The sequence below is a fragment of the Mesorhizobium sp. J8 genome (genome assembly GCF_016591715.1).
Taxonomy (GTDB): Bacteria; Pseudomonadota; Alphaproteobacteria; order Rhizobiales; family Rhizobiaceae; genus Mesorhizobium.
In genome coordinates this window covers 3,938,402-4,163,045 of record NZ_AP024109.1, presented here as the reverse complement: position 1 = coordinate 4,163,045, position 224,644 = coordinate 3,938,402, and the positions used below count along the sequence as shown (strand labels likewise).

207 protein-coding genes, 6 tRNA genes, 3 pseudogenes and 1 riboswitch (2 of these 217 cut by a window edge) are annotated in these 224,644 nt (G+C 64.5%); of the genes and pseudogenes, 109 read left to right on the top strand and 107 right to left on the bottom strand.

Features of this window, described 5'->3' with window-relative positions; translation table 11 throughout:
- The 3 genes from MJ8_RS20035 to MJ8_RS20025 form a co-directional block, all read right to left on the bottom strand.
- Window positions 1–777, bottom strand: the 5' portion of a protein-coding gene (locus tag MJ8_RS20035) for a slipin family protein (protein ID WP_201410499.1). 366 nt of this gene lie to the left of the window's left edge; the window shows 777 of its 1,143 coding nt (coding positions 1–777); it begins with the start codon at window positions 775–777; its stop codon lies off the left edge, out of view.
- A gap of 367 nt (window positions 778–1,144) precedes the next feature.
- A tRNA-OTHER gene (locus MJ8_RS20030) sits at window positions 1,145–1,209 on the bottom strand.
- A 1-nt stretch (window position 1,210) separates the two neighbouring features.
- A tRNA-OTHER gene (locus tag MJ8_RS20025) sits at window positions 1,211–1,285 on the bottom strand.
- Window positions 1,286–1,531: 246 nt separating this feature from the next.
- Here MJ8_RS20025 and MJ8_RS20020 point away from each other — a divergent pair.
- Window positions 1,532–1,804, top strand: coding sequence for a hypothetical protein (locus MJ8_RS20020; RefSeq protein WP_225247971.1), 273 nt, complete (start codon window positions 1,532–1,534; stop codon window positions 1,802–1,804).
- On the top strand, window positions 1,788–2,252 hold the full coding sequence (locus MJ8_RS20015; RefSeq protein ID WP_201410498.1) for a hypothetical protein: 465 nt from the start codon (window positions 1,788–1,790) through the stop codon (window positions 2,250–2,252). The genes MJ8_RS20020 and MJ8_RS20015 overlap by 17 nt, the downstream gene beginning before the upstream one ends.
- 1 nt (window position 2,253) lies before the next feature.
- Here the strand turns inward: MJ8_RS20015 and MJ8_RS20010 are convergent, their stop codons facing one another.
- The gene (locus MJ8_RS20010; RefSeq protein ID WP_201410497.1) at window positions 2,254–2,802 is read right to left on the bottom strand and encodes a histidine phosphatase family protein; all 549 of its coding nucleotides are present in this window, start codon (window positions 2,800–2,802) and stop codon (window positions 2,254–2,256) included.
- 156 nt (window positions 2,803–2,958) lie between these two features.
- On the opposite strand from MJ8_RS20010, the gene MJ8_RS20005 reads away from it, so the two are divergent.
- From MJ8_RS20005 to MJ8_RS19995, 3 genes are all read left to right on the top strand, one after another.
- Complete coding sequence (locus MJ8_RS20005) at window positions 2,959–3,909, top strand: AEC family transporter (RefSeq protein ID WP_201410496.1); 951 nt, start codon at window positions 2,959–2,961, stop codon at window positions 3,907–3,909.
- A 214-nt stretch (window positions 3,910–4,123) separates the two neighbouring features.
- Window positions 4,124–5,581 (top strand): NAD-dependent succinate-semialdehyde dehydrogenase, encoded by a 1,458-nt coding sequence (locus tag MJ8_RS20000; protein ID WP_201410495.1) that lies wholly within the window; start codon window positions 4,124–4,126, stop codon window positions 5,579–5,581.
- Between the two features lie 94 nt (window positions 5,582–5,675).
- The gene (locus MJ8_RS19995) at window positions 5,676–6,701 is read left to right on the top strand and encodes an aldose epimerase family protein (protein WP_201410494.1); all 1,026 of its coding nucleotides are present in this window, start codon (window positions 5,676–5,678) and stop codon (window positions 6,699–6,701) included.
- A gap of 126 nt (window positions 6,702–6,827) precedes the next feature.
- Here MJ8_RS19995 and MJ8_RS19990 read toward each other — a convergent pair whose 3' ends face one another.
- Window positions 6,828–7,745, bottom strand: a complete 918-nt coding sequence (locus tag MJ8_RS19990) for a sugar kinase (RefSeq protein ID WP_201410493.1) — start codon at window positions 7,743–7,745, stop codon at window positions 6,828–6,830.
- Window positions 7,746–7,903: 158 nt separating this feature from the next.
- Between MJ8_RS19990 and MJ8_RS19985 the strand changes: the two genes are divergently transcribed.
- Together MJ8_RS19985 and MJ8_RS19980 are read left to right on the top strand one after the other, a co-directional pair.
- A complete protein-coding gene (locus tag MJ8_RS19985; RefSeq protein ID WP_201410492.1) occupies window positions 7,904–8,347 on the top strand; it encodes a FixH family protein in 444 nt (147 codons plus the stop codon).
- Window positions 8,348–8,354: 7 nt separating this feature from the next.
- Window positions 8,355–9,563, top strand: coding sequence for a cytochrome-c peroxidase (locus tag MJ8_RS19980; RefSeq protein WP_201410491.1), 1,209 nt, complete (start codon window positions 8,355–8,357; stop codon window positions 9,561–9,563).
- On the opposite strand, the gene MJ8_RS19975 is transcribed toward MJ8_RS19980, so the two are convergent.
- Window positions 9,564–10,016 carry an Lrp/AsnC family transcriptional regulator gene (locus MJ8_RS19975; RefSeq protein ID WP_201410490.1) on the bottom strand — a complete coding sequence of 151 codons (453 nt, stop codon included), beginning with the start codon at window positions 10,014–10,016 and terminating at the stop codon, window positions 9,564–9,566.
- Between the two features lie 164 nt (window positions 10,017–10,180).
- Between MJ8_RS19975 and putA the strand changes: the two genes are divergently transcribed.
- Window positions 10,181–13,789, top strand: a complete 3,609-nt coding sequence (putA, locus tag MJ8_RS19970; protein WP_201410489.1) for a bifunctional proline dehydrogenase/L-glutamate gamma-semialdehyde dehydrogenase PutA — start codon at window positions 10,181–10,183, stop codon at window positions 13,787–13,789.
- A 109-nt stretch (window positions 13,790–13,898) separates the two neighbouring features.
- Here putA and MJ8_RS19965 read toward each other — a convergent pair whose 3' ends face one another.
- The 4 genes from MJ8_RS19965 to MJ8_RS19950 form a co-directional block, all read right to left on the bottom strand.
- Window positions 13,899–14,213: an antibiotic biosynthesis monooxygenase family protein gene (locus MJ8_RS19965; protein WP_042644923.1), complete on the bottom strand. Its 315-nt coding sequence runs from the start codon at window positions 14,211–14,213 to the stop codon at window positions 13,899–13,901.
- A 50-nt stretch (window positions 14,214–14,263) separates the two neighbouring features.
- The gene (locus MJ8_RS19960) at window positions 14,264–15,241 is read right to left on the bottom strand and encodes an energy transducer TonB (RefSeq protein WP_225247970.1); all 978 of its coding nucleotides are present in this window, start codon (window positions 15,239–15,241) and stop codon (window positions 14,264–14,266) included.
- Between the two features lie 97 nt (window positions 15,242–15,338).
- Complete coding sequence (locus MJ8_RS19955; RefSeq protein ID WP_201410488.1) at window positions 15,339–15,779, bottom strand: hypothetical protein; 441 nt, start codon at window positions 15,777–15,779, stop codon at window positions 15,339–15,341.
- A gap of 7 nt (window positions 15,780–15,786) precedes the next feature.
- Window positions 15,787–18,006: a TonB-dependent hemoglobin/transferrin/lactoferrin family receptor gene (locus MJ8_RS19950; protein ID WP_201410487.1), complete on the bottom strand. Its 2,220-nt coding sequence runs from the start codon at window positions 18,004–18,006 to the stop codon at window positions 15,787–15,789.
- A gap of 200 nt (window positions 18,007–18,206) precedes the next feature.
- Here MJ8_RS19950 and hemP point away from each other — a divergent pair, with 200 nt between their 5' ends.
- From hemP to MJ8_RS19925, 5 genes are read left to right on the top strand one after another with little or no spacing between them, the layout of a single operon-like run.
- Window positions 18,207–18,413, top strand: coding sequence for a hemin uptake protein HemP (gene hemP / locus MJ8_RS19945; RefSeq protein ID WP_040981784.1), 207 nt, complete (start codon window positions 18,207–18,209; stop codon window positions 18,411–18,413).
- Between the two features lie 49 nt (window positions 18,414–18,462).
- Window positions 18,463–19,524, top strand: a complete 1,062-nt coding sequence (locus MJ8_RS19940; protein WP_201410486.1) for a hemin-degrading factor — start codon at window positions 18,463–18,465, stop codon at window positions 19,522–19,524.
- Window positions 19,525–19,535: 11 nt separating this feature from the next.
- The gene (locus MJ8_RS19935; protein WP_201410485.1) at window positions 19,536–20,429 is read left to right on the top strand and encodes a heme/hemin ABC transporter substrate-binding protein; all 894 of its coding nucleotides are present in this window, start codon (window positions 19,536–19,538) and stop codon (window positions 20,427–20,429) included.
- Window positions 20,430–20,435: 6 nt separating this feature from the next.
- The gene (locus MJ8_RS19930) at window positions 20,436–21,536 is read left to right on the top strand and encodes a FecCD family ABC transporter permease (protein WP_201410484.1); all 1,101 of its coding nucleotides are present in this window, start codon (window positions 20,436–20,438) and stop codon (window positions 21,534–21,536) included.
- Between the two features lie 7 nt (window positions 21,537–21,543).
- A complete protein-coding gene (locus tag MJ8_RS19925) occupies window positions 21,544–22,332 on the top strand; it encodes a heme ABC transporter ATP-binding protein (RefSeq protein ID WP_201410483.1) in 789 nt (262 codons plus the stop codon).
- Here the strand turns inward: MJ8_RS19925 and rirA are convergent.
- Window positions 22,329–22,790, bottom strand: a complete 462-nt coding sequence (gene rirA, locus MJ8_RS19920; protein ID WP_041004061.1) for an iron-responsive transcriptional regulator RirA — start codon at window positions 22,788–22,790, stop codon at window positions 22,329–22,331. The two genes, MJ8_RS19925 and rirA, sit on opposite strands and share 4 nt — an antisense overlap.
- A gap of 210 nt (window positions 22,791–23,000) precedes the next feature.
- On the opposite strand from rirA, the gene MJ8_RS19915 reads away from it, so the two are divergent.
- The 3 genes from MJ8_RS19915 to MJ8_RS19905 all read left to right on the top strand — a co-directional run bounded on the left by MJ8_RS19915 (window position 23,001) and on the right by MJ8_RS19905 (window position 25,461).
- Window positions 23,001–24,296, top strand: coding sequence for a DUF445 domain-containing protein (locus MJ8_RS19915; protein WP_201410482.1), 1,296 nt, complete (start codon window positions 23,001–23,003; stop codon window positions 24,294–24,296).
- Window positions 24,297–24,361: 65 nt separating this feature from the next.
- Complete coding sequence (locus MJ8_RS19910) at window positions 24,362–24,790, top strand: phasin family protein (RefSeq protein WP_201410481.1); 429 nt, start codon at window positions 24,362–24,364, stop codon at window positions 24,788–24,790.
- 176 nt (window positions 24,791–24,966) lie between these two features.
- A complete protein-coding gene (locus MJ8_RS19905; protein WP_140749382.1) occupies window positions 24,967–25,461 on the top strand; it encodes a MaoC family dehydratase in 495 nt (164 codons plus the stop codon).
- Window positions 25,462–25,621: 160 nt separating this feature from the next.
- Here the strand turns inward: MJ8_RS19905 and cml are convergent, their stop codons facing one another.
- Window positions 25,622–26,815: a CmlA/FloR family chloramphenicol efflux MFS transporter gene (cml, locus tag MJ8_RS19900; RefSeq protein ID WP_201410480.1), complete on the bottom strand. Its 1,194-nt coding sequence runs from the start codon at window positions 26,813–26,815 to the stop codon at window positions 25,622–25,624.
- A gap of 221 nt (window positions 26,816–27,036) precedes the next feature.
- On the bottom strand, window positions 27,037–28,455 hold the full coding sequence (locus tag MJ8_RS19895; protein WP_201410479.1) for a PLP-dependent aminotransferase family protein: 1,419 nt from the start codon (window positions 28,453–28,455) through the stop codon (window positions 27,037–27,039).
- A gap of 102 nt (window positions 28,456–28,557) precedes the next feature.
- Here MJ8_RS19895 and MJ8_RS19890 point away from each other — a divergent pair, with 102 nt between their 5' ends.
- Window positions 28,558–29,421 carry a DMT family transporter gene (locus tag MJ8_RS19890; protein WP_201410478.1) on the top strand — a complete coding sequence of 288 codons (864 nt, stop codon included), beginning with the start codon at window positions 28,558–28,560 and terminating at the stop codon, window positions 29,419–29,421.
- Between the two features lie 6 nt (window positions 29,422–29,427).
- Here the strand turns inward: MJ8_RS19890 and MJ8_RS19885 are convergent, their stop codons facing one another.
- Window positions 29,428–30,471 carry a zinc-dependent alcohol dehydrogenase family protein gene (locus MJ8_RS19885; RefSeq protein WP_201410477.1) on the bottom strand — a complete coding sequence of 348 codons (1,044 nt, stop codon included), beginning with the start codon at window positions 30,469–30,471 and terminating at the stop codon, window positions 29,428–29,430.
- 95 nt (window positions 30,472–30,566) lie between these two features.
- On the bottom strand, window positions 30,567–31,025 hold the full coding sequence (locus MJ8_RS19880) for a winged helix-turn-helix transcriptional regulator (RefSeq protein WP_201410476.1): 459 nt from the start codon (window positions 31,023–31,025) through the stop codon (window positions 30,567–30,569).
- A 92-nt stretch (window positions 31,026–31,117) separates the two neighbouring features.
- On the opposite strand from MJ8_RS19880, the gene MJ8_RS19875 reads away from it, so the two are divergent.
- Window positions 31,118–32,347: an MFS transporter gene (locus MJ8_RS19875; protein ID WP_201410475.1), complete on the top strand. Its 1,230-nt coding sequence runs from the start codon at window positions 31,118–31,120 to the stop codon at window positions 32,345–32,347.
- On the opposite strand, the pseudogene MJ8_RS19870 reads toward MJ8_RS19875, so the two are convergent.
- The 3 genes and pseudogenes from MJ8_RS19870 to MJ8_RS19860 form a co-directional block, all read right to left on the bottom strand.
- A pseudogene (locus MJ8_RS19870) lies at window positions 32,348–32,818 on the bottom strand (DUF4262 domain-containing protein).
- A complete protein-coding gene (gene maiA / locus MJ8_RS19865; RefSeq protein ID WP_201410473.1) occupies window positions 32,808–33,458 on the bottom strand; it encodes a maleylacetoacetate isomerase in 651 nt (216 codons plus the stop codon). Before maiA ends, MJ8_RS19870 begins: the two are co-directional and overlap by 11 nt.
- Complete coding sequence (locus MJ8_RS19860) at window positions 33,455–34,153, bottom strand: fumarylacetoacetate hydrolase family protein (protein WP_201410472.1); 699 nt, start codon at window positions 34,151–34,153, stop codon at window positions 33,455–33,457. Before MJ8_RS19860 ends, maiA begins: the two co-directional genes overlap by 4 nt.
- Before the next feature lie 206 nt (window positions 34,154–34,359).
- Here MJ8_RS19860 and MJ8_RS19855 point away from each other — a divergent pair, with 206 nt between their 5' ends.
- Window positions 34,360–35,043, top strand: a complete 684-nt coding sequence (locus tag MJ8_RS19855) for a response regulator (RefSeq protein ID WP_201410471.1) — start codon at window positions 34,360–34,362, stop codon at window positions 35,041–35,043.
- 9 nt (window positions 35,044–35,052) lie between these two features.
- Here MJ8_RS19855 and MJ8_RS19850 read toward each other — a convergent pair whose 3' ends face one another.
- Window positions 35,053–36,387 carry a hybrid sensor histidine kinase/response regulator gene (locus tag MJ8_RS19850; RefSeq protein WP_201415501.1) on the bottom strand — a complete coding sequence of 445 codons (1,335 nt, stop codon included), beginning with the start codon at window positions 36,385–36,387 and terminating at the stop codon, window positions 35,053–35,055.
- Between the two features lie 5 nt (window positions 36,388–36,392).
- Window positions 36,393–37,388 (bottom strand): FIST N-terminal domain-containing protein, encoded by a 996-nt coding sequence (locus MJ8_RS19845; protein ID WP_318528219.1) that lies wholly within the window; start codon window positions 37,386–37,388, stop codon window positions 36,393–36,395.
- Between MJ8_RS19845 and MJ8_RS32370 the strand changes: the two genes are divergently transcribed.
- The 5 genes from MJ8_RS32370 (at window position 37,377) to MJ8_RS19825 (ending at window position 42,834) form a co-directional block, all read left to right on the top strand.
- A complete protein-coding gene (locus tag MJ8_RS32370; RefSeq protein ID WP_225247969.1) occupies window positions 37,377–37,811 on the top strand; it encodes a hypothetical protein in 435 nt (144 codons plus the stop codon). The two genes, MJ8_RS19845 and MJ8_RS32370, sit on opposite strands and share 12 nt — an antisense overlap.
- A gap of 29 nt (window positions 37,812–37,840) precedes the next feature.
- Window positions 37,841–38,341, top strand: a complete 501-nt coding sequence (locus MJ8_RS19840; RefSeq protein WP_041011799.1) for a (2Fe-2S)-binding protein — start codon at window positions 37,841–37,843, stop codon at window positions 38,339–38,341.
- Window positions 38,342–38,449: 108 nt separating this feature from the next.
- Entirely contained in the window at window positions 38,450–40,798 is a 2,349-nt protein-coding gene (locus tag MJ8_RS19835; protein ID WP_201410470.1) for a xanthine dehydrogenase family protein molybdopterin-binding subunit, read from the top strand.
- Window positions 40,799–40,810: 12 nt separating this feature from the next.
- The gene (locus tag MJ8_RS19830) at window positions 40,811–41,608 is read left to right on the top strand and encodes an FAD binding domain-containing protein (RefSeq protein ID WP_201410469.1); all 798 of its coding nucleotides are present in this window, start codon (window positions 40,811–40,813) and stop codon (window positions 41,606–41,608) included.
- 203 nt (window positions 41,609–41,811) lie between these two features.
- On the top strand, window positions 41,812–42,834 hold the full coding sequence (locus MJ8_RS19825; RefSeq protein ID WP_201410468.1) for an acyltransferase family protein: 1,023 nt from the start codon (window positions 41,812–41,814) through the stop codon (window positions 42,832–42,834).
- Here MJ8_RS19825 and MJ8_RS32365 read toward each other — a convergent pair whose 3' ends face one another.
- From MJ8_RS32365 to MJ8_RS19810, 4 genes are all read right to left on the bottom strand, one after another.
- Window positions 42,835–43,128 (bottom strand): hypothetical protein, encoded by a 294-nt coding sequence (locus MJ8_RS32365; protein WP_225247968.1) that lies wholly within the window; start codon window positions 43,126–43,128, stop codon window positions 42,835–42,837.
- The gene (locus MJ8_RS32360) at window positions 43,113–43,322 is read right to left on the bottom strand and encodes a hypothetical protein (RefSeq protein WP_225247967.1); all 210 of its coding nucleotides are present in this window, start codon (window positions 43,320–43,322) and stop codon (window positions 43,113–43,115) included. Before MJ8_RS32360 ends, MJ8_RS32365 begins: the two co-directional genes overlap by 16 nt.
- Before the next feature lie 70 nt (window positions 43,323–43,392).
- Window positions 43,393–43,899 carry a GNAT family N-acetyltransferase gene (locus tag MJ8_RS19815; RefSeq protein ID WP_201410467.1) on the bottom strand — a complete coding sequence of 169 codons (507 nt, stop codon included), beginning with the start codon at window positions 43,897–43,899 and terminating at the stop codon, window positions 43,393–43,395.
- Entirely contained in the window at window positions 43,899–44,654 is a 756-nt protein-coding gene (locus tag MJ8_RS19810; RefSeq protein WP_201410466.1) for a copper homeostasis protein CutC, read from the bottom strand. Before MJ8_RS19810 ends, MJ8_RS19815 begins: the two co-directional genes overlap by 1 nt.
- A 198-nt stretch (window positions 44,655–44,852) precedes the next feature.
- Here MJ8_RS19810 and MJ8_RS19805 point away from each other — a divergent pair, with 198 nt between their 5' ends.
- Entirely contained in the window at window positions 44,853–45,308 is a 456-nt protein-coding gene (locus tag MJ8_RS19805; RefSeq protein WP_201410465.1) for a carboxymuconolactone decarboxylase family protein, read from the top strand.
- A 19-nt stretch (window positions 45,309–45,327) separates the two neighbouring features.
- Here MJ8_RS19805 and MJ8_RS19800 read toward each other — a convergent pair whose 3' ends face one another.
- From MJ8_RS19800 to MJ8_RS19755, 10 genes are all read right to left on the bottom strand, one after another.
- Window positions 45,328–45,759 carry a cupin domain-containing protein gene (locus MJ8_RS19800; RefSeq protein ID WP_201410464.1) on the bottom strand — a complete coding sequence of 144 codons (432 nt, stop codon included), beginning with the start codon at window positions 45,757–45,759 and terminating at the stop codon, window positions 45,328–45,330.
- 226 nt (window positions 45,760–45,985) lie between these two features.
- Window positions 45,986–46,267 (bottom strand): hypothetical protein, encoded by a 282-nt coding sequence (locus tag MJ8_RS19795; RefSeq protein WP_201410463.1) that lies wholly within the window; start codon window positions 46,265–46,267, stop codon window positions 45,986–45,988.
- 147 nt (window positions 46,268–46,414) lie between these two features.
- Window positions 46,415–48,031: a DHA2 family efflux MFS transporter permease subunit gene (locus MJ8_RS19790; RefSeq protein WP_201410462.1), complete on the bottom strand. Its 1,617-nt coding sequence runs from the start codon at window positions 48,029–48,031 to the stop codon at window positions 46,415–46,417.
- A complete protein-coding gene (locus MJ8_RS19785; protein WP_201410461.1) occupies window positions 48,028–49,230 on the bottom strand; it encodes an HlyD family secretion protein in 1,203 nt (400 codons plus the stop codon). Before MJ8_RS19785 ends, MJ8_RS19790 begins: the two co-directional genes overlap by 4 nt.
- Window positions 49,231–49,324: 94 nt before the next feature.
- Window positions 49,325–50,098, bottom strand: coding sequence for an SDR family NAD(P)-dependent oxidoreductase (locus tag MJ8_RS19780; protein ID WP_201410460.1), 774 nt, complete (start codon window positions 50,096–50,098; stop codon window positions 49,325–49,327).
- Between the two features lie 3 nt (window positions 50,099–50,101).
- Window positions 50,102–51,436 carry a dihydroorotase gene (locus MJ8_RS19775; protein WP_201410459.1) on the bottom strand — a complete coding sequence of 445 codons (1,335 nt, stop codon included), beginning with the start codon at window positions 51,434–51,436 and terminating at the stop codon, window positions 50,102–50,104.
- Between the two features lie 3 nt (window positions 51,437–51,439).
- Window positions 51,440–52,372, bottom strand: a complete 933-nt coding sequence (locus tag MJ8_RS19770) for a polysaccharide deacetylase family protein (protein ID WP_201410458.1) — start codon at window positions 52,370–52,372, stop codon at window positions 51,440–51,442.
- Between the two features lie 28 nt (window positions 52,373–52,400).
- Window positions 52,401–53,423, bottom strand: coding sequence for an NAD-dependent epimerase/dehydratase family protein (locus MJ8_RS19765; RefSeq protein WP_201410457.1), 1,023 nt, complete (start codon window positions 53,421–53,423; stop codon window positions 52,401–52,403).
- Window positions 53,424–53,453: 30 nt separating this feature from the next.
- Window positions 53,454–54,218 (bottom strand): SDR family NAD(P)-dependent oxidoreductase, encoded by a 765-nt coding sequence (locus tag MJ8_RS19760; protein ID WP_201410456.1) that lies wholly within the window; start codon window positions 54,216–54,218, stop codon window positions 53,454–53,456.
- Window positions 54,218–55,411, bottom strand: coding sequence for an MFS transporter (locus MJ8_RS19755; RefSeq protein WP_225247966.1), 1,194 nt, complete (start codon window positions 55,409–55,411; stop codon window positions 54,218–54,220). The genes MJ8_RS19760 and MJ8_RS19755 overlap by 1 nt, the downstream gene beginning before the upstream one ends.
- A gap of 294 nt (window positions 55,412–55,705) precedes the next feature.
- On the opposite strand from MJ8_RS19755, the gene MJ8_RS19750 reads away from it, so the two are divergent.
- Genes MJ8_RS19750 through MJ8_RS19720 form a run of 7 tightly spaced genes read left to right on the top strand, consistent with a single transcriptional unit; the run spans window position 55,706 to window position 62,831 of the window.
- Window positions 55,706–56,056 (top strand): RidA family protein, encoded by a 351-nt coding sequence (locus MJ8_RS19750; protein WP_201410454.1) that lies wholly within the window; start codon window positions 55,706–55,708, stop codon window positions 56,054–56,056.
- A gap of 39 nt (window positions 56,057–56,095) precedes the next feature.
- Entirely contained in the window at window positions 56,096–57,526 is a 1,431-nt protein-coding gene (gene hydA, locus MJ8_RS19745) for a dihydropyrimidinase (RefSeq protein ID WP_201410453.1), read from the top strand.
- Window positions 57,511–58,425, top strand: a complete 915-nt coding sequence (locus MJ8_RS19740; protein ID WP_201410452.1) for a nitrilase-related carbon-nitrogen hydrolase — start codon at window positions 57,511–57,513, stop codon at window positions 58,423–58,425. Before hydA ends, MJ8_RS19740 begins: the two co-directional genes overlap by 16 nt.
- A 7-nt stretch (window positions 58,426–58,432) precedes the next feature.
- Window positions 58,433–59,719, top strand: a complete 1,287-nt coding sequence (locus MJ8_RS19735; protein ID WP_201410451.1) for a Coenzyme F420 hydrogenase/dehydrogenase, beta subunit C-terminal domain — start codon at window positions 58,433–58,435, stop codon at window positions 59,717–59,719.
- An 18-nt stretch (window positions 59,720–59,737) separates the two neighbouring features.
- Window positions 59,738–60,898 carry an NAD(P)/FAD-dependent oxidoreductase gene (locus MJ8_RS19730; protein WP_201410450.1) on the top strand — a complete coding sequence of 387 codons (1,161 nt, stop codon included), beginning with the start codon at window positions 59,738–59,740 and terminating at the stop codon, window positions 60,896–60,898.
- Window positions 60,895–62,169: a Zn-dependent hydrolase gene (locus tag MJ8_RS19725; protein ID WP_201410449.1), complete on the top strand. Its 1,275-nt coding sequence runs from the start codon at window positions 60,895–60,897 to the stop codon at window positions 62,167–62,169. The genes MJ8_RS19730 and MJ8_RS19725 overlap by 4 nt, the downstream gene beginning before the upstream one ends.
- Complete coding sequence (locus MJ8_RS19720) at window positions 62,166–62,831, top strand: cysteine hydrolase family protein (RefSeq protein ID WP_201410448.1); 666 nt, start codon at window positions 62,166–62,168, stop codon at window positions 62,829–62,831. Before MJ8_RS19725 ends, MJ8_RS19720 begins: the two co-directional genes overlap by 4 nt.
- Here MJ8_RS19720 and MJ8_RS19715 read toward each other — a convergent pair.
- The 9 genes from MJ8_RS19715 to MJ8_RS19675 all read right to left on the bottom strand — a co-directional run bounded on the left by MJ8_RS19715 (window position 62,816) and on the right by MJ8_RS19675 (window position 74,155).
- Complete coding sequence (locus tag MJ8_RS19715) at window positions 62,816–64,306, bottom strand: N-acyl-D-amino-acid deacylase family protein (protein ID WP_201410447.1); 1,491 nt, start codon at window positions 64,304–64,306, stop codon at window positions 62,816–62,818. The two genes, MJ8_RS19720 and MJ8_RS19715, sit on opposite strands and share 16 nt — an antisense overlap.
- A 12-nt stretch (window positions 64,307–64,318) precedes the next feature.
- A complete protein-coding gene (locus MJ8_RS19710) occupies window positions 64,319–65,860 on the bottom strand; it encodes a trimethylamine methyltransferase family protein (protein ID WP_201410446.1) in 1,542 nt (513 codons plus the stop codon).
- Between the two features lie 69 nt (window positions 65,861–65,929).
- On the bottom strand, window positions 65,930–66,898 hold the full coding sequence (locus MJ8_RS19705) for a D-2-hydroxyacid dehydrogenase (RefSeq protein WP_201410445.1): 969 nt from the start codon (window positions 66,896–66,898) through the stop codon (window positions 65,930–65,932).
- 7 nt (window positions 66,899–66,905) lie between these two features.
- On the bottom strand, window positions 66,906–67,814 hold the full coding sequence (locus MJ8_RS19700; protein WP_201410444.1) for a dihydrodipicolinate synthase family protein: 909 nt from the start codon (window positions 67,812–67,814) through the stop codon (window positions 66,906–66,908).
- A 2-nt stretch (window positions 67,815–67,816) separates the two neighbouring features.
- Window positions 67,817–68,398 carry a hypothetical protein gene (locus tag MJ8_RS19695; RefSeq protein ID WP_201410443.1) on the bottom strand — a complete coding sequence of 194 codons (582 nt, stop codon included), beginning with the start codon at window positions 68,396–68,398 and terminating at the stop codon, window positions 67,817–67,819.
- A complete protein-coding gene (locus MJ8_RS19690; RefSeq protein ID WP_201410442.1) occupies window positions 68,399–71,242 on the bottom strand; it encodes a 2Fe-2S iron-sulfur cluster-binding protein in 2,844 nt (947 codons plus the stop codon).
- Window positions 71,239–71,505 carry a sarcosine oxidase subunit delta gene (locus MJ8_RS19685; protein ID WP_201410441.1) on the bottom strand — a complete coding sequence of 89 codons (267 nt, stop codon included), beginning with the start codon at window positions 71,503–71,505 and terminating at the stop codon, window positions 71,239–71,241. Before MJ8_RS19685 ends, MJ8_RS19690 begins: the two co-directional genes overlap by 4 nt.
- 3 nt (window positions 71,506–71,508) lie before the next feature.
- Window positions 71,509–72,750, bottom strand: coding sequence for an FAD-dependent oxidoreductase (locus tag MJ8_RS19680; protein WP_201410440.1), 1,242 nt, complete (start codon window positions 72,748–72,750; stop codon window positions 71,509–71,511).
- 7 nt (window positions 72,751–72,757) lie between these two features.
- Window positions 72,758–74,155: an MmgE/PrpD family protein gene (locus MJ8_RS19675; protein ID WP_225247965.1), complete on the bottom strand. Its 1,398-nt coding sequence runs from the start codon at window positions 74,153–74,155 to the stop codon at window positions 72,758–72,760.
- Window positions 74,156–74,324: 169 nt separating this feature from the next.
- Between MJ8_RS19675 and MJ8_RS19670 the strand changes: the two genes are divergently transcribed.
- The 3 genes from MJ8_RS19670 (at window position 74,325) to MJ8_RS19660 (ending at window position 79,617) form a co-directional block, all read left to right on the top strand.
- The gene (locus MJ8_RS19670; RefSeq protein ID WP_201410439.1) at window positions 74,325–75,218 is read left to right on the top strand and encodes a LysR substrate-binding domain-containing protein; all 894 of its coding nucleotides are present in this window, start codon (window positions 74,325–74,327) and stop codon (window positions 75,216–75,218) included.
- Between the two features lie 177 nt (window positions 75,219–75,395).
- Complete coding sequence (locus MJ8_RS19665) at window positions 75,396–77,051, top strand: ABC transporter substrate-binding protein (RefSeq protein WP_201410438.1); 1,656 nt, start codon at window positions 75,396–75,398, stop codon at window positions 77,049–77,051.
- 148 nt (window positions 77,052–77,199) lie between these two features.
- Window positions 77,200–79,617, top strand: a complete 2,418-nt coding sequence (locus tag MJ8_RS19660; RefSeq protein WP_201410437.1) for a GcvT family protein — start codon at window positions 77,200–77,202, stop codon at window positions 79,615–79,617.
- A gap of 41 nt (window positions 79,618–79,658) precedes the next feature.
- Here the strand turns inward: MJ8_RS19660 and MJ8_RS19655 are convergent, their stop codons facing one another.
- The 5 genes from MJ8_RS19655 to MJ8_RS19635 all read right to left on the bottom strand — a co-directional run bounded on the left by MJ8_RS19655 (window position 79,659) and on the right by MJ8_RS19635 (window position 83,505).
- Window positions 79,659–80,576, bottom strand: coding sequence for an allantoinase PuuE (locus MJ8_RS19655; RefSeq protein ID WP_201410436.1), 918 nt, complete (start codon window positions 80,574–80,576; stop codon window positions 79,659–79,661).
- 25 nt (window positions 80,577–80,601) lie between these two features.
- Window positions 80,602–81,678, bottom strand: a complete 1,077-nt coding sequence (locus MJ8_RS19650) for a pyridoxal phosphate-dependent aminotransferase (RefSeq protein WP_225247964.1) — start codon at window positions 81,676–81,678, stop codon at window positions 80,602–80,604.
- Between the two features lie 234 nt (window positions 81,679–81,912).
- Window positions 81,913–82,083 carry a hypothetical protein gene (locus tag MJ8_RS19645; protein ID WP_201410435.1) on the bottom strand — a complete coding sequence of 57 codons (171 nt, stop codon included), beginning with the start codon at window positions 82,081–82,083 and terminating at the stop codon, window positions 81,913–81,915.
- Window positions 82,084–82,819: 736 nt separating this feature from the next.
- Complete coding sequence (locus tag MJ8_RS19640; protein ID WP_201410434.1) at window positions 82,820–82,996, bottom strand: Flp family type IVb pilin; 177 nt, start codon at window positions 82,994–82,996, stop codon at window positions 82,820–82,822.
- Window positions 82,997–83,430: 434 nt separating this feature from the next.
- A tRNA-Asn gene (locus MJ8_RS19635) sits at window positions 83,431–83,505 on the bottom strand.
- 208 nt (window positions 83,506–83,713) lie between these two features.
- Here MJ8_RS19635 and MJ8_RS19630 point away from each other — a divergent pair.
- The 9 genes from MJ8_RS19630 to MJ8_RS19590 all read left to right on the top strand — a co-directional run bounded on the left by MJ8_RS19630 (window position 83,714) and on the right by MJ8_RS19590 (window position 95,121).
- Window positions 83,714–83,974 carry a hypothetical protein gene (locus MJ8_RS19630; protein ID WP_201410433.1) on the top strand — a complete coding sequence of 87 codons (261 nt, stop codon included), beginning with the start codon at window positions 83,714–83,716 and terminating at the stop codon, window positions 83,972–83,974.
- A gap of 164 nt (window positions 83,975–84,138) precedes the next feature.
- Window positions 84,139–84,212: transfer RNA gene (locus MJ8_RS19625), tRNA-Cys, on the top strand.
- Between the two features lie 92 nt (window positions 84,213–84,304).
- Window positions 84,305–84,979: a protein-L-isoaspartate O-methyltransferase family protein gene (locus MJ8_RS19620; RefSeq protein ID WP_201410432.1), complete on the top strand. Its 675-nt coding sequence runs from the start codon at window positions 84,305–84,307 to the stop codon at window positions 84,977–84,979.
- A 183-nt stretch (window positions 84,980–85,162) separates the two neighbouring features.
- Window positions 85,163–86,542, top strand: coding sequence for a TolC family outer membrane protein (locus MJ8_RS19615; protein WP_201410431.1), 1,380 nt, complete (start codon window positions 85,163–85,165; stop codon window positions 86,540–86,542).
- Between the two features lie 280 nt (window positions 86,543–86,822).
- Entirely contained in the window at window positions 86,823–87,668 is an 846-nt protein-coding gene (locus MJ8_RS19610; RefSeq protein WP_201410430.1) for a PopZ family protein, read from the top strand.
- A 205-nt stretch (window positions 87,669–87,873) separates the two neighbouring features.
- A complete protein-coding gene (locus MJ8_RS19605; protein ID WP_201410429.1) occupies window positions 87,874–90,657 on the top strand; it encodes a valine--tRNA ligase in 2,784 nt (927 codons plus the stop codon).
- Between the two features lie 360 nt (window positions 90,658–91,017).
- Window positions 91,018–92,292 carry an OmpP1/FadL family transporter gene (locus tag MJ8_RS19600; RefSeq protein ID WP_201410428.1) on the top strand — a complete coding sequence of 425 codons (1,275 nt, stop codon included), beginning with the start codon at window positions 91,018–91,020 and terminating at the stop codon, window positions 92,290–92,292.
- Window positions 92,293–92,582: 290 nt separating this feature from the next.
- A complete protein-coding gene (gene ilvD, locus MJ8_RS19595) occupies window positions 92,583–94,307 on the top strand; it encodes a dihydroxy-acid dehydratase (RefSeq protein WP_201415497.1) in 1,725 nt (574 codons plus the stop codon).
- Window positions 94,294–95,121 carry a tetratricopeptide repeat protein gene (locus MJ8_RS19590; protein ID WP_041004130.1) on the top strand — a complete coding sequence of 276 codons (828 nt, stop codon included), beginning with the start codon at window positions 94,294–94,296 and terminating at the stop codon, window positions 95,119–95,121. The genes ilvD and MJ8_RS19590 overlap by 14 nt, the downstream gene beginning before the upstream one ends.
- 48 nt (window positions 95,122–95,169) lie before the next feature.
- Here the strand turns inward: MJ8_RS19590 and MJ8_RS19585 are convergent, their stop codons facing one another.
- The 3 genes from MJ8_RS19585 to erpA all read right to left on the bottom strand — a co-directional run bounded on the left by MJ8_RS19585 (window position 95,170) and on the right by erpA (window position 96,823).
- On the bottom strand, window positions 95,170–95,463 hold the full coding sequence (locus tag MJ8_RS19585; protein WP_201410427.1) for a hypothetical protein: 294 nt from the start codon (window positions 95,461–95,463) through the stop codon (window positions 95,170–95,172).
- A 63-nt stretch (window positions 95,464–95,526) separates the two neighbouring features.
- Window positions 95,527–96,321 carry an exodeoxyribonuclease III gene (gene xth / locus MJ8_RS19580; RefSeq protein ID WP_201410426.1) on the bottom strand — a complete coding sequence of 265 codons (795 nt, stop codon included), beginning with the start codon at window positions 96,319–96,321 and terminating at the stop codon, window positions 95,527–95,529.
- Between the two features lie 154 nt (window positions 96,322–96,475).
- Window positions 96,476–96,823 carry an iron-sulfur cluster insertion protein ErpA gene (gene erpA, locus MJ8_RS19575; protein ID WP_041004139.1) on the bottom strand — a complete coding sequence of 116 codons (348 nt, stop codon included), beginning with the start codon at window positions 96,821–96,823 and terminating at the stop codon, window positions 96,476–96,478.
- Window positions 96,824–96,893: 70 nt separating this feature from the next.
- Here erpA and MJ8_RS19570 point away from each other — a divergent pair, with 70 nt between their 5' ends.
- The 13 genes from MJ8_RS19570 (at window position 96,894) to MJ8_RS19510 (ending at window position 112,928) form a co-directional block, all read left to right on the top strand.
- Complete coding sequence (locus MJ8_RS19570; RefSeq protein WP_201410425.1) at window positions 96,894–98,123, top strand: deoxyguanosinetriphosphate triphosphohydrolase; 1,230 nt, start codon at window positions 96,894–96,896, stop codon at window positions 98,121–98,123.
- A gap of 61 nt (window positions 98,124–98,184) precedes the next feature.
- Complete coding sequence (argS, locus tag MJ8_RS19565; protein ID WP_201410424.1) at window positions 98,185–99,942, top strand: arginine--tRNA ligase; 1,758 nt, start codon at window positions 98,185–98,187, stop codon at window positions 99,940–99,942.
- A gap of 103 nt (window positions 99,943–100,045) precedes the next feature.
- Window positions 100,046–103,474, top strand: coding sequence for an SPOR domain-containing protein (locus tag MJ8_RS19560; RefSeq protein WP_201410423.1), 3,429 nt, complete (start codon window positions 100,046–100,048; stop codon window positions 103,472–103,474).
- A gap of 132 nt (window positions 103,475–103,606) precedes the next feature.
- Complete coding sequence (gene nagZ, locus MJ8_RS19555) at window positions 103,607–104,626, top strand: beta-N-acetylhexosaminidase (RefSeq protein WP_201410422.1); 1,020 nt, start codon at window positions 103,607–103,609, stop codon at window positions 104,624–104,626.
- Between the two features lie 63 nt (window positions 104,627–104,689).
- Window positions 104,690–105,490: a segregation and condensation protein A gene (locus MJ8_RS19550; RefSeq protein ID WP_052457727.1), complete on the top strand. Its 801-nt coding sequence runs from the start codon at window positions 104,690–104,692 to the stop codon at window positions 105,488–105,490.
- Window positions 105,487–106,242 carry an SMC-Scp complex subunit ScpB gene (gene scpB / locus MJ8_RS19545; RefSeq protein ID WP_201410421.1) on the top strand — a complete coding sequence of 252 codons (756 nt, stop codon included), beginning with the start codon at window positions 105,487–105,489 and terminating at the stop codon, window positions 106,240–106,242. Before MJ8_RS19550 ends, scpB begins: the two co-directional genes overlap by 4 nt.
- A gap of 181 nt (window positions 106,243–106,423) precedes the next feature.
- Window positions 106,424–106,642, top strand: coding sequence for a twin-arginine translocase TatA/TatE family subunit (locus tag MJ8_RS19540; RefSeq protein WP_040981649.1), 219 nt, complete (start codon window positions 106,424–106,426; stop codon window positions 106,640–106,642).
- Between the two features lie 83 nt (window positions 106,643–106,725).
- Window positions 106,726–107,448, top strand: a complete 723-nt coding sequence (tatB, locus tag MJ8_RS19535) for a Sec-independent protein translocase protein TatB (RefSeq protein ID WP_201410420.1) — start codon at window positions 106,726–106,728, stop codon at window positions 107,446–107,448.
- Window positions 107,445–108,308 carry a twin-arginine translocase subunit TatC gene (tatC, locus tag MJ8_RS19530; protein WP_201410419.1) on the top strand — a complete coding sequence of 288 codons (864 nt, stop codon included), beginning with the start codon at window positions 107,445–107,447 and terminating at the stop codon, window positions 108,306–108,308. Before tatB ends, tatC begins: the two co-directional genes overlap by 4 nt.
- 206 nt (window positions 108,309–108,514) lie before the next feature.
- Window positions 108,515–109,819, top strand: a complete 1,305-nt coding sequence (gene serS, locus MJ8_RS19525; RefSeq protein ID WP_201410418.1) for a serine--tRNA ligase — start codon at window positions 108,515–108,517, stop codon at window positions 109,817–109,819.
- Between the two features lie 4 nt (window positions 109,820–109,823).
- Window positions 109,824–110,582 (top strand): 5'/3'-nucleotidase SurE, encoded by a 759-nt coding sequence (gene surE, locus MJ8_RS19520; RefSeq protein WP_201410417.1) that lies wholly within the window; start codon window positions 109,824–109,826, stop codon window positions 110,580–110,582.
- A gap of 30 nt (window positions 110,583–110,612) precedes the next feature.
- On the top strand, window positions 110,613–111,266 hold the full coding sequence (locus MJ8_RS19515; protein WP_201410416.1) for a protein-L-isoaspartate(D-aspartate) O-methyltransferase: 654 nt from the start codon (window positions 110,613–110,615) through the stop codon (window positions 111,264–111,266).
- 138 nt (window positions 111,267–111,404) lie between these two features.
- Window positions 111,405–112,928 carry a LysM peptidoglycan-binding domain-containing M23 family metallopeptidase gene (locus tag MJ8_RS19510; RefSeq protein WP_201410415.1) on the top strand — a complete coding sequence of 508 codons (1,524 nt, stop codon included), beginning with the start codon at window positions 111,405–111,407 and terminating at the stop codon, window positions 112,926–112,928.
- A gap of 106 nt (window positions 112,929–113,034) precedes the next feature.
- Here MJ8_RS19510 and MJ8_RS19505 read toward each other — a convergent pair whose 3' ends face one another.
- Entirely contained in the window at window positions 113,035–113,925 is an 891-nt protein-coding gene (locus MJ8_RS19505; RefSeq protein ID WP_201415496.1) for an NAD-dependent epimerase/dehydratase family protein, read from the bottom strand.
- 112 nt (window positions 113,926–114,037) lie between these two features.
- Between MJ8_RS19505 and MJ8_RS19500 the strand changes: the two genes are divergently transcribed.
- Window positions 114,038–114,889: an AraC family transcriptional regulator gene (locus MJ8_RS19500; protein WP_225247963.1), complete on the top strand. Its 852-nt coding sequence runs from the start codon at window positions 114,038–114,040 to the stop codon at window positions 114,887–114,889.
- A 71-nt stretch (window positions 114,890–114,960) separates the two neighbouring features.
- On the opposite strand, the gene MJ8_RS19495 is transcribed toward MJ8_RS19500, so the two are convergent.
- Window positions 114,961–115,833, bottom strand: coding sequence for an ATP-binding protein (locus tag MJ8_RS19495; protein ID WP_201410413.1), 873 nt, complete (start codon window positions 115,831–115,833; stop codon window positions 114,961–114,963).
- Window positions 115,834–116,099: 266 nt separating this feature from the next.
- Here MJ8_RS19495 and yajC point away from each other — a divergent pair, with 266 nt between their 5' ends.
- The 6 genes from yajC to MJ8_RS19465 all read left to right on the top strand — a co-directional run bounded on the left by yajC (window position 116,100) and on the right by MJ8_RS19465 (window position 121,878).
- Complete coding sequence (gene yajC, locus MJ8_RS19490) at window positions 116,100–116,438, top strand: preprotein translocase subunit YajC (RefSeq protein WP_201410412.1); 339 nt, start codon at window positions 116,100–116,102, stop codon at window positions 116,436–116,438.
- A gap of 56 nt (window positions 116,439–116,494) precedes the next feature.
- Window positions 116,495–119,044 (top strand): protein translocase subunit SecDF, encoded by a 2,550-nt coding sequence (gene secDF / locus MJ8_RS19485; protein WP_201410411.1) that lies wholly within the window; start codon window positions 116,495–116,497, stop codon window positions 119,042–119,044.
- Between the two features lie 123 nt (window positions 119,045–119,167).
- Window positions 119,168–119,557, top strand: coding sequence for an Mth938-like domain-containing protein (locus tag MJ8_RS19480; RefSeq protein ID WP_201410410.1), 390 nt, complete (start codon window positions 119,168–119,170; stop codon window positions 119,555–119,557).
- Window positions 119,558–120,421 (top strand): phytoene/squalene synthase family protein, encoded by an 864-nt coding sequence (locus MJ8_RS19475; RefSeq protein ID WP_225247962.1) that lies wholly within the window; start codon window positions 119,558–119,560, stop codon window positions 120,419–120,421.
- An 81-nt stretch (window positions 120,422–120,502) separates the two neighbouring features.
- Window positions 120,503–120,928 (top strand): hypothetical protein, encoded by a 426-nt coding sequence (locus tag MJ8_RS19470; protein WP_201410409.1) that lies wholly within the window; start codon window positions 120,503–120,505, stop codon window positions 120,926–120,928.
- A complete protein-coding gene (locus tag MJ8_RS19465) occupies window positions 120,928–121,878 on the top strand; it encodes a sterol desaturase family protein (RefSeq protein WP_201410408.1) in 951 nt (316 codons plus the stop codon). Before MJ8_RS19470 ends, MJ8_RS19465 begins: the two co-directional genes overlap by 1 nt.
- Window positions 121,879–121,888: 10 nt before the next feature.
- On the opposite strand, the gene MJ8_RS19460 is transcribed toward MJ8_RS19465, so the two are convergent.
- From MJ8_RS19460 to MJ8_RS19445, 4 genes are all read right to left on the bottom strand, one after another.
- Window positions 121,889–122,407 carry a hypothetical protein gene (locus MJ8_RS19460; protein WP_201410407.1) on the bottom strand — a complete coding sequence of 173 codons (519 nt, stop codon included), beginning with the start codon at window positions 122,405–122,407 and terminating at the stop codon, window positions 121,889–121,891.
- 2 nt (window positions 122,408–122,409) lie between these two features.
- Window positions 122,410–123,819 carry a methylenetetrahydrofolate--tRNA-(uracil(54)-C(5))-methyltransferase (FADH(2)-oxidizing) TrmFO gene (gene trmFO / locus MJ8_RS19455; RefSeq protein WP_201410406.1) on the bottom strand — a complete coding sequence of 470 codons (1,410 nt, stop codon included), beginning with the start codon at window positions 123,817–123,819 and terminating at the stop codon, window positions 122,410–122,412.
- Window positions 123,820–124,242: 423 nt separating this feature from the next.
- Window positions 124,243–124,383, bottom strand: coding sequence for a DUF1127 domain-containing protein (locus MJ8_RS19450; RefSeq protein ID WP_071031998.1), 141 nt, complete (start codon window positions 124,381–124,383; stop codon window positions 124,243–124,245).
- Between the two features lie 49 nt (window positions 124,384–124,432).
- Window positions 124,433–124,573, bottom strand: coding sequence for a DUF1127 domain-containing protein (locus MJ8_RS19445; RefSeq protein WP_071031999.1), 141 nt, complete (start codon window positions 124,571–124,573; stop codon window positions 124,433–124,435).
- Between the two features lie 234 nt (window positions 124,574–124,807).
- Between MJ8_RS19445 and MJ8_RS19440 the strand changes: the two genes are divergently transcribed.
- Both MJ8_RS19440 and MJ8_RS19435 read left to right on the top strand, forming a co-directional pair.
- Window positions 124,808–125,923: a DUF2157 domain-containing protein gene (locus MJ8_RS19440; RefSeq protein WP_201410405.1), complete on the top strand. Its 1,116-nt coding sequence runs from the start codon at window positions 124,808–124,810 to the stop codon at window positions 125,921–125,923.
- A complete protein-coding gene (locus MJ8_RS19435) occupies window positions 125,920–126,501 on the top strand; it encodes a GDYXXLXY domain-containing protein (protein WP_201410404.1) in 582 nt (193 codons plus the stop codon). Before MJ8_RS19440 ends, MJ8_RS19435 begins: the two co-directional genes overlap by 4 nt.
- On the opposite strand, the gene MJ8_RS19430 is transcribed toward MJ8_RS19435, so the two are convergent.
- Together MJ8_RS19430 and MJ8_RS19425 are read right to left on the bottom strand one after the other, a co-directional pair.
- Window positions 126,498–127,706 (bottom strand): MFS transporter, encoded by a 1,209-nt coding sequence (locus MJ8_RS19430; RefSeq protein WP_201410403.1) that lies wholly within the window; start codon window positions 127,704–127,706, stop codon window positions 126,498–126,500. The two genes, MJ8_RS19435 and MJ8_RS19430, sit on opposite strands and share 4 nt — an antisense overlap.
- Window positions 127,707–127,870: 164 nt before the next feature.
- A tRNA-Leu gene (locus MJ8_RS19425) sits at window positions 127,871–127,955 on the bottom strand.
- Between the two features lie 343 nt (window positions 127,956–128,298).
- Here MJ8_RS19425 and tig point away from each other — a divergent pair.
- Together tig and MJ8_RS19415 are read left to right on the top strand one after the other, a co-directional pair.
- Window positions 128,299–129,795, top strand: coding sequence for a trigger factor (tig, locus tag MJ8_RS19420; protein ID WP_201410402.1), 1,497 nt, complete (start codon window positions 128,299–128,301; stop codon window positions 129,793–129,795).
- Between the two features lie 296 nt (window positions 129,796–130,091).
- Window positions 130,092–130,604 (top strand): hypothetical protein, encoded by a 513-nt coding sequence (locus MJ8_RS19415; protein ID WP_201410401.1) that lies wholly within the window; start codon window positions 130,092–130,094, stop codon window positions 130,602–130,604.
- Window positions 130,605–130,614: 10 nt separating this feature from the next.
- Here the strand turns inward: MJ8_RS19415 and MJ8_RS19410 are convergent, their stop codons facing one another.
- Genes MJ8_RS19410 through map form a run of 3 tightly spaced genes read right to left on the bottom strand, consistent with a single transcriptional unit; the run spans window position 130,615 to window position 132,865 of the window.
- Window positions 130,615–131,223, bottom strand: coding sequence for an isochorismatase family protein (locus MJ8_RS19410; RefSeq protein WP_201410400.1), 609 nt, complete (start codon window positions 131,221–131,223; stop codon window positions 130,615–130,617).
- A gap of 17 nt (window positions 131,224–131,240) precedes the next feature.
- Complete coding sequence (radC, locus tag MJ8_RS19405; protein ID WP_201410399.1) at window positions 131,241–132,002, bottom strand: RadC family protein; 762 nt, start codon at window positions 132,000–132,002, stop codon at window positions 131,241–131,243.
- A gap of 35 nt (window positions 132,003–132,037) precedes the next feature.
- A complete protein-coding gene (gene map, locus MJ8_RS19400) occupies window positions 132,038–132,865 on the bottom strand; it encodes a type I methionyl aminopeptidase (RefSeq protein ID WP_201410398.1) in 828 nt (275 codons plus the stop codon).
- Window positions 132,866–133,035: 170 nt separating this feature from the next.
- On the opposite strand from map, the gene MJ8_RS19395 reads away from it, so the two are divergent.
- The 4 genes from MJ8_RS19395 (at window position 133,036) to MJ8_RS19380 (ending at window position 136,661) form a co-directional block, all read left to right on the top strand.
- Window positions 133,036–133,431 (top strand): hypothetical protein, encoded by a 396-nt coding sequence (locus MJ8_RS19395; RefSeq protein ID WP_201410397.1) that lies wholly within the window; start codon window positions 133,036–133,038, stop codon window positions 133,429–133,431.
- A gap of 109 nt (window positions 133,432–133,540) precedes the next feature.
- A complete protein-coding gene (locus MJ8_RS19390) occupies window positions 133,541–133,777 on the top strand; it encodes a hypothetical protein (RefSeq protein ID WP_201410396.1) in 237 nt (78 codons plus the stop codon).
- A 145-nt stretch (window positions 133,778–133,922) separates the two neighbouring features.
- A complete protein-coding gene (locus MJ8_RS19385; protein ID WP_201410395.1) occupies window positions 133,923–134,897 on the top strand; it encodes an ABC transporter substrate-binding protein in 975 nt (324 codons plus the stop codon).
- 162 nt (window positions 134,898–135,059) lie between these two features.
- On the top strand, window positions 135,060–136,661 hold the full coding sequence (locus MJ8_RS19380; RefSeq protein WP_201415494.1) for an ABC transporter permease: 1,602 nt from the start codon (window positions 135,060–135,062) through the stop codon (window positions 136,659–136,661).
- 56 nt (window positions 136,662–136,717) lie between these two features.
- Here MJ8_RS19380 and MJ8_RS19375 read toward each other — a convergent pair whose 3' ends face one another.
- Window positions 136,718–137,761 carry an ABC transporter ATP-binding protein gene (locus MJ8_RS19375; protein ID WP_201410394.1) on the bottom strand — a complete coding sequence of 348 codons (1,044 nt, stop codon included), beginning with the start codon at window positions 137,759–137,761 and terminating at the stop codon, window positions 136,718–136,720.
- A 215-nt stretch (window positions 137,762–137,976) separates the two neighbouring features.
- Between MJ8_RS19375 and MJ8_RS19370 the strand changes: the two genes are divergently transcribed.
- Complete coding sequence (locus tag MJ8_RS19370; protein WP_140749132.1) at window positions 137,977–138,282, top strand: DUF982 domain-containing protein; 306 nt, start codon at window positions 137,977–137,979, stop codon at window positions 138,280–138,282.
- Between the two features lie 16 nt (window positions 138,283–138,298).
- On the opposite strand, the gene MJ8_RS19365 is transcribed toward MJ8_RS19370, so the two are convergent.
- From MJ8_RS19365 to MJ8_RS19340, 6 genes are all read right to left on the bottom strand, one after another.
- Complete coding sequence (locus MJ8_RS19365) at window positions 138,299–138,985, bottom strand: aspartyl/asparaginyl beta-hydroxylase domain-containing protein (RefSeq protein ID WP_201410393.1); 687 nt, start codon at window positions 138,983–138,985, stop codon at window positions 138,299–138,301.
- 107 nt (window positions 138,986–139,092) lie between these two features.
- Window positions 139,093–140,583, bottom strand: coding sequence for an efflux transporter outer membrane subunit (locus MJ8_RS19360; RefSeq protein WP_201410392.1), 1,491 nt, complete (start codon window positions 140,581–140,583; stop codon window positions 139,093–139,095).
- Between the two features lie 13 nt (window positions 140,584–140,596).
- A complete protein-coding gene (locus tag MJ8_RS19355; RefSeq protein WP_201410391.1) occupies window positions 140,597–143,740 on the bottom strand; it encodes an efflux RND transporter permease subunit in 3,144 nt (1,047 codons plus the stop codon).
- A 3-nt stretch (window positions 143,741–143,743) separates the two neighbouring features.
- On the bottom strand, window positions 143,744–145,027 hold the full coding sequence (locus MJ8_RS19350; protein WP_201410390.1) for an efflux RND transporter periplasmic adaptor subunit: 1,284 nt from the start codon (window positions 145,025–145,027) through the stop codon (window positions 143,744–143,746).
- A gap of 328 nt (window positions 145,028–145,355) precedes the next feature.
- Window positions 145,356–145,550, bottom strand: coding sequence for a hypothetical protein (locus MJ8_RS19345; RefSeq protein WP_201410389.1), 195 nt, complete (start codon window positions 145,548–145,550; stop codon window positions 145,356–145,358).
- A 103-nt stretch (window positions 145,551–145,653) separates the two neighbouring features.
- A complete protein-coding gene (locus tag MJ8_RS19340; protein ID WP_201410388.1) occupies window positions 145,654–146,334 on the bottom strand; it encodes a hypothetical protein in 681 nt (226 codons plus the stop codon).
- 213 nt (window positions 146,335–146,547) lie between these two features.
- Between MJ8_RS19340 and MJ8_RS19335 the strand changes: the two genes are divergently transcribed.
- The 3 genes from MJ8_RS19335 (at window position 146,548) to MJ8_RS19325 (ending at window position 148,941) form a co-directional block, all read left to right on the top strand.
- Complete coding sequence (locus tag MJ8_RS19335) at window positions 146,548–147,273, top strand: response regulator (protein WP_201410387.1); 726 nt, start codon at window positions 146,548–146,550, stop codon at window positions 147,271–147,273.
- Window positions 147,270–148,514, top strand: a complete 1,245-nt coding sequence (locus MJ8_RS19330) for an ATP-binding protein (RefSeq protein WP_201410386.1) — start codon at window positions 147,270–147,272, stop codon at window positions 148,512–148,514. The genes MJ8_RS19335 and MJ8_RS19330 overlap by 4 nt, the downstream gene beginning before the upstream one ends.
- A gap of 133 nt (window positions 148,515–148,647) precedes the next feature.
- The gene (locus MJ8_RS19325) at window positions 148,648–148,941 is read left to right on the top strand and encodes a hypothetical protein (protein WP_201410385.1); all 294 of its coding nucleotides are present in this window, start codon (window positions 148,648–148,650) and stop codon (window positions 148,939–148,941) included.
- A 102-nt stretch (window positions 148,942–149,043) separates the two neighbouring features.
- Here the strand turns inward: MJ8_RS19325 and MJ8_RS19320 are convergent, their stop codons facing one another.
- The 4 genes from MJ8_RS19320 to phaC form a co-directional block, all read right to left on the bottom strand.
- Window positions 149,044–149,289 carry a hypothetical protein gene (locus tag MJ8_RS19320; RefSeq protein WP_201410384.1) on the bottom strand — a complete coding sequence of 82 codons (246 nt, stop codon included), beginning with the start codon at window positions 149,287–149,289 and terminating at the stop codon, window positions 149,044–149,046.
- Between the two features lie 138 nt (window positions 149,290–149,427).
- Window positions 149,428–149,502, bottom strand: a tRNA-Glu gene (locus tag MJ8_RS19315).
- A gap of 145 nt (window positions 149,503–149,647) precedes the next feature.
- On the bottom strand, window positions 149,648–150,835 hold the full coding sequence (locus MJ8_RS19310; protein ID WP_225248319.1) for a YcbK family protein: 1,188 nt from the start codon (window positions 150,833–150,835) through the stop codon (window positions 149,648–149,650).
- Window positions 150,836–151,161: 326 nt separating this feature from the next.
- Window positions 151,162–152,997, bottom strand: a complete 1,836-nt coding sequence (phaC, locus tag MJ8_RS19305) for a class I poly(R)-hydroxyalkanoic acid synthase (RefSeq protein WP_201410382.1) — start codon at window positions 152,995–152,997, stop codon at window positions 151,162–151,164.
- Between the two features lie 151 nt (window positions 152,998–153,148).
- Between phaC and MJ8_RS19300 the strand changes: the two genes are divergently transcribed.
- The 5 genes from MJ8_RS19300 (at window position 153,149) to recJ (ending at window position 159,217) form a co-directional block, all read left to right on the top strand.
- The gene (locus tag MJ8_RS19300; RefSeq protein ID WP_225247961.1) at window positions 153,149–153,505 is read left to right on the top strand and encodes a hypothetical protein; all 357 of its coding nucleotides are present in this window, start codon (window positions 153,149–153,151) and stop codon (window positions 153,503–153,505) included.
- Between the two features lie 48 nt (window positions 153,506–153,553).
- On the top strand, window positions 153,554–154,771 hold the full coding sequence (locus MJ8_RS19295) for an LL-diaminopimelate aminotransferase (protein WP_201410380.1): 1,218 nt from the start codon (window positions 153,554–153,556) through the stop codon (window positions 154,769–154,771).
- Window positions 154,772–154,812: 41 nt separating this feature from the next.
- Window positions 154,813–156,126 carry a homoserine dehydrogenase gene (locus MJ8_RS19290; RefSeq protein ID WP_201410379.1) on the top strand — a complete coding sequence of 438 codons (1,314 nt, stop codon included), beginning with the start codon at window positions 154,813–154,815 and terminating at the stop codon, window positions 156,124–156,126.
- 185 nt (window positions 156,127–156,311) lie between these two features.
- Complete coding sequence (glpX, locus tag MJ8_RS19285) at window positions 156,312–157,295, top strand: class II fructose-bisphosphatase (protein ID WP_201410378.1); 984 nt, start codon at window positions 156,312–156,314, stop codon at window positions 157,293–157,295.
- A 137-nt stretch (window positions 157,296–157,432) separates the two neighbouring features.
- Window positions 157,433–159,217, top strand: a complete 1,785-nt coding sequence (recJ, locus tag MJ8_RS19280) for a single-stranded-DNA-specific exonuclease RecJ (protein ID WP_201410377.1) — start codon at window positions 157,433–157,435, stop codon at window positions 159,215–159,217.
- Between the two features lie 162 nt (window positions 159,218–159,379).
- Here recJ and MJ8_RS19275 read toward each other — a convergent pair whose 3' ends face one another.
- The 3 genes from MJ8_RS19275 to folE form a co-directional block, all read right to left on the bottom strand.
- On the bottom strand, window positions 159,380–160,345 hold the full coding sequence (locus tag MJ8_RS19275; RefSeq protein ID WP_201415493.1) for a patatin family protein: 966 nt from the start codon (window positions 160,343–160,345) through the stop codon (window positions 159,380–159,382).
- An 84-nt stretch (window positions 160,346–160,429) separates the two neighbouring features.
- On the bottom strand, window positions 160,430–160,888 hold the full coding sequence (hisI, locus tag MJ8_RS19270; protein WP_201410376.1) for a phosphoribosyl-AMP cyclohydrolase: 459 nt from the start codon (window positions 160,886–160,888) through the stop codon (window positions 160,430–160,432).
- A gap of 40 nt (window positions 160,889–160,928) precedes the next feature.
- The gene (gene folE / locus MJ8_RS19265; RefSeq protein WP_201410375.1) at window positions 160,929–161,561 is read right to left on the bottom strand and encodes a GTP cyclohydrolase I FolE; all 633 of its coding nucleotides are present in this window, start codon (window positions 161,559–161,561) and stop codon (window positions 160,929–160,931) included.
- 236 nt (window positions 161,562–161,797) lie between these two features.
- Here folE and MJ8_RS19260 point away from each other — a divergent pair, with 236 nt between their 5' ends.
- Window positions 161,798–162,244, top strand: a complete 447-nt coding sequence (locus MJ8_RS19260) for an iron-sulfur cluster assembly scaffold protein (protein WP_201410374.1) — start codon at window positions 161,798–161,800, stop codon at window positions 162,242–162,244.
- 9 nt (window positions 162,245–162,253) lie between these two features.
- On the opposite strand, the gene MJ8_RS19255 is transcribed toward MJ8_RS19260, so the two are convergent.
- The gene (locus MJ8_RS19255) at window positions 162,254–163,159 is read right to left on the bottom strand and encodes a LysR substrate-binding domain-containing protein (RefSeq protein ID WP_201410373.1); all 906 of its coding nucleotides are present in this window, start codon (window positions 163,157–163,159) and stop codon (window positions 162,254–162,256) included.
- A gap of 92 nt (window positions 163,160–163,251) precedes the next feature.
- Here MJ8_RS19255 and MJ8_RS19250 point away from each other — a divergent pair, with 92 nt between their 5' ends.
- From MJ8_RS19250 to MJ8_RS19230, 5 genes are all read left to right on the top strand, one after another.
- Window positions 163,252–163,404 (top strand): hypothetical protein, encoded by a 153-nt coding sequence (locus MJ8_RS19250; RefSeq protein WP_201410372.1) that lies wholly within the window; start codon window positions 163,252–163,254, stop codon window positions 163,402–163,404.
- 74 nt (window positions 163,405–163,478) lie between these two features.
- Window positions 163,479–163,853, top strand: a complete 375-nt coding sequence (yidD, locus tag MJ8_RS19245) for a membrane protein insertion efficiency factor YidD (protein ID WP_201410371.1) — start codon at window positions 163,479–163,481, stop codon at window positions 163,851–163,853.
- A 145-nt stretch (window positions 163,854–163,998) separates the two neighbouring features.
- Window positions 163,999–164,811: a class D beta-lactamase gene (gene blaOXA / locus MJ8_RS19240; RefSeq protein ID WP_201410370.1), complete on the top strand. Its 813-nt coding sequence runs from the start codon at window positions 163,999–164,001 to the stop codon at window positions 164,809–164,811.
- 167 nt (window positions 164,812–164,978) lie between these two features.
- Window positions 164,979–166,955 (top strand): threonine--tRNA ligase, encoded by a 1,977-nt coding sequence (thrS, locus tag MJ8_RS19235; RefSeq protein WP_201410369.1) that lies wholly within the window; start codon window positions 164,979–164,981, stop codon window positions 166,953–166,955.
- A gap of 83 nt (window positions 166,956–167,038) precedes the next feature.
- Complete coding sequence (locus tag MJ8_RS19230) at window positions 167,039–167,980, top strand: lysophospholipid acyltransferase family protein (protein WP_201410368.1); 942 nt, start codon at window positions 167,039–167,041, stop codon at window positions 167,978–167,980.
- Between the two features lie 9 nt (window positions 167,981–167,989).
- On the opposite strand, the gene MJ8_RS19225 is transcribed toward MJ8_RS19230, so the two are convergent.
- Window positions 167,990–168,955, bottom strand: a complete 966-nt coding sequence (locus MJ8_RS19225; RefSeq protein ID WP_201410367.1) for a hypothetical protein — start codon at window positions 168,953–168,955, stop codon at window positions 167,990–167,992.
- A gap of 272 nt (window positions 168,956–169,227) precedes the next feature.
- On the opposite strand from MJ8_RS19225, the gene MJ8_RS19220 reads away from it, so the two are divergent.
- Both MJ8_RS19220 and MJ8_RS19215 read left to right on the top strand, forming a co-directional pair.
- The gene (locus tag MJ8_RS19220) at window positions 169,228–169,812 is read left to right on the top strand and encodes a nitroreductase (protein WP_201410366.1); all 585 of its coding nucleotides are present in this window, start codon (window positions 169,228–169,230) and stop codon (window positions 169,810–169,812) included.
- A gap of 74 nt (window positions 169,813–169,886) precedes the next feature.
- Window positions 169,887–170,560, top strand: a pseudogene (locus MJ8_RS19215) (methyltransferase family protein).
- Window positions 170,561–170,563: 3 nt separating this feature from the next.
- Here the strand turns inward: MJ8_RS19215 and MJ8_RS19210 are convergent.
- The gene (locus MJ8_RS19210; protein ID WP_201410365.1) at window positions 170,564–171,445 is read right to left on the bottom strand and encodes an HpcH/HpaI aldolase/citrate lyase family protein; all 882 of its coding nucleotides are present in this window, start codon (window positions 171,443–171,445) and stop codon (window positions 170,564–170,566) included.
- Window positions 171,445–171,897, bottom strand: a complete 453-nt coding sequence (locus tag MJ8_RS19205) for a MaoC family dehydratase (protein WP_201410364.1) — start codon at window positions 171,895–171,897, stop codon at window positions 171,445–171,447. The genes MJ8_RS19210 and MJ8_RS19205 overlap by 1 nt, the downstream gene beginning before the upstream one ends.
- A 150-nt stretch (window positions 171,898–172,047) precedes the next feature.
- On the opposite strand from MJ8_RS19205, the gene MJ8_RS19200 reads away from it, so the two are divergent.
- Window positions 172,048–173,169 (top strand): DUF2336 domain-containing protein, encoded by a 1,122-nt coding sequence (locus MJ8_RS19200; RefSeq protein ID WP_201410363.1) that lies wholly within the window; start codon window positions 172,048–172,050, stop codon window positions 173,167–173,169.
- A 12-nt stretch (window positions 173,170–173,181) separates the two neighbouring features.
- Here MJ8_RS19200 and MJ8_RS19195 read toward each other — a convergent pair.
- From MJ8_RS19195 to parE, 3 genes and pseudogenes are all read right to left on the bottom strand, one after another.
- A pseudogene (locus MJ8_RS19195) lies at window positions 173,182–173,620 on the bottom strand (VOC family protein).
- Between the two features lie 83 nt (window positions 173,621–173,703).
- Window positions 173,704–175,785 (bottom strand): FUSC family protein, encoded by a 2,082-nt coding sequence (locus tag MJ8_RS19190; protein WP_201410362.1) that lies wholly within the window; start codon window positions 175,783–175,785, stop codon window positions 173,704–173,706.
- A gap of 43 nt (window positions 175,786–175,828) precedes the next feature.
- Window positions 175,829–177,883, bottom strand: coding sequence for a DNA topoisomerase IV subunit B (gene parE / locus MJ8_RS19185; protein WP_201410361.1), 2,055 nt, complete (start codon window positions 177,881–177,883; stop codon window positions 175,829–175,831).
- A 254-nt stretch (window positions 177,884–178,137) separates the two neighbouring features.
- On the opposite strand from parE, the gene cpaB reads away from it, so the two are divergent.
- The 9 genes from cpaB to MJ8_RS19140 all read left to right on the top strand — a co-directional run bounded on the left by cpaB (window position 178,138) and on the right by MJ8_RS19140 (window position 187,359).
- Window positions 178,138–179,058: a Flp pilus assembly protein CpaB gene (gene cpaB / locus MJ8_RS19180; protein WP_201410360.1), complete on the top strand. Its 921-nt coding sequence runs from the start codon at window positions 178,138–178,140 to the stop codon at window positions 179,056–179,058.
- A 29-nt stretch (window positions 179,059–179,087) separates the two neighbouring features.
- Window positions 179,088–180,527, top strand: a complete 1,440-nt coding sequence (locus tag MJ8_RS19175) for a type II and III secretion system protein family protein (protein ID WP_201410359.1) — start codon at window positions 179,088–179,090, stop codon at window positions 180,525–180,527.
- A 4-nt stretch (window positions 180,528–180,531) separates the two neighbouring features.
- Window positions 180,532–180,810, top strand: a complete 279-nt coding sequence (locus MJ8_RS19170) for a hypothetical protein (protein WP_201410358.1) — start codon at window positions 180,532–180,534, stop codon at window positions 180,808–180,810.
- 13 nt (window positions 180,811–180,823) lie between these two features.
- Window positions 180,824–182,038 carry an AAA family ATPase gene (locus MJ8_RS19165; protein ID WP_201410357.1) on the top strand — a complete coding sequence of 405 codons (1,215 nt, stop codon included), beginning with the start codon at window positions 180,824–180,826 and terminating at the stop codon, window positions 182,036–182,038.
- Window positions 182,035–183,456, top strand: a complete 1,422-nt coding sequence (locus tag MJ8_RS19160) for a CpaF family protein (RefSeq protein ID WP_201410356.1) — start codon at window positions 182,035–182,037, stop codon at window positions 183,454–183,456. The genes MJ8_RS19165 and MJ8_RS19160 overlap by 4 nt, the downstream gene beginning before the upstream one ends.
- A 4-nt stretch (window positions 183,457–183,460) precedes the next feature.
- Window positions 183,461–184,426, top strand: coding sequence for a type II secretion system F family protein (locus MJ8_RS19155; RefSeq protein ID WP_201410355.1), 966 nt, complete (start codon window positions 183,461–183,463; stop codon window positions 184,424–184,426).
- A 1-nt stretch (window position 184,427) separates the two neighbouring features.
- Complete coding sequence (locus MJ8_RS19150) at window positions 184,428–185,393, top strand: type II secretion system F family protein (protein WP_201410354.1); 966 nt, start codon at window positions 184,428–184,430, stop codon at window positions 185,391–185,393.
- A 138-nt stretch (window positions 185,394–185,531) separates the two neighbouring features.
- Window positions 185,532–186,005, top strand: coding sequence for a tetratricopeptide repeat protein (locus MJ8_RS19145; protein WP_201410353.1), 474 nt, complete (start codon window positions 185,532–185,534; stop codon window positions 186,003–186,005).
- Between the two features lie 181 nt (window positions 186,006–186,186).
- Entirely contained in the window at window positions 186,187–187,359 is a 1,173-nt protein-coding gene (locus MJ8_RS19140; protein ID WP_201410352.1) for a GGDEF domain-containing protein, read from the top strand.
- Between the two features lie 13 nt (window positions 187,360–187,372).
- Here MJ8_RS19140 and gcvP read toward each other — a convergent pair whose 3' ends face one another.
- The 5 genes from gcvP to MJ8_RS19115 form a co-directional block, all read right to left on the bottom strand.
- Window positions 187,373–190,180 (bottom strand): aminomethyl-transferring glycine dehydrogenase, encoded by a 2,808-nt coding sequence (gene gcvP / locus MJ8_RS19135; protein WP_201410351.1) that lies wholly within the window; start codon window positions 190,178–190,180, stop codon window positions 187,373–187,375.
- A gap of 17 nt (window positions 190,181–190,197) precedes the next feature.
- Window positions 190,198–190,566, bottom strand: a complete 369-nt coding sequence (gene gcvH, locus MJ8_RS19130; protein ID WP_201410350.1) for a glycine cleavage system protein GcvH — start codon at window positions 190,564–190,566, stop codon at window positions 190,198–190,200.
- Window positions 190,567–190,573: 7 nt separating this feature from the next.
- Window positions 190,574–191,674, bottom strand: a complete 1,101-nt coding sequence (gcvT, locus tag MJ8_RS19125) for a glycine cleavage system aminomethyltransferase GcvT (RefSeq protein WP_201410349.1) — start codon at window positions 191,672–191,674, stop codon at window positions 190,574–190,576.
- Between the two features lie 149 nt (window positions 191,675–191,823).
- Window positions 191,824–191,910, bottom strand: a riboswitch (glycine riboswitch).
- Window positions 191,911–192,001: 91 nt separating this feature from the next.
- Window positions 192,002–192,148 (bottom strand): hypothetical protein, encoded by a 147-nt coding sequence (locus MJ8_RS19120; RefSeq protein ID WP_201410348.1) that lies wholly within the window; start codon window positions 192,146–192,148, stop codon window positions 192,002–192,004.
- A 138-nt stretch (window positions 192,149–192,286) separates the two neighbouring features.
- Window positions 192,287–193,135, bottom strand: a complete 849-nt coding sequence (locus tag MJ8_RS19115) for a transporter substrate-binding domain-containing protein (protein ID WP_201410347.1) — start codon at window positions 193,133–193,135, stop codon at window positions 192,287–192,289.
- 87 nt (window positions 193,136–193,222) lie between these two features.
- Here MJ8_RS19115 and MJ8_RS19110 point away from each other — a divergent pair, with 87 nt between their 5' ends.
- Window positions 193,223–193,825, top strand: a complete 603-nt coding sequence (locus tag MJ8_RS19110; RefSeq protein WP_201410346.1) for a DUF3011 domain-containing protein — start codon at window positions 193,223–193,225, stop codon at window positions 193,823–193,825.
- A 103-nt stretch (window positions 193,826–193,928) separates the two neighbouring features.
- Here the strand turns inward: MJ8_RS19110 and MJ8_RS19105 are convergent, their stop codons facing one another.
- The 7 genes from MJ8_RS19105 to MJ8_RS19075 all read right to left on the bottom strand — a co-directional run bounded on the left by MJ8_RS19105 (window position 193,929) and on the right by MJ8_RS19075 (window position 199,182).
- A complete protein-coding gene (locus MJ8_RS19105; RefSeq protein ID WP_201410345.1) occupies window positions 193,929–194,405 on the bottom strand; it encodes a GNAT family N-acetyltransferase in 477 nt (158 codons plus the stop codon).
- Window positions 194,405–195,214, bottom strand: a complete 810-nt coding sequence (locus MJ8_RS19100) for a molybdopterin-binding protein (protein WP_201410344.1) — start codon at window positions 195,212–195,214, stop codon at window positions 194,405–194,407. The genes MJ8_RS19105 and MJ8_RS19100 overlap by 1 nt, the downstream gene beginning before the upstream one ends.
- Window position 195,215: 1 nt before the next feature.
- A complete protein-coding gene (locus MJ8_RS19095; RefSeq protein ID WP_201410343.1) occupies window positions 195,216–196,088 on the bottom strand; it encodes a cytochrome b/b6 domain-containing protein in 873 nt (290 codons plus the stop codon).
- A gap of 98 nt (window positions 196,089–196,186) precedes the next feature.
- Window positions 196,187–196,858, bottom strand: coding sequence for a DUF1345 domain-containing protein (locus MJ8_RS19090; protein ID WP_201410342.1), 672 nt, complete (start codon window positions 196,856–196,858; stop codon window positions 196,187–196,189).
- A gap of 25 nt (window positions 196,859–196,883) precedes the next feature.
- On the bottom strand, window positions 196,884–197,351 hold the full coding sequence (locus MJ8_RS19085; RefSeq protein WP_201410341.1) for a YaiI/YqxD family protein: 468 nt from the start codon (window positions 197,349–197,351) through the stop codon (window positions 196,884–196,886).
- Window positions 197,352–197,416: 65 nt separating this feature from the next.
- Window positions 197,417–197,986 (bottom strand): S-(hydroxymethyl)glutathione synthase, encoded by a 570-nt coding sequence (gfa, locus tag MJ8_RS19080; RefSeq protein WP_201410340.1) that lies wholly within the window; start codon window positions 197,984–197,986, stop codon window positions 197,417–197,419.
- A gap of 68 nt (window positions 197,987–198,054) precedes the next feature.
- Window positions 198,055–199,182, bottom strand: a complete 1,128-nt coding sequence (locus MJ8_RS19075) for an S-(hydroxymethyl)glutathione dehydrogenase/class III alcohol dehydrogenase (RefSeq protein ID WP_201410339.1) — start codon at window positions 199,180–199,182, stop codon at window positions 198,055–198,057.
- A gap of 249 nt (window positions 199,183–199,431) precedes the next feature.
- Between MJ8_RS19075 and MJ8_RS19070 the strand changes: the two genes are divergently transcribed.
- A complete protein-coding gene (locus MJ8_RS19070) occupies window positions 199,432–201,444 on the top strand; it encodes an acetyl/propionyl/methylcrotonyl-CoA carboxylase subunit alpha (protein ID WP_201410338.1) in 2,013 nt (670 codons plus the stop codon).
- Window positions 201,445–201,564: 120 nt separating this feature from the next.
- Window positions 201,565–205,092 carry a DNA polymerase III subunit alpha gene (gene dnaE, locus MJ8_RS19065; protein WP_201410337.1) on the top strand — a complete coding sequence of 1,176 codons (3,528 nt, stop codon included), beginning with the start codon at window positions 201,565–201,567 and terminating at the stop codon, window positions 205,090–205,092.
- 124 nt (window positions 205,093–205,216) lie between these two features.
- Here dnaE and MJ8_RS19060 read toward each other — a convergent pair whose 3' ends face one another.
- The gene (locus MJ8_RS19060; RefSeq protein ID WP_201410336.1) at window positions 205,217–206,104 is read right to left on the bottom strand and encodes a DMT family transporter; all 888 of its coding nucleotides are present in this window, start codon (window positions 206,102–206,104) and stop codon (window positions 205,217–205,219) included.
- Between the two features lie 226 nt (window positions 206,105–206,330).
- On the opposite strand from MJ8_RS19060, the gene MJ8_RS19055 reads away from it, so the two are divergent.
- Window positions 206,331–206,834, top strand: coding sequence for a hypothetical protein (locus MJ8_RS19055; protein WP_201410335.1), 504 nt, complete (start codon window positions 206,331–206,333; stop codon window positions 206,832–206,834).
- Window positions 206,835–206,838: 4 nt separating this feature from the next.
- On the opposite strand, the gene MJ8_RS19050 is transcribed toward MJ8_RS19055, so the two are convergent.
- Window positions 206,839–208,167: a DNA polymerase IV gene (locus MJ8_RS19050; protein ID WP_201410334.1), complete on the bottom strand. Its 1,329-nt coding sequence runs from the start codon at window positions 208,165–208,167 to the stop codon at window positions 206,839–206,841.
- A 65-nt stretch (window positions 208,168–208,232) separates the two neighbouring features.
- Here MJ8_RS19050 and MJ8_RS19045 point away from each other — a divergent pair, with 65 nt between their 5' ends.
- Window positions 208,233–208,808: a GNAT family N-acetyltransferase gene (locus MJ8_RS19045; RefSeq protein ID WP_201410333.1), complete on the top strand. Its 576-nt coding sequence runs from the start codon at window positions 208,233–208,235 to the stop codon at window positions 208,806–208,808.
- Window positions 208,809–208,906: 98 nt separating this feature from the next.
- The gene (locus MJ8_RS19040; RefSeq protein WP_201410332.1) at window positions 208,907–210,484 is read left to right on the top strand and encodes a hypothetical protein; all 1,578 of its coding nucleotides are present in this window, start codon (window positions 208,907–208,909) and stop codon (window positions 210,482–210,484) included.
- A gap of 13 nt (window positions 210,485–210,497) precedes the next feature.
- On the opposite strand, the gene MJ8_RS19035 is transcribed toward MJ8_RS19040, so the two are convergent.
- Entirely contained in the window at window positions 210,498–211,151 is a 654-nt protein-coding gene (locus MJ8_RS19035) for a hypothetical protein (RefSeq protein WP_201410331.1), read from the bottom strand.
- Complete coding sequence (locus tag MJ8_RS19030) at window positions 211,148–211,447, bottom strand: DUF3572 domain-containing protein (protein WP_040982364.1); 300 nt, start codon at window positions 211,445–211,447, stop codon at window positions 211,148–211,150. The genes MJ8_RS19035 and MJ8_RS19030 overlap by 4 nt, the downstream gene beginning before the upstream one ends.
- A gap of 241 nt (window positions 211,448–211,688) precedes the next feature.
- Between MJ8_RS19030 and MJ8_RS19025 the strand changes: the two genes are divergently transcribed.
- Window positions 211,689–212,060 (top strand): response regulator, encoded by a 372-nt coding sequence (locus MJ8_RS19025; protein WP_027166515.1) that lies wholly within the window; start codon window positions 211,689–211,691, stop codon window positions 212,058–212,060.
- 33 nt (window positions 212,061–212,093) lie between these two features.
- The gene (locus tag MJ8_RS19020) at window positions 212,094–213,467 is read left to right on the top strand and encodes a PleD family two-component system response regulator (RefSeq protein WP_201410330.1); all 1,374 of its coding nucleotides are present in this window, start codon (window positions 212,094–212,096) and stop codon (window positions 213,465–213,467) included.
- A 528-nt stretch (window positions 213,468–213,995) separates the two neighbouring features.
- Here the strand turns inward: MJ8_RS19020 and rpmG are convergent.
- The 8 genes from rpmG to MJ8_RS18980 all read right to left on the bottom strand — a co-directional run bounded on the left by rpmG (window position 213,996) and on the right by MJ8_RS18980 (window position 222,985).
- Window positions 213,996–214,163, bottom strand: a complete 168-nt coding sequence (gene rpmG, locus MJ8_RS19015) for a 50S ribosomal protein L33 (protein WP_040995604.1) — start codon at window positions 214,161–214,163, stop codon at window positions 213,996–213,998.
- A 156-nt stretch (window positions 214,164–214,319) separates the two neighbouring features.
- Window positions 214,320–214,778, bottom strand: coding sequence for a hypothetical protein (locus MJ8_RS19010; protein ID WP_201410329.1), 459 nt, complete (start codon window positions 214,776–214,778; stop codon window positions 214,320–214,322).
- A gap of 195 nt (window positions 214,779–214,973) precedes the next feature.
- Window positions 214,974–216,149 (bottom strand): MFS transporter, encoded by a 1,176-nt coding sequence (locus MJ8_RS19005; RefSeq protein WP_201410328.1) that lies wholly within the window; start codon window positions 216,147–216,149, stop codon window positions 214,974–214,976.
- A 20-nt stretch (window positions 216,150–216,169) separates the two neighbouring features.
- Window positions 216,170–216,910, bottom strand: a complete 741-nt coding sequence (locus tag MJ8_RS19000; RefSeq protein ID WP_201410327.1) for an NUDIX hydrolase — start codon at window positions 216,908–216,910, stop codon at window positions 216,170–216,172.
- Between the two features lie 88 nt (window positions 216,911–216,998).
- Window positions 216,999–217,445 carry a DUF983 domain-containing protein gene (locus MJ8_RS18995; RefSeq protein WP_201410326.1) on the bottom strand — a complete coding sequence of 149 codons (447 nt, stop codon included), beginning with the start codon at window positions 217,443–217,445 and terminating at the stop codon, window positions 216,999–217,001.
- Window positions 217,445–219,754 carry a ribonuclease R gene (gene rnr / locus MJ8_RS18990; RefSeq protein ID WP_201410325.1) on the bottom strand — a complete coding sequence of 770 codons (2,310 nt, stop codon included), beginning with the start codon at window positions 219,752–219,754 and terminating at the stop codon, window positions 217,445–217,447. The genes MJ8_RS18995 and rnr overlap by 1 nt, the downstream gene beginning before the upstream one ends.
- A 6-nt stretch (window positions 219,755–219,760) precedes the next feature.
- Window positions 219,761–222,328 (bottom strand): type I DNA topoisomerase, encoded by a 2,568-nt coding sequence (gene topA, locus MJ8_RS18985; protein ID WP_201410324.1) that lies wholly within the window; start codon window positions 222,326–222,328, stop codon window positions 219,761–219,763.
- A gap of 279 nt (window positions 222,329–222,607) precedes the next feature.
- Complete coding sequence (locus MJ8_RS18980; RefSeq protein WP_201410323.1) at window positions 222,608–222,985, bottom strand: hypothetical protein; 378 nt, start codon at window positions 222,983–222,985, stop codon at window positions 222,608–222,610.
- 168 nt (window positions 222,986–223,153) lie between these two features.
- On the opposite strand from MJ8_RS18980, the gene MJ8_RS18975 reads away from it, so the two are divergent.
- Entirely contained in the window at window positions 223,154–223,900 is a 747-nt protein-coding gene (locus MJ8_RS18975; protein WP_201410322.1) for a cytochrome c biogenesis CcdA family protein, read from the top strand.
- A gap of 150 nt (window positions 223,901–224,050) precedes the next feature.
- Window positions 224,051–224,644: the beginning of a bifunctional UDP-N-acetylglucosamine diphosphorylase/glucosamine-1-phosphate N-acetyltransferase GlmU gene (glmU, locus tag MJ8_RS18970; RefSeq protein WP_201410321.1), read on the top strand. The gene runs 777 nt beyond the window's last position; the window shows 594 of its 1,371 coding nt (coding positions 1–594); the start codon lies at window positions 224,051–224,053; the stop codon falls past the right edge of the window.

The following is a 224,644-nucleotide window of genomic DNA, read 5'->3' as shown; positions in this document are numbered from 1 at the left end:
GATCTGGTCGAGCGTGAGCGCGCCAAGCGTCTTGCGGAAGGCATACTGCAGGGCGCGGTAGAGGGCTTCGGAGAAGTCCTTCACCGTGCTCACCGCCGTCACCGGATCGACGACCCGGTATTCGGTGGCGATGTTGACGCGGATCGTCACGCGATCCTTGGTCAGCACTTCCTGCCCGGCGACATCGAGCGACTGGCGCTTGATGTCGACGACCTTCACCTGCACCATGCGTCCGACATTCCAGAAGGCATGCACGCCCGCGGCAAGCGTGCGGGTGTAGACGCCATCCACGAACAGCAACCCGACCTGACCGTCCACGACCGGATGCAGGAACACGTGTTCCGTCTTCCGGGCCTGGCCGATCCGGCGCATCAAGGCCGGATCGACAGCGAGATCGGCCGCCGTGTCGACGGACGTCACCTTCCAGGGGCCGGCATCCGTCCACAGCACGAGCTTGCGATCCGGGGTAAGCACGGCATGCAGGGCGCCGTCGCGCTCGACGACGGCGACGTCCGTACGCCCGGTGCGGACGACGGTGAAGTGACGCGCGGCCACGTCCGGGAGCTTGTCGAACAACGCCTTCTCGTAAGCCGAAACGAATTCCGGATTCTTCAGGTCGTGCCTGGAGATCTCCAGGTTTCCGCGCCGGTTGGCGAGCCAATGCTCGCCCGGCATCAGGATCGCCTGGATCTCGCCCTTGTAGAGGGCGACGGCACGCTCATTTTCCTTCACGAGGACGCGCTGGCGTCCAAGAGCCTTTTCGAGAATGGTCTTCATTGTCTTCACTCCTGTCGGGCATGGCCCCATGCGAGGCGTCACGTCATGCGTCGATCATCCTTTTCGTTTCTCGTTTCACGTCGTCGTACTTCATGTCCCGGGCACGAATGATCCGGGGATCGGTGGCATCGATCCGCAGCGGGCCCTCGGGAGCGGATCGTGGGGCGGCGAAGCGGGCGCCGGAAGCCGAAGCTTCCCTTGCCGGCCGCGCCGCGCCTTGATCGTCACCGCGGGCCTGGCCGCGGGCCGATGGCGCAGGACGTCGCCGCCCGGCGAGGCCGAAGCCCTGCCGTCCGTGAAGTCCTCGCATTCCGGTCCCCGGACCGTTTTGGATAACACCACCTGAAGGTGTCGGCTTATCAGGCCGTTGGAGAAGGAATCGAACCTTCGACAGTCAGATTACAATCTGATGCTCTACCCGCTGAGCTATCCGTGGTGCTGATGAAGGGACTCGAACCCTCGACCTCCGGACCCAAATCCGGCGCTCTAACCTCTGAGCTACATCGGCGATCCCAACACCCGAAACGGCGCCGTACACAGCGCGGCAGAGCCGCTTGCGCGGGCGGAGGCAGAAGCTCCAACCGTTGTGCTCGCTTCGGTTTTCGTGACCGGGAGCGCGCCTATAGACCCTGCGACGGGTTGTCGCAAGCGGCATTGTCGCGGCGGATTTGCGGCTTCTTCCGACTGTGACGTTTCGGCAACGGTACGCCAGATGCGCCTTGGACTTGGATGTACCAATGTACCATGGTACATTATGAGCATGACGATAGAACGCGTGCAGACCGGTGTGCGGCTGGAAAAGCGGCTGGTGAAGGTGCTCAAGGCTTTGGCCGAGCATCAAGACATCAGTCTTGGCGATCTGATCGAAGGCATCGTGCTGCATGCCTTCGAGGGGCAAACGCCGTTTTCGCCCGAGACACTCGAAACGATCGGGCAGTTGAAGCGCATCTACGGCTTGGAACTCGGCGCGGCCGACAGCCACCGGTTGGTGGAAACGACGGAGAGAGCAAATGACGAACCATCTTGAGCGCCGCCACAGCATCGACCTTGCCGGCCCCATCGATCGCGTCTTCCCCTTGTTCACACCGATCGGAGAGACCTTGTGGGTCGAGGGCTGGAATCCCGAATTCCTCCATCCGCGCAGCGGCGAAACACAGGAGGGGATGGTCTTCCGGACGAGCCACGGCAACGAGACGACGCTGTGGGCCTGCACCGACTGGCAGCCCGCTGAGCATCGCGTGCGTTATGCAAGGGTGACGCCGGGATCGCGTTTCGGATTTGTCGAGGTGACCTGCCGGGACGCTGGCGGCGAGAGCACGCAGGCGACGATTGCCTATTCGTTCACGGCTCTGAGCGAGACCGGACAGTCATATCTGTCAGAGCTGACGAAGGACACTTTCGTCGACATGATCGAAAGCTGGAAGGCTGGCGTCAACGCCTGGCTGTCGAAGAATGGGGCGGCCAGTCCGGCCTGACTCAGAAAGTCACGCGTCCGAGCACCTTGAGGCCGTCGCCCTCAGGGGCCACGACGACGGCTTCGCCCTCGCGCGGCGCGACGCCGGTGAGCGCCTCGATGTTTTCCAGATGCGTGACCAGCACGAGGTTGTCGGAACCGGAATAGCCGCGGATCTCCTGCATGATCGCGGCCATCTGCGCGGCTTTTTCAGACGGGTCGGTCTTGAGCAGGTCGAGCGGCGCGAAGGGCCGCGGCTCGGATTCGAATGCAATGCGGGCGGTGTCGAGGCAGCGGCAGTAGCGGCTGGAGAGCACGTGATCGATGGGTGCTGCGCGCGCCGCGAACAGCGCGCCGATGCGGCTTGCCTGCTGCTTGCCGCGCTCGGACAGATTGAGCTGCGTGGCGCAATTGCCGATGTCGAAATTGGCCGGGTCGGTCGCCCCGGTGACGAAGGCGTGGCGAAGCAGCACGACATGGCCGCCGTCGCGCAGCAGCGCCCAGCCGGCATCGGTGGCGTGGGCTAGGCTCGGAACAGCCAGGAGAAAAAGCGCCAGAACAAGTCGCAGCATTCGAAGTCCCATGGCGGCCCGGGCGGGCCGTGATTGGCATATAGGGACCGCAAAGCCGTCCGGAAAACAAGCTGAGGCGCCGGAGATCGGCGCGAGGCGCCAATTGCACCGCGGCCGGGGCTCGCCTATCACGGGAAAAATGTCTCCACCCGCCAAATGACTTCGCTCACCGAAACCGTCCTCTTCGTCTTCAGCCTCGTCGCGCTTGGCTATCTGGCCGGGCTCACGGACTATCTGAAGCCTGCGAGCGGGGAGGGCATTTCCGAATTCGCGGTCAACGTGGCGATGCCGCTGCTGCTTTTCCAGACCATGGTCAAATCGGACTTCCACGGCGTCACGCCATGGTCGCTGTGGGGCGCCTATTTCGCGGCGGTCGCCATCACCTGGGCGGCGGGCCATCTGGTGATGACGCGGCTGTTCGGACGGGATGCCCGCGCCGGCATCGTCGGCGGGGTGTCCTCGGCCTATTCGAATGTTGTGCTGCTCGGCGCGCCCTTCATCCTGGGCATATTCGGCGCCAGCGGCTTCGAGGTGCTGTCGCTGCTGGTCTCTGTTCATCTGCCGATCATGATGATGGCCTCGATCGTGCTGTTCGAGATGTTCGGGCGCGGCAGCGGCGAGACGGTGCATCCGCTGCGCGTCGTCAAGAGCTTCCTCAGGCGCCTGTTCATCAATCCGCTGATGATCGGCATCCTGGCGGGGCTCGTCTGGCGCCTTACCGGCTTGCCGCTGCCGGACCTCGTCGAGCGGCTGGTCGACACGCTGGCGGATACGGCCGGCCCGGTGGCGCTGTTCGCCATGGGGCACAGCCTGCGCCGTTTCGGCATCTCCGGCAATATCCGGCCGGCGCTGGCGCTGTCGGGACTGAAGCTGTTCCTGATGCCGGCACTGGTGCTGGCTTTCGTGTGGCTGCTCGGCCTGCCGCCGCTGACGGCCAAGGTCGCGGTGGTGGTTGCGGCACTTCCTTCAGGCATCAACTCCTACCTGATAGCCGTCCAGTTCAACACCGGCCAGGCGCTGGCCTCGAACCAAATGACGCTCGCCACCGCCAGCGCGGTGGTGACCACGTCGTTCTGGCTCACGGTGGTCATCCACGTCTTCGGTTAGGGTGTCGTTCTTCGGGTGAGGCCGAGTCGAATCTCAACATCCCTGCCAGCGAATTGAGGCGGCTCGCCTTTGCTGGCCCAACCCCTATATGCCATCTTATGATTGCTTGCCTGCCTTTCCCTAGGTAAGAGCAATGCGCCGGCGTGCGGCTTGAAGCACGCTTCAACGGATATCCAAAAAACGGCCGATCAGCGCGCCGAACGGAGGCCAGACCATGCTTCAGAAAACCAGCCATTTCATGCGCCAGGCCAATCTCATCAATGGCGAATGGGTGCAGGCCGACAGCGGCCAGACCATCGACGTCAATAATCCGGCGACGGGCCTGAAGATCGGCACCGTGCCGAAGGCCGGCAAGGCCGAGACCCGCCGCGCCATCGAGGCGGCGGAGCAGGCCTTCAAGAGCTGGCGCAAGACCACCGCGCTCGAGCGCTCGAAGCTGCTGCGCAAGCTGCATGACGCGATGATGGACAATCAGGACGTTCTCGCCGAGCTGCTCACCATCGAGCAGGGCAAGTCGCTCACCGAATCCAAGGGCGAGATCGGCTCGGCAGCGGCCTATATCCTGTGGTTTGCTGAGGAAGGCCGCCGCGTCTACGGCGACATCGTGCCCTCGCCGTGGGGCGATCGCCGCATCCTGGTGACCAAGGAGCCGGTCGGCGTCATCGCCGCCATCACGCCGTGGAATTTCCCCTCCTCGATGCTTGCCCGCAAGATCGGTCCGGCCTTGGCGGCGGGCTGCACGGCGGTGGTCAAGCCCGCCTCGCAGACGCCTTATTCGGGCCTCGCCTGGGGCGCGCTGGTCGAGGAGGTCGGCTTCCCGAAGGGCGTCGTCAACGTCGTCACCGGTTCGGCCGGCGAGATCGGCGACGAGCTCTGCACCAATCCGCTGGTCAAGAAGATCACCTTCACCGGCTCGACCGAGGTCGGCAAGATCCTGATCCAGAAGTCCGCCACGACGGTCAAGAAAGTCTCGATGGAGCTTGGCGGCAATGCGCCCTTCCTGGTCTTCGACGACGCCGATGTCGACCGCGCGGTGGCTGGCGCGATCACCGCCAAATACCGCAATTCCGGCCAGACCTGCGTGTGCACCAACCGCTTCCTCGTCCAGGCCGGCATCTACGACAAGTTCGTCGAGAAGCTCGCGGAGGCCAGCAACAATTTGAAGGTCGGCTCGGGCCTGGAGGAAGGCGTGCAGCAGGGACCGCTGATCGACGAGAAGGCGGTCGAGAAGGTCGAGGAATTCATCGCCGACGCCACGTCGAAGGGCGGCAAGATCGTGGCCGGCGGCAAGCGCCATGCGCTGGGCGGCTCGTTCTTCCAGCCCACCGTCATTTCCGGCGCGACGCCGAACATGCGCTTCATGAAGGAAGAGATCTTTGGGCCGATCGCGCCCGTCTTCAAGTTCGAGACCGAGGAAGAGGCGGTGGCCCTGGCCAACGACACCGAATTCGGCCTCGCCGCCTATTTCTACACTGGCGATCTCGGCCGCGCTTTCCGGGTCATGGAAGGGCTGAAATACGGCATGGTTGGCGTCAATGAAGGCCTGATCACCACGCCCGAGGCGCCCTTCGGCGGCGTCAAGGAGTCTGGTCTCGGCCGCGAAGGCGGGCATCAGGGCATCGAGGACTATCTCGACACCAAATATGCCTGCTTCGGCGGCTTGGGACTCTGACATCGATCCCAGAAACAGGGCAGGCGTTTAGCCTGCCCTTGCCGGATGATACGCGGCCGGCCTAAATCCACGGATCGGAAATGAGATTTCGGGCATGGCGATGAAGGACGGCGAGGTCTTCGGCACGACGCAGGCGGGTGAGGCCGTTCGTCGGTTCACGATCCGGGGAGGCGGCCTCACCGCCAACATCATCGGGCTCGGCGCCATCGTCCAGGATCTTCGACTGACCGGCCACGACGCGCCGCTGGTGCTGGGCTACGACCGTTTCGAGCCCTACGAAACCGACCGCGCCTTCTTCGGCGCCGTCGTCGGACGCTTCGCCAACCGCATCGGCGGCGGCCGCTTCACCATCGCCGGCAAGCGCTACCAGACCGAGCGCAATTTTCTCGGCAAGCATACGCTGCATGGCGGCTCGGAAGGCTTTTTCCACCGGCCATGGACCGTCTCGCTGCACGGCCGCGATTTCGTGACGCTGACGCTGCACGATCCGGACGGCGCGATGGGCTTTCCCGGCGCGCTCGACGTCACCTGCACCTATCGGCTGAAGATTCCCGGCACGCTCAGCATGGAGCTGACCGCGACCTGCGAGGAGCCGACGCTCTGCAACCTCGCGCAGCACTCCTATTTCAATCTCGACGATGGCGGGGCCGGCGACATCCTCGACCACCGGCTGATGCTGAATGCCGGCGCCTACACGCCTGTCGATGACGAGATGATCCCGACCGGCGCCATAAAGCCCGTCGACGGCACGCCTTACGACTTCCGCCAGGCGCGGCCGCTGCGCATGGAAATGGAAGGCGAGCAGCTTCGCTACGACCTGAATTACTGCCTGGCGTCCAGCCGCGGACCGCTGCACCAAGCGGCCTGGGTGCAAGGCGCGAATTCCGGCGTCGAGATGGAAGTCTGGACCACCGAGCCCGGACTGCAGCTCTATATCGGCCAGTATGTGGCGCCGACATCGCCGGGCCTCGACGGTCGCCGCTACAAGGCATTTTCAGGCTTCTGCCTCGAAGCGCAGACATGGCCCGACGCGCCGAACCGGCCCTATTTTCCGCAGGCGACGCTGTGGCCGGGGCAGATCTATCACCAAGTCACGGAATACCGGTTCCGGCTGCCCTAGGATCCAGGTGAGGCAGCCTAAAAATGGCGGCTTCCTGCTTCCGGTGCTCACGACGTTAAGTACGCTCCGCTCCGGTTCTCGGAAGCCATCATCTTCGACTCGGCCTGACCTAAATCTTGAAATGTCCTAGCTATCGAAAGCAATCCTTAGCGTCTCAAACGGCGCCAGCGCGCCGCGAACCTGCACCACCGCGGCGGCGACCTTGTGCGCGCGGCGCGCGGCGTCGCCGGGCGCATCGCCGGCAAGCCGGGCGGCAAGATAGCCGCCGTTGAAGGAATCGCCGGCGCCCGTGGTGTCGACTGGCGTTGCAACGTGCACAGGGTCAACGGTTTGTGAAACGCCGTTCAGCGCAATCAGGGCCGGCTGCTCGCCATTCTTGACCACGACCTCGCCGGTCAGCTTGCCAAGGCGCTCAGCCGTTTCCTGCGGCGTGGCGTCGCCGAACAGCATCTGCTCGTCCGGAAAAGTGGGCAGCGCGATGTCGGCCACGGCAAGCGCTTCCAGGATCGCGGCCTGCGCTGCCTCGCGGTTCGGCCACAGGCGCGGCCGGTAATTCGGGTCGAAGGCGACAAGCGCGCCAGTCTTGCGGGCGATCGCCACGGCGGAAAGGAGGGTTTTCCGCGCGGCCTCGTCCAGAATTGCCAGGGTGATTCCGGAAAAGTAGACAAGCGCCTGGTTTTCAAGGCTTTTCGCCAAGGCCGCCGGATCGGAGGCGAGCTGGCGCGCGGCTGCGTCGCTGCGCCAGTAGGTGAAGGCGCGTTCGGCTCCGGTGAGCGTGATGGCGTATAGGCCGGGGCGCGCGCCGGCGATGACCGGACTGTTGCCTATGCCGATGCCGCTCCGGCCGAAGAAGTCGATCTGGTCGCGCGAGAAGGGGTCGTCACCAAAGGCCGTCACATAGGTCGCGGGCCGATCGGGGCTCAAGGCGTGCAATGCCCAGAGCGTGTTGAAGGTGTCGCCGGCAAAGCCCATGCGCCAATCCGAACCGCTCCGGCCCGACAGTTCCAGCATGCATTCGCCGATCGACGCGATACCCTTGGCCATGCGCGCTTCTCCCTTCCTAAGATGTTGTTGCTGTAGCTTTTTGCGGCCCGCAGCGCCATGCTTGGCGAAGGCTGAATTTTACGCCAGAAGCGATTTCGCACAGGCAGGGCGGGACGCGACGAGCGGCCCGCGACGTTAGCAGCCGAAGAGGAACGGGTTTGGCATCGATATGGCGTTACATCCTTGCGGGTCTCGGTCTGGCCGCTTTGCTGGTCGGCATCGTGGCCGCGGTCTATATGATGCTGCCGCAATCGGCGCCCGGTCCGGACCTGTCGCGCTCCAAGAAGACGGCGAACGGGTTGTTCGTGGCGAGCTTCGAGCCGGAGCGCGGGGTCGTCCGCCAGGGCGAGCTGCAATCTTGGCTGCTGACGCTGAAGACCGCCGCCGGCGCGCCGGTGGAGGGTGCGGCGATAACCATTTCGGGCGGGATGCCGCAGCACGACCACGGCCTGCCCACCAGTCCGCAGGCGACGGATTATCTGGGCGACGGGCGCTACCGCATCGATGGCGTGAAGTTCACGATGAGTGGCTGGTGGCAGCTGCACTTCGGTATCTCGGCGGCGGCGGGTTCCGATTCCGTCGTCTTCAACATCGTGTTGTGAGCGGACGATGAAGCGACTGGCGAGCGTCGCAAGCTTCCTGGCTTTGGCCGCACTCGCCCTGCTGGGCGGTTGCGGTGAACCGCAATTCAGCGACGCCGAGAAGAAGACCATCGCGTCGCTGGTGCTCAACACGCTGCCTTCGCTCAAAGTGGACACCACGAACCGGTACGCGGATGTGCCGGCCGCCGCCGCGCTCGGCTCGACGCTGTTCTTCGATGTCGGCATGAGCCGCGACGGCACGGTGTCCTGCTCGACCTGCCACAAGATCGACCGCCAGTTCCAGGACGACCTGCCGCAGGCGGTCGGCGTCGGCCATACAAACCGCCGCACCATGCCGCTGGCGGGCGTGGCGCGCAATCCGTGGTTCTTCTGGGACGGAAGGCGCGACAGCCTGTGGGCGCAAGCGCTGACGCCGCTTGAAAACCCGCTGGAGCAGGCCGGCAACCGGGCCGCCTTCGCGCATTACATCAAGAAGCGGTTCGGCGAGCGCTACGAGCGCATTTTCGGGCCGCTGCCCGATCTTTCCAGCGTGCCGGCCAATGCCAGCCCGCTCGGCACGGATACCGAAAAGGCGGCGTGGAACGCCATGCCCGCCGGCCAGCAAGACGACGTCAACCGCGTCTATGCCAATATCGGCAAGGCGATCGCCGCCTTCGAGCGCTCGATCGAGCCCGGGCAGACGCGCTTCGACCGCTTCGCCATCGATCTCGCGACCGGCGCCAAGCCGGAAGGGGACGCGGCGTTCTCGCCGGAGGAGATACTCGGGCTGAAGCTGTTCATCGGCAAGGCCAATTGCGTGACCTGCCACAACGGTCCGCGCTTCACCGACAATTCCTTCCACAACACCGGCGTGCCGCCGGTCGACGGCCTGCCGCTGGACCGAGGGCGCGTCGATGCCGTCGCGCAGGTCGAGGCCGATCCGTTCAACTGCTTCGGCAAGTTCCGGGACGGCGACGAGAGCGCCTGCCGCGAACTGCGCTTCATGGTCAAGGACGGGCCGCAAATTACGCGCGCTTACAAGACACCCTCGCTCAGGGGCGCGGCCGATCGCCCGCCTTACATGCATGCCGGCCAGTTCTCGACGCTCGACGAGGTGGTCGCGCATTATTCGAAGGCGCCGCTCGCCGTCGAAGGCGTGTCGGAGGTCCACCCGCTCGATCTGTCCGAGCGCGAGCGCGCGGCGCTGGTGGCCTTTCTCAAGACGCTGTCGGACTAACTACTTGTCCTTCACCGTCTCCATCGCCACGAAGGTCGACGTCTGGGCAACGTGGGGAAGCGCGGAGATGCGCTCGCCGAGCACGCGGCGATAGGCGGCGATGTCGATGGTGCGGACCTTCAAGAGATAATCGAAGCTCGATGCCATCATGTGGCATTGCTCGATCTCCGGCACGCCCTGCACAGCGCGGTTGAAAGCGTCCAATGCCGCCGAGCGCGTGTCCGACAGCTTCACCTGGACGAAGGCGACATGGCCTTCGCCCATGCGCTCGCGGTCAATGACGGCGCGGTAGCCTCTGATATAGCCGTCCTTCTCCAGCCGTTTCACGCGCGCCTGCACCGGCGTCTTCGACAGGCCGACCTTCAAAGCCAGTTCGGACATCGAAAGCCGGCCGTCGCGTCCGAGCGCGGCGAGGATGTTGCGGTCGATGCGGTCCAATTGGTCTTCGATCATCGAAATAGCAGTCAAAAAGATGGAAACAGCACCTATATGATAGATCGAACGGACTGCCTTGTCGATTTCTTTGGACCGACTGGAAGCAGCAGCTGTGGTAGCTTGCGCCATCCGGTCCGGCGACCGCCAGACCGTTCGTTCACGCTCGCTTTCATGGATCCGACATGCCGCTCGACGCCATCCGCCAGCAGATCCGCGCCAATTATTTGCTCGACGAAGACGAGGCGGTGAAGCGCCTGTCGGCGGCGGCGGGGCTTTCGGCGGAGGAGCGCAAGGCGATCTCGGCTCGCGCCGCCGATCTGGTGCGCGCGGTGCGCGGCTCGACCGATCCCAGGCTGATGGAGGTCTTCCTCTCGGCCTATGGCCTGTCGACCAAGGAGGGCGTGGCGCTGATGTGCCTGGCCGAGGCGCTGCTGCGCGTGCCCGACACCGAGACGATGGACGATCTGATCGCCGATAAGATCGCGCCGCATGACTGGTCGGCGCATTCGGGCGGCTCGAGCTCGATCTTCGTCAACGCCTCGACCTGGGCGCTGATGCTGACCGGCCGCGTGCTCGACGAAGGCGAGGGTGGCATCGAAGGAACGCTGCGCGCCATGGTGAGGAGGCTCGGCGAGCCGGTCATCCGCAAGGCGGTGGCCGCGGCGATGCGCGAGATGGGCGAGCAGTTCGTGCTCGGCCGCACGATCGCCGAGGCGGTCAAACGCGGCCGGCCGATGACGCAGAAAGGCTATCTCTATTCCTTCGACATGCTGGGCGAGGCGGCACGCACCGAAGCCGACGCGCTGCGCTACCACCGCGCCTATGCGGATGCGATCTCGTCGCTCGATGCCGGGTCGAACGGCCCCGACATCCGCTACAATCACGGCATTTCGGTCAAGCTCTCGGCGCTGCATCCTCGCTACGAGGTCGCGCAGCGCGAGACCATGCTGCCGGTGATGGCCGAGCGGCTTTTGTCGCTGGCGCTTGCCGCCCGGCACTCGCGCATGGGCCTCAACATCGACGCCGAGGAGGCGGACCGCCTCGACCTGTCGCTCGATGTCATCGAACGCGTGCTGGCCGAGCCGGAACTTGCTGGCTGGGACGGTTTCGGCGTCGTCGTTCAGGCCTATGGTCCGCGCGCGGCTTTCGCCATCGACTGGCTTTATGCGCTCGCAAAAAAGTACGACCGCCGGATCATGGTGCGGCTGGTGAAGGGCGCCTATTGGGACACCGAGATCAAGCGGGCGCAGACGCTTGGGCTCTCCGGCTATCCGGTCTTCACCCGCAAGGCCAACACCGACGTTTCCTATCTGGCCTGCGCGATGAAGCTTTTGTCGATGACCGACCGCATCTATCCGCAGTTTGCCACGCACAATGCGCACACCGTGGCGGCGATCCTGTCGATGGCGAAAGACCGAGACAGCTTCGAGTTCCAGCGCCTGCACGGGATGGGCGAGGCGCTGCATGAGACGGTGCGCAAAGCCGAAGGCACGCGCTGCCGCATCTATGCGCCGGTCGGCGCGCATTCGGACCTGCTTGCTTATCTGGTGCGGCGTTTGCTGGAGAACGGCGCCAACTCTTCCTTCGTCCATCAGTTGACCGACGAGGAGGTCGAGCCGGAGGAGATCGCGCGCGATCCGCTCGCGGTTGTCGAAACGCAGGGTCCTGCCGCCAATCCGGCGATTGCTCGGCCCGCCGCGATCTTTGGCGCCGGGCGCCGCAACTCCAAGGGCTTCGATATCACCGATCCGGTGACGCTCGCGGCGATCGACAAGGCGAGGGCGGAATTCACCGGGCCGGACCGCTGGCATGCCAAGCCGGTCACGCGTGCCGCCGGCTACGGCAAGCAGCGCCAGATCGTCAATCCGGCCAAGCCCGACGAAGTCGTCGGCACGGTGCATGAGGCGGCGGCCAAGCAGGTGGCGACCGCGGTGCGCATCGCCGTCGACGCGCAGCCCGCCTGGGCGAAGCGCCCGGTTGCCGAGCGCGCCGCGATCCTCAACCGCGCCGCCGACCTCTACGAGGCCAATGCCGCCGAGTTCTTCGCTCTCGCCACCCGCGAGGCCGGCAAGTCGTTGGCCGACGGCGTCGCCGAAGTGCGCGAAGCGGTCGACTTCCTGCGCTATTACGCGGCCGAAGCGGCCAACGCCGAGGCCGGCACCGAAGCGCGCGGCGCGATCGTCTGCATCTCGCCGTGGAATTTCCCGCTGGCGATCTTCACCGGCCAGATCGCGGCGGCTTTGGTCACCGGCAATTCGGTGATCGCCAAGCCCGCCGAGCAAACGCCGTTGATCGCCTTCCGCGCCGTCGAGATGCTGCGCGAGGCCGGCGTGCCGGAAGACGTCATCCAGCTTCTGCCGGGCGACGGCCCATCCGTCGGCGCGCCGCTCACCGCCGACCCGCGCATCGCAGGTGTGTGCTTCACCGGTTCGACCGAGGTTGCCAAGCTGATCGAGAAGCAACTGGCCGAGACCGCGGCGCCCGATGCGATGCTGATCGCCGAGACCGGCGGCTTGAACGCGATGATCGTCGATTCCACCGCGCTGCCGGAACAGGCGGTGCGCGACATCCTCGCTTCCGCCTTCCAGAGCGCCGGCCAGCGCTGCTCGGCCCTGCGCGTGCTCTATGTCCAGAAGGATGTCGAGAAGAAGATGCTGGAGATGCTGAAGGGCGCGATGGAAGCGCTCAACGTCGGCAATCCCTGGGCTATTTCGACCGACGTCGGCCCGGTCATCGACGACGAGGCGCAAACTTCGATCAGCGATTATTGCAAGAAGAAGGGGCTGGAAGGCCGGCTGATCGCCAAGCTCGAAGCGCCGGCCACCGGCCGCTTCGTCGCCCCGCATGTGTTCCGCGTCAAGGGCATCGAGGAGATGGAGCGCGAGGTGTTCGGTCCGGTGCTGCATGTCGCGACCTTCGACGCCGACGAAATCGACCAGGTCATCGCCGCCATCAACCGCAAGGGCTACGGCCTGACCTTCGGACTGCACACCCGCATCGAGGGCCGCGTGCAGCATTTCGTCGACGGCATCCATGCCGGTAACATCTATGTCAACCGCAACCAGATCGGCGCCGTCGTCGGTTCGCAGCCTTTCGGCGGCGAAGGGCTGTCTGGCACCGGCCCGAAGGCCGGCGGACCGCATTATCTGCGCCGCTTCCGCAAGGGGCCGGAGGCCGGCACCGAGGTTGGCGAGGGCCACAAGGTGACCGCGACCGAGCTCGCCGACAATCTGCCGGATCCGGCGCTCGGCGGCTGGTCGACGCGGCCGGACCGCGTGGCGATCCTGAGGAAGCATCTGCGCGGCAAGGGCGCGGCGGCGATCGCTGCCGCGGCTACCCTCGATTTCGGTCAGGTCGACCTGCCCGGACCGACCGGCGAAGCCAACACGCTGTCGCTCGCCCCGCGCGGCCGGGTGCTTTGCCTCGGCCCGGATGCCGAGACGCTGCTTGCCCAGACGATCCAGGCGCTCGCGGCCGGCAATGCGGTGCTGGCGGTGGCGCCCGGCGCGCCGGCGGCGCTGTCGGCGCTGACCGGCAAGGGCCTGCCGCTGGCGGCCATCGACGGCCGGCCCGACCCGGTTGAGGCGCGTTCGCTCCGTGTCGATGTCGTCGCCTTCTCCGGCACACCGGAGGCGGCGCGTATCGTGCGCAAGGTGATCGCCGAGCGCGCCGGGCCGATCGTGCCGCTGGTCAGCGAGGTGCTGAACCCCGCGGCTTACGCGCATGAGCGCGCGGTCTGCGTCGACACGACGGCCGCAGGTGGGAACGCCAGTCTGCTTGCGGCTGCATAACAGCCGGCAAGGCTGGGCGGTTCACCGTTTCACCGAAACGGCGAACCGCTCTAGCTCCTTGTTTTTGCGCAATTCCGGATCTAGAACGACCGTCGCGAGCCAGCGACGGTCACGCGCCTTCGACGACCGAGAACCCCTCGAACTGCGGATGGCCGAGATAATGAACCTTCGAGCCGCCGGCGTTGCGATGGGCGGCGCGGAAGTTTTCCGATTTCGTCCAGGCGACGAAATCCTCCTGGCTTGCCCAGACCGTGTGCGAGGCAAACAGTGTGTAGCCCTCGGTCTCGTTGACGGGCCCGCGCAGCAGATGGAATTCCCTGAAACCCTTCATTTCGGAGAGGCTGGAATCGCGGTTTTTCCAGACATCCTCGAAGGCTTCTTCCGAGCCGTTCTGGACCTTGAAGCGGTTCATGGCGATGTACATGGGATTCCTTTCATGATGAGCCGGGATTGATGGTCTGAAGGCGAAGGCTCTCAAAACGGGCCGATCGCGCCGGTGAATTCCAGGCGGTTTCCGACCTTCGCCGGAATGGGAGGGAAGGGCGCCGCCTTGCGCACGAAGCCAAGGACGATCTGATCGAAAGTGTCCGAACCTGAGCTTTCGACGACACGCAGCTCGTCGATGGTGCCCTGCCTGCCGATGACGAAGGTGACGACGGTGTTGGTGCGCGCCGCCGCCTGCAGCGAGGGCGGCACGGCCCGATAGACGCGGCCAAGCTTGCGGATCACGTTGCTGCGGTAATTGTCTTCCGCCTTGGTGCCGGCTTCGTTCTGTCTCTTGCCTTCACTGAGCGCCGGCTCTGACCGGGTCTGACCATCGGCAGAGCCGCTCTTTTCAGCCGTTAGCGGGTTGGCGGCCGCCGGCCTTGCGGCGGGGACCGGCGGCTGCGCCGGCGGATGACTGGCGCTTTGCTGCTGTCGGGTGAGGGCAGGTTCGAGCGGTTTCGCGTCCGGCGTCACGCTGTCGGAGTCGTTCCGGGGCGCTTCGGCAACAAGTATGTCCGGATCGACCGGCTGTTTCTGAGGCTCGGCTCGTGTTTTCGCGGCTTCGACCGGCGGCGTCTTTTCAGCCGGCGGGGCCGTTTCGGCTGGCGGCACAGGTTTCGCCGGTGGCCGGGGAGGCGGCACCAAGGCGATGTTGATCGCCTGTCGCTCAGGATTGAGGGCGCTGCCGGCAACGTTGGCGCCGGATCGATCGCTGCCGTCCGTCTGCGTCGGATCCTGCAGATCCGACTTTGCCGACAGTGACACAAGCAAAGCTGCCGCTACCGCGCCGTGAACCAGGCATGAGGTGGCGATGGCGATCGTCCACTTGCCATGCTCGCCGCGCGGGCGTGGTCCGGCTAACGCCTCGCCGGGAGCGGCTGTCAAAACGCCGTCGGTGTCGGGAATGTCGCTGGTGTTCTGCATGGCGCGGGCCGGAAGCTGCCGCGACAGGCGGGAAATTGTCAAATCAAGATCGTTTGCCGCAAGCATCGCGACACTGATCCCCGGCAAGGGCCGGAAGACAGCGTTGCGCGCGAGTGCCGGCTCCATCCCCATGACCGGTTCAGACACCGAAGGCGATGGCGGTTCTGGTCGAGGTCTTCAGGCCGCGCATGCAGGCCGCCGGCTCGACGCCGCTGCCGGCGCATTCGGTCGCGCTGTTGATCAGCACGCGGCTGAGCTTGCCGCAGTCGGCGCCGGCAAGGTCGAAGCGCGCGACCTTGGTCTTGCCGGCCGGCAGGTCCTTGAAATCGAGTACGGTGAGGCGGTCGACACCGCCGGCCTCATTGAACAACGCGATCTCGAACGCGGCCCTGGACAGGTCGGCGCCGAGCGCGTTGTTGACGACGAAGGTGAGCCGGCAGCCCTTTTCAGACGGCTGCGCGGCGTTGAGCTCGAGACTGAGTGCCGGAGCCGGCGCGGACTGGGCCCACGCCGACGCCATCGCAAGCGACATCGCGAACGTCGAGGTCAGCAGACGAAGGGATGCCGTCAAGCGCCTCATGGCTGTCTCAGCCTCCGAAGCGCATGGTTGCCGCCAGCTTCAGCGTTACGCCGGGCTCGTAGACGACGGCCGTCGTGCTTCCGTTGAGCGGGTTGGTGTATTTGACGTCGAACAGATTGTCGGCGCGGAAGTCAAGCTTGAGATTGTCTGTCGCCTGGTAGCTGGCGAAGGCGTTGACCAGTGTGAAGTCCTTGGCCACCGGATTGCCCTTCGGCTTGCCGTTATACTGCACCTCGCCGCCGACGGTCAGCTTGTCCTCGAGGAAGCGCAAGCCGAGCTGCGCCGTCACCTGCGAGGAGGGGATAGTGGCGAGGTCCGCGCGCTCGCCTTCATACGAGATGGTGTGGCCGTTGACGATCGAGGCCGATAGCCCGGCATAGCCCCAGCCGGCGTCGTAGACGCTTTCCAGCTCGAAGCCGTTGATCTTGGCCTTGGCGAAGTTCTGGTACTGGAAGCAGATCGGAATGCCGGGGCCGAACGGGCAGCCGCTGGTCGGGTCGAAGGGCGAGAGCGTCACGCCGTCGATATAGTCGTCGACATTGTTGTGGAAGTAGGCGGCCTTGAGCCGCAACGCGTCGCCGCCCTCGATGATGTCGTTCTGCTTGTAGTTGACGCCGAATTCGACGGTCTTGCCGGTTTCGGGCTTCAGGTTCGGGTTGGGCAGGAAGGGGAAGCTGACGCCGGCCGGATGATTGCCGCTGATCAGCGTCTCGGTCAGCGAGGGCGAGCGATAGCCCTCGGCATACGTGCCGTAGAACTGCAGGCCGGCCAAGCCGGCGCTTTCGAAGGGCGAGACGCCGACCGTGATGCGCGGCGAGACCCTGTCGCCGGAGGTCTCGTTCGTGTCGTCCTTCAGGCTGTAGTTGTCGTAGCGCAGGCCGCCAATGACTTCGAGCCACTCCCAGGTCAGCTTGTCCTGGATGTAGGCGCCCGAGACGTTGCGCTTGCCGCCAGGCGTGTAGAAGCTGTCGCCGCCGGCGCTGCCGCCGGTATCGACATCGTCGCCGACCCAGTCGCCGCCATAGGTCAGTTCGTGGGCGACGCCCGCCGTCTCGAAGCGCGACGTGTTCCAGATGTCGATGCCGGTCGTACCGACATCGAAGGTCGATAGCGAACCGGCCGGCAGCACCACGGGCAGGCCAGTGGTCGGATCGAAGCGGTTCTGCACGGTAAGCGTCGTCAGGTCTAGGTTTGTCTTGTTGTAGGAAGCGTTGATGTGGAGGTCGAGCCAGCTCTTGGCGTCGTCGGTAATGTTGTAGCGGGCCGTGAAGGTGTTCGACTTCAAGTCGACATCGTTGGCCGGCACGCCGCCGCTGGTCTCTGTCCAGCCGTCCTTGGAGCCGACCCAGCCGAGCTTCAATTCGCTGTTCTCGGTCGGGCGGATGGTGGTCTTGAGCAGACCGCTCAGCACGTCGAAACCGGTGCCGGCAACGGTGTCGCCGCCGCCGTTCTTGTAGTCGCCATAGTCGCGATAGACGATGTTGCCGAGGACATCCCAACTGTCGTTGATCTTGTAGGCGCCGGTGGCGCTGGTGGTCCAGCCCTTGCCGTTGCTCTCATAGCGTCCGGTCAGCGAGCCGGCCCATGTCTCATCCGGCTTGAGGAAATCCGCGGCGTCCTTGGTGTCGAAGAAGACGACGCCGCCGATGGCGCCGGAACCGTAGGTGTTGGCGGTCGGGCCGCGGATGACGTCGACCGACTTTATCAGCTCGGGATCGACATAGAAGGTCGACTGCGTGCCGTGGTCCGAGCGCTGGAAATCCTGCCTGGCGCCGTCGACGATCACGGCGACGCGGCCGAAATCCTGCAGGCCGCGGATATTGATGCTCGACGAGACGCGCCGCGCGTCGGCCTGGACGGTGACGCCTGGCACGCCGAGCAGCATCTCATTCGGCGTCGTCGCCATGCGGCGGTCGAGCTGTTCCTGGTCGACATGGCTGGCGGAAGCCAGCGACTGGATCGCCGTCTCGCCGGTGCGGCTGATGACGAGGATCTTGTCGAGCAGGGTTCCTTCCGCCGCGGCCTTCTCGTCAGCCTTCTTTTTCTGGTCGGCCTGCTGCTGGTCGGCCGCCGGCTGCGCTGCCTGTTGAGCTTTTGCCGCCGACACGCTGATCGCGAGCGCGGCCGCTCCGGCCATCAATGCGGCGATTGCCTTTGCAATCGATCGGAAGCCCGGTCCCGCGCTATCGCCCGCCAGGCCCGTCCGTCCCCAAGTCGCCAACCCCATGCCCCAACTCCAGATTTTCAGGCTCGTAGCTGGCTGGCCAATGGCTCGCTCGCATTTTTGATCACGTCCGGCGTCTTAAATGTTGACTCATTTAGTCCGGTAATGCACTGACTAGTAAACATGATTATTCGAGTCAAGAATTTAATCGGCATTTTATCAGGCTGCGGCCGAGGTGGCCGTCAGAGGAAAGGACCGACCCGATGAACACGCACAATCCCAACGATTTCCGCTATCGCGTCCGCCGCCCGGAAGACACGCAGATGCGTTACGAACGTGTGCCGTTGGCGGTGAGGACGCTCTCCAGCAACACGCTGTTCCAGGGCGAGCACGAGATCGGCATCGAGCACCATGGCGCGCTCTACCGCCTGAAGATCACCCGCCAGGGCAAGCTGATCCTCAACAAGTGACCGCAATCGGCGGGCGATAGACGAACATCAGGCAATACAGGTGAACGACATGGACCAGCGCGTTAAGCCGTCGCCGGAGGAAATCCGGCGGGCGAGGCAGGACAATCCCAAGATGCGGGAGCGCGATCTTTCGGCGCAATTGGGCATTTCGGAAGCGGAACTGGTCGCCGCGCATTGCGGCATCAGCGCCGTTCGCGTCGAGCCTCGCGTCAACGATCTTTTGATCGGTCTCGAGGCGGTCGGCGAGGTGATGGCGCTCACGCGCAACGAAAGCGCCGTGCACGAAAAGATCGGCGTCTACGACAAGGTCGTCACCGGCAACCACAACGCCATGGTGCTTGGCGAAAACATCGACCTGCGCATTTTCCCGAAAGTCTGGGCGTATGGCTTTGCCGTCGAGAAGCGCGACGGCAACGAAATCCGCCGCAGCCTGCAGTTCTTCGACGCGGCGGGCGAGGCGGTGCACAAGGTGCATCTGAAGCCCGCATCCAACCTCTATGCCTACCAGAAACTGGTCGCGAGCCTCGAATCGTCGAACCAGGAACCGACCGTCGCGATCCTTCCAAGCGCCGAGGAAGGAGAGGGCGAGGGGCAGGGTTCGGTCGCCTCGATCGACGATCTGCGCGACCGCTGGAGCCGGCTGACCGACGTGCATCAGTTCTTCGGCATGCTGAAGACGTTGAAGCTCAGCCGCCGCGAGGCGGTGCGCATGGTGGGCCAGGACTATGCCTGGCTGCTCGACAATAACGCGGTGAGCGCCCTATTCCATCACGCGGCGGCAGGCGAGATGCCGATCATGTGCTTCGTGGGCAATCGCGGCTGCATCCAGATCCATTCCGGCCCGATCAGATCGGTCAAGCCGATGGGTCCGTGGATCAACGTGCTCGACGAGACTTTCCATCTGCATCTGAGGACCGACCACATCCACGAGGTCTGGGCGGTGCGCAAGCCGACCAAGGACGGCCATGTCACCTCGCTGGAGGCCTACGACGCCAATGGCGGCATGATCATCCAGTTCTTCGGCAAGCGCCATGAAGGCGAAGGCGAGCGCGAGGACTGGCGTTTTCTCGCCGAGAATCTGCCCCGCATTCCCAGCCCGACCGCTGCATAAGGTAGCATCCAATGCGTTTTGTTCTCAGTTTCCGGGCGGCGCTTGCGCCGGTGCTCGGCGTTCTGCTTGCCGTCGCCATGCAGCCGGCCAAGGCGGAAGAAGGCACGACCATCTTTTCGGACACTTCGCGGATCGCCTCGATCGGCGGCTCGATCACCGAGATCGTCTACGCGCTCGGCGAGGAGGGTCGTCTGGTGGCGCGCGATTCGACCAGCACCTATCCAGAGGCGGCGGCGAAGCTGCCGGATGTCGGCTACATGCGGGCGCTGTCGCCGGAGGGGGTGCTGTCGGTCAATCCGAGCGGAATCCTGGCGCTGCATGGCAGCGGCCCGAAGGAAGCGGTCGACGTGCTGAAGAAGTCGAGCGTTCCCTTCATCGAGGTGCCCGACCGCTACGATCATGAAGGCATCCTCGAAAAGATCCGCGTCGTCGGCAAGGCGCTGGGGGTCGAGGCCAAGGCGGAGAAGCTGGCGGCCGAGACGGATGCGAAGCTCACGGCGGCGGAAAAGCAGACGGCCGCGATCAAGGAGCGCAAGCGCGTGCTGTTCGTGCTGTCGACGCAAGGCGGCAAGATTCTTGCCGCGGGCGGCGACACCGCGGCCGACGGCATCATCAAGCTTGCCGGCGCGGTCAACGCGGTCGAGGGCTTTTCCGGCTACAAGGGGATGACGGACGAGGCGATCGTCAGCGCCAGGCCGGATGTCATCCTGACCATGAAGGGTGCCGGTCCGCCGATCTCGGAGGATGAGTTGTTCGCCAATCCTGCCGTCGCTTCGACGCCGGCGGGCACGAACCGCAAGATGATCAGCATGCAGGGCGGCTACCTGCTCGGCTTCGGGCCGAGGACGGCGGGGGCCATCCACGATCTCGCGGTCGAGCTCTATGGCAACCAGGCCGCGGACTGAGCGGCGATGGCCGAACAGTCGATAGCAGGCGCGCCGAGCCGCGCGATGGCAGCCGATGGCGACCGTTCGGCGCGGGCAAGGTTCGTCATAGCGCTTTTGTGCCTGGCGCTGGCCCTTTCGGTATTCCTGTCGCTGACGTCGGGTGCTTCCGATGCGTCCGCCGTTCGTGTCATCCGCGACTGGTTTACCGGCGCCGTGCCGTCGGATGGCGCACTTGCGGCGCGCGATCGGCTGATCGTCTATGACATCCGCATGCCGCGCGTTCTGCTCGGCGTGCTGATCGGCGCCGCGCTCGCCATTTGCGGCGCGGTGATGCAGGGACTGTTCCGCAATCCGCTTGCCGATCCCGGCCTGATCGGGGTTTCCGCGGGATCGAGCCTCGGCGCGGTGGCGATCATCGTGCTCGGAACCACATGGCTGGCGCCCGCCACGCTTGCGCTGGGCACGCTCGCACTGCCACTCGCGGCATTCTTCGGCGGGCTCGCGGTGACGTTGCTGCTCTACGCCATCGCCACGCGCCAGGGACGGACGTCGGTCGCCACGATGCTGCTTGCCGGCATCGCCATCAGCGCCCTTGCCATGGCGCTGACGGGTGTCCTGATCTTCATGGCCGACGACCGGCAGCTGCGCGATCTGACGTTCTGGCAACTCGGCTCGCTGGCCGGCGCGACATGGCCGAAGATCGGCACCGTCGGGCCGGTGATCATCCTGGCGCTGGCCGCCATGCCGTTCCTGTCGCGCGGCCTCAATGCGCTGGCGCTGGGCGAGGCGACGGCCGGTCATCTCGGCATTCCGGTGCAGCGGCTGAAATATACGGCCATCGTCGGCGTGTCGGCGGCGGTCGGCGCATCGGTCGCGGTCAGCGGCGGCATCGGCTTCATCGGCATCGTCGTGCCGCATGTGCTGCGGCTGGCGATCGGGCCGGACAACCGCTATTTGCTGCCGGCTTCCGCTTTGCTCGGTGCATCGCTGCTTCTCATTGCCGACGCGGTCGCCCGCACCGTCGTTGCCCCCGCCGAACTGCCGATCGGCATCGTCACGGCGGTCGCCGGCGCGCCGTTCTTCCTGTGGATCCTGCTGCGCAAGCGCGGCGTCGTCGATTTGTGAGCCTGCCATGATCGAAGCGCGCGACATCTCGGTGGCGACCGGCGGCAAGCGCATCGTCTCGCATGTCAACTTTTTGGCGCGGCCCGGCGAGGTCTCGGCCATCGTCGGACCGAACGGGTCCGGCAAGACGACCTTGCTCAAGGCGCTGACCGGTGAGCTCGCCTATACCGGCGCCGTCACCCTCAACGGCCGCGACGTGTCCGCCATGAAGGCGGCCGAGGCAGCCACGTTGCGCGCGGTGCTGCCGCAAGCGACGGCGCTGTCCTTCCCATTCACCGTGCGCGAGATCGTCCGCCTCGGCCTGATCGGCGGGCGCTCCGGCGTGTTGCCCGGCGAGGATGCGCGGCTACCGGAACGGGCGCTGGCGCGCGTCGATCTCGACGGATTTGCCGGACGCTTCTACCAGGAGCTCTCCGGCGGCGAACAGCAGCGCGTGCAGCTTGCCCGCGTGCTCTGCCAGGTCTGGGCGCCGGTGCTCGAAGGGCGGCCGCGCTATCTCTTCCTCGACGAGCCGGTCTCCAGCCTCGACGTCAAGCACCAGCTCATCATCATGAACATCGCGCGCGATTTCGCCCGGCGCGGCGGCGGCGTGGTGGCGATCCTGCACGACCTCAACCTGACGGCCATGTATGCCGACCGGATTTTCGTGCTGCATGGCGGCCAACTGGCGGCCGCAGGGACGCCCAAGAATGTGCTGAACGACGCGCTGATCGAGAAGGTGTTCGACTGCAGGCTGAAGGTCGGCGCTCTGCCGACCGGCGGCGTGCCGTTCGTATTGCCGCAGTCCGCCGCCTAGGCCGCTGGCGCGCGCTGCTCCAGGAGGTCGATGCCGAGCAAGCTGCGCACATTCGGGCGCGCGGCGATCAAATCGGCGATCGTGTAGCGGGAAAGCACCGCGAAGAAGGCGTTGAGCGCCTCGCGCAGCGCCGAATTCAGGGCGCAGCTGTCGACCAGTGGGCATTCGGCGGCGTCGTTCTCGAAGCATTCGGCCATGGCGAAGCTCTCTTCGGTGACGCGCACGACATCGAACAGGCTGATCTGCTCGGCTGGGCGCCCAAGTCTGACACCGCCATTCCTGCCGCGCACGGTCTCGACCAGGCCGGCCTCGACAAGCGGCTGCAGGATCTTGAACAGGAACAGTTCGGACACCGAATAGGCGGCGGCGATCTCCGGGATGCGGCTCAGCCTGTCGGTATTGGCGGCGCAATACATCAGGATGCGCATCGCATAATTGGTCTGGCGCGTGAGCCGCATGGTATCCTCATGGAAATATTAGCTTGAGCCGAATATGGCCCATAGTTTGGAACAATTCCAGACTGGACCGGTACATAGCTGAATAATCGTGTCAACTTTTTGTGCGTGCCGGCGCATATGGCGGCCCGGCATGCCTGCCAAGTTTCGAGCAAGCGTTTTAGCAGCGCGGCCACTAGATAGAGGCGGATGCAAACAGGAAACGGCCTTTCGATGTCACAATCAGCTCCGGCCCTCGCGCCGGTTCGATTCGATGCCGACGCGCAAGCGAAGCTCACGGCATTGCGCAGGACCAAATTCGTTGCCGCGGCAACGCTCGCGCTCTGCATTCTCGTCTTCGCTCTGGCGAAATCCTTCCAGGGAACCTATCCGTGGCTCGGCTTCGTCGCTGCCTTCGCCGAGGCGGCGACGATCGGCGGCATCGCCGACTGGTATGCCGTGGTGGCGCTGTTCAGGCGGCCGCTGGGACTCCCGATCCCGCACACGGCCATCATTCCGGAGAACCAGCACCGCATCGCCGACAATCTCGGCCGCTTCATCGAGGCCAATTTCCTGGCGCCGGAGCCGGTGCGCGCAAAGCTTGCCGAGGTGGACTTCGCTGCTCTGGTCGCCGACTGGCTGGCCGATGCCGAGCGCGCCGCCGGCCTGTCGCGATTCGTAGCGCGGCTGGTGCCGCAGACCTTGACGGCGGTGGAGCAATCCGGCCTGCGCGACTTCGTCACCAGCCGCATGCTGGAGCAGATCGAGAAGGTGCCGTTGGCGCCTCTCGCGGCGGATCTTTTGTCGGCGCTGACCGACGACCGCCGCCACCAGAAGCTCTTCGACGAGTTCACCCGGGTGGTCGGGCGCTTCCTCAACGACGAGCAGGCGCTGGCGACGATGCGCGAAAAGATCCGCGAGGAATTGCCGTCGCTGTTCAACCTGTTTCGCGCCGATGCCTATCTCTTGAAGAAGATCGTCGCTTCGGCGGGTTCGCTGCTTGACGAGGTGCGGGCCGATCCCGATCACCCGATGCGCGCCGAGTTCGATCGGTTCGCGCTCGGCTTCATCGAACGGCTCAGGACCTCCAAGCAATATGCAAGGCGCGCCGAGAAGCTGAAGCGCGATTTTCTCGGCCGGCCGGAGGTGAGGGCACTAGCCGGCGACGCGTGGACGAGCCTGCGCCTGTTCATCGAACAGGACGCCAATGCCGAGAATTCGACGATCCGCGAGCATCTCGCCAACATGTTCGTCGAGGTCGGCACGCATCTGGCCGACGATGCGCAGATCAGGGCCGACATGAACCAAGGCTTTGTCGTCGCGCTGTCTTCGTTCGTGGAGAGCCAGAAGAGCGGCGTGTCGACATTCATCGCCGACCAGGTCAAGCGCTGGGACCTGGCGCAGCTGACGCGGCTGATCGAGACGAATATCGGCAAGGACCTGCAATATATCCGCTTCAACGGCATGATCATCGGCGGGCTGGCCGGGCTGGCGCTCTACACGGCCGAGCGGCTGTTTCTGGTCAATTGACGCTGGCCCAAGGAGCACTATTCTCCTTCGAGGGCGCCGCATCGCGGCCGCCAGGGAGGCACAGAATGGCAAAACAACCGGAATCCGACTCCTTCCTCGACATGTTCAGCAGATTCGGCCGCGACCTCAAGCTGCCGAATGTCGACGTCCAAGCCATCTTGGATCACCACCGCAAGAACCTCGAAGCCCTGGAAAAGTCGGCGAGGGCAAGCGCTGCCGGCGCATCCTCGGTGCTGGCGAGGCAGCATGAGATGGTGCAGAATGCCTTGCATGAGATCACGCGGATGGCGCAGAGCTACCAGACGCCCGGCAATCCGCAGGAGCTGATGAGCAAGCAGGCCGAATTTGCCCGCAAGTCGTTCGAGACGACGCTGAAGAATGCCAGCGAAGTGGCTGACCTTGTGCGCAAATCCAGCACCGAATCGGTCGAGATCCTGCGCGACCGGATCAGGGATGCGATGGCGGAAATCCGCGCCGGCTACGAAAAGAAATAGGCTGTCCGGCGTCTCGGCCCTTCATAGACCGACATGCGATGCAACCGGCGCAGCCGCTCGAGCGTTCTCGGCCTGCCCTAAAAGCATCAACTCTACCGGCGAAAATCGCGGGGCGGCGAATTGACAGCGATCGCCGCTCATGGTCGGGAGACAGCAAGAGTGACGGGAAAGCCGGAATGACGGAAACACGGCCGAGGACGCCGCCGACCTTCGAACAGTTGCGCACGATGTCCGGGCAGGAGCTCGGCGTGTCCGACTGGACGACGGTCGACCAGCAGCGCATCGACCAATTCGCCGAATGCACCGGCGACCATCAGTGGATCCATGTCGACCCGGAGCGGGCCAAACGGCAGAGCCCGTTCCGCACCACGATCGCGCATGGCTATCTGACCTTGTCGATCATCGGCGCGCTGGCGCTGGAGATGGGCATCGTGCCGGAGAACACCCAGGCCGCCTTCAACTACGGCTTCGACAAGGTGCGCTTCCTGGCGCCGGTCAAGGCCGGTGCGCGCATCCGCCTGCGCACCACGCTGCTTTCCATGGAGGATCTCGGCCCCGGCCAGTATCTGATGAAGGCGGCCAACACCGTCGAGATCGAAGGCGAACAGAAGCCGGCGCTGACCGCCGAAACGCTGGTGATGATGTACGAGCGCCGCAAGAAACGGGCCTAGGCAATAGCCGATATTCAGGTGAGGCCGGCCTGCGAACGATGGTTTCCTGCGCTTCCGGTGCTCACGTACTTCAAGTACGCTCCGCTCCGGTTCTCGGAACCCATCGTTCTCGATTCGGCCTGAGCTGAATCTCGACCGACCCGGGTCGCCTCAGCATTCTCTAGGCCTGTTTCGGTCTCGCTCGTCCCAACGCAAAGAGAGTCGCCAGTGCGAAGCTTGCTGCAAAGCCAATCAGCGGCCATGCCGTGTCGCCGCCCAGCAGGAAGACGAACAGCGTGCCCGCCGCCGAAACAATCACACTCTGCAGGCAGAAATAAAGCGCGACGGCCGTGCCGGCGGTCTCGCCGAACGGCGCCAGCGCGCCGTTAGCCGTGACCGACGCGGTGAGGACGATGCCGATGGCGATGACCCACATCGGCATGACGAAGCTCGCGAAGGACGGGTCGGCGAACAATTGTCCTGTAGCCAGCAGGACAGCACCCAGGAGCAGCATCGCCATGCCGCGCCTGACGCTGCCTTCGACGCCCCAGCGGGCGACGAAACGCTTCGCGAAGCGTGCGATGACGATCATCACAAGTGCCGCACTGGCGAAAGCCAGGCTGAAGCCGATCTGGGAAAAGCCGGCCCTGCCGATGAGCACCCTGGGCGCCGTCGAAAAGAACACGAAGAACGAGCCCATGGCGGTGGCGAAGGCCAGCGTGTAGGTCCAGAAGCCGAAGCTGCGCAGGATCGAGCCGAGACCAGTCCGGGCAGCGCCATCGGCCAGCGGGCGCGTTTCGCGCCAATTCAGCCAGGCGTTGAGCGTCGCCACTGCCGCCAGGATGCCGAGCGTGACGAAGATAGCCCGCCAGCCGAAGCCATTGGCGACCAAGGCGCCGGCGATCGGCCCCAGCGCCGGCACGAAGGAGAGCAGCGCGCCGAGCGTGGCGTAGATGACGGCGCCTTCCGGCCTTTGCGCATAGACGTCGCGGACGGTGGCGAAGACAGCGACGAGCATGGCGGAAGCACCGAGCGCCTGCGCGATGCGAAGGGCAAGGAAGACCGGTGCAAGCGAGGTGACGGCGAGCAGGAAGGATGCAGCCGTGAACGCCAGCGCGCCGCCGATCAGCACCGGGCGCCGGCCCGTCCTGTCGGAGATGGGCCCGAAGGCAAGTTGGCCAAGGCCAAGACAGATCATGTAGAGGCTGAGCGTCAGCTGCACGACGGCCGGCGAAGTGCCGAGCGCGCCTGGCATGATCGGCACGACGGGCAAGTAGATATCCATGGCGAGGGAGGCCAGGACGTCGAAGGGAGACAAAAGCAGCAGGGCTGCTGGCATGGACAAGGTCCATGTCGGCTGGTTCGGAGAAGACATGAGGAAAAATCCGCGCAAATGGTGAGATTTGGCGGCGATCTGTCTTGGATCGAGAGAAACGGGACAGACTGCCGCAACAACGAAGCGCTGTTGCGGCCTACTTGTCTGCTGACTTGCTGGATCCCATGGCTGTCGGTCCCGATGACGGTGCGCATGCCCGCCGGCATGGCTGTTGGCGGTTCCCTACCAGCCAAAGCCCGATAGGGCAACCGGTGGTCGCACTACGCCGCCTTGCGGCGGGACGCTGTGACCGCTCTTTCCAAGACGGTGAAAATACGCTCGTCGGCGCATTGCGCGACGTTGAAGCGCATGAAGCGGCCGGCGGTGTGCGACAGGCTGAAGGCGTTGCCGGGCGCCAGCACGACATTGGCCGACAGCGCATGGCGCGCGACTTCCGCCGCGTCGATGCCGTCGGGCAGGCGGCACCAGAGGAACATGCCGGCTGGCTGGTCGATCCAGGGCGTTATACCCATCGCCTTCAGCCTGCCGGCGGTCTCGGCCATGGCGCGCGACAGGCGGGTGCGCAACTGCTCCACATGCTTGCGGTAGCTGCCGTCCTTCAAAAGGGTCAGCACCAGTTCGGCGGACAGCCGGGTGCCGCCGAATGTCGTGGCGATCTTGAGATCGGTCAGGCCTTCCATCCAGTCGGCTGGCGCCGCGATGAAGCCGCAGCGTATCGAAGCCGACAGCGTCTTGGAGAAGGAGCCGATCTGGACGACGCGCTGCAGTCCGTCGAAGGCCGCGAGGCGCGGGGCAGGGCTGTGCTCGAAGTCGGCGAAGATATCGTCCTCGACGATGGTGAGGTCCGCCTGGTCGGCGAGCTTCAGCAGCCGATGCGCGGTGACCGGCGACAGGATCGCGCCGGTCGGGTTATGGATGCCGGAATTGGTGATGTAGAGGCGCGGCCCGTGCTCGGCGAGCGCCGCCGCGAAGAGCTCGATATCCGGCCCCGAAGGGGTGTAGGGCACGCCGACCACTTTGGCCTGATGGGCGCGCAGCAGGGCGTGAAAGTTGAAATAGCAGGGATCATCGACCAGGACCGCGTCGCCGGGCTCGATCAGGAAACGGCACAAAAGGTCGATCGCCTGGGTGCCGCAGTCGGTCAGCATGATCTGGTCCGGCGAAACCTCGACGCCATGCCCGGCCATGCGCCTTGCCAGCAATTGGCGCAGCGGCGGCAGGCCGAGCGGCGTGCCGTAGTCGGCAAGCGCGATATCGTCCGCGCGGGCCGCGGTGCGCAGCGCCCGGCGCAAGGCGGCCTGGGGCATCCAGGACGCGGGCAGCCAGCCGCAGCCGGGCTTCAGCATGTCCTCGCCCGCTTCGAGCGACTGCCTGGACACCCAGAGCGGATCGACGGCGCGGTCAAGCCGAGGACCGATCTCGGCCAGCGACAATGGCGCAAGCTGACCGGCTGCGTAGAAACCCGAGCCCGGTCGCGAACGGATCGTGCCCTCGGCCGCCAGGCGCTCATAGGCCTCGACCACGGTCGACTTCGACACCTGCATGGATTTGGCCATGGCCCGTATCGAGGGCAGGCGGGCTCCAGGTGTCAGCGTGCGTGCCGCGATACGCTGGCGGATTGCCGCCATGACGGTTTCGACGAGGGTGGCGCCGCTGACATTTGGGCCCGATATGTCCATCTGTACTTCCCTGCCGACCATTACAGTTTTGTAGAATTGTACCCCATTGTCTCTGGCAAAACCATGGCTCGCGCCGGTACCGAAGCACAAACGGAGCGGATCATGGAAAAGAGTTTCGACGGCTGGCTCAGCGGCTTCATCGGGGTGCTGATCTTCAGCGGGTCGCTGCCGGCGACGCGGGTGGCGGTGATGGATTTCGACCCGACCTTCCTGACGGCGGCCCGAGCGGCGATCGCCGGCCTGCTCGGGATCGCGATGCTGCTCATGTTCCGCGAGAAGCGTCCGGAGCGCGGCGACCTGATCTCGCTCATCGTCGTTGCGCTGGGTGTTGTGGTCGGCTTCCCGTTGCTGACGGCGCTGGCGTTGAAGCATGTCACTTCGGCGCATTCGATCATCTTTGTCGGCCTGCTGCCGCTGGCGACCGCGATCTTCGGCGTGTTGCGCGGCGGCGAGCGTCCGCGCCCGGCCTTCTGGCTGTTCTCGTGCCTGGGCAGCGCTTTGGTCGCCGGCTTTGCCTTGGCGCAAGGCGTGACCGCGTCGCCGGTCGGCGACGGCCTCATGCTCAGCGCCATCATCGTCTGCGGGCTGGGCTACGCCGAAGGGGCCAAGCTGTCGCGCAAGCTCGGCGGCTGGCAAGTGATCTGCTGGGCGCTGGCGCTGTCGCTGCCGGTCATGCTGGCGTTGAGCTTCGCGACGCTGCCGCCATCCTTCGCGGCCATCGGCTCCGGCGCCTGGATCGGCCTTGGCTATGTCTCGCTGTTCAGCATGCTGATCGGCTTCGTGTTCTGGTATCGCGGCCTCGCGCAAGGCGGCATCGCCGCCGTCGGGCAGCTGCAATTGCTGCAGCCCTTCTTCGGCCTCGCGCTGGCGGCGAGCCTGCTGCACGAAAAGGTCAGCCCGATGATGGTGGTCGTCACGCTCGGCGTCGTGGCCTGCGTGTTCGGGGCGAAGAAGTTCGCGCGGTAGGCATGCCTATTGAAACTTCGTCACCACCCCGATGCCGATCCCCTCGAAACCGCCCATTGCCATCAGCGCGGCGGGCGCTTCCTCGAGGCTGATCTTCTTGCCCACCAGCAATTCGGGCTTCAGCTTGCCGGTGCGGATCATCTCCATCATCGCGGAATAGCGGTAGGCCTGCATGCCGTGGCTGCCAAGGATCTCGAGCTCGAAGGCGATCACCTTGTCCATCGGCACCTGCGGGCGGGCATGCTCGCCCAGCATCAGCCCGACCTGAACGTGGCGGCCGCGACGACGCAGGTTCGAGATCGAGTTGAAGGATGTGGTCGGATGTCCGAGCGCATCCATCGACATATGCGCACCGCCATTGGTGATCTGCTTGACGGCCTTGACCACGTTCGGCGTCGTCGAGGCGTTGATCGTCGCCACCGCGCCGATCTTCCTGGCGAAGTCCAGCTTCTCGTCGGTGAGGTCGATGGCGATCACATTGGCGCCCATGGCGCTGGCAATCATGATCGCCGACAGGCCGACGCCGCCGCAGCCATGCACCGCGACCCATTCGCCGGGCGTCACCCGGCCCTGGTCGACGATGGCGCGGAACGAAGTGACGAAGCGGCAGCCCAGGCTGGCTGCGGTGGCGAATTCCATTTCCTCGGGCAGGCGCACGAGATTGGTGTCGGCATGCTCGATGCCGACATATTCCGCGAATGAGCCCCAGGCGTTGAAGCCGGGCTGGGACTGGTGCTCGCAGACCTGATGGTTGCCTGAGGTGCATTCGAAGCAGCGGCCGCAGCCGACGGCGAAGGGCACCGTGACGCGATCGCCGGCCTTCCAGCGGCTGACCTGCTTGCCGGCGGCGACGACGACGCCGGCCAGCTCGTGGCCGGGAACGTGCGGCAGCGTGATGCCGTCGTCATGGCCCATCCAGCCGTGCCAGTCGCTGCGGCATAGGCCGGTCGCCTCGACCTTGATGACAACGCCGTCGGCGGCCGGCTTCGGATCAGGCACGGTCTGGATCGTCGGCGCCTCGCCGAATTTCTCGAACACGACGGCTTTCATCGGCAAACTCCCACGTTTTGAGGTGACGATAGCCGATTCCGCGGACGGTCGACCGGAAATCGATTCTGCCAGCGCCGCGGCTGGCGGACCGATCATTATTCCGGCTGCTGGCGGAAATCGGCCAGCCGCGTTTCACCCGGCGCCAGCAGGCGACCGTCCTCGGCATGAACTTCCAGGCGGCGGATCGGCCTGCCGGTCCGGGTGTCGACCATGAAGGTGTAGGGCTCGCCCGGGCCGGAGAAATAGGTCTCTCCCCACTGGCGCAGAGCTACGAGCACATAGAACAGGCCACGGCCTTTTTCGGTCAGCACATATTCATGATGCGCGCTGCCGTCCGGTGCCGGAACGATTTCGAGGATGCCATGCGCGACCAGATTGCGCAGGCGCGCCGACAGGATGTTCTTGGCCACGCCGAGGCTTTTCTGGAATTCGCCGAAACGCCGCAAGCCGTCGAAGGCGTCGCGCACGATGAGCAGCGACCACCAGTCGCCGATCGCGTCGAGCGGCCGGGCGATGAAGCAATCCGCGCTTTGATGGCTCGTCCGCTTAACCATTTCGTTGGTCCAGCCTCCTGATTTCGGTTGCAATATAAAACCGTTCTGCATATTTCGCAACGGTTTCAAGTTGCAACCGAATGGAGAGCCCGATGAATCTGCAGCTGCAACGAGCCGATCTGCGACAGTTCGAAGGCGCCGTGGGAGGAAAGGCCAAGGCCGGATTGCCGCGCCTGACTGCGCTGATCTTCGCGGTTGCCTGCGGCTTGAGCGTCGCCAATGTCTATTTCGCCCATCCGCTGCTCGATGCCATCGCCCACGACTTTTCGATCGACCCCGCCTCGGTCGGCATCGTGGTGACGATGACGCAGATCGGCTACGCGCTCGGCCTGTTCTTCATCGTGCCGCTCGGCGACCTGTTCGACCGTCGCAAGCTGGTTGTGACCCAAGCCGTGCTTTCGGCCTTGGCGCTGATCGTTATCGGTCTTTCGCCGAGTGCCGCGATGCTGCTTGCAAGCCACGCCGCGGTCGGCCTGCTCGCCGTCGTCGTGCAGGTGCTGGTCGCCTATGCCGCCGATCTGGCGGCGCCCGAGGAGCGGGGGCGCGCGGTCGGCACCGTAACCAGCGGCGTCATTCTCGGCATCTTGCTTGCGCGTTTCGTTGCCGGACTGATCGCCGATTTTGCCGGCTGGCGCTCCGTCTATCTTGTCTCGGCAGTACTCACGCTGGTGATGACGGCGATCCTGTTCCGGGTGCTGCCCCGCCACGAGGCGGCGCGGCCGCCAACATCCTACGCCAGGCTGCTCGGGTCGGTGCTGCTTCTGTTCGTCGAGGAACCCTTGCTGCGTGTGCGCGCGGTGCTGGCGCTGCTGATCTTCGCCGGTTTCAACGTGCTGTGGGCGCCGTTGGTGCTGCCGCTCGCAGCGCCGCCTTTTTCGCTGTCGCATACAGCGATCGGATTGTTCGGCCTGGCCGGCGTCGCCGGCGCGCTCGGCGCGCGCTGGACCGGTATCCTCGTCGATCGCGGGCAGGGGCAATTGGTCACCGGCCTCGGTCTCGCGCTGATGGCCGCCGCCTGGCTGCCGATCGCGTTCATGAGCAAGACGCTCTGGTTGCTGGTGCTGGGCATATTCATGCTCGACCTCGCCATCCAGGCGGTGCACGTCACCAATCAAAGCCTGATCTTCGCCCGCCGGCCGGACGCCCGCAGCCGCTTGGTCGGCGGCTATATGATCTTCTATTCGCTGGGTAGCGCGCTCGGCTCCATCGCCTCGACCATGACCTACGGCGCCTGGGGCTGGACCGGTGTTTGCGCCCTTGGCGGCGCCATCGGGCTGACGGCGCTGGTGTTCTGGGCGGTGACGCTCAGAGTGGGCCGTTAGTTATGGCGGGGTATCAAGCAGTGGCTGCCGTTTGCGAACCCATTCGTCGGCTTCCGGATCCCACGGCCAAATCCCGGAAGTTGTCGGGAAAATAAGCTGCATAATCCGGAAATCCGCTCCATCGTAGAATCATATATCCCAGCCGAAATGTTCCGGGTAGTGGTCGGGATGGACTGCGCCGAATTGAATGTCGAAACCACCACCCAGGAAACCTGATGCGCGCTCTCCGACGCCGAACCTCTCGCCGCCGCGCACGCGTCGGCAATACTCGTTGATGATGGTCATCGAAAGCTCCGGCTTGAGCCCTATGACGACCAATTCAGGGATGCCAAAATTGTGCTCTATCCCGACCGAGTAAGCGAAGGGCGGATGCTCGTCCGCCTCCAACACATAGAGGATATGGCAGCCGTACTCTTCGATGTCGGCGAGTGCCTTGGCCTCCTCGGCGTCTTTGGCTTCCCTATTCGGCATCGATCTGGTTCTGCGGCGCGGCCTTCTGGAACGCCGGCAGCGCCATGCAGGCGGCGTTGATGCGCGCGATCACCGGATAGGGCGCCATGTCGACGCCGAAGCGGGCGTTGTTGGTGACCTGGGCGGCAAGGCAGATGTCGGCGAGGCCCGGCGCGTCTCCGTGGCAGAACGCGCCGGTCTCGGGCGAGGAGGCGAGAATCTTTTCAAGCGGCTGGAAACCTTCGTTCACCCAGTGCCGGAACCAGTTGACGACGTCCTCGTCGCCGGCGCCGAACACAGTGCGCAGCGAGGTCAGCACGCGCAGATTGTTCACGGGGTGGATGTCGCAGGCGATCATCTGCGCCAGCATCCGCACTCGTGCCCGACCCAGCGCATCCTTCGGCAGCAGCGGCGGCTCCGGCTGGATCTCATCGAGATATTCGATGATCGCCAGCGACTGCGTCAAAAGCCTGCCGCCATCCAGCACCAGCGCCGGCACCAGCCCTTGCGGATTGACGGCGAGATAGGCGGGCTCGAGATGCTCGCCGTGGCGCAAATGATGCGGCACATAGGTATAGTCCAGGCCTTTCATCGCCAGCGCGATCCGCACCCGGTAGGAGGTGGAGGAGCGGTAATAATTGTGGAGGACGGGGTCGCTCATCGCCTCGGCTGCCCGATGGTCACCGCGATCTCGCCGATGCCGTCGACGCCGCCGGTGATCCTGTCGCCGGTCTGGACCGCGCCGACGCCTGCCGGCGTGCCGGTGAAGATCAGATCGCCTGGTTGCAACTCGACCGCCTCGCTGCAGATCGAGACGATGTCGGCGATCGGCCAGATCAATTCGGCTAGGTCGCCGTCCTGCTTCACCGCGCCGTTGACAGCGAGCCAAATGCGGCCTTTCTCCGGATGCCCTGATTTCGCGGCCGGAATCAGCGGGCCGCAAGGCGCGGACTGGTCGAAAGCTTTCGACCAGTCCCAGGGACGTGCCGCCTTCTTCGCCTGATCCTGCAGGTCGCGGCGGGTCAGGTCGATGCCGACGCCATAGCCCCAGACATGGGCGAGCGCATCCGCGCGGGGAACGTGAAAGCCTCCCTTGCCGATGGCAACGACCAGCTCGATCTCGTGGTGCAGGTTCGAGGTCAGCGGCGGGTAGGGGATCTCGGCGCCGCTGTCGACAACCGCATCGGCGGGCTTGGTGAAGAAAAAGGGCGGGTCGCGCTCGTCATTGCCGAGCTCGCGCGCATGCGCGGCGTAGTTGCGGCCGACGCAGAAGATGCGGCGCACGGCAAACCGCTCCGCCGAGTCTGCGACGGCAACCGAGGCGACCGGCGGCGGCGGGACGACGAATTCTGGCATGGTTTTTCTCTGTGTTGGTATGAATCGCGCCCACCTTCCGCCGATTTTGCCGGGCGGGCAAGACCGGGGGCGTCCCGGCACATCGGCCTGTCGTTTCAGTGACAATGCACGGTACCATTGGGCGTATACTATTTGCCAATAATCTGGCCATGGTCACAGGACTATCCTGTGCCGGCTGAAACCGAACCGATGCCTGAACCCGTGCAATGACCCCCGTCAGCGATCGCGCCCGCTTCCTGATCATCGACGACCACCCGCTGTTTCGCGAGGCGTTGCACAGCGCGGTGCAGATGGCCTATCCGGACGTCGACACGGTCGAGGCGCGCTCGATCGCGGAAGCCATCGAGCTCCTTGCCGACGCAAAGCCGTTCGACCTCGCGCTGCTCGATCTGAGCATGCCCGACGTGCATGGCTTCGAAGGCCTGCTGCAGCTCAGGACCCGCTATCCGCGGCTGCCGGTGGTGATCGTGTCGGGCTATGAGGAGCCGAAGATCATCTCCGAGGCGCTGTCCTATGGCGCCGCCGGCTTCATCCCGAAATCGGCAAGGAAGAGCGATCTCGCCGCCGCCATCCGCTCGGTGATGGATGGCGCCGTCTACGTGCCGGAAAACTACGAAAGCCAGCCGCCGGAGCCCGACAGCACCGACCGCGCCGACATGGTGCAGCGTCTGGCCAAGCTGACGCCGCAGCAGCTGAGGGTCCTGCAGATGCTGCGCCAGGGCATGCTGAACAAGCAGATCGCCTATGAGTTGCAGGTGGGCGAGACCACCGTGAAAGCGCATGTCTCGGAGATCCTGCGCAAGCTCAACGTCTATAGCCGCACGCAGGCGGTGATCGAGGTCTCGAAGCTGGACAATGCGGAACTGTTTCGGGACCAGGCCGGGTTTTAGGGCGGGCGCCTAAGCCAGAAGATGCGCCAGCAGCGCGCGCAGTTGCGCCGGCTTCAGCGGTTTGCGCATCAGCTCTATGCCGGCGGCGCGGGCGGCCTTGGCGACGAGCTCGGAGCTGTCGGCGGTGACGATCAGCGCCGGCACGGGGCGGCCGAGATAGTCGCGCACGTCGGCGATCGTCGCGGTGCCGAGGTCGCCGCCGTCGAGATGCTGGTCGGCGATGACGATGTCGGGCACCCAGGCGGTGTCGCCGAGCAGGTCGAGCGCATCGTCGGTCGAGGTGGCGGCGCGCACCTGGCATTGCCAGCGTTCCAGCAGCGAGGTCATGGCAGAGAGCACGTCGACGTCATTTTCGACCAAAAGCACCTTGGTACCGAACAGGCCGTAACCACGAGGGCGCTCCATGTCGGCAACGGCCGCCACCGGTTCGGCTGCCATGCCGACCGGCACGTCGATGTGGAAGATGGTGCCGCGCCCGACCTTCGAGGAAAAGGTCACGGGGTGGCCGAGCGCGGCGGCCATGCGGCGCACGATGGCGAGGCCGAGGCCAAGCCCGCCGGCGAGCCCTGCATCGGCAAGCGTCACGGTGCCGCGGTGGAACTCCTCGAACACCGCTTCGCGCTGGTCCTCGGCAATACCGCAGCCGGTGTCCGCGACGTCGATGCGTATGGTATCGCCGCGATGCCTGGTACCGACCAGCACGCCGCCGGAGCGGGTATAGCGCAGTGCGTTGGAGAGGATGTTCTGCAGGATGCGCCTGAGCAGCGTGCGGTCTGTCCGCACGACGACATTGACCGGGCGGAATTTCAGCGACAGGCCTTTCTTTTCCGCCTCGGGCAAGAAGTCCGAGCGAAGCGAGGAAAACAGCGTCTCAAGGCTGATGTCGACGATTTCCGGTTGCACCACGCCGGCGTCGAGCTTGGAGATGTCGAGCAGGGTGCGCAGGAGGTCTTCCATCGTCTCCAGCGAGCGCTCGACCTGACGCACCAGCTTGCGGCCTTCCTCGCTGGTCTGGACCTCGGCCAGCGCCGAGACCGACAGATGCGCGGCGTTGAGCGGCTGCAGCACGTCGTGGCTGGCGGCGGCCAGGAACCTGGTCTTGGAAAGGTTCGCCAACTCGGCCGTCTCCTTGGCGGCGACGAGGTCGATGTTCGACTGCTCGAGCCGGCGCAGCGTGGCGTGCAACTCCTCGGTGCGATTGCGCACCCGGTTTTCCAGCGAGATGGCGGTCTGGAACAGCGAGAAGGCGTTGCCTTGCTGGTCCATCGAGCGCTCGACCCGGCTGAGAAGGGCCGCGTTGATCTTCTTAAGCCTTTCGAGGTCGTTTATGTCGCGAAGCGGCATCTCGCTCACTCGGCCGCCCGGCGCTCGCCGAAGGCGATGCCGGTAAAGGTCTGATTGAGGTGCATGGAGCGATACTGCTCTCCATAGGTGCCGAAGCCGATGACCTTGTTGGTCCGGTAGAGTTCCGAAATGTCACGGTAGACCTGGCGGTTGCGCGCATCGAGCCGGCGCAGCACGCAGTCGAAGCCCAGGATCATGTCGATGCCGCCGACCTTGCGTTCGGCATCCTCCAACGCGGCGCGTGTCGCTTCCACCATGTTCTTCGGCTGGGCTATGGAAAGGACGACGCCGTCGTCGATGGCGCAGAAGAACGACAGCGAGCCGTCGACATGCATGCGCTGGATGGAGCGGCAGTAATATTCGCCCGCCACCTTCACGACCACGGGATGGGAGGCGAAGCTTAGCGGCGTCAGCGCCTGGGCCACAGTGCCGACGGAGGCTGCATATTCCTCCGCCGCGTTGGCGGCGTTGAATTCGTGCACGATGCGATGGTCCGGATCGGACGCCGTCACCACCAGCTTCTCGTCGGTCGGAATGAAATTGTCGGTCTTGAAGACGTGGAAAGGGATCTCGGTCGCGACCAGCACGATGATGGCGCTGTCCGACGTGACCTTGCCGTTCGAGATCAGGCTGGTCGTCTCGAATTTCAGGTCGTCGCCCGCCGAGCCGCCGATCAGCGGGATGTCGTCAAGCCCCCAGTGGATGGCCGAGGTCACCGCTTCCTCGGCATAGGAAAGGCCGTCGATGAAGCAGAGGGCAAAGACGCTCTTCGCCCGCTCCCGGCCGGCGCGGGATCGCAGCAGGCGGCGCAGCTCCACGACCTCGCCGGTTATCCCGTCCATGCCGGAGGAGGAGAGGTTTTCGACCGTGGTGCTGACGATCGAAAACGACGCCGACGGTAAAAGCAGTGCGAGGGCATGCCCTTCCTCCAGCCCCTGCGGCGTGATTTCGCCGGCGGTCGAGCAGCCGGCATAGGCGAGCGACGGCGCGTGGACCTTCAGCGCCTGCGCAAGCGCCGCCGCGTCGACCAGGCTTTGGGAGAAGAACAGAAGCGCGAAGCCGGCATCGACGATCGCCGCTTCCGCAGCGATGGCCCGGGCAAAGGAATCCGGGTCGGGCTCATCCGTGGTGAGCGCCGAAAGGCCCGATGCATAGCGTGTGCTCGAACTGGCCAGCTGCCTCCTCCGCGATTTCCTCCAACGCTGTTTGTGCGTGTCTTTTCTTATGCCTGTCAGGCACGCTTCGCGTCGAAGGCATCTTTGCCTTCAATCCCGGTTTTGGCAATGGGGCGGGTTGCTGCGCTGCACATAGCTTTTGCCATGATCGAAAGTACAATGGAGCCGGCGCTGGCAGCGCTGTTTTGCCCGTTGTACGGTGCGCGAATAACGTACTGCCGAAGCACAAGCGCGGCATCGGCAGGGTGAGGACCGAGGTTAATACCCAGGGAGGCTGTATGTCGGACGTGTCGTTGACTGTGAACGGGAAACGGGTCAGCGGGAGCGCCGAAGACCGAACGTTGCTGGTGCATTTCCTGCGGGAGCACCTGGGTCTCACCGGAACGCATGTCGGTTGCGATACGTCGCAATGCGGCGCCTGCGTCGTGCATGTCGACGGCAAGGCGGTGAAATCCTGCACGATGCTCGCCGCGCAGGCGTCGGGCTCGACCATCGTCACCATTGAGGGACTGGCCGACGGCGCGGAGCTGCATCCGGTGCAAGCCGCATTCAAGGAGCATCACGGGCTGCAATGCGGCTTCTGCACGCCGGGCATGATCATGACGGCGACCGACATGATAGCGCGCCATCCGGAGGGCCTGGACGAGGCGACGGTGCGCGCCGAGCTCGAAGGCAACATCTGCCGCTGCACGGGCTACCACAACATCGTGAAGGCGATCCTCGCCGCATCGGAAACGATGGCGAAGGGCGCCAAGGGCAAGGCGAAACAGGCAGCTTAGGGGAATAAGGGAGTAGGGCAGTAAGGGAGTAGGTGAAGAAGACACCGATTTCCCTACTGCCTTACTCCCCTACTGCCCTACTCCCCTAATTTCCGGAGGATTTCCGCAATGGGTATCGAAGGCGTCGGCGCTCGCGTGGCGCGCAAGGAAGACAAGAGGTTCATCACCGGCGGCGGCCGCTATGTCGACGACATGGTGGTGCCCGGCATGAAGCATGCCGTGTTCGTGCGCAGCCCGCACGCTCATGCGCAGATCAAGAAGATCGACGTGAAAAAGGCGCAGGCGATGCCCGGCGTCGTCGGCGTGCTCACCGGCAAGGAGCTCAAGGCCGACGGCATCGGCAACCTGATCTGCGGCTGGATGATCCACTCCAAGGACGGCACGCCGATGAAGATGGGCGCGTGGTCGCCTCTGGCCGTCGACAAGGTGCGCTATGTCGGCGATGCCGTCGTCATCGTGATCGCCGACACCAAGGGCCAGGCGCGCGACGCGGCAGAAGCGGTCGAGATCACCTACAAGGAATTGAAGGCCGTCGTCGATGCCACGAAAGCCATCCAGCCCGGCGCGCCGCAGGTCCATGCCGAGGCCGAGAACAACCTGATCTTCGACTGGGAGCTTGGCGACGGCAAGGCGACCGACGCGGCGATCAAGTCGGCGGCTCATGTCACGCGCATGAAGATCGTCAACAACCGGCTGGTGCCGAATGCGATGGAGCCGCGGGCGGCTCTCGGGCACTACGACAAGGCGGAGGACCACTATACCTGCTGGACGACATCGCAGAACCCGCATGTCGCGCGGCTGGTGATGAGCGCCTTCTACAATGTCGCGCCGGAAAACAAGCTGCGCGTCATCGCGCCCGATGTCGGCGGCGGCTTCGGCTCCAAGATCTACATCTACCCGGAAGAGATCGTCTGCCTGTGGGCATCGAAGAAGACCGGCGTTCCCGTCAAATGGGTCGCCGACCGCACTGAAAGCTTCCTGTCGGACGCGCATGGCCGCGACCATGTCTCGACGGTGGAGATGGCCTTCGACAAGGACAACCGCATCACCGGCCTCAAGGTCGACACAATCGCCAATCTCGGCGCCTACATGTCGTTGTTCTCGTCCTGCGTGCCGACCTATCTTTACGCGACGCTCCTGTCGGGCCAGTACAACATCCCGGCGATCCACGCCAATGTGCGCGCCGTCTACACCAACACCGCGCCCGTCGATGCCTATCGCGGTGCCGGGCGGCCGGAGGCCACGTACGTGCTCGAGCGGATGATGGAGACCGCGGCGCGCGAGCTTGGCGTATCGCCGGCGGAGCTCAGGCGCCGGAACTTCATCACGTCCTTCCCGCATCAGACGCCGGTGATCATGGCCTATGACGCGGGCGATTATAACGCATCGCTCGATGCGGCTATGAAGGCCGCCGACTATGCCGGCTTCGCCATGCGCCGCGCCGACGCCGCCAAGCAGGGCAAGCTGCGCGGCATCGGCATGAGCTGCTACATCGAAGCCTGCGGGCTGGCACCGTCATCGGCGGTCGGCTCGCTCGGCGCCGGCGTCGGGCTGTGGGAATCGGCGGAGGTGCGCGTCAATGCCGTGGGCACTATCGAGGTGCTGACCGGATCGCATAGTCACGGCCAGGGCCATGAGACGACCTTCGCGCAGCTGGTCACCCAGCGCTTCGGCGTGCCGATCGACTCCGTCTCGATCGTGCATGGCGACACCGACAAGGTGCAGATGGGCATGGGCACTTACGGCTCGCGCTCCGGCGCCGTCGGCATGTCGGCCATCGTCAAGGCGCTCGACAAGGTCGAGGCCAAGGCCAAGAAGATCGCCGCGCATCTGCTGGAAGCGGACGAGGGCGACATCGTCATCGAGAATGGCGAGGTCAAGGTCGCGGGCACCGACAAGAGCCTGCCCTGGTTCCAGGTGGCGCTTGCCTCCTATACCGCCCATAATTTGCCGGCGGGCATGGAGCCCGGGCTGAAGGAGACGGCCTTCTACGATCCGTCCAATTTCACCTTCCCGGCCGGCTGCTACATCTGCGAGGTCGAGATCGATCCGGAAACCGGGCTGACGGAAATCATCCAGTTCGTCGCGGCCGACGATTTCGGCAACATCATCAATCCGATGATCGTCGAGGGGCAGGTGCATGGCGGCATCGCGCAAGGCGTCGGCCAGGCGTTGCTGGAAGGCGCGCATTACGACTCCAGCGGCCAGCTTCTGACGGCAAGCTACATGGATTACACGATGCCGCGCGCGGGCGACCTGCCGTCCTTCAAGGTCTCGACCTCGAACACGCCATGCCCGGGCAATCCGCTCGGCGTCAAGGGCTGCGGAGAGGCTGGCGCCATCGGTTCGCCGCCGGCGGTCATCAACGCCATCACCGATGCGCTCGGTGTCGTCGACATCGCCATGCCGGCGTCGCCGGTGACGGTGTGGGCAACCATCCGCGCGACGAAGCACTGAGGAGGAACGAGCATGTATTCGGTCAATTACCATCGCGCTTCCTCCGTCGCCGATGCCGCCAAGCTCTTGAAGAACGGCGATGCCAAGTTGCTCTCCGGCGGCATGACCTTGATTCCCGCCATGAAGACGCGGCTCGCGGCGCCCTCGGACCTCGTCGACGTCTCGCGGCTCAAGGACCTGCAGGGCGTGAAGGTGTCCGGCAAGACGATCACCATCGGCGCCGCGACGACGCATTACGCCGTCTCCACGGACGAAAAGCTGAAGAAGGCCTGTCCGGCGCTCGCGCATATGGCATCGCTGATCGGCGATCCGGCCGTGCGCTACAAGGGCACGATCGGCGGGTCGATCGCCAACAACGATCCGGCGGCCGACTATCCGGCTGCGCTGCTGGCGCTGGGGGCGACGATCATCACCAACAAGCGCGAGATCGCCGCGGAAAAATTCTTCAAGGGCCTGTTCGAGACGGCGTTGAAGGAAGGCGAGATCATCACCGCGGTGAGCTTCACCGCGCCGACCAAGGCGGCGTACCAGAAGTTCCGCAACCCGGCTTCGCGCTACGCCATCGTCGGCGTGTTCGTGACCAAGGGCAAGGACGGGGTGAGGGCGGCGGTGACCGGTGCCGGGGAGGACGGTGTCTTCCGCTCCAAGGAGATCGAGGCGGCGCTGGCGAAGAATTTCGATGCCGCGGCGCTCGGCGGCCTCAAAGTGCCGGCAAAGGGGCTGATGAGCGATATCCATGCCTCCGCCGACTATCGCGCCAATCTGATCGCAGTGATGGCCAAGCGCGCCGTGGCCGCGGCCAACGCCTGAGCGGCAATGCCGCGGATCAAGGAAGGGGCCAGCTCGGCCCCTTTTTTTCCATAACGGAGGCTTGACCGGAAACGCCGGTCAAATTTCAGCTTCGCACTTGCACAAAGTTATCCCGCACTGCAAAATAAATTCGGCGGGAACACCAGATGGTCCGGGATGCGGGCGAGGCTTCGCGTGCGGACCTCGAGTTGCGAAGGCACGGTATGACCGACATCTCCGCAGCGTCCGTCGTCCTGCCGCGGACCGCAGCCGACAGGGAAGCCAGGACAAGGCTGGCCTATCTCGATGGCTGGCGCGGCCTGTCGATCGCCCTGGTGCTGATCGGCCATTTCTTTCCGGTCCCGGGAATCAATCTCGGTGTCCTCGGCGTCGAGTTCTTCTTCGTGCTGAGCGGCCGGCTGATGGGCGAGATCCTGTTCATCGAGCGTTTTCCGCTGAAGAAATTCTTCAAGCGCCGTTTCTCGCGCATCTATCCCGCGCTGCTTGTGTTCGTGGTTGCCGCCATGATCGGCCTTGCCGGCACCTATATCGCCTTCAAGTGGAAGGCGGCGCTGACGGCGCTGACCTTCACCTACAATTATGCCGGCATCTTCATCAATCGCGCCGGCGCGCTCGACCATATCTGGTCGCTCTGCGTCGAGGAGCACTCCTATGTCCTTTTGGCGCTGATCAGCGTGGTGGTTCCCGGAAGGACGAATGTCGTGCGGCTGCTGGTCGTGCTGGCGTTGCTGGCGATGGCCAACGGCGCCATTTCGTACGGGGTTCTCGGCATGGGCTACGAGACCACCTACTGGCGTACCGACGTGCATATCGCCTCGATCCTGCTATCGGCCGCGATCTGCCTGCTCAAGGCCGATGGGCGCCTGCCGGCTTTCCTGAAGAGCCGCCATGTGGCTGCCGCGGCCGCGGCCTGCGGCGTCCTGCTGTTCAGCGACCGGGTGCCGACGCCTCTGCACTACACCGTCGCCGTGCCGCTGCTGGCGCTGGCGGTCAACACGCTCGACTTCGCCGGCGGCTCTCTGAAAGGGCCGTTGTCGTCGCGGCCGATGGTGATGCTCGGGCTGTGGTCCTATTCGCTTTATCTCTGGCAGCAGCCTTTCTACAAATTCGTAGATGAGCGCGGCAGCGCGCCGATCCCGATGCTGGCGGCCGTGTTCGCCTGCGCGCTCGCGAGCTATTACATCGTCGAAAAGCCCGCCCGCGGCTGGCTCAACCGCAACTGGTGATCAAGCAGGTTTCGTCGCTCGCTGCGCAGCGAGGTAGCGTCGGAGCCCGGCTTCGCCGCGCGGCGTGGTCCAGCGATGGTTCCAGGCGAAGGCTGGTCTCAGAATCGGTGCGAGCAGCTTGAGGATCGGCCTTTCGACCGTGACCTGCCAGACCAGATCGACATGCGTGCCGGCCCCGGACGGCGACAGCTCCGCCCGCCACAGCCCGTCGAAATCGCCGAAGGTCTTCACCACCACCAGCCGGCCGGGTATGAGCTCGGCGGCCTCGATGATGAAGTTTAGCTCATAAGGCAAGGCGCCGCGCGCTCTTGCCCTGGCGCGGGCACCGACGACGCCCTTGCCCTCCTTGTCGAGCGGCTCGACTCCTTATAGGCGTCGCCCCGCCAAAGTGGCAGCAACTGGGCGTCCGACAGCACGTCCCACACTTCCTGCGGCGTGCCTTCGGGGATGTTCCAGCTCTCGTTGAAGCGGAAGACATTGCTCGCCATGATGTCGCCCCCGCAGCGGAGCGTCTATATTAGCTTCAGCTTGTTTTCCTGGCCAGCGATGTCGCGGCGCTCAGGCGGCGATGGGTTTTGCCCAATAACGCACCGATTTCTTGCCGCCGTGGATCACCGCATCGCCGACCTCGGTGAAACCGAGTGCTGCGTGGAAGGCGTCGGAAGCCGGATTGGGCGGATCGGCGTTGACCTCGCAGGTGACGATCGTGTGGCCGGCGCGCCGGGCCTGCTCGAACAGATCCTCATAGAGCCGTCGGGCATGGCCGCGGCCGCGCGCCGCGGCGGCGACCACCACACGGTCGACATAGACGAAGCGCGGGTAGCGCTGGCGAAACCAGAGGAAGTTGGGGCTGTCGTAGTCTGCATCCTGGTCGAAGGTCATGATGAAGGCTTCGAGCGCGCCGACGCGGCGCGTGTAGAAGGCTTGCCTGATGAGGAAGGACAACCGATCCGCCTCCAGCCAGGAAAGTTCCGCCGCGTGCTCGTTGTTGAGCACGAGGATGGCGGCTTCATCGCCGGGCGAGAGGCGTTCGATCGGCAGCAGATCTTTGGCCGTCTCAGCCATCACGCTCTCGCGGCCCTGATCGTCGCCGCCACCTTGGCCTGGTCGGTCACCGTGTTGCGGTATTCGCGGTCGAGGTCGGTGCCGCCCATGCCGACTTGCGGGTTGCGGTAGCGCATCGCGCTCGGAACATCGGCAAGGGCGGCAAAATGCATTTCGGTCAATCCGGTGCGCTTATGCACCGCGCCGATCGTGTCTGGCGCCAGGGCACCGCAGCCGAGGATGATGATGCGATCGCCGGCCTTGCGGACGAGCTCCGCCAGAAGCTCAATGCCTTCGACCGCCGTGTCGCGCTGGCCGCTGGTCAGCACGCGGCCGACCTTGCAGCGGATCAGCGCTTCGAGCGCCTCGAACGGATCGCGCGTCATATCGAAAGCGCGGTGGCAGGTGACGTTGAGCGGGCCGGCAGCCTCAACCAATGCGCTCATGCGCGCCTCGTCGATGGTGCCGTCGGCGGTGAGGCAGCCGACGACGACGCCGGCGACGCCCAGCTCGCGCAGCGCTTCGACGTCGGTGAGCATCGAGCGGTATTCGGCCTCGCTGTAGAGGAAATCGCCGCCGCGCGGGCGCACGATGACATGGAAGGGAATAGCCGCGCTTTCGAGCGCGGCGCGCACCGTGCCTATGCTCGGCGTGATGCCGCCTTCGATCAGGCTGGCGCAGAGCTCGACCCGGTCGGCGCCGGCGGCCTGCGCGGCAAGCAGCCCGTTAATGCCTTCGACGCAGATTTCGATCAGGGGTCTTTGCGCGTCCGCCACCGGCTTCCATCCATGCTTTCGAGAAGATGGGCAGCCCTAGCACCGGGCGCGCCGCCGCGAAAGCCGCAACGATCGGTCCAGCCATCGAAGTGACCAGCCATGCAACCCGCTTGACAATGCATAACTGCAAAGTTATGGATAACTCATAACTGGTAGGTTATTGAACGATGCGAGCCTTATTGGCCGAGGAGACCGACGATGGAAGCAAGATTGAAGAATCCGGTGATGCTTATTCCCGGCGCGCTGCAGGCGCTGCTCGCGCTCGACAAATCGACCGAAGCCGGCGACGTGCCTTATGTGACGCGCAAGCTCATTCACCTGCGCGCCAGTCAGATCAACGCCTGCGCCGTCTGCGTCGACATGCATGCTCGCGAGCTGAAGAAGGCGGGCGAGAAGGACGAGCGGATCTTCGCCGTGTCGGCATGGCGGGAGACGCCGTATTTCACCGATGCAGAGCGCGCCGCTCTTGCGCTGACGGAAGCAGCAACGCGACTGGCCGACCGCTCCGATGCAGTGCCGGACGGCATCTGGGACGAGGCCGCGCGCCACTATGACGACAAGGCGCTCGCCGCTCTGGTGATCCAGATCGCGCTGATCAACGCCTTCAACCGCCTCAACGCCACCACGCGGCAACCGGTGGGCGCCTGGGGGTGAATCGAGAGAAGGACGCTCGCTACTGCTTCAGGATCGTGTTCTTGGCGCCTTGTTCGACCTGGTCGATTACCAGAAGCTTCACGGGATCGGGGCCGATATTGGTGGCCTGGTGCCATTGGCCGATCATCTCGATGATGAAGTCCCCGGTCTTATAGGTGTTGGCAGCGCCGGTCTCGACATTGGTGACCTTGAGCGTGCCCTGCTCGACATAGGCGTAGCGCGGGAAGGGATGCTTGTGCACCGGCAAGGTCGCGCCCGGCGCTATCTGGTAGGATGAGACCTGAACCTCGATATTCTTTTGCGGCAGCGTGATCGGCTGGCCGGACGCGGTCGTCGTCTTCGACGCAAGCGGCGTGACGACGACCGGGGTATTGCTGCTGTCTAAAGCGTTGGCCGCGGTCGCATAGACGGTGGCTATCGCCAACAGCGCGGATATCGTGATGTTGCGCATGATCCCCCTCCAAGGTTGCCGCACCATCGCCCGGCGGAAATTGACGCGCAAGCATCCTTTTTGCACGAGTCGGACTTTCGGACGCTGCCATTTCTGGCGACCCTGGAAGACGTGAAAGGCCCCGGACTTGCCGGGGCCCGAGCGCTATGAAATCACCCTAACCGGTCGGGCCGACGGTTTCCCTGTGCGATGAAACAGGGGCGTGCCGACACGGTGATCCGACGGATCAGCTCGGCGCCTTGCCGCCGTTCTTCTTGCAGGCCGAGCGGAACTTCTCGCGATCCTTGCCGTGAAGACCTTTCTGATCCGCAAGCGCCGAGCATTGTTTCGAGATCGCGGTCTTTTCGGGCGTCATGGTCGACTTCGGTTTCTTCGTCGTCGGCGCCATCGTCGTTGTCGTGCCGGCGGCGGGCGCTGTCGTTGTCGTGGTCGACGTCGCCGCCATGGCTCCGGTGGCGACAAATCCTGCGAGAGCGAAAGAGGCAAGAAGACGAGCTGCTACTTTCATTGCGATCTCCATTGTTTCGAGTTCCCCCGAGGCGAAAGTAGCACCGGACTGGAGCTCCACTATGCCAGGCCAAAGCTTGCGCCGGACACTTTGTCGTTACCGGCAAATGGCTCTGGAGCTGGGTGCGCCGATTGGCTTGCCGTCCGGTCAGGCCGCAGGGCTGTCCTGCCGTTTGGCTCGCCCGGGCTTCGGCGACCTGAGCAGCAAGGCGAGCGGCACCAGCAGCGCCGTGGCTATCGCGCAGTAGAAGAAGACGTCGACATAGGCGAGCAGCGAAGCCTGGCGGCCGATCTCCTGCCCGATCCAGCCGACGGCCTGCTGCCTGGCTTCGACCAGCGGCGAACCCTCGGCGACGAAGTGGTCCGTCACCTGGCGAAGCGTCTGCTGATAGGTGTCGCTCGATTGCGCGGTGTGGCTGACCAGCACCGACTGGTGGAACTGGGCGTTCTGGGCAATCACCGTGTTGGACAGCGACACGCCGATGCTGCCGCCGATGTTGCGGGCGACATTGATGAGCGAGGACGCCTGATCGGTCTTCTGCGGCGGCAGACCGACATAGGCGGCGGTGGAGATCGGGATGAACAGGAACGGCAGGCCGATCATCATGTAGACGCGCGCGTAGGCGAAGAAGCTGAAGCTGGCGTCGGGCGTCAGCGAGGTCATGTGCCAGAGCGCAACCGCGACCACCGACATGCCCATCATGATGAGATAGCGTGGCTGGACGACGCCGGCGGCAAAGCCCGAGACCGGCATCAGCAGAAGCATGGCGATGCCGCCCGGCATCATCGACAGGCCGGAAAGGGTGGCGGTGTAGTCGAAAGTCGTCTGCTGCAGCTGCGGCAAAAGCTGCGTGGTGCTGAAGAGCGCGGCGCCCACCGCCATCATGACGAGGAACGACATGCCGAACTGCCGGCTGAACAGCAGGCGGATGTCGACGATCGGATCGCGCCTCGTCCACTCCCAGGGCACGAGCAGGAGGAACGACACGGCCGAGATCACGGCGAAAGTGGTGATGAAGGTCGAGGCGAACCAGTCGTTGCGTTGGCCTTCGTCGAGAAAGACTTCGAGGCAACCGAGCGCCATCGCCACCAGGATGAAGCCGATCCAGTCGACCTTCAGCCCCTTGCTCAACCGCTCGCGGCGCTCGCGTTCGAGAATGTCGGGCTCGATCACCAGCCATTGCACGAGCGCCAGCGACATGATGCCGAACGGCACGTTGATGAAGAAGATCCAGTGCCATGAAAAATTGTCGGTCAGCCAGCCGCCGATGGTTGGCCCGACCGTCGGCGCGACGATCACCGCAATGCCGTAGAGGGCAAAGGCCTGCGAACGCTTTTCGGGCGGAAAAGTATCGGCGAGGATCGACTGCTCGCTCGGCGCCATGCCGCCGCCGCCGAGCCCCTGCAGGATGCGGAAGGCAATCAGCGTCGGCAGGTTGGGCGCCAGCCCGCACAGCAGCGAGGCCAGCGTGAACGTCGCCACGCAGATCATGTAGTAGCGCTTGCGCCCGATGACGCTGGTCAGCCAGCCGCTGACCGGGATGATGACCGAGTTGGCGACGAGATAGGTGGTGATCACCCATGTGCTCTCGTCCATGCCGGCGGCCAGGCTTCCGGCGATGTTACGCAGCGCGACATTGGCGATCGAGGTGTCTAGCACCAGCATGAAGGTCGCGATCGAGACGACGATCGCGATCAGCCAAGGGTTGCGCCCGCCGGCGGCGGACCGGCTTTCGTTGCCCCGGGCTACTGCGGCATCGCTCATCGTACCTTGACCGTCGGAACCACCGACATGCCGGGACCGAGATAGACGCCGGGCGGCTGGTCGAACACGATCTTCACCGGCACGCGCTGCACCACCTTGACGAAATTGCCCGTGGCGTTTTCGGCAGGCAGCAGGCTGAACGCCGTGCCGCTGCCCGCCTGGACGCTGTCGACATGGCCATGGAAAGTCCTTTCCGGATAGGCGTCGATGGCGATGTCGACGGGCTGGCCCGGCCGCATCAGGTCGAGCTGTGTCTCCTTGAAGTTGGCTTTCACCCAGACGTTGTCGGGCACGAACATCATCAGCACCTGGCCGGGCTGCGCATAGGTGCCTTTTGCCGCCGTGATGTTGGTGGCATGGCCGGCGACCGGCGCCGTGATGGTCGTGCGCGTGAGGGTGATCCTGGCCTGGTTCTCGGCGGCCTCAGCCTGGCGAAGCTTGGCTTCCGCACTCTTGCCTTGAGCCTGCAGAACCGCCACCTGAGTTTTCGCGGCCTCGACGTTGGCGTTGGCCGTGTCCAGCGCCGCCTGATCCTGGCGCAGGGTCGAAGCGGCCTGCTGCGCCTGCTGTTGGGTCGCGGTGCCCTTGGCCAGGAGCTCACGATTGCGCTGGTCCTCGGATCTGGCGAATTCGAGCGCCGCCTGCGCCTGCGCCACCTGCTTTTCGGCGGCGTCGATCTTGGCGTTCTGCGCCTGGATCTGGGCCTGGACGTTCGCGATCTCGGCCTGCGCCGCCACCACGCCGGCCTGCGCCTGTTTGAGCGAGGCCTGATAATCGCTGTCGTCGATGCGCATAAGCACGGCGCCGGCCTCGACCGGTTGGTTGTCGGTGACGGCGACATCGGTGATGCGTCCGGCAATTTCCGCGCCGACCGTCACTGTGCGTGCGTCTATGAAGGCGTCATCGGTCCATTCATACTGCCGCGCGTTGATCCACCAGATGACCACCGCCGCGATGACAAGCAGGATGAGGATGGCGACGACCGCCGCGATATAGGGATGGCGCCTGATGAGGCCGGGTTTGTTGCCGTCCGACGCACTGCCATTCGGCGGCGTGTCTTGCGCTCGCTCGTCGTCGCGCCTGTTGTCCGCCCGCTTTTCGTCGCCCGGCGGCCGTTGCTGCTGGTCGGACCTGGGCTGAGCCCGCGCTTCCTCGGCGGGAGCGGTTTTGCGCTCTTTTCTGTCGGTTTTTGCGTCCAAGGCAACGGGTCCCAGATATCGTTGGCCCCCTCGCAGCAGGGTCAACGAGCGGTTTCCGCAAAGGTTCCTGCCCTCGGATGCAGGGCCTGGGCTGTCAGCCCGCCATCCAGCCGCCGTCCACCATAAGGTTGATGCCGGTGACGTAGCTTGCCATGTCGCTGGCGAGAAACAGCGCCGCGCCAGCGACGTCGTTCGGGTGCCCGAGCCGCGGCCAGGGCGTGCGGCGGCGCGAATAGTCGAGGGCGTCAGGGTCGTTGGCGACGCCCGGTTTGCCGGTGATGATCTTGCCCGGCGCGATGGCATTGCAGACGATCAGGTCGTCGGCATGGTCTACCGCGATCTGGCGCGTCATCTGCACGATGGCGCCTTTGCTGACGGAGTAGGGAAAATCGCCGGGGCATGCGACCATGCCGTGCTGCGAGGAGATGTTGATGATGCGGCCGCGCACCTCGTTGACCGGCGCCTGGGTGAGCATCTGCGTGACGGCGCGTTTGTTGCAGTAGAAGAAGCCGGTCAAATTGACACCAATGACGCGGTTCCATTGTTCCGGCGTCGTCTCGATCAGGTTGGTGCTGGTGTAGATCGCGGCATTGTTCACCATCACGTCCAGCCGACCGAAGCGATCGATGGTTGCGCCGACAAACGCGTCCACGGCGTTCCAATCCGAGATGTCGGCTGACATATAAACGGCATTGCCGCCGGCGGAGCGGATCAACTCGACTGTATTCCGGCCACCTTCGATCGGTTGCTCGACCGTGTCGGCAATGACGACGTCGGCGCCTTCGGCGGCGAATTTCAGCGCGATCGCGCGGCCGATGCCGGAGCTCGCTCCGGTGACGATGGCGGTCTTGTTGGCGAGCAGGGCCATGGTTCAGCTCTCCCGGGTGACGATCTTGCCTTGCGCCGCGCTGACCAATTGCCCGTCGCGCACGATCTCGATGCCGCGCAGAAAGACGTTGGTCAGCACCGCCTTCACGGTCCAGCCGTCGAAAGGCGTGTAGCCGGCCAGCGACACCTGATCCGCATTGGCGATGGTGCTGGATCGGCGGGGATCGATGATCAGCAGATCGGCATCGTATCCGGCGGCGATGCATCCCTTGCGCCGGCCTAGGCCGAAGCGTTCGGCCGGGTTGCGGGAGCACATGCGCACCAGGTCTGGCAAGACGACGACCCTATCGTCGACCAGCCTCAGCATGGTGGGAAGCAGCGTCTGCAATCCGGGCATGCCGCCCGGGATGTCGGCGAAGGCAGCATAAGCCGCCGCCTTTTCGGCCGGCGCGTGCGGGGCGTGATCGGTGGCGACGATGTCGATCAACCCGGCGCTGAGCGCGGCGCGAAGCGCGTCGACGTCGTGTGCGAAGCGCAAGGGCGGCGAGGCCTTCAGGTTGGGTCCTTGCGCTTCGTAGTCCTGAGCCGTGAAGAACAGGTTCTGCGGCGTGGTCTCGATGCTGGCGTCGGCAATGCCGCGCAGCCGGCTCCAGGTCTCGACGCCGAGTTCGGAATTGATCTGCCTGACGTGGATCCTCGCTTCGGCAGAAGCCGCGGCGACCAGCGCGCGGGCGATGCCATTGGCTTCCGCCAGCGGCGGCCGGCTGTCCAGGAAGGCGTCGGTCGTGCCGGAGCGATCGCGCTCGGAGCTGCCGGTCAGGATCGATTGATCGCCGGGCGAGATGCCGATGAGCGTATCGGCGCCGGCGAATGCTTTCAGCGCCTCGGCGACGCTGTCGAGCGTGGCAAATAGGAAGGCGTCCGGCACGTCGGCGGTGAACAATTCGAACGACACCGGCGCGCGCTCGAGCAGGCGAGAGACGGCCGACAGGTCGCGGCTGAGCACGGCCTGCAGGCCGACATCGACATGGATGCGGCCTTCGGCCATCGCCATCTTGTCGGCGAGTTGCTCGGCCGTCGCGGTCCAAGGCTCGTCGGTCGGCATGTCGAGCACCGTGGTCACGCCGCCCAGTGCGGCCGCATGGGTGCCGGAGGAAAAATCCTCCTTGTGGGTCAGGCCGGGGTCGCGCAGATGCGCGTGCGCGTCGACAAGGCCGGGCAGGATGAAGCTGCCAGAGGCGTCGACGACCGTGCCGGCTTCAGCGGCTTCGCCGGGTGCGATGATTGCTTCGACCTTGCCCGCGGCAATGCCGATGTCGCCGCGGCTGACGCCCTCGGCATTCACCACCGTTCCGCCGCGGATCAGCGTGTCGAACATCGCTCAGCCGCGCTGTTCGAAGCGGGCATGGTTCGCGTGCCAGAAGCGGGCAATGTCCTCGCGGCGCATGAAGGCGGCGCCCTCGCTTTGCCGGACATGCTCGATCACTTCGCGCAGGCCGGATGCCCGGTTGGGCTGGCCCGTCCAGCGGGCGTGGATGCCGATGGTGAGCATGCGGCCGCCGGTCTCGTCCGCCTCGTCGAGCATATAGTCGATGGCCGAGCGGCAGTCCTCGGCGAAGTCGCGCGGATTGCCGTAGCCGGGCGCGACGAGATAGCGGCTGTCGTTGAGCGTCTTGGAGTAGGGGACGACCAGGATCTCGGTACCTCGGTGATCGAGGAAATAGGGCAGGTCGTCGTTGCAGGGATCGGAGTGGTAGAGGAAGCCGCCTTCCTCGACCAGGAGATCACGCGTGTTGACGCTGGGCAGCGAGCGGCAATTCCAGCCGAGCGGCCGTTTGCCGAGCAGCTTCTCGTAAAGCGCGATCGCTTCGTGCAGATGGCGCTCTTCTTCAGCTCGCTCCATCGTCGTGTAGTCGATCCAGCGCAGGCCGTGGCCCATCAGGTCGTGCCGTCGCGCCTTCATCCACTCGACCAAAGGCGGGTTGCGTTCGAGCGCCACGGCGCAGGCGGAAAAGGTGACCGGAATGTCGTAGCGGTCGAACAACCTGGCCAGGCGCCAGACGCCGGCGCGGCTGCCATATTCATAATGCGTCTCGGTGCCGAGATCGCGCACCGGCATGCTGCCGGTCAGATTGTATTCGCCCCAATTGTCGTTGCGGCCATCTTCCAGCCAGTTGTACTCCGACCCTTCCTCGTAGTTGAGCACGAGGTTGATGGCGAGCTTGACGCCGCCCGGCCAGGCGACGAAGGGCGGATTCGGGCCGTAGCCGACAAAGTCGCGCGGCTGCGACAATTGCTGCGGATCGATCGGCATCTCTCGTCCTCCTTCGGCTCGGCTTGGGTCAGCTTTCGTTGGCGGCAATCCAGTCCATGTAGGCGTGGAAGGCTTCCTTGCCCGGGCGCGGCCGCCATGCGGTGTCGCGCATGATGCGGGCGATGTCATAGGCGCCCCACATGCCGCCTTTCAGCGCCACATCCTGAACGATATTGGCATCTTCGCCCGGCGTCACCTCGGCCTTCAGTCCCGGCACGCGTTCGGCTGCCCAGCCGATGATGTCGCCGATGGTCTGGCTGGAACCGGAGCCGATGTTGTAGTGGCGGTAATTGAGGTGCCGAGCATCGATCAGCGCGAGGATCGCGGCGGCGACGTCGGTCGAGGCGACATAGTCGCCCACCGGTTCCAGGCTGTTCGGCCGGATCGTCTCACCGGCCAACGCCATATGCGCGACGCGGTTGGGAACATGGCGAAAATTGCGGCTCTCGGTGGCGCGGTCCATGGGACCGTAGACCGAGGCAAGCCGAACCGAGACCGCCGAAAGGCCGAACAGGTCGGCATAGCGGTTGGTGACCATCTCGGAAGCGAATTTCGAGATGCCGTAGAGCGTCAGCGGCGCGACATAGCCGTCTTCGGGCAGCGGTTCACCGCTCCAGTCTGGGCCGTTATGGCGGTAGACGGAGCCGGAGCTGACATAGATGAAGCGCTTGATACCCGGTCTTGTGCGCGCCCAGTCCAGCATCCGCACGGTGCCCATCAGATTGACGTCGACGATGCGGGACGGGTCCTCGGCCTCCGGCTGGCGCTTTGCCTCCGATGCGCTGCCGCGCGAGATCGGCGTGATCGTCGCGCCATGGACGATCGCCGTGATGCCTTGCTCGTCGAGCACGTCGGACCAGGCCTTCGGGTCGAGGATGTCGGCGGATATCACCGTGAGCCGGTCGCGCACCGGAGCGAAATGCTTTTCGGCGGCCGCGTCCAGGCCGGAGCGGTCGAGGATGACGGCGCGGGCCAGAGGGTCGCGATCGAGCCATGCGCGGGCGACCACGCTCATGACAAAGCCGGTGCCGCCGGTGACGAGGAGAGTCATAGGAGCTCCTTCGGAAGTGAGGTTTCGGGCTCAACGCGTCGCATAGCCGCCGTCCACGAGCATGTCGGATCCGGTGACGAAGGAAGCGTCGGAGGAAAGCAGGAAAGCCGCTGCCGCGGCGATCTCGTCGGGCTCGGCGATGCGGCCGAGCAGGTGCGCAGGCCCGAGGCCTGCATTGGCCGCCTCATAATCGGCGAACCGGCGCAACAGGCGTGTCGTCGCCACCGCGCCGGGCGACAGGCTGTTGACGCGGATCTTGTCGGGCGCGTGGTCGACGGCCATCGCTTTGGCAAGGTGGATCAGGCCGGCCTTGGCGGCGCAGTAGGCGACGGCGCGGGAGGTGGCGACGCGGCCGAATTGCGAGCCGATGAAGACGACCGAACCGCCGCCGCTCGCCGCAATCAGCGGCACGGCGAATTTGCTCATCAGGAAGGCACCGGTCAGGCCGACATCGATCTCGTGTCGCCAGGCGCTTTCGTCGAGATCGACAACGGTGGCGCTGGTCGAGGGCGCCGCGGCATTGTGCACGAGCCCGTGGAGGCGGCCGAATTTTTGCTCCGCGAATTCAACCGCCGATCTGGCGAAGTCGATCTTCGTCACGTCGCACTGGCAAGCAGCGGCGGAAGGTCCGAGCGCTTCGGCAAGCTTCGTCACCGGCTCCAGATCGTAGTCGGCGCAGACAACCTTTGCGCCTTCGGCGACGCAGCGGCGAGCGATCGCGGCGCCAATGCCGCTCGCCGCTCCGGCGATCAGGATGACGCTGTCTTGCAGGCGGTTCTTGGCTTGATCGGTCATCAGACCCGCTCCTCGATCGCCTGCAGGGTCGCCACGGTGACTGGACGGCGCAACAGATTGTAGCAGGCAGCGAGTGTCACCAGCACGGCGCCGCCGCCCAGAAGCAGGAACATGGCCGGCGCGCCCATATGCTCCATCAGGCCGGCCGAAATCCCGGGCGTTGCGACATTGCCTATCGAATAGAGCAGGAGCAGCGTGCCGGAAGCGCCGACCATGTGCCGGCTGTGCAATTGCGAGGCGCCGAAGGCCATGGCCACGGGATAGACGGTGAGCGCCGTGCAACCATAGATGAAGAACAGAACAAAGAGCAGCGGCACCGAAGAATTGCCGACCCAGGCGATCGCGGCGCAGAGCGCGACCGACAGGATGCCCTGGACAAGCAGGATGATGCGCCGTTCGAACCGGTCCGACAGCCAGCCGACAGGCGTCTGCGCCAACATGCCGGCGATGCTGATGGTCGTGACCAGTCCGACCGTCGTCGCCGCCGGCAGACCGATCTGGGTGCCGTAGATAGGCGTCAGCACGAAGATGTTCATGTTGGTGATGCCGCCCTGGAAGATCGCCACGACCGTCACCGGCGCCAGTCGGAACAGCGCCAGCGGGCCGAGGCGCCTGACCGGTCTCGCGGCGGCGGCATGTTCTGCCTCGCCAGGCGTTGCCGGCAGCGCCGGCCAGCGCCCGCCGACGAATTTGGAGATCAGCGCCAGCAGCACCGTCGCGGCGGCGACGGGGAACAGATGCGGCGATTGCGGGCCGACCATGCCGACCAGAACTTGTCCCAACAGAACGGCGATCGCCGTCGTCAACATGTAGATGGAAAACAGCGCGCCGCGGTTATGCTGCTCGGCATAGAGGTTGATCCAGCTTTCGCAGACGACGAACAGCGACGCCATCGCCAGGCCGCCGAGCAGACGGAAGCAGATCCAGCTCGGCAGGAAATCGGTGAAGACGAAGCCGCAAGCCGCCAGCAGCGCCAACACCAGGATCACCACGAAAGTGCGCTCATGGCCGTATTGGGCGACCGCCGGGCGCGTGACCAGGCATCCGACGAGGAAGCCCACGGGATATGCGGTCAGCACGATCTGCACGACCTGCGGAGAAATACCCGGCTTGCCGAGATGCAGCGATACCGCTGTGGTCAGCATGGCGCTGCCGATGCAGGCCAGGCAGACGCCGACCATGATCGGCAGCATGGCACGGGAGCGCTCCGCATTGTGCCAAAGCCTCATCGCGGATTGAGCGATCGACCTCATGAATGCGGCTGCGGCGGCTCCCTGGCGGCACCGTTGACCGACGGCAGCCCTATGAGAAGCTACACTTTGTGGCGATCGCCACAAACGAAGATTGACGCGGCTATGGCTTCAATTTTTTTGGCCATGCCGGCAAAGGAAAGCGGCGTCGCGGCGTGGCGCGGGCTTTACAGTCGTTTTGCACCCTCCTTACCATAGGCAAAAACCAGATCTGGAAACCAGCAGAAGGGGAACAGCATGACGATCGAACGCCTCGAAAACGGCCAGCGCTTCTGCCGGGTGCTCCGCTATAATGGCATCGTCTATGTGGCCGGGCTGACCGCTGACGATCTTTCCGGCGACACCACCAGCCAGACCAAGCAGATCCTGGCCAAGATCGACGCGCTTCTCGCCAAGGCCGGCAGCGACAAGTCGAAGCTGCTCAGCGCACAGATTTGGCTCCGTGACATCGCCGACTTCGAGATGATGAATGCCGCCTGGGACGCCTGGATCGACAGGAGCGCCATGCCGGTGCGCGCGACGGTGGAAGCGCGGCTTGCCGGCGACCAATATCGCGTCGAGATCATGGTGACGGCGGCTGTCGCCTGAGCCGGCCGGCACGGCCGATTTGAACAGAAGAGCTGGCCAATGCATGAGCTGGTGATCAAAGGCGGGCGCGTGGCGCTCGACGACGGCTGGGCCGAGTACGATATCGGCATCGGCGGTGGCCGGATCGCCGCCATCGGCAAAGGCCTGACCGGGGGGAAATCGATCGACGCCGGCGGCCGTTGGGTGATGCCCGGCGGCATCGACGCGCATTGCCATCTCGACCAGCCGGTCTGGGGCGGGGCGGGCAATGCCGACGATTTCCAGTCTGGCACGGTCTCAGCAGCGTTTGGCGGCACGACCTGCATCGTCCCGTTCGGCATGCCTGGACAGGACATGACGACGGTCGGCGCCATCGACCGCGCACTGGAGCGTGCGGCGGGGCGCTCCGTGATCGACTATGGGCTGCATGCCGTGGTGACCATGGGCACCGGCGCCGATGTCGAGGCCCAACTCGACGCGCTTGCCGGGCGCGGTATCGCCTCCGTCAAGCTGTTCATGACCTATCAGGGTTTTGCCGTCGACGACGACCTCTTCTTCAGGGTTCTCGATGCGGCGCGGCGGCTGGGCTGGATCGTCATGGTGCATGCCGAGAACGACGCGGCGATCCGGCGCACGCGCCAGCGTCTCATCGATCTCGGCCGCACCGATATCCGCTATCATGTCGTCGCCCACAGCGAGACGATGGAGCGCGAGGCGACGCATCGTGCGCTTGCCTTCGCCGAGATGACCGGCGCGCGCATGACGATCGTACATGTCTCGTCGTGGCAATCGGCGGAGGAGGTGGCGCGGGCGAAGGTGCGTGGCGTCGACGCGATCGCCGAGACCTGTCCGCAATATCTGTTTCTGGGAGCTGCCGATCTCGATCGCCCGGCGATCGACGCGGCACGCTTCGTGTTCTCGCCGCCGCCGCGCTCGCCACGCAGCCATGAGCATCTGTGGCAAGAGCTGATCGATGGGGGCATCGACCTCTGGTCGTCGGACCATTCGCCATATTACTTCGCCGACAAGATCGGCCGCTCCGAGACGCCCGGCTTCACCACGACGCTGAGCGGCATCCCCGGCATCGAGACCCGCCTGCCGCTGCTGTTTTCGGAAGGACTGCTGACCGGCCGGCTGACGCTTGAACGCTATCTCGACCTCACCTCACGCAATGCGGCCTCGATCTACGGCTTCGCCGACCGCAAGGGCCGCATCGCGATTGGGCTCGATGCCGACCTGGCGCTGTGGGATCCCGCGGCCCGCTGGACGCTCGGGCACAAGGCGCTGCATTCGCGCGTCGATTTCACGCCCTATGAGGGCAGGGTTGTCACTGGCCGACCGACCACCGTCCTGGTGCGCGGCGTGCCGGTGGTTGCCGATGGTGAATTGCAGACGCAGCCGGGCTTTGGCCGCTTCGTGGCTCGCAACGCCGCAGATCCAGAGCTTTCGGGAAAACCAGTCGAGGATTGGACGCCATGGCTCGATGCCTGACCATCGCCGTTTGCCAGACCAGACCGATCCAGCGCAGCGCCACGCGCGCCGAGACGGTCGGGCGCTTGGTGCATCTGCTTGAGACGGCAGCGACCGCAGGCGCCGAGATCGCGGTGTTTCCGGAGATGGCGCTCACCACGTTCTTCCCGCGCTGGCGCATCGACGACCAGGCCGAGATCGATGCATTTTTCGAAGCCTCGATGCCGGGGCCGGAGACGCGGCGGCTCTATGATGCGGCCGCTCGGCTGAAGGTTGGTTTCGCGCTGGGCTATTGCGAGCTTGCGCAGGAAGACGGCCGCACGCGTCATTTCAACACCATGGATCTGGTCGGGCCGGACGGCGCCTTCATCGGCCGTTATCGCAAGATGCATGTGCCGGGGTCGAGCGAGCCGGAAGCGGGCACGACCACCCATCTCGAACGGCGTTACTTCGAACCCGGCAATCTCGGCTTTCCTGTCTATGAATATCGCGGCGTGCGCGTCGGCCTCGCCATTTGCAACGACCGCCGCTGGCCGGAAACCTATCGCATGCTGTGCCTCAACGGCGCCGAGGTGGCGCTGCTCGGCTACAACACGCCGCTCTTGCTCGACGAGGCGCCGGCGCTGGCGCATCTGCGAATGTTCCATAACCATCTGCCGATGCAGGCCGGCGCCTATCAGAACACGCTCTGGATCGGCGCCGCAGCCAAGGCCGGTCTCGAAGACGGTCAGGCGCTGATCGGCGGCTCCTGCATCATTGCGCCGACCGGGGAGATCGCCGCACAGGCGATGTCGCTCGACGACGAGATCATCGTGCATCGCGCCGATCTCGACCTGATCGAAACGTGTCGCAAAGTGAATTTCAATTTCGCGCTCTACCGACGCCCCGACCAGTACCGGCGCATCTCGGAACCGGTCTGAGATCGCGATGGGCCTGATCGAAACCAGCCAAAGCCAAGGCACGCCGCCGCGCTCGATCGATCCGCTGACGCTCGGCGAGATCGTCGAGAGCGGTCTTTGCATCGGCTGCGGCCTCTGCCGGTCGATGGCCAGGCCTGGCGACGTCGAGATGGTGATGACACCGGAAGGACGCGAGCGGCCGGTGGCGTTGCGGGCATTGGACAAGCCGATATTGGCCAGGATCAACGCCGTCTGCCCCGGAACGCGCATCGCCGGTCCGCCACAGATCGATGAGGCTGCGGTGAGGGATGCCGTCTGGGGACCGGTCGAAAGGCTGGTGCTCGGTTCCGCCGCAGATCCCACGGTGCGCTTCATCGGCTCCGGCGGCGGCACGCTGACGGCGCTCGGACAGTTCCTGCTCAATTCGGGACGCGTAAACTTCGTGTTGCATGTTGCGGCGTCGCGCTCGATGCCGATGCGCACGGAACGCAAGCTGAGCTTCGACGCCGCTTCGGTGCTCGAAGGCGCTGGCTCGCGCTATGGGCCGGCGGCGACGCTGGTGGATTTCAACGACATCCTCGATCGCGGCGAGCCATTCGCGCTGATCGCCAAGCCCTGCGACATCACCGCGGTACGCAATCTGGCGCGGCTCGATCCCCGCGTCGACGAGCACATGCGCTATGCGCTCGCCTTCGTCTGCGGCGGTGCCTCGGACCTGACCAAATCGGAACAGGTGCTGGAGCGTTTTGGCCTTCGCGAGGACGAGTTGTCTCTCTTCCGCTACCGAGGGCACGGCAACCCCGGCCCCAACCGCATCGAAACCAAGGACGGCCGCGCCTTCGAGATCAGCTACAGGCAGTTGTGGGAAGACGAGGACAGATGGATGATCCAGCCGCGCTGCAAGATCTGCCCCGACGCGATCGGCCAGGTGGCGGATATCGCGGTATCGGATTCCTGGCTGAACGGCGGCCCGGCTGTCGAAGATGAGCCGCTCAACGGCATCATCGTACGCACGAAGCGCGGGCGGGAGCTGTTCGACGCGGCCGTCGGGGCTGGCGTGCTGCAGATCAAGCGGGAGACTAACATCGCGGAGATCAGCGAATTGCAGTCGCATCAGGTGCGCAAGCGGCGCGCCGTCTGGGCGCGGCTGACAGGCATGGCCATCGCCGGCAAGCCGGTGCCTTTTGTCAGCGACCTCGCTTTGCGGGATTGCGCCGTGCAGAATTCGCTGGCCGAGAATCTGGCCGAAGGCCGAGGCGCGCGCGACCGCGCCAGAAGTGGCCGTCTGGGCGAGCCGCCCGCGATGCCGCGCTGAGCAGTTTTTGGGGGATCCATGAGCGAGCAGACCGAAATCATCGTCATCGGCGGCGGCGTGGCCGGCGCAGGTGCGGCCTTCGAGATTTCGCGCGACAAAAAGGTCGTGCTGCTCGAGCGCGAGAGCCATTGCGGTTACCACACCACGGGACGCTCGGCGGCGAGCTTCACTGAGAACTATGGCAACGGCGTCATCCGTCGTATCGTGCTCGCCAGCCGCGCCTTCCTGACTGAGCCGCCGACGGGTTTTTGCGATTATCCACTGCTCAGCAAGCGCGGCATGATCACCGTGGCGCGCACCGACCAGCTCGACCTTTTGCGCGAGGATCTGGCGGCCGCGCAGGCGCTGGTGCCCTCGATCGTTGCGATGACGCCGGAGGAAGCGATCGCCCGCGTGCCGGTGCTGCGCCGGGATTATCTTGCCGGCGCTTACATCGAACCGCATTCGATGGATATCGACGTCAACGGGTTGCACCAGGGCTTCTTGCGCGGCGCGCGGGCGCGCGGCGCGCGCATCGTCACTAAGGCGGGCGTGAGAGGCATCGGGCGGCAGGGCGGCCAGTGGCGGGTCGAGACGGAAGCGGGGCCATTCCTTGCGCCGCTGATCGTCAATGCGGCCGGCGCCTGGGGCGACGAGATCGCCGCGATGGCGGGCGTGCGTCCGGTCGGACTGCAGCCGAAGCGCCGCACTGCCTTCAACATTCCCGCACCTGAAGGTGTCGACATCACCGACTGGCCGCTGGTCAACGATGTCGGCGCGGAATTCTATTTCAAGCCGGATGCCGGGCAGTTGTTCGTCTCGCCGGCCGATGCCACGCCGTCGGAGCCGATGGACGCCTATGCGGAGGATATCGATGTCGCGATCGGCGCCGAGCGTCTGGAACGGGCGACGACGATCGAGGTGCGGCGCGTGTCGCGTTCCTGGGCGGGCTTGAGGACGTTCGTCGCCGACGGCTCGCCGGTGGTCGGGCCCGATGACGAGTTTCCGGATTTCGTCTGGCTGGTCGGGCAGGGCGGCTACGGCATCAAGACCTCGCCGGCGTTGTCGCGGGTTTGCGCCAGCCTGATCGCCGCCGGGGGCCTGCCGGACGATGTCGCGAGGCAAGGCGTGTCGTTGGACGATCTGACGCCGCACCGGCTGCGCGGTGCCGAGAGCGATGCACGACAGGTCGCTTCATGAGCGCACTGACGGACGGTGGCAGGCTGGCGGAACGCATCCTGAACAAGCTCGCTGAAGCTACGACGGACGCGCCTGGCATCACGCGCGCCGCCTACGGGCCGGGCGAGCGCTTCGCCCATGATCTCGTGCGCAACGAGGGGGAAAAACTCGGCGCCGCCGTGCGCGCCGATGCTGCCGGCAATCTCTACCTGACGCTCAAAGGCAGTCGTCCGGAATTGCCTGCAATCGTCGTCGGCTCGCATCTCGACAGCGTGGCGCATGGCGGCAATTTCGACGGCGCCGCCGGCATCGTGGCGGGCTTGGCGGTGATGGCCGAACTGGCCGCGCAAGGCATCCGGTTGCCGCGCGACCTCATCGTGCTGGCGACTCGCGCCGAGGAAGCGGTCTGGTTTCCGCTGTCCTATCCGGGCAGCCAGGCGGCGCTCGGCCTACTCGATCCCCAGGCGCTCGAAGCGAAGCGCTCGGACAGCGGCCGCACGCTGGCCGAACACATGCGCGAGGAAGGCTTTGACCCCGATGCCGTGCGGCGCGGCATGCCCGGCATCGATGCCCGCCGGATTGCAGCCTTCGTCGAGGTGCATATCGAGCAGGGACCGCGTCTGGTCGCCGCCGGCGCGCCGGTCGGTATCGTCACCGGGATCGCTGGCGGCTTCCGCTATATCGATGCCAGATGCCTTGGCGCCTACGCCCATTCCGGCGCCGAGCCGCGCTTTGCCCGGCATGATGCCGTGCTTGGCTTCGCCGATCTGATCGCGGGGCTCGAGGCGGAATGGGACGCGCTCGAACGCGAAGGCCATGAAGCGACGATCACCTTCGGCCGCGTGCAGTCCGATCCCACGCAGCACGGCGGCAGCCGGGTTCTCGGCGAGCTCGGCTTTACGCTCGACGTGCGCAGCGCCGAAGCGGCCGTCTTGGAGCGGATTGAAACGCGGCTTCATGGCATCCTTGCCGAAGTCGGTACCAAACGCGGCGTCACCTTCGAGCTTGGGCCGCGCTTCACTTGGAAACCGGCGACCATGTCGCCGGCGCTGATCGCGAAGCTCGATCGCGCCGCGACCGAATTGCGGATGCGCCCGCCGCATGTGCCGAGTGGAGCCGGGCACGATGCGGCCACGTTCGCCGGCGCCGGCATTCCGACCGCGATGCTCTTCGTGCGCAACGAGAACGGCAGCCACAACCCGCATGAAGCGATGGAGATCGCCGATCTCGATCAGGCGATCCGGCTGCTCTTGCGTTTCATCACGCGCTTCGACGACCCGGATCAGCCATGAACCTCGCCAAGACCGCCTTGCTCGTCATCGACCTGCAGAACGAATACCGCCCCGGCGCGGCATGGCCGGTCATCGGCTATGACGCGGTGCTCGCCAACGCCGCCGCGCTTATCGAAGCCGCCCGCAAGGCGGGCGTACCCGTCATCCACGCGCAGGCCTGGGTAAAGCCGGAAGAACGCGACGGCTATGCGCGTCAGGAAGAAATACTGACCGAGGAATTCCGCTCCGCCGTCGCCGGCAGCGAGGGCGCCGCGATCTGCGCCGAAGTGGCGGCGCTGCCAGGCGACATCGTCATCCACAAGCATTGGCCGAGCGCCTTTCGGCGGACCGATCTTTCGCAAAAGCTCGCCGCGCTCGGCACGGAGAACCTGATCGTCGCCGGCGTGCTGACCGACAGCTGCGTGACCGAAAGCGTGTTCGACGCGGTTTATCAGGGTTTTCGCGTCTGGCTGGTCAAGGAAGCCTGCGGCAGCATGACGGAAGCGATGCATCGCACCGGCATGCTCGACATGGCGAATCGGCTCTATGGCGGCGGCATATTGCGTCTGCCGCAGGCACTGAAAGCGCTCTCCGGCCAGACTTTCGATGGTTGGCGCTGCACGCGGCCGGTTGAGTTCGCCTACACGCTGGAGACGGTCGACCGGATTTACGAGGTGCTGTGATCCGCGCCGCAGTTGCAAGCGCCCCTGACGCTCGGCTTCGAGGCCAGAGGCTTGAGGACCGCGCCCGGCAGCGCTCCGGTGGCTCTGCCTTTTCGCCACACCGATACGCCATTCACAAAGACATGCTCAATACCGGCGGCGGGCCGGCGCGGCTCCTCAAAGGTCGCGGTGTCGATGATCGTCTCGGGATCGAAGATGACGAGATCGGCGAAGTTGCCTTCGGCCAGAAGCCCGCGTTGCGCGATGCCAAACTCCCGCGCGGGCAGGCCGGTCATTCGGAACACCGCTTCTTCCAGGCTGAACAGGCCGACATCGCGGGCATAGTGCCCAAGCACGCGCGGAAAGGTGCCCCACAGACGCGGATGCGGATGGATGTCGTGCGGCAGGCCGTCCGAGCCGATCATGGTGCGCGGATGGGCGATGATGTTGCGCACGTCGTCCTCATCGAGCTGGAAGTAGACCGCGCCGGCCGGCAGCAGGCGCTCGCCAGCTTCGCGCTCGGTGCAGTTCCATTCGCGGGCAATGTCGGCGATCTCGCGCCTTGCCATCTCCGGATGCGGATCGGACCAGGTGATCAGGATCTTCAGCCCGGTGTCGCAGCGTTCCAGCCGAAGCACCGTCGAGCTCGCGGCGTAGGGATAGACATCCATGCCGATGTCCATCGTCTCGCGCGCGCGGTCGATCCGTTCCAGCGAGGGCCGGCTCTTGCCGAAATTGGCGCGGCCGGTGCACTGGTGGTGCGAGATGAACAGCTTTCCGCCGGCGTGCTCGGCAATGTCGATCGCTTCCTCGATCGCCTCGTCCATCGTCTCGAAATAGTTGCGCGTGTGCGTGACATAAGGACCGCCGAGACCTGCCGCAGTCGCTGCCAGCGCCTTGATCTCCTCGGTCGAGGAGTTGACTGCCGGCGGGTAGTCGAGCCCGGTGCTGAGGCCGAACGCGCCTTCGGTCATTGCCTCGGCGACTGCTTGCTGCATTGCCGCCGTTTCGGCTTCGTTGGCCGGACGGTCGGTTACCGGCATGCAGCGCTGGCGTAGCGTAGTGTGACCGACAAGCAGGGCAGCGTTGGTGGCGATGCCGCGGCGCTTCAGCTCGGCGACATAATCGGCGAAGCGGTCGAAGCGGAAATTCTCGCGGCCGCCGACCAGCGTGAACGGCGGCGGCGGCGTCCTGTCGAGCAGCAGCGGCGCCAGGCTGACGCCGCAATTGCCGGCGATCACCGTCGTCACGCCCTGGCTGATCTTCGGGTCCATGCCGCGCGGCGCCAGCAGCGCACCGTCATCATGGGTGTGCACGTCGATGAAGCCGGGCGCAACCACCTTGCCCAGAGCATCGATTTCCTCGATGCCGTGCCCTTCGTCCAGCCGGCCGATCGCCGCGATCCGGTCGCCGGTGACAGCGATGTCGGCTTCGAAGGGTTTCGAGCCGTCGCCCGCGATCAGCGTCGCGCGACGGATGACCAGATCATAGGGCATCGGGCGGCTTTCCTAAGCTTCCGGATTGGCGGCGATCTCTTCGCGGCGGCGCGCGACATAGGCGTCGAGCTCCTCGCGGATCGCGGGATCCATGACCGGTTCCTCATAGTCGTGCAGCGCCTGTTGCCAGAGCTCGGTCGCCCGCTCCAGCGCGTCCTTGCCGCCGGCCTCCTGCCAGGCGCCGTAATTCTGCCAGTTGGAGAGCATCGGCTGATAAAAGGCGGTGGTGTAGCGCGACATGGTGTGCTCGGCGCCGAAGAAATGGCCGCCGGCCGGCACCGACTTGATCGCCTCGAAGCCGAGGTCGTCTTCCTGGAACGGCAGCGGCCGCAGGAACTCCATCATGTTCTGCAGGATCTCGACGTCCAGCACGAGCTTTTCGTAGGACGCGGTCAGTCCGCCCTCCAGCCACCCGGCGGCATGGTAGATCAGATTGGCACCGCCGAGCACCGCGCCCCAGGTCGCCATCTCGGTCTCGTAGGCCGCCTGCAGGTCGACCACGTTGGAGGCGTTTGCGTTGGAGGTGCGGTAGGGCAGGTTGTAGCGGCGCGCCAACTGCCCGGCGATGATGTTGGCCTTCGCGTTTTCCGGCGTGCCGAAGGCCGGCGCGCCCGACTTCATATCGACATTGGAGGTGAAGGCGCCGTACATAACCGGTGTGCCGGGATTGACGAGCTGCGTCAGCGTCACGCCGAACAGCGCCTCGGCGTTCTGCTGGCAAAGTGCTGCGGCCAGCGTCACCGGCGTCATCGCGCCCATCAGCGTGAAGGGCGTCACCGTCACCGGCTGGCCGTGCTCGGCCATGGCGATCAGGCCTTCCGCCATCGCGTCGTCGAACAGGCGCGGCGAGTTGATCGAGATGATCGTGGTGACGCCCGGCGAGGCGCGCATCTGCTCGACCGAGATGCCGCGCGCGATCGCCATCATGTTGATGCCGTCCATCGCCCTGGCGCGGCCGATCGCCGTGCAATGGAAGGAGAGATCGCTCAATGTCAGGTTGGCGTGGTAGGTGTCGAGATGGCGGGAATTCGCCGGCAGCTCGATCGGCGCCACCACCTGGTTGCCGATGATGTGGATAGCGTTGAAGTGGTGCGCCAGCCGGATGAAGTTCTGGTAGTCGGGGAGGTTGCCCGGCCGGCGGCCGTTGATGCGGTCATGCACATTGGGCGGACCGGCGACCAGCCCGAAGACCAGTGAATTGCCGCCGAAATGGACCTGCTTGTCCGGATTGCGGCTGGTCAGCGTGAAGGACGACGGCACGTTGCGCAGCGCCTCGGCGACGATGCTCTCGTCGATGCGGATGGTCCGCTCCTCGCGATCGACGATGGCGCCGGCCTTGGCGAACAGGTCCATAACCTTTTCGCTCATGACGCGGATGCCGAGCTCGGACAGGATGCGCATCGAGGTCTTGTGCAACTGATCCATGCGCTCCTCGTCGAGGAGCTGCATGGGCGGGTAGGGATTCTTGACGCTCTGCCACGGCAGCTGCGCGATGCCGCCGCCACCGCGCCCGAGCTTCGATCTGCGGCCACCGCCGCGCCTGTCCTGCGACATAGCATTCCCCTTCAATTCTTGTTCTCGCAATTCCGGACGGAAAACCGCTGCACTTTCCTGGAATTGCTTTCAGTACCCGCGTTCCGGATTGACCACATTCTCCAGCGGCTCGCCGCGGCGGTAGCGCGCCAGATTGTCGGCGAACATGCGCACCGACTTGATGTCCCAGCCGTTATAGACCGCGGCGCAATGCGGTGTGACGGCAACATTGTCGTAGCCCCAGAGCGGATGCTCGGCCGGGAGCGGTTCGGTCGCGAAGACATCGAGCGCCGCGCCCTTGATCCGGCCCGCATCAAGCGCGGCAAGGAGGGCCTTTTCCTCGATGACGCCGCCGCGCGAAATGTCGATGAGAACGACAGACGGCTTCATCGCGGCAAAAGCGGCCTCGCCAAGCAGGCCGCGCGTTGTAGGCAGCAGCGGCACGCAGCAGACGATGAAATCGGCGCGGGCAATCAGTGGCAGCATCGCGTCGGGACCATGCACTTCGTCGAGCGAGGGCATCGGTTTCGGTCGCGCGCGAATGCCCAGCGTGCGCATGCCTATCGCCTGCGCACGGCGCGCAACGGCCTCGCCGGTCTTACCGAGGCCGAGGATAAGGATGGTCTTGCCCTCGATCGGTTCGACACGGCCGCCGCCCCATTGGCGGCCCTGCTGCCGGCGCTCGAAGCCGCGCAGGTCGAGCGAGAAAGAGAGCATGGCGCCGAGCGCATATTCGGCCAGCATGCCGGCCGCGACGCCGGCCGAATTCGTCACCGTCACATGCGCGGGATCCCAACGTCCGAGATGGTCGGTGCCTGAACCGCCGATCGATACCCATTTCACCGTCGGGCTCTCGACAAGGGCCTGGCGCGGATAGCGCGGCGTGCCGTCGAAGCGGATCGAATAGACCACTTCCGCGGCGGTCCGCTCGATCAAAGCGGGGAGGCCGGCATAGGTGTCGCAGGCATGGACATCGAGGTCCGGATGCATAGCGGCGAGCACGGCAAGCGCGCCCGCCGGCTTGTCGGTGTGCAGGATGACGGTGGGGCGCGCCGACATCGCGACCTCAACTACGGCCGATGTGATCGGCGGCACTGCCGAGGGCGGCAAGCAGCGCCTGGCCGTTTTCCAGCGTCGCATTCTCGTGCGGCGCGCGCAGGTTCAGCCAGCGTCTGTCGCCGGACTTGACCGCAAGCACGGCCTTCATCGCCGGGATCAGCCCGGCATCCTGAATCACTTTCCTGAACGCCTTGATCGCGGCGTCCGCCTCGGCGACATCCTCGCCCTTCTTGGCCGCGTCATAGAGGCTGCGAATGGCGGCGGCGTTCAGATTGACGGTCGCCGAAATGCAGCCGGCCGCGCCGCTGGCGAGACCCTTGGTGAGCTGCGCCTCCGAGCTCGGGAAGACCGAAATGGTAGGCGCGGCGGCGATGACGGCGGCGGTGTTGTTCCAGTCGCCGGCGCTGTCCTTATAGGCGACGACGGTGTCCGGGAACGCTTCGCTCAGCCTGGCCGTGAGCGCAGGGCTGACCGGCACGCCGGAATTCTGCGGAATGTGGTAGAGGATCACGCGCATCGAAGGCTTCGCCACCTTCTCGATCAGCTCGCTGTAATAGCGCGCCTGGCCGTTGTCGCCGGCGCCGGTGTAGAAGAACGACGGCAGCACCATGACAGCGGCGCAGCCGAGACCGACGGCATGAGCCGACAATTCGACCGTTTCGGGAAGCGCGGTCACACCGGTGCCGGGCATCAGCCGGTCCGGCGCGATGCCGGCCTCGACCAGCCATTCCAGCGCCTGCATGCGCTCGCGCAAGGACACGGACAGCGCTTCGCCCGTCGTGCCAAAGGGCGAGAGGAAATGCGCGCCCTGGCCGAGCACCCATTTGGCGTGGGAGATCCAGAGATCGCGCGCGATGCGGCCATCGTCTTCGAACGGCGTCAGGATCGGGGCGATGGTTCCTTGCGGGCGGGGCATGACTATCCTTTATACTGGTCTGTGTGGACGGCCACCGCCGCGACGGCGCGGGCGAAGTAGGCCGAAGCGGTGATGTCGAAGAGTATGTCGAAACCCGCCGGCGAACGGAACGTCACGGCTTCGATATGGCCGACGCGGGTCTGCGCGATGTCGTCGTCGCCGAATTTTCCGGGTCTCAGATCCAGCGCGCAAAGCGCGCCCATCACTTCGGCGAGGCGGGGACCGGAAAGGCGCATCCATGCCCAACCTTCCTCGCGCCATGACGAATAGCCTTTTGGCGCCGCCGTGGTCTGCCACGCGGTTTTGACTTGCGCGAGCGTCTCAGCCGCACTCTCCGCGAGAAGCAGGATGTCCTCATTGCCGAGACGCAGGATTCTCATGCCGCGATGGTCGCCGATGCGGTTGACGGCGGGGAGAGGAATGCCCCGCGCGGCAAGCCAGGCGGCGCTGCCGCCGCCCTTCAAGCCGAAACGCGGGCGGTCCGTGAGGTCGCTCAGCACGGCCGCGCCGGAAACCAGCTTGGCGTCATCGGCCGCGCCGCCAGGCATGAAGGGGTAGACGTGCGTCGCGGTGCCGGCGGCCATCTAGATCTCCTGCCGCGCATTGGTCGGGTCGAAGAAGGCGTGGGCGACGACCGGCGCCTCGACCAGCTCGCCATTGCGGCACTTCACCGTCACGCGGCTGCCTTCAGCCTGGTCGTCGACATGGACATAGGCGAGCGCAATGTGATGCCCGAGCGACGGCGAATATCCGACCGAGGTGATCTGACCGACAGGCGCGCCGCCGCGCAGCACCAGACAGCTTTCGCCGGGGATATTCCGCGCGCCGGAGGGGAATTGCAGGCCGACCAGCTTCCGGGTCTGGCCGAGCCTTGCGCGCATCTCGATGGAGCGCTTGCCGACGAAGAACGGCTTCTTCTTCGAGACGGCCCAGCCGAAGCCCAGTTCATCAGGCGTAGTGATCGCATCCGTATCCTGGCCGATCAGGATGTGGCCCTTCTCCAGGCGCAATATGCGCGATGCCTCCAGCCCATAGGGACGCAGACCATGCGGTCGGCCCGCCACCATCACCGCATCCCATAGACTGGGCGCCAGGCTAGACGGGCAGTGCAATTCATAGCTCAGCTCGCCGGTGAAGCCGATGCGCATCACCCGCACCGGCACGCCGGCGACCATGCCTTCGCGGCCGCTGAGATAAGGGAAGGCGTCACGGCTGAAGTCGATGTCGCTCTCCAGCGCTTCGAGCACCTGGCGCGCCTTGGGTCCGGTGACGTTGAGGCCCGAGAAGGCGCCGGTGAGGTTGAGCACGTCGACCTTCAGGCGCCACTCGGCATTCCAGAACAGCATGTCGGCATAGACGCGCGCGACGGCGCCGGTGGTCGCCGTCACATAGAACTGGTCCTCGGCCATCCGGTAGGCGACGCCGTCGTCGACCACCGAGCCCATCTCGTTGAGCATCAGGCAGTAGCGGACGCGGCCCACCGGCTGGTTGGCATGCGCCATCGTGTAGAGGCGATCGAGGAATTCGCCGGCGTCCGGCCCGCGGATCTCCAGCTTGCCGAGCGTCGAGACGTCGAGCAGACCGACGCCTTCGCGCACGGCCAGAATTTCCGCGCGAACGCTGCTTGCGTCCCCATAGTAGTAAGGCCGCCACCATGCGCCGACCGGCTTCATCGCCGCGTTCAGCGCGAGGTGCCTTGCATGCAGCGCCGTGCGGCGTTCCAACACTTCGTGGTGGCCTGCGAGCACGCCGAGCGTTTCCGGCCCGACGGGAGGCCGCGCCGTGGTGATGCCGATTTCGCCGACCGTCCGGCCGGTCGCCTCGGCGACGATCCGGGCGGTCGCCAAGGCCGAATGGCGTCCCTGGCTCGGGCCCATGCCGACGGTGGTGAAACGCTTGACGAGCTCGATCTCGCGATAGCCGTCCTTGGTCGCGTTCAGCAGATCCTTGACCTGCAGGTCTTCGTCGAAATCGACGAAGTCGCGCGCCTTAGGGTCGGCGGCGATCTGCTGCACATAGCGTGGGCGAATCGTCTTCGGCGTGGCCGGAGGTTCTACCGGGACTGCATTGCCGAGTCGCGAAAGCGCGGCTGCCGACGCGCGCTGGCCACTGGCGATGGCGTCCTCGATCTCGTCCGCGCCGGCAACGGCGCCGGCGAGATGGACGGGACCTTTCGGCAACGTGATCGTCATCGTTTGCATGCCAGCGTCGTAGCCGACCTTGCCGCCGGCCTGACACGGCAGTTGCCATGCCGGCGCGCTGCCGATCGAAACGGCGAGCAGGTCGCAAGCGATCCAGTTTCCACCGACACGGACGCGGGCGAGGTGGCGGTTGCCGGCCGTGCCTTCCGCCGCTTCGATGGTTGCGCCCTTGCGAATGGCGACGCCTTTGCCGCGGAGTTCGGCTTCCAGCGGACCTGCCTCACTGACCGATCTCGGATCGACGAGCTCGACGACCGATACGCCGGCATCCAGCAGGTCGAGCGCCGTCCGGTAGCCATCGTCATTGGCCGCCAGCACCATCGCGCCCTGGCCGGGCCGCACGCCATAGTGGCAGATCAGGCGCTGGGCGGCGCTGCCGAGCATGATCCCAGGCAGGTCATTGTTGCGGAAGACGGCCGGCTGCTCGATGGTGCCGGTCGCCAGGATCACCTCGCGGGCGCGCGTGCGATGGAGGCGATCGCCCTGGATCAGCGGCAGCCAGTTGTCTTCATACCAGCCATTGCAGACGGTGCCGGTCAGCACCTTGAGATTGGGCAGCGTCGCGAGCCGCGCCGACAGGCCGGGGAGGATGGCCGGATCGTAGCGGCCATAGCTCAGCGCGCCGCCGATCTCCGGATTCTCGTCGCACAGCACAACATCGGCGCCGGCCTCGGCGGCGGCGATCGCAGCGCTCAATCCAGCCGGGCCGGCGCCGACGACGAGCAGGTCGCAATGCAGATGTGTCTTGTCGAAATGCCGGTGCGGGGCCTTGGTGTCGACGACGCCCAGGCCTGCCTTGCGACGGATGATCGGCTCCCAGAATTTCAGCCAGCTGTCGCGGCGCGGACCCATGAAAGTGCGGTAGTAGAAGCCGACAGGCAGGAAGCCGCCGAACCTGTCCATGATGGCGTCGCGGTCGCGCTCGAGCGAGCCGTTGACGTTCTGGGCGCTGACCCGCAGCCCTTCGCTGATCGGGGTGCGTTCGGCGGCGGCGTTCGGTTCGGACGGAAGCTGCACCAGCGCGTTGGCGTCTGCCCCGGTCATCGATAGGATGCCGCGTGGGCGATGGTATTTGAACGAGCGCGAGAGCACCCATTGGCCGGACGCGGCAAGCGCGCTGGCGATGCTGTCGCCTTCATAACCTTCGAACGGCTTGCCTTCGAAGCTGAAGCGGATAGGGCGGCTCCGATCGATCCGGCTTCCGAAAGGGGCGGGCAGCCGGTTCATGCGCGGTCCCGCAGTTGCGAAGCGTCGAAGGTACGGATGATCTCGTTGCTGACGAGATCGCGCTCGGCCAGGAAGAAATAATTGCTCGGCACGTGCCGCCACCACTCGAGGACGATGCCCTTTCGGTTTTCCGCGCGGAACAGATGCCGCGACCATTCCTTGTCGGCGGTCGCGTTTGGATCGGGCCGCGCGCGCACCGGTCCGAAGGACTGGAACTCGTCGATGTTGCGCGGGCCGTTCATGGGGCAGGTGAGCAGTTTCATGGATCAGTGGCTCGCCGCCGTTGCGCCCATTTCGTTGAGCAGCCGGAAGGTCTCGAAGCGCTCCAACGCAAAGGGTTTCAGGATGTCGGGCACGCGGCCCTCGGCGATCGTCTGCGCCATACGCTTGCCGGCGACGGGCGTCGCCTTGAAGCCCCAGGTGCCCCAGCCGCAATCGAGCCAAAGGTTGGCGAGCGGGCTGGCACCCATGATCGGGCTGTAGTCCGGCGTCATGTCGGTGATGCCGGCCCATTGTCTCAGCAGCCGCACGCCCTGCAGGAAGGGGAAGAGGTGTACGGCGCCTTCGGCGAGATGCTCCTTCATGTCGAGCGTCGAGCGCGTCGAATAGAGCTGATAGGGATCGGAGCCGCCGCCGATGACGATTTCGCCGCGCGAGGACTGGACGAGATAGGTGTGCAGCGACACTGACGAAACCAGCGTGTCGAGCCACGGTTTCAAGGGCTGGGTGACCATCGCCTGCAGCGGATAGCAGCGGATCGGAAGCTCGACGCCGGCCATCAGCGCGACGTCGTAGTTCATGCCGCCGGTGGCGATCAGCACCTGGCCGCAGGCGATGCGACCCCTGTTCGTCTTGACGGCCTGGACGCGGTCGCCGACGACCTCGAAGCCCCGCACCTCGGTGCGCTGGTGGATCTCGACGCCGCGCCGAGACGCCTGCGCGGCATAGCCCCAGGCGACGGCATCGTGGCGCGCCGTTCCGCCGTCGGCATGCCAGAGCCCGCCGAGGATTTCGAGCGGACCGCCATAGTCCATGTTCAGCAGCGGACAGAGCTCCTCGACGCCCTTCTGGTCGACGACCTCGGTGCGCGTGCCCATGTGCTTGCCCATTTCGGCGCGCATGTGGAAGCTGCGCATCGTGGCCTCGCTATGCGCCAGCGTGAGCTGGCCGCGCTGCGAGAACATGACGTTGAAGTCGAGCTCTTGCGAGAGCCGCTCGAACAGCTCGACGCCTTCCTTGTAGAAGGCGATGCCTTCCGGCGTGATGTAGTTGGAGCGGATGGTAGTCGTGTTGCGCGCAGTGTTGCCGCCGGCAAGATAGGCTTTCTCAAGCACCGCCACGCTCTTTATGCCGTGGTACTTTGCAAGATGATGCGCGCAGGACAGTCCATGTCCGCCGCCGCCGATGATGACGACGTCGTAGGCCGGCTTCAGCTCGGGCGTGGCCGGGATGTCGCCGCTCACCGGATAGTCCCTGCTGAGACCGTATTTCAGGAGCCTGAGGGGCATTGCGCGCTCAGCTCGAAATCTTGGGAGGATCGTAGAGCAGCGCAGACAGATCGGAGAAGCGGCTGTCGCGGTCGTCGAGCGAGAGCACCGCGTCGCGGATAGCCGCGGCGCGGCCAGGTCCGAGCACGGGAGCTGCGAATTCCATGTATTTGGCCTCGACGTCCTGCCTCGACATCGGCGCTTCCGGTCCGCCGCGCGCATGCACGTCGCCGGATGCCAGCACGCGGCCGTCCGTCGTCGTGATGACGACGTCGGCCCAGCGGCCAGCCGGGAAGCGGGCGCTGTGGCGCTCGGTTTCGGTCACCGTGATGCGGGTGAGCATGTCGGCGACCGCGGCGTCGGCGAGGCCGGCGCCGGAAATATGTTCGAGCCCGATGCGCCGGTGGATGATGAAGGTCGCGACGGGGAAGCGCAGGCTGTATTGCGCCTTCGAGGTGGTGTCCGGCATGCCGTCGAACAGCGTCGCCGCATAGTGGAAGCTGTTGATCTGGACATGGGCGATGTCGGAGGGGGCTAGATTGTGCGCCAGACACAGCCCGCGCACGGCGTCGATCGCCGCATGGGCCCAGCGGCAGATCGGATAAGGCTTCACATACTGATGCAATGACTGCCAGAAGACGCCGAGGTCCTGCCAGTGCGTCGCGACCTCCGGCGCCTCCACCGTGATCGCCGGCGCGCCGGTGAAGCCGCGTTCGGCGAGCACCGCCGCCGATAGGCCGATGAGCGCGCCGGGGCCGGAGCCGTCATGCAGCATCGTGGGCGTGGCGATCTCGCGCATCATCTGGCTGCGCGGACCATGATATTCGGCAATGCCCAAAGCCTCGCGCAATTGTGCTTCGTCGAGCCGCCGCAAGCGTGCCGCCACCGCGGCCACGCCCAGCGCGTTCCAGGCGCCGGAGGTATGGTAGTCGGCGACCGTTGCGTGCAAAGCGATGCCTGCCCGGCCGGCGACTTCGTACCCGACGACCAGCGATGCCAGGGCTTCCGGTCCGGTGAGGTCTGGCCTCGCTTCCGCGAGCGCTGCAAGCGCCGGCACCACCGCCACGCCGATATGGCCCTTGGTGGGGCTGTAGCCGTCATGGCCATCGAGGTTGTCTGTCTGCGTGGCGACGGCATAGGCCGCGCCGGCGATGCTGGCGCGGCGCCCGTCGAACAGCATGCGGGCCGAATGGTGCGGATCGCTCGAACCATAGAGCAGCACGGCGGCGTCGCGGGCGATCCGGCCTGCTTCCATCGGTCCGGCCGCGACGGCGATGCCCAGCGTGTCGAGCAAAAGGTAGCGCGCCTGTTCCAGCACCGGTTGAGGGAAGACGGAAGCGGGACGCCGCAGCGCGAAATCGGCAAGGCGCGTGAACGTATCGGAACGGACGACAGGCCCCTCACGCCGGTATGACGGCACAGCCACGCGCTTCTCTCCCTGTCTTCTCACAACATCAATAAATTGGGTTCATCGCGCAGGCACGCGATTAGTTCGGCGGCTTTGGCCAAAAATATTGATGCCATGTCGCCTATCTGCGATTGAACGGCCAAGTGCCCATGCAATAGCTATGAGAAATGCGCAGCAGGAGACCGGGATGAAGCCGCCACCCCCCTTGAACTATATCCGCTCGTTCGAGAGCTCGGCCCGGCATTTGAGCTTCACCACGGCGGCCAAGGAACTGGGCTACACGCAGGCCGCGGTCAGCACGCATGTGCGCGCGCTCGAACACTATATCGGCCGACAATTGTTCATCCGCTATCCGCGCAGCCTGAAGCTGACCGAGATGGGAGAGGCGTTCCTGCCGACATTGCGCCAGGCACTCGACCAGATCGACCAGGCGACCGAGGCGATCGTCGCGTCCTCGCGAAACAAAACCGTGGTCGTCTCCTGCCCGATGAGCCTTGCAGAAAACTGGCTGGCTGGCTGCATGGCAGCGTTCCGCAAGAAGCATCCCGAGATCGAGATCGTGTTGCACGGCACGATCTGGGAGGACTTGAGCGAGCAGATCGCCGACATCACCATATCGACGCGGCGCTTCGATGACCGGCCGCCCGCGGCGACCCCGCTCTGGAACGACGAACTGGTGCTGCTCTGCGCCCCCGGCATGCTCGAGGGCGAGCATGCGCTGAAGACGCCGCAGGACATGCTCAAGGTGGACTGGATCTTCGTGCATGGCCGCCAGGAATACTGGCAGGTGGTGACCGAGGCGCTCGGCGTCGACCTGGAAGACCATGACAAGGGCCTGTCGACCAACGCCTCCAACATCGCGCTCGAACTCGCCGCGATGGGAGCGGGCCTCGTCGCCACGCAACGCTCGCTCGCGCATGCCTATATGCGCCGCGGGCTACTCGTCGAGCCGTTTCCGGTGCGGCCGCCAAGTCCCTGGAATTACTATCTGACCGAGAGCCAGCTTTCGAAAGGAAACATCGCCCGCACGGTCAGGGAATGGATCCTTTCCAGGGCTAGGGAAGACGCCGCGCGACCGTAGCGCCATCGCTCCCTTCAAAAAATCGGCGGGCCAATGGCATCGTTTTTTTAGGCCTCAAGCGCCGCGTTTCTGCGGTTTGTAACCGTTTGAGCCCTTCCGGGATTTTTGCATCGCCCCTAACATCGTGAGCCGCAAGGGGAATGTAACGGGCGGAAAGCCCTGAACCGGAGAACAACGATGACAATGTTCAAGAGCAACGGTGATCGCGTCCCGGCGGTCATCGAAAGCTACGCAGCCGAAGTCAAAAAAGGCGGAATGGACCGCCGCGAATTCCTGGCCATGGCGAGCGTGATGGGCGCTTCCACAGCGCTCGCCTATTCGATGGCAGGGATGGAGCCGGCCAAGGCCGCAGCGCCCTTGCCCGGCAAGAAGGGCGGCATCCTGAAGATGCAGATGATCATCAAGGACATGAAGGATCCGCGCGCCTGGGACTGGTCGGAAATCGCCAACGTCATGCGCCAGTGCAACGACTACATGATCCGCTACACCACGGACTTCACCTTCGAGGGCCATCTGGTCGAAAGCTGGGAGGTGAGCGACGACGCCACCGAATACACGCTGCATCTGCGCAAGGGTGTGAAATGGTCGAACGGCGACGACTTCAACGCCGACGACATCGTCTACAACATCGCGCGCTGGTGCGATAAGGCGGCCGAGGGCAATTCGATGGCCGGCCGCATGGGTTCGCTGATCGATCCCGCCACCAAGAAGGCGGCCGCCGGCGCCATCACCAAGGTCGACGACCATACGGTGAAGCTGAAATGCAGCCAGTCGGATGTGACGATCATTCCAGGCTTCTCCGACTATCCGGCGGTCATCGTCCATCGCGACTTCGACAAGAACGGCGCCAATATGCTGAAGACGCCCGGCACCGGCCCCTATGAGCTGATCTCCTACAAGGTCGGCGAGTCCGCCTCGGTGCGCCGGCGCAAGGACTTCACCTGGTTCGGCGGCGAGCCCTATCTCGACGGCGTCGACTGGGTCGACTACGGATCGGATGCCTCCAACCCGGCCATCGGCAGCGCCTTCGAGGCCGGAGAAATCGACTGCAACTACCAGACGGTCGGCGGCACGGTCGATCTCTATGACAGCATGGGCCTGGTCAAGGAGCAGGTGGTCACCGCCGGTACGATCGTGCTGCGCACCAACGTCACCAACAAGCCCTATGACGACAAGCGGGTGCGCAACGCCATTCAGCTCGCGGTCGACAACGAGACGGTGCTGAAGCTCGGCTACAGCGGCCTCGGTCAGGTCGCCGAGAACCATCACGTCTGCCCGATCCATCCGGAATATTACGAGCTGCCCAAGGTTCCGCGCGATCTGGCCAAGGCCAAGGCGCTGATGGCCGAGGCCGGCCAGACGGATCACGAGTTCGAGCTCATCTCCTACGACGCCGACTATGTGAAGGACCCGGCCGACGTCGTCGCCGCGCAGATGCGCGACGCGGGATTCAAGGTCAAGCGCACCATCATCCCGGGCTCGTCGTTCTGGAACGACTGGACGAAATATCCGTGGTCGACCACCGACTGGGGCATGCGGCCGCTGGGCGTGCAGGTGCTGGCGATCGCCTATCGCAGCGGCGAGGCGTGGAACGAGTCCGGCTATGCCAATCCGGAGTTCGACAAGAAGCTCAACGAGGCGATGGCCATTGCCGACCCGGCCAAGCGCAAGGAGCTGATGAAGGACGTGGAGTTCATCCTGCAAGACTCCGGCATTCTCGTCCAGGCGTTCTGGCGCTCGCTATACCGCCACCATGCCACCTATGTGAAGAACCTCGGCATGCACCAGACGTTCGAACTGCAACTGGACAAGGTCTGGCTGGACAAGGCTTAGACCGACAGCTCAAACACCAATTCAGGGGCGCGGTTTTGCGCCCCTGAATTCGCCGGCGACTGCGATCGATCAGTCAGCTAAATGAAATCCCAAAGCGCTGTCGAAGAGCGCGAGAAAAGTCGCCGAACAAAGGGAAGAAAGCTCAAAAATGCGTACTCATGCACAAGCCGTTGTCATTGGCGGGGGTCTGATCGGCTGCTCGATCCTCTATCATCTCGCCAAGTTCGGCTGGACGGACGTCGTGCTCCTGGAACGCAACGAACTGACCTCCGGTTCGACATGGCACGCGGCCGCCAACATTCACGGCCTGCATGATTCCACCAACATCAGCCGATTGCAGCATTATACGATGGCGCTTTACAAGGAGCTGGAGGCCGAGACCGGCCAGGGCTGCGGCATCTTCCAACCGGGCTCGCTCTATCTTGCCCAGACGGAAGCGCGCGAGCATCAGCTCAGGCTGCAGGAAGCCAAGGCGCGGCGCTACAAGATGAATTTCTACGAGGTCGGCCGGGATGAAGCCGAGCGGCTGCATCCGCTGGTCGATTTCGACGGCATACGCTGCATCATGTATGAGCCGGAGGGCGGCAATGTCGATCCGTCGGGCGTGACGGCAGCTTACGCCGCGGGCGCGCGCCAGCGCGGCGCCGAGATCCATCGCTTCACCCCGGTCACGGCGACCGAGGCGGAAGCCGACGGCGGCTGGATCGTGCGCACGCCGAAGGGCGACATCCGCACGCAGTGGGTGGTCAACGCCGCCGGCCTGTGGGGCAGGGAGGTCGCCGCCATGGCCGGGCTGCAGCTGCCGCTGATCCCGACCGAGCACCAGTATTTCGTCACCGAGACCATTCCCGAAATCGCTTCCATGGGGCGCCGCCTGCCGTCGGTCGCCGATCGCGACGGCGAATATTACCTGCGCCAGGAGGGCCTGGGGCTGCTGATCGGCGCTTACGAGCGCAACATGAAGTTCTGGGCCGAGGAAGGAACCCCGCTGGATTTCGGCCACGAGCTGTTTCCCGACGATCTCGACCGCATCGAGGAGAACATGATGCGCGCCATCCAGCGCGTGCCGGCGGTCGCGGCCGCCGGCGTCAAGAAGGTGATCAACGGGCCGATGATCTGGTCGCCCGACAGCGCCGTGCTGTTCGGACCGGCGCCGGAGCTCAGCAACTATTTCTGCTGCAACGGCATCATCCCCGGCTTCTCGCAATCGGGCGGCATGGGCAAACTTGCGGCCGAATGGATGATCGAGGGCGAGCCTTCGCTCGACATGTTCGGCTGGGACATGGCGCGCTTCGGCCATTGGGCCGGCAAGGCCTTCACCAAGGCCCGCGTGCAGGACCAGTACAGCCACCGTTTCAAGATCCACTTCCCGAATGAGGAGCGCGCCGCCGGCCGTCCGGTGCGAACCCGGCCGGTCTATGACATGCAGAAGGAAATGGGCGCCGTCTTCGGCCTCAATTTCGGTTGGGAGCATCCGCTGTGGTTCGCAGGGGAAGGCGAGCCGCGCGAGGAGACGGTCGGCTTCACGCGCCAGAACTGGTGGGGGCCGGTCGGCCGGGAAGCGCGCATGCTGCGCGAACATGCCGGCATCATCGACATCTCCAATTTCGCCAAATACGAAGCAAAGGGTCCGGGTGCGGAAGCCTGGCTGAATGCGGTGTTCGCAAACCGCATGCCGACCAAGGTCGGCAATTCCTGCCTCACGCCGCTGATCGGCAAGCGCGGCGGCATTGCCGGCGACTTCACCGTGACCAGGCTGGCGGAAGACGAGTTCATGGTGATCGGCTCGGGCATGGCCGAGCGCTTCCACCAGCGCTTCTTCAAATCGGTGCCGCTGCCGGAGGGCACGACCTTCCGCTCGCGCACCGAAGATATCGGCGGCTTCAACGTCGCCGGACCGAAATCGCGCGAGCTCCTGCAACGGCTCACCAATGACGACCTGTCGAACGAAGCCTTCCCGTTCATGCGCTCGCGCCAGATCACCGTCGCCGGCGTGGATGTGGTGGCACTGAGGGTCTCCTTCACCGGCGATCTCGGCTGGGAACTGCACTGCAAGGCCGCCGACCAGGTCGAACTCTACCGCGCGCTGCTCAAGGCCGGCGCGGAAGTCGGCGCCGGGCCGGTCGGTTCGCGGGCGCTGATGTCGCTGCGCGTCGAGAAGGGCTATGGCAGCTGGAGCCGCGAATACTCGCCGGAATACTGGCCGCAGGAGGTCAAGCTCGATCGCCTGATCAAGACGGACAAGGACTTCCTCAATCGCGACGCCTATCTCGCCGTCGCCGAGAAGCCCGCGCGTGACGAACTGATCATGCTTTCCGTCTCGACCAAGGATGCCGACGCGACCGGCGGCGAGCCGATCTTCCTGCCGGACGGAACGCCGATCGGCCAGGTGTCGTCGGGCGCCTATGGCTATTTCGTCGATCAGTCCCTGGCGATGGGCTACGTCAAGGCCGGAACTGCCAAGGCCGGCGACAAGGTGACCGTCGCCATTCTGGGCAGGCCGCATGACGCGGTGCTGCTCGCACACCCGCCCTTCGATCCGGAGGGCAAGCGGCTGCGGTCATAAGGGCGGCCGTCGGGAGGAACTGGCGGCGCCGGCCGCCGGGCTCAGCCGCCGAAGCGGCTCAGCCAATGGCGGGCGATGTCGGAGCGGCGGCAGACCCAGATTTCGGGATGGGACGTGACCTTGTCGAGGAAGCGTTCCAGTCCGATCATGCGGCCGGGACGCGCCGCCAGCCGGCAATGCAGCGATACCGTCATCATGCGCGGGGTCTTCTGGCCTTCCTTCAGCAGCCAGTCGACGCCGTCGCTGACATAGTCGAAGAACTGGCCGCCGGTCTCCAGGCCCGAACCGCGCGAGAAACGGCTGTCATTGTTGTCGAAACTGTGCGGCACGACGAGGTGCCGCTTGGCGCCGACATCGACGAAATAGGGCAGGTCGTCATTGTAGTCGTCGCAGTCGAACAGAAAGCCGCCATGCTCGACCACAAGCCTTCTCGTGTTGAGGCTTGGCCGGCCGGTGTACCAGCCGGCCGGATCGACGCCGGTGATGTTCCGCACCGTGTCCACCGTCATGGCGATGTGCTGGCGCTCTTCCTCCTCGCTGAGCGGCGCGTAGTCGATCCAGCGCCAGCCATGGCAGACGATGTCGCTGCCGAGCGCCGCGATCGCCTTGCCCGTGGCCGGGTTGAGCTCGAGCGCGCGGCCGACGATGTAGAAGGTCGGGATGACGCCCTTGTCCCGGAACAGCGAGAGCAGCCGCCACACGCCGACGCGCGAACCGTATTCGTACAGCGATTCCATGTTGCGGTTGCGCAAGCCCGGCACGGCGGGCGACACGGCAAGGTCGGACAGGATCGTTTCGGAAACGCCGTCGCCTTCGCCGATCGAGTATTCGGCCCCTTCCTCGTAATTGACGACGATGTTGAGCGCCAGTTTCGCGCCGCCCGGCCACTCGGCCCGCGGCGGCCGCTCGCCATAGCCGATGAAATCGCGGGCGGGCAGGTACGGCGCGTCTGATGTCATGAAATCCCCTCGGATGGATGAAGCTTTACCAGCATTGCCGGCCGCGCAGGGCGGTCAGGATATGCAGCGCGCGGTCCATGACATCCTGCGGCCCGACCGTGATGCGCAGGCAATCGGTCAGGCCGTAACCGGAGAGGCCGCGCACGATGATGTCGGCGCCGCGCAGGGCATTGTCGGCCGCCGCCGCTGCCGCCGTGTCGGCAAAGCGGACCAGGACGAAATTCGTCCGGCTCTCGGGAACCTCGTATCCAGCCGCACGCAAACCTTGCGCGAAGCGGTCGCGAATGTCGGACGTACGCGCCACGATGGCACGCGTATAAGCCTGGTCCTCCATGGCCGCGACGGCCATGGCGAGGCTTACCGTCGAGATCTGGTTGGAGTTCTGCATCTTACGCACTTCGGCGGCGATCTGGGGCGCGAACAATCCCCAGCCGATGCGCGCGCCGGCCAGCCCGTAGGCCTTGGACAAACTGCGCAGGACCACGGTGTCGCCGCGCCCGGCCAGCGCGAAGACGGCCTGCGGATCCTGGTCGTCGAATTCGCCATAGGCCTGGTCGATCATCAGCAGAACGTCGCCGGGAAGCGCCGCGCGCAGGCGCAGCAGTTCCGCGTTCTTGATGCGGGTTCCGGTCGGGTTGCCCGGATTGCAGACGAAGACGATGCGGGTCGCCGGCGTGACCGCAGCCAGGACGGCGTCGATCGAGACCTCAAAGCCGCGCTCCTGCGCCTTGACATAGGCCGCCCCGACGCGTGCGGCCGACGAGGCGGCGAAATTATAGGCATAGTCCGTGCCCAGTACGGTCGCGCCAGAACCGGCAAAGGCCGCGATGGTGCAGGCAATCAGCTCCATCGAGCCCGCGCCGCACAGGATAAGCTCCCGCTCGACCCCATAGGCCCTGGCGATCGCATCGCGCAGCAAGGTCCAGTCCGGGTCCGGATAAAGATGGCTGCGCGCCACGGCGTCGCGGCCGGCCTCGATCGCCTTGGGGCTGGGCGGGAAGGCGCTCTCGTTCTGCGCCAGCGTCGGCCGGTCGTAACCGCCGAAATTCGCCAGAGCGAAAGCGGACATGGCCTCGATATGGGCGGCGGCTTTCAGAGGCACGGTATGAAGGTCCGGCTATCGGCTTGTCGGCAAGGTATTGCGAAATGAGGCTAAGGCAGGGTGGCAGAGCGGCAAAGCAAAATTCGCCAGTGCAATGACTATGGGAATTTGGCCCATGCAGGGTGAGGGTAGAGGCGGTGGCGCATGGCTCTCGTTTTTAGCCGGGCCAGCCGGCTTTTCCCGCGATTGGATTTTCGTGATTGCCATCAACTTGCCCTGCGAGGCGTCCAGGCTTTACTTGAATGCGTCGCGGTTGATGGTGATGGCTGGAGGCTTCCACCCGCCGCCTCCCGGCATGTCCAACGATGCGTTACGGAAGCTCCGCTCGACTTCGGCGGTGTAGGTGCCGTCGTTCTCGAAGCGGTCCCAGAGAATGAAACCAATAATGAGCGCGATGACGAACAAGGGCCAACGCATCGGACAAACCCTCAGATGCCCGATCGATATTATCCGGCTGCGGGGCAACAAATACAAGCTATTGCTAATATATTCCGGCTTGGCCTTACAACTGCGTGGGGCGACAGTGCACAAATTGCCGTGAAGGCTATTGGTCAAGCCCCAGCGCTTTTGGATTCACGGACACGAGGCAGGCCGCAAACGGCTACAAGTCGTATCGGGGGACTAGCTTCGGCGACCGCAACTCCTGGGCCATCTTCGCCGCCTGGAAGATCGTCATAAGAACGTAGGTCGTTTCACCTTCGGTCGAGTTTATGGCCAAGACCACGCGGCCAATCTCGTCGCTCATGGCGCACGACCAGTCTTTGACAGCAATCGCCCGTTTTCCCGCCATACGCCCCTGCCTTCCTTCGCAAGGTTATTTGGCGTTGGGAAGACCGGCAATTTGGACTGAATGCCCATTCGGTTGGGCCTAACGTCGTTACCTTGCTCTGGCTTCCGTCACGAACGCCAGAATAGGCCGCGAGCCGGAAAGGACAAAGTGCACCGCCGTCGTATTCATACGACAAGGGATTCCGGCGCAGTGACTATGGTGACAGTGCACAAATCTGCTGTGGCCGCTACTCCCACCTGTGAGTTGGCATCAGCCTACGCTTTTGAGCAGATCGGGTCGCATGGATACCCGGACGTATCCATGCGCCAGGGCGGCGCATAGGCCGGCGCCTTTTCTGCAGGTTAGCGTATCTTATGGTGCGATGGCGCCGTTAAGAGTGCTGGCAATCGACACGAACTGGGCATTCAGCGCGCCGCCCAGCGAGGTCGCTCCAACCATGATTCCCAAGGCGATAAGCGCTGCAATCAAACCATACTCGATGGCTGTTGCCCCTGAATCGTCACGCAGAAAACTCGCTATCAGCCGCATTCTCGCAAACTCCGATTGCCGATCATGCGAGTATTGCTGATTGCTAATTTAGATAGTGTAAAAGGATGCTCCCGGATTTTATCCATTAAAGGAAAGCCCAGCCGACAGGCAGCAGCTTGGCTCGGAACCGATAAGTGGCGACTTATGCAAGATTCGCGCGTTCTCGCCGGAGGCGCATCCTGACACGCTGGAATGCACGGCGCCCCCAAGGGAAGCCCGCTAGAGGCAAGGCGGCGCTGACATCCTTCACGTACGATCGCCGGACAATCTGGACGGGTATCCACAATGTACGGCAAACGCAGATGAATTCGCCGGCTGACCAGAGAACGCGTAGCCAACGGACAGCCTGCAACGTGATGCCGAAATGTGTAGCCCACAACGAAAACTGTCGCCCACCACAAGGGCGTCGTCTGGCTTAAGTTTCTGAGATTGTTTGGCTCCCCGGGCCGGATTCGAACCAGCGACCAACCGGTTAACAGCCGGTTGCTCTACCACTGAGCTACCGGGGAACGGAGGCTCTGACGTGAGTGGCGCAGCCTATAGCAAACACCTTTCGCCTTTGCAAAGAAGCAATTCGCAATTTTTCTGCACTTTTTGATGCGGCTATTTGTGCCATCGTTCGGTGTGCCCACATATGAAGGGCTTCACACCGGCACGGAACAAAGCGGCCGGCTATCGCCTTGGGCTCGGTAAGACAGCAGACGGGATTTGGTTCGGATGACCGCAGCGGATGATGACAGCGCCCCGGCACGGAAGATTTCGATCTTCGGCCGCGAGTTCACCATGCCGCGCTCGCGCGGCTGGCGAATCGCCATCGGCATGCTGCTGACCCTTGGCGGACTTCTGGGCTTTCTGCCGATTCTCGGCTTCTGGATGATTCCGCTCGGCCTCCTGGTTCTGTCCTATGAATTCGCCATGATCCGGCGCCACCGGCGGCGTTTCATCGTCTGGTGGGAGCGCCGGCGCCGGCCCGACTGAGAGGCAGGGGCGGCTGCGCCGCGGCGAAGCCGGAGCCGCGACAACCGATTGCTAATCACCACTTTGGCCGCTCCATGCGAAAGCATCGGGAATGACGCACGAGCGCTTGACGACCTTTGAGCGCCAACATAATGAGTGCGCTCGGAACGCCGGGAGCATTGCGAGGCCTCGTGGCGGAGTGGTTACGCAGAGGACTGCAAATCCTTGCACCCCGGTTCGATTCCGGGCGAGGCCTCCAGATGCTTGCGGGCTCCAGCGCAATCGCGCCGGAGCGGGGTTCCAGTCGAAGTTTTAGCCGCGTGCTTGGCGCGGGGAGCGGATTGTTGGGACATGAGCGCTGATTTCTCCGAACGCCGCGTGAAGATGGTCGACGGCCAGATCCGCACCACCGACGTGACCAGCGCGCCGCTCATCGAAGCCATGCTGACCGTTCCGCGCGAGGCCTTCGTCGGCGCCGGACAGCAGGCTCTGGCTTATATCGACGAAGACATCCGCATTTCCGATGGCGCCAATGGCGGCGGCGCGCGCTACCTGATGGAGCCGTCGCCGCTCGCCAAGCTTCTGCAGTTGGCCGAGATCGACGCGAGCGATTCGGTGCTCGATGTCGGTTGCGGCACCGGCTATTCCACCGCATTGCTGTCCAGGCTGGCGCGGTCCGTCGTGGCGCTGGAGAGCGATCCCGCGCTGGCGGAGGCCGCCAAATCCACGCTTTCCAACCTCGGCTGCCAGAACGTCACGGTCATCACCGGGCCGCTGCCGCAGGGGCATGCCGCTAAAGCGCCCTACAACGTCATCTTCATCGGCGGCAGCGTCGAGGAAGTGCCGCCGTCGCTGCTCGACCAGCTTGCCGAAGATGGACGCCTGGTTGCAGTCGAAGGGCAAGGCAACTCTGGCGTGGCCCGGCTGTTTTTCAAAGCAGGGGGGGTTGTAACCGGAAGACGGGCCTTTAATGCGGCAATTAAGCCACTACCGGGCTTCGAACGTGCTCACGCATTTGAATTCTGAGCGTTTTTGCCTTGCAGCGAAGGCGCTGTCATGATCGCTTGCGCCTAACAATCGTTGCTGATCGTTAACCGAACGTTTCGGGAGGCTGTCAGCGGGGGAACGATAGACAACGCGGCGCTAGCCGATCCGTAAGGGTAGGCTGACGCGGCGTGGTTCCCATGCAAAACGAATGAGGGAAATAACGTGCCGCCTCTACGCAAGAGTGTTTTAATAGCTATCCTTGTTTCGGCCACGGCGCTTTCGCCGCTCGCCGCCTCCGCCGAGACCATTACCGGCGCCCTCGCCAAAGCCTATCAATACAATTCGCAGCTCAACGCCGCTCGCGCCGGCGTGCGCGTCACCGACGAGGGCGTTGCCATCGCCAAGTCGGGCTGGCGCCCGACCGTCACGGGTTCGGGCAGCATCGACTACACCAGCACCCACGGGCAAGGCATCACCCGGAACATAACGACTGGCAGTTTCGGCGTGCAGATCAACCAGACGCTGTTCGATGGGTTTCAGACCAAGAACAACGTCGCCGCCGCCGAATCGCAGGTGAAGGCTTCGGTCGAAAGCCTGCGCAACACCGAAGAAAACATCCTGTTCAACGCGGCAAGCGCCTACATGGACGTGATTCGCGATCGGCAGATCGCGGTGCTGACCGAACAGAACCTGCAGTTCCTGACCGAGCAGGCGCGCGCCGCCCGCTCGCGCTTCGAGGTCGGCGAGGGCACCCGCACCGACGTCGCCCAGGCCGACGCCTCGCGCGCCACGGCCGTGGCGCAGCTCAGCGCCGCTCGCGCGACGGCGCTGGCGAGCGCGGCAACCTACCACCAGATCGTCGGCGACGAGCCGGGCAAGCTCAAGGCGGCCTCGCCGCTGGGCAAGCTGTTGCCGAGCAACCTCGATTCGGCCCTGGCCGTCGCTTCCGCCGAGCATCCGGCCATCCTTGCCACCCAGCATCTCGTCGATGCGGCGGCGTTCTCGGTGAAATCCTCGGAAGGCGCGCTGCTGCCGCAGGTGACTGCCTCCGCGGGCGTTTCCGACAATTACAGCCACTCCGTTCCCGATCTCACCGGAACCAACGGCACCTCGACATCGGCCAATATCGGTGCCACGCTCACCATTCCGATCTATTCGGGCGGACGGACCTCGGCACTGGTGCGGCAAAACAAGGAATCGCTCAGCGAGGCACGCATCCAGGTCGACGTCAGCCGCGATCAGGTGCGCCAGGCGGTGGTCTCGGCCTGGACGCAATATGTCGCCGCGCGCGAAAGCGTGGACGCCAACAGGCAGGTCATCGACGCCGCGCAGCTGGCGCTCAACGGCGTCATCGAGGAGCGCAATGTCGGCCAGCGCACGACGCTGGACGTGTTGAACGCCCAGAACGCCGTCATTACCGCCAAGATCAACCAGGCAAGCTCCGAGCGCGACGTGGTCGTGGCGAGCTACGCCATCCTGTCGGCGATGGGCCGGCTGTCGGTCGATCGCCTTGGCTTGCCGGTCACCAAATACAGGCCGGAAGAGCATTACAACGCCGTCAAGGACAAGTGGTACGGATTGCGCACGCCTGACGGGCGCTGATTCCGACAGCATGCTTCCTGCAAACGCCGCGTGTCCGATGGATGCGCGGCGTTTGTCTTTCCGGGAGGCTCGTTGGGCTGCGCGTCGCCTAATCTGTTGAAATCCAACGAGCCCCCAGATTGGGGATTCTCGGATGACGATGGGTCGGTTACGCTGTCGCCATTGATTCGAATTCCATACCGGGCAGGAACGGAATTCTTGAACGGGTCAAGTTCTTGAACAGGTCTGGTTCTCGGACCGGTCTGGTTCTTGGCAGGTCACTGGGGCGGCGGATGTGACGATGGCGACGGCAAGCAGCGCGCAGCGCGAACCTTCCATGGAAGAGATATTGGCTTCCATCCGGAGGATCATCGAAGACAGCGACACCGGGCGCAAGCAGCCGGCCGAGGCCGGCGAACTGCGCCAGGACCTGGAGCCGGCCGCCGTTGCCGTGCCCCCCGCGGCCGCGCCGAATGTCGAGGTTGACGCCTTTCGCTCCGAATTGCACGCCGACGCCCGCAAGCCGGTGACGCTGGCGGAGGTCCAAGCCCAGCTTGCCGCGACCGATCCCTCGCCGGCGCGTGCTGAGACTCGCCACGAGCCGGTCAGGACGGCGCCCGCGCCGACGACGTTGTCGGAGATCGGGGCCCGCAGCACTGCTCAGCCGAGCGCATCGCCGGCTTCCAGCAAGCCCACCGCGGCAAACGCGCCGCAGACGGCGGAGACCATTGTCACCGATTGGCGACGGGAAATCGCGGCGGCGGGTGGCAGCACGATCATCGCGAAGCCGACCGCCCGAGCGCCGGAAGCCGCGCCACGGGGCGAGGTCGAGAAGGTCGAGGTCGAAAAGGAAGAGGTTTGGCCGGCGGCGGAAGCTTCCGCGCAAGCCGGCGGTTCCCGGGGATCTGAACCGGAGGCGCCGCCGGCCCGGCCCGCGATCGTTTCCGAGCATACGGGCCGGCAGGTCGCCGCGGCCTTCGGCGAGCTTTCCGACGCCTTTGCCAGCCGCGGCAAGAAGAGTTTTGACGAGATGGCCGAGGAGATGCTGCGGCCGATGCTGCAGGATTGGCTCGACAACAATCTGCCGACACTGGTCGAAAGGCTGGTGCGCGAGGAGATCGAGCGCGTTGCGCGCGGGGCGCAGTAGGCCGCCGGAACACGCAGGCTTAAAGCGTCGCCCTTGGGGCGGCGCTTTTTTGTTTGAGGCAGCCGGCGTGCACGCGCGCTTTCCCGGCATTGCCGCTGGCCGCGGCAGGCCTATCTGTGAGAGCGATCGCAGCTCTCGCGGTTGACTCGGCCAAGACCTTCCGATTTACACCGGGCGCTTGTTCCCGACAGTTCGGACTTCCTCCATGCTTGAAAAAACATACGACGCCAAGGCCGTCGAGCCGAAGATCGCCAAAATCTGGGAAGAGGCCGACGCCTTCCGAGCCGGCGCCGGCGCGGAGGAAGGGGCGGAAGCCTTCACCATCGTCATTCCGCCGCCAAACGTTACCGGCTCGCTGCATATGGGCCATGCGCTCAACAACACGCTGCAGGACATTCTCGTGCGCTTCGAGCGCATGCGCGGCAAGAACGTGCTCTGGCAGCCCGGCATGGATCACGCCGGCATCGCCACGCAGATGGTGGTCGAGCGCCAGCTCATGGAAAAGCAGATCCATCGCCGCGATCTGACGCGTGAAGAGTTCATCGAGAAGGTCTGGGAGTGGAAGGCCGAGTCCGGCGGCGCGATCTTCAACCAGCTGAAGCGTCTTGGCGCCTCGGCCGACTGGTCGCGCGAACGCTTCACCATGGATGAAGGCCTGTCCAAGGCGGTGCTGGAGGTCTTCGTCACGCTCTACAAGGAAGGCCTCATCTACAAGGACAAGCGCCTTGTGAACTGGGACCCGAAGCTGCTCACAGCTATTTCCGATCTCGAGGTCGAGCAGCACGAGGTCAACGGCAATCTCTGGCATTTTCGATATCCGATCGAAGGGGAAGCGTTCGATCCCGGGAACCCGAAGACCTTCATCACCGTCGCCACGACGCGCCCCGAGACGATGCTCGGCGACACGGCGGTGGCCGTGCATCCCGATGACGAACGGTTTCGCGATCTGGTCGGCAAGAATGTCATCCTGCCGATCGTCGGCCGGCTCATCCCCATCGTCGCGGACGAATATTCCGATCCGGAGAAGGGCTCCGGCGCGGTCAAGATCACGCCGGCGCACGACTTCAACGACTTCGATGTCGGCAAGCGCCACAAACTGCCGGCGATCAACATCCTGACGGTCGATGCGGCCATCAAGCTGAAGGACAATGAGGACTTCCTCGCTGGCCTCGAGGTGACACCGCAGCGCCAGGCCGTGTGGGACGAGCTCGACGGGCTCGACCGTTTCGCCGCGCGCAAGAAGATCGTCGAACTGATGGAAGCAGGCGGGTTCCTCGACAAGGTCGAGCCGCATCGCCACACCGTGCCGCATGGTGACCGCGGCGGCGTGCCGATCGAGCCATTCCTGACCGACCAGTGGTATGTCAACGCCGCCGAGCTCGCCAAGCCGGCGATCGCCTCGGTGCGCGAGGGCCGTACCAACTTCGTGCCGAAGAACTGGGAAAAGACCTATTTCGACTGGATGGAGAACATCCAGCCCTGGTGTATCTCGCGCCAGCTCTGGTGGGGCCACCAGATCCCGGCCTGGTACGGGCCGGACGGGCATGTCTTCGTCGAGAAGACCGAGGAAGAGGCGCTTGCGGCGGCGGTCGAATATTACCTTGCGCTGGAAGGCCCATGGAAGGCTTGGGTCGAGGACAAGCTCGAAAACTTCCAGCCGGGCGAGATCCTGACCCGCGACGAGGACGTGCTCGACACCTGGTTCTCGTCCGCGCTGTGGCCGTTCTCGACGCTCGGTTGGCCTGACCAGACGCCGGAGCTCAAGACCTATTACCAGACCGACGTGCTGGTGACCGGCTTCGACATCATCTTCTTCTGGGTCGCCCGCATGATGATGATGGGCCTGCACTTCATGGACGAGGAGCCGTTCCACACCGTCTATGTGCATGCGCTGGTGCGCGACAAGAACGGCGCCAAGATGTCGAAGTCGAAAGGCAACGTCATCGATCCGCTCGACCTGATCGACGAATACGGCGCCGACGCGCTGCGCTTCACGCTGACCGTGATGGCGGCCCAAGGGCGCGACGTGAAGCTCGATCCAGCACGCATCGCCGGCTACCGCAATTTTGGCACCAAGCTGTGGAACGCGACGCGCTTCGCCGAGATGAACGAAGTCGCGCGCGACGACGATTTCTGGCTCAACGACGCCAAACTGCCGGTCAACCGCTGGATCCTGACGGAGCTGACGCGGGCGGCGCGCGCGGTCACCGAAGGCATCACCAGCTACCGGTTCAACGAGGCGGCGGGCGCTGCCTACCGCTTCGTCTGGAACCTGTTCTGCGACTGGTACCTGGAACTGCTGAAGCCGGTGTTCATGGGCACGGACGAAGCCGCCAAGGCCGAGAGCAGGGCCTGCGTCGCCTTCGTGCTGGACGAGATCTACAAGCTGCTTCATCCGATGATGCCGTTCATAACCGAGGAGCTGTGGGCGCAGACCGCTGGCGAGGGCAAGCAGCGCTCCTCGCTGCTTTGCCACGCCGCCTGGCCGTCGCCCGATTTCGAGGACGAGGAGGCCGCGGCCGACATCAACTGGCTGGTCGATCTCGTCTCGGGCATCAGGTCGGTGCGTTCGGAAATGAACGTGCCGCCGGCGGCGATCGCGCCGCTGATGGTGATCGGCGCCAACAAGCTGACGCAGGAGCGGCTGGAGCGCCACGCCCAGGCGATCAAGCGGCTGGCGCGCGTCGGCGATATCGCGCTCGCCGACGCGCTGCCGAAAGGCTCGGCCCAGATCGTTCTCAACGAGGCGACGGTGAGCCTGCCGCTCGGCAGCCTGATCGACCTCCAGGCCGAGGCCGCGCGGCTTCAGAAGGAACTGGCTAAGGTGACCGAGGAGATCGCGCGCCTGCACAAGAAGCTCTCGAACGAGAAGTTCGTCGCCAACGCGCCGGAAGAGGTGGTCGAGGCCGAGCGCGAGAAACTCACCGAATACCGCGAGGCGCAGGAGAAGCTTTCGGTGGCTTTGACCAGGGTCCGCGACGCCGGTTGACAGCCAAGATTCGGCATCGCTCCGGAGGAGCTTTCCGGTACGTTAGCTGCCTCGAAAATGGGCGTGCCGCTGCGTTAATTTTGACGTAAACGGAAAGTTTGCGCCCCATTGTTGCCATAATGTAACAATGGGGCCGGATAGCCCCAAAATCGGCTGTTTTTGCCCTGTTTTGGGCGGTTTTTGCGGATTTTTTCGACCACCGGCGCCGGTTGGCGTGATTTAAGCGCCAATTGAAGCGCGGATGACCATGGCAAAAATACGAGCTGTCAAGATGTACATGTACAGCCCTTGAAATCGTTGTTGCGTCGTTAACCCGAATTGGTTCTAGCTTGAGCCACTTGTATTTGGGGAGGGATTTCCATGAACATCTTGCGGCTCAAAGCACTGCTGGGGGCAGGGTGCTTTTCGCTGGCGATGATTGGCTCCGTAGTCACCCCGGCGCATGCCGGCGGCCTGGAGCGCGGTTGGTACGACATCGATCTGCTTTTCGATCCGGCACAAATCACAGGCGAAGTCACCGGCACCTATGTGATGCCGCAACGAGACATCAAAAACGCAAAAGACACCGACCCTAGTGACGGTACGCTGACTGGTCCCACGTTCTCCAGTTCGGCCCGCGACACCGAAAACTATTGGGTGCCTAATGCTGGAATCAAGATTGGCATGGGACCAATCGACTGCCTTGGCGATTATTCGCAGCCTATTGGGGCGCACAGTGCTCCTGGCGCTAATTGGGCTGGTGCCCAGAGCAATGTCGAGACGAAAGTGGAGAGTGAAGCTTTTGGCGCAACCTGCTCCTACAAGATGGACGCAGGCAAAGGTCAGATTCGCTTTATCGGCGGTGTTTTTCACGAGGATGTATCGGGCTTCAAGGAGCAACTGGTCGCTCCGCTCCCCCCCTTCATTCCGTTGACAGGTATCGGTCGCCTTGATCTCGAGGGGGACGGATGGGGTTGGCGTGCGGGTGTCGCTTACGAAATTCCCGACATCGCGCTGCGTGCGAGCCTGGTCTACAATTCTGCAGTCAAACTCGACAATCTTACCGGAACGTTGGATCTAACGCAGCTTCCGGCGGGTGGCAACCCGTTGCTCGGCCGCGTAACGGATGTTTACGGTTCGTCCGAGGTGCCTCAATCAGTCGAATTGAAGCTTCAGTCTGGTATTGCACCGGGATGGTTGGCGTTCGGATCGATCAAGTGGGTGGACTGGAGTGTGCTCCAGAGCATTCCCTTCTGCCCTACCGCAACCAAGGGCCTAATTGCTTGCACCACCACAAGCCCCGTGCGCGCCACCTCGCTTGATCTCCTGTACCGTGACGGCTGGACCGTTGCTGCGGGCATTGCCCATAAGTTCAACGATCAATGGAGTGGGGCCGCCGGGATCACTTGGGATCGCGGTACGACCACCGGTCTCAGCGCGCAGACCGACACCTGGACGCTTAGTGCTGGTGTGGCTTACACCCCGACCCAGAACATCGAGGTTCGTCTCGGTGGTGCGCTGGGCGTGCTTACCAGCGGATCGATACATCCTGCCGTAAGCAAGGACGATGGTCTGACCTATGACAATGGCTACACCGCCGATTTTGGCAACGACCTTGTCACGGCAATTTCGACATCGTTGAAGGTTAAGTGGTAACCTGCTGAAATTGAACGTGAAAGGCCGGGCACCGCCCGGCCTTTTTTGTTGCCAAGCTGATGCTTTGGCTTCGCCTCTCCGCCCGCTGTTGCAGATTCGTCGCGTAACCGGTGCCTCATGCGATTGTGACGTTTCGGCAACACTTTCTGAACAACCCCTGCTGTAGAAGTCAGACAGAGGGAACTGCCCATTTCCCGCCATAAACCCGGAGCACCCGAGTCATGTCTCGGGATGCGTGCCAGGTTGGCCCGGCGATGGGACCGGCCGCGGGGTGTGCGGCAAGGACGATGATGGACGCCAAGGCAATCTCCAAGGCCAAGCTGCCCAGCCGCTACGTGACCGAAGGTCCGGCGCGGGCGCCGCATCGTTCCTATCTCTACGCCATGGGCCTGTCGGCGGCCGAGATCGCGCAGCCTCTGGTCGGCGTCGCCAGCTGTTGGAACGAGGCGGCGCCCTGCAACATCTCGCTGATGCGCCAGGCGCAGGTGGTGAAGAAGGGCGTGGCGGCCGCCAACGGCACGCCGCGCGAGTTCTGCACCATCACCGTCACCGACGGCATCGCCATGGGCCATCAGGGCATGAAGTCGTCGCTGGTGTCGCGCGAGGTGATCGCCGATTCGGTCGAGCTCACCATGCGCGGCCATTGCTACGATGCCCTGGTCGGCCTTGCCGGCTGCGACAAGTCGCTGCCCGGCATGATGATGGCGATGGTGCGCCTCAACGTGCCGTCGATCTTTATCTATGGCGGCTCGATCCTGCCCGGCAGCTATCGCGGCCGGCAAATCACCGTGCAGGACGTTTTCGAGGCGGTCGGCCAGCATTCGGTCGGCACGATCAGCGATGCCGAGCTGCTCGAGATCGAGCAGGCGGCCTGTCCTTCCGCCGGTTCCTGCGGCGCCCAGTTCACCGCCAACACCATGGCCACCGTCGCCGAGGCGATCGGCCTGGCGCTGCCCTATTCCTGCGGTGCGCCGGCGCCCTACGAAATGCGTGACCGCTTCAATTTCGCCTCGGGCGAAAAGGTCATGGAGCTGATCGCCAAAAACATCCGGCCGCGCGACATCGTCACGCGCAAGGCGCTGGAGAACGCGGCGACCGTGGTGTCGGCCACCGGCGGCTCGACCAACGCGGCGCTGCATCTGCCGGCGATCGCGCATGAGGCCGGTATCAAGTTCGACCTGTTCGACGTGGCGGCGATCTTCGAGAAGACGCCTTATATCGCCGACCTCAAGCCCGGCGGCAAATATGTCGCCAAGGACATGTTCGAGGCCGGCGGCATTCCGCTCCTGATGAAGACGCTGCTCGACCACGGCTATCTGCATGGCGACTGCATGACGGTCACCGGCCGCACTTTGGCCGAAAATATGGAGCACGTTTCCTGGAATGAGAGCCAGGATGTTGTGCGTCCCGCCAATCGGCCAATCACCAAGACAGGCGGCGTTGTGGGCTTGAAGGGCAACCTTGCTCCGGAAGGCGCGATCGTGAAGGTCGCGGGCATGTCGGAACTGAAATTCTCAGGACCGGCGCGCTGCTTCGATTCGGAAGAGGAGTGCTTCGAAGCGGTCACGCAGCGCAACTACCGGGAAGGCGAGGTTCTCGTCATCCGCTACGAGGGGCCGCGCGGCGGTCCAGGCATGCGCGAGATGCTGTCGACGACGGCGGCGCTCTACGGCCAGGGCATGGGCGGCAAGGTGGCGCTGATCACCGACGGGCGCTTCTCCGGCGCCACGCGCGGCTTCTGCATCGGCCATGTCGGGCCGGAAGCGGCGGTCGGCGGGCCGATCGGGCTGATCAAGGATGGCGACGTGATCTCGATCGACGCGGTGAAGGGCACGATCGAAGTAGCCCTGTCGGATGCCGAACTGGCGGCCCGGGCAAAGAATTGGAAGGCGCGCAAGACCGACTATCAGTCCGGCGCGATCTGGAAATATGCGCAGACGGTAGGGCCGGCCCGCGATGGCGCGGTGACCCATCCGGGTGCGGCGGAAGAAACGCACTGCTATGCGGACATCTGAGGTGTTGAGGTCGTCTGTCTTTTCGGCACTGGTCGCGCTTGCGACCTTGGGCGCCGTCGGGCAGGCCATGGCCTTCGACGACAAGGTGTTCGACGACAAGACCGGCGTGAAGCCGCAGTCGAGCCCTTGGGCGGTGTTCCAGTTCGGCTTCTCCGCCTACAAGAGCGGCCACAAGGACCAGGCGGTCGAGGCCTATAAATACGCCGCCGAAAACGGCCAGATCGGCGCCACCTGGAAGCTTGCGCGCATGTATGCCGAGGGCGACGGCGTGACGCGCGATGATTACGCCGCCTTCAAGTTCTTCTCGGAAATCGTCGATCAGGATGTCGAGCCCGGCTCGCCGGAAGAAAGCTATGTGTCGGACGCGCTGGTGGCGCTCGGCGACTATCTGCGCAAGGGCATTCCCGGCACTCCGGTCGAGGAGAACGACGTCGCGGCGCAGGAATATTACATGCGCGCCGCCGCCAACTACCGCAATCCGAACGCGCAGTTCGAGATCGGCCGTATGTTCCTCAAGGGCGAGGGCGGCGTGAAAGCCAGCGTCAAGCAGGCAGGCCGCTGGCTGCAATTGGCGGCCGAGAAGGGTCATGCCGGCGCGCAGGCGACGCTCGGCAATCTCCTGTTTCAGAGCGGTAAGATCGTACGCGGCCTGGCGATGATGACGGCCGCGCTCGAGCGGGCTCCGGCGGCCGACCAGCCCTGGATCCGCAGCATGCAGGAAGAGGCTTTCGCCGCGGCCGGCGAGGCCGATCGTCGAACCGCGATTTCGCTCGCCGACGATATCCTGACCAAGGGCAACAACGGCGACCAGTAAGCGCGCCACAGGGTAACCTCCCCACTTGAGGGAGAGACCGGCGGCGCCTCAGTTCTCGGTCGGCTCCGTCGGCGTTGGGCCGGGCGCCGGGGTCGAGATCGATGTCGGGTGCGGTTTTGGCGCGTCGCCCGGACATTCATCCTTGATCTTCGTCCAGGGCGTGTTGTTGAGAACCATCTCGCAACGGGCGAGGTGACTTTCGCCATCCAGCGTCAGGCACGCCGTCTGGCCGACATTGAAGGACTTGCCGTTGGCCAAGCAGGTCGGCGCCGCCAGGGACAGCGTCGGCGCGGCAAGCGCCAAAGCAAGGCCGACCGGTCTGAAAAGAAATCGGATCGCCATTCAACCCCCACAGCAATCCGTATCAAAAACCGGATTTGTGGCGATATCTGGTCCAGAACCGTCTCAGGCCGGCTGCAGGCTGAGCTCGATCGCGACCGGCACGTGGTCCGAAGGCTTTTCCCAGGCGCGCACGTGCTTTTCCACCGAGGCCGACGCGAAGCGGTTGGCGGCTTCCGGCGAGAGCAGCAGGTGGTCGATGCGGATGCCGTTGTTCTTCTGCCAAGCGCCGGCCTGGTAGTCCCAGAAGGTGTAGACGCCGGCCGAGTCGGTCACCGAGCGCACCGCCTCGGTGAAGCCGAGATTCTTCAGCCGGCGGAAGGCCTGCCTCGTCTGCGGCTGGAACAGCGCGTCGCCCAGCCAGTTTTCGGGAAAGCGGGCGTCGACCGGTTCGGGAATGACGTTGTAGTCGCCGGCCAGCACCAGCGCCTCCTCGAGCCGCAGGCGCTCTTCCGCCCAGCGCTCCAGCCGCGCCATCCAGGCGAGCTTGTAGGAAAACTTCCGTTCATCGTCGACCGGATTGCCGTTGGGCAGATAGAGCGAGGCGACGCGCAGGGCGCCCTGGTTGGTGGAAAAGACGCCTTCGATAAAGCGGGCATGGTCGTCCGCATCGTCGCCCGGCAGGCCGCGATTGACCTCGTCGAAAGGAAGCTTCGACAGGATCGCGACGCCGTTGAAGCTCTTCTGGCCGTTGGTCTCGACATTATAGCCCAGCGCCTCGATCTCGGCGCGCGGGAACTGCTCGTCGACCGTCTTGATCTCCTGCAGGCAGACGATGTCCGGCGCGCTTTCGGTCAGCCAGTGGGTGAGGTTGCCGATGCGGGCGCGAACGCCGTTGATGTTCCAGGTGACGATCTTCATGCAGGCCTCGATGCTGTTCGGACGGAAGGCGTTCGACGAGGCGGATCGTATTGCCTGCGCGGACCTTTAGAAAGGCCGTCCCTTCGCATTCCTGCCAATAGCCGGGGACAGCCACCCGGTTTGCACCGGTCACGGGCTTGCGACGTTCGGTCGATCAGATGGAGAAGCTGGTGCCGCAGCCGCAGGAGGCGACCGCGTTCGGATTCCTGATCTGGAAGGACTGGCCCATCAAATCGTCGACGAAGTCGATCACCGAGCCACCCATATAGACCAGCGACAGGTCGTCGATCAGGATGGTCGCGCCGTCCTTCTCGATGGCGACATCGTCATCGTTGCGGTCGCCGACGAGGTCGAACTTGTAGGAAAAGCCGGAGCAGCCGCCGCCTTCGACGGAGACGCGCAGGGCAGTCTTGCCCGGCTCGCCGGCGACGATCCTGGCGATCCGCTTCGCCGCGGCATCGGTCATCTCGACCTTCATGGCAGTCTTGGCATCCGCGCCCATCGGCGTCACCTTGCTTTCGGTTTCACATGATAGGTATGAAGCGGGCAGGCCTGAGTCAACTGGTGGGTCAATGGACGAGCGGCAGGGCAAGGATGCTCTCGGCGAGATCGGGTTCGGCTATCGCCCGCGCGCGGCCTATGCGAGCGATCCTGCGCGCTCACGCGGCCGCCTGTTCCCGGAGGCCGAGAGCCCGACGCGCACGCCTTTCCAGCGCGATCGCGACCGCATCATCCACTCCACCGCATTTCGGCGGCTGAAGCACAAAACCCAGGTCTTTGTCGCGCATGAGGGCGACCATTATCGTACCCGGCTGACGCATTCGATCGAGGTGGCGCAGATTGCCCGCGCGCTTGCGCGGGCATTGCGCGGCGACGAGGACCTCGCCGAGGCCGTGGCTCTTGTGCACGATTTCGGCCACACGCCGTTCGGCCATACGGGCGAGGACGCGCTCAATGAGAAGATGGCCGCCTGGGGCGGTTTCGATCACAATGCGCAGTCGCTGCGTGTGGTCACACGGCTCGAGCGGCGCTATGCCGAATTCGACGGGCTGAACCTCACCTGGGAAACCCTGGAGGGGCTGGTCAAGCACAACGGTCCGCTGACCGACGCGAGCGGGAGGGGGCTTAAAGGCCCGGTGCCGCAGGCGATCCGCGACTATTCCGAGCTGCACGACCTCGAGCTCGACCGCTTCGCCGGCATCGAGGCGCAGTGCGCGGCGATCGCCGACGACATCGCCTACAACACCCACGATATAGACGACGGCCTGCGTGCCGGCCTGCTGACGCTGGAGATGCTGGGAGAGATCGGCTTGCCGGGCTCGATCCTGAAGGGCGTGCGCGCCAGATATCCTCAGCTCGACGATGTGCGCACCGGCCACGAGTTGATGCGCCGGCAGATCACACTGATGGTCGAGGATGTCATCGCGTCGACCGCCGCCAATATCGAACGTCTGAAACCGGACAGCGCCGATGCGGTGCGCGCGGCGGGCGAGACCCTGGTGACGTTTTCGGCAGGCATGACCGCGGCCGAGAAGGAATTGAAGGCTTTTCTCTACAAGCATCTTTACCGGCACCCGGAAGTGATGCGGGTGCGGGCTGAAGCCGAGCGCATCGTGCGGGAGTTGTTCGACGTCTATTTTGCCGATCCGCGCGCCATGCCGGATGGCTGGCGCGAAGGGCTCGACCGGGCCGAGGACCGCATCAAGGCGCGCAGCGTCGCCGACTTCCTGGCCGGCATGACCGACACCTATGCCTTGAAGGAACATCGGCGTCTGTTTGACCATACGCCCGATTTGGGCTAGGGCGAGCCTCGATTTTGCCGGCCGTTGGGCCGGTCGCCTCTTAAAGCCCAGAGCACTTCCAATGAATATCTTCGCCGATTTCAACGCGCGGATCGTAAAGGCCGTCGAAGCCCTTGACCTGAAGGACAAGGAAGGGGCCGCGCTCGACCTGTCGCGTATCGCGGTCGAGCCGCCGCGCGACGCCAGCCATGGCGACCTCGCCACCAATGCGGCGATGGTGTTGGCCAAGCCCACCGGCCAGAACCCGCGCGCGCTTGCCGAGAAACTCGCCGAAGCGCTGCGGGGCGACGCCGATATCGCCTCGGCTGAGATCGCTGGGCCCGGCTTCGTCAATCTCAGGCTCAAGGACGCGTTCTGGCATGCGCATCTGTCGGCGCTGCTCGGCGAAGGACGTAATTATGGCCGCTCGACCATCGGCGGCGGCCGCAAGGCCAATGTCGAATATGTCTCGGCCAACCCGACCGGCCCCATGCATGTCGGCCATTGCCGCGGCGCCGTGGTCGGCGACACGCTTGCCAATCTGATGGCCTTCGCCGGCTACGACGTGACCAAGGAATATGTCATCAACGACGCCGGCTCGCAGATCGACGTGCTCGGCCGCTCGGCGTTCCTGCGCTACCGCGAGGCGCTTGGCGAAGCCATCGGCGAGATCCCGCCCGGGCTTTATCCGGGCGACTATCTGGTCCCCGTCGGCAAGGCGCTGGCCGAGGAGTTCGGCCTCGGCCTGCTGGAGATGCCGGAAGACGAGGCGCTGGCGATCGTCAAGGACCGCACCGTCGACGCGATGATGGCGATGATCCGCGAGGATCTGGCGCTGCTCAACGTGCATCACGACGTGTTCTTCTCCGAGCGGACGCTGCATGCCGACAACGCCAGGAAGATCCGGGCGGCGATCGCCGACCTGACGCTGAAAGGGCATATCTACAAGGGCACGCTGCCGCCGCCGAAAGGCGAGAAGCCGGACGATTGGGAGGACCGCGAGCAGACTTTGTTCCGCTCGACCGCGGTCGGCGACGACATGGATAGGGCGCTGGTCAAGTCCGACGGCTCGTTCACCTATTTCGCCGCCGACGTCGCTTATCTCAAGGACAAGGTCGAGCGCGGCTTCGTCGATCTCATCTATGTGCTCGGCGCCGATCATGGCGGCTATGTGAAGCGGCTCGAGGCGCTGGCGCGGGCGGTGGCCGGCGATACGGTCAAGCTGACCGTGCTGCTTTGCCAGCTCGTAAAATTGTTCCGCGACGGCGAACCGGTCCGGATGTCGAAGCGGTCCGGCGATTTCATCACTCTGCGCGAGGTCGTGGAGGAGGTCGGCCGCGACCCGATCCGCTTCATGATGCTTTACCGCAAGAACGACGCGCCGCTCGATTTCGACTTCGCCAAGGTCACGGAGCAGTCGAAGGACAATCCGGTGTTCTACGTCCAGTACGCTTCGGCGCGCTGCCATTCGGTCTTCAGGCAGGCGAGCGAGCAGCTTGGCGAGGCAAATTTCGACCGCAACCGGCTCGCGGCCTCGGTGGCCGCGCTGACCGATGAAGGCGAAATCGCGCTGATCCGGAAGCTGGCTGAATACCCGCGGCTGATCGAGTCCGCGGCGCTTTCACTGGAGCCGCACCGGCTTGCATTCTACCTCTACGATCTCGCTTCCGGCTTCCATGCGCAGTGGAATCGCGGCCATGACAATCAGGACTTACGTTTTGTTAAGGTTAACGACCGAGAATCAACCTATGCCAGACTAGGGCTGGTGCAGGCTGTTTCGGATGTCTTGACCTCCGGCCTGACGCTGATCGGGGCAGACGCGCCCACTGAAATGCGTTAGGTTTGACTAAAAAACCTGTCACCTTTTGCCCACATTGCGCTGGTAAGGGCCAACCCTGCGCGACGTCCATGGCGTCCGACTGTGTGCGAGTTCGGGAACAATAATGGCAGACAGAACCCCGCTGAAAGTAGCCGACCACAACGACATCGCCGACGATGATCCGTTCGCGGAACTGACCCGGATCATGGGTTTCGACCCGCGCCAGCCGGTGAGGCAGGCGGCCCCGGCGGTCGAGAAGGCCATGCCGGCCAATCAGGCTCCTGCGGCTGACGATTTCGACATCGACCTCGAGAAGGAGTTGATGGGCGAGTTCGATTCCGTCGAGGAAAGCGCGCCGGTCACCCAGCAGGCCGCCCTGCACCAGATCAGCCATGTGCCGGCCTTCGAGGCTGCCAGCGTCCCCGCGAATGACGACGAGTTTATCGCCTCCTTCGAACAGGATTTCGTGTTCGACGACGCGGCGGATCATGCCGACTTCGCCGTGGCTCGCGCCCCGGAGCCGGATTTCGCGGCGGAACCCCACGTGGTGTCGGAGCCTGAAGTCGCGTCAGAGGCGCATTTCGCATCAGAGCCGCATTTTGCGCCTGAACCGCAAGAAGCTCCCGAGCCGGAAGCCGCTTTCGACGATGATTTCGACAAGGCGGTCGCCAGTGCGTTGGATGTCTCGCCGCTCGAAGACGAGCTTCCGATCGATCAGGAAATGGCGGCTTCGCTGGACCAGGATTTCCAGCTCGACCATCACGAGCCCGCCGACCTCGATTATCACCAGCCGGCCGACGCCCGGCAGGAAGCCGTCGAAGCCGTGCAGGCTGCGGGCGAGGAGGCGTTCGACGCCGATTTCGACAATGCGGTCCAGATGTCGCTCGAAGACGAGCTGTCGTTTGAGGGCCACGAGCCGGAGCAGCACGCGCCGGCCGTCGAGCCGGTCGAAGCTCATGCCGCCGCGTTGATTTCCGAGGATGATTTCTCCGGTCATTTCGACCAGTCGGTGAGCGATGCCGATAGCAATGCCGAGCAGGATCTGGGTCTTCAGGAGCCGGCGCTGTCGCTTGACGACGAACCCGCGCCAATGGTTGAGGCGGAAGTTGAGACGACCCGCTTTGCCGCCGAGCCGGAGTTCACCGCGCCCGAACCTGCCGCCGCGCTGACTCTCGAGGACGATTTCGAACTCAGCTTCCGCGATGCGCTGAACGAGGAGCCGCAAGCTCCGGCTGTCGAGCCCGTTGCCTCGGTGCAACCGGCTGCGGTTGAGCCGGCTCCCGCCATCGCTGCTCCGGAACCGCCGGTCGCCGCCGTCGAGCCGGCAAAGCCGGCCGCGAGCGAGCGCAGCCTGGAAGACGAGCTCAACGCGCTGCTCGGCGCCATGACCGCGCGGCCGATGCCGACGCTCAAGGAGCCTGCTCCCGCCCCACGCCTGGTTGCGGAACCTGAGGGCCACGCGAGCGGGAAGTCGGCAGCCGACGATCTCGACTGGGATCTCGACGAGCACCAACCGGCGCAGAACGGGCAGGGCGCTCAGCCGGTCGAGAGCGACCTGGACGACCTGCTGGCCAGCGAGCTCGATCGTCAGGATTTTGCGGCCCCGGCCGGGGCCGAGGCCGATGATTTCGATGACGATTTCGGTGCAGCCTTCGCCAAAAGCATCGAGGCCGAGCAGGCCGCCGCCGCTACGACGAGATCTCCGGCGGATTCTTCCGATTGGATGCATTCGATGCCCGCGGAACCAGCCAGGTCGTGGAGCCGTTCGACCCCGACCTCGGCTCCCCCGGTTCAGGCTTCGTTTGCCGCTCAGCCGGCGCCCTCGGCGCCGGTGCAGGCAGCGCCCTCGGCGCCTGTCCAGATGGCGGCGCCTGCCTACCGCAGCGAACCGGCACCGGACTATTCCGCCTACGCCAAGCCGACGTCACCGTCCCAGGCTCGCCGGCATGAGGACGTGCCGGATGTGGAGACCGTCGATGTTCCCGAGCGCGTGGTCGCTCTCGCGGACGACCTCGACATTCCGGAGCTCAGCTTCGAGGAAGACCAGCCCGCCGCGCCCGCTTACGACGATCTCGATGCGGAATTCGCCAGCCTGCTTACCGATATGAACGCGACGGAGATCGCGTCGGCGCCCGTGCCGAACCGCGGCTATGACGACGAATCCTACAATGCCGGTTTCAACGGCTATAACCGTCGCGACTTGCGCGCCGAGACTCAGGCGGCTCCGCCTGCCCAGGCTTCGTTCGCCGTCGCCAATGATTACGACGCGGACGACCTGCCCGGCAGCCGGCCGGTTTCGCAGCAGGACGACTTCGCCAGCGAAGAGCTCGACTACGACCCTGAGCTCGAGGAAGCGATGGCGATCCCCGGGCTTGCCGAGCGAGAGGCGGCACAGCCGCGCCGGCGTGGCATGATGGTGGCCGCGCTCGTCGGCGCCGTCGTGGTCCTTGGCGGCCTTGGCGCTCTGGCCTTCTCCTTCGGCGGCAAGGGCAGCAGCGAGGCCCCGGTGATCGTCAAGGCCGACAATTCGCCGATCAAGGTGAAGCCGGAAAATCCGGGCGGCACGGTGGTGCCGAACCAGGACAACAAGGTTTACGACGCGGTGACCAAGGGCGGCGGCGCGGCCAAGCCCGCCGAGCCGGTGCAGCAGAAGCTGGTGAACACCACCGAGCAGCCGGTGGACCTGGCCTCGAAGGAGCCGCCGCAGAGCCGCGTGGTCGATCTTTCGCCCAACGATAACGGCGCCGCGGCCGGCACTGATGCCGCCGACAATTCAAGCTCGGCGTTGCCCGGCGTCGAACAAGCCGCTGTGCCCGAAAGCGCGCAACCTGCCGCACCGGCAAGCGCACAGTCGGTCGCGCCGGCGCCGAAGTCGGAAGACCGCATCGCCCAGGTGTTGCAGCAGGATGCCGAAAACACCGCCAACAAGGACGTTGTGGCCGTCGCGCCGCGCAAGGTGAAGACCATGATGGTCAAGCCTGACGGCTCGCTGGTGCCGCGCGAGGATCCGGCCCCGGCCGCGCCGAAGGTCGCGGCGGCCGAGCCGAGCGATCCGGCGCCGCAGCATGTCGCGCCGGCCTCGGACGGCCAGCAGACGGGAACCGTGGCTTCCGATGCGGACCAGGCAGATGCGCCTGCCGTCAAGCCGGCAAAGCCCGCGAAGAAGGCTGAAGTCAAGGCGCAGTCGAGCAATACGCCGGCGACGGTGCCGGTGGCGCCGGCCCGCCCGTCCGACCAGCCGGTCGATATCGTCGGCGAGGTCAAGCCGGACCAGGTCGCTTCCATCGATCCGGCGGCAGCCGCCGGCGGCGGCTCGTGGTCGATGCAGATCGCTTCGCAGCCGACGGTCGAAAGCGCGCAGTCGACCTATCAGGACCTGCAGCGCCGTTATGGCAGCGTGCTCTCCGGGCGCACCGCCAACATCGTCAAGGCCGAGGTCGCGGGCAAGGGCACCTTCTACCGCGTTCGCGTCCCGGCCCAGTCGCGCAACGATGCGATCAACCTTTGCACCAGCTACAAGGCGGCCGGCGGCAACTGCTTCGTATCGCGCTGACCGACCCAGTCCTTCGAAGCCGGCGCCGCCGAAAGGCCGCGCCGGCTTTTCGTTGTGGACGGCCGCGGGCTTTGGCCGGTCGAAGGGCAGGGGTGATTCCCTTTGCCTGCTCAAAGCCTTAAGCTTCCGTTTATGAGCGAATCAAAATCCATGATCCTCGGCTGCGCCGGGAAAGTCTTGACCGAAGACGAAATCCGCTTCTATCGGGATGAACGTCCCTGGGGCTTCATCCTGTTTGCGCGCAACATCGGCGAAGCCGCGCAGATCCGCGACCTTGTCGCCTCGATGCGTGACTGCGTCGGCCGCCCCGACGCTCCGGTCTTCATCGACCAGGAAGGCGGCCGGGTGCAGCGCCTGCGGCCGCCGCTGGCGCCGAACTATCCGGCCGGCGGCGCGCTCGGCGCGCTGTGGCATGACGATCGTGAGGCCGGCCGCCGCGCCGCCTGGCTGATGGCGCGGCTGCATGCCTTCGATCTCTCGCGCCTCGGCATAACGGCCGACTGCCTGCCGGTGCTCGACGTTCCGGTCGAGGGTGCGAGCGACGTGATCGGGGCGCGCGCCTACGGCAAGGAGCCCAGCGCCGTGATCGAGCTCGGCCGCGCCTCAGCCGAGGGGTTGATGTCGGGCGGTGTGCTGCCGGTGATGAAGCATATTCCCGGCCATGGCCGGGCCTTTGCCGACACGCATTTCGCGCTGCCGACGGTCGACACGCCGCTCGATGAGCTCAGCCGGCACGATTTCGCCCCGTTCAAGGCGTTGAACGAGCTGCCGATGGCGATGACCGCGCATGTCGTCTACAGCGCCGTCGATCCCGACAATCCGGCGACCACGTCCGCGAAGGTCGTCAACCAGGTGATCCGCGGCGAGATCGGCTTCGACGGGCTGCTGATGAGCGACGACACCTCGATGAAGGCACTTTCTGGGGATTTCCCGACAAAGGCGGCCTCGATCCTTGCGGCGGGCTGCGATCTCGTCCTTCACTGCAACGGCGTTTTCGAGGAGATGTCGGGTATCGCGTCGCGCACGACGGCGCTGTCGGGCAAGTCCTTGCAACGCGCGGAGCGGGCGCTGACCTATATAAACGATCGCGACGTCGCAGACGAAATGGCGATACGCGCGGAATTTGCCACCTATTTCGAAGCGGTGGCCTGAACCGGAAGGGACGAAAGGCAAGTGGCGGAGACATTGGAAGGCAAGGCCGCGAAGGCCGCACCGATGGACCGTCTATGGGCCGAGAACGATGATTCACGTCTGACGGGCGATCCCTCGCTCGTCGTCGACGTGGCCGGTTTCGAAGGCCCGCTCGATCTTCTCCTGCATCTTGCCCGCAACCAGAAGGTCGATCTGGCGCGCATTTCGATCCTGGCGCTTGCCGAGCAGTATCTCGCCTTCATCGAGAAGGTGCGGGCGCTGAGACTGGAGCTTGCAGCCGATTATCTGGTGATGGCGGCGTGGCTCGCCTTCCTGAAGTCGAAGCTCCTGATCCCGAAACAGCCGGGCGAGGAGGGCGAAAGCGGCGAGGAACTGGCGGCGGTGCTGCAATTCCGGCTGAAGCGGCTGGAAGCCATGCGCGACGCCGCGGCGCGGCTGGTCAACCGCAATCGGCTCGGCCGAGACGTCTTTGCGCGCGGCATGCCGGAAATGGTCATCATCGAGAAGCGCAACAGCTTTTCGGCTTCGCTCTACGACCTGCTCACCGCCTACGCGCAGCAGCGCCAGCGGCAGGCGATCAACAATGTGACGATCGCCCGGCGCGCCGTGTGGTCGCTGAAGGATGCGCGCGAGGTGCTGGCCAGGCTGGTCGGCTCGGTTGGCGACTGGACCGCGCTCGACAGCTTCCTGATCGAATATCTGGCGGCGCCGGAAGAAAAGCGCACTGCGATCGCCAGTTCCTTCGCGGCGACGCTCGAAATGGTGCGCGAGGGCAAACTGGAAGTGCGGCAGGAACAGGTGTTCGCGCCGATCTATCTGCGCGGTCGCGCGCAAGGGGTAAGGGCAGTCGAGGTGGTATCATGAGCGAACGCGCCAACGCTTCGGTCATCCCGTTCAAGGTCGAGGACGAGCCGGAAGACGATATGGCCGAGCAGGGTTCCATCGAAAACCCCGCCGAGCGGCTGCAATTGTCGGAAGCCGTACGCATGGCCGAGGCGATCGTTTTCGCCAGCGCCGAGCCGGTCAGCGAAAAGCAGCTTGCCGCGCGCTTGCCCGAGGGCGTCAACATCGCCGCCGCCATGGCGGACCTGCAGGAAATCTATGCCAAACGCGGCGTCAACCTGGTGCGGGTCGGCGACGCCTGGGCCTTCCGCACCGCGGGCGACCTGGCTTTCCTGATGAGCCGGGATTCCGTCCAGCAGCGCAAGCTCTCGCGCGCGGCGCTCGAAGTGCTGGCGATCATCGCCTACCACCAGCCGGTCACGCGGGCCGAAATCGAAGACATCAGAGGCGTCGAAACGTCGAAAGGCACGCTCGACACGCTGCTTGAAACGGAATGGGTCAGGATGCGCGGCCGCCGCCGCACGCCCGGACGGCCGGTGACCTACGGCACGACCGATGCTTTCCTCGATCATTTCGCGCTGGAGGAAATCCGCGATCTGCCCGGCATGGAAGAGCTGAAGGGTGCCGGCCTGCTCTCGACGCGCATGCCGGCCAACTTCTCGATGCCGGTGCCGCCGGCCGACCCGGACGCGCTCGCCGAGGACGAGGACGCGCTGACCGATATCGATCTCGAGGAACTCGGGCTGCTGACGCCGCGCGTCACGGAAGAGTGACCGCGAAAACCGGCGCGGATGGTTTATTAGCAAGGCCTGCGCGGATTCGTAGCAAGGCGCTCACGCCGAAAGTGCGTGACATCCGCTAGCCATTTTATCAACTTCATTGCGGTTGTGTTTGAATCCCCGAGCGAAAACGCATAGATCATCGCCAGGGAAAACATTCGAAGAGAGAGTTGCAATGGGTTCGTTTTCGATTTGGCACTGGATGATCGTGCTGGTCATCGTGCTTCTGGTGTTCGGCCGCGGCAAGATCCCCGAGCTGATGGGCGACATGGCCAAGGGCATCAAGAGCTTCAAGAAGGGCATGGCCGACGACGACGTTGACGACAAGCGTACCGTCGAGCATCGCGCTGACGAGACTGTTTCGCCGGCCAAGGAAAAGGTCAGCAAGAGCTGATTTCGGTTGTTGCTTTGAGCATGCCGTTGCCCCGAAACCGCTTCGCATCTGCGGGCGGCATGCACATGTCGGAATAGATTGTCATGTTCGAAGTCGGTTGGAGCGAGCTGCTGGTGATCGCGGTCGTCATGATCGTGGTCGTCGGGCCTAAGGATTTGCCCAATATGCTTCGCACCTTCGGCCGCACCGCGGCGAAATTGCGCGCCATGGCCGGCGACTTCCAGAAGCAGTTCAACGAAGCGCTGAAGGAAGCCGAGCTCGACGACGTGAAGAGCTCGATCGACAGTCTTCGCAGCCTCAATCCGATGAACGAGGTGCGTAAGCAACTCAATCCGTTCGAGCAGGCCGCGGCCGATGTGCGGGCCGGCGTCGATACGATGATGAAGCCGAAGCCGGCCGCCGATCCGACGGCACCGGCGGCAGCGACGCCACAGCCCGCCGAACCGCTCAAGAACGGCGCGACGGACATGCCCAGCGTCGGCGGAGCCGAGGCTGCCGCGGCAGCCCCGATCTTTCCGGTCATGACCGATGCCTCCGTCACCGCACCGGTTTCGGAGACCACCGTTCCGGCCCAAGCGGTGAAAAAGGCGACTCCCGCCAAGGCAAGGACCACCGGCACAGTGGCCAAGGTGGCATCAAAGGGGTCCGCCGCAAAGGCTCCGGCCAAGACCGCGCCTGCTGTGGTTAAAGCTGCCGAGCCCGCCAGGAAGGCCGCGCCCAAGGCTGAGGCAAAGCCCGCCGTGGCGAAGAAACCGGCCGCCAAGAAGACGACTGACACCAAGAAGACGGCGGGAGCCGCCAAGTGAGCGTAACGGACAAGGAGCGGGAAGAAATCGAGAAATCGTCGGCGCCGCTGATCGAGCATCTCATCGAACTGCGCCGCCGCCTGATCTGGTCGCTGGGGGGCTTCTTCGTCGCCTTTCTCGTCTGCTTCTTCTTCGCCAAGCGGCTGTTCAACCTGCTGGTCATCCCCTTCAAATGGGCGACGCAGTGGGCGGGCCTCGACCCGCATAAGGTCGAGCTGATCTACACCGCGCCGCAGGAGTTCTTCTTCACCCAGGTGAAGCTCGCCATGTTCGGCGGCATGGTGATCGCCTTCCCGCTGATCGCCACGCAGATCTACAAATTCATCGCGCCCGGCCTCTACAAGAACGAGCGCAGCGCCTTCCTGCCGTTCCTTATCGCTTCGCCCATCCTGTTCCTGTTGGGCGCCTCGCTGGTCTATTTCTTCTTCACGCCGATGGTGATGTGGTTCTTCCTGGCCATGCAGCAGGTCGGCACCAACGACCAGGTGCAGATTTCGCTGCTGCCGAAGGTTTCGGAATATCTCAGCCTGATCATGACGCTGATTTTCTCCTTCGGCCTGGTTTTCCAGCTGCCGGTGGTGACCAGCCTTTTGACGCGCGTCGGGCTGTTGTCGTCACAGGCGCTGGCCGAGAAGCGCAAATGGGCGATCGTGCTGTCCTTCGTCGTTGCCGCGGTGCTGACACCGCCGGATCCGATGAGCCAATGCGGGCTCGCCATTCCGACCATCATCCTCTACGAGGTCGCCATCTGGTCCTCGCGCATGATCGAGCGCAGCCAGGCGCGCGACCGCCTGGCGCGCGAACAGGCGGAGGCGGGGAACTCGGTCGCCAGCAACACGCCGGACGCCTCGTCGACTTAACCGGGCCGTTCTGGTCGGAAATCGCGGCGGCGCGCTTAGCGCCGTCTTGCATCGATGGCGGATGCGGTTTACGCCGTCGATCCTTAAAGCGCGTCGCGCTGAAACGGATTCAAGCGACGCGCTTTAAGTCTTGGTTTTCATGCATGTCGTTGTCCCAGAACCGCGGCACACTTCTGGGCGACATTGCATTGTTTTGAGGATCGACCATGCTTGACATCAAATGGATTCGCGACAACCCGAAGGCCCTTGTCGAAGCGCTGGTGAAGCGCTCGTGGTCGGCGGGCGAGGCGCAGTCCACGGTCGACGATCTGATCGCCAAGGACGAGGCGCGGCGTTCGCATCTTAGCGAATTGCAGGTCAAGCAGGAGCGCCGCAACGCCGCCTCGAAGGAAATCGGCAACGCCATGCGTTCGGGCGATTCAGCGCTTGCCGAGAAGCTCAAGGGCGAAGTCAGCGACATCAAGGCGTTCATCCAGAACGGCGAAGCGCGGGAGCGTGAGCTGGACAAGGCGCTGAACGACGCGCTGGCGGTGCTGCCCAACGTGCCGCTGGAGGACGTGCCGGTCGGCAAGGACGAGCACGACAATGTCGTCAAGCGCATCGTCGGCGAGGTGCCGACGCGCCCGAACTGGGTGAAGGAGCATTTCGAGATCGGCGAAGCCCTCGGCATGATGGATTTCGAGCGCGCGGCGAAGTTGTCCGGCGCGCGCTTCACCGTGCTGAAGAGCCAGCTTGCCCGCATGGAGCGCGCGCTCGGCCAGTTCATGCTCGACCTGCACACCACCGAGCACGGTTATGAAGAGGTCATCCCGCCGCTGATGGTGCGCGACGAGGTGCTGTTCGGCACCAACCAGCTGCCGAAATTCGAGGAAGACCTGTTCTTCACGCCACATGGCGATGGTCGCCTCGGCCTGATCCCGACCGCCGAGGTGCCGCTCACCAATCTCGTGCGCGAGGAGATCACTGCCCACGAAAAACTGCCATTGCGCTACACGGCGTTGACGCCGTGCTTCCGTTCGGAAGCAGGCTCGGCCGGCCGCGACACGCGCGGCATGCTGCGCCAGCACCAGTTCTACAAGGTCGAGCTGGTTTCGATCACCGACCAGGAAAGCTCGCTGGCCGAGCATGAGCGCATGACGCAATGCGCCGAGGAGGTGCTGAAGCGGCTCGGCCTGCCGTTCCGCACCGTCACGCTCTGCACCGGCGACATGGGTTTCGGCGCGCGCAAGACCTACGACATCGAGGTCTGGCTGCCGGGACAGAACGCCTATCGCGAAATCTCGTCCTGCTCGGTCTGCGGCGATTTCCAGGCCAGGCGCATGGATGCCCGCTACAAGGACAAGGACGGCAAGGGCAACCGCTTCGTTCATACGTTGAACGGCTCGGGCACCGCGGTCGGCCGCGCTCTTATTGCCGTCATCGAAAACTACCAGAATGAGGACGGCAGCGTAACCATTCCTGAAGTGCTGCGGCCTTACATGGGTGGTCTCGCCAAGATCGAAGCGAAGTGACTTGATGCGCATTCTCCTGACCAATGACGACGGCATCCATGCCGAGGGACTGGCGTCGCTCGAACGCATTGCGCGCACGCTGTCGGACGATGTCTGGGTGGTGGCGCCCGAGCAGGACCAGTCCGGCTACGCGCATTCGCTGTCGATCTCGGAGCCGCTCCGGCTGCGCAAGATCGGCGAGCAGCATTATGCCGTGCGCGGCACGCCGACCGACTGCGTCATCATGGGCACGAAGAAGATCCTGCCCGGACCGCCGGACCTGATCCTGTCCGGCGTCAATTCCGGCGCCAACATCGCCGACGACGTCACCTATTCCGGGACCGTGGCGGGCGCCATGGAAGGCGCGCTGCTCGGCGTGCGCTCGATCGCGGTCAGTCAGGCCTATTCCTATGTCGGCGAGGATCGTGTCGTTCCCTACGAGACGACCGAGGCGCTGGCGCCGGCGCTGCTGAAGAGACTGGTGGAAACGCCGCTGCCGGATGGCGTGCTGCTCAACGTCAATTTTCCGAACTGCGCGCCCGACGAGGTCGAAGGCACCGTCGTCACCTCGCAAGGCAAGCTGGTGCACAGCCTCTGGGTCGACGAGCGGCGCGACGGGCGCGGCCTGCCTTATTACTGGCTGCGCTTCGGCCGCGAGCCGGTCGAAGGCAAGAAGGGCACCGATCTTCACGCTATGCGCAACCGTTTGGTGTCGGTGACGCCGCTGCAGCTCGACCTCACCGCCCATGAACTGCGCGACCAACTGACCAAGGCGCTGTCATGAACACGGGTTTGGCATGAACAAGGTTCTGGCATGAACATGGGCATCGACGACCGTGAAGGGTTTGCCGCTTTCCTGCTCAGGCTGCGGGGCAGGGGCACCGCGCCGAAACCGCTGGTCGCCGCCTTCGAGGCGACGCCGCGGCGCGGTTTCCTGTCGGCGCAGTTCCACGCGCTGGCCTGGTCGGACGGCATGCTGCCGATCGAATGCGGCGAGGCGATCGAGGGCGCCGATCTGCAGGCCGCCGTGATCGCGGCCCTTCATATCGAGCCGGGCAACCGCGTGCTCGAGATCGGCACCGGCTCGGGCTATACGGCAGCGGTGATGTCGAGGCTCGCGGCGCGCATCATCACCATCGACCGCTACAAGACGCTCACCGAACAGGCCAAGCAGCGTTTCGAGGCGCTGGCCATCAGCAATGTCATCGTCCGACAGGCCGATGGCTCGAACGGTCTGCCCAATGAAGGGCCGTTCGACCGCATCGTCGCCTGGGCGGCCTTCGACAGCCTGCCGCGCTTCCTGCTCGATCAGCTGTCGAGCGGCGGCGTCGTCATCGCGCCGATCGGCCCGGAGGAGGGCGAACAGGTCCTGGCCAAGCTAACCAAGGTCGGCAGCCGGTTCGAGCGCGAGGACATCGGCATGGTCAGGCTGCAGCCGATCCTGCGCAGCGTCGCCGCGGTGATCTAACGGGTCTTGGCGCCTTCACCAAAATTTCCGCCAATGTTTTAAGAAAATTTTCGCCGGATTCTAACGGGTTAACCGGCCAGTAACATTAACGCGCTTTAATCATGACCAGTTTGTACCGGGTCTGTGCGGGTTAGTGCGATGCAATTCAATTACTTGAAGGCAAACAGACGCAATCTGGCGCGCGGTTGCGCTGTCCTGATGATTGCCGGCGCGGCGGCCGGGTGCAGTTCCCAGTCGATGCGCTTCAACGGTGTCGATGACGTCTTCACATCATCCACCAACAATCAGCGCGCCATCATCAACAAGCAGAATGTCGACCAGCCCTACCCGGGCGACACGGTCGCGCCGGCGCCGGTCGACGGCACCCATACCCAGTCGGTGAGCCGATCGAGCCTCGAGCCGGTCACGACGCAGCAGCTGCCGCCTCCGTCGGCGCCGGCGCCGGCAAAGCCTATGCGTACGGCTTCCGCTCCTGCCCTCGCGCCGGCTCCGGCGCTTGCTCCTGCACCGCGTCTCGACAGGACGGCCACCGGCACGGTCACTCAGGCCAAGCCGTTCAAGACTGCTGAGCCCGATGCCGTTCGCAATGCAAGCGCTGCGCCGCACGCGACCGAAATCGTGGTGCGGGACGGCGAGACACTTTCGGGCCTGGCGGCGCACTACCATGTGCCGGCCGATGCCATCGCCAAGGTCAACGGGATCGACCCCAAGAAGGGCATCAGGACGGGCCAGAAGATCGTCATTCCCGCCTACGCCTATTCGAGCAAGGCGGAGCCGAAAGTCGCCGAAGGCAAGCCGACGAACGCGCCGAAGCAGCCCGCTCCGGAGAAGGTTGCAGTGCTGCCGCAGCAGCCCAAGGTCAAGGACGGCAAGTCGGCCGCGCAGGTCGATACGTCAGCCGCGGCCGCTGGTTCCAAGAACCCGAAGCCCGCGCCGCAGACGGCGGAGGCCAAGCCGGCCGGCGCCGGCGGCTCCTACACCGTTCAGCAGGGCGACTCGCTGTCCTCGATCGCCAGGAAAACCGGCGTCAGCGTCACGGCGCTGAAGCAGGCCAACGGCATGCAGGACGGCCTGCTCAAGATCGGCCAGACGCTCAAGGTCCCGGCCGGAGGCACGGTCGTGGCGGCCTCTAAGCCTGCCGCTGCTGCCGCCAAGCCGGCGGTCGATCCGGTGACGACGGCGACGACGCCGCCGCCGGCTAAGACCACCGAGACGCTCGCCTCCTACACGCCGCCGAAGAAGGACGCCAAGGTCATCCAGCAGGCCGAGGACGACAATGCCGAGGCGCCCGACGCGACCGGCATCGGCAAGATGCGCTGGCCGGTGCGCGGTCGCGTGATCTCCAGCTTCGGTTCCGGCAAGGACGGCGTCGACATCGCGGTGCCGGAAGGAACGCCGATCAAGGCGGCCGAGAACGGCGTCGTCATCTATGCCGGCGACGGCCTCAAGGAGTTCGGCAACACCGTGCTGGTGCGGCACGAGAACGGCCTGGTCACCGTTTACGGCCATGCAAGCTCGATCGAGGTGCAGCGCGGCCAGAAGGTCAAGCGCGGCCAGGAGATTGCGCTGTCCGGCATGAGCGGCACCACCGACTCGCCCAAGCTGCACTTTGAAGTGCGCAAGAACTCGGCCCCGGTCGATCCGTCAGGCTATCTCGAATAGAACAAGAACAATTGCGGGCCGCCTGACCTCCAGTCCGACCCGCCGTCTTCAGCCCGCTCCGCGAGGAGCGGGCTTTTTCCGTTGCGAATGATGCCCGAGATCGGGCTCAAATATGATCCTGGAGCGTGTCGGCGATCATCTCCTCGAGGCTGCTGGCCTTCACGCCCAGAAGCGTCTCCGCGTCGGACGAATCCACCAGCAAGGGGGTCTCGAAGAGATATCTCATCTCGATCAGCTCATGCATGCCCAGCGCCTCCATCTCGGGGATGGAGTAGGAGTGCGTCTCGGCAATATCCCGGCCGAGCATCGCCGCGGTTTTGCGGATAAGCTCGTTGGGCGAGGCGTGTTGGGAGGGGACATGAAATGCCCGTCCCCATTCGCCGGTGTAGCGGGAGGCCGCGACGAGTGTCTTGGCGACGTCCTTGGTGAAGCTCCAGGCATGGGTGGCGTCGAGGTCGCCAATGAAGGCAACGGGCTTGTCCTCGATGATGGAGGGCAGGGCGATCAGCGAGAAGTAGCTGATCGCGCCATGCCCGAGATAGTCGCTGGATCGTATTTCGATCGCCGGCACGCTGGCGCGAACTGCCCGCTGCCACATGATCGTCCTAGCGGTTCCCTTCTTCGAATTCGGGTCCAGCGGCATGTCGGACCGCAGTGGGTTGTCGCCATTCTTGCCGTAACCATAGAGGTTTCCAAGCACGATGAGCTTGGCGCCCACTGCTTCCGCGGCGCGCACGGTTCCGTCAATTATGGGGAAAAAGTCGGTCGGCCAGCGATGATATGTGGCCATGGCACACATGAAAACGACATCGGCGCCGCGGCAGACACGCGATAGCGCCGAGGTGTCCGTGGCATCAGCCTGTATCGACCGCACATTCCGCAACGCGTTCGAACCGATGCTTCGGCTGGTCAGGATGACATCATGGCCGTCTTCGCCAAGAAGCCGGGCGGTCTCGCGTCCAACCGGGCCAGCGCCGACAACAACATACGAACTCATGGCAACCTCTCTTTTCATGTTTGAAGGAGAGGCGGGAGTACAGGTTCGCGGCGTTGAAAATCGCGCGGGAATTGCCAAATCTTGAACAGGTTTCGCCATGAATCGAGAGAGCATGCTTTCGCAATTCGCTCCGGCCCCGTCCGGCGTCATGATGGTTTCCCGGCATGTCGAGGCAGGCGTGCATCGGCTGCCCCGCGCGCCGCACCATCGCATCATGGTGCATGCGAGCGCGGCGACCCGTTCCTACTGCAATCAGGCCGGGCGATATTTCGTCAGGCGCGCCGGCGACATCGACCTGGTGCCGGCCGGCGAGGAGGGCGGTTTCGAGGCCGAAACCCCGTTCGACACGATGGAGATCGTCTTGCCGTCGGCCTTGATGGAAAGGGTCGCTGCGGAACTTGGCGGCAAGGCGCGGACATCGCGGTTCGACACCCGCCATCTGCTTCGTGACCAGCGCATCGAGCACCTCGCCCGCGCATTGCAGAGCGATCTCGATGCAGGCGCATCGAGCGGCCCTTTGTTCGCCGAGAGCATCGGTGCCGCGCTTGCGGTGAGGCTGCTCGGCCTCGATGGCCCGGACCTGGTTCGAGCGAACCGGTTGTCGGACGCCCAGCTCAAGCGTGTCCTCGAACATGTCGAAGCCGCGCTTCACGAGCCGCTTTCGATCGATCGCCTGAGCCGGGTTGCCGGCGCGAGCAGCTCGCATCTGCGCACCTGGTTCAAGGCGGCGATGGGCGTCACCTTGCATCGCTACGTGTTGCGACGCCGCGTGGAACGGGCGCGCGTGCTGCTGCGGCGCGGCGATCTGAGCACGAGCGAGGTTGCAGCATTGACGGGCTTCGCACACCAGTCACATCTGGCGCATTGGATGCGCCGCGAGACCGGCCAGACGCCGCGCGACTTGCGACGGGCGCGGCCGCCTAAAGCGCGTCGCGCTGAACCGGATTCAGGCGACGCGCTTTAAATCGTTGTTTTGATGCATGTCGTTGTCCCAGAACCGCCGCACACTTCTGGGCGACATGCATTATGTGACATTCAATCCCTCAGCGGCTTGCCCAGCCGGCCGGCGAGATCCTGCGTGAACTGCCAGGCGACGCGGCCGGAACGGCTGCCGCGCGTCGTTGCCCATTCCAGCGCTTCGGCGCGCAACTGCTCGGGGTCGATCGTCAAGCCGTGGTATCGGACATAGCCATCGATCATGTCGAGATATTCGTCCTGCGAGCATTTGTGGAAGCCGAGCCACAAGCCGAAACGGTCGGATAGGGAGACTTTTTCCTCCACCGCTTCCGACGGATTGATCGCGGTCGAGCGCTCATTATCGATCATGTCGCGCGGCAACAGATGCCGCCGGTTGGATGTGGCGTAGAAGATAACGTTGGTAGGCCGGCCCTCGACGCCGCCTTCCAGCGCTGCCTTCAGCGACTTGTAGGAGGTGTCGTCATGGTCGAAGGAAAGGTCGTCGCAAAACAGAATGAACCGATAGGGCGCCGCCTTCAGGAGACCCATCAGCTTGGGCAGCGTGTCGATGTCCTCGCGGTGGATCTCGATCAGCTTCAGCGGCCGGTCGAGCTTGTCGGAGGCGTTGACGGTGGCATGCACGGCCTTGACCAGGGAGGACTTGCCCATGCCGCGCGCGCCCCACAAGAGCACATTGTTGGCCGCGTAGCCGGACGCGAAGCGCTCCGTGTTGTCGAGCAGGATGTCGCGAACGCGGTCGACGCCGCGGATCAGGCCGATGTCGACGCGGTTGACCTTGCGCACCGGTTCCAGAAAGCCTGGGTCCGCCTGCCAGACGAAGCAGTCGGCGACGCCGAGGTCGGTCTGCGGAACCGGCGGCGGGGCGAGGCGGGAGACCGCTTCGATCAGGCGGTCGAGTTTCTTGTTCAAGGCATCCAGGCTGTCGGTCATTTTGGGTCTTTTTGTTGCGGTCTTTCAGCGTGTGGGAGCAGCTTCCATGACATTGCTGCAAGAACCAGGTCCAAGCTTTTGTTGGAGCATGATCTTTCGGCGGCCTCTAAGCGGCTTCCGCTGCGACGCTCTAGCACGCCGCAAACGGCTGGAAAAGCAACGGATTGGGCTGGCAGCGCAGTTGCATTGGCAAGTTTACCGACTATATTCCGGCCAAATTTTCGCGGGGCGGCCGCGGCGGAATTTCACCACCCAGGAGTTTCTTGATGTTCGTTACACCGGCATACGCCCAGGGCGTCGGCGCTTCGCCAGACATGTTCATCTCCATTTTGCCGTTTGTCCTGATTTTCGTGATCATGTATTTTCTGATCATCCGGCCGCAGCGCGCTCAGCTGAAGAAGCGCCAGGAGATGCTGGCGGCGGTGCGCCGCGGCGATACGGTGGTGACCGGCGGCGGCTTCGTCGGCAAGGTGACCAAGGTGATCGACGACAATGAACTGGAGATCGACCTTGGCGGCGGAACCAAGGTGACGGCGTTGCGCTCGACGATCTCGGACGTGCGCGTCAAGGGCGAGCCGGTGGCGAACCAGAACGCCAAGAAGTAATCCTACTCTCGATGGGCGGAACGCTGCCGCTTGTACGCCTGAACGGATAAGAACGAATGCTCTATTTCTCGCGCCTGAAGATGATCCTGATCTGGCTCGCCGTGGCCATCACAGTGATCCTTGCCGCGCCCAACCTTTTCCCGGCAAGCATGCTGGCGCAATTGCCGAGCTGGGTGCCGAAGCGGCAGATGACGCTCGGCCTCGACCTTCAGGGCGGTTCGCACATCCTGCTCCAGATGGACCAGAACGACCTGATCAAGGCGCAATTGGAAACCGCGCGCGACGAAATCCGGACCCTGCTGCGCGAGGCCAAGATTCAATATACCGGCCTGGGTGGGACTGGCCGAACCGTGCAGGTTCGCATCACGGATCCGACCCAGGTCGACGCAGCCAAGAACGCCTTGAAGCCGCTGACGGCTCCTGTCGCTGCTGGCCTGTTCTCGGGCGGCTCCATCCAGGAGATGGCGCTGGATGATTCCGAACCCGGCGTACTCAAATTCACCGTTACCGATGCCGGCATAAAATTTCGCACCTCGTCCGCGCTGGCGCAGTCCATCGAGGTGGTCGAACGTCGCGTCAATGAATTGGGCACCACAGAGCCGATCGTGCAGCGGCAGGGAGACGACCGTATCCTTGTCCAGGTGCCGGGTCTGCAGGACCCGCAAAGGCTGAAAGAGATCATCGGCCAGACGGCCAAGCTGACCTTCCAGATGGTCGACGAGTCGATGCCGGTGCAGGATGCGATCAAGAACCGGCCGCCAAGCGGATCATCTGTCCTTTATTCGCAAGACGATCCGCCGGTTCCCTACCTGATCGAAAACCGCGTTCTCGTTTCAGGCGAAGACCTTGCCAAGGCCTCGGCAACGTATGATTCCCGGACCAACGAGCCGGTCGTTTCATTCACCTTCAACTCGAGGGGAGCAACCCGGTTCGGCCAAGCGACAGCTGCAAATGTCGGTAAGCGCTTTGCCATCATCCTCGACAATCAGGTCATTTCCGCCCCGCAAATTCGTGAACCAATTCTCGGTGGTTCCGGCCAGATTTCCGGCAACTTCACCGCCGAAAGCGCGAACGATCTCGCGGTGCTTCTGCGTGCAGGTGCGCTGCCGGCGAAGCTGACAGTCATTGAAGAGCGCACCGTCGGTCCAGGCCTCGGCCAGGACTCGATCCATGCCGGCAAGGTGGCGGGCGTGATCGGCTCGATCCTCGTCGTCGCCTTCATGTTCGTCGCCTACGGTTTCCTTGGCTTCCTCGCCAACATCGCGCTCGCGGTCCACGTGGCGATGATCGTGGCCGTGCTGTCGCTGCTGGGCGCCACGCTGACCCTGCCTGGTATCGCCGGTATCGTGCTCACCATCGGCATGGCGGTGGACTCCAACGTCCTGATCTACGAGCGCATTCGCGAGGAGCGGCGAGCAGGCCGCTCGGTGATCCAGTCGATCGACACAGGCTTCTCCAAGGCGCTGGCGACGATCGTCGACTCCAACGTCACCTCGCTGATCGCCACCGTGGTGCTGTTCTTCCTTGGCACCGGCCCGGTCAAGGGTTTTGCCATCACTTACGCGATCGGCATCCTGACCACCGTCTTCACTGCTTTCACCTTCACCCGCATGCTGGTGTCGATCTGGCTGCGCCGCGCTCGCCCGAAGGAACTGCCGCGCGCGCCGGTCACCTTCATTCCGCCAGGCACAAAAATTCCGTTCATGGGCATCCGCCGCTGGACGTTCGCTTTGTCCAGCCTGCTGTCGATCCTGTCGGTCATCGGCTTCCTGACGATCGACATCAATTACGGCATCGACTTCAAGGGCGGCTCGATGATCGAGGTGCAGTCCAAGAAGGGCGACGCCGATCTCGGCGACATTCGCAAGAGGCTGTCGGAGCTCAATATCGGCGAGATCCAGGTGCAGCAGTTCGGTGCTCCGAACGACGTGCTGATCCGCGTCGGCACACAGGAGGCCGGCGAGAATGCCGAGCAGACCGTCATCGACAAGGTGCGGGGCGAGTTGCAGGATCAATATGATTTCCGCCGCGTCGAAGTGGTGGGACCGACCGTGTCCGGCGAACTTGCCAAGCAGGGCACGATCGCCATGCTGATCGCGCTGGTCGGCATCCTGCTTTATGTCTGGTTCCGCTTCGAATGGCAGTTCGCGGTCGGCGCGATCATCGCCACGGTGCACGATGTGGTGATGACGATCGGCTTCTTCGTCCTGACCGGGCTGGAGTTCAACCAGTCGTCGCTGGCGGCGATCCTGACCATCATCGGCTACTCGCTGAACGACACGATCGTGGTCTATGACCGCGTCCGCGAGGATCTTCGACGGTACAAGAAGATGCCGCTGCCGCAGCTGTTGAACAACGCCATCAACGAGACGCTGTCCAGAACCACGTTGACTTCGGTCACCACCATCCTGGCGCTGCTCGCACTGGTGCTGTTCGGCGGCGAGGTGATCCGCTCCTTCACGATGGCAATGCTGTTCGGTGTGATCTTCGGCACCTACTCGTCGATCTTCATCGCCGCGCCGCTGCTGATCTTGTTCCGGTTGCGGCCGCAGGCCGCGACCGAGGAGGAGAAGAAGCCGGTGAATGGCAAGGCCGTGACGACCTGACGCCATCAACGCCGGTAGATTCCAAGTCGAGTCGACCTGGAATCTACCGGCTCCAATCGAAGAGACAGGGCATGATGGCGTCCGAAGACCGCTTCCCACTTTTCGGCATCGTGCTCTAGACCCATGGCCAAAGGCATCATCATCCGCGAGGCGCATTTCCCCGGCAAGGCGCCGATCGAGGCCTATGGCAATGGCGGCTTCCGCTTCGCCGACATGTCGCATCGCGGCTCGCTGCTCGTCCTGCCGTCCGGCATCCATGGCTGGGAGCCCGCCGATCCGCTGGCGCTGAAGGCTGCCGATTTCGACAAGCTGTTCGCCGAGGCCGGCAAGGTGGAGATCCTGCTGGTCGGCATGGGCAAGGATTTGCGGCCGCTGCCGGCGGCTTTGCGCGCCGCGCTTAAGGAGGCGGGCATCTCCGCCGACCCGATGTCGACGGGAGCTGCGGTACGGACCTACAATGTGCTGCTCGCCGAAGACCGCGCCGTCGCTGCCGCGCTGATCGCCGTCGATTGAATGGCTGCCGCTTCCAACATCGTCACGGGCGACATCGTCATGGATGCTGTGCGCGCCGCCGACCATGACCGCTACCTGTCGGCGCTCTACGCGCCGGCCGACAAGCGCGACGCACTGTTCGCGCTCTACGCCTTCAACGCCGAAATCGCGAGCGTGCGCGATCGTATCCACGAGCCGCTGCCGGGCGAGGTCAGGCTGCAATGGTGGCGTGACGTCATTTCGGCCGACGGGGATGCCGAAACAGGCCACCCGAGCGCCGATGCGCTGCGTGCGACGATCGCCGCCAACCATCTGCCAAAAACGGCTTTCGAGAACATGCTCGAGGCGAGGATCTTCGATCTCTATGACGATCCGATGCCATCGCGAACCGACCTCGAAGGCTATTGCGGCGAAACGGCCTCGGCGCTGATCCAACTCGCGGCCATGGTGCTCGATCCAGCCGCCGCGCCCAGCTTTGCCGAACTGGCGGGCCGGGCCGGCTGTGCCCAGGCTGTCACCGGCCTGCTGCTTCTGCTGCCGCTGCATCGTCGGCGTGGCCAGTGTTTCGTGCCCGCCGACATCCTGGCGGCAGCCGGCACGACGCCGGAAGCGTTCGTCAAGGGCGAGGGCGGGCCTGCCGCGGAGCGCGCGGTGGCGGCGATGATTGCGCTGGCGCGGGAGCATCTCAACGCTTTCGAGACGGGGGCGCCGGCGCTGCCCGTTTCGTTGCGGCCGGCCTTCCTGCCGCTGGCGCTGACGCGCGCCTATCTCGACAAGATCGAAAACGCGGGCAGTTCGGCGCTCAGCAGGACGGTAGGGCTCTCCACCTTGCGCCGGCACTGGTTGTTCTTGCGTCACGCGATGCGGGGCTGGACGCCCCTTTGACGTAAACGTCAATCATGCTAGGGATTCCGTTGCGTGGACTCGTGTCGAAGAAATGCGAGCCACCGGAGGAGCCGCCTTTCCATGAGCCTGCCAGTCCTGGTCGTTCTTGTCGTGTTCGGCATCGCATTGTCGGTCGCGGCCGTGCATTTCACCGGCGGCACGACAACCGCGAGGCTTGCCGGCGCGGATCAGGCGCTCGCACGCTTTGCCGAGGATTTTCCCGACGAAAGGCCGGGCACCGTCCGGCTGACAGCCGACAACCATGCCGCTTTTCTAGATCTCGGCGCGCAGCGTTGCGGCATCGTCCAGAGCATCGGCGACTGTTTTTTGACTCGCATCGTCACGCCGCACGACATTCTGGCGCTGGCCAGGGAAGGGAAGGCGGTTTCGCTGCGGCTCAACGATTTCACCTGGAGAGGTGGGCGGTTTGCTTTTGCCAATGAAGCGGATGCGCGAGCGGTGGCGGCAGTGCTGCAGAACCGCGATCGGATCCGGGAGGCGGCGTGATGGATCAATATAATTTCCCGCAGGTCACCCAGCTTGCGATCCCCTTCTTCGTCGCGGCGATCCTGATCGAGCTTTGGCTGGTGCGCACCGGCCGCGCCAGGGGATCGTTCGAGACGCGCGACACGCTGACCAGCCTGATGATGGGAACGGGCAATGTCGTTGCTGGCCTGCTGCTCGGCGTCGTGTCCTACTGGGCGCTGCTCTGGCTTTGGCAGTTCCGCTTCTTCAATCTCGGCCTGTCGATCTGGGTGTTCGTCGCGGCCTTCCTGCTCGATGACCTGCGCTACTACGTCTATCACCGCATCGCGCACCGGGTGCGATGGGTGTGGGCCGAGCATGTCAACCATCATTCCAGCCAGCACTACAACCTCTCGACGGCGCTGAGGCAGAGCTGGACCGGCCTGTTCACCTTCACCTTCATCCTGCAGGCGCCGCTGGTGCTCGCAGGCTTCCATCCGGCGGTCATCGCCTTCGTCTTCGGCTTCAACCTTGTCTGGCAGTTCTGGATCCACACCGAGACGATCGGCAAGATGTGGGGCTGGTTCGAATTCGTCTTCAACACGCCCTCGCACCACCGGGTCCACCACGCCACCAATCCACGCTATCTCGACGCCAACTACGCGGGCACGCTGATCATCTGGGACCGCATGTTCGGCACGTTCGTCGAGGAGCTGGAGGAAGACCGGCCGCGCTACGGGATCGTCAAGAACATTGGCACCTTCAACCCGTTGAAAGTGGCATTCCACGAATGGATCGGCATGTTCAAGGATGCGCTGGCGCCGGGGCTGACGCTTGGGCAGCGCTTCAATTATCTCATCCAGCCGCCGGGCTGGAGCCATGACGGCTCGCGCGATACGTCGGAGACGCTGAAGGCGGCGTATGTGCGGAGGAATCCGGGAGAGGCGGGGAAGCCGGGATTGCCCGGGGCGAGTGCCGAGCCGGCGGAATAGTTGGATATCACTAGCTGATACGCTGACCGGAGCCAAGATACAGCCCGGATTCGCCGCCCATGGCGTCTGTGAAATTCGCCTCCAATTCAACCATAGCGTCGACGACTGCCGGTGTCTCTGAGGGCGCAGTTTCGGATCTGAAGCTGGCGCACACATACACACCGCGGGGGTGCGACGGGTCCAGCCGGGCCTGAATTGTCCAATACGAAGAAAGCGAATAAAGCGTCTTCATGAAATCGACGAGGATCTGATCGGTGTAAGGGCCTGGGAGGCGCTTTAAGGCGATAATCCTCTTCAGGCTCCGGTCCCGGTTCTTGATGTAGCGTTCGTTGTCGTACAGCCAGCCTTTGCCGCCATGTGGCTGGCCGATCAGCGCTTCGAGCGCTGGGATATGAACCTCGCGCAATTTTTGGAGGCTCTTGCAGCGAATATAGACGCTCCAGAGAATCCCGTAGCCACCCGCGAAGGGTTCTTCACTTTCCGGCAAACCCGGCGGCAGAAGCTGAGGCAACCTGGAGACGTCAGCCACAGCTACTCCGCCGCCTCGGCCCGCGCCGGCAGCCCCAGCCACTGGCGACAATCCGCCAGCGCGCGCGAGGTGATGGCGTGCCTCTTGGCGACGGTCTTGTCCTTGCCGCGCAAGCGTTTTCCCTCGCTTTTCGGCGCTTCCACCGGCGGGAACAGGCCGAAATTGACGTTCATCGGCTGGAAGGAGCGTTTGCCCGGCTCGTCGTCGGAAACGATATGGCCGCCGGTGATGTGGTTGAGCAGCGCGCCGAAGGCGGTGGTCGAGGGCGGCAGCGACGGCGCCTGGCCGAGCCGTTCTGCGGCGGCGAAGCGGCCGGCGAGCAGGCCTATTGCCGCGCTTTCGACATAGCCTTCGCAGCCGGTGATCTGGCCGGCGAAGCGAAGGCCGGGCCGCGACTTCAGCTGCAGCGAAGGGTCGAGCAGCGTCGGCGAGTTGATGTAGGTGTTGCGGTGCAGGCCGCCGAGACGCGCGAAATCCGCGTTTTCGAGCCCGGGAATGGTGCGGAAGATGCGCACCTGCTCGGCATGTCTCAGCTTGGTCTGGAAACCGACCATGTTGTAGAGCGTGCCCAGCGCATTGTCCTGGCGAAGCTGCACCACCGCATAGGCCTTGACGGACGGATTGTGGATGTTGGTCAGCCCCATCGGCTTCATCGGGCCGTAGCGGAGTGTTTCCACACCGCGCTCGGCCATCACCTCGATCGGCAGGCATCCGTCGAAATAGGGCGTGCCTTCCCACTGCTTGAACTCGGTTTTTTGCCCCTCCAGCAGCGCTGCCACGAAGGCCAGATATTGCTCCTTGTCCATTGGACAGTTGATGTAGTCCTTGCCGGTGCCGCCGGGCCCGACCTTGTCGTAGCGCGACTGGAACCAAGCCGTGTTCATGTCGATGGTGTCGAAATGCACGATCGGCGCGATGGCGTCGAAGAAGGCAAGCGCATCGGCGCCGGTGGCTTCCGCGATCGATTGCGCCAGCGAGGGCGCCGTCAGCGGGCCGGTGGCGATGATGGCCTGGTCCCACTCCTCGGGCGGCAATCCCGGCACTTCCTCGCGTTGGATGGTGATCAACGGATGCGCTTCGATCTTCGCCGTCACCGCGTCGGAAAAGCCGTCGCGGTCGACGGCAAGCGCGCCGCCGGCGGGCACCTGGTTGGCATCGCCGGCGCTCATGATCAGCGAGCCGGCGAGCCGCATCTCGGCGTGCAGCAGGCCGACGGCGTTGTTTTCGGCGTCGTCGGAACGGAAGGAGTTTGAGCAGACGAGCTCGGCCAGGCCGTCGGTCTTGTGCGCATCGGTGCCGCGCACAGGGCGCATTTCATGCAGCACGACCGGAACGCCGGCTTGCGCGATCTGCCATGCGGCTTCAGAGCCGGCGAGGCCGCCGCCGATGACGTGTACGGGATTTTTGCTCATGAGCGCCGGAATAATCGCTTGGCGAAGCGATTGCAATTGCCGGTAAAATGGCTGGCCGGGTGACGAGCCCTAAAAACAACAACACCCGCCGGGGGAGGAGGTCCGGCGGGTGTCGTTTTGGGGGTCGACCCTCGGGAGGAGGTGAAGATCGACCTAATTCGTCATCGCCGGGGAGGAGGTCGGCTTTGACGAAATCTCTTTCGCCTTTGATGGCAAAAATTCTTTTCGCCTTTTTAGAAGGGCGAAATCTTCGAAGAGGAACTTCGTTCGCTTGGAAGACGAACTTCGTTCCCTTCTGAACAACGCCCGCCGGGGGAGGAGGTCCGGCGGGCGCCGTTTCGGTGGTCAACCCTTGGGAGGAGGTAAGGGTTGGCCGTATCCGTCAGGGTCGGGGAGGAGGTCGACCCTGGCGAAATTCCTTGCTTAGATCGCCTTGCGGGCGACCATCTTGATCTCGTCGCGAACGATGCCGAGATCATGGAGCTGGCGGTTCGAAAGCCGACCCAACTCAGCAACGGTGTCGCGGTAGACGCGCCAGTTACGATAGCTGCGGATCAGGTTCATTGTCTTGCTCTCTTCAAAACTGGTTCGGACCATTGCGGTCCGAAGCGGATTAGACCGCCTTGCGGGCGACGTAGTGGATGTCGCTGCGGCTGATGCCGAGGTCGGTCAGTTCACGGTTCGACAGGCGGCTCAGCTCGGAAACGGTTTCCCGGTAGCGGCGCCAGTTGCGGTAGTTGCGGATCAGGTTCATGGTAGTGCTCGTTTCGTCTTTAGTTCGGATCATTCCGTTTGTGTACGAACGGAAAATAGGTGGGATCGTATCGGTTTAAAAGTGCCGTTGGCGCATGGCAGCAATGCAAATTGTGCAATGCAACATTAACGGCCATTCACGCCTGCGTCACAAAGAAGGCCGAATCGGAAAATGCCGCTGCGTCAACGGTTTGGCCGTTCCGGTTAAGGGCATGACCGGGCTCCGGGGGAAAGCATGGCGGGCTATGCGACACGGGTGAGGGCGGATATCGCGCGCTGGCGGGAGGCCGGGCTGATCGATCCAGCCACGGCGGAGGCATTGACGCGCGACGTCGCGGCCAACGAGCGCGCATCGCTCAGTTTCGGCTCCATCCTGGCGATGATGGCGGCGCTTCTGTTCGGTGCCGCGATCCTGATCTTCGTCGCGGCGAATTGGGAAACCATCCCGCGTCTCGTTCGCGTGGCGGCGCTGTTTGCGGTCATCGTTACCGGCTATGTCGGCGGCGCGGTGCTGAAGACGCGCGACCATGCCGCGATCGGCGAGGCGCTGTGGATCGTTGCCGCCGCCGCTTTCGGTGGCTCGATTGCGCTCATCGGCCAGATGTATCACCTCTCAGGGGACGAAGCCTCGGCGCTGCTCACCTGGTGCGCCGGCACGGCGCTGGCGGCGGTGGCGCTGCGCTCCAACCCGCTAACCGTGGCGGCGGTCGGCATCGCGGACGCCTGGCTGGTTCTCAAGGGGTTCGGCTTCTACTGGCACGCGGAAATTCCGCATCTCTTCATCGTCATGGCGAGCGTCCTGTTCGCCATCTCGTTCTGGACGCGCAGCCGGGCTGCGCGTCACCTGATCATTCTGTCGATCATTCTTTATCTGGCCCTGTTGGCGACGGATCACGACACGCTGCCGGTGGCGGTGTCGCTGGCCATCGCCTCGGCGCTGCTTTTTGCTGTTTCGGTCCTTGCGGGCGACCCGGTCGACAGGATCCTTGAGCTGAGTGGCCGGCTGCCCCTGCACGCCTTGCTCGGCTTCCTCACCGGCATGGCGATCGTCCAGTTCGAACTGGCGGATGAAAGCACCTACAACAGCGGTTTCGCCGTCGCCTCGGTCGTGGCCCTCGCCGGCATTGTCGCGGCGATCATGCTGGCGGGCCGCGAGAGCAGGGGGCTGCGCTGGCTGGCCTATGCCGGCTTCGCCTTCGAACTCGCCATTATCTACGGCGTCACCTTGCGGTCGATGCTGGATACGGCCGGATTCTTCCTGGCGGCGGCGGTGCTGCTCGGCATCCTGGCGCTGGTCATCATCCGCGTAGAGAAGCGCATGAAAGCTGCCGAGACAGGAGCCGCGGCATGACCGGCAAGAAACTCATCATCTCGGCGCTGGTGCTGGCGCTTGCCCAGATCGGCTTCCTAAGCTGGATCATCGCCGGCCGGGCGGCGATCCTGCGCAACGGCAAGGAAGTGCTCTTGAAGGTCGAACCCGTCGATCCGCGCGATCTGCTGCGTGGCGACTATATCTCGCTCAACAACAACATTTCACGCATCCCGGTGAAGCTGATCGCCAATGTTCCGCAAGGCAAGTCCACCAGCGACGACACGTCGATCGTGATCCGGTTGAAGAAAGGCCCCGACGGCTACTGGCAGCCGACGGTCGCCTGGTTCGGCCAGGCGCCGGCGCAGCCCGGCCCGGACGAGGCCGACATAGCCGGACGAATCGCCGAAGGTTGGGGTCTGCGCGACGTCGATGCGACGATCGCTCCGGACTATGGCATCGACCGCTTCTATCTGCCGGAAGGCCAAGGCGTGGCGATCCAGGACGACATGCGGGTGCGACCGTTCGGCATCAAGCTCGCGCTCGCGTCCGACGGCACGGCACAGATCAAGGCGCTGGTGGATGGCGACAAGACGCTGTTCGAGGAACCGCTTTATTAGGTTGAGGCGCCGGCTGCGGCCTTGGCCGGTCGGCGCCGGCTCAACCGCAGCAATGCCACAAATGCGCTGCAGGAACAGACCGTGGCGAGGCCAAGTACGGCTTTGCTGCCGGAATGCGCCAACAGCCCTGCCAGCAAGGGCGGCGATACCGCGGAGATCAGGTTGAGCGGCAAGGCGATATTGGACGCGGCCTGCGCATAGGCGGCCTGATCATAGAACACCAAGGGTATCGTGGCGCGCGACACGGCAAGAATGCCGCTGCCAAGGCCATAGAGTAGGATGAAGCCGGCAATCGACCAGCGCGCGCCCTGGCCGGTGATGAGAAGCAGCATGGCGAGCGGCAGCGCCAACCCCGCGAAAAGAGCGGTCGTAATCCCGTCCCACCGTCCGCCACTCAGAAAATCGAGGCCTCTGGCGCCAACCTGGAGAATGCCCAGCATAGAGCCGAAGGCGACGGCTTCTCCGGCAGGAAGTCCCTCGGCCTTGAGAAGTTCGATCAGTATGGCGCTGAAACCGAAGGTGACGAAGGCGTTGAGCGTGATCGCTGAAACGATCAGATGGAAGATGCCGGTAGGGACGGCGGGCGTTTTCGGGGTTGCCGCTGCTATCGACGGATCTTTCGGCGGCGGCTGCCGACGCGGCAAGCCAATGGCGTAGAGCGGCAGGCAGACCATGACCATGGCCGTTGCGTAGACAAGACAAGTCGTACGCCAGCCAAGCAACCCGGATAGGAAGGCGGCAGCGGGCCAGAAGATGCTGCTCGACAGACCCGTCATCAACATCAGCATGCCGATGGCATTCTTGGCGGTGCTGCCGGCAACCTCGTTCAGCATGATGTAGGCCGCAGTCGTCAGCATCGCGCTTCCGGCCGTGCCAAGGATAACCCATGCGGTAAAATACAGCACCGGCCCGTGCGAGGCAGCCAGCGTGGCGAAGCCCGGAGCGGCAAGGATCGTGCCCATGATCATCACGCGGCGGGCGCCGAACGCCTTGAAAGCCTTTGCGAGCGGTGGCGCCCATAGGCCCATGACGACATAGAACACCGAATTGCCGGCGAACACCGCCGCGATGCTCATTTTGAGGTCGACGGCTATCCGGCTGCCGACGATCGCCAACAGGCCAACCGAACCCCAGCCGATGAGCTGCGCAACGGCAAGAACGATCAAGGTTCGAACGATGGTCCTGTCCAGAATCGCGATGCGCATGCGGCTTGCCGGTCGACAACAAACCAGTCTGCTAACAGAGCCTCAATGTCGGTTTGATGACTGCAGGGGAAGGAGGTTGGTGCCGGGTCTTGTTCGCCGAGGCTTCGGAGATAGGTCGTGAACCTCAGGGTCACCGGCAACCCGAAGCTCGTCAGAGCGAAGGGTGGTGCGGATGAAGGGACTCGAACCCCCACGCCTTTCGGCACTGGAACCTAAATCCAGGGCGTCTACCAATTCCGCCACATCCGCTTTCCCCGGCAATCCCATGTAGCCATCATTCTGTCAATGTCGGGGCTCAAATGGCCATTATTCGCCTGAGCGCGAAGATGGTTGAAAATTAGCCTAGCCTGTGACAAAAGGCGTGTCGAATGTGACGGGACGCGACTATCCGCTTCTGCAGAATGTAAGAAGAAGTAGGAAAAACAAAGACTTCTTCACATTTTGGGAAGTGCAGTTCAGGAGAGTTTGAGCCGCTGAGCGGTCAAATCACCGGGTTCCGTACAGAAAGCCATTTCCGGCAAGATTATACCGGCAGGCTGTGAACGGCTAAGGACCGTTTGGCAGCCTCATTGGTGAAGACAAAGGTTTTAGGATGCAGGTCACCGAAACACTCAACTCCGGTCTCAAGCGCGAGATCAAGATCACCGTGCCGGCCGGTGACATGGAAGCCAAGCTGATGGCGCGGCTGAACGATGCCCGCGACAAGGTGCGCATCAACGGCTTCCGACCCGGCAAGGTGCCGGTGCAGCATCTGCGCAAGATGTACGGCAAGTCGTTCATGGCCGAGGTCGTCAACGAGATCCTCAACGACTCGACCCGTTCGATCATCTCGGGGCGCGGCGAAAAGGCCGCCATGCAGCCCGAAGTGATCATGACCGAGGACGAGAAGGAAGCCGAGAAGATCCTGGCTGGCGGCGCCGACTTCGAATTCAGCCTCAACTACGAGGTCATCCCGGCGATCGAGGTCAAGGATTTCTCCGACATCAAGGTGACGCGTCAGGTCTATGACGTGCCGGAGCAGGAAGTCGACGATCAGGTCAAGCGCGTTGCCGAATCGGCGCGCAGCTACGAGCCGAAGACCGGCAAGGCCGTCGAGGGCGACCGCGTCAGCATCGACTATGTCGGCAAGATCGGCGGCGAGGCCTTCGCCGGCGGCGCCGGCACCGACCAGCCGCTGGTGCTCGGCTCTAAGGAGTTCATCCCGGGCTTCGAGGACCAGTTGATCGGCACGAAGGCCGGCGACGAGAAGCAGATCACCGTCACCTTCCCCGAAAACTACCAGGCGGCGCATCTGGCCGGCAAGGAAGCCACGTTCGACGTCACCGTCAAGGAAGTGTCGGCACCCGGCGCGCTGGAAATCAACGACGAGACGGCCAAGAATCTCGGCCTGGAATCGCTCGAACGCCTGCGCGAGATCGTGCGCGGCCAGCTCGAGAACCAGTTCGGTTCGATGACCCGCCAGAAGGTGAAGCGCCAGCTGCTCGACCAGCTCGACGCATCCTACTCCTTCGAGGCGCCGTCGAAGCTCGTCGAGGCCGAGTTCAACAACATCTGGGCTCAGGTCAACCGCGACCTCGAAGCCGCCGGCCGCACCTTCACCGACGAGGACACGACCGAAGAAGAGGCGCGAGCCGAATATATGCGCCTTGCCGAGCGCCGCGTGCGGCTCGGCCTGGTGCTCGCCGAGATCGGTGAGAAGGCCGGCATCACTGTGTCGGACGAGGAACTGCAGCGCGGCCTGTTCGAGCAGGTGCGCCGTTTCCCGGCCAATCAGCAGCAGGAAGCCTTCGAGTTCTATCGCAGCAATCCGGAAGCCATCAACGCGCTGAGGGCGCCGATGTTCGAGGAGAAGGTCGTCGACTATCTGCTCGGCCAGATTACGGTCAATGACGTCAAGGTCGGCAAGGACGAGCTGATGGCCGACGACGAAGAGGCCGAAACCGCGACCAAGGCCAAGGCGAAGCCGGCGAAGAAGGCCTCCTCCAAGAAGGCCGAAGCCAAGGCAGAGGCAGATGAAGCCGCCGCCGAGACCGAGGAGCCGAAGAAGAAGGCCGCGCCGAAGAAGAAGGCTGCCAAGGAAGCCGAGTAACAGGTCTCAATATCGCGATTTAGAATGGCCGCCTCCGGGCGGCCTTTTTCATTAAGCGGGTCGCGCTGAACCGGATTGAGCCGACGCGCTTCAAGTCTTTGTTTTGATGCATGTCGTTGTTCCAGAAACCACTGCACACTTCCGGGCGACATGTATTAGGAGCTGCTTCATTGTGGCGGCGCGGCAACACAGTCTACTTGTCTTGGCGGTCCGCCGCTGGCGATACCAACCGTTGAACATTATCTGCGTCTGATCGCATTCGCGGGTGTTTGGAGGCGTTGGTGAGGCTGGGGTTCATGATGAGAGACGTGGTCGCCGCCGCGGCGCTCTTGTTTGCCGCGGCTACCGGCGCCGCGGCGGCCGAGCCGGACCTCGGCAATTGGAGCCTCGGCGCCGGCGACGACGGCCAGATCACGGCATCGCTGCATGCCAGCAACAAGTTGATCACCGGCGGCGGGGCGCTGGGCTACAGCCCGGTGCTGACCTTGGCTTGCCGGCCCGACGGCGAACCGCGGTGGAGCGAATGGCTCCAGCTCAACGACGCCGTCTCCGCCAGCCGCAAGATCACCATCTCCGTCATCGTCGATGGCGGCGGCAAAACCGACGAAAGCTGGTCGGTCGGCCCGCGCGGCAGGACGCTGTTCAGGGAAGGGGACGACGGCATCAGGCGTCTGGCTTCGGCGAACCGGCTGACACTGTCGTGGCGCTTCGGCCTGCTCTCGGGGCGCGGCGAGGCCGATTTCGAGCTCGCCGGTCTTGCCGATGCGATCGGCCAGATCGCGGCGAGCTGCAAAACCGATCCGCCTTGAAGGTTGCCGCCTAAAGTAAGCTCGCAAGCTCCGAGGCCGTCATTACGCGCCCGAACACCTTGCCGATGATAGCGAGCGTCGCATTGTGCGATGCCTCGTCCAGCCCGCCATTGGCGTCGCTGATAAAAGCCACCTTGAAGTCGCGCATGAAGGCGCTGCGGGCCGTCGATTCACAGCAGATGCTGGTCACCGTGCCGATGATGATGACGGTGTCGACCTGGCCGGCGCCCCGGATGTTGCGCAGCACCGTTTCCAACTGGGTGTTGTGGAAGGCGTCGTAGCGGTGCTTCTTGATGACCACCTCGCCGGGGCGAGGGCTAAGCTCCGCGACGATCTCGGTGCCGGCGCTGCCTTCGCGCATGCCCTTGGCCTTCAGCCTCGGCTGGTAGGCGGTTTCGAGCGGCGAGATGTCGAAATGGTCGCTCAGGACATGCTGCGTGTAGATCACCGGAACGCCATGTGCGCGGCACAGGTCGATCACCCGCCGCATGACCGGAATGCGATGTCGGGCCATCGCCACTTCCATCACCGCGCCTTCGTCGACGAAGTCGCTTTGCATGTCGATGACCAGCAGGGCGGCGCGCGCCTTGTCGAACGGCCACGGTTCCTGGTGGGACATGCCGATTCTTCCCGGTTTCAGATCAGCAGCAGGCCCTTCATCGAGGCATTGCCCTTGCGGCCGATGATGATGTGGTCGTGCACGGCGATGCCGAGGGGTTTCGCCGTGTCGATGATCTGCTTGGTCATCTCGATGTCCGCGCGCGACGGCGTCGGATCGCCCGAAGGGTGATTGTGCACCAGGATGACGGCGCTGGCGGAGAGTTCGAGCGCGCGCTTCACCACCTCGCGCGGATAGACCGGCGTGTGGTCGACCGTGCCGGTCTGCTGCACCTCGTCGGCGATCAGCCCGTTTTTCTTGTCGAGGAACAACACGCGAAACTGCTCGCGGTTCTCGAAAGCCATGGCCGAACGGCAATAGTCGAGCAGTTGCGTCCAGTTGGACAGGACTTCGCGGCCGCGCACCTCGCCGCGCGCCATACGCTGGGCCGTCGCGGCGATGACCTTGAGATCGGTCGCGACTGTCGGACCGATGCCTTTGACTTCCTCGAGCAGGGATGCCGGCGCGCCGAGCACCTCGGCGAGCGAGCCGAAACGGGCGATCAGCGCCTTGGCGATCGGCTTGGTGTCGACGCGCGGGATCAGCCGGAAGAGCAGCAGCTCGAGCAGCTCATAGTCGGGCAGCGCGTCTGGTCCACCGGCGGCAAAACGTTCGCGCAGGCGGTCGCGATGGCCGTGATAATGGGGCTTTTCCGCTGCCGCAGTCTTTTTCGGCGCCGTCTCGGGCGGTTCGATCCAGCTTTCGGAAAAGAACGCCCGCTCGTCCTCGACTTTGCCCATTATTCGCCCGCTCCCCCTCAGGCTTAGTCCAAGTTCTAGGCCGGCAAGCCAGGGCGGTCGAGCTTTTTCGGCGACAAAGTGAAGATCTCGCAGCCGCTGTCGGTGACGCCGATCGTGTGCTCGTACTGCGCCGACAGCGAGCGGTCGCGGGTCACCGCGGTCCAGCCGTCCGACAGAACCTTCACATGCGGACGGCCGAGATTGATCATCGGCTCGACGGTGAAGATCATGCCGGGCCGCATCTCGACGCCTTCATTGACGGTGCCGTAATGCAGGATGTTCGGCGCGTCGTGGAAAAGCTGGCCCACGCCGTGGCCGCAGAAATCGCGCACCACCGAGCAGCGCTCGGCCTCGGCATAGGTCTGGATCGCGGCGCCGATGGCGCCGGTGCGGGCGCCGGGCTTGATCGCGGCGATGCCGCGCATCAGGCACTCGTAAGTTACCTCGAGCAAGCGTTCGGCGGCGCGCTTGATGGTGCCGACCGGATACATGCGGGACGAATCGCCATGCCAGCCGTCGAGGATGTAGGTGACGTCGATGTTGACGATGTCGCCTTCCTTCAGTGGCTTGTTGTCGGGAATGCCGTGGCAGACGACGTGATTGATCGAAGTGCAGGACGACTTGGTGTAGCCGCGGTAATTGAGCGTCGCCGGCAGCGCGCCATGGTCCATGCCGAACTCGAAGACGAAGCGGTCGATCGCTTCGGTCGTTACGCCGGGCTTCACCATCGGCACGAGCTCGTCGAGGCAGCGCGCGGTCAGATCGCAGGCCTTGCGCATGCCGGCAAAGCCTTCCTCGCCATAGAGGCGGATCTGGCCGGTGTTTCGCAGCGGGGCCGTGGAGGCGTCGAGATAGGTAACCATTTTTGTCCGTTTGCCGGCATTGGCCCCAAAACGGCCGAATGCGAAAAATCTGCGCCAGATTTGGCACCGGAAGCCGCAAGGTTCAAGGATGAAGTGCGCTTGCGGCCTCCATTGCGGCTTTCCTTCGGCCGTTCCATGGGTTAGGGCGGTTGTGGTATCCGGAGACAGCCTTGACGGCGCCTGAACGCGAAAGATCGAAGCTGCTGCCGGTCAGGACCGCTTTCGCGGGCCTGATGGCGCTGCTGGTGCTCGCGCTGCTGAGCTTTGCTCAGGCTGGAATCTCAGCGTCGGCCGTCTCGCTCCAGGCCGGCTCCAGCATCAGCGCCGCCCGCCAGGCCGACGCGATCGCGCTGCTCAGGACGAACGGCAAGGCGCAGGGACTTGAAGTCCGCGTTGGGCGGCCGCTGCCGATAAAGCTCCACAGCGGCAATCCCGGCGTGGTTGTGCCCGCCGGCGATCTTTTGGTCATCGCACAGACGTCGCCAGCCGAAATGGGCGTTACGCCCGCGGCAGGAACCGCGACGCCTTCGCGCACCAACCAGCCCCGCGCGCCGCCCGCGGCATAAGGCTCGGCCGCGAAGCGGCAATCAGATCAAAACATTTCCTCGCGTCGCGACCCGGCGACGGCCGCCGGCCGTCCGCCGGTCGCATGCGCGTCAATTCGGATTCCGTTCAATGCAACGCATCAAGACGTTCAAGACCCTCACCCGCGCGGCTGCCGCGGCCTCCTTCCTGGCGGTACAGGCGACAATCTGCATCGGCACCGTCTACTGGGCCGTTGCCGCCACCCTTCGCATGGAAGGGACGGCGGCGATCGTGCTCGCCGCCATCTTCGCGCTGCCGTCCGCCTATCTGCTGATGGTGGTTCTCCGCATGGCCTATGACGCCGAGACCGACCCGGCCAACCAGTAGCGTCGACGACATGGAACAGGAGCAAGGGCAGGGCGGCGCGGGTTGCGTCGCCCTGTCACATAATGGTTATCCTGCGGCATTAGTCAGGTTTCCAGCCCCGGCGCTCGCCGGACTTCCCTCAGCTTTGATCAAGACAGGTATTTCCATGCGTCAGATCGTTCTCGCCGCCCTCTTGCTGGCATCCACCGTGGCCGGCGCTGCCGCCGCCGACGGCACGCTGGTGCTCTACACCAGCCAGCCGAACACCGACGCACAGCAGACAGTCGACGCCTTCATGGCCAAGAACCCGGGCATCAAGGTCGACTGGGTGCGCGACGGCACGCCGAAGATCCTGGCGAAGCTGCGCGCCGAGATCGAGGCCGGCCAGCCGCAGGCCGACGTGCTTCTGATCGCCGATGTCGTGACCATGGAAGGCTTGAAGAAGGAAGGTCGCCTGCTCGCCTATCCGGAAGCCAAGGTCGACGGCCTCGACGCCGCGCTCTACGACAAGGACAAGACCTATTTTTCGACTAAGCTGATCACCACCGGCATCGTCTACAACACCAAGGCGCCTTTCGTGCCGACGAGTTGGGAAGATCTGAAGAAACCCGAGGCCAAGGGCCTGATCGCGATGCCGAGCCCCCTGACTTCCGGCGCCGCGATGATCCACACGGTGACGCTGACCGGCAACCTGCCGGAAGGCTGGGACTATTACGGCGCGCTCGCCAAGAACGGGGCGCAGGCGAGCGGCGGCAATGGCGACGTGCTCAAGGCTGTCAGCGGTGGCGACAAGCTGTTCGGCATGATCGTCGACTACATGCCGATCCGCGAGAAGGCCAAGGGCGCGCCTGTCGAGTTCGTCTTCCCGAAGGAAGGCGTGTCAGCCGTCACCGAGCCAGTCGCCATCCTCTCCACCGCCAAGAACAAGGACGCCGCCAAGGCCTTCGTCGATTTCCTCTTGTCGAAGGACGGGCAGGAAGTGGCGGCCAAGATGGGCTACATCCCGGCGCGCGCCGACGTCGCGCTGCCGGCCGGCTATCCGGACCGCGCCTCGATCAAGGTGCTGGACTATGATGCGGCGGCCGCGCTCGCCAACGATGCGCAGAACAAGGAAAAGTTCAGCACGGTGATGAGCCAGTAAGCGGCCCGGAAGGCAAGTTTGACCTCCACGGACCATCGCGTCGCCGGGGCGAGCCCGGCGTTGCCGCAGGCAGGCGGTTTCGCGCCGTCGGCCCCGATATCCGGCCAGCGTCTGTCGGCGCTGGCCGTGCTCTCGGCCATCGCGGTGCTCAGCCTGCTGCCGATGGCGCGCCTCGTGCTGGCGGCGATCGCGCCTGGGGGAGAGGTCGATTTCGCTGCCTTCGCCGGGCGGCTTGCCAGCCCTGCCGCGCTCAGGGCGACTTGGCACACGCTGGACACGGCTTTCTTCGGCGCGCTGCTGGCGCTTTGCCTCGGCATTCCGTTCGCCGTCGCGGTGACGATGACCGATCTGCCGGGACGAAAGATCCTCGGCTTCCTCCTGCTTCTGCCGCTGATGATCGCGCCGCAGGTGACGGCGCTCGCCTGGCTGCACCTCTTCGGTCCATCGAGCACGCTGCTCGGCATGCTCGGGCTGGCGCCTCAGCCCGGCAGCGGCAATCCAATGCTTGGCCGTGGCGGCATCATCCTTCTCTACGGCGTGCAACACGCGCCGATCGTCTTCATCACCATGCGGGCAGGGCTGTCGCGCGTGCCGCGCGATCTGGTCGAGGCGGCGCGATCCTGCGGCGCGCGGCCGCTCGCCGTGCTGCGGACCATCGTGCTGCCGGTCGTGCGGCCCTATGTGGTGGCAGCCGCCGCGCTTGCCTTCGTCTCAGGGGTCGGCAATTTCGGCATACCCGCGCTGCTCGGCATGCCGGCCAATTATCTCACCCTGCCGACCTTGATCTACCAGGACCTGTCGAGCTTCGGGCCGAGCGTCCTGCCGCGGATCGCGGCGCTGTCGGTGCTGGTCGGCGCCCTGGCGCTTGTCGGCATGGTGTTGCAGTCGCTGGCATTGCGCGGCGCCGGGCACCGCATCGTTGCGGGCACGCCTGCGCGATTCGAGCTAGGACGCTTCCGACTGCCGCTTGCCTGCGCCGGGTGGCTGGTCGTCGGCCTGATCCTGATCCTTCCGGCCTGCGCGTTGCTGGCGACGTCGCTGGTGCCTTCCTTCGGCGTGCCGCTCGGTCCGCGCACGGCTACGATCGCCAATTATGCGGAAGTGCTCGTCCGGCAGGCGTCCACGGTGCGCGCCTTCCGCAACTCGCTGTTCTTTGCCGGCGGCGCGGCGCTGATGCTTGCCCTCGGCGTCATCCCGATGGCAGCAACGCTCGAGCGCTTCGACAAAGGCTGGCGGCGCGTGCTCGGCGGCATCGTCGACCTGCCTTACACGATCCCCGGCGTGGTGCTGGCGATCGCCTGCATCCTGCTTTTCCTACGGCCGTTGCCGCTGATCGGCAGCCTCTATGCGACAGCCTCGATCATCCTGGTCGCCTACGCGATGCGCTTCCTGACGCTGGCGTTGAAGCCGGTGACGACGGCCGTCGGGCAAATTCCGCGCGATCTTGACGAAGCGGCAGCAGTATCCGGCGCCGGCCCTTTGCGGCGGCTCGTGACGATCACCACGCCGCTCGCGGCGCCCGCGGTTGTGGCGGGCGGGCTGCTGGTGTTCATGAGCGCTTTTAACGAGTTAACCGTCTCGGCGCTGTTGTGGTCGAGCGGCAAGGAGACGCTCGGCGTCGTGCTGTTCAGCCTGGAAGAGGCGGGGTTGGGCACGCAGGCGGCGGCAATCGCGGTGTCCACGATCGCCGTCGTGATCCTGCTGCTTCTGGCGCTCGACCGGTTGGGCCGCCGCCTGCCGGCAGGCGTGTTGCCCTGGCGATGACCTTTGTTTTCCGCAATTCCGGATGAAAACCGCTACGCACTTTTCCTGGAATTGCTCTAGGCGCCCGGCACTACCCACGCATCGGAAACAGCGACATGCACATGCTGCCCGATCGCCAGCGCCTCGGTGCTGTCAACCAGCAGATGCTGTCCGGGCCCGGCGAGTGCCAGCCGCACTTCATGCACGGGGCCGCGATAGACGCTGTCCAGCACAGTGGCTGGCAGGCCCTCGGCCGCGATGCGCAGGGCTTCAGGCCGCAGCAGGACCTTGACCGGACCGGCCGGCTTGTTGTGGCTACGCGCGGCAAGGCGGTGGCCGGCGACATCGATGATCGAGGTCCGATCCGAATGGCCGACGGTGTTGCCCGAGATCAGGCTGCCGCGGCCGACGAAACCGGCAACAGCGGCGTCGGCGGGAGAACGATAGATCTCTTGCGGGGGCGCGGCCTGCAGCACTCTGCCCTTGCTCATCACGGCGACGCGATCCGCCAGCGCCAGCGCCTCGGCCTGATCATGCGTGACATAGACGATGGTCGCGCCGGTGCGGCGATGGATATCGCGGAAAGCGTCGACCATCGAGGCGCGCAGATGCATGTCGAGATTGGCGAGCGGCTCGTCGAACAGGATGATGCCGGTTTCGGCGACGAGACAGCGGGCGAGCGCAACGCGCTGCCTCTGGCCGCCCGACAATTCGTCGATGCGACGCCTGGCGTAGCCGCCGAGCCCGACGATATCAAGCACCGCCGCGACGCGGGCAGGAATGCTGGCGGAAGGCACGTGCCTCGCTTTCAGCGGATAGGCGACGTTCTCCGCGACATCCATATGCGGCCAGAGCGCATAGGATTGGAAAACGACGCCGACATTGCGCGCCTCCGGCGGCAGCTGCCGCTTCGGGTCGGCGACAAGCGCGTCGCCAAGGAACACGCGGCCTTCGCTCGGCGCCTCGAAGCCTGCGATCAACCGCAGCATTGTCGTCTTGCCGCAGCCGGAAGCGCCGAGCAGCGCCGTGAACGATCCCTCCGGAAAGGCCAGCGAAACTCCGTCCAGCGCGGTGGTGTCGCCATAGCGCTTGGCAAGGGACTCGACCCGGATCTCACTCATATTTTTCGTCCATGGCAGCTGTGATGGCCGGCAATACGGTGGAAATCCGGCATTGGCAATGCGGCCGGTATCGATGCGGACGGACGCCGATCCGCCGCGACCGCGAACCGATTCTTCACCGCACTGAGGTCACATTTGCGAGTCAGAAGGCCGCCAAAAGCAACTTTTCAAGACGAGCGGCGTTGCTTGGGCTGCGCCAGTTCGGGAGACAGGGAATGGACAGACTGCAATTCGAGGTGCCGGTGCGCATCACGCCCGCGCCGGGACTGCCTGTCGAGGAAATCTACAGCGTCGAGCAGGCGCTGGATTTCCTGCAGGACTGGCCGAAGCGCCGGCAGGGCAAGGTCTACGAAGCCGCGTTCAACGCCTGCTTCGGCGCGACGGTCGACGTGGCCAGCGCCGAGGAAGCCTGCCGCGCCTTCGCGGCCTTCTGTCGTGTCAGCGGATTGCTGGCGAAGGATGCGATGTTCCCCGGCAAGCTTGGCAGCAGGGCGGGAGCATATCGCGACGCACGGGCTTAGGCCCGCGACGCAGCTTTCAGCCACCGAACGACACGCCGCGATAGCGCATCCCCACCTGCACGCCCCGCACGATCACGCGCGACAGGATTTCCATATCGAGCGGCATTTGCGGACGCCACACGTCGAGCAGGAGAGCGACGCGCGGCTGATCCGAGTTGTTCATGACTTCATGCTCGAACGTGTCGTCCCAGAGCATGCACTCGCCGTCGGCAATGCGCCTTTCCTCGTGATCGATCATCATGATCGTCGCCGGACGGCCATCCGCCTGTTTCGGAATGACCAGGCCGAGATGGAACCGCATGATGCCACGGAAAGGTCCGCGGTGCGGCGGGATGTGCTTGCGTGGGGCCAGGAACGAGACGGCCGCCGATTTGACCTCCGGGCACTCGGTGAGCAGACGGCTCAGCACCGGCATCCTTGCCAGATTCTCCGGCACCGTCATGTCGTAGGCCTTGAGCACGAACATGCGCCAGTCGAGACCGTCATTGGCCGATATATCGGCCTGCTCCGGCATGATGTCGTGGAAGCGTGGCGCGTTGTTCAGCTTCGCCGCCAGCGCCTCGTCGCGGATAGCTTGCCAGGCGGCGTTGAACTTCGCGGCATTGGGAAAATGCGTGCCGGCATCAAGAATGGCCGGTGCATCTATGCGCTTTTCATAGATACGGCGGACCAGGTTGGTTCCGAGATCGTAGGCGCCTGACATCTCAATACCTCAGCGACGCTGTTATATAGTGGGATATTGCTTGCGGCTATCGCTCACGGAGATTTGTACGTGTCGTCAACAGGCGGATAGACATCATGCACCTTGTCTCACTGGTCCTTCGATGCCAGTCGCGGCCCGATGCCGACATCGATGATTTCTGGCCTGGCGGTGTCGATCGCGCCGTCCCAGCCGCCGCCAAGCGCCTTGTTGAGGGCAATGTAGTCGGTGGCGATCGAGACGCGGCTTTGCAGGGCGGAATCGTCGGCGGAATAGGCCGACCGCTCGGCATCAAGCACGTCGAGAAGGCTGGTCTCGCCAGCCTTGTAGAGCGTTCTTTCAAGCCGCGCGGCATCGCCATAGGACTTCGCGGAGGAGGCGAGCTTGCCATTCCTGATGCGCTCCTGCGACAGCGAAACGGTGGCGTTTTCCACGTCTTCCAGCGCGGCCAGCACGGCGGCCTTGTAGGTGACGAAATACTGGTCGCGCTGGGCTTTGGCGACGTCGACGGACGCCTGCAACTGGTCGCCATTGAACAACGGCACGCTGAGCGTCGGTCCGAAGGACCAGCCGATGGTGGAGTTCTTGCCGAGATCGCCGAGCTTGAGAGACGTGGTGCTGATGTCGCCGGTCAGGCTGACGCTCGGATAGCGCGCCGCCTCGGCCTGGCCGATCTTGGCGGTGGACTGCGCATATTGCCGCTCGGCCATGCGCACGTCCGGGCGGGTGAGCAGGATGTCGGCAGGGATACCGGTCGGGATCGGAAGGCGCGGCGCAGGGATGGGCCTCGGGCGCTTCAAGCGCTCCGTGAGTGTCGCCGGCGGCCGCCCGGTCAGCACCGAAAGGCGATGCACGGCCTCGGCATAGCTCGCTTCCAGGCTCGGAACGCCGGCTTCCGTGCTGCTGGCCTGTCCTTCCGCCTTGGCGACATCGGCCGCGGTCGCCGAGCCGGCCAAGGCCATGGTGCGGGTGAGTTGGGCAGTCTGCCGTTGCGATGCGGCGGAGCGCCGGGCAAGCGCGATGCGGGCCTGGTAGCCGCGCGCCTGGACGTAGTTTGAGGTCACATCGCCAACCAGCGTGAGAAGGGTCGAACGCAGTTCCTCTTCGGAAGCGTCCAGCCCATAGCTCGCCGCCTCGACGGCTCTGCGGTTGGCGCCGAAGAGGTCGAGTTCCCAACTGGAATCGAAGCCAGCCTGATACTGGCTATAGGTTTCGCTGGCTGTGGTGCCGGCGGTGGTAGCCGAGACCCTGTTGCGGGTAGCCGAGGCCGAACCGTCGGCGGAGGGGAGCAACGCGCCGACCGACTGGCGGTAGCTCGCCCGCGCCTCGCGGATCTTAGCCTTGGCGCTTGCCACATCGAGATTGCCGGCGACCGCTTCGTCCACAAGCGCGTTCAGTTCGGGGTCGCGGAGGCGTTGCCACCATTTCGACAGTTGCGCCGGCTTTGCCGGTTTCGCCGTCGTCTGCCCCCAGCTTGCCGGCATCGCCAGCGAAGGCTTCTGGTAGTCCGGACCGACGACGCATCCCGAGAGCAGGGCGGCGGCAAACGCGGGCAAAAAGAGCCCCTTCGCGGCCGCGAGACCGCGTTCAAAATCAAACATTTGAGAGAAACCTTTATTCCGGAGTGGCTGTGGCTTGTGTCCCGCCCGTATCCGGCTTGGCTGCCCTGCCTTTGAAGATGCGGCGCACCGTGACGAACAATAGCGGCACCAAGAACACGCCAATTACCGTCGCCGCGATCATGCCGCCCATGACGCCGATGCCGACCGAGTTCTGCGCGCCGGAGCCCGCGCCGCTGGCAATTGCAAGCGGCGTGACGCCAAGGATGAAGGCAAGCGACGTCATCAAGATCGGTCGCAGGCGTTGCCGCGCCGCTTCCAGCGTCGCTTCGACCAGCCCCATTCCGGCCGACTGCCGCTCGATGGCGAACTCGACGATGAGGATGGCGTTCTTGGCAGCCAGACCGATCGTGGTCAGCAGACCGACCTTGAAATAGACGTCGTTGGTCTGACCGAAGAGAGTGGCCGCCGCCAGCGCGCCGAAGATGCCGATCGGCACCGACAGCATGACGGCGAACGGGATCGACCAGCTTTCATAGAGCGCTGCGAGGCAGAGGAACACGACCAGTGCCGAAATCGCGTAGAGCGACATCGCCTGGTTGCCGGAAAGCCGCTCCTGGTGCGACAGCCCGGTCCATTCATGCGAATATCCGGCGGGCAGTTGCGCGACCAGCCTGTCGATCTCGTCCATGGCCGCGCCGGAGCTTTGACCCGCGGCCGCGGCACCCTGGATCTCGACCGCAGCCGAGCCGTTGTAACGTTCGAGGCGGGGCGAGCCGTAGGTCCAGTGGCTGGAGGCGAAGGCCGAGAACGGCACCATGGCGCCGCCGGAATTGCGGACCTGCCATTTGTCGAGATCCTCCGGCTGCATGCGGAAATCCGGGTCCGACTGCAGATAGACAGGCTTGACCCGTCCGCGATCGATGAAGTCGTTGACGTAGTCGCTGCCCCAGGCGGTCGACAGCGTGTTGTTGATGTCGGCGAGGCTGATACCCAGCGCGCTGGCCTTCTCCTGGTCGATGTCGACCGAGAATTGCGGCTGGTCCTCCTGGCCGTTGGGCCGGGTGTTGGCGAGCAGCGGGCTCTTCGCGGCAAGACCGAGCAGCTGGTTGCGCGTCTGGATCAGCGCCTCATGGCCGGCGCCATTGACGTCCTGCAGGTAGAAATCGAAGCCGTTGGTGTTGCCGAAACCCTGGATTGCGGGCGGGGCGAGCGCGAAGACCTGCGCGTCCCTGATCCTGGAGAAGGCGCCCATGGCGCGGCCGGCCACCGCTCGTGCTGCCAGGGCCGGTGTCTTGCGCTGGTCGAAATCCTTCAGCCGCACGAAGGCGATGCCGACATTCTGTCCGGCGCCGCCAAAGCCGAAGCCGGAAGCGGTGAACACGCCTTCGACCGCATCCTTCTCTTCGTTGAGATAGTGGTCGGTCACCTTGGCGAGCACGCGCTCGGTGCGGTCCTGCGTCGCGCCGACCGGCAGCGAGGCGCTGGTGATCAGGATGCCCTGATCCTCGTCGGGCAGGAACGAGCTCGGCAGGCGGGCGAACATCCAGCCCATGGCGATGACGATCGCCAGGAACACGGCAAGGAATCGCCACGACCGGTTGATGATGCCGTGCGAGCCGTCGCGATAGGCGATCGTGCCGCGGTCGAAGAGGCGGTTGAACCAGCCGAACGGGCCTCTTTGCGTCGCGTGGTCCTTTGGGGCGCGCAGGATGGTGGCGCAGAGCGCCGGCGTCAGAACGAGTGCCACCAGCACCGAGAGCACCATGGCCGAGACGATGGTGACCGAGAATTGCCGGTAGATGATGCCGGTGGAGCCGCCGAAGAAGGCCATCGGCACGAACACGGCCGACAGCACGGTGGCGATGCCGATCAGCGCGCCGGTGATCTCGTTCATCGATTTGCGCGTCGCTTCTTTCGGCGGCAGGCCCTCCTCATGCATGACGCGCTCGACATTCTCGACCACGACGATGGCGTCGTCGACGAGCAGGCCGATGGCTAGAACCATGGCGAACATGGTGAGCGTGTTGATGGAATAGCCGAAGAAGGAGAGCACGCCGAATGTGCCGAGCAGCACCACCGGCACGGCGATCGTCGGGATGATGGTGGCGCGCAGGTTCTGCAGGAAAAGCAGCATCACCAGGAACACCAGCACGATCGCTTCGGCGAGCGTCTTCACCACTTCTTCGATAGACAGGCGAACGAAGGGCGAGGTGTCGTACGGGTAGACGACCTCGACGCCCTGCGGGAAGGTCGAGCTCAGGCGGTTGATGGTCGCGCGCACCGCCTCGGCGGTGCTGATGGCGTTGGCGCCGGTCGCCAGGTTGACGGCGACACCCGCGGCCGGCTTGCCGTTGTAATGGGCTTGCGTGGTGTAGCTTTCGGCGCCGATCTCGACCTTGGCGACATCGTTGAGGCGCACCAGCGAGCCGTCGGTGTTGCTCTTGAGGATGATGTTGCGGAACTGCTCGGCGGTTTGCAGCCGGCTCTTGGCTGTCACCGTGGCGTTGAGTTGCTGGCCCTTGCGCGCCGGCAGTCCGCCGAGCTGGCCGGCCGAAACCTGCGTGTTCTGCGCCTGGATCGCGGCGGCGACATCGCTCGGCATCAGCGCGTATTGCGCCAGTTTGTCGGGATCGAGCCAGATGCGCATCGCATAGCCGGAGCCGAAGAGCTGCGTGGAACCCACGCCTTCGACGCGCTTCAGCGTGTCGTTGACGGTTGCGTCGACATAGTCGGCGAGATCGGTCGAGTTCATCTTGCCGTCGGCGGAGACGAAGCCGATGACCATCAGGAAGCCGGTCGAGGATTTGGAGACGGTAATGCCGTTGCTCTGGACGACCTGCGGCAGTTGCGACTGAACCAACTGCAGCTTGTTCTGCGTCTGCACCTGGGCGGTGTCGGGATTGGCGGCGCTGGTGAAGGTCAGCGTGATCGAGGCTTGGCCGGTCGAGGTCGAGGTCGCGGTCATGTAATCGAGATTGTCGATGCCGGTCATGCCCTGCTCGATGACCTTGGTCACCGAGTTCTCGACGGTCTGGGCATCGGCGCCAGGATAGTTGGCGCTGATGTTGACGGTGGTGGGAGCGATCTGCGGATATTGCGAGATCGGCAGCGTTTGCAGCGCCAGCAGCCCGCCCAGCATGATCACGATGGCGATCACCCAGGCGAAGATCGGCCGGTTGATGAAGAATGCCGACATCGCTCAGTTCCCAGTTGCGCCAGAGGCGGGCTGCTTTGCGGAGCCGGCGGCATTGCCGCCGGCTGGCGCTGCCGAGGCGGAGCTCTGCTCGCGGTCCTTGATCTCGCCGGTCGTTTCGTCGATCGTCACTTCGACCGGCGTCGCGTCGCCTCCGGCACGCACCAGCTGCAGACCCTCGACGATGACGCGGTCGCCGTCGCCGACGCCGGAATCCACCAGCCAATTGTTGCCGACGCTGTTGCGCACGCTCAGCGTTCGCTGCTCGACCTTGCCCTGGGCATTGACCACCATGGCCGTCGCCTGGCCCTTGGGGTCGCGGGTGACGCCGCGCTGCGGCACCAGGAAGCTGTTTTGCGCGACGCCTTCCTCGACGATGGCGCGCACATACATGCCGGGCAGGAGCAGCCGGTCGGGGTTGGGGAACTGGGCTCTGAGCGCGAAGGTGCCGGTCGACTGGTCGACATTGGCGCCGGCAAATTCCAGCTTGCCGTTCTGCGCGTAGATGGTGCCGTTGTCGAGCTTCAGCTTGACGCTGACATTGGCCCCGCTGAACTTCAGCCGGCCTTCGTTGATCGCCTGGCGCAGATTGAGCAGGTTGGTGCTGGACTGCGTGACGTCAACATTGATCGGGTCGAGCGAGCGAATGGTGGTCAGCACCGTTTCCTGGTTGGCCGTGACCAGCGCGCCCGGCGTCAATGTCGATTTGTCGATACGGCCGGCGATCGGCGCGGTGATCGAGGTGCGGTTGAGGCTGATCTTCGCTGTCTCGACGCTGGCCTTGGCCGACGCGACATCGGCCTGGGCCTGCGCCAGCGTCGCGGCGGCATCGTCGTAATCCTGCTTGGAGACCACATTCTGCTTCAGCAGCCCGGAATAGCGGTCGAACTTCGCCTGCGCGGTGGGCACCGCGGCTTCCGCCTTCTGCTGCGCGGCGACGGCGCTGTCATATGCGGCCTGATAGCTCGCCGGATCGATCAGGTAGAGCGGCTGTCCCGCCACCACCTCGGCGCCCTCCTGGAACAGGCGCTGCTGGATGATGCCGTCGACCTGCGGGCGCACCTCGGCGATAAGGGAGGCCGCGGTGCGGCCCGGCAGCTCGGCGGTGATCGCAACCGATTGCGGATGCAGCGTGACGACGCCGACCTCGGGCCGCCCGACGCCGCCCATTCCGGCCGGAACCTGGCTCTTTTCCTGCGAGCAGGCCGCTAGCAGCAGGGCAGCGCACGACAACGCGAAGACCGCCTTACGGCGCGTCGGCAAGGAAGGCTGGCTGGACGGAATGCGCATGGCCCGGATCATCTTTCGCTGGAGTTGCTGTGGCAGCCGGATGGCTGATGCAGGCGCACTGCGGAGCCATCTGGCGCCGGGCACCTGCACGAAAAGCGTGCGGCGACGGAGTGCCGCGCCTGGGTGTTTAGCGATGTGCCGAAGCGGTTCATGTCGCGCTCCTTTTCCGCTTCCGGGATCGTTCAACGAAAGAGGTCAAACGAGCGGCCGCGATGCCCACCGGCGTCAGTATGCCGATCCTCGAGAATAAACCAAGTGCCCCTGCCGACCGCAGGTGCGCGCCTTCCGAACCGTCGACCAGATAGATGGTTTCCATGAAGAAGCCGGGTCATGCGATTTTCCGTGCATGTTTTTCAGAGTTTGGCGGCGAGATGGGAAGCGAGAGGCGATATCCGTCGAAGCTAAGCCGGATCGCGCCCCTGAGCGTGCGCGGCACGAGGGCCGATTGCGGATCTCGGCGCCAGGCTGTGAAGCTCGGAGCTGCGGATGCGATCAGGCGCAGCATCATCAGAGCTTCCCACATGGTGCTCTCCAGTCGCCTCGCGAAGCCGTCCGCCACGCTGCGTTGATCGGAACCCGGCCGGCCCTTGAACGGGTGGGTCAGGGGGGCCGGCCGGCGCGGCCGGTCAGAGTTGCTCGCCACTCCGGGGTAGGGGTGGAGGGAGCTGCCCGCCGTGATCAGGCAGACCTCCGGGGCCGGCTGCGTCCGGCGGACCACCCCATGGACCGGGGGGCGGGCCGTGCGGCCGATCCGCCGAAGCGAGTATCTCGAGCTGCTCGGGCGTCAGCTTGGCCCGCAGCACGGTGATGGCGTCCTTGAGCTTGGCGGCCGAGGCAGCGCGCCTGGTCACCTCGTCGGCCAGCTTTTCCTGGAAGGCGAAGGGGTCGCGCTTGGCCTGATCCGGCTTGCCGCCGGCGGCATCGTCCGGACCGCGGCCGGCCTGGCCGAAATCCGGCCGCGGCGGCGGCGCCAGCACAGCCTGCAGCGCGCTGGTGTAGTCGCGCCACGCGTCGAGCTGCTCCGAGCGGATGCCGATCCGGGTTTCGAGCGCGGCGAGCCGGGCGGCAAGGAATTCCGGCGGCGGACCCATGCGGCGCGGACCGAAGTCCTCGGGGCCGTGCCGCATCGTCCAACGCTGGCCGTGCCACGGCATCGGGCCGGGGCCGGAGTCGGCACCCGCGCCGTCCTGCCGCCCGATTGCCGGCGGTTCGTCCCCGGGGGCTGCGCCGGGCTCTGGCTGCGCGGCGAGCACGGGGTGGATAGCCGCGACCGAGAAGAGGCCAAGCGCCAGAAGTCTGCTTCGCATGACATGATCCTTTCCTGCATGCTTCGGATGCCGGGAGGATAGGAAGCCTCTTTTGCCGCATTGCTTCGGCGCATTGCCGAAGGTTTCCGGAAAAAGGAGATTTGTTTCCGAATGTTTCCAGCGGCTTCGCGGAAACGTTCCGTTGCAATTTTTCCATGCCGCCTGGCGGCGTCGCTCCCTATAATCGCCAACAAACAGGCAAGCGGGCTAAGAATGCAGGCACAATCCCACATCCTTGTCGTCGACGACGACCGCGAGATCAGGACGCTGCTCGGGCGCTATCTCGACGGGCAGGGTTTTCGCGTGTCGGTGGCGGCCGACCGGCGCGAATGCGAGCAGAAGCTCGGCTCGGGCCAGTTCGACCTCATCGTGCTCGACGTCATGCTGCCGGACGGCTCCGGCCTCGACATCTGCCGGAGCCTGCGGGACCGCAAGCCGCACATCCCCGTCATCCTGCTGACGGCGCTGAAGGAGGATGTCGACCGCATCATCGGGCTGGAGCTCGGCGCCGACGACTATCTCGGCAAGCCGTTCAATCCGCGCGAGCTTTCGGCCCGTATCCGGGCGGTGCTCAGGCGTTCGGCGCCGGACGAAGCCGCGCCGCCCAAGGTTCGCGTCTATCACTTCGCCGGTTACCGGCTGGAGCCCGACACGCGTAAGGTGACGAATGCCGACGGCGCGCCGATCGACCTTACCGGCGCCGAGTTCGATCTGCTGCAGGTCTTTCTCGATCGGCCGGGGCGGCTTTTGTCGCGCGACCAGTTGCTTGACCTGACTCAAGGGCGCGAGCGCGACCCGCTGGAGCGCTCCGTCGACGTGCTGGTGAGCCGGCTGCGCAAGAAGTTTGCCGAAGCGGGCGAGGCGTCGCTGTTCAAGACGGTGCGCAATGGCGGCTATCAGCTGACCGCGCGCGTCGAGACGACGGAGACCGGGGCATGACCTCGCTGCGCCGGCGGCTGATTGTCCTTCTGGTCGTGTCGATCCTCGGCGTCGTCGGGCTCGCCACCTTCGTCGCGGTCAAGGTGCTCGGCGGGCCGTCGCCGGAACTGGTCATGGGGCCGCTCGCCCGCCAGATCCAGTACATGGTGCAACTGGTTCCCGGCCATGCGCCGAATTCTAGCGATGCACCCGTCATCGTGAAGGATCGCCCGGCTGACGGCTTCGAGGACCGCAAGCACACAAAGGTGCTCAACGAGATCCTGCGCCACAACGGGCTGAATGTTTCAGCCGTGGTCAGCCGCAATGCCGGCAGGCCGGGAATGGTTGCTTCCGTGGAGCTGCCCGATCATCGCTGGATGGTCGTCGACGTGCCTGATTTCGGCCCGCCGCGCGACGTCTGGTACGGGCTGGCGGGCTGGATGGTGCTGATCGTGCTCGGCGCGACCCCGGTGTCGATCTACTTCACCGGCGTGCTGGTTCGGCCGCTAGAAATGCTCGAAGCCGCCGTCAGCAAGATCGGATCGGACGGGGTGCTGGCGACCTTGCCGGAAAAGGGCTCAGCCGAGGTGAGGGCGACCGCCCATGCGCTCAACGAGCTCTCGGCAAGGCTGAGGGCGGCGATGGAAAGCCGCATGCGGCTGGTGGCCGCCGCCGGCCACGATCTCAGGACGCCGATGACCAGGATGCGGCTCCGTGCCGAGTTCCTCGAGGAGGATCGCGAGAAATGGCTGAGCGATCTCGACGAGCTCGATCGTATCGCCGACAGCGCCATCCGCCTGGTGCGCGAGGAGGTCAACCAGGACGCGGTCGAGCCGGTGGAGCTGGACAGGCTGGTCCGCGATATCGAGGTCGAGATGGTCTTGCTCGGCTATGCGGTGACGATCGACCATCTCGATCATCTTTCGGTCAAGGCCGGCGCGCTTGGCTTGCGCCGGGCGCTGCGCAACCTGATCGTCAACGCCGCCACGCATGGCAAGAGCTGCGCCGTCGCGCTTGCGGGGCGGGGCAGCCAGGCGGTCCTCACCATCGCCGACCGCGGCCCCGGCATCCCGCCGGATCTCTTGAACAAGGCCTTCGAGCCGTTCTTCCGGGTCGATCCGGCGCGCACGCAATTCATTCCGGGCGCGGGGCTGGGGCTGGCGATCGCGAAGGAGATCATCGAACGCTATGGCGGGACGATCACGCTGGAGAACCGGACAGCGGGAGGGTTGCTGCAGACGGTGGTGTTCGCAACGGCCTGACGTCGGGCAATTCAGGCTTTTGGCGAGGCGGTTCACCTGCTTTTCAAGTCTTTGCTCGCTGCATCGTGACCGCGCAGCCGTTGCGGAGCGGCGTCGCCAAGTGCGAATTTACGATGCTTTGCGAGGATGCACCATGCCCATAGGCAAGATTGCGTTTTGCGTGGCAGCGATAATCGCTGCCGCCACAAATTTCGCCAATGCTCGGCCCGACACACGCAAGATGACCTGCGCGCAGACCCAGGCGCTGATCCAGAGCCGGCACGCGGTGGTGCTGACCACGGGGGCGAACACGTATGAACGCTATGTCCGCCAATTCGGCAATGAGTGCGATGCTCCCTACGTGCCGATGGTCGACTATGTCCCGACCAGTGATGGTCGCTGCATGGTCTATCGTTGCGAAGAGCCGGCGCCGATGGTTCCGGATTGATCGGAGGCCGCCGTTTCTCTCTGCTGGGTGGCCGCTGCCTTTGCTAATCGTCAACGCGCTGGCTTGAGCAACGGCATGCCGTTCGCCACAGCGCGCCGCCTCTCACTTGACCTTCTTGATCTCCGGGCCGGTCGGCTGGTCGGTCGCCGGGGCCGGCGTGCAATCCTGTCCTTTGCACTCCAGGGCAGGATCGTCCTTCGGCGGCAGGCAATTCTGCCCTTGGCAGTGAACGGGCGGCTGCGCCGCTTCGCCGTTCGGCTGGGCAGGCTGATCCTCGGCGAAGCCGGGCCGCAGCCCGGCCAGGCCGGTCATTGCTGCGCACAAGAGAACTGTCCGAAGCAGGTTCATCCGCGCCTCCTTGGCGAGGGGAACTCTACACCGTCTGATCGTTGCCACCATGCGTCACCCAATAACGCCGTTAATGACGCGTTTCGGCTCGGGGACGACGGGGGGGCCGGACTAGCCACTGTTCAAGGGAGACAAGTCTGGTACGCCCAAGGGGAATCGAACCCCTGTTACCGCCGTGAAAGGGCGGTGTCCTAACCGCTAGACGATGGGCGCGCTCAGACGAAGCGGCTTATAATTGCGTTGTTGGCAACCGGCAACCCATCCGCAGCCAGATGCGACAACTTTTTTCACGGCGCGGTGAAACACGTGACTTCCGGCGCGAAACCGTGTTGCGGATGCGGCCGAAGGGCAGACGGGTTCAGCCGTCCTCGCCACCGCCGCTGCGGCGACGGCAGCGCCAGTTCCAGTCGCGCTCGGGGCCGACGTCGACATGGACGGATTCGGTGTGGCAGTAGGTGCCGACGCCGCCGCGGCCCGGCATCGTGCGGACATAGTTGGCCAGCTCCCACTTCGACACGCCGGGCACCTGGATATCGGCGGCGGCGCAGTACATGTGCAGCGAGTTCTTGGCGCCGTTGGCGCGGCGGTTGCGCGAGGGATCGCGGTAGCCGGAGGTGACGATCATCTTGCGGCCGAAATGGCCCTCGATCGTCTTCAGCACCCGCACCAGCGATGGTTTCAGGCAGGCGACGTCGACGCTTTCGTTTTGCCTCAAAAGGCCGTTGGGCGCGAGCCTGGCCATACCGGCGGCCGAGGCCACCTGGTAGGAGCCGCCGCCCTCGTCCTCGTTGAGGTCGACGTCGCTCTCGTCGTCGATGCCGGACTTGCGCTTGATCTCGAACAGCGCGGTCTGGCGTACGCCGGGAAGGGCATCGGCGCCGGTGATGTGATAGCTCGGGTCGTCGAGCGAGGCGAGTTGCACCGGTTTCGCGGCCGGCGTCGCCGAGGCCAGCTCGACTATGGGCTTGGCAGGGGCTGGCGGCTTGGCGGGAGCCGGCGCGGCGGTCGCGGTCTTGGCCTGCGCCGCTATCTGGTCGCCGGAACGCGCATTGTTGATCAGGGGGGCGGGTGCTGCCGAGGCCGGCGTGGTGCTGAACAGCGAGGCGAACAGGCTCTTCTTCGGGGCGGCGATCTGCGGCTGCGCCGGCTCGCTCGCGGTTACATAGACGCCGTTGCTCATGGCCTGCGTGGTTGCCTGCGCCTTCGAGGCAATGGCGGCGGCATCGCCGGCGGCGACCTGCTGGGCGACGGTTTGCGTCTGTTCCGCCGTCTGCGCCTGCTGAACCAGCGGTTGCGGCGTGCTGCCGGCAATCGCATTGGCGCCCGCCGGCACGGCTACGGCCGGGAAGGCTGCTTGCGGCCGTGTCTCCGGCACATAGGCGACCTTCTCGGGCAAGGGCGTATCGCCCTCGCTCATCACGGTCGATCCGGCTTCGGGGGCTGCCGATGCCTGCAGCGACGAATCGGCCGCGGTCGCGGTCTTGGCGCCGGATGTCGCGCTCAATTCGGTGGCGGTTGAATTATAGGCAGGCGAAACGACCGACATCGTCGGGTCGCCGGTCGAGGTGCAGGAGGCCAGAAGCACGGAGAAAAGCGCTGCCGCGATGCTGCGGCTTTCCCCTCGTGCGAGACGCCAACCTGCTGATTTCAAAATAAATTCCCCCTCAGTATCCGGTCGGTTCGCCATCGCCGCGCCACTCCAGCACCGCGCCGCGATAACCCTCCTGTTCCCAACCGGAAACGGGATATGTGTCGAATCTGCAAGCCTCGGAATTATTCTGCGTCGGAAGGTGATTTGAGGCCGCCGAACGATTGACGCCACCATTTCGCCCTGTTTTGGCGGCCCGTCAACTCACCAGACATTACAGTCCGTTACACACGCACCTTGACATAGGTGCCCGGCGCATCTCCCAAGATTTTCATATGCTTGCCGGGTTTGCGGGCAGGCACGCGGATGTTGTCCTGGTTCTCGATCCAGTGCTGCCAATGCGTCCACCAGGAGCCTTGATGCTCGTGCGCGGCCGCAAGCCACGCGTTGAAGTCGCCCACCGGCTTGCCGCCGGTCCAGTACTGGTACTTCTTGGCGGCAGGCGGGTTGACGACGCCGGCGATATGGCCGGAACCCGCCATCACATATTCGACGTCACCGCCGAAAAACCGCGATCCCAGGAACACCGAAAGCGCCGGCGCAATGTGGTCCTCTTTCGTGGCGAGGTTGTAGACGGGGATCGTGACGTCGGCCAGTGACACCGTGCGGCCGGCAAGCTCCATCGCGCCGCGCGAGAGATTGTTCTCGAGATAGCAGTTGCGCAGGTAGAAGGAATGGTTGGCGGCCGCCATGCGCGTGGAATCGGAATTCCAGTAGAGCAGGTCGAAGGGCAGGGGTTCCTTGCCGCGCATGTAGTTGTTGATGACATAGGGCCAGATCAGGTCGCCCGAGCGCAGCATGTTGAAGGCGGTCGCCATCTTGGTGCCTTCGAGATAGCCCTTCTCGCTCATCGAGCGCTCCACGGCGGCGACCTGGTCCTCGTCGACGAAGACCTTGAGGTCGCCGGCATAGGTGAAGTCGACCTGGGTGGTGAAGAAGGTGGCCGATCTGATGCGATGGTCGCCTTCCTGTGCCAGCAGCGCCAGCGCCGCAGCCAGGAGTGTGCCGCCGACGCAATAGCCGATCGCGTTGACCTCCTTTTCGCCGGTCGCCTTCTCCACCATGTCGAGGCCGTATTGCAGGCCTTCGCGGATATAGGCCTCCCAGCCCTTGGCGCCGTGGCGCTCGTCCGGATTGATCCAGGAGATGACGAAGACCGTGTGGCCCTGCTCGACTGCCCAGCGGATGAAGGATTTCTGCGGGTTGAGGTCGAGGATGTAGAATTTGTTGATCCATGGCGGGCAGATCAGCAACGGCCGCTTCAGCACGGTTTCCGTCACCGGGTCATACTGGATGATCTCGGCGACATCGCTGCGGCCGATGACCTTGCCGGGCGTTGTGGCTATGTTCTTGCCGATTTCGAAGGGCGTGTAGTCGGCCTGGCGCAGCTTCAGATCGCCACGGCCGGCGGCGATGTCCTCGGCCAGCATCTTCATTCCGCGCACCAGGTTCTCGCCGTTCGAGGCGACCGTTTCGCGGAACAGCTCCGGATTGGTCAGGATGAAGTTCGACGGCGCGATCGCGTTCGACACCTGCTTGACGTAGAAGCTCGCCTTGTGGCGGGTGTGCTCGTCCAGGCCCTCGGCATGCTCGACGAGCTCGCTCGCCCAGCGCGAGGTGACGAGATAGGCCTGCTTCAGGAAGTCGAAGAAGGCGTTGCGGCCCCATTCCGGATCCTGGAAGCGCTTGTCGCCGCGCTCGGGCTGAACCGCGTCCTGCGGCGCCTCGGCGTTGGGGTTGACCTTCTGGATGGCGTTCGCCCAGACCGTCATATAGCCGGCGAAGAGCCGCGTCTGCGCTTCGAGCGCGCGTTGCGGGTCGCCAAGCCAGTACTCTGAGAGCTTGGAGAACGTCTTGACCATGTCGACGACGGGTTCGGCGACATGATCGCGCACCTCACCCTTTTCGCGCGGTTCGGTCCAGGCGGATGCCGCCTTGCCGGCCTGCTCGATCATGCGGGCCATGTTCAGGGCAAAACGCTCGGGATCCTTCACCAGATATTGCTCGATGGCCGAAGGTCCGCCATTTTCCGCTTTGTCCGAATCGGGAGCTTTGGACATGGTTCGCGGGGTTCCTCCCGGGGCGTTTTCTTGACATATTACCATGGGACATCTGACCGGGTCCAATTCGCTGTAACCCGGCTGCCAGGAAAACAATATGACGATTAATGTTGGCGGGACTTTTTTTCTCGGGCCGGGTTCGATTTGCCGAATGGCCGCCCTGGCAGGGCTGGTTGGCGTGCTGTTGCCCGCCGGCGGCTGCACGAGCACCAGCCCGAACAACGCCGCGGCGCCGACGGCCCTGACCGAAGGCCCGAGAGACACCGGGTCCTATCCCAACCTCAATGTTCCGCCGCAGGTGGCGGCCAAGCAGTTCACCAAGGAGGAGACCGCGGCGAACCTCGCCCAGCTGAAGGCCGAGCAGCAGGCGCAGCTCGCCAAGGGCGGCAGCGTCGAGGCGCCGACGAATTCCGCGGCGCTGAAGACGCTTGCCAAGACGCATGGCGACGACACGCTGAAGCAGATCGAGGGCAAATGCGACCCGACCCTCGACCCTAACTGCAATTAGGTTTATATCGCGCGCCGAAAGCGCCCCCATCGATCGTCTGGAACTGAAATGGAAGAATTTCACAAGGTTCGCCGGCTTCCGCCTTACGTGTTCGAACAGGTCAACCGGCTGAAGGCCAGCGCCCGTTCGCGCGGTGCCGACATCATCGACCTTGGAATGGGCAATCCGGACCTGCCGACGCCGAAAGCCATTGTCGACAAATTGTGCGAAGTGGTGCGCGATCCGCGCACGCATCGCTATTCGTCCTCGCGCGGCATTCCGGGCCTGAGGCGGGCGCAAGCCAATTACTATGCCCGCCGCTTCGGCGTGAAGCTCAACCCCGACACGCAAGTTGTGGCCACGCTCGGCTCCAAGGAGGGCTTCGCCAACATGGCGCAGGCGATCACCGCGCCCGGCGACGTCATCCTTTGCCCGAACCCGACCTATCCGATCCACGCCTTCGGCTTCATCATGTCGGGCGGCGTCATCCGCTCGCTGCAGGTCGAGCCCGATGACGGCTTCATTCCGGCGGTCGAGCGCGGCATCCGACACTCGATCCCGAAGCCGCTGGCGCTGATCCTCAATTATCCGTCTAACCCGACGGCGCTGGTCGCCTCGCTCGATTTCTACAAGGACGTGGTCGCCTTCGCGAAGAAGAACGACATCATCATCCTGTCGGATCTTGCCTATTCGGAGATCTATTTCGACGGCAACCCGCCGCCCTCGGTGCTGCAGGTTCCAGGCGCGATCGACGTCTGCGTCGAGTTCACCTCGATGTCGAAGACCTTTTCGATGCCCGGCTGGCGCATGGGCTTCGCGGTCGGCAACGAGCGGCTGATTTCGGCGCTGACGCGGGTGAAGTCCTATCTCGATTACGGCGCCTTCACGCCGATCCAGGTGGCGGCGGCGCATGCGCTGAACGGCGACGGCGCCGACATCGAGGAGGTGCGCGAGGTCTACCACAAGCGGCGCGACGTGATGGTCGATTCCTTCAGCCGCGCCGGCTGGACCATTCCCGCGCCCGCCGCCTCGATGTTCGCCTGGGCGCCCATCCCCGAGCAGTTCCGCCAGCTCGGCTCGTTGGAATTCTCCAAGCTGCTCATCGAGCATGCGGATGTCGCGGTGGCGCCGGGCATCGGCTTCGGCGAGCATGGCGACGACTATGTGCGCGTTGCCCTGGTCGAGAACGAGCACCGCATCCGCCAGGCGGCGCGCAACATCAAGAAATTCCTCGCGACCACCGCCAAGCAGCCCAACAATGTGGTGCCGCTCGCCGCCCGTCGCTGAATTAGCCGGACATTTGTTGAATTTGAGGGGCGTCGCCGGACATGGCTGAAGCGTTGCGTGTTGGAATTGCCGGCCTTGGCACGGTCGGCGCCTCGGTGGCGCGCGTGCTGCGCGACAAGGCGGGCGAGCTCACCCGCCAGTGCGGCCGCGACATCGTCGTGACGGCCGTTTCTGCGCGCGACCCGAAGCGCGACCGCGGCGTCGATCTCAGCGCCGCGAAGTGGTTCGACGATCCGGTCAAGCTCGCCGAAAAGGCGGACATCGATGTCTTCGTCGAGTTGATCGGCGGCGACGAGGGACCGGCGCGGCTCTCGGTGAAGGCTGCGCTCGAGGCCGGGCGCCACGTCGTCACCGCCAACAAGGCGCTGCTTGCCAAGCATGGCGTGGCGCTTGCCGAGATCGCCGAGAAGAAGGGCGTGCTGCTCAACTACGAGGCGGCGGTGGCCGGCGGCATCCCGGTTATCAAGACTATGCGCGAGGCGATGGCCGGCAACGCCGTGACGCGTGTCTTCGGCATCCTCAACGGCACCTGCAACTACATCCTGACCCGGATGGAGGCCGAGGGCATTTCCTTCGACGCGTGCCTGAAGGACGCGCAGCGGCTGGGCTATGCCGAGGCAGATCCGACTTTCGACATCGAAGGTCACGACACGGCGCATAAATTGTCGATCCTGACCAGCCTTGCGTTTGGGACGAAGATCGCCGCCAACGACATCTATATGGAAGGCATCTCCAACATCACCCAGGCCGATATCCGCGCCGCGGCCGATCTTGGGTACCGTATCAAGCTGCTCGGCGTTGCCCAGCGCACCGACAGCGGCATCGAGCAGCGCGTGCACCCGACCATGGTGCCGACGGCTTCGGTCATCGCGCAGGTGCATGGCGTGACCAACGCGGTGGCGATCGAGACCGATATCCTGGGCGAGCTCCTGCTTTCCGGTCCCGGCGCCGGTGGCAACGCCACGGCGTCGGCGGTGATCGGCGACATCGCCGATATCGCCAAAAGCCGACCCGGCTTCCAGCACGCTCCGGTGTTCGGCTGGCCGGCGAAGGAGCTGAAACCCTATAAGAAGGCGCGGATGCGCAGCCATGCCGGCGGCTATTTCATCCGGCTGACCGTGCATGACCGCACCGGCGTCTTCGCGGCCATCGCCAAGCGTATGGCCGACAACGACATCTCGCTGGAATCGATCGTCCAGCAGGCGGCCAGCGCGGAAGCCCAAGCGCAGAAGACGGTGATCCTCGTCACGCACGAGACCACGGAAGCCGCGGTGCGGAAAGCCGTCGAAGGCATCACCAAGGATGGCCATCTGACTGACAAGCCGCAGGTGATCCGCATCGAGCGGGCGGAATAAGCTAGGTTCGATTTCGTCTTCAATCGATTGATTTTGCTGTCATTTCGAAAAATGACGGGCCAAGTCTTGCCGTTGTCATGGAGCTTTGCCAGAAGAAGCCCGCCTCTGGCGGGAGGCGGAGCAATTCCGGCGCTCAACCGTTCTGGGATTGCTCGACGCAAACAGACAACGAGGAATGCCCATCCATGAACATCGCCCAGAACATCGCCGCTGGTCTCGACCGGATTCTTACGATGGAAGTCGTGCGCGTGACCGAGCGGGCCGCCGTTGCGGCCGCCAGGCTGCGCGGACGCGGCGACGAGAAGGCCGCCGATCAGGTGGCGGTCGATGCCATGCGCCAGGAACTCAATCGCCTCGCCATCAAGGGCACGGTGGTGATCGGCGAGGGCGAGCGCGACGAGGCGCCGATGCTCTATATCGGCGAGGAGGTCGGCACCGGCAAAGGCCCGGCCGTCGACATCGCGCTCGATCCGCTCGAGGGCACGACGATCTGCGCCAAGAACCTGCCCAACGCGCTTGCCGTCATCGCGATTGCGGAAAAGGGCAGCCTGCTCTTCGCGCCCGACGTCTACATGGACAAGATCGCCATCGGCCCCGGCTATGCTGAGGGCTTGATCGATATCGACGCCTCGCCGGCGGAGAACCTCGCCAATCTGGCCAAGGCCAAGGGCGTGGCGGTTTCCGACATCACCGCATGCATCCTCGATCGGCCGCGTCACGCCAAGCTGATCGACGCCGTGCGCGCCACGGGCGCCGCGATCCGGCTGATCGGCGACGGCGATGTCGCGGGCGTCATCCACACCACCGATCCGGACGAGACCGGCATCGATATCTATCTCGGCACCGGCGGCGCTCCCGAGGGCGTGCTGGCGGCGGCTGCGCTGCGCTGCACCGGGGGGCAGATGCAGGGCCGGCTGATCCTCGACACGCCGGAAAAGCTGGCGCGCGCCGAGAAGATGGGCATTTCCGATCCGAAGCGGGTCTACCGCGCGCAGGACATGGCGCGCGGCGACGTGCTGTTCGCGGCGACCGGCGTCACCGACGGCAATCTGCTCGACGGCGTCAAGTTCGGCCGCACCTTCATCACTACCCACACCATCGTGCTGCGCTCGTCCTCGCGAACGGTGCGCGAGATCAAGGCGCGCCACCAGGACTTGGACAAGTTCTGATCTTCCTGCTTGAGCGTCACCGCGGCAATCCTGGGAAAACCTTCCACACTTTTCCCCGGATTGCTTGCCCGCGCCGAATTGCCCTCGGCGTCGCATGTTGATATCTGCGCAGCAATGATGTGCAGACGGCGCGTCGCATGACGGGCGAGAAACGGTTCTTCCTCGATGTCAGGCAGTCGGCGACGGGTGTTTCCTGGGAACACCGGCTGACCGAGCGACAGGACATGGCCGCCTTGGCCATCGCGCAGGGCCACGGCGTGCCGGACATTGTGGCGCGGGTACTCGCCGGGCGCGGCGTCAGCGTCGAACAGACCGGGCGCTTTCTCGATCCGACCATCCGCGAGCTTCTGCCGAATCCCGCATCGTTGACCGACATGGAGAAAGCGGCGGCGCGGCTGGCGGACGCGATCGTCGCGCGTGAGAAGGTGGCGATCTTCGGCGACTATGACGTCGACGGCGCCGCCTCATCGGCGCTCCTGAAACGCTTCCTCACGCATTTTTCCGTGCCGTCCGAAATCTATATCCCGGACCGCATCTTCGAAGGCTATGGGCCCAATCCGGAGGCGATGCGGGAGCTGATCTCGCGCGGCGCAAAGCTGATCGTCACCGTCGATTGCGGCACCAACAGCGCGGCCTCGATCGAGGCCGCGAGGGAAGCGGGCGCCGACGTCGTGGTGCTCGACCATCACCAGGTCGGCGGCCCGCTGCCGCCGGCGGCGGCCGTGGTCAATCCCAATCGCGAGGACGACCTGTCGGGGCAGGGACATCTTTGCGCCGCCGGCGTCGTTTTCCTGTGTCTTGTCCAGACGGCCAAGGTGCTGCGCGAAAGGCTGCCGAACGCCGCGCCGGTCGACCTGCTTTCGCTGCTCGACCTCGTCGCCCTGGCGACGGTCTGCGACGTGGTCCCGCTCACGGGCGTCAACCGCGCCTTCGTCGTCAAGGGACTGCAGGTGTTGCGCCAGCAGAAGAATGAGGGGCTGGCGGCGCTGGCGCGGGTCTCGCGCATCGGCGAGCCGATCAACACCTTCCATCTCTCCTTCCTGATCGGGCCGCGCATCAATGCCGGCGGCCGCATCGGCGATGCCGCGCTCGGCAGCCGGCTCTTGGCCACCGACGATCCCGTCGAGGCGGCAAGCATCGCTGAGACGCTCGACCGGCTGAATCAGGAACGGCAGCAGATGGAGCAGGAGATGCTGGCGCAGGCGCGCGCCGAGGCCGATGCGGAGCTTGCCGGCGGCAACGGTCCCGCCGTCATCGTCACGGCCAGCAACAGCTGGCATCCGGGCATCGTCGGGCTGATCGCCTCGCGGCTCAAGGATTACGCGCGCCGGCCGGCCTTCGCCATCGCCTTCAATTCGACCGGCATCGGCACGGGCTCCGGCCGTTCGGTGACCGGCTTCGATCTCGGCCGGCTGGTGCGCGAGGCAGCCGCCGCCGGGCTGATCGTCAAGGGCGGCGGCCACGCGATGGCCGCCGGCATCACCGTCGAGCGCGCCAGGCTCGGCGAGCTGCGCGCCTTCTTCGAGGAGCGGGCCGCAGCGGACGTGTTCCGGCTGCAGAACGAGGAAAGCCTGGCGATCGATGGCGCCCTGGCCGCCGAGGGCGCCACGATCGCGCTGCTCGACGCGCTCGAGAAAGCCGGCCCGTTCGGCGCCGGGCATATCGCGCCGGTGTTCGTGCTGCCGCGGCATCGGCTGGCCGACGCGCGCGCGATCGGCACCAACCACATCCGGGTGGACCTGCAGTCGCAAAGCGGCGGCAACATCCAAGCCATAGCGTTCCGCGCCGTCGATACCGCTCTCGGCGAATTCTTGTTCAAGAACCGGGGCAGAACCGTGCACGTCGCAGGTTCGCTGTCGGGCAATTACTGGAACGGCAACCGCACAGTGCAGTTTCGCATCAGCGATGCGGCCCTGGCTTGAGGTGTGCTGATATTCAGGTGATGCCGGCCTGCAAATGGCGGCTTCCTGCGCTTCCGGTGCTCACGTACTTTAAGTACGCTCCGCTCCGGTTCTCGGAAGCCACCATTTTCGACTCGGCCTGACCTGAATCTCAACACACCTTAAAGCGGTGCCGTAACGGGGTCACACCAGAACGGATTGCAGCCGGGTCAGCTCGCTGATCTGCGCCTTCGTCGCCTGGTAGCCGAGGGTGATCGCCTCGTCGGCGCGGTGGAATTCCGTCAGGCCGATATGGCTGAGTTTCGGCTGCAGCGACATATCCGGAGGATCGCCGGCCAGCCTGGCGCGCGAGATCCGGTCCTGGATGATGTTGAAGGCCTCGACCATGACGCCGGTGATGCCGAGACGTGTCTGATGCGACTGGGAATTGATCTGGCCGGGGCGAGGCGCGTCGTTCTCGACGAGCAACTCGCCGGCGCTGTGCTTGATGACGGCCGCACGCCCGAACAGATCGTAGTGGAGGTTCACCGCCACGACCAGCGGCTGCTCGTAGGCGCGGCAGACCGAGACCGGCACCGGATTGACCAGCGCGCCGTCGACCAGCACGCGGCCGTTGCAGGCCACCGGCTCGAAGACGCCCGGCAGCGCGTAGGAGGCGCGCATGGCGGTGACGAGCGAGCCGCTCGAGAGCCAGATTTCGTGGCCGGTGCGGATTTCGGAGGCGACCGCGACGAAGGGCTTAGACAGGTCCTCGAAGCGGGCACCGTCGAGGTGCTCGCGCAAGCGCTGGTCGAGCTTCATGCCGCCGAACAGGCCGCTGCCGCGCAGATTGAGGTCGAGAAGTCCGAAGATGCGCCGCTTGGTCAGGCTTCTGGCGAATTCTTCCAACTCGTCGAGCTTGCCGGCAAGATAGCAGCCGCCCACCAGGGCACCGATCGAGGTGCCGGCGATCATCGACACTTCGATGCCGGCCTCGTCAAGCGCGCGCAGCACGCCGATATGGGCCCAGCCGCGGGCGCATCCGCCGCCGAGCGCCAGCGAGATGCCGGTTTGCCTGCCGGACTTCGGATCGGGCAAGCCGCCGGACGATGCGGGGCCATTGGCCTCCCGAACGTCAGATCTGCTGCGCAATGACGCCCATTCGAGCATCATGATCTCCCTTGTCCCATACCCCTTCTACCAAAAGGATATTTGAGAATAGTGAATCTGAGTGGTTTGTGAATATTGAATGGTTCACACCGGCTTCCGATACGTCTTGTCCGCATCGAACAGCGGCCTGCTGCCGTCGTCGGCAAGCGTCGCTCTGCCGTCGTTCAGCCCCACCGTCCGATAAAAGCAGGAACGCCGTCCGGTGTGACAAGTTGCGTCCTGGCCCAACACTTTGACGCGCAACCATATCGCGTCCTGGTCACAATCCGTGCGCATCTCGACGACGTGCTGGAAATTGCCCGAGGTTTCGCCCTTCTTCCACAGGGCGCTGCGCGAGCGCGACCAGTAATGGGCGATGCCGGTCTCCAACGTAAGCGCGAGCGCCTCGGCATTCATATGCGCGACCATCAGCAGCATGCCGTCACCGGCGTCCGTCACGACGACGGTGACGAGGCCCGCGGCGTCGAAGCGCGGCGAAAGGACGGAGCCTTCCTCGAGCGCTTTCTTGTCCGAAGGAGCTTTCGGGAATTCGACTGCCGACATCGCCGGTCCTCATATGTTCGGGCCGGCGAAGGCCGGCAAATCAGCCGCCCGCGCGCACCATGGTGACGAAGCGGACCTGTTCCTCGGGGGCGTCCTTGAAGACGCCGGTGAAGGTCGAGGTCAGCGTGGTCGAGCCCTGCTTGCGGATGCCGCGCATGGCCATGCACATATGCTCGGCCTCGAGCATGACGGCGACGCCGCGCGGGTTGAGCACGTCCTGGATGACGCCGGCGATCTGGGCGGTCATCGCTTCCTGCGTCTGCAGGCGATGCGCGAAGATGTCGACGACACGCGCGATCTTCGACAGGCCGACGACCTTGCCGTCCGGCAGGTAGCCGACATGCGCCTTGCCGATGATCGGCACCATGTGGTGCTCGCAATGCGAATGGAACTTTATGTCCTTGACGATGACGAGGTCGTCATAGCCGGCCACTTCCTCGAAGGTGCGGCCAAGCTCGTCGGCCGGGCACATGTCGTAACCGTTGAACATTTCGCGGAAGGCTTTGGTGACACGCTTGGGCGTGTCGACCAGGCCTTCGCGGTCCGGATTGTCGCCGGTCCAGCGCAACAGCGTGCGCACGGCGGCCTCGACCTCGGCTTCGCTCGGCCGGTCGGTGACAGGCTTGTCCAGATAGTCGGACGGAGGCATGATTTTCTTGATGACGGCATCCATAAAGGCGTCTCCCGTAGTCCCACTCAGAGGTGGGACGAGTTGAACGGACCACGACCTTTTGGGTGAAATTCGCCCATTTCCATCCCGCAAGCGGCGTGAACAGATGGACAAGGACAATGGCTTTTCGTCGCCTTGTCGATGCCCGACTGCCATCATTATATATGGTTACGGCAAAGCGAAAGGAAGACGCGGGAGCGGCAAAGCCTGTTCGCTGGGCGGCGACGGATTGGAAAAATATGATCGACGACGTCTACAATGCGAAAATTCTCGGCTTCGCCGGAAACATCGGGCGTATCGGCCGTCTCGATCAGCCCGACGCGACCGCCAGGGCGCATTCCAAATTGTGCGGCTCGACCGTCACCGTTGACCTCAAGATGGATGGCGACGTGGTGACCGATTTCGCCCATGACGTGAAGGCATGCGCGCTCGGCCAGGCTTCGTCCTCGATCATGGCTCGGCATGTGGTCGGCGCCAGCGCCGCCGAATTGCGCGCCGTGCGCGAAACCATGCTGAAGATGCTGAAGGAAAACGGTGCGCCGCCGGAAGGCCGCTTCGCCGACCTCAAATATCTGGAGCCGGTGCGCGACTATAAGGCGCGCCACGCTTCCACCATGCTGACCTTCGACGCGGTGGTCGACGCGATCGGCCAGATCGAGAAGAAGCGCGCCGGACAGGCGGCCTGAAGACGGGGCTTAGGCCGATTCCCTGGTCTCGGCGAATTCGCTTCGGATCCAGTCGGCGAACGCCCTGGCAGGCTCCGTCAGATCCCTAAGGCTCCTGGCCACCAGCCAATAGGCGCCGGAAGCGACATCGATATCGAACGGCTTGATCAAAGTCCCCGAAGCGAGCTCCTCGCCGACCTGCAGGAGATCGCCGAGCGCCACGCCGTGTCCGAGCAGCGCAGCCTGCTTCGAAAGCGAGACATCGGCGAGCATCGGACCGCGCGCTGGCACTGCATCGGCAGGCACGTCTGCCGCCTGGAACCACCGCGCCCAACCCTGGCGGTTTTCCTCATGCAGCAGCGTGTAATGGCGAAGGTCGATGGGCTTTTCCAGGGGAGGGCCGGAGGCGAGCAGCGCCGGCGACAGGACCGGAGAATCGACGGTCGAGGCCAGGCGCTCGGCCTCTGTGCGCGGCCATGAGGTGGCGTGTGCGCTGAAACGCAAGGCGAGCTCAGGCTGATCGCTGCGGAATTCGATCGGCCGTGGATCGACCTCGAGGGACACATCGATGTCCGGTCGCAATTGACGAAAGCGGTTGAGCCGCGGCACCAGCCATACGGCGGCAAGCGACGGCTCGACGCTGACGCGGACCACGGCTTGGGCGGGCGAGGCCGTGAGCTCGGAAAGCACGCGGTCGATGTCGTCGAAGCTTCTGATCAATCGGTCGAGCAGCCGATGTCCCGCGTCCGTCAGCTCGACGCGGCGATGGAGACGCAGAAACAGCGGCCTGCCCAGAAACGTCTCAAGCTCGCGGATCTGCCGGCTGATCGCGGCCTGCGAGACGTAAAGCTCCTCGGCCGCCCGGCTGAAGCTCAAATGCCGGCCGGCCGTCTCGAAGCTCCTGAGCGCCGTGAGCGGCAGTCGGCCACGCTTCATATCGCATAACCTCAAGTTATCCGAAGCGGAAATTATACTCGTTTGAGCGGGAAGGCCAGCGGCAGTCTAATCCGTCCCGAAGGAGACCTGCCATGAACGAGTTCCTGGCAATTTTCAGCGACGTGATACGGATAGCGACCTTCCAATGGCATGGCGAAGTCGTGCGCGGCGGGCACCATAACGACTGTCGCGATCTTCCTCCTCACCATCGCCCATGGACCGGCAACCATCCCGTCCGGCGCTAAGGGCCTTGAGGGCCAGCATTGCGTTTCAGCGCCGAAGCCCACATCTATCGCGCAGTGAAACAGGCTGCGGAGCAATGGGCGACCATCACGGCCATATACATGGCGTCCGGCCGGTCCAGCGGGGGCGCAATTGGCCGGGGCCTTGGCGCAAGACGCCCGGGCGCGTGCTCGGCACATCGCTCGTGCGCCTCTATCAGCTGACGCTCTCAGGCTTCGTCGGCAACAGCTGCCGGCATCTGCCGACCTGCTCCGAATACGCGCATGAGGCAATCGCCCGTCATGGCCTGTGGGCCGGCGGCTGGATGGGACTGTTCCGGGTCCTGCGCTGCGGGCCGTTCGGAACGCATGGCATCGACCGCGTGCCGGAGACGCTTGCGTCGCGCTATGTCTGGTTCATGCCCTGGCGCTACTGGCAAATCGGCAAGAGAGGCGGCCAACCCGAAATCTGATTGCTTTGCCGTCACACGCGGCTCGGATTTTAACGATCCGGTAGGGTTAACGCGAAGCTGCACAAACACTGCGAATTTGAGACAAAATCGAGACAAGACGCCTCGCTAAGCCGCTTCCGCAATCTCATACCGGAGTGACTTCGCCATGCGCCAGATGGACCGCTATCCCTTCATTTTTGCCATCGTCCTTTTCCTTCTGGCCTGGATGCTGGGCTTGCCGGTGCGGGCGCAATCGGCGCCGCTCAACGAGGTCCACTGCACGCTGATCCAGGACGCGCAAAGCGGTGCAACACTTTACCAGGACGGCGTCTGCGATCAGCGCGTCAGCCCGGCCTCGACCTTCAAGGTGCCGCTCGCGCTGATCGGCTACGATGCCGGCATCCTGAGCGACCAGCACACGCCGAGCTGGGACTACAAGCCGGAGTTCAAGGCGGCGAAGCGTGACCGGAAGACCGTCGATCCGACGATCTGGGAGCGCGATTCCATCGTCTGGTACTCGCGCGAGATCACGCGGCGGCTCGGCGCCGAGACGTTCGCCGGCTACGTGTCGAAACTCGGCTATGGCAACAAGGACGTCACGGGCGATGCCGGCAAGGACAACGGGCTGACGCAATCCTGGATCAATTCCTCGCTCGCAATATCGCCCGTCGAGCAGACGGCGTTCCTGCGCCAGCTGCTCGCCGGCAAGATGCCGGTGTCGGGGAAGGCGCATGAGATGACGAGAGCGATCCTGCCGACCTTCGCGGCAGGGAACTGGACGGTGCAGGGCAAGACCGGCAGCACCAGGATCGGCCAGGACGGCAAGCGCTCGCTCGGCTGGTTCGTCGGCTGGGCCGAGAAGGACGGCCGCCGCATCGTCTTTGCAAGACTGGTCGTCGACGCCAAGCGCACCGACAAGCCGAAGGGGCTTGCGACGCGGGCGATGTTCCTGAAGGACTTGCCCGGCCTCATCAAGTAGATCGGCCTATCAAATAGATGGCTGGCGGCTTTACGGCGGCGGAAACTCCCCATAAAAGACTGCCGCTGCCGGACGCCTCCGGCTAACCCTCTGCATGTCGCAACGCATCCCTGCCGCATGCATTTCACCACCCGCGCTCGTTTGCGGGACTGGATAGGAGAATCCTGATGCCGAATTCCGTTTCCCTGACATTTCCCGATGGTTCCGTCCGCGACTACGATGCGGCGATGACCGGTGCTGCCCTTGCCGAGTCGATCTCCAAGTCGCTGGCGAAGAAGGCCGTGGCCTACAGCCTCGACGGCACCATACGCGATCTTTCCGATCCGCTCGGCACGTCCGGCAAGGTCGAGATCATCACCCGCGAGGATCCGCGCGCGCTGGAGCTCATCCGCCACGATACGGCGCATGTGCTGGCCGAGGCCGTGCAGGAATTGTGGCCGGGAACCCAGGTGACGATCGGGCCGGTGATCGAGAACGGGTTCTATTACGACTTCGCGCGCAACGAACCATTCACGCCGGACGATTTCCCGGTGATCGAGAAGAAGATGCGCGAGATCATCGCCCGCAACAAGCCGTTCACCAAGCAAGTGTGGTCGCGTGAGAAAGCGAAGAAGGTCTTCGCCGAGAAGGGCGAGCGCTACAAGGTCGAGCTGATCGACGCCATCCCTGAGGATCAGGACATCAAGATCTATGCGCAGGGAGACTGGTTCGATCTCTGCCGCGGTCCGCACATGGCCTCGACCGGCCAGATCGGCAACGCCTTCAAGCTGATGAAGGTCGCCGGCGCCTATTGGCGTGGTGACTCGAACAATCCGATGCTGACGCGCATCTACGGCACTGCCTGGGCCGACCAGGCGCAGCTCGACGCCTACCAGACGCTTCTGGAGGAGGCCGAGAAGCGCGACCACCGCAAGCTCGGCCGCGAGATGGACCTGTTCCATTTCCAGGAAGAGGGGCCGGGTGTCGTCTTCTGGCACGCCAAGGGCTGGAAGATGGTGCAGAACCTGATCAACTATATGCGCCGCCGCCTCGACGAGCACGGCTATCAGGAAGTCAACGCGCCGCAGGTGCTGGACAAGAGCCTGTGGGAGACGTCGGGACACTGGGGCTGGTACCGCGATGCGATGTTCAAGGTCACCGTCGCCGGCGACGACACCGACGACGACCGCGTCTTCGCGCTGAAGCCGATGAACTGTCCCGGTCACGTGCAGATCTTCAAGCATGGGTTGAAGTCTTACCGAGAACTGCCTGTCAAGCTTGCGGAGTTCGGCAATGTTCATCGCTACGAGCCATCGGGCGCGCTGCACGGGCTGATGCGCGTGCGCGGCTTCACGCAGGACGACGCGCATATCTTCTGCACCGAGGAGCAGCTCGCCGCCGAGTGCCTTCGCATCAACGATCTCATCCTGTCCACCTATGCCGATTTCGGCTTCGACGAGGTCAGCGTGAAGCTGTCGACCCGGCCGGACAAGCGCGTCGGCACCGACGAGGCCTGGGACCATGCCGAGGCGATCATGAGCAATGTGCTGGAGACGATCCGTACGCGCTCCGGCAACCGCATCAAGACCTCGATCAATCCGGGCGAGGGCGCCTTCTACGGGCCGAAATTCGAATATGTGCTGAAGGACGCCATCGGCCGCGAATGGCAATGCGGTACCACGCAGGTCGACTTCAACCTGCCCGAACGTTTCGGCGCCTTCTACATCGGCTCGGATTCCGAGAAGAAGCAGCCTGTGATGGTGCATCGCGCCGTCTGCGGCTCGATGGAGCGCTTCCTCGGCATCCTGATCGAGAACTATTCCGGCCATTTCCCGCTGTGGTTCGCGCCATTGCAGGTGGTGGTGGCGACGATCACCTCGGATGCGGACGAATACGCCTTGAAAGTCGTCGAGCGGCTGAAGGCGGCGGGGCTGCTCGCCGAAGCGGACCTGCGCAACGAGAAGATCAACTACAAGGTGCGCGAGCATTCGCTGGCCAAGGTGCCGGTCATCCTCGTCTGCGGCAAGCGCGAGGCCGAGGAGGAAACCGTCAATGTCCGCCGGCTGGGCTCCCGCGACCAGGAATCGCTGAAGCTCGAGGACGCGGTGAAGGCTCTCGCCGACGAGGCGGTTTCGCCGGATCGCAAACGCCGCGCAGCAGCCTGACATACCAGCACTTTCTAGAATGGCGGTGGCCGGTCCACCGCCATTTTCATATGCCTGTCACGCCAGCCCTGTAACGAGCCGTCATGCTCAAATTGAAACTGCGGGAAAGACGTTTTCCCGAGCTCTCCTATGCCAATCCGCATCAGCCGGTGCTGACGCGCTGGTTCATCCATTCCGTCGAGGGCCTCTCGGGGCGCGACCGCTTCGCCGTGCTTTACGATTTCTGGCGCCGCCAGGTGGTGCCGACCGGCGACCGGGTGTTCAGCCGCATGCTGGAACTGATCGACGTCAAGGTCCGCAACGCCGTGCAATGGCCGCCGGCAGTACTGCCGGACACGCCGCTGGTCATCGTCGCCAACCATCCCTTCGGCATCGGCGACGGCATTGCGGTACTGTCGCTCGTCGAGCAGCTCGGCCGTCCGTTTCGGGTGATGATCCACAAGGATCTGCTCAGGATCCGCGAGATGGAGCCCTATTCGCTGCCGATCGATTTTTCCGAGACCAAGGACGCGCTGAAGAACAACATGGCGGTGCGCCACGAAGCCGTGCGGCTGCTGAAGGAAGGCGTCACCATCGTCGTCTTCCCGGCCGGCGGCGTCGCCACGGCGCCGAAGGGTTTCGGCCGCGCCGTCGACCTGCCGTGGAAGATGTTCCCGGCCAAGCTGATCCAGGACGCCAAGGCGTCCGTCATCCCGATGCATTTCTCCGGCCAGAACGGCCGCCTGTTCCACCTCGTCAGCGGTCCGATGAACATGGCCGAGCGCGACAACCGCGTGGCGAAGTTCATCGGCAAGGCATCGCTGACGCTGCGCACCTCCTTGCTGATCCGGGAATTCGCCCGCCTGTCGGGGAAGGCGATCGAGGTGCGCATCGGCGACGTGCTGACATGGAGCGAGCTCGAGCCGCTGCGCGACCGCAAGGCGCTGCTCGACCGCCTCTATCGCGCCGTCTTCGACCTGGCGACGCCTTCTGCGCAGCGTGGCCGCGTGCCATTCCTGCAAAAGCGTATGCGCAAGGCGGCCTGACCAAGGCGACTAATCGGCGCCTTCCTCGGGATCGATCGCGGATTGTTCGTTGGCCACGACCTCGATTTCCTGGTTCTGGCCCGCCACGACCGTGAAATCCTTCTGGTAAATGCGGTCGCGGTTCTTGGCGATGATGGTGTACTGACCCTCTGACAGCACCATCGAGGCGAAGGCGCCGACCGCTTCCTTGATCGGATCGCCGCTTTCGTTGAGCAATGACCAGGACGTGTCGGCGATGGCTTCGCCGCCGGGCTCGCGCACCAGCTTCATCGTCATCTCGGCGGCGCGGTGCTCGACGGTCGCCTCCGTCAGCTTGCCCGCCTCGACGCGGATGTCGGATCGGATCACCGCGTTGACCGCGCCATAGGTGGAGACGACGTGGTAGGTGCCGGCGTTCAGCCGCACCACGGTGTTCGGCGCGACGTCGGGGGCGATCAGCGGCCGCTCGCCATTGGCCGCGGCCTGGCCTTCATAGATCGAGAAGCGCAGTTTCTTCGGCGGGATGGGCGCGCCGCCCGACGTCACCGCGTCGAGCTTCAGGCCGCCGGCGTCGAGCACGAGGCTCTCGCGCCTGGCCTCCTTGCCGACGGTGATGCGCTTGGTGGCGCCGGCGCGTCCGTAGGAGGCATGGACAAGGTAGCTGCCGGGGTCGAGCTGGAACACGGCCGTGCCGCCATGGGCGGATGCCACCATCGGCAACTTGCCGTCACTGGCGGGCTGCGGCTTGAAGACCCGCCAGACGATGCCGCGAGTGATGTCCGCGCCCTTGTCGGTCAACTGCGCCGACAGCGTGATGGCGCCGCCATTGCCGAGCGCCAGCGGTCCCTGTGTCTTCGGTGTCGCGTAACTCGAAATGCCAGGAAGCTTGATGTCGCCGACATCGTTGGCGTTCTGGGCCAGCGCGAAGGAAACCGGCACTGCGAACAACGCAGCGACGAGTGCGATCACGAAAAGGCGCAGGGTCCCCTCAAACATGCCTTGCGTTGAAGCCCAAGGCGGTGGCAATTTCAAGGCCTAGAACCGGATGATTTCAGGTCGGTTGACCTGAAATCTGAATCCGGCTCTAAGTCAAAGAAGCAGAGCATGATGTCGTCCGAAAACCGCTTCACACTTTTCGGCATCATGCTCTAGAAGCGCGCCGCCCCGCGCGGCGGCTTCTTATCGGCGCAAAACGCCACCGCCCGAGCCGCCGACTCCCGATGGCGTGCTTCAGCTCAAAATCGAATGCCTTCAGGAGACTTGCGCCCATGGCGTCGCCGATCATCGACTTCCTGCTCACCCGCAATTCCGCGCCGATTCCCGACCTCAAGGAACCCGGGCCGAGCGATGCCGAGATCGCGACGATGATCGCGGCGGCCTCGCGCGTTCCCGACCACGGCCGGCTCGAGCCCTGGCGCTTCATCCTTTATCGCGGCGAGGCGCGCGTCGAGATCGGCAAGAGGCTGGCGGCACTCGCCGAGCAGCGCGAGGGGCCGCTGTCGGAAGGCCGGCGCAACCAGGAATTGGCGCGCTTTTCGCGCGCGCCGCTGGTGATCGGCGTCGTGTCGGTGCCGAAGGACAGCCCGAAGATCCCGCAATGGGAGATGTTCCTGTCGGGCGGCATGGCGGCCATGAACCTGATGATCGCGGCCAATGCTCTGGGCTATGGCACCAACATGATCAGCAACTGGTATTCCGATGTCCCGGAGGGCAGGGCGATCCTCGGGCTCTCGCCGCAGGAGCGCGTCGTCGGCTTCGTCCATATCGGCTCCTATCAGGGGCCTGCGCCGGAGCGGCCACGGCCTGATCCGGCGAAGCTCTATGCCGATTACGCCGGCCCCTGGGCCGGCTAGGATCTTTTGCGGATTTTCGCAGGAACGGCACGGCGGGCGGCCAACAGTGGCGGGGGCGTCACGGAAGGTTGGTCATGGTCTCGAGATTGGTTTTCCAGACATTCGTATGGTTCGGCATCATGGGCGCGCTGGTGTTTGTGTCGGCCGGCACGCTGCGCTGGACCGGAGCCTGGGTCTACATAGCCGTGATGGTCGGACTGAGCCTGACCATGGGCGTGGCGCTCGCCCGGCGCGATCCAGGCCTGATGAACGAGCGCCTCCGCCCGCCGATCCAGAAGACCCAGACCGTGGCCGACAAGATCGTGCTGAGCATATTGCTCATCGGCATCTTCGCCTGGCTGGTCCTGATGGGGCTCGACTTCCGCTTCGGCTGGTCGAGGGTTCCCGCCTGGCGCAGGTGGTCGGCATGCTAGTCCTGCTTATCGGCATCTGGATCTGTTATCTCACGATGCTGGAAAACAGCTTCGCGGCGCCCGTCGTGAAGATCCAGGACGAGCGCGGGCAGAAGGTGATCACCACCGGTCCATACGGCTATGTCCGCCACCCCATGTATGCGGGCGCCATACTCTATTTTGCCGGCACCGCGCTGCTGCTCGGCTCATGGTGGGGACTGGCAGCGGTCCTCGCCTTCATCCTGCTGCTCGCCATCCGCACCTTCATCGAGGAAAAGACGTTGCGGACCGGCCTGCAGGGCTATGACGATTACGCCGCACGCGTCCGCTACAAGCTGATCCCGATGGTCTGGTAGCGATCAGGCGGAAATATCCGCCGCCTTGGCGCGAGCCAGCAGGCGCTCGGCCAGGCGCAAATGCGGCCTGTCGTACATCTTGCCGTCGATGCCGACGACACCCGGATTTCCCGCCGCCGCGAAGGCATCGACGATCGCCCGTGACCGCGCGACCGCTTCGGCGGACGGCGTGAAGGCGGCGTTGATGACGGGCACCTGCGCCGGGTGGATCGCCATCTTGCCGGTGAAACCGTCGCGCTCGGCCTCCCGGCATTCCCTCTCGAGGGCGGCCATGTCGCGGAAATCGGGAAAGACGGTGTCGATGGCGGAGACTTCGGCCGCTGCGGCCGCCAGAATGGTCATGCTGCGCGCCAGGCGGAACACGTCGGTGTAGCGGCCGCTCTCGTCGCGGGCCGCGCGCGCGCCGAGCGCGGCTGACAAATCCTCCGCGCCCCAGGTCAGGCCGGCAAGCCTCGCGCTTGCCCCGGCATAGCTTGCCGCTGCCAGCACGCCTGCCGCGGTCTCGGTGATGATCGGCAGGATTCCTATAGCGCCGTCCGGCAGCCCGCTCTCGGCCTCACGCACACGCAGCTTCGCCGCCAGTTGCTGGACGTCCTGCCCGCTGTTCGACTTCGGCAGCATGATGCCGTCGGGCTTCGCCGGGACAAGAGCCGCAAGGTCGTCGTCCGTCAAGCCGGTGGAAAGATCGTTGACCCGCACATAGATGGCCGAACTTGTCCGGGGCCTTTGGCTGGAAATGAAGCCGGCCGCGATCGCGCGCGCCGCCGGCTTGTTTGCGGCGGCAACGGAATCCTCGAGATCGACGATGACCACGTCGGCGCCGGCCTCGAATCCCCTTTCCAGCTTGCGCTCGGTATCGCCGGGCACGAACAGCAGCGAGCGCATCAGGCCGCCTTCCTCAGCATCATCGCCTGCCTGGTGCATTTCGCGACAAGAACGTCGTTCTGATTGTAGGCGCGGTGTTCGAACTCGACGATGCCGCGATCGGGTTTCGACTTGGATTCGCGCACGGACACGACCGTCGTCTCGACCCGGATGGTGTCGCCATGGAAGACGGGGTGCGGGAACACCGTTTCCTTCATGCCGAGATTGGCGACCGTGGTGCCGACGGTGATGTCGTTCACCGAGATGCCGATCATCAGGCCGAGCGTGAACAGCGAATTCACCAGCGGCTTGCCCCACTCGGTTTTCGCAGCGAAGTCGAAATCGATGTGCAGAGGCTGCGGGTTGAGCGTCATCACCGAAAACAGCATGTTGTCGCTCTCGGTCACGGTCTTGCGCAGCGTGTGGCGGAAGACATGGCCGACGACAAACTCTTCCAGATAAAGCCCGGCCATGGTCGATCTTCTCCAGTTTCCTGCTTGATAGGCGTTGGTTGCCGCGCCATCAAGCCGGTTAAGAAACATGGTGAACCGTTCGTAAACCATTTCCGGCCTACCGTTCGCAACGGGGCCGGGACCTTTCCGGCAGGGGCGCAGCTGGTCGGTATGGTTGTTTCGCACTTTCTAAAATGGATTGATACTGCAAGGGTTTCCGAACGCGCCGCCGCCGCGAGCGCACTGGCGCGCGCCTATATCAATTCCGATCTGCCGTTCGAGGATCGTTGCGCCGCCGAGGCGGCGCTGACCCTGCTTCTGGACGACGCTTCCTCCAAGGTGCGCCTGGCGCTTGCCGAGGCGCTGTCGATGAGCCATCACGCGCCGCCGCAGGTGATCAGCGCCCTGGCCGCAGACCAGCCGGAAGTGGCGGCACTCGTGCTGGCGCGTTCGCCGTTGCTTACCGATGCCGACCTTGTGGAACGTGTCGCCTGCGGCCAGGAGGCGACACAGAAGCTGATCGCCAACCGTCCGGTCGTCTCGATGTCGCTGGCGGCGGCAATCGCCGAGATCGGCGAACCGGAAGCCTGCGCCGTGCTGATCGGCAACAGCGGCGCCGAGATCGCTTCGCTCAGCTTCCGCCGCATGGCCGAGCGGCATGGCCATCTGCCGCTGGTGCGCGAGGCGCTGATCGCCGATCGGCGCCTGCCGGCCGACTGCCGGCACATGCTCCTGGTCAAGCTCGGCGAGACCCTGAAAGGATCGCCGCTGGTGCTGGCGATGATGGGGGCGGCGCGGGCCGATCGCGTCATGCGCGATGCCTGCGTGAAGGCCTCGGTCACGCTGATCGAGAGAACGCGCATGGAAGAGCATGCGGCGCTGATCGAGCATTTGAGGCTGCGTGGAGACCTGACCGCAAGCTTCATCATCCGCACCATCGCGCATGGCAAGGTGGATTTCTTCGGCTCGACGCTGGTGGCTTTAGCCCGACAGTCCGAGCAGCGGGTGACCGCGCTTCTCGCCGGCGGGCACGACGTGGCGCTGCAGGCGCTGTTCCGCAGCGCCGGGCTTGCGCCGGCCACGCATGGCATCATCCTGCGCGCGCTGAAAGTGTGGCGCGAGGTCGCCAATGGCCGGCGTATCGCCGGCGTGCAGGAAGTGAGCTGGCTGATGTTGAAGGAACTCGGCGGCCAGTCGGCCGAGGGCGATCTTGCCGGCCTGGTGAAATCGATCCATCTCGAAGCGCTGCGTGAAAACGCGCGCGGGCACGCGCTGGCCATCGCGGCGGCCTAGGCGGATCAGGTCTCAGCTGAGTTCCTGGGCGAGGCCGATGAGAAGTCCTTCAGGCCCGCGTATGTAGCAGAGCCGATACACATCCTGATAGCGGACCACTTCGCCGACGAGTTCGGCGCCGCGCTTGCGGAGCCTCTCCAGCGTGTCGTCGATGTCGTCCACGGCGAACATGACGCGGAGATAGCCCAGGGCGTTCACCGGCGCGTTGCGGTGATCCGCCACCACGCGTGGCCTTCAGGAAGCGGGACAGCTCGAGCCGGCCGTGGCCGTCCGGCGTCCGCATCATGGCGATCTCGACATGCTGATCACCCAGTCCGGTGACGCGTCCGGCCCATTCTCCTTCGATCGTGGCACGCCCTTCGAGCTCGAGGCCGAGTTCGCGAAAGAAATCGACCGTCGCGTCGAGGTCCTCAACGACGATGCCGATGTTGTCCATCCGTTTGAGCGCCATCTGTCCTCCTAAAAGTATCGACCAGTCTGACAAGGGACCTTTCCGAACCGGTCCAACCTGAAACGCGACATGTCCCTAATTGTTCAGGCACGACCCTTCGTAAAGAAATCCGGGTAATCCTCCATCGCCGCGGCGATGATGCGCAGGGAGGCGGCGATCTGCAACATTTCGAGCCGGTCGCTGCGTTCCGCGATTTTGGCCGCATATTGCCTCGCCACCGCAATGGTCGCGGTCTGCGGCTCGCCCGGCCGCCGAAACAGCAATTCGCGCGCCAGGCCGCGCAGGAAATTGCCGATGGATTCGACCGTCTCGTGCGGGACGGCGGAGTTCAGTTGCGCTTGGCGCAACCGCAGCACCTCCAGCCCGACGGTGACCGCGGCGATGCTGCCGCCAAGGATGGGGTCGCCCTTGCGGCCCGTCTGCTGCACCTGCGGCATCAACTGGTTGATCCGGTCATAGGCCAAGCTTTCGAAGGCCGAGCGCCGAGGAATGCGCTCATGCAGGCAGAGCCGCGCCAGATCCTCACGCATCGCCTGCGAGATTCGCTCCACGGTGACCCAGGGATCGGCAGGCAGCACGACGAGGAAGACGCCGATTGCGATCAGGATGCCGACCAGGATCGAGGCTGAGCCGGCGAGAAACGGCCCGGGATCGTAGATCATCTGCTGATGGGGGCTGAGGAAGGCGAGGAAGTTGATGGCGAAGGCGGTGGCGACGCCGACATGGCGGGGATTTGCCATGCCGAGCGCAGCCGGCACCAGGATCGGCACGACGAAGAGCGTGAACCAGCCGAAGCCGGGCAGCGCCGGCAGCGCGACCTGGCCGACCAGAAAAGCAAAAGGCAGCGCGATCAGCGTTCCGGTGAAGAAGCCCCAAGCGGACTGCACGGGATCGGGGCGCGACGCGAACAGGCTGGAGACGACGGCGACGAGGATGACGGTGCCGGCTGCTTCCGACCATTTGGTGGTCAGCCAGAAGATCGCCACGAGCAAGGTCGCCAGCGCGGCGCGCACGGCGTTGCGCCATGCGGCCTGGTAATCGCGGTGGACGACCAGCGCCGGCTGGCTTCGCTCGCTCGATTTGCGGGAGGCAGGCGAGCGAAGCGCCTCCAGGCCGCGCATAACCTGCTTGAGCGCCTCGGCAAAATCGCCGGCAATGGTCAGGCGCGTGATGGTGCCGACCTTGTCTTCGCCGGTATCGCTCGAGCCTTTATCTTCGGGCAGGTCCGGCATTTCCCTGGCCTTGGCCGCGATCGCGTCGAGCCGGGCGAGCCAGGGACCTGTGTCGTCGAGCGCGCCAGGTGTTGCCGCCAGTTCGCCGACGAAGTTCTTCAGGTCCCGGCGCATCGGGATAAGCGCGGCATTCTTCGGCGCGCGATGGCTGTGCAGCGCGCGCGCTGCTGAAAGCGCCCATAGAAGCTGGCCGATCGTGCGCCGCACGGGATGGGCGCGGGTCGCGAAGCTTGGCGCCTCCAGCCGCGCATAGGTGCGCATCTCGGCGAGCGTCTGGGCGTCGGTGATCAGCTTGCGCTGAAGCGCGGCAAGGCTTGACGGATCGCCTCCGGAAAAGGCGCCGCCGGCATATTCGGCGAGGTCGAGAATGCTGCGCTTCAGCCTGGAGATGATGGCGTCGGCGGCGAGCTTCGGCAGGATCAGCCGGCTGGTGAGGCCGGCGCAGACGATGCCGAGAACGATCTCGGCGCAACGCGCGACTGCCAGGTCGACGACGACATGCGGCTGCCCAAGCGCCGGCAGGCTGATGATCATCGCGGTATAGCCGGCAAGGGCGGCACCGTAGGCTTCCGGATTGCGCAGCAGTGACGAGACGAGCGTGCAGACGCCGATCCACAGCGCCAGCACCGTGACCAGCAGCCAGGGATTGGTGCCGAACAGCGAGGTGATGCCGACCGCGGCGAGACCGCCTGCCAGCGTGCCGAGCAGCCGGTAGAAGCCCTTGGCCAGCACCATGCCGGCCACCGGCTGGGCGACGATGAACACCGTCATCATCGCCCATTGCGGATGGTCGAGCTTCAGCGCGTAGGCAACAAGCAGCGCGATCAGCCCGGCCGAAACCGTGCGCAAGGCGAAAATCCAATCCGAACGGGTCGGCTGTGTCAGGCCGCTCAGCGGTGTCTCGGCAAGCTCTTTCAGCCGCGTCCAGGTCACATGCCCGTCTCCATATCGGAGCCTGTTATGGACCGGACGGCGTTCAGATATCCAGCACGTCCGTCTCGGCGAATTCGGCGCGCTCCTGGATGAAGCGGAAACGCGCCTCCGGCTTGGTGCCCATCAGCGCGTCGACGGCATCCTTGGTCGCCTGCTCGGCGTCGATCACATCGACCCTGAGAAGCGTGCGCTTCTTCGGATCCATCGTCGTCTCCTTGAGCTGCGAGGCCATCATCTCGCCCAGACCCTTGAACCGGCCGATCTCGACCTTGCCGCGCCCGGTGAACTCGGTGCGCAGCAATTCGTCCTTGTGCGCGTCGTCGCGGGCGTAGGCGACCTTGCCGCCCTGCCGGATCGAATAGAGCGGCGGCACGGCCATGTAGAGATGGCCGCCGCGGATCAGGTTCGGCATCTCCTGGTAGAAGAAGGTGATCAGCAGCGAGGCGATGTGCGCGCCGTCGACATCGGCGTCGGTCATGATGATCACACGGTCGTAGCGCAGGTCCTCGTCGCGGTATTTCGAGCGCGTGCCGCAGCCGAGCGCCTGGATCAGGTCGGAAATCTGCTGGTTGGCGGCAAGCTTGTCGTTTCCGGCGCTGGCGACATTGAGGATCTTGCCGCGCAGCGGCAGCACCGCCTGGCTGGCGCGGTCGCGCGCCTGCTTGGCCGAACCCCCTGCCGAGTCGCCCTCGACGATGAAGATCTCGGCGCCGGCGGCTGCATTCTGCGTGCAATCGGCGAGCTTGCCGGGAAGGCGCAGCTTGCGCACCGCGCTCTTGCGCGAGACTTCTTTCTCCTGACGGCGCCGCACGCGCTCGTCGGCGCGCGCGATGACCCATTCGAGAAGCTTCGAGGCTTCCTGCGGATTGTCGGCCAGCCAATGGTCGAACGGGTCGCGGATGGCGTTCTCGACGATGCGCATCGCCTCGATCGTTGCCAGCCTGTCCTTGGTCTGGCCGACGAATTCCGGCTCGCGGATGAACACCGACAGCATCCCCGCGGCCGAGATCATCACGTCGTCGGTGGTGATGATCGAGGCGCGCTTGTTGCCGATGAGGTCGGCATAGGCTCGCAGTCCGCGCGTCAGTACGTTGCGGAAGCCGGCTTCATGCGTGCCGCCCTCGGGGGTCGGAATGGTGTTGCAGTAGGAGTTGAGGAAGCCGTCGCCACCGAACCAGGTGACGGCCCATTCCAGCGAACCGTGGCCACCCTGCTTATCGCTCTTGCCGGCGAAGACCTCGCGCGTGACCTGGAACTCGTCGCCGAGCGTCGCCTTGAGATAATCCTTGAGGCCGCCGGGGAAATGGAACTCGGCCTTGGCGGGTGTCTGGTCCTTGTCCTTGATCAGCGACGGATCGCAGGTCCAGCGGATCTCGACGCCCCCGAACAGATAGGCCTTCGAGCGCGTCATGCGATAAAGCCGCGCCGGCTCGAACTTGGCACCTTTGCCGAAGATCTGCTCGTCGGGATGGAAGCGGGTCCTGGTGCCACGGCGGTTGTGGACCTCGCCGAGATGCTCCAGACCGCTGACCGGGACGCCGCGCGAAAAACGCTGGCGATAAAGCTGGCGGCCGCGCGCGACTTCGACCTCGAGATGGTCGGACAGCGCGTTGACGACCGAGACGCCGACGCCGTGCAGGCCGCCGGAGGTCTCGTAGACCTTGGAGTCGAACTTGCCGCCGGAATGCAGCGTCGTCATGATGACTTCGAGCGCCGGCTTCTTGAATTTCGGATGCGGATCGACCGGGATGCCGCGGCCATTGTCGGTGACGGTCAGGAAGCCGTCGGCGGAAAGCTCGACGTCGATGAAGGTCGCGTGGCCGGCCACCGCTTCGTCCATCGAATTGTCGATGACCTCGGCGAACAGGTGATGCATCGCCTTGTCGTCCGTGCCGCCGATATACATGCCCGGACGGCGCCGCACCGGCTCGAGCCCCTCCAGCACCTCGATATCGGCGGCGCTGTAGCTTTCGCTGCCGTCACGGGCGGCTGTCGAGCGCTTCGCGGCCTGCACCAGCGGATCGGCGGGGCGCGAGGGCGCGCGCACCGGCTGTGCCTGCTTTTCCATCTTGCCGAAGAGGTCGTTGCTGTCGTCCATGCTGGGCCTAGCGTCCGGTAATGCGAATCACGGCTCGATACTGCCACGCTTTTGGCGGGCGAACGAGTTCCTGTTCCGTTCAGGGATCAAACTGTCTCTTATTCCAAAACCATTCGATAACCAAGCCGGCCGAAATAGGGCGGTCCCCATGCCTCGGGATTCCTGATTCTTTAACATTAACGCCTAGCGTGAGGCCCAACCAACAAAAGACCACGGGCGTCAGGGGTTTCGTTGTGAGGGGCAGGGCCATAACCATGATCGGCATCGCCGCCGTTTTCGGCGCGATCTCGATCTTTGCGGCGGATTTCTGGGTCAAGAGTCAGGCAAAGGCTCAGTCCGAGGTCAAGGTCGTCACGGTCGAAGCTCCACAGCAACCCAAGGTCGAGTTCAAGACCATCGTGGTGGCTCAAGCGCCGTTGCGCTACGGCATGGAACTCGCAAGGCCCCAACTCGCAGAGATCCCGTGGCCGCAGGATTCCCTGCCGCAAGGCGCTTTCCCGACGATCGACAAGCTGCTTGCCGACGGCAGCCGGGTCGTGCTGTCGCCGATCGAGGTCAACGAACCGGTTCTGCTCACCAAGCTGTCGGGACCGAACGGCCGCGCCACCCTTTCCAACATGCTCTCGGCGGGAATGCGGGCCGTCACGATCCGCACCGACGAGATTGCCGGCGTCGGCGGCTTCATCACGCCCGGGGACCGGGTAGACGTCGTGCTGACACGCGACGCGGGGGACATCCAGGAAGTGTCCAAGAATGCTCAGGGGGCGGCCGGTTCGACGGTGACGTCCGAAGTCGTCGTCGCCGACGCCAAGGTGCTTTCGGTCGGGCAGGGCGCGGACGAGCGCAAGACCGAGCCGCAGGTCGCCAATTCGGTGACCATCGAAGTGACCAACGAAGGGGCGCAGAAAGTGGCGCTCGCCCGCACCGTCGGCACCTTGTCGCTGTCCTTGCGGTCCGCCGCCGACGCCAGCGCCAGCAATGGCGGGCTCACGACCATCTCGTCCTTCGGCGGTTCCGCCGCCGCAAAGGCGCAGGCGAGCGCCGCCTCGCTCGTCAGCGCGGTGACGAAGGAATCCGACGAGCCGAAATTCAAGACGGTGATCGTGACGCGCGGCGAAAAGGTCGAGGAATACAAGGTTCCCTCCCGGGAACCGCCGCAGGAACTGCAGCAATAGCCGGTGGGGACCGGCGGGGACGGGGCAAGATGTTCGGGTTTGATGCATTTCGGACGACCGGGGGATGGCGTCTTCTCGGCGCGATAGCGCTGGCGGCGGCAATGCTTGGCGTCGCCGCGCCGGCAAGGGCCGGCAATGATGTCGTCTATGTCTCGGCGAACAAGAACGCCTCGATCAAGGTCGCCAAGGGCAAGCCGAAGACGATCATGACGAGCGCCGCCTTCTACCAGATCGTCATCGGCGATCCGGAGATCGCCAATGTCAATCCGCTGACCGACAAGTCCTTCTATGTGCTGGGCAACAATCTGGGGACCACGGGTATCGCCCTGTTCGACCAGAACAAGCAGCTCGTCGGCACCATCGACATCGAGGTGACGCTGGATACCGACCAGCTTGCCAGCACCATCCGCGCCAGCGTGCCGGACGCCAAGATCAAGGTCGGTTCGGCGAATGGCCGCGTCGTGCTGTCAGGCGAGGCCGACGATGCGGTCGCCGCCGACAAGGCCAGCAAGATCGCGTCGCGCTTTTCCGGCAACGAGGAAGTCATCAACTCGGTCAACATCTCGTCCTCGCAGCAGGTGCAGCTCAACGTCCGCTTCGTCGAGATCAACCGTCAGGCCGGTCAGGATCTCGGCGCCAAATACGCCGCCAATTTCGCTTATGGCATCGGGAATCGCAAAGTCGTGCTGAACCCCGACGGAGGAACCGTGACGGGCGCCGGGACCGGCGAGATCATCGGCAGCCTGCTGTCGAACGGCATTTCGATCGACATCGCCATCAAGGCGCTGGAGGAGCGCGGCCTGGCGCGCCGGCTGGCGGAGCCGAACCTGATCGCGCGTTCAGGCCAGACGGCGAGCTTCCTTGCCGGCGGCGAGTTCCCGATCCCGGTTTCCGAGGACAATGGCAAGATCAGCGTCACCTACAAGAAGTACGGCGTCGGACTGGATTTCACGCCGACGGTGCTGAAAGACGGGCTGGTGAGCCTCGACATCGCGCCGGAAGTGTCCTCGATCGACCCGTCCGCTTCCATCCAGGTCAGCAACGGCATTTCCATTCCGGCCTTCATCGTGCGCCGCGCCCGGACATCGGTCGACCTCAAGAACGGCCAGAGCTTCATGATCGCCGGCCTTCTGCAGTCGCAGAACGACATCACGACGTCGCGGGTGCCGGGGATCGGCAAGTTGCCCGTGCTCGGTCCGCTGTTCTCCTCGAAATCCTATCAGCGGCGCGAGACCGATCTGGTCATCATCGTCACGCCCTACCTGGTCAAGCCGGTCGATCCCTCGAAGAAGATGGTCGAGCCGACCGACGGCACCCAGCCGGCAAGTCCCGCCGATTATTTCCTCAACAACACCGAGGAAGTGGACGCCTCGGCGCCGAAGCGCCCGGTGGCGCTGGCGGACGGCAGCGCCGCCCGTCCGGTGGCCGCAACCACGTCCGGCCACTTCCTCGATCTGCCGAAGGACTAAGGCCATGCGCAGCGCCCTTTGGATTTCCTTGTTCCTGGCCGGGTTCGTGAGCGGCTGCACCAGCGACGACTATGTGCGCACCGAAGGCGTGACGCCAGGAGTGGGCAACGCGCAGGCGTCCAACACCGCCATGCAGATGGTCGACCCATGGAAGTACGGCGTGCAGAACACCAAGCTTCTGGTGCCGGCCCAGCGTCCGGGTTCGGAGAGCGCTGCCGTCGGCGCGAAAGCCGGCTCCGGGTCGTCATCGACCACATCATCATCATCGACCACATCGAACTGATGGGCTGACGCCGATGGTATCTGGCACCAAGACAAAGAAGATACTGCTCGTTTCGACGGACAGGGCGTTTCTGCAGGACACGCGGACCGCTTTCGCGACCTCCGAGGTCATCGAGCTTCTGACGCTGGAAAAGAGCGTCAACGAGCTGCGCGGTGAAATCCTCGAAGCGGACTTCGGCACGGTCATCGTCGACATGGACGCGGCCAAGCTCGAGGAAATCGAGTCGCTGCAGCGCGTCATGCGGCGGCTGGAAGGCAGCGTTCCGGTGGTCGTCGTCACCCAGGAGTTCAACGCGGCGGCGGTGCGCATCCTGGTGCAGCTCAAGGTCGCCGACTTCCTGGTCAAGCCGATCACCACGGCCGACCTCGTGCGTTCCGTCATTCGTGCGCTGCAAGGGCCGGGGCGGGAAGAGAACACCGAATCGCACGTCTACACATTCATGCCGGCCGCCGGCGGCGTCGGCACCACCACGCTCGCCCTGCAGACGGCTTTCCAACTGCATCATTCGGTGACGCGCGGCGCCTCGACATGCGTTGTCGACCTCAACTTCCAGCAAGGCGCCTGCGCCGAATATCTCGACCTCGAGCCGCGCTTCGATATCACGGAAATCGAGAACCAGCCGGAGCGCCTCGACCGGCAACTGCTTGACGTGATGTTGTCCAAGCATGCGAGCGGTCTGTGCGTGCTTGCCGCTCCCACGCGCCCGTCCGACATGCGTTCGTTCAAGACCGATGTCGTGGTGCGCATGCTCGATCTCGTGGCGGCCTATTTCGACAATGTCGTCATCGACATGCCGCGCACCTGGTTCCCCTGGACCGAGACGGTGCTGCTCGGGTCGAACAAGCTCTACATCGTCGCCGAGATGACGGTGCCGTGCCTGCGCCATACGCAGCGTCTCATCCAGGCCGTCTATGAGACTGCCGGCAAGGAGGTGAAGCCCAATGTCATCGTCAACCGCTTCGAGCAGAAGATGTTCGACAGCGGCATCAAGCAGGCCGACGTCCAGGAGATACTCGGCGAGCATTTCGTCGGCGGCATCTCCAACAATTACCGGCTGGTACGCGAGGCGGTCGACCGTGGCGTGCCGCTGCATGCCATCGACCCCAACGCCAATGTCGTCAACGACCTGAAGAAGATCATCCTGCCGGAGGAGGCCGTCCAGACCACGGTCAAATCGAAGTCGCTGTTCGGCCTGCGCAAGGGCTTGCTGAAGAGGAAGGCAGGATGACCAGCCGCTTTTCCAACCTGCAGAGCCGTGACGTCCGCCCGCAGCGGGCGCCGGAACCCGCGCCCGTCACGCACAACGCGGTCATCATCCCGACGACCCGCAAACCGGCGCCGCCGAAGCCTGAAGCCGCGCCCGCTAAGAGCGCCAACAAGGTGCTCGACGCACGGGTGCGCATCCACCGCATGCTGCTCGAAGAGATCAACCTCGTGGCGCTGGAGCGGCTGCCTCGGGATGAAATGCGCCGGCAGGTGCATGAATTCGTCTCGGAAAAGACGCGCGAGGAGCGGATGGCGATCAACATCGCCGAGCTCGACGCGCTGGTCGACGACATCGTCGATGAAATGGTCGGGTTAGGCCCGCTGGAGCCGCTGCTCAAGGATCCCGAGATCAACGATATCCTGATCAACGGCCACGAGAACTGTTTCGTCGAAAAGCGCGGCAAGCTGCAGCAGGTCCACATCCCATTCAAGGATGAGGCGCATCTGCTTCGAATCATTAACAAAATCGTCGCGGCGGTCGGCCGGCGCGTCGATGAATCGCAGCCGATGGTCGATGCCCGCATGCTTGACGGTTCGCGCTTCAACGCGGCGATCCGTCCGGTCGGCGTCGACGGGCCGCTGGTGTCGATCCGCAAATTCTCCAAGAACAAGCTCGGCCTGCACAAGCTGGTCGAATTCGGCGCCATCACCCAGAACATGGCCGAGGTGCTGGCGGCGGCGGTGCATGCCCGGAAGACCACGATCATCTCCGGCGGCACCGGCACCGGAAAGACGACGATGCTCAACGCCTTGTCGGCCTTCATTCCGGAAGACGAGCGCCTGATCACCATCGAGGACGCGGCCGAGTTGCAATTGCAGCAACCGCATGTCGCGCGCATGGAAACGCGCCCCGCCAATATCGAGGGCCATGGCGAATTGAAGCAGCGCGACCTCGTCAAGAACGCGCTGCGCATGCGCCCCGACCGCGTCATCCTCGGCGAGTGCCGCGGCGAGGAAGCCTTCGACATGCTGCAGGCGATGAACACCGGTCATGAAGGTTCGATGGCCACCATCCATGCCAACACACCACGCGACGCCATCTCGCGTCTGGAACAGATGCTCGGCATGACCGGCATGCCGATGACCGTGCAGTCGATCCGCAGCCAGATCTCCAGCGCCATCGACATCATCGTCCAACTGACGCGCCTTTCCGACGGCAAGCGTAAGGTGACCAGCGTCGCCGAAGTGACCGGCATGGAAGGCGACGTCATCCAGATGCAGGAGATCTTCCGCTTCGTGCGCACCGGCATGGAAGCAGACGGAAGGATCCTCGGGCATTTCGAAGCGACCGGCATCCGCCCACGCTTCCTCGAGGATCTGCGCAACATGGGCATCGAATTCCCGGGCAAGTATTTCGAGCCCGGCCGGCCGCAGGACTAGGCCGGTGTTCGAGGGATTCAGCCCGGTCTACGTCGTCTACGCCGCGGCGGCGCTCACCGGCATCATGATCGCCGAGGGCCTTTATCTGCTCTATGCCGGGCGCAGCGACAAGCGCACGGCCATCAACCGCCGGATGAAGCTCGCCGAGAACAAGATCAGCCAGGAGCAGGTGCTGATCCAACTGCGCAAGGAGCGCGGTATCGACGGCACGACCTCCATCTTTTCCCTCGACCGCTTCCACGCCCTGCGCACGCAGTCCGGCATGACCATGCCGCTGCCGAAATTCCTGATGGTCACATCGGGAGTGGCGGCCGCGCTGGCGCTGGTCGGCATCTGGAAAGGCCTGCCGCTCCTGTTTGGCCTCATCGTGTTCGTCGTGCTGTCGCCGGTGCTGCCGGTGATGGTCATGCGCTTCATGCGCAAGCGCCGGCACAAGCGGTTCGGCATGCAGCTGCCCGAGGCGCTGGAGCTCATCACGCGCGGCCTGAAGGCCGGCCATCCGGTGCCGGTGGCGATCGCCATGGTGGCGCGCGAAATGGCCGATCCGATCGGCACCGAGTTCGGCGTCGTCGCCGACGAGGTGACCTACGGCTCCGATCTGGTCTCCGCGCTGAACAATCTCTTCGACCGGGTGGGCCATGAGGATCTGCCGCTGTTCGTCACGGCGGTGTCGATCCAGAGCAGTTCGGGTGGCAACCTGCGCGAAATCCTCGACGGCCTGTCGGCGACGATCCGCGATCGCGGCAAGCTGCGCCGCAAGGTGCGCGCCATTTCGACGGAAGGGCGCATGTCGGCTTACATCCTGACCGCGGTGCCGGTGCTTCTGTTCACCGCCATCATGGTGCTGATGCCGCAGTTCTACCAGGATGTCTGGGACGTGCCGAAGACCTGGTACATGCTGGGCGGCTCCATCATCTGGCTGCTGCTCGGCAACGCCATCATGTTCAAGATGTCGAATTTCAGGTTCTGAGATGGAAGACGTCATCCGCTTCCTCGCCTCGCTCGCGCCGAGCTCGCTGGTCCCGGTTGCGGTGCTGCTGCTTGTGCTGGGCGGCGGCGCCGTCGCCTGGCCGCTGGTGCTCGCCAAGGGCGATCGCGGCGAGGTCAAGCGCCGGCTGAAGGTCGAGACATTGCAGCCGGCCGAGCAGGCGGAGTCCGCGCCCAAGAAGAGCACCAATGCCGTGCGCGAGAAGGCGGTGAAGCGGGCGCAGGAGTTCTATGCCAAGAGCGACCCGGAAAATGTCGCCCGGCTGCGCATGAAACTCATCCAGGCCGGCTATATGGAGCCGCGCGCAGTCGGCATGTTCTTCCTCGTTCGCTTCGCCACCATGGTTGGGGCAGCGCTCGGCGCGTTCCTGATCAACCACTGGGCGGCCAGCGCCGAGTCAACCATGACCAGCCGCTGGACCTTCATCATCCTGTCGGGGGCCGGCGGCTATTTCCTGCCGGGCCTGGTGCTGACGCAGAAGGTGCGGGAAAAGATGCGCGAATACCGCAACGGCTTTCCCGATTTCATGGATTTGATGATCGTCTGCTCCGATGCCGGCATGAGCATGGAGGCCGGCATCGAGCGGGTCTCCAAGGAGCTAGCCAGGACCTACCCGTCGCTCAGCCAAAACCTGATCCTGGTGTCGCTGGAGCTGCGCGCCGGGCGCAGCCTCGATGATGCGCTGAAGGCGCTAGCCGACCGTCTCAGCCTCGACGAGGTTCGCTCCTTCGCGACGCTGTTGCAGCAATCGAAGGAGCTCGGCACCAGCCTGTCGGGCTCGCTGCGCGTCTTTTCCGACGAGATGCGGCACAAGCGCATGTCGCTGGCCGAGGAGAAGGCACATGCCCTTCCGGCCAAGATGTCGGTCCCGGTGACGGTCTGCATCCTGCCGGTGGTGCTGATGATCGCGATCATACCGATCATCGTGAAGCTGACCGCTCATCACTAAACCCTGGCGCCTGCGCTGGTTAACGCATCCTTTGCGGGCAACCAAAATTTAGCTGCATTTCGGCACTGAAGCTTAATTGCTCTCCTGTAAGGTTCTTCCTGAAGAACGACCCGGCAAATCGGGCGATGGGGCAGGGGCATGCGTCAAAGACTTCCCAGGGCAGCGGCGGCGTTGGCGGCCGTCTTGATGATCACCGGCTGTACGACGAACAACAATGTCGACACGACCAAGACCACGGCGATCCAGCCGGTGGCCAAGGATGTCAGCGCCAACGACCTCGTCGAAGGCAAGGCGCAGTTCCGCGAGGCGAATTTCGGTCTTGCCGAGCAGCATTTCCGCAAGGCGGTCGAACTCAAATCCGACAATGCCGAGGCCTGGATGGGGCTTGCCGCGTCCTATGACGAACTCGGCCGCTTCGACTTCGCCGATCGGGCCTACGCGCAGCTGCTGAAGGTCGCCGGGCGCAAGCCGCAGATCGTCAACAATATGGGTTACTCGCAGCTCCTGCGCGGCAACAAGAAAAAGGCGCGCGCGCTGCTGCTCGAGGCCAAGGCCGGCATGGCCGATCAGACAGTGGTCAACGCCAATCTGGCGCTGCTCGACAAGGGCTGATTCCTCTGCGGCCTCGCGTGTCCCGTGTATTGTCACGCGGGTTTCGCCTCGCCTGTCGACGCTTTGTAAACCCTGTGTCGAGGTAGCGATGGGCGTCGGCCGAAAACGATTTGCGCCGGCCCCCGCCAGCCTACACTGAAGGGAAGGGCACCGGGCAGACGCTAGAGGCAGTTCTTCAGGGATGTTGGATTTCAGTTCGCTCCTGCTCGCGGCGGCGCTGTCGGGCACATGCCTCAGCATCACCATGTTTGCGATCTGGTTCACCACGCCGCGGGCGCGCTTCGTGCTCACGGTCGCCTGCGGCATCTTCGTGCTCGTCGCCCATGTCGTCGCCTTCTGGCGCTATACCAAAGATCCCGAGCCCTGGCTGTGTCAGGTCGTGCTCGCGCTGCTGACCTTGGGTTTTCTGGTGATCTGCCTGTCGGCCATGCAGTATCTCGGCTTCCGCGACTATCGCCGCGCCATCGTGCCGGCGCTGGCCGCAATGGCTGCCTGCGCGCTGGTCACTTATCTCGGCTTCGACGGTATCGGCTTCCAGATCACCTATGCGGCCGTGACGGCGCTGCTCGCCGCGATCGGCGCGATGTTCTGGATGAAGGGGGATCACGACCGCCGGATCCTGCTCGTCGTTTCGTTCCTCAGCGGCGCCTGCGGCCTATCCTTCGCCCTGTGCGGCCTGGCGTTGCTGGCACAAGGGCAGTGGGTGCTCGGCGCTGCGCCCGACAACTGGGCCGAGCGCTTGAACTCCGTCGTCGCGGTCGCCTGCATGACCGGCCTCGGCGCGTTGACGCTGTCGCTGCACCATCTGCAGGCGCAGATCGAACTCAAGGCCGAGACGATGACCGATCCGCTGACCGGACTGATGAACCGCAGGGCGCTCAACGAGCTTTACGGCGAGCGCAGCTTCGGTCCGTTCATGGCGATCGCCATGTTCGATCTCGACCATTTCAAGACGACCAACGACGTCTTCGGCCACCCCGTCGGCGACGAGGTCCTTTGCCGCTTCGCGGCGGTGATCAAGAAATACGGCAGGACAGGGGTCGATGCGTTCCGGCTGGGTGGCGAGGAATTCGCGCTCGTCATGTCGCGCGTGACGCCGGAAAAGGCGCATGACATGGCAAGCCGGATCGGCGTCGCGTTCGGCACGGAGATCGTGGCGACCCACCGCGGCCCGTTGCGCAGCAGCGTCAGCGGCGGCATGGGATTCGGTAACGCCGCGGGCCGCTCGCTCGACGAGGTGCTGGCGCAAGCGGACGCCGCACTTTATGCGGCCAAGCGCGCCGGGCGGAATCGTGTCATCGCCCAAGACAGAGCGGGCCAGCCCGGCTCCGGGCCGGCCCTGAAAACCGCCTGAACCTCGTTGTCCGCTATTCGGCGGCGCCGAGATATTCCGACAGCGGCGGGCACGAGCAGACCAGGTTGCGGTCGCCGGCGACGTTGTCGATGCGCGAGACCGGCGGCCAGTATTTTGCCGAAAGGTCGGCATCGCCCGCCGGATAGGCCGCCTCCAGCCGCGAATAGGGATGCTTCCACTCGCCGGCAAGCGCTTCCGCCGCGGTGTGCGGGGCGTTGACCAGCGGGTTGTCGTTGGACGGCCATTCGCCCTTCGCCACTTTCGCCGCCTCGCCGGCGATGGCGATCATCGCCTCGCAGAACCGGTCGAGCTCCCGCTTGGGCTCGGACTCGGTCGGCTCGACCATCAGCGTGCCGGCGACCGGGAACGACATGGTCGGTGCATGGAAGCCGTAGTCGATCAGGCGCTTGGCGATGTCGTCGACGCTGATGCCGGCGCTCTCCTTGAGCACGCGGGTGTCGAGGATGCATTCATGCGCGATGCGATCGCTCCGGCCCTTGTAAAGCAGCGGGTAGTGCGGCGCGAGCCGCGTCGCCACATAGTTGGCCGAAACGATCGCAGTCTCCGTCGCCTGCTTGAGGCCGGAGGCGCCCATCATGCGGATATACATCCAGGTGATCGGCAGGATCGATGCGCTGCCGAAGGGTGCTGCCGCCACGGCATGCGCCGACCCCTCGGTGACGTGGCCCGGCAGATATGGCTTCAGATGCGCCCTGACGCCGATCGGGCCGACGCCCGGGCCGCCGCCGCCATGCGGAATGCAGAAGGTCTTGTGCAGGTTCATGTGGCAGACATCGGCGCCGATGTCGCCGGGGCGGGCGAGGCCGACGAGCGCGTTGAGGTTGGCGCCGTCGAAATACACCTGGCCGCCATGCTCGTGGATCAGGGCGCACAGATGACGCGCGCCTTCCTCGTAGACGCCGTGCGTCGAGGGATAGGTGAACATCAGCGCCGCGAGGTTCTTGGAATGCTCGTTGGCCTTGGCGCGTAAATCGTCCATGTCGATGTTGCCGTCGTCCAGGCAGCGCACGACGACGACGCTCATGCCGGCCATCGCGGCGCTCGCCGGATTGGTGCCGTGCGCGGACGACGGGATCAGGCAGACGGTACGGTGGCCTTCGCCGCGCGCGCGGTGATAGGCGCGGATGGCAAGCAGACCGGCATATTCGCCCTGGCTGCCCGCATTGGGCTGCAGGCTGACGGCGTCGAAGCCGGTGATTTCCGACAGCCAGGCCTCCAGATCGGCGGCCATCTTGCGGTAGCCCGCCGAATGAGCGGCTGGCGCGAAGGGATGCAGGTTGGCGACGCTCGGCCAGCTCACCGGCATCATCTCGGCGGCGGCGTTGAGCTTCATGGTGCAGGAGCCGAGCGGGATCATGGCGCGGTCGAGCGCCAGGTCCTTGTCGGCCAGCCGGCGCAGGAAGCGCATCATCTCGGTTTCGGAACGATTGTCGTGGAAGACCGGCTGGGTGAGGAATTCCTTGCCGCGCGGCTTGCCGGGCATCGAGCCGCCACCGGCGCCGGGCTTGGCTCCGAACAGGCCGGCGATCGCCTCGAGATCGGCTTCCGTCGAGGTCTCGTCGAAGGCGGCACTGACGTGATCGGCATCGATGACGCGCAACAGCCTGCCGGCCTTTTCGGCGGCAGCGGCTATTGCCGCGGCTTTGCCCTTCACTTCGGCGGTCACAGTGTCGAAGCGGTTCGCGCCGAGCACCGACACGCCGGCGGCCTTGAGACCTGAGGCAAGCCGGTCGGCAAGGCCGTGGATGCGACCGGCAATTGCCTGCAGGCCGGCGGGGCCGTGCCAGATCGCGTAAGCCGTCGCCATGTTGGCGAGCAGCGCCTGCGCGGTGCAGATGTTGGAGGTTGCCTTGTCGCGGCGGATGTGCTGCTCGCGCGTCTGCAGCGCCAGCCGGTAGCCGGGGCGGCCCCTCGTGTCGACCGACTGGCCGACAAGGCGGCCGGGCATCAGACGGGTCAGCTTGTCGGAGACGGCGCAATAGGCGGCATGCGGACCGCCGAAGCCCATCGGCACGCCGAAGCGCTGCATCGAACCGACGGCGATGTCGGCACCGAGCTTGGCCGGCGCATCCGTCAGGGTCAGCGCGAGTGGATCGGCGATGAAGACGACAAGCGCGCCGGCGGCGCGGGCCTTCTCGATTGCCGCCTTGTGGTCGCCATAGACCCCGAACGTGTCCGGCCAGGAGACGAGGAGGGCGGCGGTGTTGTCGTCGATGGTCTCGCCGTCGACCTCGGTGCCGAGCGGCTCGGCGCGGGTGCGCACGACATCCAGCGTCTGCGGATGCGGCACACCCGCAAGCGCCACCTTGGTGCGCTTGTCGCGATGATGGCGCAAAGCGATCCCCACGGCTTCGGCGACGGCGGTGGCTTCATCGAGAAGCGAGGCGGATGCCACCGGCAAGCCGGTGAGCTCGGTGACCAGGGTCTGGAAATTGAACAGCATTTCCAGCCGGCCCTGGCTGATCTCGGCCTGGTAGGGCGTGTAGGCCGTATACCAGGCCGGATTCTCGAACATGTTGCGTTGGATGACCGGCGGCACGAAGACGCCGTGATAGCCGGCGCCGATGAAGCTCTTCAGCACCGTGTTCTTCGCCATGATCGCAGACAGTTCGGCCAGCGCTTCCGCTTCGCTGGCCGGAGCAGGCAGGTTGAGCGGCTGGTCGAGGCGGATCGATCTCGGCACGGCCTGGCTGATCAGCGTCTCGACGGACGGGACGCCGAGCACGGCAAGCATGGCTCTGACGTCGTTGACGCCCGGGCCGATATGGCGGGCCGAGAAGGGAGTAAGCGCTGCGGTCATGTCTTTATGTCCTGATATCAGCCGATATGGGCTTTGTAGGCGGCCTCATCCATGAGGCTGTCGAGCTGGCTTGCGTCGGAAAGCTTCATCTTCCAGAGCCAGCCGTCGCCGGTCGCCGCCGAATTGACCAGCGACGGGTCGGCCGACAGCGAGGCGTTGGCCTCGGTGATCTCGCCGTCGACCGGCGCATAGACGTCCGATGCCGCCTTGACGGACTCGACGACCACGGCCGTATCGCCCTTGGCTAGCTTGCGGCCGATTTCCGGCAGCTCGACGAAGACGAGGTCGCCGAGCTGTTCCTGCGCATAGTCGGTGATACCGACAATGGCGATGCCGCCTTCGACACGGAGCCATTCATGGTCTTCAGTGAAATAGGTCTTTGCCATCTGGAAATCATCCTTTGCGGTAGCGGTGTGGAGTGAAGGGCAGGGACGCGACGTCGATCGGGATTTTCGTCCCGCGGACATCGCCGATGAGTTTCGTGCCGGCTCTGGCCAGCGCGATGTCGACGTAGCCCATGGCGACCGGGTGCCCGGTCGAAGGGCCGAAGCCGCCTGAGGTGACATGGCCGGCCGGATTGCCGTCGACGTCGACCAGCGCCGCGCCGGCGCGCACCGGCTGGCGCCCTTCGGGCTTCAAGCCGACGCGCTTCTGCGGCGGCCCGCGCTCGAGGATCGAGCGCAGCGCGTCGGCGCCGATGAAATGGCCGGCAGCCCGGACCTCCTTGGGAATCGCCCATGTCAGTCCGGCGCTCGCGGGGTCGGTTTCCGGCGTCAGGTCCTGACCGTGCAGGCAAAGACCGGCCTCGAGCCGCAGGCTGTCGCGCGCGGCAAGGCCGATCCACTGCACGCGCACGTCCTCCAGGAGTTTGGCGACCAGATCACGCGCGTCCTTCTCCGGCAGGCCGATCTCGAAACCGTCCTCGCCGGTGTAGCCGGAGCGGCTCATGAACCAGTTCTGACGCGGTTCGATGCCGTGCATGAAGAGCAGCGAACCGGTTTCGATGCCGGCCCGCGCAAGCGCGGCCCAGGCGTCCGGTCCCTGGATCGCCAGGAAAACCCGCTCGAGCGGCTCGACCTTGGCATCGAAATCGGCGGCCAGCGCGCGCAGATGCTTCTCGTCCTCCACCGCGTTGCCGGCATTGGCCACCACCATGAACCGGTCGTCGCCCAGGCGCGTGACGATCAGGTCGTCAATGATGCCTGCCGCCTCGTTGAGGAAAAAAGTGTATTTGGACTGCGAGATGTACAGCGCGCCGGCATCGAGCGGGCAGGCGCGGTTCAGCAATGCGGTGGCCCCCGGACCCGCGACCTCGAACAGCTTCATATGCGAGATATCGAACAGGCCGGCATGCTCGCGTGTGTGAAGATGTTCCTTCATCACCCCGGGCGGGTAGGTGAGCGGCATCGACCAGCCGGCGAAGGCGCCGAAACGCGCGCCCGCGGCCTGATGCAAATCCTCAAGGGGTAGATGTCTGGTGTCTTCGCCTGTCATGTCTTCTCCAGAGTCGCACGCAATCGACCGCCGTTGGCGGCCTAGTTCGTGCCCCTCTGTCTGAAGCCTGAGAGACTCGCGCCCCGTAACTCTGTCGGCAGCGCTTACACCTTCGGCGCGGGGCGAGCCCCGACTTTCCAGAGTTGTCTTTCCCGTCCACGGTTCTTTTGCCTGAGAGATTTCGGGCGATTTCCCCTTCGGCGACAGCTGACGCTGCTCTCTCCCGCAAACAGGTGGGACTCAGTCACCCGAGCCCCCGACGCGCCATCCATAGCCCGTCGGCGACACCTTGTCACCTCCCAGCGACATCAAAGGTTGCATCGATATTCAGATGGGGCCGGCCTGCAAATGCCGGCCTCCTGAGCTGGCGAGGCCGAATGGCTGGCCGAGCGCGGCGGCGGCGGCCAGCGGCCGCTGCGCGACAACGAGCGCGCGCTGCTGACGCTGATCAAGCACGCTGCGCCGGAAATCCATCCGGCGCTGAAGCCGCTGTTGGATAAGGTGGCTTAGAGCGGTTTACCGTTTCACGGAACAGCGAACCGCTCCATCTTCTTGTTTTGACGCAATTCCGCGCGGAAAACCTCAGGCACTTTTCCTGGAATTGCTCCAAGCTTACGGCTTCGGCTTGGTCTGGTCCGTCTTGGCTTGGTCCGGCTTGGCTGGGGTGTCGAAGCGCGACATCCATTTGAAGCCGCCGAACCAGTAGCGGCGAACACCGGCGATGGTGCCGTCGGCGGTGCGCGCCCCGATCCAGTTGTTGACGTATTGGATCAGGCGGACATCGTCCGGCCGCAGGGCAAAGGCTTCCGGCGTGCGCAGCAGCGGGCCGCCGACCAGCCTGAATTTCGCATCGTAGAGCCTTGCCGCCATCTGCGGCGTCGGCGAGGTGGCGACCATCGCCTGCGCGTCGCCGCCGATGATCGCGGCAAAGACGTCGGCGGTGTTGTCGAAGGACAGGATGTTCGCCTTCGGGAAGGCTTCCTTGGCGGCCGCCTCATCGGTGGAATTGGAGAGCACAGCAATCTTGTATCCGGGACGCGTCAGCGCCTTTCCCGGCCTTTTGCCGAGGCTGGCGATCGAGGCCACCATGCGGATGTCGGCGGTGCCGGTCGGATTGGAGAATACAACCTCGCGAGCGCGCTCCGGCGTGCTGGCATAGCCTGCGGCGATCAGATCGAAATCGCCTTTGAGCAGACGTGCCTTCAAGTCGTTCCACGGCACTTCGACCAGCTTCAGGTCGACGCCGAGATCGGACGCCAGGGCACTGGTCAGGTCGACATCGTAGCCCGCGAATTTGCCGTCCGCGTTCTTGAGGATCCATGGCGGGTTGAGCGCCACGCCGACCGTCAGTGTCTTCTGGTCGATGACGCGCTTCAGGCTATCGTCCGCGCGAGCCGGCAATAACGCCAGCCAGGCAGAGAGAATAAGTATGATCGCCGCGACCATTTTGTTAGCGCGCATGAATATATCCTCACTGCAGCTTGTCTGGTTGTAAGACTTACACAGAGGTGCCATTCTGTCGATAGCGAAACCATTTGGAGATTTGCGATGTCGGCGCGGATGGCGGTTACCGGTTCGACGATGTTCCTGGCCTGCCTCCTGGGCAATCCGACGCAACTGTCGCTGCTGCCCGACGCGGCGCAGGCTGCGGGCCCGATGCGCCTGGTCTGCTCAAGTTCCAACTATCGCTATTCCTATTGCGGGGTCGACACGCGTGGCGGCGTGCAGTTGACCAACCGGCTATCGAAGTCGCGTTGCCAGTTCGGCGCGAGCTGGGGTTATGACGGCGGCGGCATCTGGGTGGACAAGGGCTGCTCGGCGCAATTCCTGGTTGCCGGCTCCGGCCGCAGGCCTTCTCCCGGCGATGCGGCAGCCGCCATCATCGTCGGCGGAATTGTCGGCGCCATCCTCGACAACGCTGATAGGCATGGCCGTCATTCCGACAACTACTATCCGAGGCCGAAGCCGCGCCGCGACGATCGATGGATCGACCCGACGCCCCAGTTCGACAGGGACGGCAATCCCAATTTCGATACCCACGGCAACTATCAGGGATGCCACGGCGTCGGCTGCATGGTGGACAATCCGGATGAGATGGGTGACGCGCCGCCCGAACCCGGTCAAACCACTTTCGACAGTTCGGACGATTGATCGCGTCGCCAAGCCGCGCACGCTGAGCGCCAGCCTCGTCCGGGTGCCGCCTAGAGCGTTTCACCGTTTCACGGAAACGGCGAGCCGCTCCATCTCTTTGTTTTTACGCAATTCCAGACGGAAAACCGCGCACACTTTTCCTGGAATTGCTCTGATGGGAACGCATCGTCTTGCAAAGGATGATGTTGGAATGGCCTTCTGGCCAGCCGGTCAGTTCGGCCATGCGCTCGAAACCGGCCCTCTCGTAGAAGCCCGGAGCCTGGAAGTCGTGGGTCGAAACCCATATCCTCACGGAACCGCGCGCGGCGGCCTCGGCAACGAAGGCATCGAGCAGCTTCCTGCCGTGACCAAGGCCGCGATAGGCATCGTCGATCCACATCAGCTTCAGCTCTGCAATGCCAGCCCAGGAATAGCCTGCGGCAACCCCGACAGCGCGCCCTTGCTCATCCCGCAGGGCGAAGACGAGGGCATGGTCGTTGTCGCGGCCGGTCAGACGCCGGTTATCGCTGTTGAGGCATTCCTCGATTGAACTGAGCTCGGCCGACGACAGATCGTGCTCGGCCTGCAGGCGAGGGGCCATCAAATCCCGCCATACCAGTCGTAGCCATTGTCTTCCCAATAGCCGCCGCGGCCGCCGCCGATATTGGCGAAGCTGTCGACCAGCTCGATCTTGTGAATGTATTTCGGCATCTTGTAGCCGAGCTGACGCTCGACCCGCACGCGCAGCGGCGCGCCGTTCTCGACCGGCAAGGGCTTGCCGTTCAGGCCGTAGGCCAGAATCGTCTGCGGATGGCGGGCGTCGATCAGGTCGATCGTGCCGTAATATTTGATGTCGCCCGACAGGCTTTGCTCGATCGTGTCGAGGCAATGGAACATGACATAACGCGCCTGCGGCTTGACCACCGCCTGGTCGAGCACCAGCGACAGCGGCGTCCCGGTCCATTTGGCGATGCAGCTCCAGCCTTCGACGCAATCATGGCGGGTAATCTGCGTGCGGCTCGGCATGTTCTGGAGCTGCTCGCGAGTCAGCGACAGCGGCTTCTCGACAAGCCCCGTGACCTCCAGCCGCCAGTCGGCGAAATTGTTGCCGAGCAGGCCCTTATAGATATCGTCGTCCGGCGCGGTGACGCCGTTCGGCCGTTGCGGCTGGCGGATGTCGGCCTCGGTGAATTCCGGCGCCAGCGCGTCGCGGCCGGCGAGCAGGCGCTGGGCCCGCCAGGTCAGGCCATTGGCGTTTTCGAGGAAGCTGCGCAGGCCGCCGCCGATGCCCAGACCGCTATCGAAGGCATCGCAACCCGACAGCGCAATGCCGGACAGGCCGAGGCTGCTGGCGGTCAAGAACTTTCTTCGGCTCATTTGGAGCTTGGGGCTGATCTGGAATTTTGCCATGTCAGACGCTCCTCTCGGTTGGCTGGTCATGCTTCGCGGGCGGGTCGGTGCGGTACCAGCCGGTGATGATCGAGCGCAGCTCGTTGATCGGGCCGGCGGCGAGGATCATCAGGATGTGGACGATGAAGAAAAGGACGAGCAGCACCATGACGCTGAAGTGGATCGTCCGCGCCGTCTGCCGGCCGCCGAGGATTTCGTTGAGCCACGGCAGCACCGAATTCATGCTCGGCGACATCGCAAGCCCGGTGACGATCATCAGCGGCAAAAGCACGAAGAGCACGCCGCCATAGGCCATTTTCTGCAGCGTGTTGTATTCCCGCGTGTGGTGGAATTTCAGCTTTGCGTGATCGACGATGTCGCGCGGCAGCTTGCGCAGGTCCGATACGCGAGGGGCGAGGTCGCGGCGGATATGGCCGTTGATCAGGCCAGCGATCAGCCAGACAAGCAGCGTGGTGGTCAGGATCCAGGCGAAGAAGAAATGCACGACGCGGGCGGTGCCGAGATCGTAATAGGACGGGATCGTCGCCCAGGAAGGAAAGGCCCGCGGCGTCTCCTGTCCCGGTGGACCCGACCAGCCGAGCACGCCGGTGGTGTCGAAGCGATGGCCGAAGATTTCGGTGAAGCCGCGCGGACCGTTGGCGGTGTTTTCGGCGCCGATCTGGAGGATCGTGTTGTTGAACTCGAAGCCGGATTGCTTGCCGATATAGAGCTGCGGCCGCGCGTTGAAGATCTGCAGGCCGGAAAGCAGCATGAAGAACAGCGAGAAAGCCCAGATCCAATGGGTCAGCCGCGTCCAGCGCGACTGCCGATAGATGAGGGTCGTGTCCTTGGCGTCCGCCTTGGCGGCGGGCTGCTTGTCGGCAGCAGTGTCCATCTTGCCTCCGGCCGCTATTGGGAAGCGGCTTCTCAGGTCGTTGTCTCCCTCTCAATACGTCGCCGCACAAGGTAATGTTTCATGCGATCACGGATTTATTACGGACCGCCCAGGCTAACCGCGAGATTGACCGCCGCCGCGACGATCACCGTGTTGAAGAAAAAGGTCAGGATCGAATGTACGAGCACGACCAGACGCATTTGCGAGGTCGTGATCGCGGTGTCCGCCGTCTGCGCCGTCATGCCGATCACGGTCGCGAAATAGAGGAAATCCCAGCCTTCCGGTCTTTTACCGCCGGGAAAATCGAGCCCGCCAACAGGCATCTTCTTCTGGCTTTTCGCGTCGATCTCATCACCACCCATCCAATAGACATGCGCATAATGCAGCGACGCCATGGCGTGGATGGTGAACCAGCCGAGCGGGATCGACAAAATCGCGAAGGCGAGCTGCCAAGGGTGCGCCGCGTTTTTCTGGTTGATCAAAAGAAACAGCGAGACGATGGCCGCAACGACGACGAAGAGCGTGACGACGAAGATAAGCAGCACCGGCAGGTCCGTCGCGCGCGCGTTCTTGCTGAGATAGCGGCCGGTAAGGCTCGGCATTAAGGCCAGCACCAGTGCGATGTAGCTCACAAAGAACACATTGGCGCCGATGGAGTAGGGTAGAGGCCAGCGCAGCAACAAGGCAAGCAACAGCGCGACGATGCCGATGGCCGCGGCGAGGGCGAACTGCATGTGCCGATGCATCGGCGTCTTGAGATCGTCACCCATGGCCCGAGGCCCCTGAGACGTTGGATCAGTCCGGTGTGACGGATTTGAGCGCGCGCCGCAAGATGCGGTCGAGCTCGCCGAGAAACTGCGACCTGTCCTTCTGCGTGAAGGAGGCGTTGAATCCCCGGCTTTCGCCGGTTTCGCGCAGATGCTGCTTCAAATCGCGCATCGCCACCGCCATGCCGATGGTCTCCGGCGTGAAGGGGCGGCCTGCAGGCCCCAGCACATGCGCACCGAGCGCCACCGTGCGCGCAGCAAGCGGGATGTCGGCGGTCACCACGATGTCGTTGGCCCTGGCGTTCTCGACGATCCAGTCGTCCGCGGCATCCGCGCCCTTGGAGACGACGATGTTGCGGATCATCGGATCGCGCGACGGCCGTAGCCCGCCATTGGAAACATAGGTGACGACGACGCCATGGCGCTCGGCGACCTTCTCGATCTCGGCCTTGACCGGGCAGGCGTCGGCGTCGACGTAGATAAGGGGTGCGGGCATCGTACTTCCAAACGAATATGGGGCCGGCGTATCAGCCAGCCCCATGGCAGAAATAGCGAGACTTGTCAGGCCGGAAGTGCGCCCGACTTCTTCGCGGTCCAGGTGGCGATATAGTCCATCAGGCCAGGGCTGAGGCAGTCATAGGGCTCCAGCCCGATCGACTTCAGCTGGCCGCGAATGCCGGCCATGCGGTCCGGGTCGACGCCGGATTCGATGATCGAGGAGACGAAAGCGGCAAAGCCCGGCGGCGACCAGCCGTCCTCCTCGAAGCGTTCGGGATGGATGAAGGACAGGCCCTTGAAGGGATGGTCGCGCTCGACCGGGCCGTACATGTGGACGCCGCAGCCCGTGCAGGCATGGCGCTGGATCAGCGCGCTTGGGTCGACCACCTTGAGCTTGTCGCCGTTCTCGGTGACGGTGACGTCGCCGCTGCCGGCAACGGCCACGACCGAGAAGATGGCGCCTTCCGGCTTCCAGCACTTGGTGCAGCCGCAGGCATGGTTGTGGGCGATCTGGCCCTTGACCTTCACCTTCACCGGCTTGCTGGCGCACAGGCAGACCAGCGTGCCGCCGGCAAAGGATGCGCTCTCCTTCGGCAGGCCATTGTCGATCTTCGGATGCAGTTTCTCGGCCATTTACACTTCCTCCCATGTTTGACCACAGAGGTCGCGGGCTTGCTGGCCTGCGGCCCGATGGGTTTGCTTCAGTAAACCACGACGCTCCTGATCGACTTGCCCTCGTGCATGAGTTCGAAACCCTTGTTGATGTCTTCGAGCTTCAGCGTGTGGGTGATCATCGGATCGATCTGGATCTTCTTTTCCATGTACCAGTCGACGATGCGCGGCACATCGGTGCGGCCGCGCGCGCCGCCGAAGGCGGTGCCCATCCAGGTGCGGCCGGTGACCAGCTGGAACGGGCGTGTGGAGATCTCCTGGCCGGCGCCGGCAACGCCGATGATGACCGACTTGCCCCAGCCGCGATGCGAGGCTTCGAGCGCCTGGCGCATCACCTTGGTGTTGCCGGTGCAGTCGAAGGTGTAGTCGGCGCCGCCGATCTGGTCGGCGCCGCGCTTGGTCATGTTGACCAGGTAAGGCACGATGTCGCCGTCGATCTCCTTCGGATTGACGAAATGCGTCATGCCGAACTTCTCGCCCCAGGCCTTCTTGTCGTTGTTCACATCGACGCCGATGATCATGTCGGCGCCGGCAAGGCGAAGACCCTGGATGACGTTCAAACCGATGCCGCCGAGGCCGAAGACGACAGCGGTGGCGCCCTGCTCGACCTTGGCCGTGTTGATGACGGCGCCGATGCCGGTGGTGACGCCGCAGCCGATGTAGCAGATCTTGTCGAAGGGCGCGTCGGGATTGACCTTGGCGACCGCGATCTCCGGCAGCACGGTGAAGTTGGAGAAGGTCGAGCAGCCCATATAGTGGAACAGCTTCTCGCCGCCGACCGAGAAGCGCGAGGTGCCGTCGGGCATCAATCCTTGCCCCTGCGTGGCGCGGATGGCGGTGCACAGGTTGGTCTTGCGCGACAGGCATGACGGGCACTGCCGGCATTCGGGCGTGTAGAGCGGGATGACATGGTCGCCCTTTTTGACCGAGGTCACGCCCTTGCCGACATCGACGACGATGCCGGCGCCCTCATGGCCGAGGATCGCCGGAAAGATGCCTTCCGGATCGGCGCCCGACAGCGTGAACTCGTCGGTGTGGCAGATGCCGGTCGCCTTGACCTCGACCAGCACCTCGCCCTCGCGCGGGCCTTCCAGGTCCACCTCCATGATCTCCAGCGGCTTTCCGGCACCAACAGCAACGGCGGCACGGGTCTTCATGAGGCACTCCTCCCAAGCGGTCTGTAAGTTTTGGCTAACGGCAAGCTGTTCGTGGCGAATGCCAGCCTGCCATTCTTTAGCATTGGGAGAACATTAGCGAGTTCCGCGCTGGCGGCCAATGTCTCTTGCGACGTTTTTCGGCGCGGTTTCCGCAATCGGCACCTGCCGGGAAAGCCAATCCGAGGACACTTGAGGCGCGCCTGAATTGTCCATAGAACTGGACCGCTTCGCCGGAGGAAAGACATCCGAATGTTCAAGAAGATCCTGATCGCCAATCGCGGCGAGATCGCCTGCCGCGTGATCAAGACGGCGCGCAAGATGGGGATTGCCACCGTCGCGGTCTATGCGGATGCCGACCGCGACGCAGTCCACGTCGAAATGGCCGACGAAGCTGTGCATATCGGGTCTTCGCCGGCGGCGCAGAGCTATCTGCTGCCCGAGAAGATCATCGCCGCCTGCAAGGAGACTGGCGCGGAAGCCGTGCACCCGGGCTATGGTTTTCTTTCGGAACGTGCGTCTTTCTGCGAGGCGCTGGAGAAGGAAGGCATCGTCTTCATCGGACCGAAGCCCAAGGCCATCAAGGCGATGGGCGACAAGATCGAATCGAAGAAGTTCGCCAGCCAGGCCAAGGTCTCGACCGTGCCCGGCTGGCTCGGCGTCATCGAGGACGCCGACCATGCCGAACGGATCGCCGGCGAGATCGGCTATCCGGTCATGATCAAGGCCTCGGCCGGCGGCGGCGGCAAGGGCATGCGCATCGCCTGGAGCGAGGCGGAGGTGCGCGACGGTTTCGACAGGGCACGTTCGGAGGCGAAAAGCTCCTTCGGGGACGACCGTGTCTTCATCGAGAAGTTCGTCGTGGATCCCCGCCACATCGAGATTCAGGTGCTGGCAGACGCGCATGGCACCGCGCTCTATCTCGGCGAGCGCGAATGCTCGATCCAGCGCCGCAACCAGAAAGTGGTCGAGGAGGCGCCGTCGCCGTTCCTCGACGCCAAGACCCGAAAGGCGATGGGCGAGCAGGCGGTGGCGCTGGCGAAAGCCGTCGACTACCAGAGCGCCGGCACGGTCGAGTTCATCGTCGATAAGGACAAGAACTTCTATTTCCTTGAAATGAACACGCGATTGCAGGTGGAGCACCCGGTGACGGAGCTCGTCACCGGCATCGACCTGGTCGAGCAGATGATCCGCGTCGCCGCCGGCGAGAAGCTCGCCATCAAGCAGAGCGACGTGAAGCTCAACGGCTGGGCGGTGGAAAGCCGCCTCTATGCCGAGGACCCGTTCCGCAACTTCCTGCCGTCGATCGGGCGGCTGACCCGCTACAGGCCACCGGAAGAAGGCAGGTTCGGCGACATCGTCATCCGCAACGATACCGGCGTCGCCGAAGGGTCCGAGATCTCGATGTTCTACGACCCGATGGTGGCCAAACTCTGCACTTGGGCGCCGACAAGACTGGAAGCCATCGACGCCATGTCGGAGGCGCTGGACAGGTTCGTCGTCGACGGCATCGAGCACAACATCCCCTTCCTTTCGGCGCTGATGCAGCACCCGCGCTGGCGCGAGGGGCGGCTGTCGACCGGCTTCATCGCCGAGGAATATCCGGACGGTTTTTCGCCGGTCGCGCCGGATGGCGAGGAGAGGGCGGTGTTCGCCGCCGTCGCGACGGCGATCGAACTCTTGCGCCGCGACCGGCTCGACCGCCTGAGCGGCAGGCTGGCGCCGCATTCCGGCTATCTCAAGCGCGACTGGGTGGTAAAGATCGACGCTGGCTATCTCCCGGTCGGGATCGTCGACGGCATGGTTTCCATCCCGATGGAGGTCGATCTGTCGATCGACGGCGGCAAGCCGTTGACGGTCGCCTCCGACTGGCGGCCGGGAGATGCGATCTGGCAAGGCACGGTCGGCGGCAACCGCATCGCAGCCCAGATCCGCCCAGCGCTGAACGGGCTGCGGATTGCCTGGAAAGGCATGTCGGTGACCGCGCGCGCCATGCTGCCGCGCACGGCCGAGCTTGAAAGGCTAATGCCGGAGAAGCTGCCGCCGGACACCTCGAAGATGCTGCTCTGCCCGATGCCAGGTCTCGTCGTCTCGATCGCCGTCGCCGAGGGCCAAGAGGTCAAGGCCGGCGAGACGCTGGCCGTGGTCGAAGCGATGAAGATGGAGAACGTGCTGCGCGCCGAGCGCGACCTCACGATAGCCAAGCTCAACGCCAAGCCGGGGGACAGCCTCGCGGTCGATGCCGTGATCATGGAGTTCGCCTGAGAAGAGGCGGTACCGGGTCGCAAGCCTGTGCCTGCGGGTCTTTTGTGCTGGACTGGCATGGCCCCGTCCGGGACAATACATCTGCATGGATTTTGAGTCTTTGGGACAGCGCGGAAAAACATGGCGGATGAACGACTTCTACGCGACCCGTTGCAGCGCGAAGCAGCCGTGAAGGCCGCGCGGCCGGAAGCGCCGGCGCGGACCTTCATCCATCTGCGCGTGCATTCGGCCTATTCGCTGCTCGAAGGCGCGCTTCAGCTCGGTGCGATCGTCGGCCATGCGGTCAAGGACGAGGCGCCGGCGATCGCGGTCACCGACACCAACAATTTGTTCGGCGCGCTCGAATTCGCCCAGAAGGCGGTCAAGGACGGTGTCCAGCCGATCATCGGCTGCCAGGTCGACCTCGCCTTTTCCGGCGAGGCGAGCGACGGCCAGCGTGACCGCCGCCGCAACGGGCCGGAAATGTCGCCGGTCGTGCTGATCGCCGCCAGCGAGGACGGCTACCGCAATCTGGTCAGGCTGATCAGCAAGGTTTATCTGGAGACGCCGCCCGGCGAGCCGGTGCATCTGACCAGCGCGCAACTGGAGGGGCGGTGCGACGGGCTGATCTGTCTGACCGGCGGCCCGCGCGGTCCGATCGGCAGCGCGCTCAAGGCCGACCGGCGCGACCTCGCCGAACAGCGGCTGCTGTTCCTCAAGGGCCTGTTCGGCGACAGGCTTTATGTCGAGCTGGAGCGGGTCGCCGGCTACGACCGGATGGTCGAAAAGTCGACGGTCGACCTGGCCTACACACACGACCTGCCGCTGGTCGCCACCAACGAGGCGTTCTTCTCCAAGCGCGAGGACTATGAAGCGCATGACGCGCTGATTGCGATCGCCGAAGGCTCGGTGGTAGCCGCGGACAATCGCCGGCGGCTTTCGCCGGACAATTTCCTGCGCACTCAGGCGGACATGGCGCGGCTTTTCTCCGATCTACCGGAAGCGATCGACAACACGGTCGAGATCGCGATGCGCTGTTCCTATTATCCCAAGAATCGCAGCCCGATCCTGCCGCGCTTCACCGGCGCCGACGCCGCCGACAAGGACGCCGCCGAGAAGGCCGAGGCTGCGGAGCTTGCCCGTCAGGCGCGAGAGGGTTTGGAAAAGCGCCTTGCGGCGCATGGGCCGACGCCCGGCTACACGGTCGAGCAATATCGCGAACGGCTCGAATTCGAGCTCGGCATCATCGAGAGGATGAAGTTTCCCGGCTACTTCCTGATCGTTGCCGACTTCATCAAATGGGCCAAGTCGCAAGGCATTCCGGTTGGCCCGGGGCGCGGTTCGGGCGCCGGCTCGCTGGTCGCCTATTCCACCACCATCACCGATATCGACCCGCTGCGTTTCTCGCTGCTGTTCGAGCGCTTCCTCAACCCGGACCGCGTGTCGATGCCGGACTTCGACATCGACTTCTGCCAGGACCGGCGCGAAGAGGTCATCCGCTACGTCCAGCAGAAATACGGGCGCGATCAGGTCGGGCAGATCATCACCTTCGGTACGCTGCAGGCGCGTGCCGTGCTGCGCGACGTCGGCCGCGTGCTGCAGATGCCTTACGGCCAGGTGGACAAGCTATCCAAGATGGTGCCGCAGAACCCGGCCAATCCGGTCAAGCTGGCGGATGCCATCGCCAATGAGCCGCGCTTCGCCGAGGAGGCGGAGAAGGAGCCGATCGTCCAGACGCTGCTCGACACGGCGCAGAAGCTCGAAGGCCTCTATCGCCACGCCTCGACGCATGCCGCCGGTATCGTCATCGGCGACCGTCCGCTGTCCGAGCTGGTGCCGATGTATCGCGATCCGCGCTCGGACATGCCGGTCACCCAGTTCAACATGAAATATGTCGAGCAGGCCGGGCTGGTGAAGTTCGACTTCCTCGGCCTGAAGACGCTGACGGTGCTGGAAACGGCGGTGAAGCTCATCCGCCGTCGCGGCGTCGATATCGACCTCGCCCGTATTCCGCTCGACGACAAAGAGACTTACTCGATGCTGTCGCGCGGCGAGGTGGTCGGCGTGTTCCAGGTTGAAAGTGCCGGCATGCGCAAGGCGCTGATAGGCATGCGGCCGGACTGCATCGAGGACATCATCGCGCTGGTGGCGCTCTACCGCCCCGGCCCGATGGAAAACATCCCGACCTACAACGCCAGAAAGCACGGCGAGGAGGAGTTGGCCTCGATCCACCCCAAGATCGACCATCTGGTGAAGGAAACCCAAGGCGTCATCGTCTACCAGGAACAGGTGATGCAGATCGCGCAGGAGCTTGCCGGCTACTCGCTCGGCGAAGCCGATCTGCTGCGCCGCGCCATGGGCAAGAAGATCCGCGCCGAGATGGACAAGCAGCGCGAGCGCTTCGTCTCCGGCGCGGTCGAGCGCGGCGTCTCCAAGCCGCAGGCCGACTTCATCTTCGACCTGTTGGCCAAATTCGCCGACTACGGCTTCAACAAGTCGCACGCCGCGGCCTACGCGGTCGTCTCCTATCAGACCGCCTATCTCAAGGCACATTACCCGGTCGAGTTCCTGGCCGCGTCGATGACGCTCGACATGAGCAACACCGACAAGCTGGCCGATTTCCGCCAGGACGCCATGCGCCTCGGCATCGAGGTGGTGGCGCCATCGGTGATGACCAGCTTCCGCCCGTTCGAAGTGGGCGAGAACAAGATCTTCTATTCGCTGGCGGCGCTGAAAGGCGTCGGCGACGCGGCGGTCGAGCACATCGTCGAGGTGCGCGGCGAGAAGCCGTTCAAGAACCTTGCCGATTTCTGCGAGCGGGTCGATCCGAAGATCGTCGGAAAGCGCGTCTTCGAAAGCCTGATCATGGCCGGCGCGCTGGATTGCTTCGGCCACGACCGCGCCCAGATGATGGCCGGCGTCGAGCGCATGATGGGCCTCGCCTCGCTGGCGCAGCAGAACGCCATATCCGGCCAGGCCGACATTTTCGGCGCCTCGCTCGGCAGCCAGTCGCAGGCGCTCAACCTGCCGGCGACCGATCCGTGGCTTGCCGCGGACCGGCTGCATCGCGAGTTCCAAGTGGTGGGCTTCTATCTCTCGGCGCATCCGCTGGACGAGTACAAGGCCGCGCTGCAGAAGATGCGGGTGCAGAACTGGGCGGAGTTTTCCGCGGCGGTCAAGCGCGGCGCCGCCGCAGGGCGGCTCGCCGGCACCGTCACCACCAAGCAGGAGCGCAAGACCCGCACCGGCAACAAGATGGGCGTGGTGCAGTTTTCCGACACGACGGGCCAGTATGAGGCGGTGCTGTTCTCCGAGGGGCTGGCGCAGTATCGCGATATGCTGGAGCCCGGGCGATCGGTGGTGATCACCGTTTCGGCCGAAGACCGGCCGGAGGGCATCAACTTGCGCATCCAGACCGTGCAATCGCTGGAGGATGAGGCGAGCCGCATTCAGAAGGCGCTGCGCATCTTCGTGCGCGACGCGGCACCCCTCGGCACGCTGGCCAACCAGCTTTCGGTCAAGGGCGAAGGGCAGGTGAGCTTCGTGCTGATCAAGGACGCGGGGCAGGGCGAGATCGAGATCGAGCTGCCCAATCGCTACCGCATCTCGCCGCAGGTGGCATCGGCGATGCGCGCGGTGCCTGGCGTGGTCGAGGTCGAGCTGGTTTAGCCTGGAGCAATCCCGGAACGTGTGAGCGATTGGGCTCGGCGACTTCGCTGTAACCTTCCGTGCGAAATTGCTTAAAAACAAGGAGATAGAGTGGTTCGCCGTTTCCGTGAAACAGTGAAACGCTCTAAGGGGTTGCCGCTTCCGCTTCGGCAACCCGCGGCGTCTTCTTCTGCAGGTTGAGCAGGTTGCCGGCAAGAATCAGGGCCGCGCCGCCGGCGGTGAAGGCGTCGATCTGCTCATGATAGAGCAGCCAGCCGACCAGCGCCGTCAGCGGCACGCGCAGGAAATCCATCGGCGAGATGATCGTGGCGTCTGCGTGGGTGAGCGCGCGGGCCAGGCAGAAATGCGATGACATGCCGGTGAAGGCGATGACGAAAATCCATGGCCAGAGCTCTGGAGAGGGAGTGCGCCAGCTGTAGAGAGCCGGGATCAAGCCAACCACCGACTGGATGATCAGCATCCAGAAGATGATGCGCACCACGCTTTCGGTCTTGGTCATCGACTTCACCAGCACCATCGAAATGCCGAAGCAGACCGCGGCGCCGAGCACGACGAGGTGTCCGGGATCCATCGAGCCGGCGCTGGGGCGTACGATGATCACCACGCCGATCAAGCCAAGCACGATCGCCGTCAGTTTTGACCGGGACAGTCTTTCCCCCAGGAAACTGACCGCGAGAATCGCCGTCCAAATCGGCGTCGTGAACTCGATCGAGATCAGCACGGCGAGCGGGATGAGCGTCAGCGCATAGAGCCACGCGGCCTGGCCGGTGTAGTGGATGACGTTGCGGGCGATGTGAGCGAAGGGGCGTCCTGTGCGCATTGCGGCAAAACCGCCGTTCATCACCACCAGCGGCAAAAGGATGAAGAAACCGATCACCGAACGCAGTTCCAGCACCTGGAACACGTTGAGCTCGGCCGTCGTCTCGCGGCCGGCAACCGACATCGCCAGCATCGAGGTGATTGACAGAGCCATCCAGAATGCGGCTTTTGGGATCGAGGGAGCGGGCGCCATTTGGGCGCCTATGTCGCAAGCCTGGACCCTGGCCGCAACCGTTAGTGGCGTCATTCCACTGGGCCAGCCAACAGGGATGTCAAAAAACCGTCATGGCGACGGCGGAACCTTGCGGCCGCGGCGCCCGTTAAGTCGACGTTTCCCGCCTTCCTTTGGAAGGTGCGGCCAAACCCATGTCATACTTTTCCTGGAATTGTCTTAGCGATCGCGAGAGGGGAACGCCTTGATGAAATCGACCGCCGCCGTGCTGGCCGCCGCCTGCCTTTTCTGCTCGACAGGCGCGCATGCCGACGAGGCGGCTTTCCTGCGTTCGCTGCAGGGAAAGTTTTCCGGCAAGGGAACGGTGAGAATCAGGACCAACACGCCGGTGATGAACATCAATTGCACCTTCACCTCGGACGCGACGGCGAACTCGCTGTCGCTTGACGGCACCTGCCGCGCGCTGCTGATCATGTCGCGCGAAATCCGCGCCGACCTGAAGGTCAGCGATGGGAACTACACCGGCACCTATATCGGTTCGCGCAGCGGACCCGCGGGGCTCAGCGGAAGCCGCAAGGGCGACGCGATCAATCTCGACATCCATTGGGCGAAGATCGTCAATGGCGATCGCGACGCGGAGCTGACGGTCGAGAAGGTCGGGCCGGACAACATGCGCATGACGGTGACCGATATGGATCCGGCAACCGGCAAGATGGTCGTGACGAGCCGTATCGACCTGAAGCGCAGCTGATGCTTCATTCTTCGAGCGGCTCGGGCGGATTGGCGGCGCGGCCCTTGCCGAATGTATAACCGGTCTCGACGGCTTTCCTGCCGAACTTGTCGCGCAACGTGTCCATCGCGCCTTCCGCCAGCGCGCGCTTGCGCGATTGCAAGTCGACCAGATCGGGCGGATCGGCCTTTTCGTCGTCGGAGAGGTCGCTGACGCCGATGCCGAGCAGGCGGAATTTGGTGCCGTCGGTCTCGCGGCGCAGCAGGTCGAGTCCGGTCTGGAAGATGCGGTCGGCCAGCCGCGTCGGATCGCCGAGCTGGCGGTTGCGGGTACGCGTCTTGAAATCCTGCGTCTTGAGCTTGAGCACCACGGTGCGCCCGGCGATGCCGGATTTCTTCAGCCGGGCCGAGACCTTTTCCGACAGGCCGCGCAGCACCGGCACCAGCTCTGCCAGGGCGGCGATGTCGGTGTCGAAGGTGGTCTCGGCCGACACGCTCTTGGCATCGCCGTCGGGATCGACCGGGCGATCGTCCTCGCCGCGCGATAGCCGATAGAGCCGGTCGCCCATCGCGCCGTAGCGGCGCATCAGGTCGCCGCGTTCCATGCGCTGCAGTTGCGCGATCATGCGGATGCCGTCGCGCTCCAGCGTCGCGGCCAGCGCCTTGCCGACGCCCCAGATCATCGTCACCGGCTGCGCGGCGAGGAAGCTCGGCGCCTCGGCCTCGCCGATCACCGAAAAGCCGCGCGGCTTGCGGAAATCCGAGGCGATCTTGGCCAGGAACTTGCAGTAGGAGAGGCCGGCCGAAACGGTGATGCCGAGTTCCCTTTCCACCGTCTGCGCGAAGCGCGCCAGCACCAGCGCCGGCGGCATGCCGTGCAGCCGCTCGGTGCCGGCAAGATCGAGAAACGCCTCGTCGATCGACAGCGGCTCGACCTGCGGCGTCAACGCCAACATGAGCGCGCGCACCTGGCGGCCGACGCTCACGTATTTCTCCATGTTGGGCGGAATCACCACCGCTTCCGGGCAGAGTTCCAGCGCCTTGAACATCGGCATGGCCGAGCGAACGCCTTGGATGCGGGCGATGTAGCAGGCGGTGGAGACCACGCCGCGCCGGCCGCCGCCGACGATGACCGGCCTGTCCTTCAGCGCGGGATTGTCGCGCTTTTCGATCGCCGCGTAGAAGGCGTCGCAATCGATATGGGCGATCTTGAGCCGGTAGAGCTCGGCGTGGCAGACGAGGCGCGGGCTGCCGCAGCGATCGCAGCGACGCGTCTGCGAGCGCTGGAGCGCCAGGCAGTCACGGCAAAAACCGTGTTCGGGATTGTTGACAGGAACCGCCATCGCTGCGAACATAAAGAGAACAAACGCAATGGTACGACAGCGCAGGGCCGGCAACAAGCTCGGCCTGGGGAGAACGCATGAGCACGACCATAGCACCGCTGACCCCTGAGCTTTGGCTCGATTTCGAAGACCTGTTCGGCAAGCAGGGCGCCTGTTACGGCTGCTGGTGCACGCATTTCCGGCTGGCGCCGGCGGAGCGCCGCGCCAGCGACAAGGAGCGCAACAAGGACCTTATCAAGGCGCGCATCGAGGCGGGTCCGCCGCCGGGCCTTCTCGCCTTCGAGGACGGCAAGGCCGTCGGCTGGATGCAGGTCGGCCCGCGCGCCGACGTGCCCGAATGGAACAACCAAGGCAGAGGCTCGGCGCCGGTCGATCCTGCCGACGCCGGCGACCCGAACGTCTGGGCGATCTCGTGCTTCTTCATCCGCGCCAAGGCGAGGGGCCGCGGCATCACGCATCGTCTCGTCGAGGGCGGCATCGCCTTCGCCCGCGAGAACGGCGCCAGGCTGCTCGAAGCCTGTCCGATCGACCTGTCGCGCGATTCGCGTTCGATCGGGCTTTTCGTCGGCTCCTCGCGCGTGTTCGAGAAGGCCGGTTTCGAGAGGCTTGTGGAACGCAAGCCCGGCCGGCCGCTGATGCGGCTGGTGCTTTAGCCGGATGCGCTTTTGGCCTACAGTCGGCGTCTTGCGGCTGTAACGCTTCTTGCCTACCAGAAGCGCAAATCATTCTTCCGGGACGACGGAGAACCAACGTGAAGCGTATTTTGCCACTTGCCTTTGCCCTCGTGCTCAGCGTGCCCGCCTTTGCCCAGACCGTCGACAACCAGGGCGCCAAAGAGCTGTCCGACAATCTGGCGCGCTATTTCGGCAAGCAGGCCTTCGACAAAGGTGTGCTCAAGGTTTCCGTCGAGGGCGACGCCTATAAGATTGCGCTCGACATAAAGGCGCTCGTCAATGCGCTGCCGGAGCAGAAGCTCCTGAAATTCGACATGGCGCCATACGCGCTGCGGGTGAAGCCGCGCAGCGACGGATCATGGGATGTTTCGTCGAATTTCTCGCAGGGCGCGTCCTTCGAATTCAATGGGCCGCAGGGCCGTCAGAGCGTGGACTTCACGATCAAGGACGGCAAGTTGACCAGCGTCTACGATCCCGCCCTTGCGGCCTTCACCAACGCGACCAGCTCATTGGCCGGGATGACCATGACGTCGCGGGAAGCCAAGCAGCAGGCCGATGTCTCGACCGGCGCCGGCACGGCCACCGTGACAGCGACCAAGTCCGCCAATGGCGGCGTCGACTTCACGGCCACGCAAAAGGTCGCGGACTTCGTCGAGACGATCAAGGTGAACGATCCCGACAACGGGATGAATTTTCTGCTCACCTTGAAAACGCCGGAACTTTCGGTGGATGCAAACGGCAAAGGCGTGCGGACGAAGCCGCTGCTCGACCTGCTCGCTTTTGCCGTGGCCAATGAAGACGAGGCCAAGCTCAAGGCGAACCAGGCCGAGCTCAAATCGCTGATGCTGGCCGCGCTGCCGATCTGGCAACGGGTCGACGGCAACTACGGCTTCAAGGACTTTATTGTGGAAAGCCCTATCGGCGAATTCGGGGCGAAGCAATTCAGCACCGCATTCGGCATGGACGGCGTCTCTCAGAACGGCAAGGTCGATTACACGATCAAGGCCTCTGGGTTGACGATCCCGCACCAGACCCTGCCTGAATGGACGGTGCCGCTGTTGCCCACGGATATCGACCTGAACTTCGGCGGCGCCAATATCGATCTCGATACGATGGCGAAAAAAGCGATCGAAGCCTTTGATCTCAATAAGAATCCGCCACTGTCGGATGAATTCGGCAAGGCTCTGGTCGCCGATTTCAAGGCCAAGAATCCGAAGGTCGTCATCGGACACAGCACGCTGAAGAACGGCGACATCGAGCTCGCGATGGAAGGCGAGATGACGTTTCCCGGAGAGAAACCGGATGCAACCTTGACCGTCGATGTCGCTGGCTATGACAAGATCGTCGATGCTCTGAAGGAAGGCGCCAAGAGCGATGAGCAGATGGCGCAGGCCTTCCCGTTTGCCTTGGCCGTCAAAGGCTTCGGCAGGACGCTGCCGGACGGCCGCCTGGAATGGGTGATCAACACCAAGGCCGACGGATCCGTGGCGGTCAACGGCGCCATGCTGAAGGGGCCGGATGAAGTCCAGGACGACAATTCGGGCGGCGATGACGGCTCGAACGGAACGGACAATTCCACCAGGAGCGACGATTCGGGCGATGGTGACAATGGCGGCGGCGACAATGGCGGGGCTGGCGCAAAGCTGCAGCCCTGAGCGCTTGCGCTAACTAAAGCCCGAGCGCGGCCGCGATCTTGGGCGCCGCCTCACGCCAATCCTCGACCGAGATGATGTCTTGCGGCGTCGGCGGCAGGAAGGCGCGCAGCGAGTTGTCGGCCATCAGATGGAAAAGATGGGCGTCCGCCACGGAGTTGCGCGCCGAGAGCAGGTTGGAGGGCTGGTCGTCGACGAAGGCGACCGGCCGGCCTTTAAGACCGCGCAGCTTGGCAATGGCAGGCCCCTTGGCCATCTCGGTCGTCAGCAGCGGATAGTCGAGCCCCAGCGCATCGAGATGCGTGCGGCGCACGGCACGGTGCTTGTGCGGCATGGCGGTCAGCATGACGATCTCGGCGCCTTGTCCAAGCATCGCCAGGGCGTCCGCCGCGCCCTCGGTGATGCTTTGCCAATCCGCCTGGGTGTCGAAGAAATCGCCGAGCAGCGCCGTCACTTCCGGCTGTTCGATCAGCCGTCCCGTTGCGGTTTCGGCGATGTTGCCGGTCAATCGGAAGGAATTCAGCGTCAGCCCGAAGCCGCGCGTTTTCAGGAAATGCGGGAAGGGCCGGACGAACTCGAGCACGACATCGTCGACGTCGAGCACCAGCAGCGGCCGGTCGTCGGCGGCAAGTTCTTCGATCTGCCGCGCCGTCTCGGGATCGTCGCTCATGTCGAACGTTCGTGGTCGTCGTTGCCGAGCGGGAGCGCGCGCAATGCCTTGCCGACCGCGGCCGGCGGCGTGCCGGTCTCCTCGGCGAAGCGCAGCAGCGTCGGCTCGTGAGCCAGAATGAATTGCAGGACGCCGGCGAGGAAGCCAGGCTCCGCGGCGGCCCTGCGGATCGAGTTCGCCTCGATGCCGGTAATTGCGAGGAAGCGCGGCAGAAGTTCCGGATCGGCGGCGACGAAGCCCAAAGCCTTGACGGCAATGGTTTCCGCTTCCTCGCGCATTGACGCTGCGTTCGCCATCATTACCTTTGGAATGGTGGATTTTTTCGAGTCTCCTTCCGCAGTAACGGCAAGCGTCGCTTGCGGCAAGCCTCCGCTCTCTCCCGTACAACGTCCGAAGGTGGAAATTGGTGCAGCTTTCCAACCTCCGGTTTCCGTTTCGTCAATCATATTGGGCTAGAGTGGAAAAGGGTTGGGTGCGGTCTGAAGGGGACGCATTGCGACGGTCTTCGGCTTCGAGGGCGGTCGGGACGGGAAACTGATGGCTAAGAAGGTCATGATCGTCGAGGACAATGAGCTCAACATGAAGCTCTTTCGGGACCTCATCGAAGCCAGCGGTTACGAGACGGTCCGCACACGCAACGGGCTGGAGGCGCTGGATCTCGCGCGCCAGCACCGGCCGGATCTCATTCTGATGGACATCCAACTGCCCGAAGTCTCCGGCCTGGAAGTGACCAAATGGCTGAAGGAAGACGACGAGCTGCATTCGATTCCGGTAATCGCCGTCACCGCTTTCGCCATGAAGGGCGATGAGGAGCGCATCCGCCAGGGCGGCTGCGAGGCCTATATCTCCAAGCCGATCTCGGTACCGCGCTTCATCGAGACGATCAAATCCTATCTGGGCGACGCCTGATGCCCGAGACCAGCAGAACCGGAGTTTTTTGACATGACAGCGCGGATCCTCGTCGTCGACGATATCCCCGCCAATGTGCGGCTGCTGGAGGTTCGGCTGCTGGCCGAGTATTTCGAGGTGCTGACGGCCAATAACGGTCCGGATGCGATCGAGACCTGCGAGAACGGCAAGGTCGATGTCGTGTTGCTCGACGTGATGATGCCCGACATGGACGGGTTCGAGGTGTGCAGACGCCTGAAGAGCGATCCGGCGACCTCGCATATCCCCGTCGTCATGATCACCGCGCTCGATCAGGTGTCGGACCGCGTGCGCGGCCTCGAGGCGGGCGCCGACGATTTCCTGACCAAGCCGGTCAATGACCTGCAGCTGATGACGCGCGTGAAGAGCCTCGTCAGGCTGAAATCGCTGACCGACGAGCTTAGGCTGCGCGCATCGACCACGCGCAATATCGGCATCGAAGAGCTTCTGAGCCGCGATTTCGCGACCGGAGACGCGAAGCCGAGAGTGCTTCTCATCGACGAGCGCAAATCTTCCGTTGAACGCATCCAGAAGATGCTGCGCAACAGCGCCGAGCTCGATGTCGCGACCGATCCGAACGCGGGCTTCTTCCAAGCTGCCGAGACGCCGTATGAATGCGTGCTGATCTCGACTGCCTTCTCCGACTTCGATGCGCTGAGACTCTGCTCGCAGCTGCGTTCGCTGGACCGCACCCGCTTCCTGCCGATCATGCTGCTCGCCGACGAGGGAGAGGAGGGCCGCATCCTGCGCGGCCTGGAACTCGGCATCAACGACTACCTGATCCGACCGATCGACCAACACGAGCTGACGGCGCGCCTGCGCACGCAGGTGCGGCGCAAACGCTATAACGACCAGTTGCGCGCCAGTGTCGCCCAGACCATCGAGATGGCTGTGATCGACGGGCTGACCGGGCTGCATAACCGGCGTTACCTCGACAGCCATCTGCAGACGCTGTTCGATCGCGCCGTGGCGCGGCGGCGGCCGCTGTCGGTGATGATCACCGATCTCGATCGCTTCAAGTCGATCAACGACACGTATGGCCATGACGGCGGCGACGATGTTCTGCGCGAATTCGCCAGGCGGCTGCGCAAGAATGTGCGCGGCATCGATCTCGCCTGCCGGTTCGGCGGGGAGGAGTTCGTCGTGGTGATGCCGGATACCGACGGCGCGGTCGCCGAGAAGGTCGCCGAGCGCATCCGCGCCGAGATCGCGCAGGCGCCGTTTGCGGTCGGCAATGACGGCAAGGCGATCGAAGTCACGGTCAGCGTCGGCGTGTCCTCGCTGCTGAAAGGGACCGACAGCGTCGCCGCCCTGATGAAGCGCGCCGACCTTGCGCTCTACGAAGCCAAAAGCGGCGGCCGCAACCGGGTCGTCGCCAAGGCTGCCTGAAGCGCTTCGCGATCTTTCAGGGTTTGCTCATACGCTTTGTATTTCAACCTCGCGCATGTCTTTGCCCCGAAACCGGTTCCCACTTTCGGGAGAGATGCTTGGGAATGGCGTCGATTCCCGGCGGTCCGAACAAGGTTACAAATTTACCTTAACCCAAGCGATTCGCGAGCGGTGGTTAAGAAATGGTTGATTTTTATAAGGTCTTGCGCAAATCTGCGACCCATAGACAGAAGACGTGGCCGGCACGAGGGTAGACTAGCCGGCTCGATCCAAAAATACCCCATGATGCTCAGGTCCGCCGCATCTCCTGGGTCCGTGGGGTCGGCCGGCCGGCGCTGGCACATAGTGGCCTCCTCGTACCGCTGCCAAACGCCGACCGGCCCCCTTTTCTACACAACCACCATCGGAACCTTGCACTGAGCATGACGCAATTCGTGCCGGAGGACCGTGCCGGACTTTCCTGGAATTTGTTCCAAAAACAAAAACGCCGCCCAAAGGGCGGCGTTTTGATTTCTCGGGATAACCAGATTACTTGATCTTGGTTTCCTTGAATTCGACGTGCTTCTTGGCGATCGGATCGTACTTGCGGAACGAGAGCTTGTCCGTCTTGGTACGGCTGTTCTTGCTGGTCACGTAGAAGAACCCGGTGTCGGCGGTCGACAGAAGCTTGATCTTGATGTTTGCGGCTTTGGCCATGATGTTCGTCCGTTAATGTTCGTGGAGTTTTGGCCGCTGGAGCACGGGGAAAACACCCGGACGCGGGAAACTTGGCGCGACACATAAAGAACGCGCCCGGAAAGTCAAGCCCGGGCGCCTTTTTCGCCTAATTTCGGCATGGCCGGGTTCACCGCCTCAGGCGCTATGCTCGACCAACTGCCCCTGCTTTTTCCAGTCTCCCGTCGTGTTCCACCAGCGGTTCGGATTGGCGCGGTCATCCAGGCCCTTGGAGCGGCTGGCGAGCAGCGGCTGGATGCGGATGACGGGCTCCTGGTAGGAATGGGCCTGGAATATCGCCTCGACGACACGGGCGGCGAGCGCCTGGTCGTCGGCGATCTCGAACGAAACTTCGACGGTGCCGGGCCGCCGGCGCAGTTCCGTCTCGGCGCCGGCTGCGGCGCCTTCGAGCGGACGGTAGCGCTCGATGCCTTGCGCCGACTGAAAGGCGTTGGCGTCATACTTGCCCATGCGCAGCGGCGTGATCGCCACCACGGCCTCCATGATGCGTTCGACATCGGCGGCCGGCGCCTGGAATGTGACGAGCAGAAGCAGTTCCATCCTGAGGGATTTGGTTTCAAAGCCGCTATCGATCATCGCAATTCTCCTACCTCGCGTTGGAGGCAGGGTATAGCAGGGGTGCTGCTGACACGGTGATGTCAGGATGCCTGACGTTCAGGGCATCCGTCCAAAGCGCTTCGCGCTGAAACGGGTCCAGGCGACGCGCTCTAGGTCTTTGTTCTGATGCATGGCGTTGTCCGAGAACGGCTGCGCGCTCCTGGTCGACAGGCATTAGAGAATCTTGCGCACCAGCCGGACCAGGACCAGAAGCATGTAGGCGGCGAAAAAGATCGCCAGCGACCAGCCGAAGCCCGAGGGGCCGAAGGCGTCCATGCCGATGCCGATCGCCTGCGGGCCGATCACCATCCCGACCCCGTAGCAAAGCACGAAGGCGGCATTTGCCGATGCCAGCTCATGGCCGGAAAGCTGTGAGCCGAGATGGGCAAGGCCGATCGTGTACATGGCGGCGACGACGCCGCCCCAGACGAACAGAAGGGCGGCCATCAGATGCCAGTTCTGCGCGAAGAACGGCATGAAGACGGTGCCGACGAGGCCGACGGTGGCGCAGGCCAGAAGCAGGTAGCGGCGGTCCGAGACACGGTCGCTGATCATGCCGATCGGGATCTGCAGAAGCACGTTGCCGAGCCCGATCATGGTCAGCAGAAGTGCTGCGTCGGCCTCGGAATAGCCGATCCGGCTGCCATAGACGGGGAACAGCGAGAAACCACCGGTCTCGACCGCGCCGAAGACAAGAACGGCGAAGGTCGCGGTCGGCACCAGCCAGATGTAGCGCAGGAAGTGGCTGGTCTCGCTCTCGGCGACGATGGTCGGGCTCTCGTTGCGGGCCGCAAGAACCGGAATGGCGGCAAGCGTCACCAGCGCTATGGTGACGCCGAATGGCAGGAAGCCGGAACTGCCGAGATGGGCGAACAGCCAAGGTCCGGCGGCAAAGCCGAGCGACAAAACGGTGGCGTAGATGCCGAGCACAAGGCCGCGGCGGTTCGGCGGGGCGGAGGTGCTGATCCAGAATTCAGACAGGATGAACAGCACCGTCAGCGAGATGTGCAGGGCGACGCGGAGCGGAAACCACATCCAGAAATCCGGCGCGAAATGGAAGCCGACGAAGGCAAGCGCGCCGATGGCGATCATCAGCAGCATGGTCCAGGCGACGCCGAGCCGCATGGCGAGCGGCGTGGCCAGAGGCGCACCGGCGATCGAGGCGAGGCCGGCGACGGCGGTGTTGAGACCGATCATCGAAGCGGAATGGCCGCGGCTTTCCAGAATGACGCTGAGCAGCGGCATGCCGAGGCCGATGGCGATGCCGACGACGCTGATCGAGGAGATCGCCGCGACCATCGGCAGCCAGTGTACGCGTTCGTCGCCCTGTTGTTGGGTATCGACCGTCATGGGATCAAAATGCTCTGCTTCTAAAGGACTTCGCGGACAAAGCGGTTGCGGACGAGCCGGAAGAACGGCACGGTGCCGCCCGGCCGCAGCAAGGGATCGTCGGCAAGCCGACTTTCCAGTTCTTCCAGGATCATGCCGGTGATGTCAGGAATGTCGGCCTTGCGGGCATCGGCAAGCGGCAGCCAGACGAGTTCCTCCAGCTCGTTTGTCGGCCCGCCGCCAGGCAATTCCACGGCAACGTCGTGGCGCCAGGCGCTGAAGAAACGCGTGTCGAAACGGCGCACGCGATTGGGAGGGGTGATGGCGCGGGCGACGAAGCGGAGCACGTCCAGCGACGGGATCACGCCATGTTCGGCGAAACCCTTCCAGTCACGCTTCGCGGTCGCGAAGGCGCCCTTGCGGCCGATCAGCAGGCCGGCTTCCTCATAGGTTTCGCGAATCGCCGACACGGCGATTGCCCGCGCCCGCGCCGCGCTGGCGCGACCGGGGCCGGCGACCAGCTTTTTCTCTTCCTCGCCGCGCAGAGGCGCGGCGACGGGAATGCGGCTGTCCTCGGGGTCGGTGCGGCCGCCGGGAAAGACGAATTTCCCGGGCATGAAGGCGTGCCTGGCATGGCGCCTGCCCATCAGCACCAGGACGTCCTTGTCCCGGCGATCGAGCAGAATGAGGGTCGCGGCATCACGCGGACGCAATGCCCGGCCGCTGCGCACGGCCAGGCCCTTATCGAGCTTGTCGACATCCGCCTTGGTCATTCCTTCCATGCGCCCGACCTAGCGGAAACTTCCTTGATGGGAAAGTGGCTTGCGCGTCGAGGCCTTTGAACCAGGGCGGACAGCGGCGCAACCTTGCTTATGGATGGCCCTCGAATTCGTCCTTCTCGTCGCCGAAGCCGTGCATATAAAGCGCCCATTGCAGGCCGATGACGGCGCCCTTGACCGGCTGCAAAAGCGCGAGCGCGAGAATGATGGTCAACGGTACCCAGATCAGCGCATGCTGCAAGTTCGACAGCGTGGTGGTCGCCTCCACCGCCATGAAGGCGCCAACCACGATGTGGCCGACAATGACGATGACCAAATAGGCGGGCAGGTCGTCCGCGCGATGATGATGGATCTCCTCGCCACAGACGCTGCACTTGTCGACGGTCTTGGTGAAGGCGTAAAACAGCTTGCCTTCGCCGCAACGTGGGCAACGGCCGAGCAGGCCGCGCTTGATCGCCGTCCACAGCGGACGGGCGACACGGCCGGAGTGATGCTCGCCGCCAAAAACCTGTTTTTCTGCCTGGAAGTTACTTGGCATTACCGTCTCCTGCCGCGCGGACCGACGCGCGATTGCGACGCGCGGGCACGGCCTTTGGCCTTATGGAACGACCGCCTCGAGCCGGGCAGGGGCTTCGGGTCGGTCAGCATCTCGAAACGCATCGCGCCGGCCATCGGCGCGACCTCGACCAGCCGGACTTCGACGCGGTCGGCAAGCTGATAGCCTTTGCCGGTGCGTTCCCCGTACAGCGATCGGGCAGTTTCGTCGTAGATATAGTAGTCGCCGCCCAGAGTTGACACCGGGATAAAGCCGTCGGCCCCGTACTGCGGCAATTGGACAAAGAGGCCCGCCTTGGTAACGCCGGAGATGCGGGCGTCGAACGTGTCGTTGACGCGCTCGGCGAGATAGGCGGCGATCAGCCGGTCGACCGTATCGCGCTCGGCGGCCATGGCGCGCCGTTCCGTGGCCGAGATAAGGGCGGCGACCTCTTCCAGCCGGTCAGCCTCCTGCTGCGTCAGGCCGCCTGGCCCAAGTCCAAGCGCCGAGATCAGCCCACGGTGCACGATCAGATCGGCATAGCGGCGGATCGGCGAGGTGAAATGCGCGTAGCGCCTGAGGTTGAGGCCGAAATGGCCGATGTTCTTCGGCGAGTACTCAGCCTGGCTTTGCGAGCGCAGCACCACTTCGTTGACCAGCGCCTCGTTGTCGGCGCCGCGCACCCGTTCGAGAATGCCGTTGAATTGGCTCGGCCGCATCTGCGCGCCGCGCGCAAGGGACAGGCTGAGCGTGTGCAGGAACTCGCGCAGCGATTCCTGCTTGGCGAGCGACGGCGCGTCATGGATGCGATAGACGAGGGGCTCCTTCTTGCCCTCCAGGGTCTCGGCGGCCGAGACATTGGCCTGGATCATGAACTCCTCGATGAGCTTATGCGCGTCGAGGCGATCCGGCACGACCACGCGGTCGACCGTGCCGTCCGCTTTGAGCAGGATCTTGCGCTCCGGTAGATCGAGCTCCAGCGGCTGGCGGGCGTCACGGCCGCGTTTCAGCACGGCATAAGCGTCCCAGAGCGGTTTCAGGACGCTTTCGAGAAGCGGCCGCGTCTTGTCGTCGGGCTCGCCGTCGATCGCGGCCTGCGCCTGCGGATAGGCGAGCTTGGCCGCCGATTTCATCATGACGCGGTGGAAGGAATGCCTGAGCTTGCGGCCTTCGGAGGAAAAGGTCATACGCACTGCGATGGCCGGCCGGTCCTCGCCCTCGCGCAGCGAGCAGAGGTCGTTCGAGATGCGTTCGGGCAGCATCGGCACGACGCGATCCGGGAAATAAACCGAATTGCCGCGCTTCAACGCCTCGCGATCGAGCGGTTTTCCATAGCGCACATAGGCCGCGACGTCGGCGATGGCCACGGTGACGACGACACCGCCGGGATTCTTCTCGTCCGCGTCGGGCGTGGCGAAGACGGCGTCGTCATGGTCCTTGGCGTCGGCCGGATCGATGGTCACCAGCGGCAGGTCGCGCCAGTCCTCGCGATGATCGAGCGTCGCCGGCTTCACCGCATCGGCCTCGGCGATCACGTCCGCCGGAAAGACATGGGGGATGTCATGCGCGTGGATGGCGATCATCGAGACCGCCTTCTCGCTGCTCAAGGATCCCAGCACCGCCAGCACTTTTGCCCTGGGCAATCCGTAACGGGAGGCTCGCGCCGGCTCGACCTCGACGAGGTCGCCGTTTTTCGCGCCGTTCTGGAATTCCTTGTCGACGATCAGCTCCGGCTGACGCCGTTCGACCGGCTCGATGCGGAACGTGCCGTCCTTCAGCACGCGGAAGACGCCGAGCACCGCGTCGCTGCGCTTCTCGAAGATCTTCATCACCCGCCCGGTATAGGCAGGGCCTGACGGATCGTCGGTCGGGAAGGTTTTCGCGAGCACGCGGTCGCCGATGCCGGGCACGGGGCCGCTGGCACCGCGCGAAATGCGGATGGCAATGACGGGCGGAGAACCGGCGCCGGTATATTCGCTCGGATTGGCCAGGAGCACGCCATCGTCGTCGCGGCCGAAAATATCGAGCACGGCGACGTGCGGCACAGCGCCGGCGCGGGTAAGGCGCTTGCGCTCCTTCGTCAGCAGACCCTCATCCTGCAGATCGCGCAACATGTCCTTCAGCCAGACGCGATCCTGGCCGCGCAACGCGAAGGCCTTGGCGATCTCGCGTTTGCCGGAGCGGTCGGGATTTTCGGCGATGTAGCGCAGGATCTCGTCACGCGAAGGCCGATAATCGTCCTTGACCACCTTGGCCCTCGTGTCGGCGTGGCGCGGATCGCCGTGGCTTCTTCCGGAGATCCTGCGCGCCACGTCCTGCTACCCCTTCTTCGCCGCCCTGCGGAAGGGCTTCTTGCCGCCTCCGCCCTTGGCTTCCTTTTCCGCGATCAGGGCGAGCGCCTCTTCCATCGTCACCGACTGCGGGTCCTTGCCCTTGGGCAGCGTCGCATTGACCTTGCCGTAATTGACGTAAGGACCGTAGCGGCCGTCGCGGACGACGATCTTGCCGCCGCCGTCGGGATGGTCGCCAAGCTCTTTCAGCGCCGCCGGCGTGGCGCCGTTACGGCCGCCCTTGCCCTTCTGCTGCTTCTCGGCGATCACCGAGACGGCGCGGTTCAGGCCGATCGAGAACACGTCCTCGATGCTCTCCAGATTGGCATAGGTGCCGTCATGCAGCACGAACGGGCCGTAGCGCCCGAGGCCGGCCGAGATCATCTTGCCGGTCTCCGGGTGCTTGCCGACGTCGCGGGGCAGGGCCAGCAGCGCCAGCGCCTTTTCGTGATCGATCGACTCGGCCGTCCAGCCCTTGGGCAGGCTCGAGCGCTTGGCGTCCTTGCCTTCGCCGCGCTGGATATAGGGGCCGAAGCGGCCGCTCCTCAGCGTGATTTCCTCGGCCGTGTAAGGATCCTTGCCGAGCAGCTTGACGCCGTCCTCGCCATTGCCGTTCTCGCCATTGGGATTGGCGGCGTCGCCGAGCTGGCGGGTGTAGGAGCATTCCGGATAATTCGAGCAGCCGACGAAGGCGCCGAACTTACCGAGCTTCAAAGAGAGATTGCCGGTGCCGCATTTCGGGCAGATGCGCGGATTGGAGCCGTCCTCGCGTTCCGGGAAGACCAACGGTGCAAGCTCTTCGTTGAGCGCATCGAGCACGTCGGCGACGCGCAGTTCCTTGATGTCGTCGACGGCGCCAGAGAAATCCTTCCAGAAGTCGCGCAGGACGTCCTTCCAGGCGAGCTTGCCGTCGGAAATCTCGTCGAGCTTCTCCTCGAGCGAGGCGGTGAAGTCATATTCGACGTAGCGCTCGAAGAAGCTTTCGAGGAAGGCCGAGAGCAGCCGGCCCTTGGCCTGCGGCACCAGCTTGCGGCGGTCGATGGTGACGTAGTCGCGGTCCTCGAGCGTCTTCAGGATCGCGGTGTAGGTCGACGGACGGCCGATGCCGAGCTCCTCCAGCTTCTTGATCAGCGAGGCCTCGGAATAGCGCGGCGGCGGCTCGGTCGTGTGCTGGGTGGCGTTGATCGCCTGGCGGGCAAGCTGCTCGCCGGAGCGGATCTCGGGCAGGCGGCGGCTCTCCTCGTCCTCCGCGTCCTCGTCCTTCTGGTCGGTATAGGCGGCGATGAAGCCGTCGAAGCGAATGACCGAGCCGATCGCGCGAAGCTCCGCAGTGCGGGCGCCGTTGACCGCCTCGATCTCGACCGTGGTGCGCTCGATCTCCGCCGGCTGCATCTGGCTGGCGATGGCGCGCTTCCAGATCAGTTCGTAGAGACGGGCCTGGTCGGCATCGAGATATTGCCGCACCGAAGCCGGCGTGCGCTTGAAATCGGTCGGGCGGATCGCCTCGTGGGCTTCCTGGGCGTTCTTGGCCTTGGTGGTGTAGAAACGCGGCTTTTCCGGCAGGTATTTCGCGCCGAATTCGCTGACGATGGCGTTGCGGGCAGCCTCGATCGCCTCGGGCGCCATCTGCACGCCGTCGGTTCGCATATAGGTGATAAGGCCGGCGGTCTCGCCGCCGACATCCATGCCCTCATAGAGCTTTTGCGCCACCTGCATGGTGCGGTTGGCCGAGAAGCCGAGCCGCGAGGAGGCAGCCTGCTGCAGGGTCGAGGTGGTGAAGGGCGGGCCGGGATTGCGCTTGGTGGGCTTGGCCTCGACCGACAGCGCCTTGAAGGTCGCGCCTTCCAGCATCGCCTTGATGTCGTCGGCCTGCGCCTTGTTGGCAATGTCGAGCTTCTGCAGCTTCTTGCCGGCATAGGCGGTGAGCCGCGCCTCAAAGCTGTCGTTGCGCGGCGTGTCGAGGATGGCTGCGATCTGCCAGTATTCCTCGCGGATGAAGCGCTCGATCTCGGATTCGCGGTCGCAGACGAGGCGCAGCGCCACCGACTGCACGCGGCCGGCGGAACGGGCGCCCGGCAGCTTGCGCCACAGCACCGGCGACAGCGTGAAGCCGACGAGATAGTCGAGCGCGCGGCGGGCGAGATAGGCGTCGACCAGCGGCGCGTCGATCTGGCGCGGATTGGCCATCGCGTCGAGCACCGAGGCCTTGGTGATGGCGTTGAAGACGACGCGGCTGACCGGCTTGTCCTTCAGCGCGCGCTTCTGCTTCAGCACTTCCAGCACATGCCAGGAAATGGCCTCGCCCTCGCGATCCGGGTCGGTGGCGAGGATCAGGCCGTCGGCATCCTTGACCGCCTTGGCGATGTCGGCGAGGCGCTTGCCGGACGCGGTGTCGACCGACCAGGACATGGCAAAGTCCTCGTCGGGCCGCACCGAGCCGTCCTTGGCCGGCAGATCGCGGACATGGCCGAACGAAGCCAGGACCTTATAGTTCTTGCCCAGATACTTGTTGATTGTCTTCGCCTTGGCCGGCGATTCGACGACGACGACGTCCATGAGGTCTCTTAATCAGCTGTGAGGTGGCGGAAGAGCTCCGCGACGCACGACGAAATCCCACTCTTTTCGTCGCTCACATGGCCGTGCTTTTGCAATCGGTCAAGGGGACGCGGCCAATTTGGGAAGCGGCCATCGGCGATACACTCTTAGAGTGTATGGCAAAGATCACATTTTTTGGGAGACGGAGGCATGCGCGCCCCGAGCCGGGCGGACGACCGGTAAAGACGACCGGCTGCCGGATCGAGGATCCCGGCAGCCAAAGTGCTCAACAGCGTGAGTTCAATCAGCCTTGACCACGTGCCAGGCGCCGGCGACGCCTTCGCCGGTCATGTCGCCAGCCTTCTTATCCTTGACGAAGGTATAGACCGGCTTGCCGTCATAGGCCCACATGTGGGTGCCGTCCTTGCGCTTGACGACAGACCATTCGCCTTCGGCCTTCGCGCTCGCCTTGGCTTTCAGCGGCGGCCAGTTGGCGGCGCATTTGTCGTAGCAATTCGACTTGCCCTTCTCGTCCTTGTCGAAGGTGTAAAGCGTCATACCCTTGGCGTCGGTGTAGATCTTGGTGCCGCCGACTTCGGCTTCCTTCCAGGCTTCGGCGGCCTGGGACGCGGCGGTGCCGAGTAGAAAGGCGGCAAACCCGAGTGCGATCGATTTCATAACGAATCTCCCTGAGGACGAGCACGCGGCAATCGCGCGCTCATCCCGAACAACGCGTTGGAGAGCCTCTTTCTTCCTGCGGCGAAGTGGCGACGTGCCACACAATGGTGATTGGCAGGGGCGTGCCCGCGCCGCTATATCGACGCCAGCACAATCGGGATTCATCGGATGGCATTGGACATCGGCTATGTCAGCGCGGTCGGGGCAGGGGCGATCTCGTTCCTGTCGCCTTGCGTGCTGCCGCTGGTGCCGCCCTATCTCTGCTACATGGCCGGCGTCTCGGTCGATGATTTCCGCGGCAATGCCGGCATCACGGCGCGCGAGGGCACGCGCGGCGCGCTGCTCTATGCCTCCCTGGCCTTCGTGCTCGGCTTCTCCACCGTCTTCGTCGCGCTCGGCGCCGGCGCCTCGACCATCGGCCGCTTGCTGCGCGTCTGGCAGGAACCGCTGGCGATGGCGGCGGGCGCGCTGATCATCGTGATGGGCCTCAACTTCCTCGGCATCCTGCGCATCCCGCTTTTGTCGCGCGAGGCGCGTTTCCAGTCGCAGGGCAAGCCGGCCAACATGGTTGCAGCCTATGTCATGGGGCTGGCATTCGCCTTCGGCTGGACGCCCTGCATCGGCCCCGTGCTGGGACCGATCCTGACACTGGCGGGCGGGCGCGAAACGGTGGGCGAGGGCGCGCTGCTGCTTGCCGCCTATTCGCTCGGCCTCGGCATTCCGTTCCTGATCGCGGCGCTTTTCTCCGGGGCCTTCATGCGCTTTCTCGGCAAGTTCCGCGTCCATCTCGGCCGCGTCGAGAAGGGGATCGGCGCGCTACTGGTCGTCGCCGGCGTGTTTTTCCTCACCGGCGGGGTGCAAAGCGCGTCCTACTGGCTCTTAGAGAATTTTCCGGTTCTGGGAAGGCTGGGGTGACCTTCCCGCCTATGAGTCGGACCGAACTATGGAACCCGCTGATTAAGAGTCAGCTGCTCTGCCGTCTCACCGGAATTTAACCGCATTGGTGCAGCATCACGCGGCTGCTAGCATGTGTTGATTCAAACCTTTTCATACGGTCATCCATCCATGAGCCAGAGATCCTGCCTGTCCGTCATTCTCGCCGCCGGCGAGGGCACGCGCATGAAAAGCGCCATGCCCAAGGTGCTGCACGCCATTGCGGGCCTGCCGATGGTGGCCCATGTCGTGAAGGCAGCCGAGGCTGCCGGGGCGACGGGCCTAGCGCTGGTGATCGGCCACGGCCCAGACGAGATGCGCAAGGCGGCGCAGAAATTCGCGCCAAAGGCGGAGACTTTCGTCCAGGAGAAGCGGCTCGGCACCGCGCATGCCGTTCTTGCCGCTCGCGAAGCAATATCAAAGGGTTACGACGACATCCTCGTCATGTTCGGCGATACGCCTCTGATCGATGCGCAAGCGCTGGCCGCCGCGCGGCAGAAGTTGGCGGAGGGCGCCGCCGTGGCTGTCATCGGCTTTCGTCCGCCCAATCCGGCCGGCTATGGCCGTTTGATCGAGAAAGATGGGCACTTGGTCGCTGTGCGCGAAGAAAAAGACTGCTCCGACGAGGAGAAGAAAATCGGCTTCTGCAATGCCGGCATGATGGCGGTCGCGGGCAAGCATGCGCTTCGGCTGCTCGACAAGGTCGGCAACAAGAACGCCAAGGGC

Excerpts from the sequence above, each read along its gene's own strand:
- MJ8_RS20020 (WP_225247971.1), top strand. The coding sequence starts at position 1,532 with ATGAGCATGACGATAGAACGCGTGCAGACCGGTGTGCGGCTGGAAAAG.
- MJ8_RS20015 (WP_201410498.1), top strand. The coding sequence starts at position 1,788 with ATGACGAACCATCTTGAGCGCCGCCACAGCATCGACCTTGCCGGCCCC.
- MJ8_RS20010 (WP_201410497.1), bottom strand. The coding sequence starts at position 2,802 with ATGCTGCGACTTGTTCTGGCGCTTTTTCTCCTGGCTGTTCCGAGCCTA.
- MJ8_RS20005 (WP_201410496.1), top strand. The coding sequence starts at position 2,959 with ATGACTTCGCTCACCGAAACCGTCCTCTTCGTCTTCAGCCTCGTCGCG.
- MJ8_RS20000 (WP_201410495.1), top strand. The coding sequence starts at position 4,124 with ATGCTTCAGAAAACCAGCCATTTCATGCGCCAGGCCAATCTCATCAAT.
- MJ8_RS19995 (WP_201410494.1), top strand. The coding sequence starts at position 5,676 with ATGGCGATGAAGGACGGCGAGGTCTTCGGCACGACGCAGGCGGGTGAG.
- MJ8_RS19990 (WP_201410493.1), bottom strand. The coding sequence starts at position 7,745 with ATGGCCAAGGGTATCGCGTCGATCGGCGAATGCATGCTGGAACTGTCG.
- MJ8_RS19980 (WP_201410491.1), top strand. The coding sequence starts at position 8,355 with ATGAAGCGACTGGCGAGCGTCGCAAGCTTCCTGGCTTTGGCCGCACTC.
- MJ8_RS19975 (WP_201410490.1), bottom strand. The coding sequence starts at position 10,016 with ATGATCGAAGACCAATTGGACCGCATCGACCGCAACATCCTCGCCGCG.
- putA (WP_201410489.1), top strand. The coding sequence starts at position 10,181 with ATGCCGCTCGACGCCATCCGCCAGCAGATCCGCGCCAATTATTTGCTC.
- MJ8_RS19965 (WP_042644923.1), bottom strand. The coding sequence starts at position 14,213 with ATGTACATCGCCATGAACCGCTTCAAGGTCCAGAACGGCTCGGAAGAA.
- MJ8_RS19955 (WP_201410488.1), bottom strand. The coding sequence starts at position 15,779 with ATGAGGCGCTTGACGGCATCCCTTCGTCTGCTGACCTCGACGTTCGCG.
- MJ8_RS19950 (WP_201410487.1), bottom strand. The coding sequence starts at position 18,006 with ATGGGGTTGGCGACTTGGGGACGGACGGGCCTGGCGGGCGATAGCGCG.
- hemP (WP_040981784.1), top strand. The coding sequence starts at position 18,207 with ATGAACACGCACAATCCCAACGATTTCCGCTATCGCGTCCGCCGCCCG.
- MJ8_RS19940 (WP_201410486.1), top strand. The coding sequence starts at position 18,463 with ATGGACCAGCGCGTTAAGCCGTCGCCGGAGGAAATCCGGCGGGCGAGG.
- MJ8_RS19935 (WP_201410485.1), top strand. The coding sequence starts at position 19,536 with ATGCGTTTTGTTCTCAGTTTCCGGGCGGCGCTTGCGCCGGTGCTCGGC.
- MJ8_RS19930 (WP_201410484.1), top strand. The coding sequence starts at position 20,436 with ATGGCCGAACAGTCGATAGCAGGCGCGCCGAGCCGCGCGATGGCAGCC.
- MJ8_RS19925 (WP_201410483.1), top strand. The coding sequence starts at position 21,544 with ATGATCGAAGCGCGCGACATCTCGGTGGCGACCGGCGGCAAGCGCATC.
- rirA (WP_041004061.1), bottom strand. The coding sequence starts at position 22,790 with ATGCGGCTCACGCGCCAGACCAATTATGCGATGCGCATCCTGATGTAT.
- MJ8_RS19915 (WP_201410482.1), top strand. The coding sequence starts at position 23,001 with ATGTCACAATCAGCTCCGGCCCTCGCGCCGGTTCGATTCGATGCCGAC.
- MJ8_RS19910 (WP_201410481.1), top strand. The coding sequence starts at position 24,362 with ATGGCAAAACAACCGGAATCCGACTCCTTCCTCGACATGTTCAGCAGA.
- MJ8_RS19905 (WP_140749382.1), top strand. The coding sequence starts at position 24,967 with ATGACGGAAACACGGCCGAGGACGCCGCCGACCTTCGAACAGTTGCGC.
- cml (WP_201410480.1), bottom strand. The coding sequence starts at position 26,815 with ATGTCTTCTCCGAACCAGCCGACATGGACCTTGTCCATGCCAGCAGCC.
- MJ8_RS19895 (WP_201410479.1), bottom strand. The coding sequence starts at position 28,455 with ATGGACATATCGGGCCCAAATGTCAGCGGCGCCACCCTCGTCGAAACC.
- MJ8_RS19890 (WP_201410478.1), top strand. The coding sequence starts at position 28,558 with ATGGAAAAGAGTTTCGACGGCTGGCTCAGCGGCTTCATCGGGGTGCTG.
- MJ8_RS19885 (WP_201410477.1), bottom strand. The coding sequence starts at position 30,471 with ATGAAAGCCGTCGTGTTCGAGAAATTCGGCGAGGCGCCGACGATCCAG.
- MJ8_RS19880 (WP_201410476.1), bottom strand. The coding sequence starts at position 31,025 with ATGGTTAAGCGGACGAGCCATCAAAGCGCGGATTGCTTCATCGCCCGG.
- MJ8_RS19875 (WP_201410475.1), top strand. The coding sequence starts at position 31,118 with ATGAATCTGCAGCTGCAACGAGCCGATCTGCGACAGTTCGAAGGCGCC.
- maiA (WP_201410473.1), bottom strand. The coding sequence starts at position 33,458 with ATGAGCGACCCCGTCCTCCACAATTATTACCGCTCCTCCACCTCCTAC.
- MJ8_RS19860 (WP_201410472.1), bottom strand. The coding sequence starts at position 34,153 with ATGCCAGAATTCGTCGTCCCGCCGCCGCCGGTCGCCTCGGTTGCCGTC.
- MJ8_RS19855 (WP_201410471.1), top strand. The coding sequence starts at position 34,360 with ATGACCCCCGTCAGCGATCGCGCCCGCTTCCTGATCATCGACGACCAC.
- MJ8_RS19850 (WP_201415501.1), bottom strand. The coding sequence starts at position 36,387 with ATGCCGCTTCGCGACATAAACGACCTCGAAAGGCTTAAGAAGATCAAC.
- MJ8_RS19840 (WP_041011799.1), top strand. The coding sequence starts at position 37,841 with ATGTCGGACGTGTCGTTGACTGTGAACGGGAAACGGGTCAGCGGGAGC.
- MJ8_RS19835 (WP_201410470.1), top strand. The coding sequence starts at position 38,450 with ATGGGTATCGAAGGCGTCGGCGCTCGCGTGGCGCGCAAGGAAGACAAG.
- MJ8_RS19830 (WP_201410469.1), top strand. The coding sequence starts at position 40,811 with ATGTATTCGGTCAATTACCATCGCGCTTCCTCCGTCGCCGATGCCGCC.
- MJ8_RS19825 (WP_201410468.1), top strand. The coding sequence starts at position 41,812 with ATGACCGACATCTCCGCAGCGTCCGTCGTCCTGCCGCGGACCGCAGCC.
- MJ8_RS32360 (WP_225247967.1), bottom strand. The coding sequence starts at position 43,322 with ATGGCGAGCAATGTCTTCCGCTTCAACGAGAGCTGGAACATCCCCGAA.
- MJ8_RS19815 (WP_201410467.1), bottom strand. The coding sequence starts at position 43,899 with ATGGCTGAGACGGCCAAAGATCTGCTGCCGATCGAACGCCTCTCGCCC.
- MJ8_RS19805 (WP_201410465.1), top strand. The coding sequence starts at position 44,853 with ATGGAAGCAAGATTGAAGAATCCGGTGATGCTTATTCCCGGCGCGCTG.
- MJ8_RS19800 (WP_201410464.1), bottom strand. The coding sequence starts at position 45,759 with ATGCGCAACATCACGATATCCGCGCTGTTGGCGATAGCCACCGTCTAT.
- MJ8_RS19795 (WP_201410463.1), bottom strand. The coding sequence starts at position 46,267 with ATGAAAGTAGCAGCTCGTCTTCTTGCCTCTTTCGCTCTCGCAGGATTT.
- MJ8_RS19790 (WP_201410462.1), bottom strand. The coding sequence starts at position 48,031 with ATGAGCGATGCCGCAGTAGCCCGGGGCAACGAAAGCCGGTCCGCCGCC.
- MJ8_RS19780 (WP_201410460.1), bottom strand. The coding sequence starts at position 50,098 with ATGGCCCTGCTCGCCAACAAGACCGCCATCGTCACCGGAGCGAGCTCC.
- MJ8_RS19775 (WP_201410459.1), bottom strand. The coding sequence starts at position 51,436 with ATGTTCGACACGCTGATCCGCGGCGGAACGGTGGTGAATGCCGAGGGC.
- MJ8_RS19770 (WP_201410458.1), bottom strand. The coding sequence starts at position 52,372 with ATGCCGATCGATCCGCAGCAATTGTCGCAGCCGCGCGACTTTGTCGGC.
- MJ8_RS19765 (WP_201410457.1), bottom strand. The coding sequence starts at position 53,423 with ATGACTCTCCTCGTCACCGGCGGCACCGGCTTTGTCATGAGCGTGGTC.
- MJ8_RS19760 (WP_201410456.1), bottom strand. The coding sequence starts at position 54,218 with ATGACCGATCAAGCCAAGAACCGCCTGCAAGACAGCGTCATCCTGATC.
- MJ8_RS19755 (WP_225247966.1), bottom strand. The coding sequence starts at position 55,411 with ATGCTGCCGATCATGGTCGGCGTCTGCCTGGCCTGCATCGGCAGCGCC.
- MJ8_RS19750 (WP_201410454.1), top strand. The coding sequence starts at position 55,706 with ATGACGATCGAACGCCTCGAAAACGGCCAGCGCTTCTGCCGGGTGCTC.
- hydA (WP_201410453.1), top strand. The coding sequence starts at position 56,096 with ATGCATGAGCTGGTGATCAAAGGCGGGCGCGTGGCGCTCGACGACGGC.
- MJ8_RS19740 (WP_201410452.1), top strand. The coding sequence starts at position 57,511 with ATGGCTCGATGCCTGACCATCGCCGTTTGCCAGACCAGACCGATCCAG.
- MJ8_RS19735 (WP_201410451.1), top strand. The coding sequence starts at position 58,433 with ATGGGCCTGATCGAAACCAGCCAAAGCCAAGGCACGCCGCCGCGCTCG.
- MJ8_RS19730 (WP_201410450.1), top strand. The coding sequence starts at position 59,738 with ATGAGCGAGCAGACCGAAATCATCGTCATCGGCGGCGGCGTGGCCGGC.
- MJ8_RS19725 (WP_201410449.1), top strand. The coding sequence starts at position 60,895 with ATGAGCGCACTGACGGACGGTGGCAGGCTGGCGGAACGCATCCTGAAC.
- MJ8_RS19720 (WP_201410448.1), top strand. The coding sequence starts at position 62,166 with ATGAACCTCGCCAAGACCGCCTTGCTCGTCATCGACCTGCAGAACGAA.
- MJ8_RS19715 (WP_201410447.1), bottom strand. The coding sequence starts at position 64,306 with ATGCCCTATGATCTGGTCATCCGTCGCGCGACGCTGATCGCGGGCGAC.
- MJ8_RS19710 (WP_201410446.1), bottom strand. The coding sequence starts at position 65,860 with ATGTCGCAGGACAGGCGCGGCGGTGGCCGCAGATCGAAGCTCGGGCGC.
- MJ8_RS19705 (WP_201410445.1), bottom strand. The coding sequence starts at position 66,898 with ATGTCGGCGCGCCCCACCGTCATCCTGCACACCGACAAGCCGGCGGGC.
- MJ8_RS19700 (WP_201410444.1), bottom strand. The coding sequence starts at position 67,814 with ATGCCCCGCCCGCAAGGAACCATCGCCCCGATCCTGACGCCGTTCGAA.
- MJ8_RS19695 (WP_201410443.1), bottom strand. The coding sequence starts at position 68,398 with ATGGCCGCCGGCACCGCGACGCACGTCTACCCCTTCATGCCTGGCGGC.
- MJ8_RS19690 (WP_201410442.1), bottom strand. The coding sequence starts at position 71,242 with ATGAACCGGCTGCCCGCCCCTTTCGGAAGCCGGATCGATCGGAGCCGC.
- MJ8_RS19685 (WP_201410441.1), bottom strand. The coding sequence starts at position 71,505 with ATGAAACTGCTCACCTGCCCCATGAACGGCCCGCGCAACATCGACGAG.
- MJ8_RS19680 (WP_201410440.1), bottom strand. The coding sequence starts at position 72,750 with ATGCCCCTCAGGCTCCTGAAATACGGTCTCAGCAGGGACTATCCGGTG.
- MJ8_RS19670 (WP_201410439.1), top strand. The coding sequence starts at position 74,325 with ATGAAGCCGCCACCCCCCTTGAACTATATCCGCTCGTTCGAGAGCTCG.
- MJ8_RS19665 (WP_201410438.1), top strand. The coding sequence starts at position 75,396 with ATGACAATGTTCAAGAGCAACGGTGATCGCGTCCCGGCGGTCATCGAA.
- MJ8_RS19660 (WP_201410437.1), top strand. The coding sequence starts at position 77,200 with ATGCGTACTCATGCACAAGCCGTTGTCATTGGCGGGGGTCTGATCGGC.
- MJ8_RS19655 (WP_201410436.1), bottom strand. The coding sequence starts at position 80,576 with ATGACATCAGACGCGCCGTACCTGCCCGCCCGCGATTTCATCGGCTAT.
- MJ8_RS19640 (WP_201410434.1), bottom strand. The coding sequence starts at position 82,996 with ATGCGGCTGATAGCGAGTTTTCTGCGTGACGATTCAGGGGCAACAGCC.
- MJ8_RS19630 (WP_201410433.1), top strand. The coding sequence starts at position 83,714 with ATGACCGCAGCGGATGATGACAGCGCCCCGGCACGGAAGATTTCGATC.
- MJ8_RS19620 (WP_201410432.1), top strand. The coding sequence starts at position 84,305 with ATGAGCGCTGATTTCTCCGAACGCCGCGTGAAGATGGTCGACGGCCAG.
- MJ8_RS19610 (WP_201410430.1), top strand. The coding sequence starts at position 86,823 with ATGGCGACGGCAAGCAGCGCGCAGCGCGAACCTTCCATGGAAGAGATA.
- MJ8_RS19605 (WP_201410429.1), top strand. The coding sequence starts at position 87,874 with ATGCTTGAAAAAACATACGACGCCAAGGCCGTCGAGCCGAAGATCGCC.
- MJ8_RS19600 (WP_201410428.1), top strand. The coding sequence starts at position 91,018 with ATGAACATCTTGCGGCTCAAAGCACTGCTGGGGGCAGGGTGCTTTTCG.
- ilvD (WP_201415497.1), top strand. The coding sequence starts at position 92,583 with ATGGACGCCAAGGCAATCTCCAAGGCCAAGCTGCCCAGCCGCTACGTG.
- MJ8_RS19590 (WP_041004130.1), top strand. The coding sequence starts at position 94,294 with ATGCGGACATCTGAGGTGTTGAGGTCGTCTGTCTTTTCGGCACTGGTC.
- MJ8_RS19585 (WP_201410427.1), bottom strand. The coding sequence starts at position 95,463 with ATGGCGATCCGATTTCTTTTCAGACCGGTCGGCCTTGCTTTGGCGCTT.
- xth (WP_201410426.1), bottom strand. The coding sequence starts at position 96,321 with ATGAAGATCGTCACCTGGAACATCAACGGCGTTCGCGCCCGCATCGGC.
- erpA (WP_041004139.1), bottom strand. The coding sequence starts at position 96,823 with ATGGGCGCGGATGCCAAGACTGCCATGAAGGTCGAGATGACCGATGCC.
- MJ8_RS19570 (WP_201410425.1), top strand. The coding sequence starts at position 96,894 with ATGGACGAGCGGCAGGGCAAGGATGCTCTCGGCGAGATCGGGTTCGGC.
- argS (WP_201410424.1), top strand. The coding sequence starts at position 98,185 with ATGAATATCTTCGCCGATTTCAACGCGCGGATCGTAAAGGCCGTCGAA.
- MJ8_RS19560 (WP_201410423.1), top strand. The coding sequence starts at position 100,046 with ATGGCAGACAGAACCCCGCTGAAAGTAGCCGACCACAACGACATCGCC.
- nagZ (WP_201410422.1), top strand. The coding sequence starts at position 103,607 with ATGAGCGAATCAAAATCCATGATCCTCGGCTGCGCCGGGAAAGTCTTG.
- MJ8_RS19550 (WP_052457727.1), top strand. The coding sequence starts at position 104,690 with ATGGACCGTCTATGGGCCGAGAACGATGATTCACGTCTGACGGGCGAT.
- scpB (WP_201410421.1), top strand. The coding sequence starts at position 105,487 with ATGAGCGAACGCGCCAACGCTTCGGTCATCCCGTTCAAGGTCGAGGAC.
- MJ8_RS19540 (WP_040981649.1), top strand. The coding sequence starts at position 106,424 with ATGGGTTCGTTTTCGATTTGGCACTGGATGATCGTGCTGGTCATCGTG.
- tatB (WP_201410420.1), top strand. The coding sequence starts at position 106,726 with ATGTTCGAAGTCGGTTGGAGCGAGCTGCTGGTGATCGCGGTCGTCATG.
- serS (WP_201410418.1), top strand. The coding sequence starts at position 108,515 with ATGCTTGACATCAAATGGATTCGCGACAACCCGAAGGCCCTTGTCGAA.
- surE (WP_201410417.1), top strand. The coding sequence starts at position 109,824 with ATGCGCATTCTCCTGACCAATGACGACGGCATCCATGCCGAGGGACTG.
- MJ8_RS19515 (WP_201410416.1), top strand. The coding sequence starts at position 110,613 with ATGAACATGGGCATCGACGACCGTGAAGGGTTTGCCGCTTTCCTGCTC.
- MJ8_RS19510 (WP_201410415.1), top strand. The coding sequence starts at position 111,405 with ATGCAATTCAATTACTTGAAGGCAAACAGACGCAATCTGGCGCGCGGT.
- MJ8_RS19505 (WP_201415496.1), bottom strand. The coding sequence starts at position 113,925 with ATGAGTTCGTATGTTGTTGTCGGCGCTGGCCCGGTTGGACGCGAGACC.
- MJ8_RS19500 (WP_225247963.1), top strand. The coding sequence starts at position 114,038 with ATGCTTTCGCAATTCGCTCCGGCCCCGTCCGGCGTCATGATGGTTTCC.
- MJ8_RS19495 (WP_201410413.1), bottom strand. The coding sequence starts at position 115,833 with ATGACCGACAGCCTGGATGCCTTGAACAAGAAACTCGACCGCCTGATC.
- yajC (WP_201410412.1), top strand. The coding sequence starts at position 116,100 with ATGTTCGTTACACCGGCATACGCCCAGGGCGTCGGCGCTTCGCCAGAC.
- secDF (WP_201410411.1), top strand. The coding sequence starts at position 116,495 with ATGCTCTATTTCTCGCGCCTGAAGATGATCCTGATCTGGCTCGCCGTG.
- MJ8_RS19480 (WP_201410410.1), top strand. The coding sequence starts at position 119,168 with ATGGCCAAAGGCATCATCATCCGCGAGGCGCATTTCCCCGGCAAGGCG.
- MJ8_RS19475 (WP_225247962.1), top strand. The coding sequence starts at position 119,558 with ATGGCTGCCGCTTCCAACATCGTCACGGGCGACATCGTCATGGATGCT.
- MJ8_RS19470 (WP_201410409.1), top strand. The coding sequence starts at position 120,503 with ATGAGCCTGCCAGTCCTGGTCGTTCTTGTCGTGTTCGGCATCGCATTG.
- MJ8_RS19465 (WP_201410408.1), top strand. The coding sequence starts at position 120,928 with ATGGATCAATATAATTTCCCGCAGGTCACCCAGCTTGCGATCCCCTTC.
- trmFO (WP_201410406.1), bottom strand. The coding sequence starts at position 123,819 with ATGAGCAAAAATCCCGTACACGTCATCGGCGGCGGCCTCGCCGGCTCT.
- MJ8_RS19450 (WP_071031998.1), bottom strand. The coding sequence starts at position 124,383 with ATGAACCTGATCCGCAGCTATCGTAACTGGCGCGTCTACCGCGACACC.
- MJ8_RS19445 (WP_071031999.1), bottom strand. The coding sequence starts at position 124,573 with ATGAACCTGATCCGCAACTACCGCAACTGGCGCCGCTACCGGGAAACC.
- MJ8_RS19440 (WP_201410405.1), top strand. The coding sequence starts at position 124,808 with ATGGCGGGCTATGCGACACGGGTGAGGGCGGATATCGCGCGCTGGCGG.
- MJ8_RS19435 (WP_201410404.1), top strand. The coding sequence starts at position 125,920 with ATGACCGGCAAGAAACTCATCATCTCGGCGCTGGTGCTGGCGCTTGCC.
- MJ8_RS19430 (WP_201410403.1), bottom strand. The coding sequence starts at position 127,706 with ATGCGCATCGCGATTCTGGACAGGACCATCGTTCGAACCTTGATCGTT.
- tig (WP_201410402.1), top strand. The coding sequence starts at position 128,299 with ATGCAGGTCACCGAAACACTCAACTCCGGTCTCAAGCGCGAGATCAAG.
- MJ8_RS19415 (WP_201410401.1), top strand. The coding sequence starts at position 130,092 with ATGATGAGAGACGTGGTCGCCGCCGCGGCGCTCTTGTTTGCCGCGGCT.
- MJ8_RS19410 (WP_201410400.1), bottom strand. The coding sequence starts at position 131,223 with ATGTCCCACCAGGAACCGTGGCCGTTCGACAAGGCGCGCGCCGCCCTG.
- radC (WP_201410399.1), bottom strand. The coding sequence starts at position 132,002 with ATGGGCAAAGTCGAGGACGAGCGGGCGTTCTTTTCCGAAAGCTGGATC.
- map (WP_201410398.1), bottom strand. The coding sequence starts at position 132,865 with ATGGTTACCTATCTCGACGCCTCCACGGCCCCGCTGCGAAACACCGGC.
- MJ8_RS19390 (WP_201410396.1), top strand. The coding sequence starts at position 133,541 with ATGCAACGCATCAAGACGTTCAAGACCCTCACCCGCGCGGCTGCCGCG.
- MJ8_RS19385 (WP_201410395.1), top strand. The coding sequence starts at position 133,923 with ATGCGTCAGATCGTTCTCGCCGCCCTCTTGCTGGCATCCACCGTGGCC.
- MJ8_RS19380 (WP_201415494.1), top strand. The coding sequence starts at position 135,060 with ATGGCGCGCCTCGTGCTGGCGGCGATCGCGCCTGGGGGAGAGGTCGAT.
- MJ8_RS19375 (WP_201410394.1), bottom strand. The coding sequence starts at position 137,761 with ATGAGTGAGATCCGGGTCGAGTCCCTTGCCAAGCGCTATGGCGACACC.
- MJ8_RS19370 (WP_140749132.1), top strand. The coding sequence starts at position 137,977 with ATGGACAGACTGCAATTCGAGGTGCCGGTGCGCATCACGCCCGCGCCG.
- MJ8_RS19365 (WP_201410393.1), bottom strand. The coding sequence starts at position 138,985 with ATGTCAGGCGCCTACGATCTCGGAACCAACCTGGTCCGCCGTATCTAT.
- MJ8_RS19360 (WP_201410392.1), bottom strand. The coding sequence starts at position 140,583 with ATGTTTGATTTTGAACGCGGTCTCGCGGCCGCGAAGGGGCTCTTTTTG.
- MJ8_RS19355 (WP_201410391.1), bottom strand. The coding sequence starts at position 143,740 with ATGTCGGCATTCTTCATCAACCGGCCGATCTTCGCCTGGGTGATCGCC.
- MJ8_RS19350 (WP_201410390.1), bottom strand. The coding sequence starts at position 145,027 with ATGCGCATTCCGTCCAGCCAGCCTTCCTTGCCGACGCGCCGTAAGGCG.
- MJ8_RS19345 (WP_201410389.1), bottom strand. The coding sequence starts at position 145,550 with ATGTGGGAAGCTCTGATGATGCTGCGCCTGATCGCATCCGCAGCTCCG.
- MJ8_RS19340 (WP_201410388.1), bottom strand. The coding sequence starts at position 146,334 with ATGCGAAGCAGACTTCTGGCGCTTGGCCTCTTCTCGGTCGCGGCTATC.
- MJ8_RS19335 (WP_201410387.1), top strand. The coding sequence starts at position 146,548 with ATGCAGGCACAATCCCACATCCTTGTCGTCGACGACGACCGCGAGATC.
- MJ8_RS19330 (WP_201410386.1), top strand. The coding sequence starts at position 147,270 with ATGACCTCGCTGCGCCGGCGGCTGATTGTCCTTCTGGTCGTGTCGATC.
- MJ8_RS19325 (WP_201410385.1), top strand. The coding sequence starts at position 148,648 with ATGCCCATAGGCAAGATTGCGTTTTGCGTGGCAGCGATAATCGCTGCC.
- MJ8_RS19320 (WP_201410384.1), bottom strand. The coding sequence starts at position 149,289 with ATGAACCTGCTTCGGACAGTTCTCTTGTGCGCAGCAATGACCGGCCTG.
- MJ8_RS19310 (WP_225248319.1), bottom strand. The coding sequence starts at position 150,835 with ATGTCGGTCGTTTCGCCTGCCTATAATTCAACCGCCACCGAATTGAGC.
- phaC (WP_201410382.1), bottom strand. The coding sequence starts at position 152,997 with ATGTCCAAAGCTCCCGATTCGGACAAAGCGGAAAATGGCGGACCTTCG.
- MJ8_RS19300 (WP_225247961.1), top strand. The coding sequence starts at position 153,149 with ATGGCCGCCCTGGCAGGGCTGGTTGGCGTGCTGTTGCCCGCCGGCGGC.
- MJ8_RS19295 (WP_201410380.1), top strand. The coding sequence starts at position 153,554 with ATGGAAGAATTTCACAAGGTTCGCCGGCTTCCGCCTTACGTGTTCGAA.
- MJ8_RS19290 (WP_201410379.1), top strand. The coding sequence starts at position 154,813 with ATGGCTGAAGCGTTGCGTGTTGGAATTGCCGGCCTTGGCACGGTCGGC.
- glpX (WP_201410378.1), top strand. The coding sequence starts at position 156,312 with ATGAACATCGCCCAGAACATCGCCGCTGGTCTCGACCGGATTCTTACG.
- recJ (WP_201410377.1), top strand. The coding sequence starts at position 157,433 with ATGACGGGCGAGAAACGGTTCTTCCTCGATGTCAGGCAGTCGGCGACG.
- MJ8_RS19275 (WP_201415493.1), bottom strand. The coding sequence starts at position 160,345 with ATGCTCGAATGGGCGTCATTGCGCAGCAGATCTGACGTTCGGGAGGCC.
- hisI (WP_201410376.1), bottom strand. The coding sequence starts at position 160,888 with ATGTCGGCAGTCGAATTCCCGAAAGCTCCTTCGGACAAGAAAGCGCTC.
- folE (WP_201410375.1), bottom strand. The coding sequence starts at position 161,561 with ATGGATGCCGTCATCAAGAAAATCATGCCTCCGTCCGACTATCTGGAC.
- MJ8_RS19260 (WP_201410374.1), top strand. The coding sequence starts at position 161,798 with ATGATCGACGACGTCTACAATGCGAAAATTCTCGGCTTCGCCGGAAAC.
- MJ8_RS19255 (WP_201410373.1), bottom strand. The coding sequence starts at position 163,159 with ATGAAGCGTGGCCGACTGCCGCTCACGGCGCTCAGGAGCTTCGAGACG.
- MJ8_RS19250 (WP_201410372.1), top strand. The coding sequence starts at position 163,252 with ATGAACGAGTTCCTGGCAATTTTCAGCGACGTGATACGGATAGCGACC.
- yidD (WP_201410371.1), top strand. The coding sequence starts at position 163,479 with ATGGGCGACCATCACGGCCATATACATGGCGTCCGGCCGGTCCAGCGG.
- blaOXA (WP_201410370.1), top strand. The coding sequence starts at position 163,999 with ATGCGCCAGATGGACCGCTATCCCTTCATTTTTGCCATCGTCCTTTTC.
- thrS (WP_201410369.1), top strand. The coding sequence starts at position 164,979 with ATGCCGAATTCCGTTTCCCTGACATTTCCCGATGGTTCCGTCCGCGAC.
- MJ8_RS19230 (WP_201410368.1), top strand. The coding sequence starts at position 167,039 with ATGCTCAAATTGAAACTGCGGGAAAGACGTTTTCCCGAGCTCTCCTAT.
- MJ8_RS19225 (WP_201410367.1), bottom strand. The coding sequence starts at position 168,955 with ATGTTTGAGGGGACCCTGCGCCTTTTCGTGATCGCACTCGTCGCTGCG.
- MJ8_RS19220 (WP_201410366.1), top strand. The coding sequence starts at position 169,228 with ATGGCGTCGCCGATCATCGACTTCCTGCTCACCCGCAATTCCGCGCCG.
- MJ8_RS19210 (WP_201410365.1), bottom strand. The coding sequence starts at position 171,445 with ATGCGCTCGCTGCTGTTCGTGCCCGGCGATACCGAGCGCAAGCTGGAA.
- MJ8_RS19205 (WP_201410364.1), bottom strand. The coding sequence starts at position 171,897 with ATGGCCGGGCTTTATCTGGAAGAGTTTGTCGTCGGCCATGTCTTCCGC.
- MJ8_RS19200 (WP_201410363.1), top strand. The coding sequence starts at position 172,048 with ATGGTTGTTTCGCACTTTCTAAAATGGATTGATACTGCAAGGGTTTCC.
- parE (WP_201410361.1), bottom strand. The coding sequence starts at position 177,883 with ATGGACGACAGCAACGACCTCTTCGGCAAGATGGAAAAGCAGGCACAG.
- cpaB (WP_201410360.1), top strand. The coding sequence starts at position 178,138 with ATGATCGGCATCGCCGCCGTTTTCGGCGCGATCTCGATCTTTGCGGCG.
- MJ8_RS19175 (WP_201410359.1), top strand. The coding sequence starts at position 179,088 with ATGTTCGGGTTTGATGCATTTCGGACGACCGGGGGATGGCGTCTTCTC.
- MJ8_RS19170 (WP_201410358.1), top strand. The coding sequence starts at position 180,532 with ATGCGCAGCGCCCTTTGGATTTCCTTGTTCCTGGCCGGGTTCGTGAGC.
- MJ8_RS19165 (WP_201410357.1), top strand. The coding sequence starts at position 180,824 with ATGGTATCTGGCACCAAGACAAAGAAGATACTGCTCGTTTCGACGGAC.
- MJ8_RS19160 (WP_201410356.1), top strand. The coding sequence starts at position 182,035 with ATGACCAGCCGCTTTTCCAACCTGCAGAGCCGTGACGTCCGCCCGCAG.
- MJ8_RS19150 (WP_201410354.1), top strand. The coding sequence starts at position 184,428 with ATGGAAGACGTCATCCGCTTCCTCGCCTCGCTCGCGCCGAGCTCGCTG.
- MJ8_RS19145 (WP_201410353.1), top strand. The coding sequence starts at position 185,532 with ATGCGTCAAAGACTTCCCAGGGCAGCGGCGGCGTTGGCGGCCGTCTTG.
- MJ8_RS19140 (WP_201410352.1), top strand. The coding sequence starts at position 186,187 with ATGTTGGATTTCAGTTCGCTCCTGCTCGCGGCGGCGCTGTCGGGCACA.
- gcvP (WP_201410351.1), bottom strand. The coding sequence starts at position 190,180 with ATGACCGCAGCGCTTACTCCCTTCTCGGCCCGCCATATCGGCCCGGGC.
- gcvH (WP_201410350.1), bottom strand. The coding sequence starts at position 190,566 with ATGGCAAAGACCTATTTCACTGAAGACCATGAATGGCTCCGTGTCGAA.
- gcvT (WP_201410349.1), bottom strand. The coding sequence starts at position 191,674 with ATGACAGGCGAAGACACCAGACATCTACCCCTTGAGGATTTGCATCAG.
- MJ8_RS19120 (WP_201410348.1), bottom strand. The coding sequence starts at position 192,148 with ATGGATTTCCGGCGCAGCGTGCTTGATCAGCGTCAGCAGCGCGCGCTC.
- MJ8_RS19115 (WP_201410347.1), bottom strand. The coding sequence starts at position 193,135 with ATGCGCGCTAACAAAATGGTCGCGGCGATCATACTTATTCTCTCTGCC.
- MJ8_RS19110 (WP_201410346.1), top strand. The coding sequence starts at position 193,223 with ATGTCGGCGCGGATGGCGGTTACCGGTTCGACGATGTTCCTGGCCTGC.
- MJ8_RS19105 (WP_201410345.1), bottom strand. The coding sequence starts at position 194,405 with ATGGCCCCTCGCCTGCAGGCCGAGCACGATCTGTCGTCGGCCGAGCTC.
- MJ8_RS19100 (WP_201410344.1), bottom strand. The coding sequence starts at position 195,214 with ATGGCAAAATTCCAGATCAGCCCCAAGCTCCAAATGAGCCGAAGAAAG.
- MJ8_RS19095 (WP_201410343.1), bottom strand. The coding sequence starts at position 196,088 with ATGGACACTGCTGCCGACAAGCAGCCCGCCGCCAAGGCGGACGCCAAG.
- MJ8_RS19090 (WP_201410342.1), bottom strand. The coding sequence starts at position 196,858 with ATGGGTGACGATCTCAAGACGCCGATGCATCGGCACATGCAGTTCGCC.
- MJ8_RS19085 (WP_201410341.1), bottom strand. The coding sequence starts at position 197,351 with ATGCCCGCACCCCTTATCTACGTCGACGCCGACGCCTGCCCGGTCAAG.
- gfa (WP_201410340.1), bottom strand. The coding sequence starts at position 197,986 with ATGGCCGAGAAACTGCATCCGAAGATCGACAATGGCCTGCCGAAGGAG.
- MJ8_RS19075 (WP_201410339.1), bottom strand. The coding sequence starts at position 199,182 with ATGAAGACCCGTGCCGCCGTTGCTGTTGGTGCCGGAAAGCCGCTGGAG.
- MJ8_RS19070 (WP_201410338.1), top strand. The coding sequence starts at position 199,432 with ATGTTCAAGAAGATCCTGATCGCCAATCGCGGCGAGATCGCCTGCCGC.
- dnaE (WP_201410337.1), top strand. The coding sequence starts at position 201,565 with ATGGCGGATGAACGACTTCTACGCGACCCGTTGCAGCGCGAAGCAGCC.
- MJ8_RS19060 (WP_201410336.1), bottom strand. The coding sequence starts at position 206,104 with ATGGCGCCCGCTCCCTCGATCCCAAAAGCCGCATTCTGGATGGCTCTG.
- MJ8_RS19055 (WP_201410335.1), top strand. The coding sequence starts at position 206,331 with ATGAAATCGACCGCCGCCGTGCTGGCCGCCGCCTGCCTTTTCTGCTCG.
- MJ8_RS19050 (WP_201410334.1), bottom strand. The coding sequence starts at position 208,167 with ATGTTCGCAGCGATGGCGGTTCCTGTCAACAATCCCGAACACGGTTTT.
- MJ8_RS19045 (WP_201410333.1), top strand. The coding sequence starts at position 208,233 with ATGAGCACGACCATAGCACCGCTGACCCCTGAGCTTTGGCTCGATTTC.
- MJ8_RS19035 (WP_201410331.1), bottom strand. The coding sequence starts at position 211,151 with ATGAGCGACGATCCCGAGACGGCGCGGCAGATCGAAGAACTTGCCGCC.
- MJ8_RS19030 (WP_040982364.1), bottom strand. The coding sequence starts at position 211,447 with ATGGCGAACGCAGCGTCAATGCGCGAGGAAGCGGAAACCATTGCCGTC.
- MJ8_RS19025 (WP_027166515.1), top strand. The coding sequence starts at position 211,689 with ATGGCTAAGAAGGTCATGATCGTCGAGGACAATGAGCTCAACATGAAG.
- MJ8_RS19020 (WP_201410330.1), top strand. The coding sequence starts at position 212,094 with ATGACAGCGCGGATCCTCGTCGTCGACGATATCCCCGCCAATGTGCGG.
- rpmG (WP_040995604.1), bottom strand. The coding sequence starts at position 214,163 with ATGGCCAAAGCCGCAAACATCAAGATCAAGCTTCTGTCGACCGCCGAC.
- MJ8_RS19010 (WP_201410329.1), bottom strand. The coding sequence starts at position 214,778 with ATGATCGATAGCGGCTTTGAAACCAAATCCCTCAGGATGGAACTGCTT.
- MJ8_RS19005 (WP_201410328.1), bottom strand. The coding sequence starts at position 216,149 with ATGACGGTCGATACCCAACAACAGGGCGACGAACGCGTACACTGGCTG.
- MJ8_RS19000 (WP_201410327.1), bottom strand. The coding sequence starts at position 216,910 with ATGGAAGGAATGACCAAGGCGGATGTCGACAAGCTCGATAAGGGCCTG.
- MJ8_RS18995 (WP_201410326.1), bottom strand. The coding sequence starts at position 217,445 with ATGCCAAGTAACTTCCAGGCAGAAAAACAGGTTTTTGGCGGCGAGCAT.
- topA (WP_201410324.1), bottom strand. The coding sequence starts at position 222,328 with ATGGACGTCGTCGTCGTCGAATCGCCGGCCAAGGCGAAGACAATCAAC.
- MJ8_RS18980 (WP_201410323.1), bottom strand. The coding sequence starts at position 222,985 with ATGAAATCGATCGCACTCGGGTTTGCCGCCTTTCTACTCGGCACCGCC.
- MJ8_RS18975 (WP_201410322.1), top strand. The coding sequence starts at position 223,154 with ATGGCATTGGACATCGGCTATGTCAGCGCGGTCGGGGCAGGGGCGATC.